General features: G+C 36.3%; 222 protein-coding genes, 1 tRNA gene, 1 other RNA gene, 1 pseudogene, 2 riboswitches and 1 other annotated feature (2 of these 228 cut by a window edge). Of the genes and pseudogenes, 52 read left to right on the forward strand and 173 right to left on the reverse strand.

All coding sequences use genetic code 11. From position 1 onward, the window contains the following. Positions 1 to 64: the 3' end of a DUF1641 domain-containing protein gene (locus ACX9TM_RS25695; RefSeq protein WP_001115309.1), read on the forward strand. The gene continues 377 nt to the left of window position 1, outside the view; 64 of the gene's 441 nt are visible here — the last part of the coding sequence; its start codon lies off the left edge, out of view; its stop codon occupies positions 62 to 64. A gap of 44 nt (positions 65 to 108) precedes the next feature. Then, a complete protein-coding gene (locus ACX9TM_RS25700; protein WP_000043202.1) occupies positions 109 to 1287 on the forward strand; it encodes an NAD(P)/FAD-dependent oxidoreductase in 1179 nt (392 codons plus the stop codon). Positions 1288 to 1625: 338 nt separating this feature from the next. Here ACX9TM_RS25700 and tyrS read toward each other — a convergent pair whose 3' ends face one another. The 5 genes from tyrS to ACX9TM_RS25725 all read right to left on the reverse strand — a co-directional run bounded on the left by tyrS (position 1626) and on the right by ACX9TM_RS25725 (position 7709). Next, the gene (tyrS, locus tag ACX9TM_RS25705) at positions 1626 to 2888 is read right to left on the reverse strand and encodes a tyrosine--tRNA ligase (protein ID WP_001021108.1); all 1263 of its coding nucleotides are present in this window, start codon (positions 2886 to 2888) and stop codon (positions 1626 to 1628) included. Positions 2889 to 2939: 51 nt separating this feature from the next. Then, positions 2940 to 3155: a binding site (T-box leader), on the reverse strand. A 97-nt stretch (positions 3156 to 3252) separates the two neighbouring features. After that, positions 3253 to 4170: a UDP-N-acetylmuramate dehydrogenase gene (gene murB / locus ACX9TM_RS25710; protein WP_001057102.1), complete on the reverse strand. Its 918-nt coding sequence runs from the start codon at positions 4168 to 4170 to the stop codon at positions 3253 to 3255. A 383-nt stretch (positions 4171 to 4553) separates the two neighbouring features. After that, positions 4554 to 4949, reverse strand: a complete 396-nt coding sequence (locus ACX9TM_RS25715) for an SET domain-containing protein (RefSeq protein WP_000573649.1) — start codon at positions 4947 to 4949, stop codon at positions 4554 to 4556. Between the two features lie 166 nt (positions 4950 to 5115). After that, on the reverse strand, positions 5116 to 6618 hold the full coding sequence (locus ACX9TM_RS25720; RefSeq protein WP_063219968.1) for a DUF4077 domain-containing protein: 1503 nt from the start codon (positions 6616 to 6618) through the stop codon (positions 5116 to 5118). A gap of 32 nt (positions 6619 to 6650) precedes the next feature. After that, positions 6651 to 7709: an endonuclease/exonuclease/phosphatase family protein gene (locus ACX9TM_RS25725; protein WP_000714051.1), complete on the reverse strand. Its 1059-nt coding sequence runs from the start codon at positions 7707 to 7709 to the stop codon at positions 6651 to 6653. Between the two features lie 232 nt (positions 7710 to 7941). Continuing rightward, positions 7942 to 8001: riboswitch (Fluoride riboswitch) on the forward strand. A gap of 54 nt (positions 8002 to 8055) precedes the next feature. On the opposite strand from ACX9TM_RS25725, the gene crcB (ACX9TM_RS25730) reads away from it, so the two are divergent. Both crcB (ACX9TM_RS25730) and crcB (ACX9TM_RS25735) read left to right on the forward strand, forming a co-directional pair. Next, complete coding sequence (crcB, locus tag ACX9TM_RS25730) at positions 8056 to 8460, forward strand: fluoride efflux transporter CrcB (RefSeq protein WP_000639315.1); 405 nt, start codon at positions 8056 to 8058, stop codon at positions 8458 to 8460. Next, complete coding sequence (gene crcB, locus ACX9TM_RS25735) at positions 8457 to 8813, forward strand: fluoride efflux transporter CrcB (protein WP_000568587.1); 357 nt, start codon at positions 8457 to 8459, stop codon at positions 8811 to 8813. Before crcB (ACX9TM_RS25730) ends, crcB (ACX9TM_RS25735) begins: the two co-directional genes overlap by 4 nt. Positions 8814 to 8843: 30 nt before the next feature. Here the strand turns inward: crcB (ACX9TM_RS25735) and ACX9TM_RS25740 are convergent, their stop codons facing one another. The 5 genes from ACX9TM_RS25740 to speG form a co-directional block, all read right to left on the reverse strand. After that, the gene (locus tag ACX9TM_RS25740; RefSeq protein ID WP_000980930.1) at positions 8844 to 9083 is read right to left on the reverse strand and encodes a DUF3947 family protein; all 240 of its coding nucleotides are present in this window, start codon (positions 9081 to 9083) and stop codon (positions 8844 to 8846) included. Between the two features lie 79 nt (positions 9084 to 9162). Then, on the reverse strand, positions 9163 to 9375 hold the full coding sequence (locus tag ACX9TM_RS25745; protein ID WP_025118109.1) for a DUF3955 domain-containing protein: 213 nt from the start codon (positions 9373 to 9375) through the stop codon (positions 9163 to 9165). A 180-nt stretch (positions 9376 to 9555) separates the two neighbouring features. After that, positions 9556 to 10749 (reverse strand): MFS transporter, encoded by a 1194-nt coding sequence (locus ACX9TM_RS25750; RefSeq protein WP_063219969.1) that lies wholly within the window; start codon positions 10747 to 10749, stop codon positions 9556 to 9558. Positions 10750 to 10754: 5 nt separating this feature from the next. Then, complete coding sequence (locus ACX9TM_RS25755; protein ID WP_000054858.1) at positions 10755 to 12302, reverse strand: ABC-F family ATP-binding cassette domain-containing protein; 1548 nt, start codon at positions 12300 to 12302, stop codon at positions 10755 to 10757. A gap of 437 nt (positions 12303 to 12739) precedes the next feature. Beyond that, on the reverse strand, positions 12740 to 13255 hold the full coding sequence (gene speG / locus ACX9TM_RS25760; RefSeq protein WP_001071092.1) for a spermidine N1-acetyltransferase: 516 nt from the start codon (positions 13253 to 13255) through the stop codon (positions 12740 to 12742). A 268-nt stretch (positions 13256 to 13523) separates the two neighbouring features. Between speG and ACX9TM_RS25765 the strand changes: the two genes are divergently transcribed. Then, positions 13524 to 14000, forward strand: a complete 477-nt coding sequence (locus ACX9TM_RS25765; protein WP_059304219.1) for a DUF4362 domain-containing protein — start codon at positions 13524 to 13526, stop codon at positions 13998 to 14000. Positions 14001 to 14048: 48 nt separating this feature from the next. Here the strand turns inward: ACX9TM_RS25765 and psiE are convergent, their stop codons facing one another. Beyond that, entirely contained in the window at positions 14049 to 14453 is a 405-nt protein-coding gene (psiE, locus tag ACX9TM_RS25770; RefSeq protein ID WP_000834704.1) for a phosphate-starvation-inducible protein PsiE, read from the reverse strand. Positions 14454 to 14502: 49 nt separating this feature from the next. Then, positions 14503 to 15462, reverse strand: coding sequence for a nuclease-related domain-containing protein (locus ACX9TM_RS25775; protein ID WP_063219971.1), 960 nt, complete (start codon positions 15460 to 15462; stop codon positions 14503 to 14505). Positions 15463 to 15905: 443 nt separating this feature from the next. Between ACX9TM_RS25775 and ACX9TM_RS25780 the strand changes: the two genes are divergently transcribed. Further along, entirely contained in the window at positions 15906 to 16871 is a 966-nt protein-coding gene (locus ACX9TM_RS25780; RefSeq protein ID WP_065381879.1) for a DUF4822 domain-containing protein, read from the forward strand. Between the two features lie 107 nt (positions 16872 to 16978). On the opposite strand, the gene ACX9TM_RS25785 is transcribed toward ACX9TM_RS25780, so the two are convergent. From ACX9TM_RS25785 to ACX9TM_RS25855, 15 genes are all read right to left on the reverse strand, one after another. Beyond that, a complete protein-coding gene (locus ACX9TM_RS25785) occupies positions 16979 to 17167 on the reverse strand; it encodes a hypothetical protein (protein WP_000222858.1) in 189 nt (62 codons plus the stop codon). A gap of 272 nt (positions 17168 to 17439) precedes the next feature. Then, positions 17440 to 17805: a YxeA family protein gene (locus tag ACX9TM_RS25790; protein WP_002184038.1), complete on the reverse strand. Its 366-nt coding sequence runs from the start codon at positions 17803 to 17805 to the stop codon at positions 17440 to 17442. A 409-nt stretch (positions 17806 to 18214) separates the two neighbouring features. Then, the gene (gene alo / locus ACX9TM_RS25795; RefSeq protein WP_000576727.1) at positions 18215 to 19753 is read right to left on the reverse strand and encodes an anthrolysin O/cereolysin O family cholesterol-dependent cytolysin Alo; all 1539 of its coding nucleotides are present in this window, start codon (positions 19751 to 19753) and stop codon (positions 18215 to 18217) included. Between the two features lie 439 nt (positions 19754 to 20192). After that, a complete protein-coding gene (locus tag ACX9TM_RS25800; RefSeq protein ID WP_000590071.1) occupies positions 20193 to 20945 on the reverse strand; it encodes an iron ABC transporter ATP-binding protein in 753 nt (250 codons plus the stop codon). Continuing rightward, entirely contained in the window at positions 20942 to 22006 is a 1065-nt protein-coding gene (locus ACX9TM_RS25805; RefSeq protein WP_000631245.1) for an iron chelate uptake ABC transporter family permease subunit, read from the reverse strand. Before ACX9TM_RS25805 ends, ACX9TM_RS25800 begins: the two co-directional genes overlap by 4 nt. After that, on the reverse strand, positions 22003 to 23019 hold the full coding sequence (locus tag ACX9TM_RS25810) for an ABC transporter permease (protein ID WP_000042077.1): 1017 nt from the start codon (positions 23017 to 23019) through the stop codon (positions 22003 to 22005). The genes ACX9TM_RS25805 and ACX9TM_RS25810 overlap by 4 nt, the downstream gene beginning before the upstream one ends. Before the next feature lie 19 nt (positions 23020 to 23038). After that, positions 23039 to 24055 carry a siderophore ABC transporter substrate-binding protein gene (locus ACX9TM_RS25815; protein WP_000749449.1) on the reverse strand — a complete coding sequence of 339 codons (1017 nt, stop codon included), beginning with the start codon at positions 24053 to 24055 and terminating at the stop codon, positions 23039 to 23041. A 476-nt stretch (positions 24056 to 24531) separates the two neighbouring features. Further along, positions 24532 to 25209, reverse strand: coding sequence for a response regulator transcription factor (locus tag ACX9TM_RS25820; protein ID WP_000815816.1), 678 nt, complete (start codon positions 25207 to 25209; stop codon positions 24532 to 24534). Positions 25210 to 25610: 401 nt separating this feature from the next. Next, positions 25611 to 25965, reverse strand: a transfer-messenger RNA (tmRNA) gene (gene ssrA / locus ACX9TM_RS25825). Positions 25966 to 26091: 126 nt separating this feature from the next. Continuing rightward, positions 26092 to 26559 (reverse strand): SsrA-binding protein, encoded by a 468-nt coding sequence (smpB, locus tag ACX9TM_RS25830; RefSeq protein ID WP_001123919.1) that lies wholly within the window; start codon positions 26557 to 26559, stop codon positions 26092 to 26094. Between the two features lie 249 nt (positions 26560 to 26808). Then, complete coding sequence (gene rnr, locus ACX9TM_RS25835) at positions 26809 to 29235, reverse strand: ribonuclease R (RefSeq protein ID WP_000391085.1); 2427 nt, start codon at positions 29233 to 29235, stop codon at positions 26809 to 26811. Positions 29236 to 29377: 142 nt separating this feature from the next. Continuing rightward, a complete protein-coding gene (estA, locus tag ACX9TM_RS25840) occupies positions 29378 to 30118 on the reverse strand; it encodes a carboxylesterase (protein ID WP_000761986.1) in 741 nt (246 codons plus the stop codon). A 162-nt stretch (positions 30119 to 30280) separates the two neighbouring features. Further along, positions 30281 to 30514, reverse strand: coding sequence for a preprotein translocase subunit SecG (secG, locus tag ACX9TM_RS25845; RefSeq protein ID WP_000557262.1), 234 nt, complete (start codon positions 30512 to 30514; stop codon positions 30281 to 30283). A gap of 94 nt (positions 30515 to 30608) precedes the next feature. Further along, entirely contained in the window at positions 30609 to 31301 is a 693-nt protein-coding gene (locus ACX9TM_RS25850) for an LrgB family protein (RefSeq protein WP_000078309.1), read from the reverse strand. Then, on the reverse strand, positions 31298 to 31666 hold the full coding sequence (locus tag ACX9TM_RS25855) for a CidA/LrgA family holin-like protein (RefSeq protein WP_000673222.1): 369 nt from the start codon (positions 31664 to 31666) through the stop codon (positions 31298 to 31300). The genes ACX9TM_RS25850 and ACX9TM_RS25855 overlap by 4 nt, the downstream gene beginning before the upstream one ends. Before the next feature lie 352 nt (positions 31667 to 32018). Here ACX9TM_RS25855 and ACX9TM_RS25860 point away from each other — a divergent pair, with 352 nt between their 5' ends. Then, the gene (locus ACX9TM_RS25860; protein ID WP_065381878.1) at positions 32019 to 32969 is read left to right on the forward strand and encodes a nucleoside hydrolase; all 951 of its coding nucleotides are present in this window, start codon (positions 32019 to 32021) and stop codon (positions 32967 to 32969) included. Positions 32970 to 33020: 51 nt separating this feature from the next. Here the strand turns inward: ACX9TM_RS25860 and eno are convergent, their stop codons facing one another. The 11 genes from eno to ACX9TM_RS25915 form a co-directional block, all read right to left on the reverse strand. Beyond that, complete coding sequence (gene eno, locus ACX9TM_RS25865; RefSeq protein ID WP_017657033.1) at positions 33021 to 34316, reverse strand: phosphopyruvate hydratase; 1296 nt, start codon at positions 34314 to 34316, stop codon at positions 33021 to 33023. 30 nt (positions 34317 to 34346) lie between these two features. Next, the gene (gene gpmI, locus ACX9TM_RS25870) at positions 34347 to 35876 is read right to left on the reverse strand and encodes a 2,3-bisphosphoglycerate-independent phosphoglycerate mutase (RefSeq protein WP_063219974.1); all 1530 of its coding nucleotides are present in this window, start codon (positions 35874 to 35876) and stop codon (positions 34347 to 34349) included. Beyond that, positions 35873 to 36628 carry a triose-phosphate isomerase gene (gene tpiA / locus ACX9TM_RS25875; RefSeq protein ID WP_001231038.1) on the reverse strand — a complete coding sequence of 252 codons (756 nt, stop codon included), beginning with the start codon at positions 36626 to 36628 and terminating at the stop codon, positions 35873 to 35875. Before tpiA ends, gpmI begins: the two co-directional genes overlap by 4 nt. Before the next feature lie 32 nt (positions 36629 to 36660). Beyond that, the gene (locus tag ACX9TM_RS25880; RefSeq protein WP_001036350.1) at positions 36661 to 37845 is read right to left on the reverse strand and encodes a phosphoglycerate kinase; all 1185 of its coding nucleotides are present in this window, start codon (positions 37843 to 37845) and stop codon (positions 36661 to 36663) included. 139 nt (positions 37846 to 37984) lie between these two features. After that, positions 37985 to 38989: a type I glyceraldehyde-3-phosphate dehydrogenase gene (gap, locus tag ACX9TM_RS25885; protein WP_000161236.1), complete on the reverse strand. Its 1005-nt coding sequence runs from the start codon at positions 38987 to 38989 to the stop codon at positions 37985 to 37987. Between the two features lie 26 nt (positions 38990 to 39015). Then, a complete protein-coding gene (gene cggR, locus ACX9TM_RS25890) occupies positions 39016 to 40044 on the reverse strand; it encodes a gapA transcriptional regulator CggR (protein WP_001258185.1) in 1029 nt (342 codons plus the stop codon). Positions 40045 to 40180: 136 nt separating this feature from the next. Further along, complete coding sequence (locus tag ACX9TM_RS25895) at positions 40181 to 40426, reverse strand: glutaredoxin family protein (RefSeq protein ID WP_000869730.1); 246 nt, start codon at positions 40424 to 40426, stop codon at positions 40181 to 40183. A 9-nt stretch (positions 40427 to 40435) separates the two neighbouring features. Beyond that, positions 40436 to 41743, reverse strand: coding sequence for an RNA polymerase factor sigma-54 (gene rpoN / locus ACX9TM_RS25900; RefSeq protein ID WP_000647959.1), 1308 nt, complete (start codon positions 41741 to 41743; stop codon positions 40436 to 40438). A gap of 301 nt (positions 41744 to 42044) precedes the next feature. Then, positions 42045 to 42242 carry a hypothetical protein gene (locus ACX9TM_RS25905; protein WP_000505575.1) on the reverse strand — a complete coding sequence of 66 codons (198 nt, stop codon included), beginning with the start codon at positions 42240 to 42242 and terminating at the stop codon, positions 42045 to 42047. 19 nt (positions 42243 to 42261) lie between these two features. Further along, positions 42262 to 43482, reverse strand: a complete 1221-nt coding sequence (locus ACX9TM_RS25910) for an ABC transporter permease (protein ID WP_001243601.1) — start codon at positions 43480 to 43482, stop codon at positions 42262 to 42264. Between the two features lie 3 nt (positions 43483 to 43485). Then, positions 43486 to 44370: an ABC transporter ATP-binding protein gene (locus ACX9TM_RS25915; RefSeq protein ID WP_000863489.1), complete on the reverse strand. Its 885-nt coding sequence runs from the start codon at positions 44368 to 44370 to the stop codon at positions 43486 to 43488. Between the two features lie 316 nt (positions 44371 to 44686). Between ACX9TM_RS25915 and ACX9TM_RS25920 the strand changes: the two genes are divergently transcribed. Both ACX9TM_RS25920 and ACX9TM_RS25925 read left to right on the forward strand, forming a co-directional pair. Then, positions 44687 to 47005: a sensor histidine kinase gene (locus ACX9TM_RS25920; protein WP_065381877.1), complete on the forward strand. Its 2319-nt coding sequence runs from the start codon at positions 44687 to 44689 to the stop codon at positions 47003 to 47005. Between the two features lie 3 nt (positions 47006 to 47008). Further along, entirely contained in the window at positions 47009 to 47650 is a 642-nt protein-coding gene (locus tag ACX9TM_RS25925) for a response regulator (protein ID WP_000621765.1), read from the forward strand. A gap of 94 nt (positions 47651 to 47744) precedes the next feature. Here ACX9TM_RS25925 and ACX9TM_RS25930 read toward each other — a convergent pair. Continuing rightward, positions 47745 to 47820: transfer RNA gene (locus tag ACX9TM_RS25930), tRNA-Arg, on the reverse strand. A gap of 204 nt (positions 47821 to 48024) precedes the next feature. Between ACX9TM_RS25930 and ACX9TM_RS25935 the strand changes: the two genes are divergently transcribed. From ACX9TM_RS25935 to clpP, 8 genes are all read left to right on the forward strand, one after another. Beyond that, positions 48025 to 48231, forward strand: a complete 207-nt coding sequence (locus ACX9TM_RS25935; protein WP_000216166.1) for a DUF1657 domain-containing protein — start codon at positions 48025 to 48027, stop codon at positions 48229 to 48231. A gap of 93 nt (positions 48232 to 48324) precedes the next feature. Then, on the forward strand, positions 48325 to 48810 hold the full coding sequence (locus ACX9TM_RS25940; protein ID WP_001228545.1) for a YhcN/YlaJ family sporulation lipoprotein: 486 nt from the start codon (positions 48325 to 48327) through the stop codon (positions 48808 to 48810). Positions 48811 to 48839: 29 nt separating this feature from the next. Further along, complete coding sequence (gene spoVAC / locus ACX9TM_RS25945) at positions 48840 to 49316, forward strand: stage V sporulation protein AC (RefSeq protein ID WP_000095399.1); 477 nt, start codon at positions 48840 to 48842, stop codon at positions 49314 to 49316. Continuing rightward, positions 49317 to 50333, forward strand: a complete 1017-nt coding sequence (spoVAD, locus tag ACX9TM_RS25950) for a stage V sporulation protein AD (protein ID WP_000938972.1) — start codon at positions 49317 to 49319, stop codon at positions 50331 to 50333. Next, a complete protein-coding gene (spoVAE, locus tag ACX9TM_RS25955) occupies positions 50330 to 50680 on the forward strand; it encodes a stage V sporulation protein AE (RefSeq protein WP_000575919.1) in 351 nt (116 codons plus the stop codon). Before spoVAD ends, spoVAE begins: the two co-directional genes overlap by 4 nt. A gap of 11 nt (positions 50681 to 50691) precedes the next feature. Next, a complete protein-coding gene (locus tag ACX9TM_RS25960; RefSeq protein WP_050279609.1) occupies positions 50692 to 50898 on the forward strand; it encodes a DUF1657 domain-containing protein in 207 nt (68 codons plus the stop codon). Positions 50899 to 50918: 20 nt separating this feature from the next. Continuing rightward, complete coding sequence (locus tag ACX9TM_RS25965; protein WP_065212327.1) at positions 50919 to 51788, forward strand: DUF421 domain-containing protein; 870 nt, start codon at positions 50919 to 50921, stop codon at positions 51786 to 51788. A gap of 240 nt (positions 51789 to 52028) precedes the next feature. Further along, positions 52029 to 52610: an ATP-dependent Clp endopeptidase proteolytic subunit ClpP gene (clpP, locus tag ACX9TM_RS25970; RefSeq protein WP_001049162.1), complete on the forward strand. Its 582-nt coding sequence runs from the start codon at positions 52029 to 52031 to the stop codon at positions 52608 to 52610. 396 nt (positions 52611 to 53006) lie between these two features. Here the strand turns inward: clpP and ACX9TM_RS25975 are convergent, their stop codons facing one another. From ACX9TM_RS25975 to ACX9TM_RS26075, 21 genes are all read right to left on the reverse strand, one after another. Beyond that, a complete protein-coding gene (locus tag ACX9TM_RS25975; protein WP_000250307.1) occupies positions 53007 to 53255 on the reverse strand; it encodes an HPr family phosphocarrier protein in 249 nt (82 codons plus the stop codon). Positions 53256 to 53278: 23 nt separating this feature from the next. Beyond that, the gene (gene whiA / locus ACX9TM_RS25980) at positions 53279 to 54229 is read right to left on the reverse strand and encodes a DNA-binding protein WhiA (RefSeq protein ID WP_000006558.1); all 951 of its coding nucleotides are present in this window, start codon (positions 54227 to 54229) and stop codon (positions 53279 to 53281) included. Positions 54230 to 54317: 88 nt separating this feature from the next. Further along, positions 54318 to 55271 carry a gluconeogenesis factor YvcK family protein gene (locus ACX9TM_RS25985; protein ID WP_000712188.1) on the reverse strand — a complete coding sequence of 318 codons (954 nt, stop codon included), beginning with the start codon at positions 55269 to 55271 and terminating at the stop codon, positions 54318 to 54320. Between the two features lie 3 nt (positions 55272 to 55274). Then, positions 55275 to 56156, reverse strand: a complete 882-nt coding sequence (gene rapZ / locus ACX9TM_RS25990; protein ID WP_000138459.1) for an RNase adapter RapZ — start codon at positions 56154 to 56156, stop codon at positions 55275 to 55277. Between the two features lie 20 nt (positions 56157 to 56176). Continuing rightward, a complete protein-coding gene (locus ACX9TM_RS25995; RefSeq protein WP_001190080.1) occupies positions 56177 to 56635 on the reverse strand; it encodes an NUDIX hydrolase in 459 nt (152 codons plus the stop codon). Positions 56636 to 56864: 229 nt separating this feature from the next. Then, positions 56865 to 57671 carry a DUF368 domain-containing protein gene (locus ACX9TM_RS26000; RefSeq protein ID WP_000455196.1) on the reverse strand — a complete coding sequence of 269 codons (807 nt, stop codon included), beginning with the start codon at positions 57669 to 57671 and terminating at the stop codon, positions 56865 to 56867. A gap of 165 nt (positions 57672 to 57836) precedes the next feature. Beyond that, positions 57837 to 58793, reverse strand: a complete 957-nt coding sequence (gene trxB / locus ACX9TM_RS26005; RefSeq protein ID WP_001288078.1) for a thioredoxin-disulfide reductase — start codon at positions 58791 to 58793, stop codon at positions 57837 to 57839. 85 nt (positions 58794 to 58878) lie between these two features. Next, on the reverse strand, positions 58879 to 60390 hold the full coding sequence (locus ACX9TM_RS26010) for a tetratricopeptide repeat protein (protein WP_000517739.1): 1512 nt from the start codon (positions 60388 to 60390) through the stop codon (positions 58879 to 58881). A 139-nt stretch (positions 60391 to 60529) separates the two neighbouring features. Further along, positions 60530 to 61042, reverse strand: coding sequence for an acyltransferase (locus ACX9TM_RS26015; RefSeq protein ID WP_001255070.1), 513 nt, complete (start codon positions 61040 to 61042; stop codon positions 60530 to 60532). A 33-nt stretch (positions 61043 to 61075) separates the two neighbouring features. Continuing rightward, positions 61076 to 61726 (reverse strand): pyrophosphatase PpaX, encoded by a 651-nt coding sequence (ppaX, locus tag ACX9TM_RS26020; protein WP_001222403.1) that lies wholly within the window; start codon positions 61724 to 61726, stop codon positions 61076 to 61078. Positions 61727 to 61793: 67 nt separating this feature from the next. Continuing rightward, complete coding sequence (gene lgt, locus ACX9TM_RS26025) at positions 61794 to 62606, reverse strand: prolipoprotein diacylglyceryl transferase (RefSeq protein ID WP_000922849.1); 813 nt, start codon at positions 62604 to 62606, stop codon at positions 61794 to 61796. A 26-nt stretch (positions 62607 to 62632) separates the two neighbouring features. Continuing rightward, complete coding sequence (hprK, locus tag ACX9TM_RS26030; protein WP_001127250.1) at positions 62633 to 63562, reverse strand: HPr(Ser) kinase/phosphatase; 930 nt, start codon at positions 63560 to 63562, stop codon at positions 62633 to 62635. A 156-nt stretch (positions 63563 to 63718) separates the two neighbouring features. Beyond that, positions 63719 to 64099: a phage holin family protein gene (locus ACX9TM_RS26035; RefSeq protein WP_001267308.1), complete on the reverse strand. Its 381-nt coding sequence runs from the start codon at positions 64097 to 64099 to the stop codon at positions 63719 to 63721. 188 nt (positions 64100 to 64287) lie between these two features. Next, positions 64288 to 67164, reverse strand: a complete 2877-nt coding sequence (uvrA, locus tag ACX9TM_RS26040) for an excinuclease ABC subunit UvrA (protein WP_000045572.1) — start codon at positions 67162 to 67164, stop codon at positions 64288 to 64290. 5 nt (positions 67165 to 67169) lie between these two features. Next, on the reverse strand, positions 67170 to 69146 hold the full coding sequence (gene uvrB / locus ACX9TM_RS26045) for an excinuclease ABC subunit B (protein WP_000441059.1): 1977 nt from the start codon (positions 69144 to 69146) through the stop codon (positions 67170 to 67172). Between the two features lie 150 nt (positions 69147 to 69296). Beyond that, a complete protein-coding gene (locus ACX9TM_RS26050) occupies positions 69297 to 69728 on the reverse strand; it encodes a DUF4362 domain-containing protein (protein ID WP_050229123.1) in 432 nt (143 codons plus the stop codon). Between the two features lie 45 nt (positions 69729 to 69773). After that, positions 69774 to 70394 carry a hypothetical protein gene (locus ACX9TM_RS26055; protein ID WP_065382083.1) on the reverse strand — a complete coding sequence of 207 codons (621 nt, stop codon included), beginning with the start codon at positions 70392 to 70394 and terminating at the stop codon, positions 69774 to 69776. Next, positions 70391 to 71152: a MerR family transcriptional regulator gene (locus tag ACX9TM_RS26060; RefSeq protein WP_000260346.1), complete on the reverse strand. Its 762-nt coding sequence runs from the start codon at positions 71150 to 71152 to the stop codon at positions 70391 to 70393. The genes ACX9TM_RS26055 and ACX9TM_RS26060 overlap by 4 nt, the downstream gene beginning before the upstream one ends. 100 nt (positions 71153 to 71252) lie before the next feature. Beyond that, on the reverse strand, positions 71253 to 71480 hold the full coding sequence (locus tag ACX9TM_RS26065; RefSeq protein ID WP_000524139.1) for a hypothetical protein: 228 nt from the start codon (positions 71478 to 71480) through the stop codon (positions 71253 to 71255). Between the two features lie 147 nt (positions 71481 to 71627). Next, entirely contained in the window at positions 71628 to 71825 is a 198-nt protein-coding gene (locus tag ACX9TM_RS26070) for a helix-turn-helix transcriptional regulator (protein ID WP_000538364.1), read from the reverse strand. Between the two features lie 257 nt (positions 71826 to 72082). Then, positions 72083 to 73105 (reverse strand): YeiH family protein, encoded by a 1023-nt coding sequence (locus tag ACX9TM_RS26075; protein ID WP_050279521.1) that lies wholly within the window; start codon positions 73103 to 73105, stop codon positions 72083 to 72085. Positions 73106 to 73255: 150 nt separating this feature from the next. On the opposite strand from ACX9TM_RS26075, the gene ACX9TM_RS26080 reads away from it, so the two are divergent. From ACX9TM_RS26080 to abc-f, 4 genes are all read left to right on the forward strand, one after another. Beyond that, positions 73256 to 74149: a LysR family transcriptional regulator gene (locus tag ACX9TM_RS26080; protein ID WP_050279520.1), complete on the forward strand. Its 894-nt coding sequence runs from the start codon at positions 73256 to 73258 to the stop codon at positions 74147 to 74149. A gap of 51 nt (positions 74150 to 74200) precedes the next feature. Next, positions 74201 to 74569 carry a MerR family transcriptional regulator gene (locus ACX9TM_RS26085; protein WP_001219225.1) on the forward strand — a complete coding sequence of 123 codons (369 nt, stop codon included), beginning with the start codon at positions 74201 to 74203 and terminating at the stop codon, positions 74567 to 74569. A 4-nt stretch (positions 74570 to 74573) separates the two neighbouring features. Then, positions 74574 to 75119 carry a flavodoxin family protein gene (locus tag ACX9TM_RS26090; protein WP_000497611.1) on the forward strand — a complete coding sequence of 182 codons (546 nt, stop codon included), beginning with the start codon at positions 74574 to 74576 and terminating at the stop codon, positions 75117 to 75119. Between the two features lie 265 nt (positions 75120 to 75384). Continuing rightward, positions 75385 to 77019: a ribosomal protection-like ABC-F family protein gene (abc-f, locus tag ACX9TM_RS26095; protein ID WP_065382084.1), complete on the forward strand. Its 1635-nt coding sequence runs from the start codon at positions 75385 to 75387 to the stop codon at positions 77017 to 77019. Between the two features lie 100 nt (positions 77020 to 77119). On the opposite strand, the gene ACX9TM_RS26100 is transcribed toward abc-f, so the two are convergent. The 9 genes from ACX9TM_RS26100 to secA form a co-directional block, all read right to left on the reverse strand. Further along, positions 77120 to 77431, reverse strand: coding sequence for a YbjQ family protein (locus tag ACX9TM_RS26100; RefSeq protein WP_000637521.1), 312 nt, complete (start codon positions 77429 to 77431; stop codon positions 77120 to 77122). 65 nt (positions 77432 to 77496) lie between these two features. Continuing rightward, positions 77497 to 79212 (reverse strand): ABC transporter ATP-binding protein, encoded by a 1716-nt coding sequence (locus ACX9TM_RS26105; RefSeq protein WP_065382085.1) that lies wholly within the window; start codon positions 79210 to 79212, stop codon positions 77497 to 77499. A 251-nt stretch (positions 79213 to 79463) separates the two neighbouring features. Next, positions 79464 to 80648 carry a PDZ domain-containing protein gene (locus ACX9TM_RS26110; RefSeq protein ID WP_000388606.1) on the reverse strand — a complete coding sequence of 395 codons (1185 nt, stop codon included), beginning with the start codon at positions 80646 to 80648 and terminating at the stop codon, positions 79464 to 79466. A gap of 109 nt (positions 80649 to 80757) precedes the next feature. Continuing rightward, positions 80758 to 82194, reverse strand: a complete 1437-nt coding sequence (locus ACX9TM_RS26115; RefSeq protein WP_072770163.1) for a S41 family peptidase — start codon at positions 82192 to 82194, stop codon at positions 80758 to 80760. Positions 82195 to 82312: 118 nt separating this feature from the next. Further along, complete coding sequence (gene ftsX / locus ACX9TM_RS26120) at positions 82313 to 83206, reverse strand: permease-like cell division protein FtsX (protein WP_000645027.1); 894 nt, start codon at positions 83204 to 83206, stop codon at positions 82313 to 82315. Then, the gene (ftsE, locus tag ACX9TM_RS26125; RefSeq protein ID WP_000594321.1) at positions 83196 to 83882 is read right to left on the reverse strand and encodes a cell division ATP-binding protein FtsE; all 687 of its coding nucleotides are present in this window, start codon (positions 83880 to 83882) and stop codon (positions 83196 to 83198) included. The genes ftsX and ftsE overlap by 11 nt, the downstream gene beginning before the upstream one ends. A 285-nt stretch (positions 83883 to 84167) precedes the next feature. Next, a complete protein-coding gene (gene cccB, locus ACX9TM_RS26130; protein WP_000727971.1) occupies positions 84168 to 84491 on the reverse strand; it encodes a cytochrome c551 in 324 nt (107 codons plus the stop codon). Between the two features lie 439 nt (positions 84492 to 84930). After that, a protein-coding gene (gene prfB, locus ACX9TM_RS26135; protein ID WP_096001716.1) for a peptide chain release factor 2 occupies positions 84931 to 86029 on the reverse strand; the annotation gives its coding sequence in 2 pieces (ribosomal slippage) (positions 84931 to 85956 and positions 85958 to 86029; 1098 coding nt in all). Positions 86030 to 86173: 144 nt separating this feature from the next. Further along, positions 86174 to 88681 (reverse strand): preprotein translocase subunit SecA, encoded by a 2508-nt coding sequence (secA, locus tag ACX9TM_RS26140; RefSeq protein WP_000579385.1) that lies wholly within the window; start codon positions 88679 to 88681, stop codon positions 86174 to 86176. A 357-nt stretch (positions 88682 to 89038) separates the two neighbouring features. On the opposite strand from secA, the pseudogene ACX9TM_RS26145 reads away from it, so the two are divergent. Beyond that, positions 89039 to 89188 (forward strand): annotated as a pseudogene (locus ACX9TM_RS26145) (tyrosine-type recombinase/integrase); the annotation flags it as partial. Here the strand turns inward: ACX9TM_RS26145 and ACX9TM_RS26150 are convergent. The 14 genes from ACX9TM_RS26150 to ACX9TM_RS26215 form a co-directional block, all read right to left on the reverse strand. After that, positions 89185 to 89712: a hypothetical protein gene (locus tag ACX9TM_RS26150; RefSeq protein ID WP_033671094.1), complete on the reverse strand. Its 528-nt coding sequence runs from the start codon at positions 89710 to 89712 to the stop codon at positions 89185 to 89187. The pseudogene ACX9TM_RS26145 and the gene ACX9TM_RS26150 sit on opposite strands and share 4 nt — an antisense overlap. A 41-nt stretch (positions 89713 to 89753) precedes the next feature. Beyond that, entirely contained in the window at positions 89754 to 90392 is a 639-nt protein-coding gene (locus ACX9TM_RS26155) for an ATP-binding cassette domain-containing protein (RefSeq protein ID WP_000371033.1), read from the reverse strand. A gap of 3 nt (positions 90393 to 90395) precedes the next feature. Next, entirely contained in the window at positions 90396 to 91151 is a 756-nt protein-coding gene (locus ACX9TM_RS26160; RefSeq protein WP_002094202.1) for a hypothetical protein, read from the reverse strand. A gap of 71 nt (positions 91152 to 91222) precedes the next feature. Then, positions 91223 to 91918: a hypothetical protein gene (locus ACX9TM_RS26165; RefSeq protein ID WP_000466505.1), complete on the reverse strand. Its 696-nt coding sequence runs from the start codon at positions 91916 to 91918 to the stop codon at positions 91223 to 91225. Beyond that, positions 91905 to 92693 (reverse strand): hypothetical protein, encoded by a 789-nt coding sequence (locus ACX9TM_RS26170; protein WP_065382318.1) that lies wholly within the window; start codon positions 92691 to 92693, stop codon positions 91905 to 91907. Before ACX9TM_RS26170 ends, ACX9TM_RS26165 begins: the two co-directional genes overlap by 14 nt. A 27-nt stretch (positions 92694 to 92720) precedes the next feature. Then, the gene (locus tag ACX9TM_RS26175) at positions 92721 to 93290 is read right to left on the reverse strand and encodes a hypothetical protein (protein ID WP_001211060.1); all 570 of its coding nucleotides are present in this window, start codon (positions 93288 to 93290) and stop codon (positions 92721 to 92723) included. Between the two features lie 117 nt (positions 93291 to 93407). Continuing rightward, entirely contained in the window at positions 93408 to 93890 is a 483-nt protein-coding gene (locus ACX9TM_RS26180) for a DUF2712 domain-containing protein (RefSeq protein WP_000023374.1), read from the reverse strand. A gap of 271 nt (positions 93891 to 94161) precedes the next feature. Beyond that, entirely contained in the window at positions 94162 to 94704 is a 543-nt protein-coding gene (gene hpf, locus ACX9TM_RS26185) for a ribosome hibernation-promoting factor, HPF/YfiA family (protein WP_000671185.1), read from the reverse strand. A gap of 322 nt (positions 94705 to 95026) precedes the next feature. Further along, positions 95027 to 95224 (reverse strand): cold shock protein CspC, encoded by a 198-nt coding sequence (gene cspC / locus ACX9TM_RS26190; protein WP_001990088.1) that lies wholly within the window; start codon positions 95222 to 95224, stop codon positions 95027 to 95029. A 126-nt stretch (positions 95225 to 95350) separates the two neighbouring features. Next, a complete protein-coding gene (locus tag ACX9TM_RS26195; protein ID WP_033693505.1) occupies positions 95351 to 96055 on the reverse strand; it encodes a ComFC family protein in 705 nt (234 codons plus the stop codon). Further along, positions 96055 to 97404 (reverse strand): ATP-dependent helicase ComFA, encoded by a 1350-nt coding sequence (gene comFA, locus ACX9TM_RS26200; RefSeq protein WP_000225359.1) that lies wholly within the window; start codon positions 97402 to 97404, stop codon positions 96055 to 96057. The genes ACX9TM_RS26195 and comFA overlap by 1 nt, the downstream gene beginning before the upstream one ends. 126 nt (positions 97405 to 97530) lie before the next feature. After that, the gene (locus ACX9TM_RS26205) at positions 97531 to 98976 is read right to left on the reverse strand and encodes a C40 family peptidase (protein WP_000499476.1); all 1446 of its coding nucleotides are present in this window, start codon (positions 98974 to 98976) and stop codon (positions 97531 to 97533) included. 148 nt (positions 98977 to 99124) lie between these two features. Further along, a complete protein-coding gene (locus tag ACX9TM_RS26210; protein WP_000400857.1) occupies positions 99125 to 99439 on the reverse strand; it encodes a winged helix-turn-helix transcriptional regulator in 315 nt (104 codons plus the stop codon). A gap of 172 nt (positions 99440 to 99611) precedes the next feature. Then, entirely contained in the window at positions 99612 to 100454 is an 843-nt protein-coding gene (locus ACX9TM_RS26215; RefSeq protein ID WP_000684725.1) for a DegV family protein, read from the reverse strand. Positions 100455 to 100690: 236 nt separating this feature from the next. On the opposite strand from ACX9TM_RS26215, the gene ACX9TM_RS26220 reads away from it, so the two are divergent. Together ACX9TM_RS26220 and ACX9TM_RS26225 are read left to right on the forward strand one after the other, a co-directional pair. After that, positions 100691 to 101326: a YigZ family protein gene (locus ACX9TM_RS26220; RefSeq protein ID WP_000926669.1), complete on the forward strand. Its 636-nt coding sequence runs from the start codon at positions 100691 to 100693 to the stop codon at positions 101324 to 101326. Between the two features lie 83 nt (positions 101327 to 101409). Further along, entirely contained in the window at positions 101410 to 102534 is a 1125-nt protein-coding gene (locus ACX9TM_RS26225; RefSeq protein ID WP_065382497.1) for an LCP family protein, read from the forward strand. Positions 102535 to 102571: 37 nt separating this feature from the next. Here ACX9TM_RS26225 and wecB read toward each other — a convergent pair whose 3' ends face one another. After that, positions 102572 to 103687 (reverse strand): non-hydrolyzing UDP-N-acetylglucosamine 2-epimerase, encoded by a 1116-nt coding sequence (wecB, locus tag ACX9TM_RS26230; RefSeq protein WP_000140145.1) that lies wholly within the window; start codon positions 103685 to 103687, stop codon positions 102572 to 102574. A gap of 74 nt (positions 103688 to 103761) precedes the next feature. Then, complete coding sequence (locus tag ACX9TM_RS26235; RefSeq protein ID WP_000704930.1) at positions 103762 to 105087, reverse strand: UDP-glucose dehydrogenase family protein; 1326 nt, start codon at positions 105085 to 105087, stop codon at positions 103762 to 103764. A gap of 532 nt (positions 105088 to 105619) precedes the next feature. Between ACX9TM_RS26235 and tagO the strand changes: the two genes are divergently transcribed. The 3 genes from tagO to ACX9TM_RS26250 all read left to right on the forward strand — a co-directional run bounded on the left by tagO (position 105620) and on the right by ACX9TM_RS26250 (position 110410). Further along, positions 105620 to 106693, forward strand: a complete 1074-nt coding sequence (tagO, locus tag ACX9TM_RS26240) for a UDP-N-acetylglucosamine--undecaprenyl-phosphate N-acetylglucosaminephosphotransferase TagO (RefSeq protein ID WP_000378319.1) — start codon at positions 105620 to 105622, stop codon at positions 106691 to 106693. 199 nt (positions 106694 to 106892) lie between these two features. Continuing rightward, a complete protein-coding gene (locus ACX9TM_RS26245) occupies positions 106893 to 107630 on the forward strand; it encodes a polysaccharide deacetylase family protein (RefSeq protein WP_000597149.1) in 738 nt (245 codons plus the stop codon). 104 nt (positions 107631 to 107734) lie between these two features. Next, positions 107735 to 110410, forward strand: coding sequence for a sigma-54-dependent transcriptional regulator (locus ACX9TM_RS26250; protein ID WP_000820967.1), 2676 nt, complete (start codon positions 107735 to 107737; stop codon positions 110408 to 110410). Positions 110411 to 110554: 144 nt separating this feature from the next. Here the strand turns inward: ACX9TM_RS26250 and exsM are convergent, their stop codons facing one another. Beyond that, positions 110555 to 110968 carry an exosporium regulatory protein ExsM gene (exsM, locus tag ACX9TM_RS26255; protein WP_000207046.1) on the reverse strand — a complete coding sequence of 138 codons (414 nt, stop codon included), beginning with the start codon at positions 110966 to 110968 and terminating at the stop codon, positions 110555 to 110557. 187 nt (positions 110969 to 111155) lie between these two features. Here exsM and ACX9TM_RS26260 point away from each other — a divergent pair, with 187 nt between their 5' ends. Continuing rightward, on the forward strand, positions 111156 to 112337 hold the full coding sequence (locus ACX9TM_RS26260; RefSeq protein WP_065212333.1) for a chromate transporter: 1182 nt from the start codon (positions 111156 to 111158) through the stop codon (positions 112335 to 112337). 39 nt (positions 112338 to 112376) lie between these two features. Here the strand turns inward: ACX9TM_RS26260 and chbG are convergent, their stop codons facing one another. From chbG to ACX9TM_RS26285, 5 genes are all read right to left on the reverse strand, one after another. Further along, complete coding sequence (gene chbG, locus ACX9TM_RS26265) at positions 112377 to 113081, reverse strand: chitin disaccharide deacetylase (RefSeq protein WP_016123775.1); 705 nt, start codon at positions 113079 to 113081, stop codon at positions 112377 to 112379. 49 nt (positions 113082 to 113130) lie between these two features. After that, on the reverse strand, positions 113131 to 114456 hold the full coding sequence (celF, locus tag ACX9TM_RS26270) for a 6-phospho-beta-glucosidase (protein WP_000145750.1): 1326 nt from the start codon (positions 114454 to 114456) through the stop codon (positions 113131 to 113133). Positions 114457 to 114459: 3 nt separating this feature from the next. Then, positions 114460 to 114783, reverse strand: a complete 324-nt coding sequence (locus ACX9TM_RS26275) for a PTS lactose/cellobiose transporter subunit IIA (protein ID WP_000989059.1) — start codon at positions 114781 to 114783, stop codon at positions 114460 to 114462. Positions 114784 to 114965: 182 nt separating this feature from the next. Beyond that, a complete protein-coding gene (gene celB, locus ACX9TM_RS26280; RefSeq protein ID WP_001168855.1) occupies positions 114966 to 116270 on the reverse strand; it encodes a PTS cellobiose transporter subunit IIC in 1305 nt (434 codons plus the stop codon). A gap of 16 nt (positions 116271 to 116286) precedes the next feature. After that, complete coding sequence (locus ACX9TM_RS26285) at positions 116287 to 116589, reverse strand: PTS sugar transporter subunit IIB (protein WP_001023567.1); 303 nt, start codon at positions 116587 to 116589, stop codon at positions 116287 to 116289. 410 nt (positions 116590 to 116999) lie between these two features. Between ACX9TM_RS26285 and ACX9TM_RS26290 the strand changes: the two genes are divergently transcribed. Beyond that, the gene (locus ACX9TM_RS26290; RefSeq protein WP_063220543.1) at positions 117000 to 118109 is read left to right on the forward strand and encodes a polyamine aminopropyltransferase; all 1110 of its coding nucleotides are present in this window, start codon (positions 117000 to 117002) and stop codon (positions 118107 to 118109) included. Positions 118110 to 118137: 28 nt separating this feature from the next. Next, positions 118138 to 118509: an adenosylmethionine decarboxylase gene (speD, locus tag ACX9TM_RS26295; protein ID WP_000456814.1), complete on the forward strand. Its 372-nt coding sequence runs from the start codon at positions 118138 to 118140 to the stop codon at positions 118507 to 118509. A 160-nt stretch (positions 118510 to 118669) separates the two neighbouring features. Here the strand turns inward: speD and ACX9TM_RS26300 are convergent, their stop codons facing one another. The 3 genes from ACX9TM_RS26300 to ACX9TM_RS26310 are packed head-to-tail and all read right to left on the reverse strand — an operon-like array spanning position 118670 to position 120615. Further along, complete coding sequence (locus tag ACX9TM_RS26300) at positions 118670 to 118987, reverse strand: PTS sugar transporter subunit IIA (protein WP_000379645.1); 318 nt, start codon at positions 118985 to 118987, stop codon at positions 118670 to 118672. Positions 118988 to 118996: 9 nt separating this feature from the next. After that, on the reverse strand, positions 118997 to 120298 hold the full coding sequence (celB, locus tag ACX9TM_RS26305; RefSeq protein ID WP_000617789.1) for a PTS cellobiose transporter subunit IIC: 1302 nt from the start codon (positions 120296 to 120298) through the stop codon (positions 118997 to 118999). Between the two features lie 14 nt (positions 120299 to 120312). After that, positions 120313 to 120615 (reverse strand): PTS sugar transporter subunit IIB, encoded by a 303-nt coding sequence (locus ACX9TM_RS26310; protein WP_001023543.1) that lies wholly within the window; start codon positions 120613 to 120615, stop codon positions 120313 to 120315. A 224-nt stretch (positions 120616 to 120839) separates the two neighbouring features. On the opposite strand from ACX9TM_RS26310, the gene ACX9TM_RS26315 reads away from it, so the two are divergent. The 3 genes from ACX9TM_RS26315 to ACX9TM_RS26325 all read left to right on the forward strand — a co-directional run bounded on the left by ACX9TM_RS26315 (position 120840) and on the right by ACX9TM_RS26325 (position 123802). Next, positions 120840 to 122057: a dicarboxylate/amino acid:cation symporter gene (locus tag ACX9TM_RS26315; RefSeq protein ID WP_065382037.1), complete on the forward strand. Its 1218-nt coding sequence runs from the start codon at positions 120840 to 120842 to the stop codon at positions 122055 to 122057. 167 nt (positions 122058 to 122224) lie between these two features. Next, complete coding sequence (locus ACX9TM_RS26320; RefSeq protein WP_000194332.1) at positions 122225 to 123382, forward strand: acyltransferase; 1158 nt, start codon at positions 122225 to 122227, stop codon at positions 123380 to 123382. A gap of 39 nt (positions 123383 to 123421) precedes the next feature. Continuing rightward, the gene (locus tag ACX9TM_RS26325) at positions 123422 to 123802 is read left to right on the forward strand and encodes a VOC family protein (protein WP_000610162.1); all 381 of its coding nucleotides are present in this window, start codon (positions 123422 to 123424) and stop codon (positions 123800 to 123802) included. Positions 123803 to 123942: 140 nt separating this feature from the next. Here the strand turns inward: ACX9TM_RS26325 and ACX9TM_RS26330 are convergent, their stop codons facing one another. From ACX9TM_RS26330 to ACX9TM_RS26345, 4 genes are all read right to left on the reverse strand, one after another. Further along, entirely contained in the window at positions 123943 to 124761 is an 819-nt protein-coding gene (locus tag ACX9TM_RS26330; protein ID WP_000827774.1) for a class C sortase, read from the reverse strand. A gap of 87 nt (positions 124762 to 124848) precedes the next feature. Continuing rightward, a complete protein-coding gene (locus ACX9TM_RS26335) occupies positions 124849 to 126555 on the reverse strand; it encodes a SpaH/EbpB family LPXTG-anchored major pilin (protein WP_065382038.1) in 1707 nt (568 codons plus the stop codon). Between the two features lie 23 nt (positions 126556 to 126578). Further along, positions 126579 to 129536 carry an isopeptide-forming domain-containing fimbrial protein gene (locus tag ACX9TM_RS26340; protein ID WP_065382039.1) on the reverse strand — a complete coding sequence of 986 codons (2958 nt, stop codon included), beginning with the start codon at positions 129534 to 129536 and terminating at the stop codon, positions 126579 to 126581. Between the two features lie 439 nt (positions 129537 to 129975). Continuing rightward, positions 129976 to 131976, reverse strand: coding sequence for a YhgE/Pip domain-containing protein (locus ACX9TM_RS26345; protein WP_065382040.1), 2001 nt, complete (start codon positions 131974 to 131976; stop codon positions 129976 to 129978). A 135-nt stretch (positions 131977 to 132111) separates the two neighbouring features. On the opposite strand from ACX9TM_RS26345, the gene ACX9TM_RS26350 reads away from it, so the two are divergent. After that, on the forward strand, positions 132112 to 132996 hold the full coding sequence (locus tag ACX9TM_RS26350; protein ID WP_065382041.1) for a LysR family transcriptional regulator: 885 nt from the start codon (positions 132112 to 132114) through the stop codon (positions 132994 to 132996). A 47-nt stretch (positions 132997 to 133043) separates the two neighbouring features. Here ACX9TM_RS26350 and ACX9TM_RS26355 read toward each other — a convergent pair whose 3' ends face one another. Then, positions 133044 to 134129, reverse strand: coding sequence for a transcriptional regulator (locus tag ACX9TM_RS26355; RefSeq protein WP_065382042.1), 1086 nt, complete (start codon positions 134127 to 134129; stop codon positions 133044 to 133046). A gap of 91 nt (positions 134130 to 134220) precedes the next feature. After that, positions 134221 to 134370, reverse strand: coding sequence for a hypothetical protein (locus ACX9TM_RS26360; protein WP_000283180.1), 150 nt, complete (start codon positions 134368 to 134370; stop codon positions 134221 to 134223). A 255-nt stretch (positions 134371 to 134625) separates the two neighbouring features. On the opposite strand from ACX9TM_RS26360, the gene cydA reads away from it, so the two are divergent. The 3 genes from cydA to ACX9TM_RS26375 all read left to right on the forward strand — a co-directional run bounded on the left by cydA (position 134626) and on the right by ACX9TM_RS26375 (position 138729). Next, positions 134626 to 135981, forward strand: a complete 1356-nt coding sequence (gene cydA, locus ACX9TM_RS26365) for a cytochrome ubiquinol oxidase subunit I (RefSeq protein WP_000381978.1) — start codon at positions 134626 to 134628, stop codon at positions 135979 to 135981. Then, complete coding sequence (locus ACX9TM_RS26370; RefSeq protein WP_000544187.1) at positions 135974 to 136999, forward strand: cytochrome d ubiquinol oxidase subunit II; 1026 nt, start codon at positions 135974 to 135976, stop codon at positions 136997 to 136999. Before cydA ends, ACX9TM_RS26370 begins: the two co-directional genes overlap by 8 nt. Positions 137000 to 137370: 371 nt before the next feature. Continuing rightward, positions 137371 to 138729 (forward strand): arsenic transporter, encoded by a 1359-nt coding sequence (locus ACX9TM_RS26375; RefSeq protein WP_000021127.1) that lies wholly within the window; start codon positions 137371 to 137373, stop codon positions 138727 to 138729. A gap of 101 nt (positions 138730 to 138830) precedes the next feature. Here the strand turns inward: ACX9TM_RS26375 and thiC are convergent, their stop codons facing one another. Both thiC and lldP read right to left on the reverse strand, forming a co-directional pair. Further along, positions 138831 to 140591, reverse strand: a complete 1761-nt coding sequence (gene thiC, locus ACX9TM_RS26380; RefSeq protein WP_000814484.1) for a phosphomethylpyrimidine synthase ThiC — start codon at positions 140589 to 140591, stop codon at positions 138831 to 138833. A 112-nt stretch (positions 140592 to 140703) separates the two neighbouring features. After that, a riboswitch (TPP riboswitch) is annotated at positions 140704 to 140819 on the reverse strand. Between the two features lie 71 nt (positions 140820 to 140890). After that, on the reverse strand, positions 140891 to 142552 hold the full coding sequence (lldP, locus tag ACX9TM_RS26385) for an L-lactate permease (RefSeq protein ID WP_065382117.1): 1662 nt from the start codon (positions 142550 to 142552) through the stop codon (positions 140891 to 140893). 296 nt (positions 142553 to 142848) lie between these two features. On the opposite strand from lldP, the gene ACX9TM_RS26390 reads away from it, so the two are divergent. Next, positions 142849 to 143166: a magnetosome magnetite crystal formation protein family gene (locus ACX9TM_RS26390; protein ID WP_001014096.1), complete on the forward strand. Its 318-nt coding sequence runs from the start codon at positions 142849 to 142851 to the stop codon at positions 143164 to 143166. A 70-nt stretch (positions 143167 to 143236) separates the two neighbouring features. On the opposite strand, the gene ACX9TM_RS26395 is transcribed toward ACX9TM_RS26390, so the two are convergent. Both ACX9TM_RS26395 and ACX9TM_RS26400 read right to left on the reverse strand, forming a co-directional pair. After that, positions 143237 to 143728 carry a metal-binding protein gene (locus ACX9TM_RS26395; RefSeq protein WP_001139056.1) on the reverse strand — a complete coding sequence of 164 codons (492 nt, stop codon included), beginning with the start codon at positions 143726 to 143728 and terminating at the stop codon, positions 143237 to 143239. Positions 143729 to 143778: 50 nt separating this feature from the next. Next, positions 143779 to 144144 carry a YkvA family protein gene (locus ACX9TM_RS26400; RefSeq protein ID WP_000810369.1) on the reverse strand — a complete coding sequence of 122 codons (366 nt, stop codon included), beginning with the start codon at positions 144142 to 144144 and terminating at the stop codon, positions 143779 to 143781. 546 nt (positions 144145 to 144690) lie between these two features. Between ACX9TM_RS26400 and ACX9TM_RS26405 the strand changes: the two genes are divergently transcribed. The 6 genes from ACX9TM_RS26405 to ACX9TM_RS26430 all read left to right on the forward strand — a co-directional run bounded on the left by ACX9TM_RS26405 (position 144691) and on the right by ACX9TM_RS26430 (position 153970). After that, a complete protein-coding gene (locus ACX9TM_RS26405) occupies positions 144691 to 146619 on the forward strand; it encodes an LTA synthase family protein (protein ID WP_000665358.1) in 1929 nt (642 codons plus the stop codon). Positions 146620 to 147249: 630 nt separating this feature from the next. After that, complete coding sequence (locus tag ACX9TM_RS26410; protein WP_002026582.1) at positions 147250 to 148134, forward strand: D-amino-acid transaminase; 885 nt, start codon at positions 147250 to 147252, stop codon at positions 148132 to 148134. A gap of 209 nt (positions 148135 to 148343) precedes the next feature. Continuing rightward, a complete protein-coding gene (locus ACX9TM_RS26415; RefSeq protein ID WP_059304240.1) occupies positions 148344 to 150077 on the forward strand; it encodes a C40 family peptidase in 1734 nt (577 codons plus the stop codon). A 366-nt stretch (positions 150078 to 150443) separates the two neighbouring features. Continuing rightward, positions 150444 to 151655, forward strand: coding sequence for a NupC/NupG family nucleoside CNT transporter (locus ACX9TM_RS26420; RefSeq protein ID WP_050292948.1), 1212 nt, complete (start codon positions 150444 to 150446; stop codon positions 151653 to 151655). Between the two features lie 261 nt (positions 151656 to 151916). Further along, the gene (locus tag ACX9TM_RS26425) at positions 151917 to 152672 is read left to right on the forward strand and encodes a diguanylate cyclase domain-containing protein (protein WP_000653222.1); all 756 of its coding nucleotides are present in this window, start codon (positions 151917 to 151919) and stop codon (positions 152670 to 152672) included. Beyond that, positions 152669 to 153970 carry a glycosyltransferase family 2 protein gene (locus ACX9TM_RS26430; RefSeq protein WP_000988752.1) on the forward strand — a complete coding sequence of 434 codons (1302 nt, stop codon included), beginning with the start codon at positions 152669 to 152671 and terminating at the stop codon, positions 153968 to 153970. The genes ACX9TM_RS26425 and ACX9TM_RS26430 overlap by 4 nt, the downstream gene beginning before the upstream one ends. A 622-nt stretch (positions 153971 to 154592) precedes the next feature. On the opposite strand, the gene opuD is transcribed toward ACX9TM_RS26430, so the two are convergent. Continuing rightward, complete coding sequence (gene opuD / locus ACX9TM_RS26435) at positions 154593 to 156107, reverse strand: glycine betaine transporter OpuD (RefSeq protein WP_001229103.1); 1515 nt, start codon at positions 156105 to 156107, stop codon at positions 154593 to 154595. Positions 156108 to 156772: 665 nt separating this feature from the next. Between opuD and ACX9TM_RS26440 the strand changes: the two genes are divergently transcribed. After that, a complete protein-coding gene (locus ACX9TM_RS26440) occupies positions 156773 to 157651 on the forward strand; it encodes a cell wall-binding protein EntA (protein WP_000733326.1) in 879 nt (292 codons plus the stop codon). An 85-nt stretch (positions 157652 to 157736) separates the two neighbouring features. Beyond that, complete coding sequence (locus tag ACX9TM_RS26445) at positions 157737 to 158039, forward strand: DUF3910 family protein (protein WP_001102539.1); 303 nt, start codon at positions 157737 to 157739, stop codon at positions 158037 to 158039. Positions 158040 to 158210: 171 nt separating this feature from the next. On the opposite strand, the gene ACX9TM_RS26450 is transcribed toward ACX9TM_RS26445, so the two are convergent. The 3 genes from ACX9TM_RS26450 to ACX9TM_RS26460 are packed head-to-tail and all read right to left on the reverse strand — an operon-like array spanning position 158211 to position 161650. Then, positions 158211 to 159590, reverse strand: coding sequence for a zinc ribbon domain-containing protein (locus tag ACX9TM_RS26450; protein WP_000666884.1), 1380 nt, complete (start codon positions 159588 to 159590; stop codon positions 158211 to 158213). A 12-nt stretch (positions 159591 to 159602) separates the two neighbouring features. Next, the gene (locus ACX9TM_RS26455; RefSeq protein ID WP_065382118.1) at positions 159603 to 161153 is read right to left on the reverse strand and encodes a zinc ribbon domain-containing protein; all 1551 of its coding nucleotides are present in this window, start codon (positions 161151 to 161153) and stop codon (positions 159603 to 159605) included. 5 nt (positions 161154 to 161158) lie between these two features. Next, positions 161159 to 161650 carry a zinc ribbon domain-containing protein gene (locus tag ACX9TM_RS26460; protein WP_001281754.1) on the reverse strand — a complete coding sequence of 164 codons (492 nt, stop codon included), beginning with the start codon at positions 161648 to 161650 and terminating at the stop codon, positions 161159 to 161161. Between the two features lie 158 nt (positions 161651 to 161808). Between ACX9TM_RS26460 and ACX9TM_RS26465 the strand changes: the two genes are divergently transcribed. Both ACX9TM_RS26465 and ACX9TM_RS26470 read left to right on the forward strand, forming a co-directional pair. Beyond that, a complete protein-coding gene (locus ACX9TM_RS26465; protein ID WP_000939143.1) occupies positions 161809 to 163428 on the forward strand; it encodes an SWIM zinc finger family protein in 1620 nt (539 codons plus the stop codon). Continuing rightward, positions 163412 to 166168 carry a DEAD/DEAH box helicase gene (locus tag ACX9TM_RS26470; RefSeq protein ID WP_000610114.1) on the forward strand — a complete coding sequence of 919 codons (2757 nt, stop codon included), beginning with the start codon at positions 163412 to 163414 and terminating at the stop codon, positions 166166 to 166168. The genes ACX9TM_RS26465 and ACX9TM_RS26470 overlap by 17 nt, the downstream gene beginning before the upstream one ends. Positions 166169 to 166231: 63 nt before the next feature. Here the strand turns inward: ACX9TM_RS26470 and ACX9TM_RS26475 are convergent, their stop codons facing one another. Further along, positions 166232 to 166717: a VanZ family protein gene (locus ACX9TM_RS26475; protein ID WP_001080707.1), complete on the reverse strand. Its 486-nt coding sequence runs from the start codon at positions 166715 to 166717 to the stop codon at positions 166232 to 166234. 111 nt (positions 166718 to 166828) lie between these two features. On the opposite strand from ACX9TM_RS26475, the gene ACX9TM_RS26480 reads away from it, so the two are divergent. Continuing rightward, positions 166829 to 167053, forward strand: a complete 225-nt coding sequence (locus tag ACX9TM_RS26480; RefSeq protein WP_000963861.1) for a DUF1659 domain-containing protein — start codon at positions 166829 to 166831, stop codon at positions 167051 to 167053. A 116-nt stretch (positions 167054 to 167169) separates the two neighbouring features. Then, positions 167170 to 167385 (forward strand): DUF2922 domain-containing protein, encoded by a 216-nt coding sequence (locus tag ACX9TM_RS26485; RefSeq protein WP_001197593.1) that lies wholly within the window; start codon positions 167170 to 167172, stop codon positions 167383 to 167385. A gap of 21 nt (positions 167386 to 167406) precedes the next feature. Here the strand turns inward: ACX9TM_RS26485 and ACX9TM_RS26490 are convergent, their stop codons facing one another. Beyond that, entirely contained in the window at positions 167407 to 167805 is a 399-nt protein-coding gene (locus tag ACX9TM_RS26490) for a DUF4359 domain-containing protein (RefSeq protein WP_000731405.1), read from the reverse strand. A 192-nt stretch (positions 167806 to 167997) separates the two neighbouring features. Here ACX9TM_RS26490 and ACX9TM_RS26495 point away from each other — a divergent pair, with 192 nt between their 5' ends. Then, positions 167998 to 168504 (forward strand): competence protein ComK, encoded by a 507-nt coding sequence (locus tag ACX9TM_RS26495; protein WP_000997459.1) that lies wholly within the window; start codon positions 167998 to 168000, stop codon positions 168502 to 168504. A gap of 55 nt (positions 168505 to 168559) precedes the next feature. On the opposite strand, the gene ACX9TM_RS26500 is transcribed toward ACX9TM_RS26495, so the two are convergent. The 53 genes from ACX9TM_RS26500 to nuoA form a co-directional block, all read right to left on the reverse strand. Next, a complete protein-coding gene (locus ACX9TM_RS26500) occupies positions 168560 to 169030 on the reverse strand; it encodes a sigma-70 family RNA polymerase sigma factor (protein WP_002026588.1) in 471 nt (156 codons plus the stop codon). 219 nt (positions 169031 to 169249) lie between these two features. Then, entirely contained in the window at positions 169250 to 169930 is a 681-nt protein-coding gene (gene yknW / locus ACX9TM_RS26505; RefSeq protein WP_000387922.1) for a YknW family membrane protein, read from the reverse strand. Between the two features lie 114 nt (positions 169931 to 170044). Next, positions 170045 to 171247, reverse strand: a complete 1203-nt coding sequence (locus ACX9TM_RS26510; RefSeq protein ID WP_000054365.1) for an ABC transporter permease — start codon at positions 171245 to 171247, stop codon at positions 170045 to 170047. Next, on the reverse strand, positions 171244 to 171924 hold the full coding sequence (locus tag ACX9TM_RS26515) for an ABC transporter ATP-binding protein (protein WP_000631624.1): 681 nt from the start codon (positions 171922 to 171924) through the stop codon (positions 171244 to 171246). The genes ACX9TM_RS26510 and ACX9TM_RS26515 overlap by 4 nt, the downstream gene beginning before the upstream one ends. Then, complete coding sequence (locus ACX9TM_RS26520) at positions 171921 to 173114, reverse strand: efflux RND transporter periplasmic adaptor subunit (RefSeq protein ID WP_000937319.1); 1194 nt, start codon at positions 173112 to 173114, stop codon at positions 171921 to 171923. The genes ACX9TM_RS26515 and ACX9TM_RS26520 overlap by 4 nt, the downstream gene beginning before the upstream one ends. A 243-nt stretch (positions 173115 to 173357) precedes the next feature. Beyond that, a complete protein-coding gene (locus ACX9TM_RS26525) occupies positions 173358 to 174692 on the reverse strand; it encodes an MFS transporter (RefSeq protein WP_000477602.1) in 1335 nt (444 codons plus the stop codon). Positions 174693 to 174711: 19 nt separating this feature from the next. Next, positions 174712 to 175746: an ABC transporter substrate-binding protein gene (locus ACX9TM_RS26530; protein ID WP_001225641.1), complete on the reverse strand. Its 1035-nt coding sequence runs from the start codon at positions 175744 to 175746 to the stop codon at positions 174712 to 174714. After that, entirely contained in the window at positions 175743 to 176525 is a 783-nt protein-coding gene (locus ACX9TM_RS26535; RefSeq protein ID WP_006925814.1) for a DUF3919 family protein, read from the reverse strand. Before ACX9TM_RS26535 ends, ACX9TM_RS26530 begins: the two co-directional genes overlap by 4 nt. A gap of 66 nt (positions 176526 to 176591) precedes the next feature. Continuing rightward, positions 176592 to 178022, reverse strand: coding sequence for a HAMP domain-containing sensor histidine kinase (locus tag ACX9TM_RS26540; RefSeq protein ID WP_033696092.1), 1431 nt, complete (start codon positions 178020 to 178022; stop codon positions 176592 to 176594). 11 nt (positions 178023 to 178033) lie between these two features. Beyond that, positions 178034 to 178705, reverse strand: a complete 672-nt coding sequence (locus ACX9TM_RS26545) for a response regulator transcription factor (protein ID WP_000699556.1) — start codon at positions 178703 to 178705, stop codon at positions 178034 to 178036. Between the two features lie 120 nt (positions 178706 to 178825). Next, on the reverse strand, positions 178826 to 179818 hold the full coding sequence (gene galE / locus ACX9TM_RS26550; RefSeq protein ID WP_050279543.1) for a UDP-glucose 4-epimerase GalE: 993 nt from the start codon (positions 179816 to 179818) through the stop codon (positions 178826 to 178828). Between the two features lie 83 nt (positions 179819 to 179901). Further along, positions 179902 to 180732 carry an SGNH/GDSL hydrolase family protein gene (locus ACX9TM_RS26555; RefSeq protein WP_065381939.1) on the reverse strand — a complete coding sequence of 277 codons (831 nt, stop codon included), beginning with the start codon at positions 180730 to 180732 and terminating at the stop codon, positions 179902 to 179904. A gap of 98 nt (positions 180733 to 180830) precedes the next feature. Next, positions 180831 to 181745 (reverse strand): polyisoprenyl-teichoic acid--peptidoglycan teichoic acid transferase TagU, encoded by a 915-nt coding sequence (tagU, locus tag ACX9TM_RS26560; protein ID WP_065381938.1) that lies wholly within the window; start codon positions 181743 to 181745, stop codon positions 180831 to 180833. Positions 181746 to 181856: 111 nt separating this feature from the next. Next, a complete protein-coding gene (rfbD, locus tag ACX9TM_RS26565; RefSeq protein ID WP_065381937.1) occupies positions 181857 to 182696 on the reverse strand; it encodes a dTDP-4-dehydrorhamnose reductase in 840 nt (279 codons plus the stop codon). 3 nt (positions 182697 to 182699) lie between these two features. Then, positions 182700 to 183719, reverse strand: a complete 1020-nt coding sequence (gene rfbB, locus ACX9TM_RS26570) for a dTDP-glucose 4,6-dehydratase (RefSeq protein WP_065381936.1) — start codon at positions 183717 to 183719, stop codon at positions 182700 to 182702. 11 nt (positions 183720 to 183730) lie between these two features. Then, on the reverse strand, positions 183731 to 184288 hold the full coding sequence (gene rfbC, locus ACX9TM_RS26575) for a dTDP-4-dehydrorhamnose 3,5-epimerase (protein ID WP_044306717.1): 558 nt from the start codon (positions 184286 to 184288) through the stop codon (positions 183731 to 183733). A gap of 13 nt (positions 184289 to 184301) precedes the next feature. Further along, positions 184302 to 185195 (reverse strand): glucose-1-phosphate thymidylyltransferase RfbA, encoded by an 894-nt coding sequence (gene rfbA, locus ACX9TM_RS26580; protein WP_065381935.1) that lies wholly within the window; start codon positions 185193 to 185195, stop codon positions 184302 to 184304. A gap of 73 nt (positions 185196 to 185268) precedes the next feature. Next, on the reverse strand, positions 185269 to 186324 hold the full coding sequence (locus ACX9TM_RS26585) for a glycosyltransferase family 4 protein (RefSeq protein ID WP_065381934.1): 1056 nt from the start codon (positions 186322 to 186324) through the stop codon (positions 185269 to 185271). A gap of 19 nt (positions 186325 to 186343) precedes the next feature. After that, positions 186344 to 187792 (reverse strand): lipopolysaccharide biosynthesis protein, encoded by a 1449-nt coding sequence (locus ACX9TM_RS26590; RefSeq protein WP_072770166.1) that lies wholly within the window; start codon positions 187790 to 187792, stop codon positions 186344 to 186346. Positions 187793 to 187854: 62 nt separating this feature from the next. Next, positions 187855 to 188901 (reverse strand): acyltransferase family protein, encoded by a 1047-nt coding sequence (locus ACX9TM_RS26595; protein ID WP_065381932.1) that lies wholly within the window; start codon positions 188899 to 188901, stop codon positions 187855 to 187857. A gap of 14 nt (positions 188902 to 188915) precedes the next feature. Further along, positions 188916 to 189647: a WecB/TagA/CpsF family glycosyltransferase gene (locus ACX9TM_RS26600; RefSeq protein ID WP_065381943.1), complete on the reverse strand. Its 732-nt coding sequence runs from the start codon at positions 189645 to 189647 to the stop codon at positions 188916 to 188918. 2 nt (positions 189648 to 189649) lie between these two features. Next, positions 189650 to 190687 (reverse strand): CgeB family protein, encoded by a 1038-nt coding sequence (locus tag ACX9TM_RS26605; protein WP_065381931.1) that lies wholly within the window; start codon positions 190685 to 190687, stop codon positions 189650 to 189652. 47 nt (positions 190688 to 190734) lie between these two features. Then, positions 190735 to 192054 carry an O-antigen ligase family protein gene (locus ACX9TM_RS26610; RefSeq protein ID WP_077393185.1) on the reverse strand — a complete coding sequence of 440 codons (1320 nt, stop codon included), beginning with the start codon at positions 192052 to 192054 and terminating at the stop codon, positions 190735 to 190737. 27 nt (positions 192055 to 192081) lie between these two features. Next, on the reverse strand, positions 192082 to 192981 hold the full coding sequence (locus ACX9TM_RS26615; RefSeq protein WP_065381930.1) for a glycosyltransferase: 900 nt from the start codon (positions 192979 to 192981) through the stop codon (positions 192082 to 192084). 47 nt (positions 192982 to 193028) lie between these two features. Beyond that, positions 193029 to 193715, reverse strand: coding sequence for a sugar transferase (locus ACX9TM_RS26620; protein WP_065381929.1), 687 nt, complete (start codon positions 193713 to 193715; stop codon positions 193029 to 193031). A 17-nt stretch (positions 193716 to 193732) separates the two neighbouring features. Continuing rightward, complete coding sequence (gene bpsC / locus ACX9TM_RS26625; RefSeq protein WP_065381928.1) at positions 193733 to 194614, reverse strand: UTP--glucose-1-phosphate uridylyltransferase BpsC; 882 nt, start codon at positions 194612 to 194614, stop codon at positions 193733 to 193735. Positions 194615 to 194854: 240 nt separating this feature from the next. Next, positions 194855 to 195622 (reverse strand): tyrosine-protein phosphatase, encoded by a 768-nt coding sequence (locus tag ACX9TM_RS26630; protein WP_065381927.1) that lies wholly within the window; start codon positions 195620 to 195622, stop codon positions 194855 to 194857. A gap of 112 nt (positions 195623 to 195734) precedes the next feature. After that, a complete protein-coding gene (locus tag ACX9TM_RS26635; RefSeq protein ID WP_065381926.1) occupies positions 195735 to 196436 on the reverse strand; it encodes a CpsD/CapB family tyrosine-protein kinase in 702 nt (233 codons plus the stop codon). Continuing rightward, on the reverse strand, positions 196426 to 197169 hold the full coding sequence (locus ACX9TM_RS26640) for a YveK family protein (protein ID WP_065381925.1): 744 nt from the start codon (positions 197167 to 197169) through the stop codon (positions 196426 to 196428). Before ACX9TM_RS26640 ends, ACX9TM_RS26635 begins: the two co-directional genes overlap by 11 nt. A 258-nt stretch (positions 197170 to 197427) precedes the next feature. Continuing rightward, complete coding sequence (locus ACX9TM_RS26645; protein ID WP_000467956.1) at positions 197428 to 198105, reverse strand: CpsD/CapB family tyrosine-protein kinase; 678 nt, start codon at positions 198103 to 198105, stop codon at positions 197428 to 197430. Between the two features lie 344 nt (positions 198106 to 198449). After that, complete coding sequence (gene fabZ, locus ACX9TM_RS26650) at positions 198450 to 198884, reverse strand: 3-hydroxyacyl-ACP dehydratase FabZ (RefSeq protein ID WP_000931959.1); 435 nt, start codon at positions 198882 to 198884, stop codon at positions 198450 to 198452. Between the two features lie 430 nt (positions 198885 to 199314). Beyond that, positions 199315 to 200316 (reverse strand): rod shape-determining protein, encoded by a 1002-nt coding sequence (locus ACX9TM_RS26655; protein ID WP_000457978.1) that lies wholly within the window; start codon positions 200314 to 200316, stop codon positions 199315 to 199317. Between the two features lie 160 nt (positions 200317 to 200476). Beyond that, positions 200477 to 200749 (reverse strand): sporulation transcriptional regulator SpoIIID, encoded by a 273-nt coding sequence (gene spoIIID / locus ACX9TM_RS26660; RefSeq protein WP_000544012.1) that lies wholly within the window; start codon positions 200747 to 200749, stop codon positions 200477 to 200479. A gap of 308 nt (positions 200750 to 201057) precedes the next feature. After that, on the reverse strand, positions 201058 to 201192 hold the full coding sequence (locus tag ACX9TM_RS26665; protein ID WP_000008901.1) for a hypothetical protein: 135 nt from the start codon (positions 201190 to 201192) through the stop codon (positions 201058 to 201060). Between the two features lie 141 nt (positions 201193 to 201333). Next, positions 201334 to 202239, reverse strand: a complete 906-nt coding sequence (gene spoIIQ, locus ACX9TM_RS26670) for a stage II sporulation protein SpoIIQ (protein WP_001214926.1) — start codon at positions 202237 to 202239, stop codon at positions 201334 to 201336. Between the two features lie 162 nt (positions 202240 to 202401). Then, positions 202402 to 203106 carry an ABC transporter permease gene (locus tag ACX9TM_RS26675; protein ID WP_047792181.1) on the reverse strand — a complete coding sequence of 235 codons (705 nt, stop codon included), beginning with the start codon at positions 203104 to 203106 and terminating at the stop codon, positions 202402 to 202404. Further along, positions 203106 to 203948 carry an ABC transporter ATP-binding protein gene (locus tag ACX9TM_RS26680; protein WP_000170866.1) on the reverse strand — a complete coding sequence of 281 codons (843 nt, stop codon included), beginning with the start codon at positions 203946 to 203948 and terminating at the stop codon, positions 203106 to 203108. Before ACX9TM_RS26680 ends, ACX9TM_RS26675 begins: the two co-directional genes overlap by 1 nt. A 180-nt stretch (positions 203949 to 204128) precedes the next feature. Next, positions 204129 to 205136 (reverse strand): LytTR family transcriptional regulator DNA-binding domain-containing protein, encoded by a 1008-nt coding sequence (locus ACX9TM_RS26685; protein ID WP_063220195.1) that lies wholly within the window; start codon positions 205134 to 205136, stop codon positions 204129 to 204131. 100 nt (positions 205137 to 205236) lie between these two features. Beyond that, positions 205237 to 206256: a stage II sporulation protein D gene (gene spoIID, locus ACX9TM_RS26690; protein ID WP_000672662.1), complete on the reverse strand. Its 1020-nt coding sequence runs from the start codon at positions 206254 to 206256 to the stop codon at positions 205237 to 205239. A gap of 206 nt (positions 206257 to 206462) precedes the next feature. Next, a complete protein-coding gene (murA, locus tag ACX9TM_RS26695; protein ID WP_000411274.1) occupies positions 206463 to 207767 on the reverse strand; it encodes a UDP-N-acetylglucosamine 1-carboxyvinyltransferase in 1305 nt (434 codons plus the stop codon). A 39-nt stretch (positions 207768 to 207806) separates the two neighbouring features. Continuing rightward, complete coding sequence (locus ACX9TM_RS26700) at positions 207807 to 208511, reverse strand: YwmB family TATA-box binding protein (protein ID WP_000767900.1); 705 nt, start codon at positions 208509 to 208511, stop codon at positions 207807 to 207809. Between the two features lie 51 nt (positions 208512 to 208562). Beyond that, positions 208563 to 208799, reverse strand: coding sequence for a DUF1146 family protein (locus ACX9TM_RS26705; protein WP_000057889.1), 237 nt, complete (start codon positions 208797 to 208799; stop codon positions 208563 to 208565). Between the two features lie 202 nt (positions 208800 to 209001). Continuing rightward, on the reverse strand, positions 209002 to 210516 hold the full coding sequence (gene nuoN, locus ACX9TM_RS26710) for an NADH-quinone oxidoreductase subunit NuoN (protein WP_065381941.1): 1515 nt from the start codon (positions 210514 to 210516) through the stop codon (positions 209002 to 209004). Positions 210517 to 210523: 7 nt separating this feature from the next. Then, positions 210524 to 212026 (reverse strand): NADH-quinone oxidoreductase subunit M, encoded by a 1503-nt coding sequence (locus tag ACX9TM_RS26715; protein WP_089603453.1) that lies wholly within the window; start codon positions 212024 to 212026, stop codon positions 210524 to 210526. Beyond that, complete coding sequence (gene nuoL, locus ACX9TM_RS26720) at positions 212023 to 213885, reverse strand: NADH-quinone oxidoreductase subunit L (protein ID WP_000568229.1); 1863 nt, start codon at positions 213883 to 213885, stop codon at positions 212023 to 212025. The genes ACX9TM_RS26715 and nuoL overlap by 4 nt, the downstream gene beginning before the upstream one ends. 30 nt (positions 213886 to 213915) lie before the next feature. Beyond that, positions 213916 to 214230 (reverse strand): NADH-quinone oxidoreductase subunit NuoK, encoded by a 315-nt coding sequence (gene nuoK / locus ACX9TM_RS26725; RefSeq protein WP_000100079.1) that lies wholly within the window; start codon positions 214228 to 214230, stop codon positions 213916 to 213918. After that, positions 214223 to 214747 carry an NADH-quinone oxidoreductase subunit J gene (locus ACX9TM_RS26730; protein WP_050279518.1) on the reverse strand — a complete coding sequence of 175 codons (525 nt, stop codon included), beginning with the start codon at positions 214745 to 214747 and terminating at the stop codon, positions 214223 to 214225. Before ACX9TM_RS26730 ends, nuoK begins: the two co-directional genes overlap by 8 nt. After that, positions 214744 to 215163 (reverse strand): NADH-quinone oxidoreductase subunit NuoI, encoded by a 420-nt coding sequence (nuoI, locus tag ACX9TM_RS26735; protein ID WP_000677191.1) that lies wholly within the window; start codon positions 215161 to 215163, stop codon positions 214744 to 214746. Before nuoI ends, ACX9TM_RS26730 begins: the two co-directional genes overlap by 4 nt. A 25-nt stretch (positions 215164 to 215188) precedes the next feature. Further along, a complete protein-coding gene (gene nuoH / locus ACX9TM_RS26740; RefSeq protein WP_000568570.1) occupies positions 215189 to 216190 on the reverse strand; it encodes an NADH-quinone oxidoreductase subunit NuoH in 1002 nt (333 codons plus the stop codon). Further along, on the reverse strand, positions 216190 to 217290 hold the full coding sequence (gene nuoD / locus ACX9TM_RS26745) for an NADH-quinone oxidoreductase subunit NuoD (RefSeq protein WP_000621434.1): 1101 nt from the start codon (positions 217288 to 217290) through the stop codon (positions 216190 to 216192). Before nuoD ends, nuoH begins: the two co-directional genes overlap by 1 nt. Before the next feature lie 2 nt (positions 217291 to 217292). After that, positions 217293 to 218636 (reverse strand): NADH-quinone oxidoreductase subunit C, encoded by a 1344-nt coding sequence (locus tag ACX9TM_RS26750; protein ID WP_077393186.1) that lies wholly within the window; start codon positions 218634 to 218636, stop codon positions 217293 to 217295. After that, positions 218633 to 219151, reverse strand: coding sequence for an NADH-quinone oxidoreductase subunit NuoB (gene nuoB / locus ACX9TM_RS26755; protein ID WP_000236331.1), 519 nt, complete (start codon positions 219149 to 219151; stop codon positions 218633 to 218635). The genes ACX9TM_RS26750 and nuoB overlap by 4 nt, the downstream gene beginning before the upstream one ends. Further along, positions 219142 to 219510: an NADH-quinone oxidoreductase subunit NuoA gene (gene nuoA / locus ACX9TM_RS26760; RefSeq protein ID WP_050279514.1), complete on the reverse strand. Its 369-nt coding sequence runs from the start codon at positions 219508 to 219510 to the stop codon at positions 219142 to 219144. Before nuoA ends, nuoB begins: the two co-directional genes overlap by 10 nt. A gap of 254 nt (positions 219511 to 219764) precedes the next feature. Between nuoA and ACX9TM_RS26765 the strand changes: the two genes are divergently transcribed. Continuing rightward, positions 219765 to 222494, forward strand: coding sequence for an EAL domain-containing protein (locus ACX9TM_RS26765; protein WP_063220191.1), 2730 nt, complete (start codon positions 219765 to 219767; stop codon positions 222492 to 222494). 23 nt (positions 222495 to 222517) lie between these two features. Here ACX9TM_RS26765 and ACX9TM_RS26770 read toward each other — a convergent pair whose 3' ends face one another. The 10 genes from ACX9TM_RS26770 to atpB form a co-directional block, all read right to left on the reverse strand. Further along, positions 222518 to 223162 carry a DUF975 family protein gene (locus ACX9TM_RS26770; RefSeq protein WP_000622462.1) on the reverse strand — a complete coding sequence of 215 codons (645 nt, stop codon included), beginning with the start codon at positions 223160 to 223162 and terminating at the stop codon, positions 222518 to 222520. Positions 223163 to 223211: 49 nt separating this feature from the next. After that, positions 223212 to 223997 carry a DUF975 family protein gene (locus ACX9TM_RS26775; RefSeq protein ID WP_065382049.1) on the reverse strand — a complete coding sequence of 262 codons (786 nt, stop codon included), beginning with the start codon at positions 223995 to 223997 and terminating at the stop codon, positions 223212 to 223214. A gap of 139 nt (positions 223998 to 224136) precedes the next feature. Then, entirely contained in the window at positions 224137 to 224538 is a 402-nt protein-coding gene (gene atpC / locus ACX9TM_RS26780) for a F0F1 ATP synthase subunit epsilon (protein ID WP_000847211.1), read from the reverse strand. A gap of 20 nt (positions 224539 to 224558) precedes the next feature. Continuing rightward, complete coding sequence (atpD, locus tag ACX9TM_RS26785; protein ID WP_001032595.1) at positions 224559 to 225965, reverse strand: F0F1 ATP synthase subunit beta; 1407 nt, start codon at positions 225963 to 225965, stop codon at positions 224559 to 224561. 240 nt (positions 225966 to 226205) lie between these two features. Continuing rightward, positions 226206 to 227066, reverse strand: a complete 861-nt coding sequence (gene atpG, locus ACX9TM_RS26790; protein WP_000157696.1) for a F0F1 ATP synthase subunit gamma — start codon at positions 227064 to 227066, stop codon at positions 226206 to 226208. Positions 227067 to 227279: 213 nt separating this feature from the next. Next, positions 227280 to 228788 carry a F0F1 ATP synthase subunit alpha gene (atpA, locus tag ACX9TM_RS26795; protein ID WP_000027518.1) on the reverse strand — a complete coding sequence of 503 codons (1509 nt, stop codon included), beginning with the start codon at positions 228786 to 228788 and terminating at the stop codon, positions 227280 to 227282. Between the two features lie 11 nt (positions 228789 to 228799). Continuing rightward, positions 228800 to 229342, reverse strand: coding sequence for a F0F1 ATP synthase subunit delta (gene atpH, locus ACX9TM_RS26800; RefSeq protein ID WP_000064683.1), 543 nt, complete (start codon positions 229340 to 229342; stop codon positions 228800 to 228802). Then, on the reverse strand, positions 229339 to 229845 hold the full coding sequence (gene atpF, locus ACX9TM_RS26805; protein ID WP_001142624.1) for a F0F1 ATP synthase subunit B: 507 nt from the start codon (positions 229843 to 229845) through the stop codon (positions 229339 to 229341). Before atpF ends, atpH begins: the two co-directional genes overlap by 4 nt. Before the next feature lie 129 nt (positions 229846 to 229974). Further along, positions 229975 to 230193 (reverse strand): F0F1 ATP synthase subunit C, encoded by a 219-nt coding sequence (gene atpE / locus ACX9TM_RS26810; RefSeq protein ID WP_000052064.1) that lies wholly within the window; start codon positions 230191 to 230193, stop codon positions 229975 to 229977. Between the two features lie 56 nt (positions 230194 to 230249). Next, positions 230250 to 230686 carry the 3' portion of a F0F1 ATP synthase subunit A gene (gene atpB, locus ACX9TM_RS26815; RefSeq protein ID WP_000399871.1) on the reverse strand. It continues 283 nt past the right edge of the window, so 437 of the gene's 720 nt are visible here — the last part of the coding sequence; its start codon lies off the right edge, out of view; it ends in the stop codon at positions 230250 to 230252.

The raw sequence follows: 230686 nt of genomic DNA on the forward strand, positions 1-230686 counted from the left end.
ACAAAAAATGTTCCGCTTTGTGAACGCATATCTTCAAATTAGTGCAGAACGTAACAATAAATAAGTTAACTTATAACAACAATTAGTAAAGACGGGGGATATCATACTATGTCAAAACAAATTGTCATCTTAGGCGCTGGTTATGGCGGTCTTCTTGCCGCTTTAAACGTACGTAAATATTACAGTAAATCAGAAGCACAAGTTACAGTGATTAACCAATACCCAACGCACCAAATCATCACTGAACTACACCGCCTTGCAGCTGGTAACGTGTCTGAGCAAGCAGTTGCAATGCCACTTACAAAGCTTTTCAAAGGTAAAGATATCGATCTTAAAATCGCAACAGTTGAGTCATTCTCAGTTGATAGCAAAGAAATCAAACTAGCTGGCGGCACTACTTTATCTTACGATGCACTTGTAGTTGCTTTAGGAAGTAAAACTGCTTACTTCGGTATTCCAGGACTAGAAGAAAACAGCATGGTATTAAAATCTGCTGCTGATGCAAACAAAATCTACAAACACGTTGAAGACCGTATTCGTGAATACGCGAAAACGAAAAACGAAGCTGATGCTACAATCGTAATCGGTGGTGGCGGATTAACTGGCGTTGAGCTAGTTGGTGAGCTTGCTGACATTATGCCTAAACTTGCAAAAAGCCACGGCGTAAATCCAAAAGAAGTGAAACTTCTTCTTGTTGAAGCAGGTCCAAAAATCCTTCCAGTATTACCAGACCACTTAATCGAACGTGCAACTACTAGCCTAGAAGCGCGCGGCGTTACATTCTTAACTGGTCTTCCTGTAACAAACGTTGCTGGCAACGAAATCGACTTAAAAGACGGTCAAAAACTTGTTGCTAACACATTCGTTTGGACGGGCGGCGTACAAGGTAACCCATTAATCGGTGAATCAGGTCTTGAAGTTAACCGTGGACGTGCAACAGTTGATGCATACCTACAATCTACTTCTCACAAAGACGTATTCGTTGCTGGAGACAGCGCTGTTGTCTTCGCTCCAGACGGACGTCCATACCCACCAACTGCACAAATTGCTTGGCAAATGGGTGAGTTAATTGGATACAACTTATACGCAGCACTAGAAGGCAAAGCATTCGAAGAGTTCGCACCTGTAAACTCTGGAACACTTGCTAGTCTAGGACGTAAAGATGCGGTTGCTACAATTGGAGCAAGCAATACTCCACTTAAAGGCTTACCAGCATCATTAATGAAAGAAGCAAGTAACGTTCGTTACTTATCACACATTAAAGGTCTATTCAGCTTAGCTTACTAATCTGAATATAAGCCCGAATCATGCCCTGCATGGTTCGGGCTATTTTTATCCCGCATTAACGGGCAGTAAAACCTCCACCTTAAAATACAGTGAATGCAGGGATGAAGTTGGAAGATTAACTGCCCGTAAAAGCCCGATTGGTTCAACTAATAATCAGTGGGGAGGAACACCCCCCACTGATTAAAGTTTCACTTTATCCGTAATTTTCTCTAACTTATTTATTCGGCAGAAGAATCGTATAACCCTTTTAATTATCTAAATTTACTGATTATTTTATGTCCAAATTGTGTATACGAAAAGATGGAAGTATTCTTCCTACTCCCATCCTTTCACACAAACTATTCGCCTAACTTCACAAGGCTGTAATTCTTCTTCCCTTTACGGATAATAATAAATCGTCCATCAAATGAATTTTCTACAGTAACATCCGTACCCACATCTGTTACTTTCTCACCATTCATAGAAATCGCTCCGTTATTAATATCTTCACGCGCTTGTCGTCTAGATGGTTCAATTCCTAAATCAACTAGCCACTCTACGATGTTTTTCGTCTCTTTTGAAGACTGGAATGTTGGCATCTCTTTAAAACCTTGTTCAATTTCATCAGCTGTTAACGATTTAATATCTCCGCTAAATAACGCTGCTGTAATTTTCACAGCTTGCAGGAATGCTTCTTCTCCATGAACGAATTTCGTCATTTCTTCTGCTAGTACTTTTTGTGCTTCACGTTTATGAGGCTCTGTTTCCACCTTAACCGCTAATTCATCAATACGCTCTTTCGTTAAGAACGTAAAGTATTTCAAGTATTTAACGACGTCACGGTCATCTGTATTTACCCAGAACTGGTAAAATTCAAACGGTGTCGTTTTTTCAGGATCAAGCCAAACCGCACCACCCGCTGATTTACCAAACTTCGTACCGTCCGATTTTAATAATAACGGAATCGTTAATCCGAATACTTTCGCCTCATGACCTTCTAACTTACGAATTAAATCTAAACCACTCGTAATATTTCCCCATTGGTCACTACCACCAATTTGCAGTTGAACATCCTCTTTCGTGTATAAATGATGGAAGTCCATCGCTTGCAAAATTTGGTACGTGAATTCCGTGAAAGAAATACCTGTATCCAAACGGCTTGCTACAATATCCTTCGCTAACATGCTATTGATGCTAAAGTTTTTCCCGTAATCACGTAAAAACTCAATAATATTTATTTCATGTGTCCAATCATAGTTATTTACCATCTTCACTTCGCTATTTCCACCAAAATCAAATAGCTTTTTCATTTGTGCTGTTAACGCATCTACATTATGCTGAACCACTTCTAACGTTTGAAGTTGACGCTCTGATTGTCGTCCACTCGGATCACCAATTGTTCCTGTTGCCCCGCCAATTAAAATAACAGGATGATGGCCGGCTAATTGGAATCTCTTCATCATCATAAACGGAATCAAATGTCCGATATGCATACTATCACCGGTTGGATCAACTCCGCAGTATAGTGAAATCTTTTTCTCTTCTACTAGCTTACGTAAGCCTTCTTCGTCAGTCTGTTGATTAACGGCGCCGCGCCATTCTAACTCATCAATGATATTCATCTTTTGTCATCCCCTTTATTTTTTTAAAACAAAAAATCCCTATGTCTATGACATAGGGACGATTATTCACCGTGTTACCACCCAGTTTGTATAAATAGCATAGCTACTCATACCACTCTTAGCAATAATATCGATTGCCAGTCCGCTTAGCATTACCTAAGATACTCCAGAGTGTAATTCACAAGTTTGTTTGTGCTAGGTTCCAGCAACCCCTAGCTCTCTCGTTAACAGTGACAAACTGCTACTGGGCTCTTTCAACGTATGTTATTTGTTAAATTATTAGCCATTATATTGAATTGAAAACAAATTGTCAACAATACCCAAATATTATTTTAAAATAATTCATATCTTCATACGTATTTCTTTATTCCTTATCTTCTCCAATAATCCTTACTTCTCGCTCCAACTTCACGCCAAATTTCTCTTCAACTGTCTTTTGTACGAAGTGAATTAAATCGATGTAATCTTGTGCTGTTCCGTTATCAACATTCACCATAAACCCAGCGTGTTTTAAAGAAACTTCTACTCCACCAATTCGCTTACCTTGTAGTCCTGAGTCTTGAATTAACTTACCAGCAAAGTTATTTGGTGGGCGCTTAAATACGCTACCACATGAAGGATATTCTAGAGGCTGTTTTGACTCACGTTTAAACGTTAAATCATCCATTTTTGCTTTAATTTCTTCATGTACACCTTCTTCAAGTTCAAATCTCGCTTCAAGAATAATGTAATGGTTGTTCGCAAATACACTCTTACGATATCCAAATTCAAATGCTTCTTTCGTCAAAGTACGTAGCTCTCCATCACCTGTCATTACGACAGCTTCTGTTAATACAAACGAAATTTCACCGCCGTATGCACCAGCATTCATATATAATGCTCCGCCAACTGAACCTGGAATACCACAAGCAAACTCAAGACCCGTTAAGTTATGGTCTAAGGCAATACGTGATACGTCAATAATTGCTGCACCACACTGTGCTACAATCGTCGTTCCTGTTACAGTAACACCTGTAATATGAATTAAACTTACTGTAATCCCGCGAATTCCACCATCTTTAATAATGACATTCGATCCATTTCCTAAAAACGTAACTGGAATATTATATTCGTTCGCATATTTAATAACTTCTTGAATTTCATCATAATTTGTAGGCGCAACAAAAACATCTGCTTTTCCGCCAACTTTAATATGCGTATGATTCTTTAACATTTCATCTTGTTTAACATGTCCTTCAGGCAATACCGTACTTAAATATTTATAAACCTCTTGCATATTCATTTTACGATTCCTCTATTTCTATATTCATTTTATCCCGTTATACGGGCCCATAATATCCCCACGTACATGAAAGAACCTAAAGTGGTGGATACAGTGTACCCAAAATCAATTCGAGACACCTATAAACCTCTTAATTTATAAGAGGTGCCACTCATATTAAAATATATATTGCATAATAAAGCAACCCAAATGGACTACTAAACTTGACATGTCATCAGAAAGACAACAATTTGTAAAATATGTGACTTTTTCAAAACACTATCCCTCAGTATCTTACTATACCACACAAAAAGAAAGTGGTATTTTTTTGTACTTTTTACTTTATTTACATCAATAAAAAAAGAGCACATCCGACAGAATGTGCTCTTTCTATACTCTTTATATTACTTTTCGTTCTCTTCTTTTTCTTTATCAAACCATAACAGCTCATCGTTATCAACTTCACCATTATAATTGATTAAAATTTCTTCTCCTGCTTTTATATCCTTATAAGCATAGAAGTTAAACGTATGGTTCTCGAAGACAATATCATACGTTGCATTCGGTGTATATGAATGATTAAATAACATACCGTATCCTAAAAGGATTGCCGTATGATTGATTCCATACTCAAATGCGTAGTCAGCAAGTAATGTTTTCTCAATATGTTCATGCTGTTCATTCGGATAAGAGATAACTGGTGCTGCGTGTATCAACTCACCTTTTTTAATATCACGAGTTGCAAATACACCTCTATTAAATTCTCCATCACTAAGTTCAGAAGTCTTAACTTCGATCATATGCGTCACCTATTTAATTCTTTCTTTGAAGTATTTTAATTCCGCTATTAGCTGAATTTTATCTCCTTAAGCTTGGCAGAAAACGCGCAGAAAAGCAATTAAATTCCTATCAAGTATTCGTTTCAATGAAAAAAGAGCACATCATTCGTGCTCTTTCCAAGCAATATTACTTTTCTAAAATATCTTCTAACAACTTCACTTGCTCGCTAACAGTTTGTAACGTCTTCATTGACGTATCATTTCGATGTTTTTCTTCTTCCACACTCGCTAGCACTTCTTCTGTAGCTGTAGAAGTTTGCTGAATTACGTTAGAAGCATGCGTAACATCCTTTACGATATTCGTCGTTTTAACTTGGAAACTTTCTTGATGAACAACAACCTCTCGCATTACTTCATTAATCGCATCAATAAACTTCCCTAAATCAGTTACATTTGTTAAAACGCTTGCTAACATCTCGTTACATTCTTCTTGTACTCTTTCTGACTTTTCTACTTGCACTTCTACCTTACTTGCTTGATTACTAAACTCCTTCAAAATCCCTTGAATTCTTCCCGCAGAACGATTTGATTCTTCAGCAAGCTTTAACACTTCACTCGCTACAATAGCAAAACCTTTTCCATGCTCGCCTGCCCTCGCAGCTTCAATATTTGCATTTAAAGCTAGCAAACTCGTCTGACTTGAAATATTCGTTATTACATCTACAATTTCATTAATTTGTTTCGATTGCATCATTAAATCTCTAAATATAATTCCAGACTGTGAAACAACATCATTTAAACTTCTCATGTTAGTTTCAAAATTTCTTAGAGTATGTACACTACCTTTTGAAATTTCTAAGCTTTCATCCACACGAGCCGATGCAGTTCTTACTTGAGAGATGATTTGTTCAATATTTCCCTCCATATCATTCAATACTTCTACCGAACGATACATCATCTCTGATTGTGATTGCGTACCAACTGCCACCTCTTCAAAGGCAAAATTAATTTCACTCATCGATTCCATCGACGTGTTCATATTTTGTCTTAAATGATTGAAATTACTATCTAGTTTCACAACTGTTTCTTCAATAAGTCTTTGCGTCTCTTCTAACTCCTGAGCTTTTCTCATTACTTCTTGCTTCTCATCACTTAAACGAAGGAGCAGATTAGAACCGATTTTCGTGACGCCCCACATAGCGATTGTTACAATCGCTAACAAACTTGCGAAATTAGCAGCTTCAGACGAGGCTGTATAAGCAAAAAATTGCTCCGGCCAATAGCTACAAAGGATAAATGTGATCACAACAGCTACCCCGCCAAGAATTAAAATGAGGCGCTCACTTAAGTAAATAAGTGAAACAGCTAATGTAAAATAGACCATTTGAAATACAGCCGGGCTTTCATTAAAGGCTTGTACCATAATGTAAGACATTGTAAGCAACATAAATGTCATGATATATTTATACGCTGATTCCATACTTTTTATAAAAGTAAAAAGCGTTCCAAATGCAACGACAGAAATACCACAAATCCAAAACGCTATTGCTCTCTCTGTAAAAATATATCCATAATACCCAATTGCGATTATCCCAAGAAAGAAACTACAAATCGTTATAAACAGTAATAAATGATTTTTCTGTGATTCTTTCTCAAGGTTAGAAAAACAAGTCCTCTTTAACCACTCCATATGAAGCCCCACCTTCTACTTATACATATCAATTACTTCAGTTTAAATACCGCACTTACTGGGTTATGATCGCTATTTTCAAACTTTAAATCTTTCCCTTGTACATTTACAATCTCTACATTCGGTGAAACGATAAAGCCATCAATAATAGTGACGAAATTTTCACCTTCTACATATTTCTTTACATCATCTCTCACAGTCATAACAGACGGATCTACAGCCCACTTAAAGCCACCGTCTGTAAAGTCCTTCGGTAACTCTACTAACCACTCAGGGCGCTCTTTCACGAACTTCGGATCACTTAATTGAGCGTTTGAAACTAATTGATTCCAATCTCCGCCCATTATTACGTAATCACCATTTTCATAATGCTTGTTCATATATTCTTTTAAGTACTCTACTTGCTGTTTTCTAATTTTCCCGCCTTCATCATAAGCAGACAAATGTAAATTTACGAGTCTAACATGTTTCCCATTATTAACAGGAATTTTATATTCCACAATTGCTCGATCTAAATCAAACAAACGCTTTGGCCAAGGCTCCATTCCAGGAAGCTGGAACCTCTTCGCTTCTTGAACAGTGTATTTAGAAAACGTACTTAATCCAGCCTCCGCATATCCCATTGGATTTGTTATTGGCACTGGAACCCATTTCGTATCGTAGTTCTTGCCAAATGATGAAACATAATCAGGTAATCCTTTTTTCAAAAATTCATGTTCATTTACATCAAATGAACGAAGTGACTTTATATCAACTTCTTGTAATAGTGCAAAATCACTATTCTCATTTTGTAAAAACGAAAGCATATTCTTTAAATTAGTTTCCGTTTGCTCTTTACTACTTGAACCAGATCCCTTTCCACCATCCATAAAGAAATCTTGATCCTTATCTAACCCAGCATATCCAATATTAAATGTTGTAACTTTAAACTCATTTCCAGTCGCTAATACGCGCTCCTTATTATTCTCCACCTTCAAGCTTATAACATCAGCAGGCTGTTCTTTAGTAAGTGTCATATACGCTAGAAATCCTCCTACAATGCCCGCTACTACTAAAACACATGTAAATACGATTTTTAAAAATTTCTTCAAATAAATGACTCCTTTTCACGCGAATTTATTTTTCTTTATTTTCAGTCAAATAAAACAAAACGACACACATAAGAAACATTTTATCATAATTAAAACCGTATATCACTATATTTAGTTGATAAGTAATCGATCCCATTTTAATTACTTGAAAAACCTTCAGACATCAAAAAAAGAAACGTTACACCCACCTCCTCACTGGAATTTAAACGGTATATTTAGTACACTATATGTAATAATCCTAGGCGATGGAGTTCGCCATAAACGCTGCTTAGCTAATGACTCCTACCAGTATACATACTGGTAGGAGTCTATTTTTTTGAGCAATCTATTTAAAGAGGTGAGAAAATTGATTTATATTATCGTCGGCATTGCCGGTATATTAGGAGCTCTTTCTCGTTATTATTTAGGTCTTAATATCACCACATTTTGGCATCATTCATTTCCATTAGCAACATTACTCATTAACTTAATCGGTTGCTTCTTCTTAGCGTGGCTAACTACTTATATCGCCCGGCTAAACATCTTACCTTCAGAGGTCATCACAGGCATCGGAACTGGATTCATCGGTTCCTTTACGACTTTTTCAACATTTAGTGTAGAAACTGTGCAATTGATCAATCATTCTGAGTGGAGCATAGCCTTCTTATATGTATCATGTAGCATACTTGGTGGCCTCATTATGTCTGGCCTTGGCTATACACTTGGAGATTTCTTAATTAAGAAATCTCTTACGGAAGGTGATTACTCATGATAGAAGCCTTATTAGTCGCAACAGGAGGATTTTTCGGTGCGATTACACGATTTGCAATTAGCAATTGGTTTAAGAAAAGAAATAAAACACAATTTCCACTTGCTACATTCCTTATTAATATAACAGGGGCGTTTTTACTTGGATATATAATCGGCAACGGAGTTACTACAGGCTGGCAACTATTATTAGGTACTGGATTTATGGGTGCATTCACTACATTTTCTACGTTTAAACTAGAAGCCGTTCAACTTCTCAATCGAAAAAATATTAGCACTTTCCTTTTATACTTAAGCGCTACGTACATAATTGGTATCCTCTTCGCATTCCTTGGAATGAAGCTAGGCGGAATATGAAAAAAAGCGACTCTATTGAGTCGCTTTCTTTCATAAGAAATATGTCCCGCCATATGGAATAGAAAATAAACCAGCTGGATGTACATCGTAATGTACAATTTGCATCGGAAGCTGTGAATACGGCATATACTGACTTTGCATCATTTGTGCAAAATATGCTTGTTGTTGCATTTGAATAGCTTGATTCATAGCATGAATTGTTCCCTGTGCCCCAGCCAGCGTAATAGCTGCTCCTACTTGTCTTCCATTATAAAAATGATGGTTCATCATGATTCATCTCACTTATTCTTTTTCTTCCATATGGTATGTTTCTATTTCATAGTGAGTATTTTGTCCCTATTGGTAACCCCTATTTATTGCCCTTTTTCAGCTTTGAAGTAATAAATCCAAATAATAATACGCCAATACCACTAAGGAACAATACATAACTTATCGGTACTAGGAAAAAGAAAGGTTCTTCAAGGAATCCATCCGCTCCTACTTTACTGTTTGAAGCATGTATAGTTAAAGAAATAATCGCTAAAATCATGAAAGAAATAGCTACTACGTATTTATTTTTCATTTCACATTCTCCTCTACTCATGTAATTCTCCTTAGATTCTTAACATCATATTATCCAAAAAACCATTAACAGTCAATAATTATTTATCGTTTAACAATAAATAATTATTGACTAGAATAATAACAAAAAGGTTTACGAAGCATATTAAATCACTTCGCAAACCCTCTGTATTATAAATATTTACACTTCAAACCTCTTGCTTAATACAATATACATTGCGCAAAATAGCACGAATATCCCAGCATAAATTAACAAAATCTCTACACTAAACATATCCGACAATGGCCCAAATATTATCATTCCTAGAGGAAGCGCGCATGAATTCGCAATTTGTACAAGACTGAACATCCGTCCGTGCATTGATGGTTCTACTTTTTCCTGCAATAACACAGTAACTGGTGTATTGAAGCACGGCATCGTTATACCAATTAAAAAATTAAATACTAAATACATAATAAATATCGGTGCTATTCCGAGTCCAATCATAAGCAGTCCATATAATGCACAAGCTAGCGCTGTTGTATGCATACGATTACGAAAACCACCCCACGCGGCAATCAATACGCCACCAGCTGCCGCACCAGCACTAAAGGTCATCTCACTAGCAGTAAGTCTCCACATTTCGGCCCCGAAAGAACGAGTTACCATTAAAGGTGTTAAAAAAGCAGCTGGACTTATTAAAATCATGACGATAATTAATAAAACGATTAGCCTTTTAATAAATACATTTTCTTTTAAATAAGAGAATCCTTCTTTAATTCCTTGTAGATTAGATTTTTGCTTATTCTCTGCATTCACATGTCCCTCTACTTGAATGATAAGCATAATACTAATTCCAATCATAGCCGTAATAACATCAATAAAAAATGTTGTTTCAATGCTGGCAATAGAAAGAATCGCCGCACTTGCTGCTGGAGAAAGAAACATAATTAAAGATGTAATACTGCTATTTATTCCATTTACTTTCATAAGATACTCTTTCGGAACGATTTGCGGAATTAATGCATTCACAGCTGGCGTTTGTACTCCTGTTCCAGCTGAACGAATGAGTAACACAATAAAAAGTAACCAAATACTTTTATATCCTGTTAAAAATAAAATTGCTAAAACTAACGTCGCAATCGCTATAATTCCATCCGATAACATAATCATCTTTTTACGGTCATAACGATCAATCCAAACACCTGCAAACAAAGATATCGCAATTTGTGGTAGAAAACCGCAAACAGTTGAAATAGTCAACATCACTCCTGATGATGTTGTAAGGGTGATATACCATATAATCGCGTATTGTACGAGAGAGGAACCGAACAACGAAATAGTTTGAGCGGTCAAAAATAATATAATTTTCGTTTTCCAATTGTTTTCACTCATATGTTTCACACCCCCTTAACTATTCCTGTCTCTATATGAAAGATGCTATCTGCCCAATCAAGATAAAAACTCGCTTCGTGAGATACGAGTATAATGCTGCCCTTAAACTTAATTAGCGCCTTTTGCAAAGCTTCCTTCGCTTCTGCATCTAAATGATTTGTCGGCTCATCTAAAATTAATAAGTTACAAGGTGATAATAATAATCCGCACAGTTTCACCTTCGATTGTTCACCACCACTTAACGTACGAATTTCTTGCGAAACGTGCGTATCCTTCACTCCACACGCAGCTAAATGATGGCGTATTTCCTTCATATTCAGTTTAGGAAACTGTTCTGAAATAATTTGAAGCGGCGTTAAAGAATCATTGCTCCAATTTAAATCTTGCTCATAATATCCAATCTTTATTTGCTCTGAAAAGTGAAACTCTCCAGAAATACTATCAATATTTCCAACGATTGTTTTTAATAAAGTAGATTTTCCTACTCCATTGAAACCTGTAATAACAAGTTTTTGCCTACCCATTACTGAAAAATTCAACTTTGGTAAGAGAGCGAAGTCGTAACCAACTTCAAGGTTATTTACTTCAAGAACTGTCTGAACTGAAATGGGAAGTTCCTGAAAATGAATAGACGGTTTATGAGTAAAACTTGGTGGTGCAATTCTTTCCATACGCTGTAATTGTTTTCTACGACCTTGCGCTATTTTTGAATTCACCCCAGCAATATTTCTACGAATATACTCTTCCGTTTTTTCAATTTTCTTTTGCTGTGCATAATATTGGCGAATATAATCTTTTCGCAAATGCTCCTTTTGTCTTACAAAATCTGAGTATTTGCCGTAATACTTCTTAACTGTTCCGAACTCTACATCACATATGCAAGAAGTTACCTTTTCCAGAAAATCAAAATCATGTGATACGACAATAAACGCTCCTTCAAAATTCATTAAATAATTAGCAAGCCACTCCACATGCTCCTTATCGAGAAAATTCGTCGGTTCATCTAGCAATAAAATATTAGGCTCTTCTAATAAGAGCTTCGCTAAAATTACCTTTGCACGCTGCCCTCCGCTTAATTCACCAATCACACGATTCATCCCAATCACATCAATACCTAAACCGGCTGCCACCTTATTCGTAATACTATCTACTGAATAAAAATCATGAGCCTCGAGCAGTCCTTGAATTTCTGCCGCTTTCAATAGTTGATTTTCATCTCCAGTCATCGCACTTTCTTCATATAACTTGTTCATTCTCTTTTCCATTTCATACAAATCATAAAAGGCTCTCTTTAAATATTGTGAAATGGTGTAACCCTCATCAATTTCTGCGTATTGATCAAGATGTCCAATTTGAATATTAGGTTGCCACTTTATGTCTCCCTTATCAGGAATAATTTCCCCCACCAATATTTTCATTAATGTGCTTTTTCCTGCACCATTCTGTCCAACAATTCCCATATGCTCCCCTTTATGCAAATCAAAAGAAGCATTTTCGTATAATACTTTATCTATAAAACTATGTGATAAACTTTCCACTTTAAGTAAACTCATTTTTATTCCTCTTTTCCTGAAATTAAAAAAAGCAGAGAGATAGCGTCATTCGACACTAGCCCTCTGCTTCGTGGTTTTTCCTATACTACTCCAATTTATAGTAAAGACTCATCGGAATAATATACACAAAGGGCCATAGACAAAGCATTGTCTATGGCCCCTTAATCTATTTTATACACCAGCTGAAAAACCATAACGAAATAAGCATAGATAAACTATACTTTTTTAGAAAAGTTATTCAGCCGATGAATATAGGGGATTTATGCCCCTTGATTAAGCTCCGTACAACGCTTCACCGTATACATTTGTGCGGAGCAAAGTTTTCTAATGAGTTTTACAAATTTTATATAAAGCATATTATGCACCTTCCTTAATACTTAAAAAGGATTTTAGCATACGGTTTTACGAAGCGTCAACATTACTTCCGAATCTTTCAACTACTTGTTTTCAAAATATTGCTTCTGAAACATACACATTCTTATCGCATTATGATAGTTACCATCAACGAAAAACTCATCGATAAGCTCACCTTCTACCATAAACCCAACTTTTTTATAAACATGTACTGCCTTTTCATTTTCCTTATCCACAACTAAATAAATCTTATGCATATTTAGTACGGAAAAAGCGTAATCCATCGCTAAACGCGTCGCATCCACTGCATAACCATATCCTTGATAATTCGGATCAATAATAATTTGGAATTCTGTTCTACGGTGAATATAATCGATTTCTACTAACTCAACTAATCCAACCATTTCATTGTCTTTCTCAACGATAAATCGGCGTTCGCTTTGATCATGTATATGTTTATCATATAAGTCTTGCAGCTCCACAAATGCCTCATACGGCTCTTCAAACCAATACGACATAATATGCGCATTATTATTCAGTTCGTGTACAAACTTTAAATCTTCTCGTTCTAATGGACGTAACTTCAATTCCTGATTCATTTCTATAACCTCCAAGTAAAAGAAACCTCTTCACTTAATTTCTCAATTTTTTTCGATTTCAAACGCCCTAATTTCATTGTAAACTTTCAAGCAACTTGAAGGTCAAGATGTAACAATATTATGCCGAAATTTATAACCAATTAATAAAGAATGTAGACATTTACAATAACTTAACGAAAAAAGAACAGTCTTTTGGCTTTCCAAAAATCTCAGTAAGATAAAATTATAAATATATCATCGTTAAAAATTAAGAAAGGGAGATGAACCTATGAGAATACAATATAGAAAGTATGCATTACCTTTAATCTCGTTAGTCTTATTTACTCTTATTGGTTGTACTAATAATGAGCAAAAAAACGATAAAAACGAGACATATACTTTTGAGGTTTCCAAAAAACGTGGTGATATTATTGAGAAAAACAATGAAGTTTATAACATAGAAAAATTAGATACTTTCGTAAAAAACTATAATTCAAATAAAGACGATTCCGTTAGAATTACTAAATTTAATACCAAGGACGAGCCAGTTATTATTGATTTAACTGTAAAAAAAGAAAAGGAGTCTACCTCCGTCTATTATGATGTTGACTATACAAAAACAAATGAGAAACATAGTGAAAATCAAGAGATTCAATATTCGAACAATATATGCCAAAAAATCACAAAAGATATTGAAGACAACAAAGTAACTTATAAATTAGAATGTCCTGACACTATTCATTTGATTACAGCCCCCCAATTATAGGATGGATAATTGCAAATAAAAAAGTAGTGCAAACTTATGTCTGCACTACTACTCTTTTCTCAAATCTCTCATATTCGATATGTATAAAGCAATAACTAAAACAAGAATTGCTCCTGCGTATAATAACGTCTCCATCGGTTCCTCATGAGACACAATAATTAATCGAATTAAGGCCGTAATTCCGATATAAATAAAATAACGTAACGGGAAATGATAGTTCGATTTAAAATACTTAATAATTAATGCAATGAACTCGAAGTATAAGAAATAAACGATGATACTTTCAACCAATTTATATGACGTATACTTCTTCGCTGAAAATATGTATTGAATAAAAGTAATCGTCTCATTAATTAAAAAGATAGATAAGACAATGGATAATATAATTAGCGCTATATTTAATATCCACTGTAAAACACTCGCGATAAAATGATCAATATTGAATGATTTCATTTTCTCATTAAACTCCCCTTCGTATAAGTACATATTTATTATAGCAAAATTATAATTGAAGGTGCGTTAAATCATATTTTCGTCCTTTATTAGTGCCGGTGTGTGGGATGTTCATTGTTTTAAGGAGTCTATGAACTGTTGCACTCGATTGAACGTGGAGAAATTCCTTTAACTGCATATTTGTACAAGTCCTACTAATAAGAAGTACATAATCATGTATCGCATCCTCATGTGCTACCTTAGAGATAGCTTTACAATTTGAACAATACCACCCTTTTTTGATTTTCAACATCGGCATTATAGAACAGACCTCACATCGTACGCCGTTTAACAATTCCCCTTTTTTGATTTTAAATTGTTCGAGGATATTTTGCTGTAATGGAGTATGATTCCTTACTATTTGACAAATAAGATCGTCTACATTTTTTATAGTTTTTTTCTTATATTTGCTCTCAAACCATTTTATTTTATGAGGTAAATTTGCACTGTGTATAATTTTATTGGGGAGATTATCGTCTGAAGATTTAATAATAGTTCGTGGATTACTAATAACAACGAGTGATTCAATCGGAAAACGAGAAAACCCATTTAACCTTAACCATTTTCTAAACTGTTCCTCTTGTCTTTTCACTTGTAAAATTGGATTTGGAAACCCTTCTGGATTCCCCTCTGATATTCTAATAAGCTGGTTAAACTTTGAATCAAATAGTAACGTACCTGCTATATTTTTTATTTCGAGGAAAAGAAGAAAATATGCTGAAATGATAATCGTATCAATTTGAAAATGGTGATTTTGATCAGACAACCTTATATCGTGCAAAATACTATATGTTTCTTCTGGCAAAAAACTTAATGGATAATTGATAGCTTGTTCACCTTTGTAACCCGCTTTATGCTTCGCTAAACTTTCTGCAACCATATCCCGTTTCGGATGGTGAGCAGGTAATCTTCTAGATAACGCTTCTAATTGTCGTAAATACATCGGCATTTGTCGTTCTTTCACAATCATTTTTAGCCCTCCTCAAAATATATCAACGATTTTTCAAATATATCTATCATAACTCACAATATATCAACGATTTTTTCAATATATCAACGATTCGACATAGAATATCGACTTACCGACAAAAACCGACACAACATACACCCATAAAATCCTATACACAGTATAGCATCACATCTAAAATCGCACTGTAAGCATAATATGAATCCGCCCATTTAATTACGTCGTTTTCAAAATGAGAAATTTACATTCACCCCATGTAAAAGACCTTTTTATAAATATGAACAAATTTTAGGAATTAGTTTATCTTTTTTTAATGTTTTATTTAGAGGCAGTTTATAGTCGGGGATTAACATAAGAAACGTAGCAACTAAGTTCATATATGACGCACTGCTACTATAATCGCTAACCGTACTACTTGAAATCATAAAATAAGGAGACGATAAAACATGAACAAAAAAGCAAAAGCACTATCATCCGTACTGCTCGGATTCACATTAGCATTAACAGGGTGTGCTGGTACTAAAGCTGAAGAAAATCATGGGAAACAAAAACAAGAACAAGTTGCTAAAGAAACAAAAAAGGAAAATAAATTAACTAAAGGGCAAAAAATGGCTAATATTCTTAGCGAGACAAATTGGCAAGGTACACGAGTGTATGACAAAGATAAGAATGACTTAACAAAAGAGAATGCAAACTTCATTGGTCTTGCAAAATATGATGCGAAGTCAGGCAGATATGAATTTTTTGATGCTAAAACAGGTGCAAGTCGTGGCGATAAAGGCACTTTCTTTGTCACAAATGATGGGAAGAAGAGAATATTAATTTCAGAATCAATGAAGTATCAAGCTGTCGTTGACATGACAAAACTAAATAAAAATGTATTTACTTATAAACGAATGGGTAAAGACGCTAACGGTAAAGATGTAGAAGTTTTCGTTGAACATGTCCCATATAACGAAAAAGAACTTTCTTTCACTGATCCGGACAAGCAGCTGAACACGACTACAGGAGATATTGTTAAAAACGTTGATGGAGATAAAATTTTAGGCGGTACCCTTTGGCACGGAACAAAAGTAGTAGATGAAGCTGGTAATGATGTAACACAGTTTAATTCGAATTTTATAAGTCTAGCAAAATTCGATGACAAGTCTAATAAATATGAGTTCTTCAATAGCGAAACAGGTCAAAGCCGTGGTGACTATGGCTACTTCGATGTTGTACACGAAAATAAAATAAGAGCCCATGTTTCAATTGGAAATAACAAATACGGTGCAGCTCTTGAACTTACTGAACTAAATAAGAATAAATTTACGTATAAAAGAACTGGTAAAGACCAAGCTGGTAAGGATATAACTATATTCGTTGAACATGAACCTTATAAAGGTGATATGAAACCACAATTTAGTTTTTAAATACGTTTGATTAAAGATCCTGTACTGAGTTGCAGGATCTTTCTTATTAAGCAAGAGAACGAAAAGACGAAAAACATGTAGCTTTTCGTCTTCACAATATTCCCACCTTATAGTTGATGATTTACAAAACCTAAAAACATACCGATACAAAATAAAATAAATCCAATTAGAATTAAGGGAAGAGTGAAGCCACCCCAAGCTGGTTTATTAGCAAACGCCCTTATTTTAAAATTAATCCTCGCTAAAGACATGATAACGATACCCGCTATTGATAAAATTGTAGTTACATAAGTCATCTAGAATAATACTCCTCTTCTATATTGATTTTATATCTCTGCAAACCATCTACATAAGTGTTACAGTCCACTATTCATACATGTCATCCCAATTGTAGCAATCCAGCTTTGTGCCACATCATTTGTAAAATTCATTCTTCATTCCTAAAAAAAGACAGAACCAGACGGTTCGGTCTTTTTTGTTTTATAATAATCTCTTTTATTTTTGCTATAATACCTTTTTCTTATAAATCTTACGCTAACACAGCTTTTGATTAACTTATCCTGAAATATTATGAATTTGCGTTCAACTTATCTAAAATATCTTTATCTATTTTTGCTTGATTCACTTTAGCTATTTTAGAAACAATCCCACGGCGATCTTCCCAATCAATCAAATAATATTGATTTTTTTCCAATTCATTTTGCAAGGAAATTTTCAGTTCTCTTTCTTCCCCTTTTTTATCGTACACCTTCTCATCGTAAACATGATACGTAAGAACTTCTCCATTACTCAATTTTTCGTTTTCTACTTTAGAATCAGTCGTTACTTTTACATAATATTGTTTAGTCAAATAGTATCCATTCCCTGACTTCATATAGTAGAAAGCACCTCCTACTATAGCTAATAACACAAAAATTCTCATGATCCATTTCATATGATAATACCTAACCTTTCTATTCTACTTGTAAGATTTATACCCGTTAAAATATAAATCTTCCTTACCTTAAGTATGCTTTAACCATACAGATGGTACAATCCAGTTTCCTTACACCCACATTACATTTTTGTAATCCTATCATTTTACAAAAGTTTCTTAAGTTGGCCCAAAACAAAGGAACATAAAGTTTTATTCCTCCAATTGCCACACTTTTAGCAACACTTGTCCAAGTAATAGGAATTTCATTTCAATCCATTTTACGTGAAGAAGTAAATCAACGCCGATTAACTATATTAGGAATTACATTATTAATCAGCCCTCATCAATCGGGCTGCCCGGCAAATAGAGGAATAAAATTTATGACTAAGTAAAAAAGCGCCCTACTTATAGGGCGCTTTTTTTATACTTAATGACTAATACTAGCTGTTGGATATAATGTTGTTCCTCCAATTGAAACTTTTATTTCATTTGTTAATGGAACGTTTTGTTCATTAATAATTGTTCTCCACCATTCCCATGCAAGACCTGTACATTCTCTTGCTACAATTTTTATATTTTTTGAGTTCGGTGGAAGAGGGATAACTGTAGAGTAATGAGCCGTTTTGTCTTTTCCGCTACCATCCCATGTTTTATGTGTTAGTACTTCGTTACCCTTTTGGTCAAATGTGAATTCATCCCAAGATACATCAAATTGAGCAACGTAAGCACCGTAATGATCAAGTGTCATTTTAGCACTTGAATATTCTGTAGTTGTCGTCTCAATATAATCTGTATTGTTATGAACAGCAGCGGTTGCATTATCTTTTAAGAAAGTACTTGTATATGAAATTGGGTATGCTGGATTTTTAAGACTTAATTCAGCATTATCTTTAATAATATTTCGGATTTCATTGAAATCTTTAGTAACAACCTTGTTATGCTCTTTCGCATCTCCGCCTAATACTACAGCAGTAAAGGTACTTTCTTCAAAAATATCTTTATACTGTCCACTTGTTTCAACACTGTTATCCTTAAGTAAGGCTTTAAAAGCAGCTTGTACATCTTTGCTCTTAGATGTTGTTTCTAATTTTACATAAATCGTTCTACCATAAGCTACATTTGAAACCATAACAGGTGGAGCCGAATTACTTACGCCTTTTCGAGTTAACTCATCAAAAGTAACGCTATTATCAAAAAGGTCGGATGGATTGTTAGGTAGTTCAGCACTTACCGTATAAAATATTTGTTTATACGCCGCTACCATCACTTTTTTCTCTCCATTTGCAACCGCATTAAAATCAATGTTTAGACTGTTATCAAGATATTTAGCGTTAACATTAAGAGCGCTTGCGATTTGCGATTTACTATAAACCATAGATTCCGTATACTGCATTCTTGCAGGCAACGTATGTGTTGTAGAATACTTTTCATTCCAAGTAGATACTAAATCGTCTACTGCTCCAGCTACATTACCATATGTCGGATTTTGGACAGTGATTGTATTTTCTTTTCTCATGCCCGGTAAGTCTATACTAATATTCAAAGGCTTTCTCTTAGCCACTAATAAACTCGGTTGATTGTCTGCAAAAGCTTTATTTGCAAGTTGTACAGCTCCTGGATACGTGCGATTCACTACAGAATCAATAATTGAAATATCGACTGGTGACGTTGTAAGTGATTTTTTTTCGCGTTCTACTACTACAAATTTACCATTTGAATTGATACTTTCTTTCGGAACAAAACTCTCTACTTTATCACCATTTACAGCTAAAACCTCTTGATTATTATATTTAAGATTTGCTATACCAGTATCAATGCCACTAGCATTTTTGGTTACATCAGTTGCATTACTTGCTTGTGTTTCTGCGAAGGAAATAGATGAATAATTAATAGTGCATAGACTAACTAATAAACATGCAAGGAACTTTCTTCTTTTAGTGTTTTTCTTAATATTCAGAAAAATCACCCCGTTCTTTTTTTAGTAAAATATAATAATGATTGCTAACTAATAAATTTACATAAATGCTTTTAAAAGTTCTTGAATTAACGGGATTACGCCACCTACAAATTTTAAAACTGCCATTGCGATTTCCATATTATTTCCTCCTTTTTATTGCTACGAAATTTTGATTTATCTTTATGCCCTCATTATAGTGACCCCTTACACTTTTATCAATACACTCTGATATGCAATATTACATATAAAAAAACAAGCTGAATTCTTTTAAAAAGTTATACAGAGATATTTTTTTCGTTTGGTACATACTTGAAAAGGTGAAGCATTCTTTTGCATTTTATAAGTAATCACATAAAAAAAGCTGCTGCCTATAAAATACAGACAGCAACTTTAACTAGAGTGGCTTGCATAATCTGCGCAAGCTACAGTATTTTTTCACATTTTATAACTAATAAACTGCTATTGGCCCATAAGGACCATTAATAATTTCTATTTTTGTTTCAAAAATATCTGTCAAAAGTGTTGAGTCCATAACCTCTTCTACTGTTCCAAAAGCAGCAATTTGTCCATCTTTCATAGCACAAATTTTATCCGAGTATTTAGCTGCAAAATTTATGTCATGCATAACCGTCAAAATTGTTCTTCCAAATTCATTAGCTGCACGTCTTAAATGCTCCATCATTTGAACAGAACGAGCAACATCAAGGTTGTTCAAAGGTTCGTCCAAAAGTACATATTCCGTCTCTTGGCACAGTACCATCGCTACATATGCCCTTTGTCTTTGACCACCAGAAAGCTCATCTAAATATCTATTCTCTAAACTAGTTAAATCTAAGAAATCGATATATTTAGAAATGATAACCTCATCTTCTTTAGTCAACCTTCCCTTTGAATAAGGAAAGCGCCCAAATCCAACTAATTGTCTAACTGTAAGCCTAGTTACAAAATGATTTTCTTGTCGCAATATAGTCAAAACTTTTGCTAAGTCTTTCGATTTAGATTCAGAAACATCCATATTTGCTACCTGAATTTGGCCTTCATCCATATCTAAAAGTCTGCCAATCATCAAAAGTGTCGTTGACTTTCCAGCACCATTTGGTCCAATTAAAGAAGTAAAGCCTGCTTTTGGTATTTCAATATCCAAAGGTCCTATTTTTACCTTATCAGTATAGAACTTTTTAACATTATCAATTTTTATCATAAAGCCCTCTTCCTTAAAACTATAGTTAAGAATATGATTCCACCAAATAATTCAATAATAACTGAAACTACACCTTGAGCATGGAATACATGATACATTAAAAAGTATGCGCTCGTCATTATTAAAAATCCTATAGCAAAAGCCATCGGAAAAATATATCTATGATCATAAGTTGACGCTGCCTGATAACTCAAAGTTGCCACTAAAAAGCCGTAGAAAGTAAGTGGCCCAATTAAAGCTGTTGAAATGGACATTAAAATCGCTACTAATACAAGCGTATAAATGACACTAGGTTGATATTTAACCCCAAAAGAAGTAGCAACATCCTTTCCTAGTGACAAAACATTCAAATTCTTAGAATGAGCAAAAATCAATACTGCTACAATTATGATCATAGGAATTACAATAGGAAAATAAGCAGGATCTGCATGATTAACAGAACCAAATAATCTAGCTTGTAAAATATCAAATTCTGAAGGCGCAAGTAGTTTTCTCATGAAAGTTGACACAGAATTTAGCCCGGTACCAATAATAATTCCAACTAAAAGCATAAGTTGTAAATTCCCGTATTTACCGGAAAGTAACCATCCATAAAGTATCAAACTCATGAAGACCATAACAACAACTTGGAATAAAAATGATCCAATTCCATTAAAATTTATTAACGCACTAGCACCAAAGAAGAATACTGTACTCGTTTGAATTGCTGAATAAAGTGATTCGAAACCTAAAAGCGATGGAGTAATAATTTTATTATTCGTAATAGATTGGAAAGCAACTGTCGACAAGCTATGGCAAACCGCAGCAATAATCATTGCAACAATAGCTACTATCCTTCTCTTAACGACTGGGATAAAAGAAGGTGAATCTATCGGAACTGGATTGTTATAAACTAAAAGTCCATATGAAGAAAGAAGACCTAAAGCAATCAATGTTATCAGTAAAATCCAATAACGTCTTGCTTCCTTCTTAGACCGAAAAGCGCTAGCTGATCTACTTTCATTATGAAGGCTAGAATCGATTTCGACATTTTCTTTTTTTCTATATTCTAATGTGATCATCGTAGCCTCCTTGGTTTTCTTTGTCTCAATAAAATAGTAATAAACACGACTGCTCCCACTGTTGCAAGTATTAAAGAAACAGGTAATTCAAAAGGCTGTATAATTGTTCGAGAAATGATGTCACAGGCAGTTATTGATCCCATTCCGATCACACAAACCCAAGGTAAATTACTCCTAAGATCATCACCTCTAAACATTGAAACGATATTTGGCACAATTAATCCTAAGAAAGGTAAGTGTCCAATAACAGCTGCAACAATTCCAACTGCAACAGAGATAAGAGCAGTCCCAAAAAGAACAATTCTATTGTAATTAACTCCAAGACTTGTTGCGACATCTTCTCCTAGTCCAGCTAAAGTCAATCTATTAGCATACATAAAAATAAGAAAAGTAATGATAACAATCAGCCATAAATATTCATATCTTCCCACCTGAATGTTAGCAAATGAACCGACAAACCAAGTTTCAATACTTTGCGTCTTTTGAAAAAGGAGTCCTAAAAAAGTAGACACTGCAGAAATTACTGCTCCAAGCATCAATCCAATAATCGGAACAATTAAAGACGAACGAAGCTTAACTCTTCTTAAAAATAGAAAGAAAATCATAGTTCCTATAAAAGAAAAAATGATTGCACCAGTCATTCTTTGAACTAAAGTCGGGGCAGGAAATAATAAATACACAAAAAGCAGGCCTAAGCCTGACCATTCAATAGTCCCCGTTGTAGTAGGTTCAACAAAGCGATTCTGTGTAATGAGTTGCATGACGAGCCCTGCCATCGCCATCGCAGCTCCAGTAAGCATTAATGCAGCTGTTCTCGGAACACGAGTTATGAAAAACATCTCTGTCCCGTCCTCTTGTCCACGTATATCATAAACTCCAGTAAACAGTGATATAATCCCTAAAATTATAACAACTATAACTGCTATTATAAAAGGTTTTGTCCATATTTTATTTTGATTATAAAACTGGGGTTGAGAAATATTCTCAACCCTAGAAATCATATTTTTTGACACTGTTTCGTACCCCTTTACACTACTTAGCTAAAGTTTTTGCCATATTTCCAAATAACTCTATATAAGTTTGAATTGATTCATTCGTGTAAGTATCTTCTGGTGCATAAATAACTTGTTTTTTAGAAACAGCAGTTGTGTTTTGAAGAGCAGGTGATTTAGAAATAACATCCTTAGCAGGTGTTGACTTAGCTGCATCAGATGTTGCAGCATCACGATCTAATACGAAAATCCAATCAGGATTTGTTTGTGCAATAGCTTCAACAGAAACGTCATCACCTTTATGACCTGCAGTAGAATTTGAAACTTCTAACGCTGGAGTCCAACCGAAAATTTCATACATTGGTCCCCAAACACGACCAGAATGTGGCGCAGCAAAACCAATATTACCACCAGTAACGATAACACTCATAACTTTATCTTTTCCGTTATAAGCAGATTTTGCTTTTTCAATAGATTTATCAAAATCAGCTACTAATTGTTTAGCTTCTTTATCTTTATTAAAGATTTTTCCTAAAGTAACTGTAGAATCTTTAAGTCCTTTTACTAAGTTTTCGCCAGGCTTAGTAGCTTTCTCAGAAACATCAAAATTAAGATCAATAACTGCTGCATTTGGTACTAATTTTTTGATTTCTTCGTAATGGTCAGCAAATCTTTGACCAACAATTACAAGTTCAGGATTTGCCGCTGCAATAATTTCTAGATTTGGTTCACGGTGATTCCCAATATTTTGAACTTTTTCATCCTTTTTATATGCTGAATCAGCAGGCATGATATCCTTTGGAGCAGCCGCTAATTTAATTCCCCAATCAGATAAAGTTTCAAACGTTCTGTTATCCAAAGCAACTACATTCTTTGGGTTTACAGGGACTTTAACAGTTCCATGAGCATCAGTGATTTCAACCGTTTTCGGCTTATCACTACCATTATCTTTATTATTAGCCTTCGAAGTTTCTTTACTTGAATCTGAGCAAGCTACTAACATTAAAGTGAAAACTGCTAGAATACTCACTAATTTTAAAAGCATAGATTTTTTCATATGTATACTCCTTATAGTGTGATTTATTTCGAAAATGATGACATCCATAGATTGAATTAGAAGGTAACTTTTATTCAATTGAATCGCTATTGATAATCATTTTCATTTGAACATCCTGTTAATTAGTATAGTCATTAATTCTGTGAAAATCTTGTGAATGGTGTGAATTCATAAAATCAGGCATAGAAAGTAATATGTGAAGTCGGGTGTATTGATTAACCTTTATTCTTCAGAGCGTGTCGATTTTTTTCGAGTAGAAACTTTCAGTAGATCTGGTCTCAACTCGTCCCCTCCACACTACCCAAAAGATGCTCATTAATAGCTAATGTTTTCATAATCCATTGCCTGATAGAAATATTCTTTTTACAGTTTTCATCTATTAATATTTCTCAGAAACTATTTGATTATCACATTTAACAAAAAAACGAGTAAAACTGAATGAAATAGTTTTACTCTTTTTCTATTACCTTATTTTATCATTCAATCATTGAATAGCCTCTGCCGTGTATCGTTTGAATATATCTCTCTTTCTTCTCGCACTTTAACTTTTTTCTTACATACCCAATATATAAGTCTACTACATTTGGATTTACTACTATATTATATCCCCATACTTGATTCAAAAGCATTTCACGGCTCAATATTGTGTTTTTATTCTTGATTAAAAATACAAGTAAATCGTACTCCCGCTTAGTAAGCGAGAGGTTTTTGCCACCTTTTTTCACAATATTGCTAGATGCATCAACAAAGAGATCTTTAAACTGAAAAAAGTTTATCTCCTTTTGCTGGTTACAATCACTTCTCCTTAAAATTGCTTGAACTCTTGCTACTAATTCTTCTTTCGCAAATGGTTTTCTTATATAATCATCTGCTCCTGCTTGTAACCCTGCTACGCAATCCTTACTAGAAATATTGTCAGTCACAATAATGATCGGTGTCGTTTTAACAAGTCGTATTTGTCTGCAAATTTCTGGTCCAGATATACTTAATGAATCCCAATCCAATATGATAATATCCCAATCTTGTTCATATATTATATTTAAACCTTCGTTTTCATTGTGAAGTTTTAAAATGAAGTAACCTTCTTGCGTTAAACCGCTTACGATTTTCTTTGCTGAAGACCGTTCATTTTTAATCACCAACACCTGCTTCACCGATGGTTCACCTCTACTTCAATATAAATTATTTAGATAAAAAAATTATCCCGAAAAAATAATTTAAGATTTATAAATTTAAAACCCCTAAATAATCCATTAAAACAGTTTATTAGGAGAACTCTATATAATCTTACAATAGGTATGGATAAAAACACAAAACATATGAAGATTCGAATAAAGTGAAAAAATAATAAGAACTCAACAATTGGGCGTTTACTAGTAGCTATATTATCTACCTGCTTATCGTCAATAACCATTTCTTCATTTTCTATTTCAGGGATATCGTCCCATCAACTTCAGCATTATATAAAACCACAAACAAAAAGAACCATAACCTCGCCAACCTGGCAAAGTTATGGTTCATATCATACAAAATAAAAAAACCACCAAATATGTATTGGTGGAGACGGTGGGAGTCGAACCCACGTCCAAAAATATCGGCACTTAAGCTTCTACGAGTGTAGTCGATATATTAGCATTTCGCGAACTCTTCGGCCTATCGACAGGCTTCCAAGTTGCTAGTCTGGTTGTTCTCTTCCTTTGTCCTCAGACGGCGAACTCCGGCGTAGTCCACTTAGTTTGAGTCCCTTACCCTACCACATGGACGATGGAGGGAGGAACCTTTAGTGCAATTAAGCAGCTAAAGAAAGATTGTTTTGTTTGCCAATTATAGGCTTTGACGTTTTAACGAGGCCGATCCCCTCGACTCGCAACCTAAGCTCGAACTATCCCTGTCGAATCCGTAACGTCCCCATGATAAAAATGGAGCATACGAAGAAAATATCGTGATAGCTACTAAGAGCTGTTTTTCAATGTGCAACAACCTTACATAAGTTATTATAACATACGCGCTCCATTTTACAAATGTAAATATCTGTATTACATCTTTTGGCGATCACGGAACGCGCGTGCAATTTCACGTTTAGCTTCTTTCTCTTTTAAATCGTGACGTTTATCATATTGCTTCTTACCTTTTGCTAAACCAAGTGCCATCTTTGCAAACCCATTTTTCAAATAAATTCTAAGTGGAACTAATGCGTAACCTGTTTCTTTCGCAGCGCCCGCTAGTTTATCAATTTCTTTTTTATGCAGAAGTAATTTTCTCGTACGAAGTGGATCATGGTTGAAACGATTCCCTTGTTCGTACGTATTAATGTGCATATTATGAACCCATACTTCACCATTATGTACACGTGCAAACGCATCTTTCAAGTTTACGCGTCCAGCGCGAATCGACTTAATTTCCGTTCCTTGAAGGACAAGCCCTGCTTCGTATGTTTCTTCGATGAAATAATCATGAAATGCTTTTTTGTTCTGTGCAATAACCTTACCTGTACCCTTTGGCATATAACGTCCCTCCTCTATTTTTACTATTGTAACAAATGTTAATAAAAAGCGAAAGTGGCTCGCTCAGAATGTGAGATGGATGGAGCTTCTGACCTTGAGGCGCTCTTTGCCTCTCGGGAAGAAGCGAAGCCGCCGAACATTCTAGCCACTGTAGCTAGATTCCATCAAAAAGCGAAAGTGGCTCGCTCTCAAGCCACGAAGAAAAAAGAAAACGGCCCCGCTTTTCATCAAAGCGAAGCCACTCTTTTCTTACTTACGCTTTTTCTTTTTCTTCTTGAATCCTGGTACGTTTTCGAAGAATGCTTTTTTCTTCTTACCGTTACCATCTTTTTTTCCCGGCTGGCTAGCAGAAGCGGATGCAGATGCAGATCCTCTTCCTTTTCCTTTACCACCACGGTCAAATTTTCTACCTGTGCCACGTTCACCGCCGCGCTCATTACTGCGCTCGCTACGTCCACCGCGTTTCTTTCTGCCTGTTCTTGGCTGATCGATAACGACTGGACGATCTTTAAACTTACGGCGAGGTGTGCCTTTCATGCCAACGATTTCAAAGTCGATTGCACGCTCGTCTTTGTTTACGTTAATAACGCGAATTGTAATTTCGTCACCGATGCGGAATACGTTTCCTGTACGTTCTCCGATCATAGCGAAATGTTGCTCGTCATAACGGTAGTAATCATCCGTTAAATAACTAACGTGTACAAGACCTTCAATTGTATTTGGAAGCTCTACGAATAAACCGAAGTTTGTTACAGAGCTAATCATACCGTCATACTCTTCACCGATCTTATCAACCATATACTCTGCTTTTTTCATCTCATCTGTTTCACGCTCTGCTTCAACAGCACGACGTTCCATATTAGAAGAATGCTCTGCAATCTCAGGTAATTTTTCACGCCATTTTGCTTGCGTTTCGTTGTCGACTTTACCGTTAATAATGTATTCACGAATTAATCTATGAACGATTGTATCTGGGTAACGACGAATTGGTGATGTGAAGTGTGTGTAGAACTCAGTTGATAAACCGAAATGTCCTAAACTATCCGCATCGTAACGAGCTTGCTTCATAGAACGAAGCATAACTGTTGAAATAACTACTTCTTCTGGCTGTCCTTGAACCATTTCAAGAATTTGTTGTAGCGCGCGAGGATGCACTTCATTCGCACGTCCTTTTACTGCATATCCGAAGTTCGTTACAAACTCGAAGAAACGCTCAAGCTTATCTTCTTTCGGATCTTCATGGACACGGTACATGAATGGTACGTTCATCCAGTGGAAGTGCTCTGCTACTGTTTCATTCGCAACAAGCATAAATTCTTCAATTAACTTCTCTGATACAGAACGATCGCGCATGACAACGTCTGTCGGTTTTCCTTCTTCATCCACTAATACTTTCGCTTCTTTAAAGTCAAAGTCAATTGCACCACGGCGCATACGTTTTTCACGTAAAATTTGTGCCAATTGACCCATCTCTTTAAACATCGGTACGAGCGGCTCATAACGCTTAATTAACTCTTCGTCCTCATCTTCTAAAATGCTTCTTACGTCAGCATAAGTCATACGCTCTGTTGTTTTAATCACACTTTGGAAAATCTCGTGTTTAACAACATCACCTAAGTTGTTGATTTCCATTTCACAAGATAATGTCAGACGGTCTACTTTCGGATTTAATGAACAAATACCGTTAGATAGACGGTGTGGAATCATCGGAATTACACGGTCAACAAGATACACACTCGTCGCTCTTTCCGCTGCTTCAACATCAATTGGAGAACCTTCTTGAACGTAATGACTTACGTCCGCAATGTGAACGCCAAGCTTGTAGTTACCGTTCTCAAGCTTCGTTACTGTAACAGCATCATCTAAATCTTTTGCGTCTGCACCGTCAATCGTTACGATCATTTGGTCACGTAGATCACGGCGATCTTTTAAATCTTCTTCTGAAATCGTTTCTGGTACACTGTTTGCATGTTCCATCACTTCTTCAGGGAACGCTAAAGGCAAGTGATGTTTATGAATGACAGATAAAATATCTACTCCTGGATCATTTTTATGACCTAGAATTTGAATAACTTCACCTTCTGCACTTAAACGATTCTCTGGATAGCTCGTAATTTTCACAACTACTTTATGACCTTCTACAGCGCCCATAGATGCACTTTTCAATACGAAAATGTCACTTGTCCAGCGCTTATTGTCAGGTATAACGAACCCAAAGTTTTTCGATTCTGTATATGTACCAACTAACTCTTTCGTTCCGCGTTCTAAAATGCGTACAATTGAACCTTCTTGACGCGAACCACTCGATTGGGAACTAAGGCGTGCTAATACTGTATCGCCATGAAGCGCACCGTTTAATTCTGTAGGCGGTATGAAAAGGTCATCGTCTCCCGTTTTCTTCTCATCTGGTACAACGAATGCAAAACCACGTGCATGTCCAATTAACTTACCGCGTATTAAATTCATCTTTTCAGGAAGACCGTAACGGTTGCTACGAGTACGAATAACAAGTCCCTTCTCTTCCATCGTTACAAGTGCCTTTACGAAATCTTTAAAGCCCTCAGAACCTTCAATTCCAAATGCCTCTTCTAACTCTTGTATCGTTAGCGGTTTATACGCTTCTTCTCTCATAAATAATAACAACTTATCAATATGTTCTTGTATGATTTCTTCCAAGCAAAAATACCTCCTTTAAAACCTTATATTATTTAGTGTATCCGAAAGATAGGGGATGTATAAAGTGAAACTTCAATACTCCCCTTATGATTTTTACAGTTTTCACAAAAAATTCCTTATGAAAAAAAGAGGCAACTAGATCTTACCAATCTAGTTGCTCCAAGAAGTTATATACATCCTCATGTAGCTCGTCACGTTGTTTATCAAGTGTAATGACATGCGTAGAGTCTTCGTACCATTTAATGTCTTTTAACGTAGATTCTACACCGTTATAAATAATGTTAGCACTATCTGTATTAATCATTTCGTCATGACGTGCTTGTACAACAAATGTTGGCGCATAAATCATATCCACATTGTTACGTACGTCAGCAATTAATTGTTGTAATGCTTTTAATGTATTCATCGGTGTCTTTTGGAATTCCAACATTTCTTGTTCAATTTGTTCTGGTGATTTTTGCTCACGTTTTTTATATTCGCGGGCATATGCCAATATACCTTGGTACATCGTTTCTTCGCTCTTAATATACATCGGTGCACACATTGGTACTACACCTAAAACCGGTACTGTATAACCCAATTTTAAAGAAAATACGCCGCCAAGTGACAATCCAACAACAGCAATTTTCTCAAAACCTTTATCTTTTAAAAGCTGATATGCCTCCGTTACATCTTGCCACCAATCTGTAGGACCTGTATGAACAAGCTCTTCTGGTGGTACACCGTGCCCTTTATAAATTGGCGCATGACAAGTGTAGCCTTTCTTTTCTAAGAAACGCCCTAACATACGTACATCAGCTGAGTTCCCTGTGAATCCATGTAGTAATAAAACAGCGCGGTCTCCACCCTCAAATGTAAATGGTTTCGGAGATGCTAATTTCATCATGTACTTCTCCTCTTTCTCTTCTGTAATCTAGTCGTATTCTTTCTATATCTTAGTGTACCATATTTATATTTCTATAATCTAATTAGAAACATCTTTCAAATGGCAAAACAAAAAAAGAAGAACCATTAGTACATTTTACTAACGCTTCTTCTTTCAATTCTATAAGTTCAAGTACGTAACACCAATTGTTAATGCGAAGAACAATACAGCTAAAACAATTGTAATGCGGTTTAATACCGCTTCAATCCCACGTGCTTTTTGCTTACCAAATAATTGCTCTGCACCGCCTGAAATTGCACCTGAAAGGCCTGAGCTATTACTAGACTGCATAAGTACCATAACAATCATTAAAATCGATACAATAATAAGTAAAACTGATAATAACGTATGCACTTGGCGTACCTCCTACAAAGATTCAGTTATTGTAACTGTAGCATAAATTCTATAGAAAAGCGAGAGCTATAGAGGCGCTCTCGCTTTTCTTCTATTACATAAACATCATCGCAAATAACGGTCCAAGTAAACATGTCAAAATTGCTGTTAATGTCATTGTTACCGATCCAATAACACCTTCATGTTCGTTATTTTTCATCGCTCTCATAACACCCATAATATGAGAAGCACATCCAAATCCGATACCTTTACCAACTGAGTTTGTAACACGACTCCATTTTAATAAAAGGGGTCCTGTAATCGTTCCAGTAATACCTGCAATAACAACGAAAGCTGCTGTTAAGGAAGGTACACCACCGACTTGCTCTGAAACACTCATCGCAACTGGCATTGTCACCGATTTTGGTAAAGACGATAAGATTAAGCTTTTATCCGTTCCCATAAGTGAAGCAATCGCAAAATCACTAGCGATTGCAACTGTTGTACCTACCAATACGCCACCAGCAATCGGTACAACATATTTTTGCAGAACATGACGTTGTTTATAAAGAGGAATTGCAAATGCTACAACACCGGGTCCAAGTAGCTTTGCAATCCAGCCACCACCACTTTCCATATAATGTTGATATGGTATATCAAGCACGATAAATAGGAAAGCCATTAATCCAGTTGCTACAAGCATTGGAATGGTGAATGGTGTTGGAAATAATTTATAGATTTTTTTAGATAATTGATATAATAGCACCGTAAAAAGAACCCAACCGACTCCGATTAATATTTGGCTCATCGCGACTCTCTTTCCTTCCTATTCGCAAGATATTGTCCTGTATGTCCTGCGACAATAATAATTAAAAATGTACTCGCTACAACTGTAATGAAAAGAGAAATTCCTTTACTCATAAAAAAAGCACCGTAATTCATTAGGCCAAGCGTTGGCGGAATTAATAAAAACGGCATAATAGCAACGAGTGTTTCTGCTCCTAAATCGAACCATTTCACTGGAAGAACTTTTAGGCTAAGTAAAACAAGTAAGAGGAACATTCCAATCAAACTTCCTGGAATCGGAATATTTAACATTTCTTGCACCCAAGTTCCAACCATATAAAACACGTAAAGAGCAGCAATTTGGACAAGAATCTTTGTAAATTTCATGTTCATCATCCCTCATGTTTATACGATCTTCTGTTAATATCTTTATCATAGTATAAATTGTAAAAAGCTGCAATTTATCAACTTGACAGCAAAAACAGCCTATGTTATACGCTTACAACCTTGATATGACTGCATTTCCAAATGGAAATTACGTCAAAAACCTTGACCTAATATAAAAAGTTTTTATTTTCTGAATTTAAAAGACTATTATTTCAATAAAATAATCTTTTTATCCTTAAACTTACATATATATAAAGTGAAACTTTAATCAATGAGATTTCCCTCATCCTTATTGATTATTAGCCCTCACCAAGCTGGTTTGTACGGGATAAACAAGATAGGTGGTGAACATATGCCCAAAAAAGTTCTCATTTTTTGTGATCCTGGGATTGATGATACGATGGCTCTCCTCTTAGCATTCTTTATCGATGAAATAGAAATCGTGGGTATCGTTGCTGATTACGGCAATGTTTCAAAAAAAATGGCAGTAGAAAATGCTCATTTTTTTAATAACGAAACAAAGAATAGAAATATCAAGATATTCGGTGGTTCAGAACGTCCCCTTACTGGTGCCCCACCTGCGTTTTTTACGGATGTACATGGGAAACAGGGGCTCGGTCCAATTATTCCAAAGGTGAATGTGACTAACGGAGAAATGGAGAATTTTTTTGAAGTCATTCCTCTTATTGAACAGTATAAAGATGAATTAATCATTGTGAGTTTAGGAAGACTTACCTCCCTAGCAATTTTGTTTATCATGTGCAAACAGTTAATGAAACAAATTAAATCTTACTACGTAATGGGCGGTGCCTTTTTACATCCTGGTAATGTTACCCCTATTTCCGAAGCAAACTTTTATGGCGATCCTACTGCCGCTAATATAGTCCTTCAATCCGCAGTTAACATGTACATATACCCATTAAACGTCACTCAATACTCCATCATTACACCAGAAATGGCAGAATACATTGAGGCAAAAGGAAAAGCTCCACTTGTCAAACCGTTATTTGATCATTATTACTACGGATATTATAAAGACGCCCTACCACATTTAAAGGGGAGCCCCTTCCATGACACAATGCCAATACTCGCTTTATTTGATAACTCTATGTTCACGTATCATAAATCACCTATTGTTGTCATGACAGAATCCTCTGCACAAGGAGCAAGCATAGGGGAATTTCGCTCTCTAGTGAACCAGAAGCCATTTATTGATTGGCCGGTTCATCAAATCGCAATTGATTTTGACTATAACCGCTTCTTCAAACATTTCATGTCACTTATGACGGGTGAACAATTTTAGCATAAAAAAACAGACCGTGATTTCTCACGGTCTGTCGTTTATTTTCTACAATTATCGTTTGATGTTATAGAAAGATTTGATACCATCGTAAACAGCTACTTCGCCTAGCTCGTCTTCGATGCGTAATAATTGGTTGTACTTAGCAATACGGTCAGTACGGCTCATAGAACCAGTTTTGATTTGGCCAGCGTTAGTTGCAACTGCGATGTCAGCGATTGTAGCATCTTCAGTTTCACCAGAACGGTGAGATACAACTGCTGTGTAACCAGCACGTTTAGCCATTTCGATAGCTTCGAAAGTCTCAGTTAAAGTACCGATTTGGTTAACTTTAATTAAGATTGAGTTAGAGATACCTTTTTCGATACCTTCAGCAAGTTTTTGAGTGTTAGTTACGAATAAATCGTCACCAACTAATTGTACTTTATCACCGATACGCTCAGTTAATAATTTGTGACCATCCCAGTCGTTTTCGTCTAAACCATCTTCGATAGAGATGATTGGGAAGTCTTTGCAAAGCTCTTCATAGAAATCAACCATTTCTGCAGAAGTTAAGCCAGTACGGCCTTCGCCTGCAAGGTCATATTTACCAGTTTCTTTGTTGTAGAACTCAGAAGAAGCAACGTCCATTCCTAAGAATACGTTCTCGCCAGCTTTGTAACCAGCTTTTTCGATAGCTTCGATGATTACTTCTAGAGCTTCACGGTTAGAACCAAGGTTTGGAGCGAATCCACCTTCGTCACCTACTGCAGTGTTAAGACCTTTGTCATGTAATACAGCTTTAAGTGCATGGAATACTTCAGCACCCATACGGATTGATTCTTTGAATGTTGGAGCACCAACTGGTAAGATCATGAACTCTTGGAAGTCAACGTTGTTATCAGCGTGAGAACCACCGTTGATGATGTTCATCATTGGAGTTGGTAATTGTTTTGCATTGAATCCACCAAGGTAACGGTATAATGGAAGACCTACGAAGTCAGCTGCTGCGTGAGCTACTGCCATAGATACACCAAGGATAGCGTTAGCGCCTAGTTTACCTTTGTTTGGAGTGCCATCTAATTCGATCATAGCACGGTCGATACCAGCTTGGTCAGTTACATCGAAACCTTCGATTTCTGGAGCGATAATTTCGTTAACGTTGTTTACTGCGTTAATAACACCTTTACCAAGGTAACGAGATTTGTCACCGTCACGTAATTCTACTGCTTCGTGTTCACCAGTAGATGCACCACTTGGTACGATAGCGCGTCCGAAAGCGCCGCTTTCTGTATAAACTTCTACTTCTACAGTTGGGTTACCACGAGAGTCAAGGACTTCGCGAGCATAAACATCAATAATTGTTGGCATAATAAATTCTCTCCTTTTTATATAAGCAAATTATTTAATAATTGTTTTACCTGTCATTTCTTTCGGTTGTTCCACATTTAAAAGTGTAAGCATTGTTGGAGCGATATCACCTAAGATACCATCTTCACGTAATTCTACGTCGTTCTTAGTAACAATGAAAGGAACCGGGTTAGTTGTATGAGCTGTCATTGGCTCTCCTTCAGAAGTTAATTCTTCATCCGCATTACCATGGTCAGCAGTAATAAGTGCTACACCATCTTTTGCAAGAATCGCTTCTACAACTTTTCCTAAACATTCGTCAGTTGCTTCTACTGCTTTAATTGTTGGTTCCATCATCCCAGAATGGCCAACCATATCACAGTTCGCAAAGTTAAGAATGATAACATCATGTTTATCATTTTCGATTTCATTTACTAAAGCGTCCGTTACTTCGTAAATGCTCATTTCAGGTTTCAAGTCATACGTTGCAACCTTTGGTGAGTTAATTAAGATACGCTCTTCTCCTGGGAATTCAGCCTCACGACCACCGCTAAAGAAGAATGTAACGTGCGGATACTTTTCAGTTTCCGCGATGCGAAGTTGCTTTAATCCCGCTTGCGCAACAACTTCACCTAAAGTGTTATCAAGGTTCATTGGCTTGAATGCCACGTAACCATCTACAGTTTCACTGAAGTGTGTCATACATACGAATTCTGGAATGTGAGGTACTTTTTCACCACGATCGAACTCACGGAAGTCTTCGTTTGTAAATACACGAGCAATTTGAATTGCACGGTCTGGACGGAAGTTATAGAAGATAACTGCATCATCATCATTGATTGTTGCAACTGGCGTGTTATCTTCGTTAACAATTACAGACGGCAATACGAATTCATCATAGATACCGTTCGCATAAGAGTCTTCTACACACTCTTCTGCTGATTTATAAGTAGGGCCTTCACCATTTACCATAGCACGGTAACATTTTTCTACGCGATCCCAACGCTTGTCACGGTCCATGGAGTAATAACGACCAGAGATAGTCGCGAATTGTCCTACTCCTGTTTCTTTAATTACTTCATTTGTTGCATCGATATAGCTTTGTGCTGTTTTTGGTCCAACATCGCGGCCATCTAAGAATGCATGAATGTATACTTTCTCAACGCCTTCTTTAGCTGCTAAGCGAAGAAGAGCAAACATGTGATTCATGTGACTGTGCACACCACCGTCAGAAAGTAAACCGAATAAATGAAGTGCAGTACCTTTTTCTTTTACGCTTTTAATTGCACTTTGGAACGTTTCGTTCTTATCGAACTCACCTTCACGAATTGCAACGTTAACGCGTGTTAAGCTTTGATATACAATGCGGCCAGCACCGATATTTAAGTGACCAACCTCAGAGTTACCCATTTGACCTTCTGGAAGACCTACTGCCTCGCCACAAGCTGTAAGCGTTGTGTGAGGGAATTTATTCCAGTAACCATCAAAATTAGGTTTCTTAGCTTGTGCTACAGCATTCCCGTAAGTTTCTTCACGAAGTCCGAAACCGTCAAGAATGATTAAAGCTGTTGGCTTTCTCATTTTACCGCCCCCAGAAGACCTAAGAACGAAGCTGGCTCTAAGCTAGCACCGCCAACTAAAGCGCCGTCGATGTCAGATTGTGCCATATACTCTTTAATGTTTTCTGGTTTTACGCTACCGCCGTATTGGATACGAACAGCTTCTGCAGCTTCTGGAGAAACAGCTTCTGCAACAACTTTACGGATGTGCGCACATACTTCGTTTGCATCTGCAGAAGAAGAAGATTTACCTGTACCGATAGCCCAGATTGGCTCATAAGCGATAACAGTTGCTTTAACTTGCTCTTCTGTTAAACCTGCAAGTGCTTTTGTCACTTGACCTGCTACTAGATCAAATGTTTTTCCGCTTTCGCGCTCTTCTAAAGTCTCACCACAACATACGATTGGTGTTAAACCATGTTCAAATGCTGCGATAGTCTTTTTGTTTACTGACTCATCTGTTTCAGCAAACATTTCACGACGCTCAGAGTGGCCAAGTACTACATAGCCAACTTTTAAGTCGCTAAGTGCTACTGGGCTAATTTCGCCAGTGAATGCACCATTTTTTTCGAAGTGCATGTTTTGTGCACCTACTTGTAAGTCAGTTCCTTCAGTTGCTGCTACAAGGCGCTCTAAGAATAGAGCTGGAGAGCAAACTACTGCATCAACAGCTGAAGCTGCTGGGATTTGACCTTTAACTTCCTCTACGAAGCTAACTGCTTCTGATAGAGTTTTATTCATTTTCCAGTTACCTGCGATAATTGGTTTACGCATGCTTTGCACCGTCCTTTTTCTTTGGCTGCTACTTATTTGTCGTTAAGACAAACTACACCTGGAAGCTCTTTACCTTCCATGAATTCTAATGACGCACCGCCGCCAGTAGAAATGTGGCTCATTTTATCAGCCATACCGAATTTTTCAACAGCTGCTGCAGAGTCACCACCGCCGATAACAGAGTATGTATCTTCTGCATCTGCTAATGCTTGTCCTACTGCTTTTGTACCTTCTGCGAATGGAGTCATTTCGAATACACCCATTGGTCCATTCCATACAACAAGCTTAGAATTTTTAATTACATCTGCATAAATTTCACGTGTTTTAGGACCGATGTCCACGCCTTCCCAGTTAGAAGGGATAGAGTCGATACCAACGATTTTAGTTGTTGCAGTTTCAGAGAATTCCTCAGTGATTACAACATCAACTGGCATGTAGAAGTTTACGCCTTTTTCTTTTGCAAGTTGCATAAATTCTTTAGCTAGTTCGATCTTGTCGTCTTCACATAGAGATAGACCAATTTCATGACCTAAAGCTTTAACGAATGTGTAAGCAAGTCCACCACCGATGATTAAGTTATCTACTTTGTCTAATAGATGACGAATTACACCGATTTTATCTTTTACTTTCGCACCACCGATAATAGCTGTAAATGGACGTTCTGGGTTAGAAAGTGCTTTACCAAGTACATCTAACTCTTTTTCCATTAATAGACCAGATACTGCTGGTAGGTAGTCTGCGATACCTGCTGTAGAAGCGTGAGCACGGTGAGCTGCACCGAATGCATCGTTTACGAAGATGTCAGCAAGTGCTGCAAATTCTTTCGCAAGTTCTGCATCGTTCTTTTCTTCGCCCGCATAGAAACGTACGTTTTCAAGAACTAATACGTCGCCTTCGTTCATTGCTGCAACCATTTCTTGTGCAACTGGTCCGAATGCTTCGTCCGCTTTTTTAACGTCTTTACCAAGAAGCTCGCCTAAACGTGCTGCTACTGGAGTTAAACGCATTTCTTCTACTACTTGACCTTTTGGACGGCCTAAGTGACTTGCTAAAATAACTTTCGCACCTTGCTCTACTAAATATTGAATTGTAGGAAGAGCTGCACGGATACGAGTTTCATCTGTAATTTTGCCTTCTTTCATAGGTACGTTGAAATCAACGCGGCAAAATACACGCTTACCTTTTAAATCTACGTCACGAATTGATTTTTTGTTCATTGGATTTCCCTCCGACTACTAGTTAGGATTGACAAAACCCACTCAAAAGCTTAACACATTTGCTTTTAAAACGAAAGAAGAGAGAGAGGGAACAAACCCTCTCCCTCGTTTTGTCATTGATAACTTATATAATTAAGAATTAAAGACCTTTTGAAGTCATGTAAGCTGCTAGGTCTACTACGCGGTTAGAGTAACCAGTTTCGTTATCGTACCAAGAAAGTACTTTAACCATGTTACCTTCCATTACCATTGTAGATAATGCATCGATTGTAGAAGAAGCTGTACATCCGTTATAGTCGATAGATACTAATGGCTCTTCGCTGTATCCAAGGATACCTTTTAATTCGCCTTCAGCTGCTGCTTTGAATGCTGCATTTACTTCTTCAACTGTTACTTCTTTGTCAAGTTCAACAACTAGGTCAACTAGAGAAACGTTAGCAGTTGGAACACGTACAGCGCCACCGTTTAATTTACCTTTAAGTTCTGGTAATACTAATGCTACAGCTTTAGCTGCACCAGTAGATGTTGGGATCATGTTTTCAGCTGCTGCACGAGCACGACGTAAATCTTTGTGTGGTAAGTCTAAGATTTGTTGGTCGTTAGTGTAAGAGTGAATTGTTGTCATCATTCCGCGTTTTACGCCGAATTTTTCGTTTAATACTTTAGCGAATGGAGCTAGACAGTTTGTAGTACAAGAAGCGTTAGATACTACGTTGTGGTTAGCTGCATCGTATTGTTCGTGGTTAACACCCATAACTACAGTGATATCTTCGTCAGAAGCTGGAGCTGAGATGATAACTTTCTTAACTGATCCACCTAAGTGTTTCTCAGCGTCTGATTTTTTAGTGAAACGGCCAGTAGATTCTACTACTACTTCTACTCCGTAGTCGCTCCATGGTAATTGAGCTGGGTCACGCTCAGCGATAACTTTAATTTCTTTACCGTTAACAACGATGCTGTTTTCGTTAGCAGATACTTCTGCATTTAAAGTTCCGTGAACTGTGTCATATTTTAAAAGGTGAGCTAATGTTTTAGCATCTGTTAAGTCGTTGATTGCTACTACTTCTACCTCAGAGTTGTTAAGAGCTGCGCGGAATACGTTACGTCCGATACGTCCAAATCCATTAATACCAATTTTAGTCATTTGAATTTCCTCCTTGGGGGATTATATTAAAGGGTAAAACCCTTTGTTAACTGTTTTGCTGCACCTTCATCTGTAATTAGAATTGAAGTGTGCCCTTGTTTAATTACAGCCTGTATTGCTTTTGCCTTTGAAGAACCTCCAGCGACTGCAACAACGTGAGATACATTTTGTAAATCCTCTAGTTGCATACCAACTGTTCTTACTTTATGAACAACATTTCCTTCTTCATTAAAGTAGTAACCGAAAGCTTCGCCAACTGCTTCGCTTGCCTGAATCTTTAACCAATCTGCTTCTGAAGTACTTCTGCGACGTGCCATTGTTAACGCATCACCTATTCCATGAATGACGATATTGGAAGATCGAATCAACTCAAGAACTTCTTTCACGGAAGGCTCTGTCACAATAGACGCATATGCTTCGCTACTAACATGGTCTGGAACATACAATAAGCGATAATTACTCATCGTATTTTGCGCCATCTTGGCACAAATGGTATTGGCTTCTAATTCGACGCCTTCTCCAATTCCACCACGTGCTGGGACAAATAGCATATGTAAATCTTTGCAATCAAGTTGCATCATGTCCGCAGCAGCAGCTAGCGTAGTTCCTCCAGCCACAGCAACGATATTATTCGCTGTCAGACGGTCTTTTATACAAGTCACACAAGCACGGCCCATCTCCAGTTTGACCCAAGGTGATTCATCACTATCACCAGGGACAACGAAAACTTCATCCAAGTCTAATGTTTCCTTAAGTTGCTTTTCTAAAACCTTTAACCCGGAAATTTCTTTCATAAAGTCTTCCAAAGCAAGAACTAAAGCTGTTCCTTCTTCTGTCAAAGTCATTCCAGAAGAAGCGACGTGAACTAAGTTTTGTTCTTTCAAAACTTGAACTTCACTTCGCAATACTCGTTCTGTCATACCGAGACTTGCTGATAAGTTTCTTCTTCCAATCGGCTGCATGAGCCTAATGTATTGAAGAATTTGCATTCTCGTTTGCATAACAGGTAGCAGATCAGGTAATAATTTTTTTGTGTTCTGAATCCATGAGCGCATATCTTTTCTCCTCACTACATCGGTTCATTTTTCCTTCGTGGTCACTTTACGTCCCGTAGTGACATTTTGTGTCCCACATAGGTTAAAAAAATAATCCCTGCTACGTGTATTATTGTAACAGGAGATAGAAACTTATTCAACTCTTAACTGCATTCTTTATATAGTTTATTATGACACCTTTGTGAATGTTACCATATTCTACTTGTTTTCCGTCCATTTCTACAACCGGAATCATTAAGTGATATTTTTCTAAAAGGTCATTATCTTCATATATATCTATTTCCTCGATTTGAAAAGAATATTCACATTGTACTTCCTGTAAAACTTGTTTCGCCTTCACGCAAAGGCCACAATCTTTTTTAGTATACAGTACAACTTTCATCTTCTTCACCTATCCGATCGTTTTTCGTAATGACGAAGCTGGGATATGCATTTGTTCTCTATACTTCGCCACTGTTCTTCGAGAAATAACAATTTCATGCTCTTCTTCTAATAATTTTGAAATCTTTTGATCTGAAAGTGGCTTTTTCTTATCCTCTGCCCCAATTAGCGTTTGAATAAATTGTTTTACACGTTTTGTAGAAACTGCTTCATCTTCAGTCGTCGAAACGGCATTGCTAAAGAACGATTTCATCTCAAATAAACCGTGTGGTGTTTGCACATATTTATTTCGCGTCGCACGACTAATTGTCGATTCATGCACACTTAACTCTTCCGCTACCTCTTTTAAAGCGAGAGGTCTTAAATACTCTGGACCTTTCCAGAAGAAATCACGTTGTTTTTCCATAATAATAGTCATTACTTGCAGCAGCGTCTGTTTTCTCTGCTTCAAACTGCGCATAATCCACTGCACATGCTGATACTTTTCTGATACGTAAGATGCTACTTCACTTTCACTATTATTAAGAAGCGCACTATATTCAGAATGAATTTCAATTCTCGGCATATTTCTCTCATTCATTTGTAAAACGAGGCGATCGCCATCTTTTTTCACCGCCATATCAGGCACAATATAAAGTGGTTTATCTGAAGAAAACGCAAGACCTGGTTTTGGTTGTAATGACGTTATACAATTTACCGCACTCTGTAATTCCTCATTACTACATTTCAACACTTGAACGAGCTTTCGCCAATCTTTCTTCACAAAATAAGCGAAATGATCTTCTACAACCTCTTCTGCTAATCCATTCCGCCTTTGTAAGCGCTTCAATTGCAAAGTTAAACATTCCTGAATATTACGCGCCCCTACCCCTGCTGGTTCCAGTGATTGGACAAGCTCTACAGAGCGGTCGACTACATGAATGGGCGCAGAAAGGAGCTCTGCTAACTCTTCATTCGTTTCTTGTAAATATCCATTTCCATCCATGTTCATAATAATGAAAGAAGCTACTTTTCGCTCTTCTTCATCTATTTTATAATACTGTATTTGATTTAATAAATGTTGCTGAATCGTTGTAGAATCCACACTGTAGATCTCCATCTGATTCTCGACTTGTTTGCTGGTACTTTTACTGTTGTTAGAGCTCTTTTTCTTCTCCCTCTCAAAACCACCTAACTCAATAAGGGGATTCTCTAACGATTGCTCATACAAAAACTCCGATAATTCTTGTACATTATACTGGAGCATTGTAATCGCTTGCCTTAACTCTTGTGTCATTGCCAAACGTAAGCTTTGTTCTTGTAAAAGACTTGCCTTCAAACTAATCTCCCCCTTGTTTCTATTGTACAATAAGTTTGGTAAAAGGAGAATCCTCACGCAGACACCCATTCCAAAATATTATTAATTTATATGTATTAATGAGATTTACAACTTACAACCTAAATTTGAATAATATTGAAAGAAAATAATAAACTCAATTATTTGTTACCACATACTAATAGTAACCCTTAATTTTATATATAACAACATTAAATTTATCTCTGTTCAATTCCAAAATAAAAAGAGCAGTTTAGGTATAGTGACACTTCACTATGCCTAACTACTCTTTTACGATACTTAATTAAGAAAGAAACCTCTTATTTAAAGCTAAGGAACTTTGATTCCTAATTACATAGGAATCATAGAGATAATCGTTCGATTCACTAGACGCTCCTTGAATTCCTCTCATCTCTTCCACAGACAACTCAACTATTTTTTTCACGCTTCTCTCGTTATTACTATCCATCATTTTTTGTTTTCTTTTCGAAAAAAATCCCATAATTTATTCCCCCCTGCAATTAATTATTTTTTAACAATTGAATGAATTTAAGGCTCTTACCACTTCTTAATACACCTTTCGGATAGACCTTCGCTGCAAACATAGCAATTAAGCTAATGCTAGCCAGTAATACAACCATAGATGTAATAATTTCTAAACTCCCAACGGATCCATTAATAATCCTAACTACCATACTAATTGGGGCTGTAAACGGAACATATGATGTCACCCTTGATACTAGCCCTTCAGGGTTATCAAGTACTACTAATAACTCCACCACTAAGCTTCCCATCAATATAAGAGTAATCGGCATCGTTGTTCCGGATAATTCTTCTGGCCTGCTTACCATAGAACCAAACACTGCGAAAAGTGCCGCATAAACGAAGTAACCGAGAACAAAATATAACAAGAAATATGCAGCATGCTCACCTGTAATCATATTTACATCAATATTCACTCCAAAAAACGAATCCGATACCTTAAAAATTCCAGATTTAATATATAGCGCCATACTAAGGAAGAAAATAAATAACTGTGTCAAACTAGCAAGACCGACTCCTAATATCTTCCCAAAGACCATGTGAACAGGCGACACCTTCGTTACCATCACTTCCATAACACGCGACGCCTTCTCTGACGCTACCGCTGTAGCAATCGCATTTCCATACGAAGTAATTGCTAAGTACATAATCGCCACTAATAAATACACCAGTAAGAATGAGCTTGTTTCTTCGTTATTTAAGTTTTGCTTTTTCGCTTGCACGTTCATCGTCAGTGATTTCACAGCCTCTTCTGATAACTGTTGTTTAACTACCGCACTTTGAAAATACTGATTTTGTACAAATACCTGCGCACTTTGAATCAACTTAGGATTATCCACCTTCATAAAGTAATCTAATACTGGTTCAGCACCCGCACCCTCTTTTAATATAAAGAGCGCTTCGACTTTCTTATCTAACAAATCTTGCTTATATTGATTTAATTTTGTTTTATCACCTAAAGACCAATCCCATTCTGGAAGAGCTTTACTAAGATTAGATTGATCCAAAGTAACATTAGGTGCTTCGGAAATAAATACAACTTTTGCTTTTTCTTTCTCTCCAGAAAACTTTTGTACTAAAGTTGGAAAGGAGAATAAGAATATCCCTCCCCCTATTAATAACAATGTCATCCCAATAAATATTTTCGTCCTCACACGATCCCAATACGTTTGCCCTAAAACAATCCAGAAATTCCTCATTACTTATGCACCCGCCTTTTCAACAAAGATTTGATGTAAAGAAGGTTCTTTAATAGAAACATCTCGGATATATTGTTTAGTTTTAATGTCTTCAAGCAGCGAAAATGCATCCTCTCCATCATTAACTTTAATCATGAACGTACGATTAACTTTTTCAAAATTGAAATTTTTCTTCTTAAGAATCGGTTCAATATCCCCTTCCGTTTGCAACGTCATATATTTGTATTGATAACTTTTCTTAATATCTGACAAGGCACCCGATAATACAATTTGACCGTTTTTCATAATACAAATTTCCTCACAGAACGTTTCTACACTGTCCATTTGATGACTACAAAAGATAATCGTTTTTCTTTGCGCGATTAACTCAAGTACAACATTTTTTAACATCTCTGCATTTACAGGATCCAATCCACTAAATGGCTCATCTAGTATGATGAATTCCGGATTATGCAATATCGCTGAAATCAATTGAATTTTTTGTTGATTTCCCTTTGACAATTCCTCTGTTTTCTTCTTTAAATGTGGTGTCATTTCTAATTTTTCTAGCCACTGTAACGCATGCCTTTTTGCAAGATTAGCTGGCATTCCTTCTAACTTGCCGAAATACACCAATTGCTCCACTACATTCATTTTCGGGTATAATCCACGCTCTTCTGGTAAATAGCCAATAGATAGGTCTTTCTTTGAAAAAGGGCGATTATTCCATAGAATTTGGCCGCTATCCGGTTTGATTAAATCTAAGATCATACGAATCGTTGTCGTCTTACCAGCACCATTTCGGCCCAGCATCCCTAAAATTCCACCTTCTTCTACACGTATATTTAAATCATTAACGGCTTTATATTCACCAAATGTTTTATTTAATCCTTGAATTTCAAATGCCATCCATAACAGCTCCTTTTAGCTTTTTACGAAATAAATAACCGCCATTCCTAATACCATCCCGCCTACCATCAACAAAAACTTTTTCATAACTATTTCCTCCTTCATTGACTTGTTAAGTTGTATCTTTATCATAGACTTCTTTCTGATGCTATTGTCCGCAATCCGTACTGTATTTACCGTAAAAAAAGCGAACCACTCTTATGTGGTTCACCGCAATTTCAACAGATGAAGTTGATTGTATGAAAACTTCTTAAATGTTATTATAAAAATATTCAGAAATTAAACGATATACCTACAAAGAGAGGTGTCCAAACCGTTGCAGATACAACGTAACTTCGTTTTCATTTTATGTGTAACTATCCTGTATTTTTGTTTACAAGGCTATATCTTATATAAAATAAACCAACCATATAGTGGAGTTCTTATTTCTAAAACAGACTCAGCTACATACACAATAGCAAAAATTAAATCCTCCGGTTGGGCTTTTCATACGGACTTAAAAGAAGGAGATATAATCTATTCGATAAATAAAGAAAAGCCTCATTTAGGAATACTTCCTGGATATCAAAACCAATCACTAAATGCATCTGAAATACAAGTTAAAAAAGGCGATATCATCCAAACTTATAAAGGAACACAACATTTTATTGATTCTCGTGACAAAATTATTTCTATATACTTTCCCTTCCTACTCGCTTTTATTTGTTTAGGGTTATCTATTTTTCTTTATACAAAGAAGCCTTTGAGCCGGGAAACATTCTTTTTGATTACGTTTCTATTCATGACTTCCTCAAGTCTTCTAATCGCAGTTGAATCTGGTAAAGGTGATTTTATCGCCCTCATTATTTTAAGTATTGTATTTCAAGGTACACCTATGTCTCTCATTTTATTATTGAATGAGTTATTCAAGAAAAAGCAACTATACGTCATTTCTATGAGATTTCTAAAAATCGATATTGCAATTGGCATTATTTTACTATCACTCTCTATTTTAACGATGTTCATTCCGTTTCCCGTAGTTAATACCGATGGATTAGAACTAATTTACCTTTCAATAAATATTATCTTTTGCATATATTTTTTAATCCGTGCCTATATCAAATATCACAATACAGTACATAAACCATTTTTAAAATTAATGCTCACGATTCATTCCATTGCCTTCTTTCCGTTCGTTACACTCTATGCCCTTCCAGATGCAATATTCAGTACACCGATTCTCTCAGCAGATATTGGAGCTATGTTCCTAATCGCTCTTCCAATCGGTTATTTTTATTTAGTAGCGACGAAGCAGATTTTTGATGTAGATTTTGTATTTGATCGTTTACGGTATTACGCATTTCTGTCATTAATCCCAACTCTATTAATTGCAATCATTACGAGCTGGAGCATTTATTACAAAGACAATTTTCTCTCTCGACTGCTGCAAAGTTTTATTATTATTTTTCCGTTAAATATTCTATTTCTCATATTAAAAGAAAGATTAGATTTTACATTTCGTAATCACCTCTTTCGGACTAAAACAAACTTATACGTAAATATTGAACAGTTTACCGCACAGCTATCATCTATTATGAAAACAGAAGAGTTAGAGAAAAAATTCACTAATGAAATCGTTTCGATGTTGAAACCTTCTTTTATTCAATTTGTTCAATATGATATGAAAGAAAACACATATACACGATGCAACGGATATGGACAAACGAAAGATTTCACACTTTCTAAAAAGAAAAAATGGAGTATGGCAGCATTACTAATTAATGATTTATTAGAGGATGATGGATGCATCGGTATTTACTTATACTCTACTAAACATATAAAACACTACATCTGGATTGGAACAAAAGTGAATAATATTAAATATAATACGCATGAAAAATCATGGTTCATCACTGTCACGACATACGTCCGTCTTATTTACGAAAACTTGTATACCATTAATGAAATTATTCATTCTCTAGAGCAGGAGAGTTTAGAATCCAAAACAAATTCTGCAAGCTTATCACGCCTACTCTTTCAAATTTCTGAACAAGAAAGGCGCCGACTTGCTTCAGATTTACACGACTCTGCATTACAAGATCAAATTGTATGGTACCGCAAACTAGACTCTTTACTAAAAAACAAATCCGTTCCACTAGAATTAAAAAATGAACTAAAAAAAATCCACTTCGGTATGCACGATGTAATACAACAAATTCGCGACACATGTAATGAATTGCGTCCATCACTTTTATCAGATGCTGGTTTAATTGGTGCATTAAGAGAATTGCTAGCCCAAACACAATTACGAGTGCAGTTTCAAATTCAATTTGATCATGAATCAATTCAAGAACATCATTACGATTTTGACAAAATTTTATCTTTATATCGCATCATTCAAGAACTACTAACAAACGCAGATAAACATTCCGAGGCAACCATCGTATCGATTTTTTTATGGGAAGAGAATAACTGTATTTTCCTAGACTACCGAGACAACGGCAAAGGTTTTAATATAGACACTCCCCACTCTCCTAAGCAGCATATGGGGCTTTCCGGTATAAAAGGAAGGCTTCAATCAATTGGTGGAGAAATACATATAGTATCCGAAGCAAAAAAAGGACTTCAAATAAACATTACAGTTCCGAGGTGGTAAATAATGATTCGAGTATTAATTGTAGATGATCATCAAATTGTAGGCGAAGGAACAAAGAGCATGATTGAATTAGAAGAAGATATGCAAGCAGAATATATTTTAAATGAACAGGAAGCACTTATAAAAAGTGATGCTACACCTTTTGACGTATACCTCTTGGATATGAATATGCCCAATTGCAGTGGTATTGAACTCGCCCAGAAAATATTACATATTCAAACAGATGCAAAAATCATTTTATATACAGGTTTTGAATACGTATCCCAATTCAATTTATTAATAAACTCTGGTATCAGCGGCATTATTAGTAAATCAGCTTCTCAGCAAGAGCTATTAATGGCAATTCGTGCAGCTGTAAACGGATATACTTTACTTCCTATTTCGTTATTACGTCAACTACGTACAGACGATATAACGACTCAACAACTTGAAAATAAAACCGCTCTTCTTACACAAAAAGAATTAGAAATCTTAGAATCCGTCTCTAAAGGAAGTAGCAATAAACAAATTGCTGATGAACTGTACATGAGTTCAAGAGCTGTAGAATACAACCTAACAAAAATCTTCAAAAAATTAAAAGTAGGATCACGCTCCGAAGCTTTAACAGAAGCAATGAGACAAGGCATTTTGAAAGTACACATATAAAATGAGACTTCCATCAGTTTGTTTTGTTTAACCCTCAAATAATGAGATAAACAAAAAAGTCCTAACCTACAAAACGTAAGTTAGGACTTTTTGACGCGCCCAGAGGGATTCGAACCCCCGGCAGACGTGGTACCGGAAACCACCGCTCTATCCGACTGAGCTATGGGCGCATGATTATAGAAAACACTTCATTTTCTTCTCATAATAATAGCAATAAAATCCATCTAAATCAATAAAAATATCCCCGTAATACCTTATGCATCTTAGCTAAAGGCATATAAAATCTATTTCACCCCTAAATTTTCCAATCATAAATTCACCCCAACTCACAAATTATAATCTTTGAATTGATATTCCAAAGGGGGCTTCATTCAATGACTGTAATTACGAAACTAAAGCAAACTGTTTCTGGATTAAAAAGTGCACAAGCTAGCTTAGAGGGATTCGCTCTTGATACGGATAACCAACAAGCGAAGCAACTTTTCCAAACAGCTGCGCAGCAAACACAAACGATTATCGATTCTTTAAACCCACGCGTTGAAGAAGTCCAACAAGAAGAACCACAATACTCACAGCAATAACGAATCAGTCTTGCTGTGAAATAGAAAAAGGATGATATGCAGTCATCCTTTTTCTATCACATTACATATTGCAATAGAAATGGAATGATAATTATGCGAAAACTCGGCCTCATAACCGCATTATTTGCACTTCTATTTAGCTCTTTTACCGGATGTGATAATAGTCCTTTAGATAAAAAAGTGAAAGAAGAAGCAAAACGAACGGAGAAAGAAAAAGGTCCAAAGTTAACAAAGACGAGTACGGAATCCTTTAATCAATCTATATCACAAGGAGCGAAGAAAAGAGCTCTCGCTATGGATGAAATTATAAAAAGCACAGCAGTGAATTCAAATTTAGATCTCTACATAGCAGTTACACCTGAGCATCACGAAAGGTTTGGATTAAAACCTCTTCGTAAGAAGCTTCAAAAGCAGCTAAGTGATGAGCATCCTACTTTCGATGTTCGTGTCAGTACAGATAAAAAAATCTTTATGTTACTCGAAAAACTCGAAAGAAAAATTAAGGAAAAAGAAGTATCTAAAGATGAAATTAATAAACAATTAAAATTCATTGGTAAAAAAATGGAGTCTAACACTTAACGCTTTTTAAAAGAAAAGGAAGGATTGCAATGTCTAGTAAAGATAAAAACTTAACCCCTGTACAACAGGAGTATAAAAAATTCGAACAAGAACGCGAACCGAAAAGACCTGTCTTAAAAAATTGTATAAAAGCCTTTTTCGTCGGTGGTTTTATTTGCTTCATCGGACAACTCATTTCTACTTTTTATATCACATATTTTGATTTCACTGAACGCTCAGCAGGCAATCCGACAGTCGCAACTCTTATTTTCATCTCCATGTTACTAACTGGATTTGGTATATACGATCGTTTTGGGCAGTTTGCTGGTGCTGGCACAGCTGTACCTGTTACTGGATTTGGTAACTCTGTTATTGCCGCATGTATTGAGCATCGAACGGAAGGATTTGTCCTTGGCGTTGGCGGCAATATGTTTAAACTAGCTGGTTCTGTTATTTTATTTGGTGTATTTTCCGCTTTCGTCATCGCACTTATTAAAACGATTCTCGTTCAATGGGGAGGGCTATAAATGTTACAAGGACACCGAACGTGGGTATTTGAAAACAAACCAGTCATTATCTCAACAGGGGTTGTCGGTGGACCATTTGAAGCAAAGGGGAACATCCCAGAAGACTTCGATATCCTTCATGAAGATTTATGGCTTGGACAAGATTCCTATGAAAAAGCACATAAAATTTTATTCGAAGAAGCTTGTAGCCGCGCTACTGAAAAAGCAGAACTTCGTAAAGACGATATTCAATTCGTACTCGCAGGAGATTTAATTAATCAAATCACTCCAACAAGCTTTGCTTGCCGCACACTGGGCACTCCTTATCTCGGATTATTCGGGGCTTGCTCTACTTCTATGGAAGGTTTAGCACTTGGAGCAAGTATCGTAAATGCAAAAGGTGCAAAATATTTATTAACTGGAGCTTCAAGCCATAATACTGCTGTAGAAAAACAATTCCGCTACCCTACTGAATACGGTGGACAAAAGCCGCCTACTGCACAGTGGACAGTAACCGGAGCAGGAGCCGCTATTTTAAGCGATACTGGCCATGGTCCAAGAGTAACATCTGCAACGATTGGGCGAGTTGTTGATATGGGATTAACGGATCCGTTTAATATGGGAGGTGCAATGGCTCCAGCTGCAGTTGATACAATTGAAGCCCATTTACGTGAACGCCAAATTGATGCCTCTTACTACGATTTAATCGTAACAGGCGATCTCGGACATGTAGGACGCGAAATTGCTTATGACTTACTACATAAACACGGAACGAAAGTAACGAGCGAACAATTTCAAGATTGCGGAATTATCATTTATAGAGAAGGACAACCTGTCATAGCTGGTGCTAGTGGGCCTGGATGTTCCGCAACAGTCGTGTACGGTCATTTATTAAACCGAATGAAAAGAGGAGAGTTCAAAAAAATACTTGTCGTTGCGACAGGCGCTTTACTATCTCCACTTACATTCCAACAAGAAGAAACGATTCCGTGTATCGCTCATGCCGTTTCGATTGAATTTGGAGGTGCAACGCAATGATTTTTTTCTGGGCTTTCGTCATTGGCGGACTCATATGTGTAATCGGCCAACTTATGTTTGATGTCGGCAAACTAACACCCGCTCATACAATGGCAACACTCGTTGTTGCTGGAGCTATATTAGATGGATTTAATTTGTATGAGCCATTAATTGATTTCGCTGGAGCCGGGGCAACTGTACCTATTACAAGCTTTGGTAATGCCCTCGTTCATGGCGCAATGGAAGAAGCTGCAAAACATGGCATCGTTGGCGTTATTACCGGCATGTTTAAAGTAACGAGCGCCGGTGTATCAGCAGCTATTATTTTCGGCTTCATTGGAGCATTATTATTCAAACCGAAAGGATAAGAGGTGTTTATATGACTGTTATCTCTAGCGTAAAAACTTGCCTTGCTAGTGTAAGAGGAGCTCAAGCAAGCTTAAGTTCCCTTTCGCTAAACTCTACAGACGATGAAGCAAAACGCGTATTTCATGAATGTATGTTAGAAATGGACAGTGTCATCGCTGATTTACAGGATAGAGTTTCAGTATTAGAACGTGAAGAACCTCAATATAAAGGGTTTTAAGTAGACTGGAGGAAATGACTATGTCTCACCTACCGGAATGGACACTTGTCATCCTTCGCTCTGTATTCATATTAATTATTTTATTCACTATTACAAAGTGCTTAGGAAAAAGGCAAATCTCTCAACTTTCCTTTTTTGAATACATAGCGGGAATGACAATCGGTGACATCGCTGCCCAAGTATCTACAGGGCTTGATTCAAAATTTTTCCACGGCGTCTTTGCAATACTTATTTTCGCCTCGGTACCTTTTTTTGTTGGCATTCTTTCCTTAAAAAACAAAGCCGCTAGAGATTTCTTTGAAGGAAAATCGACAGTGCTAATAAAAGACGGAAAAGTACTTGAGGATAACTTAAAGAAAGAGAAATATACAAGTGATGAGTTACTTGAACTTCTTAGAGGAAATGGTGCATTCAGTATAGCGGAAGTCGAATTTGCGGTCTTAGAACCGAGTGGAGAATTAAATGTACTATTAAAGAAAGATTCTCAGCCACTTACAGCAAAAGATCTCGGTTTAAAAGTGCCAAATGAAAAAGAACCACAAACTGTTATTATGGATGGAAATGTACTAGATGAACCTCTTTCAGCAAGCGGACATAACCGCGCTTGGCTACATTCAGAATTAGAAAAAATCGGTGTTGTTATTGAAAATGTCTTCCTTGGTCAAGTGGATTCATACGGACAACTTACTATCGACATTTACAATGACAAACTCCAAATGCCTTCTCCTCAAAACAAACCTTTATTATTAGCATCTTTAAAAAAATGTCATGCTGATCTTGAACTATTTTCCCTAGAAACAAAGTCGAAGTCAGCAAGCGAAATGTATAGTAAAAACGCGAAACAAATCGAAAAGATTTTAAATAAAGTAACCTATCTTTTAAAAGACTAATTATCGAAAGAACGCTTCAGTTAAAAGGCGTTCTTTTCTTTTTTCTCCAGTTTTCGTAACGTTTAAATTTATGTAATTCGGTTATGATGTTGAAGATACATAAGCAGGGAATTTCGAAAACATAGCGAATATTTCATGGTACAACTACATATTTTTTTGATTTAAAGTGGTTTCGTTTGACCTTTATTGACCATAATTGTATTATAAGACTAAGAAAGCTTTATAAGGAGGAAATAACAGATGAATTTAATTCCTACAGTAATTGAACAAACAAATCGTGGAGAACGCGCTTACGATATTTACTCTCGACTATTAAAAGACCGCATCATTATGCTTGGTAGTGCAATTGATGACAACGTAGCTAACTCAATCGTTTCCCAGCTTTTATTCTTGGAATCTCAAGATCCAGAAAAAGATATTCACATCTACATCAACAGCCCTGGTGGTTCTATCACAGCGGGTATGGCAATCTATGATACAATGCAGTTTATTAAACCACAAGTATCAACAATCTGTATCGGTATGGCTGCATCTATGGGTGCATTCTTACTTGCAGCAGGTGAAAAAGGAAAACGTTACGCACTTCCAAACAGTGAAGTAATGATTCACCAACCACTTGGTGGAGCACAAGGTCAAGCGACTGAAATCGAAATCGCTGCAAAACGTATCCTATTCTTACGTGAAAAACTAAACCAAATTCTTGCTGACCGCACTGGTCAACCACTTGAAGTACTACAACGCGACACAGACCGCGACAACTTCATGACAGCAGAAAAAGCTTTAGAATACGGTTTAATCGATAAGATCTTTACAAATCGTTAATACTTAAAAGCGGAAGCGGCTCGTTCAGAATCACAGGGCGATGGAGCACCTGATTCCGAGGCGCTTTTTGCCTCGAATGAAGGGGCGAAGCGACCGGAGATTCTAGCCGCTGGAGCTGGATACATAAAAAAGCGCCCTATTACAGGGTGCTTTTTTATTATCATGCACCTCCTTCTGGATACCCACCCTGGTATTCACCTAAATATATCAACGATTTTTCAATTATATCGAACAAAACTTAAATTATATCAACGATTTTTTTAATATATCAACGGTTCGACACAACATATCGATTTACCGACAATCTCCGACAAGGACAAACCAGCTAAATACCCCTCCCCGCTAATCCGCACAAACAACAAAACAAAAAAGCTATCGCATATACGCGATAGCTTCTTATTGTACATATGCAGCTAATGCTTCTAAAGCCTCTTCTGCATCTGAACCTTCTGTTGTAATTGTTATCATGCTTCCAGTTCCAATTGCTAAGCTCATAATCCCCATTATGCTCTTTGCATTTACTGTCTTTCCATCTTTCTCGATGAAGATATCTGCATGAAAGCGATTTGCCTCTTGTACAAACAACGCAGCCGGACGTGCTTGTAAACCGTTTTTTAATGAAACCTGAACTCGTTTTTGAACCACAGCTCCATTTCCCCTTTAACCTCTTATTTTTTTACTAACGTTTCCCCCGCGCGTAATTTCTCTGCGATTTCATCGATTTTACGCAAACGATGATTAATACCCGACTTACTAATCTTCCCCCCGGATACCATCTCACCTAACTCTTTCAATGTTACATCTTGATAATCTCTTCGTAATTGTGCAATCTCCTGTAATTTATCCGGCAAAATATCAAGACCAACTGTCTCATCAATATAACGAATATTTTCAATCTGTCTTAGTGCTGCACCAATTGTTTTATTTAAATTAGCTGTTTCGCAGTTCACTAAACGATTTACAGAATTACGCATATCACGTACGATTCGAATATCTTCAAATCTTAAAAGTGCATTATGAGCACCTATAATATTTAAAAACTCTGTAATTTTTTCTGCTTCTTTCAAATACGTAATGTACCCTTTTCTTCTTTCCAACGTCTTACTATTTAAATCAAATCCGTTCATCAGTTCACATATAGCATCATTATGTTCCTTATATAACGAAAAGATTTCTAAATGATAAGATGATGTTTCTGGGTTATTTACTGAACCACCTGCTAAAAATGCGCCACGTAAGTACGATCGTTTACAACATTTCTTCTCAATCAATTCTTGTGATATATTTCGAATAAATGAAAAGTCATCTCGAACGATATGAAGATCAGCTAATATTTCGCGAGACTTCTCAACAAGCCGCACAATATATACATTATTTTTCTTCAAGCGCATTTTTTTACGGACAAGCAATTCTACCGTCACGTCATATCCTTTTTTCAAAAGCGTATAAATCCTTCTTGCAATTGCCGCATTTTCCGTTTGAATATCGATAGATAGACGACGGTTTGAAAAAGAAAGCGACCCGTTCATTCGAAGTAACGCTGATAATTCTGCTTTCTCACAGCATTCCTTCATCTCAAGATTCGTCAACTCTTTCTTTGTTTCTGATGCAAATGACACAGTCAACACCTCCTTATACGATTATTATGGAACAAAATTCTTGTCCTATATGAATGAGGAGCGCTACCTCAAACGAGGCAACGCATATTTATAACAATGAATATAAAATGGACGCTAACTTTAACGTATCATGCCTTACAACATGATCATCATACTTCGCTAATCCCTCTTGAATAACATCAATATTATTTTCAACAAAACGTTCTTCATCCACTACAACTGGTGTAGACATTTCTTCCTCATATGACTTGCGTAATTCACAAGGAATCTCACGGTTATTTACAATTGCAGTATTGATAAATGGTTGCCCTAAATGATCGTGTAACGCCTGCACATGATCAAAAGCAGTATATCCCATCGTTTCACCCGCTTGTGTCATAACGTTACATACATATACCTTCTTCGCCTTTGCAGCAAGAACAGCGTCTCCAATTTTGTTAACAACTAAATTGGGCAATATACTCGTATACAAACTTCCAGGACCGAAAACAAGTAAATCAGCTCGTTTAATCTCAGCCAACGTTTCATGCAATGGCTCTACATCTTCTGGAGTTAAAAAGACACGATTAATCTTCTTTCCGTAATAAGGAATCTTTGATTCACCTGTTACAATTTCCCCATCTTCAAGTTCCGCATGAAGTACCGCACTTTGATTCGCTGCTGGTAATACACGTCCTCTGACATTTAATACTTTACTTGTTTCTGTAATTGCATGGAAAAAGTCTCCTGTAATCGAGGTCATACCTGCCAACAATAGATTTCCTAACGCATGACCTTTCAGTCCGTCTCCTGTTGTGAAACGGTGCTGAAATAAAGCTTCCACCAGTGGCTCTACATCCGATAACGCAACAAGTACGTTACGGATGTCACCTGGAGGTGGAATTTCTAGCTCATCACGTAATCTACCCGAACTGCCACCATCATCAGCAATTGTAACAACTGCTGTAATATCAACAGGATATTGCTTTAATCCCCTTAATAAAACAGAGAGTCCAGTTCCGCCTCCCATGATGACAATTTTAGGCTTTCTCTCTTTTTTCATCCCTTAATGGCCCTTTCTCTTCTCCACATCACGATGAGATACATGAACACTATACTCTGGTTTCAAATGTTTCCCAAGGTATTCTGTAAGCGTAACAGAACGATGCTGTCCACCTGTACATCCAATTGCAATTACAAGTTGACTTTTGCCTTCTCTTTTATAATGAGGCAGCATGAAAGTAATCAGATCCGTCAACTTCTCTAAAAACTTATGTGTCTCATTAAATTTCAGTACATACGAAGAAACTTCTTCATCTAGTCCTGTTAATGGCTTCATATGTGGAATGTAATATGGATTTGGTAAAAAACGAACATCAAATACTAAATCTGCATCAATTGGAATACCGTACTTAAATCCAAATGACATAACATTTACACGAAATGCTTGCTCAGTTTCTGTTGAGAACAAGTGAACAATTTTTTCACGTAATTCTTTCGGTTTTAAATCCGATGTATCAAGCACAATATTCGCTCGTGCCTTCATATCTGTTAATAAATTACGCTCTGCTTCGATTCCCTTTAACGGCAAACCAGTTGGTGCAAGTGGATGCGAACGTCTCGTTTCTTTATAACGAGTTACAAGCGTACTATCTTTCGCATCTAAAAATAAAATATGAGGAATAATCCATGTACGTTCTGATAAATCATCAAGTGCTCCCCATAAATGTTCGAAAAACTCGCGGCCACGTAAATCAATACCAAGTGCCACTTTATTCATTTTCCCTTTTGAATCCGCCATAAGCTCAATAAACTTTGGCAATAACATCGGTGGTAAATTATCCACACAAAAATATCCTAAATCTTCAAAACTTTGTAAAGCTACTGTTTTTCCGGCTCCAGACATCCCTGTAATAATTACCATTTTTATATCATTATTCTCTGTCATTGTATCCTCTCCTTGACGGTTTAACTCGGATCTAATCGATATGAAAGCAACTCAAAATCTGGGGTATATACAAATGTACCGTAGATTATGCCATTTCCTTTAATTAAATAATCAATAATGTGATAATCTCCTGGCGCCATTGCTAAATCATCAATTTTATCAAATGTATGCCAACCAATGATGCCTTCTTCGCTCTCTAGTTTGTTTTCTCCTGCAAAATCTGTCGCTAAAAAGGAGAACATCATCCATTCAGAAACAACTTTATCACCTTCTTGGATGACAAAGGTGAAGACCCCCTTTAACGCTGGGTTTTTCAAATAAATACCTGTTTCTTCACGATACTCGCGAACAACGGAATCTCTTACAGTCTCACCACGCTCCATTTTCCCGCCTGGTGCAACCCACCAATTTCGGCGAGGTTTTTGGAGTAAGAGTACTTCATTATCTCTAATTAACACACAGTTTGTCACTCTTTGCATGTTTCTTCACCTCAGCTACTTGCAGTAAAATTTCTCACTGCATACTTCTTTCATTATACTATCAAAAACAGTTTGCTACAACGAAGGAGCCAGTCCTCTTTCGCTAAGCATATGCTACTCAGCAATTTTAAAAAAGCTTTCTATAACAAGCAATGTAAATGCTTATACTTTGAATGAATAGCATGAAAAATCCCCTTAACGATTTTTATCGCCAAGGGGATTAAAGCCCTTATTTCTTACCGAAATAAGTAACAATCGCAAATCCTAAAATAAAGGTAATGATTGAACTTATAATTGAAAATCCACCAGTCGGAATCCCAGGGAATACAATTACAATCGAACCGATTACAAGTCCAATAATTGCCGCAAATGTCATACTTTTATAACGATCTAATAAAAAACTAATGCCTTTACTACTTACAACAAATCCAACCATAACACCAGCACCGATAACCACGATTAAAGGTAAGTTAAGTGTAGTTAAAGCGTTAATTGCTGTTGGATACACACCAATAATTAATAAAATAAAAGATCCACTAATTCCAGGAAGCAGCATGGCCATACTAGCCATCCATCCTGCGAAAAATAAACCAATTGCATTTAAAATTGTTAACGTCGTAATTGGATCTGCTGCCTTATCTGGTTTAAAGAAAGCTGTAATCGCAACAAGAATTGCTGCAACTATTAATAAAACGATGTGCTTACCTTTAAACGACGACTTTGCATCAGCTTCCCTCATTAACATCGGTAATATACTAATAATTAAACCGAGGAAGAAAAATTGAGTCGGTTCATAATGATTTGCAAGTAAATATTTAATAACGTGACTTAACGTTAAAAATGCCGCTGCCACACCAGCTGCAAGTGGAATTAAAAATCCTAAATGTTTTTTCCATTCACGACTAAAGAATCCACTAATTGCCGCAAGCAATTGTTCATAAATCCCTAACACAACAGCGATTGTACCGCCGCTCACACCAGGAATTAAATCACTAACGCCCATACAAAATCCACGATATATATTACGCCATTCCATACTGAATAAATTCCTCATTTCTTATAGTGATTTTTTCCGTAAAGTCCAGTATATCAATAAGAAAGCTTATAATCCTTATATTTTTTGACAAAACTTTGACATTTTCACACAAAAAAAGAAGAAAGCTCCTGTCGGTAGCTTTCTTCTCACAAGGTATATTATCCCTTATTTTTCTGATACAGTTTTTAATTCCTCTAATAATTCTTCTACGTAATGTTGTGCACTTTGCGCTGCAATACTACCGTCACCTGTTGCAGTTACAATTTGACGAAGCATTTTTTCACGAACATCACCAGCTGCGAAAATACCAGGAATTTTCGTTTCCATACGCTCGTTCGTTTCAAGGTAACCATTTTCATTTGTAATACCTAGTTCAACAAATGGTTTTGATAAAGGTAACATACCGATGTATACGAATACGCCGTCAGTTTTGACTTCTTTCTCTTCTCCACTATTTACGTCCACAAGTGTTACACTTCCTACTTTACCACTTGCTTCGTTGATTTCTTTTATCGTGTGGTTCCAAATGAAATCTACTTTTTCGTTTTGGAAAGCACGGTCTTGTAAAATTTTCTGTGCACGAAGCGTGTCACGACGGTGAACGATCGTTACTTTTGATGCGAAGCGCGTTAAGAACACACCCTCTTCAACAGCAGAATCTCCGCCGCCAATTACGATAAGTTCTTTTCCTTTAAAGAATGCTCCGTCACATACTGCACAATATGATACACCGCGGCCGCCAAGTTCTGTTTCACCCGGTACACCAATTTTTTTATACTCTGCACCGCTTGCAACGATAATTGCACGTGCTTTATATTCTTTTTTACCAGCAATAATTGTTTTGTATTCCTTACCATCGATGACTTCTTTCACATCACCGTATGCATATTCAGCACCAAATTTCTTCGCATGCTCGAACATTTTATTTGATAAATCTGGTCCTAAAATAGACTCATAACCTGGGTAGTTTTCTACATCTTCCGTGTTTGCCATTTGGCCACCTGGAATACCACGCTCAAGCATTAATGTGCTTAAATTTGCACGAGATGTATATACTGCAGCTGTCATACCAGCTGGTCCTGCACCAATAATAACGACATCATAAATTTTTTCTTCTGACACACTATTCACTCCTATCCATTCCTACACAATTAAGTTACCCTCATTATACTGTTAGCATCATTTTTTTCCCAATGATTTGCTTATCTTATGTGTGCGTACGCTTAACAGCTTGCACATACTTTCGGACAGTCGCTACAGATACATTATATACATCTCCAAGCTCCGACTGTGTCATTTTATTTCCTTGTTCGCCGCGTACAATGTATTCAATCGCAGCTGACCAGCCGTACACATTTGTAAATATGTCTCCAGATGTATATAAACGTATGAACGTACAAAACCAAAAGTGTAAACACTCTTCAATTAATTCATCATCTTTTTTCGTATAATTGTATAATGCATCCGCGATTCTCGCGCACTGCTCAAATTGCTGTAAATCAGCTGGAATACTCTTATGACTATTAAGTAAAAAGAAGTACTTTGCAAGTTGTGATACGATGGGAACACCGTTCTTCGCTTGCGTTATATCAAAGAAGAATCCCACCTTCTCCGGCGTTGACAATTCATTCATTAAATATAAAGCTAGCATTTGTTCTTCTAGCGTCGCACTTTGCTGAAATGATTTTCGTAATTCTTCAAATAACATGTTTTGTCCTTCATCTGCTAAATTCAGCGCATTCCACGGTTCTTTTCCCTTTTTATCAGGATGCAATTCCACGACATATTGCCACATTTTTTCAGCTAGTTGCTGATCTTTCACCATATAAGCAGAATATGCAAACCAATAATAAAAACTAACGTCTCCCTCATATCCTTGACGCTTTAATAGTTTGAACCATTTATATGCATGCTCGAAATAACCAATTGTTGCAAGTGTAGTTCCCAGTTTCAAACGATGTTCAAATGAAATTGGATATACTGAAACTAGCTGTCCCGCTAATGCTTCTACTTGTTTATGCTCTCCAATTGAATATAGAAAAATAAGTGTATTACAAAGCGCATGTATATTACCAGGATTTTTCTCTAAAATCATTTCTGTTAACTTCAGCGCTTTGTCTACATTACCCGATTGAAAATGTGCAATGGCTAAATTATTATGACCTGACCAAAATTCCGGATAATCTTTCGTAACAATTTCTAATGTAGCAATTGCTTCTTCTAACTGTCCATTACGAATATAACGATTCGCTTCTTCCTGCATAACAATTAAATCATCTTCATCTTCAATCTCTTCCGCACCCATTGCTTCTTCTTCCATAATCTCTAGAAGTTCTAATGTATCTTCTACGAATTCCTTCTCTTTTGCAACTTCTAAATAGCGATCCGCATATTTCTTCGCCTGTTGAAATAACCCCATATATGCATAATTATTTGCAATAAAATAATAGCACTGTTCAAGTTCAGGATTAGATCTAACTAACTTTAAGAAGGTTTGATTCGACTCTTGATATTCACCAGCCTCAGATAATACTGTTGCTAATTGACATAAAATAAACGGCTCCTTCTCACTTTGTGCCGCTCTTCGAAAATATTTAATTGCATCTTGCAATTTTTGTCCTTTGTAAGCTCTCATCCCTTTTTTATAAAAGAAGTCCGCTAATTGATTAAAAGAGATAACTTGTCCGTTCTCCTTATATATCCTTTGATTTTTCCCCATATATCCTCCAGTTTTTTGTTTTCTTCGTTCACACATTCTTCTATCTATAAGTATAAACGATTCCGTAAAAAACAAAACAGTATATTATACTCAATTATTTCCTTTTTATTCATAAAAAAAGAGGAGAAATGTTACATTTTCACCATGAACCTTCTCTGGCGGTCATTTGCTCTTTCGTATAAATAATACGCATTGGATTTCCACCTACGAAAGCACCGCTCGGTACATCTCTATGAACAAGTGTGCCAGCTGAGACAGTCGCACCGTCTCCAATTTTCACACCTGGTAATATTGTTACATTCGCTCCAATCATCACTTCATTTCCAATAACGATTTCCCCAAGTCGATATTCACGAATTAAATATTCATGTGCTAAAAGCGTTGTGTTATAGCCAATAATCGAATTCTCTCCCACAGTTATCTTTTCTGGGAACATAATATCCGGCATTACCATAAGCGCAAATGATGTTTTCTTTCCTACTTTCATCCGTAAAAAAGTGCGGTACAACCAATTCTTCACAGATAAAAATGGCGTGTAACGTGCAATTTGGATAATAATAAAGTTTTTCATTACCTTCCAAAAAGACACTGTTTTATACACATTCCATAATGAATTTTCTCCTGAAACAGGATAGCGCGTTGTCCGTCGCACTTAGCTCGCTCCTCTACTAACTTACTTGGACCTTTATGAACGGTTCATATTAGACAAAATCGGTAGCAAATCACTCATTTTATCTAGCATAAAGTCCGGCTTGTAAGCCTCTAAATACGCTCTACCTTTCAACGTCCATGAAACCGCAGCTGTTTTCGTCCCTGCATTTTGACCACCGACAATATCATGATGATTATCCCCAACCATCAATGCTTCTTCTGGTTTTGCATCTAATAATTCAAGCGCTTTTTGAAGTGGCTCTGGATGTGGTTTCACATGCTCTACATCATCAATTGTCACGACAACATCAAAAAATTCATCAAGCTTTGACAACTGTAATCCCATCTCAACGGTTTGTCTCGCTTTCGTTGTAACAATACCAACTTTATAACCTTGCTTCTTCAACTCTCGAACTGTTTCATATACAGTTTCATATTCTTCTACTAATTCATCATGATGATCATGGTTAAATTCGCGATAACTTGTAATCATCTCTTCAACCTTACTTTCATCAATTTTACTGAAAGTATCATGCAAAGATGGACCGATAAATGGCAACACATCTTCACGCTTATATTGATTTGGATAATATGTATTTAAAGTATGTAAAAAAGAAGAAATAATAAGTTCGTTTGTATTAATTAAAGTTCCATCTAAATCAAATAAAACTGTATTTATTCTCATCGCCTTAGTCCTTTCGCCTTCCTGAATATGAAAGAAGCAGCATCTTATAATAAGATGCTACTTGTCTCTAATTTTCTAAATATCTTTTATCAGCTTGCCCCATTTTTCGTCTCACAATAATGAAAATAATAGAAATAACAACAAGTCCAATTGACATTACTTGTGCAATACGAAGTGGTCCTAGCATTAAACTATCTGTACGTAAGCCTTCTACGAAGAAGCGTCCTACTGAATACCAAATTAAATATGTGAAGAATAATTCCCCGCGACGTAAATTCACTTTTCTTAATGCAAGTAGTAAAATTACGCCTGCAAAATTCCATAATGATTCATATAAAAACGTCGGATGATAGTACACACCCTCAATATACATTTGATTAATAATAAAATCCGGTAAATGAAGACCTTCTAAAAACTGTCTCGTTACTTCATCACCATGCGCCTCTTGGTTCATAAAGTTTCCCCATCGGCCAATTGCTTGTCCTAGTAAAATACTTGGTGCAGCAATATCAGCCAACTTCCAGAAAGAAAGTCCGCGTCGTTTCGCAAAAAGAACACCTGTAATAACAGCCCCGATTAAACCACCATGAATCGCCAAACCACCTTGACGAATATTAATAATTTGACTCGGATTTTGTGCGTAATATTCCCATTCAAAAATAACATAGTACATTCTCGCAAAAAGAATAGCGATCGGTACTGCAATTAATACAAGGTCAACAAATGTATCTTTTGGAATACCTAGCCTTTCTCCCTCGCGAGTTGCCAGCCAAAGACCTAATAGCACACCTGTACCGATAATAATCCCGTACCAATACACAGGAAACGGCCCAAGTTGGATAGCTACACGGTCAAGCTGTGGTACAGAAGCTAACAGCATATGTATATGACCTCCCTCTCCAAAGTTTACTCCTGATTTCCTAACTCAATTGCACTCATTAATCGTTCAGAGAACTGCTGTGCTGCATTGACTCCCATACGTTTTAAACGGAAGTTCATCGCTGCTACTTCAATAATAACAGCCAAGTTTCGACCAGGACGAACTGGAAGTGTAATCTTCGTAAGCTCTGTATCAATAATTTTCATCTTCTCTTCATCAAGACCTAAGCGATCGTAATTTTTCTTTTGATCCCAAATTTCAAGATTAATAACAAGTGTAATACGCTTATAATTTCGTACTGCCCCTGCACCGAATAACGTCATAACGTTAATAATACCTAGACCACGAATTTCTAATAAATGCTCGATTAAATCTGGTGAGCTTCCGACTAACATGTCTTCATCTTCTTGACGAATTTCTACACTATCATCCGCAACAAGACGGTGACCACGCTTTACAAGCTCAAGAGCTGTCTCACTTTTACCAACACCACTTTGACCTGTAATTAAAACACCAACACCGTAAATATCTACTAACACACCATGAACAGCAGTTGTTGGTGCTAACTTACCTTCTAAATAGTTTGTTAAACGACTTGATAATCTAGTTGTCGTTTGAGAAGAACGTAATAAAGGCATACCTGATTCACGTGATGCTTGTAATAACTCATCTGGTACATCTTGATTACGAGTTACAATAATACATGGCGTCTCCTCAGTACAAAGCGCTTTCATTCTCTCTTGTTTTTGCTCTGACGTTAACGTGTCAAAGAACGTAAGCTCCGTCTTTCCAAGAAGCTGCACACGATCTGCTGGATAATATGTAAAAAATCCTGCCATTTCAATTCCAGGTCGTGATAAATCACTTGTATCAATCGGACGATGAATGCCTTCTTCACCACTGATTAACTCCAATTGAAATTGTTCAATTAAATCTTTTGTCCTTACTTTCGGCATATGTATAAACCTCCACTCCGCTGCGGGTTCAGTCTCGTTTGATGTAAAATTCCATTCTATCGGATATTGTACCATTTTTTTCTGGAAACAAGAAATACGGTTTCTAATAAATAGAAAAAAACATTTCATACGAATAATGAAATGTTTTTCTTTTTGTCACTTTCTCTTTTTTTCATATAGAGGTTCAACAATTGCCTTTTCAATTATCATATTAAAAATTGAAATACAAATTGCCGCAACAATCGCTACACCAAATCCTGATATATTAAAAGCATCTCCTAATAATGAATCTGCTATTTTTAACGTAATCGCATTAATAACAATTAAGAAGAAGCCGAAAGTTACAACAGTAATTGGTAGCGTAATTAAAATTAAAAATGGCTTTACGAACACATTTAAAACCGCCAATATAATACTCGCAATAATTGCAGTTTGTATATTTGCTACGTAAAATGCATCTGGTGCAATCCCTTTTAAAAGTCCCGATACAGCGATTAACACAACGCTATTTACAAGAAGTGATACAATCCATCTCATTTCGTTACACATCCTTTTAAACATATATATTTCATCATACGCTAATAGATAATAAACGCAAGTATGATACAAACACTTATATCAACTTATTCTATCTTTCATGCTTGTATACCTACTAACATGCTTACCAGTTTTTCCTCGTAAAATAAAAACCGAGCGTCATTTCCACTCGGTTTTCATCAATAAACTTATTGCGATAACTCTACTTCTTTTATTTTCTCTTTCATTCTTGCTTTATCACGATTTAAAATCTCTTTTAAATACTTACCTGTGTATGAGCGTTCTTCTTTCACTACTTGCTCTGGCGTTCCTGAAGCAACGATTTGTCCACCTTTATCTCCGCCCTCTGGTCCAAGGTCAACGATATAATCAGCTGTTTTAATTACATCTAAATTATGTTCAATTACAAGTACCGTCTCACCGCTCTCAACAAGACGTTGCAGCACTTCTAGAAGACGTGCAATATCATGCGCATGCAAACCAGTCGTTGGCTCATCTAAAATGTATAACGTACGACCTGTAGAACGACGGTGTAATTCAGAAGCTAATTTCACACGCTGTGCTTCCCCACCAGATAACGTTGTTGCTGGTTGACCTAATTTCATATAACCAAGCCCAACATCTACAAGCGTTTGAAGTTTACGCTTAATTTTAGGAATATTGGCGAAGAATTCTACTCCATCTTCAATTGTCATCCCTAACACTTCAGAAATATTCTTATCTTTATATTTCACTTCTAACGTTTCACGATTATATCGTTTACCGTGACAAACTTCACACGGAACATACACATCTGGTAGGAAATGCATTTCAATTTTAATAATTCCATCACCACGGCACGCTTCACAACGGCCACCTTTTACGTTAAAGCTGAAACGTCCTTTTTGATATCCGCGCACTTTCGCTTCATTCGTTTGGGCAAACACATCACGAATATCATCGAATACACCTGTATACGTTGCTGGATTTGAACGTGGTGTACGTCCGATTGGCGATTGATCAATATCGATTACTTTATCTAAATGCTCAAGACCTTTAATCTCTTTATGAGTACCTGGCTTTGCTTTCGCTTTATATAACTTTTGTGCTAACGATTTATATAATACTTCATTAATCATCGTACTTTTACCAGAACCAGATACACCCGTTACCGCTACAAACGTACCAAGCGGGAATGACATTTTCGCGTTCTTTAAATTATTCTCTTTTGCACCGACAATCTCTACTTTACGTCCATCACCTTTACGTCTTTCAAGTGGAACTGGAATAAACTCTTTACCACTTAAATACTTCCCTGTTAATGAATTCTCATCTTGCATAACTTCAGCCGGTGTCCCCGCTGAAACGACCTGTCCACCGTGAATACCTGCACCAGGCCCTATATCAAGTAAATAGTCAGCAGCCATCATCGTATCTTCATCATGCTCAACAACGATTAATGTATTACCTAAATCGCGCATTTCTTGCAATGTACGAATAAGACGATCGTTATCGCGCTGGTGTAAACCAATTGAAGGCTCATCAAGAATATAAAGTACGCCAGTTAGACGAGAACCAATTTGCGTCGCTAAGCGAATACGCTGCGCCTCACCACCTGATAACGTACCAGCCGCACGACTTAACGTTAAATAATCTAAACCAACGTTCACTAAGAACCCAACGCGCTCCTGAATTTCTCTTAAAATTAAATGAGCTATTTTTTGTTGCTTCTCCGTTAGCTCTACATTCGAGAAGAATTCTTGTACTTCTTGAACTGAATACTTCGTTACGTCAGCAATCGTTTTATTGCCAACAAATACAGCTAAACTCTCAGGCTTTAAGCGTCCACCTTTACACTTTGGACAAGCTTGTTCTGCCATATACTTTTCCATTTGCTCACGAATGTAATCGGAACTCGTTTCACGATAACGACGTTCAATGTTTGGAATAACACCTTCAAATAAAATCTCATTTTCCTTTACTTGACCAAATTCATTTACATAGCGGAAATAAACTTTCTCTTCCCCGCTTCCGTACAACACTTTATCAAATAAATCTTTCGGTATATTTTTTACAGGCACATCCATATCAACGCCGTAATGATTACATACAGATTGTAAAAGTTGTGGGTAATATTGTGAACTTGTTGGTTCCCAAGGCGCAATCGCATGTTCATTTAATGATAAATCCCAGTTAGGAATAACAAGCTCTAAATCTACCTCTAGCTTTGAACCAAGTCCATCACAAGAAGGACATGCTCCGAACGGACTATTGAATGAGAACATACGCGGCTCTAATTCTCCAATTGAAAAACCACAATGCGGACAAGCGTGATGTTCGCTAAACAGAAGTTCCTCTTCTCCCATAACATCGATTAACACTCGTCCCCCGCCAAGCTTTAATGCACTTTCAAGTGAATCAGCAAGACGGCTTGCGATTCCTTCTTTTACAACAATACGGTCAATTACAACTTCAATGGAATGCTTCTTGTTTTTATCTAACGCAATATCTTCAGATACATCAAGCATTTCACCGTCAACGCGAACACGAACATATCCTTGCTTCTTAATATCTTCAAGTACTTTTACATGCGCACCTTTACGCCCAGAAACGATAGGCGCTAACACTTGTAATTTCGTACGTTCAGGATATTCAAGAACACGGTCTACCATCTGCTCTACCGTTTGTGACGTAATTTCAATGCCATGATTCGGACAAATTGGCGTACCAATTCGTGCAAATAATAAACGTAAGTAATCATAAATCTCCGTTACCGTTCCGACAGTTGAACGTGGGTTACGACTCGTCGTTTTTTGATCGATTGAAATTGCTGGTGACAATCCTTCAATCGTGTCCACATCCGGCTTATCCATTTGTCCTAAAAACTGGCGCGCATACGCAGATAACGATTCTACGTATCTGCGCTGCCCTTCTGCATAAATCGTATCAAATGCTAATGATGATTTCCCCGAACCAGACAATCCCGTTACAACGACAAGCTGATTTCTCGGAATGGTTACATCAATATTTTTTAAGTTATGTGCTCTAGCACCTTTTACAACGATAAAATCCTTGCTCTTACTCACTTTTTTCACCCTTCCGCTTTTAATTCTAATAGTAAATCTCTTAGTTCAGCTGCACGCTCGAAGTCTAACGCTTTTGCTGCTTCTTTCATCTCTGCTTCCATCTTCGCAATTGTCTTTTCGCGCTCTTTTTTCGTCATTTTCTTAGCAGGAGTTGCTTCGTATGTTTCTGTCTCTTCAGCAGCTGTCGTTGCACGGATAACATCACGAACGCCTTTTTGAATCGTTTTCGGCGTAATACCATGCTCTTCATTGTAAGCTTCTTGTATACTACGACGACGCTTCGTTTCTTCAATCGCAATTCCCATAGATTTCGTTATACGATCTGCGTACATAATAACGCGGCCGTTTTCATTACGCGCGGCACGACCGATTGTTTGAATTAATGAACGTTCTGAACGTAAGAACCCTTCCTTATCAGCATCTAAAATCGCTACAAGTGATACTTCTGGAATATCTAATCCTTCTCGTAATAAGTTAATACCGACCAGTACATCAAATTTACCGAGGCGAAGATCGCGGATAATTTCAATACGTTCTAACGTTTTAATTTCAGAGTGAAGATAGTTAACTTTAATTCCTACATCTTTTAAGTAGTCCGTTAAATCCTCTGACATTTTCTTCGTTAAAGTCGTAATTAATACACGTTCATTTTTTGCAATACGATCTTGAATCTCTCCTAATAAATCGTCAATTTGCCCTTCAATTGGTCGTATATCAATTGGTGGATCTAAAAGCCCTGTTGGACGAATAATTTGTTCTATTACTTCTGGCGACTGCTCTAACTCATACGGTCCTGGCGTTGCTGAAACATAAATAACTTGATTCGTTTTCTCTTCAAACTCATCGAATGTGAGCGGTCTATTATCTAAAGCTGACGGCAGACGGAATCCATGATCCACAAGCACTTGCTTACGCGCTTGGTCCCCGTTATACATCGCTCTTACTTGCGGTACTGATACGTGCGATTCATCCATAACGATTAAGAAATCTTTCGGGAAATAGTCTAATAGCGTATACGGCGTTGCCCCCGCTGGACGAAGTGTTAAATGACGGGAGTAGTTTTCAATACCTGAACAAAATCCCATCTCGCGCATCATTTCTAAATCATAACGTGTACGCTGTTCTATACGCTGCGCTTCTAACAACTTGCCGTTATCATTTAATTCCTTTAAACGCTCTTCTAATTCTTTTTCGATATTTTCAATAGCGACCTTCATCTTTTCTTCACGTGTAACGAAGTGAGATGCTGGGAAGATTGCTACATGATCACGTTCTGCTAATACTTCACCTGTTAACGCATTTACTTCACGAATACGATCGATTTCATCACCGAAAAATTCGATTCGAATACAATGCTCATCAAGTGATGCCGGGAAGATTTCAACTACATCTCCTCGCACACGGAATGTACCACGCTTGAAATCAATATCATTACGTCCATACTGTACATCAACAAGTTCACGAAGCAATTGATTACGGTCTTTTTCCATACCAACTCGAAGCGAAACAACTAGCTCGCGGTATTCTTCTGGAGAACCTAAGCCATATATACACGAAACACTCGCAACAATAATTACATCGTCCCGTTCAAATAATGCAGACGTTGCCGAGTGACGCAATTTATCAATTTCATCATTAATTTGCGCATCTTTTTCAATAAACGTATCTGTTTGTGGTACATACGCTTCTGGCTGATAATAATCGTAGTAACTAACAAAATATTCAACTGCATTATTCGGGAAAAAGTCTTTCAACTCACTATATAACTGACCTGCTAACGTTTTATTATGAGCCATAACAAGTGTTGGCTTTTGCACTTCTTTAATGACATTTGAAATCGTAAATGTCTTACCCGTTCCTGTTGCTCCAAGCAACACTTGCTTTTTCTTTCCACTATTAATTCCCTCTACAAGCTTCTCTATAGCTACCGGCTGATCACCTTGCGGGGAATACGCTGAGACAATTTCAAATTGACGTTCCAAGAAAATCCGACCTCCTCATAAAAATCTGTATTATTATTTTACCACGAATACCTATAAAAAACCTAAAAAAACGAACAGATATTCGGTAAAGTTTTCGACAATATACACATAGAAAAAGGAAGGAGTAAATACTTCCTTCCTCTACTAACTCTATTTTTTTGATACATATAATAAGTCATATCCATTGCGTCCATCTTCATTCATACAATCCGTTAACCGATAAGTACTTTCTGATTCGCGCTGCTCTTTAACAATACTTTTACAACTATCTTTATGTAATCCTTTATGGTCACCAGCAAACTTGTCTTGTCTACTATCTAACACATAAAGGATATCTTTCCCACTATGCTCTAACGTTTGAAAAACCGGGTCACCTTCATCGGTATACTGTACAATTCTTATTTTATCAACTTCCCCTTGATCAACGTTCATAACGAACTGTTCGAATTTATCTAGATTGGAAGTTCCTACTCCCTTTACAATGACATCATTCTTCTTATCAATTGTAGTGCTAGATGGTGAACATGCTACTAAACTAAAGAGAAATAGACATATACAGCTGATTCTTTTTTCTATTGTCATCCTCTCCTATAAAAATTATTTGTATACCAGAAAAGCTACTTTCAACTATGAAAGTAGCTTTTCTTTTCCTTTCTCCTTCTTCGGAAAAATCACATATGAAAATGAAATTGCTGTATCAACTAAAAATACAATCGCCCACACTTGGCTCACGCGACTTGCAGCTTTATTTAAAACGATTCCCGATTCTAACCAATTACCCCATTGTTCAAATGGAATAAATCCATACGCGAAGAAAAAGAATATGTGCACACCAACGAATAAAACAAGATGTAATACCCAATTTTTTATTTCCTGCTTTGCATAGGCCATGCCTGTTAATTCTACCTGTTCTTCAATAATAGGCGCCGGTTCATTACGCCATTTCGCAACTGATTTTTGTGCAAATATATCAAGCTTCTTCAAATCCTTTTTCCCGTAGAAAACTGCATACAATAAAATAATTACAGTAATAATTTGAAAGTTAGAGAACTTTCCTGTTTGATAATAGTCCACTACTCCTAAAGTTAAAATAAACACTTCATTTACGAGGAGTACAATTCCCATAATAAAACTCGCCTTTTTCAAACGGAATCCGTAGCGAAGTGAAAAGAAACCGATAGCTGATAACCAAAATACAATTTCTGCCCCAATTAAAAAATACCAACGATATTCTGCGAGTATGCTCATTTATCCTTCTCCCTTTCATCATAAATACGAAAAGCCTCATCCATATACACTAAAAGTTCTTCTTCAATTGGATACATGCTCATTTTCTGTGAATCTTCCTTCGATTTTCTAACTTCCCATAACTTATCTAAAAACGCTTCATCACCATTGGCCATTTCTAAACACTTCTGCATTAATCTCTTCATTGCCCCTTGTACCTCATCACTAGCAACTTCTTTACCGTCTTTCATAAAAGTGCGTAATTGCTTTAATAAATCTACCCATTCTAAAACATTCGGATCTTCCTTACTCATGTTTGGTAAATTATGAAGCAATTTTTGTTCTTCCTTTGAAAATACTTCATTTTGAAATATTTCACGTATACGAGGAGACTGCTTCGAAAGCTGAATCAGTTCAAACATAACTTTCCAATCGAGTTCTCCCTCCACATCTACCGAATAAACAACTGCTTGTAAAACACTCTCCATTCGATTAAATTTCTTTTGTTCTTCCTGTACAAACCGAAGTTGTTTTTCAAGCGAATTTTTTAAATCCAGCTCACCTTTTACTAACATATTCGCAGTTTCTTTTAATGAAAATCCCATTTCTTTTAAAAATAAAATTTGTTGCAAACGAATAACGTCACTTTCACTATATAACCGATGTCCACCCTCTGTTTTTCCGCTCGGCTTTAATAAATCTATTTGATCATAATAACGTAGTGTACGTACTGTAACCCCTGTTTCTCTCGTCAATTCTTGTATTGAAATCACTACCATCACCTCTTCCCTTTCATTATAAAAGATGACGTTACGTAACTTTCAAGCTTTTTGTAAAAAAAATACAAAAAGCTGTTTATACAAAATGTATAAACAGCTTTTATGGAAATAACCCCTTTTGTATGGCGCGCCCACAAAATAAAATAAGTGCTCCAACAACAACACTCGTTGCCGTTTTATGATAATGGGCTAATAATAATAAATAATACGATAAACCTACAGTACCAATCATAATACAAATACTCGGCACTGGATTACGAGAAAAGTTTTGCATTCCCCAAAGAAGCGAAAATATAGCTGTAGCGACACATAACACCGGTAATCCCATCCCAGTTCCCCTTTTTCTATCTATTATTCCTTGTTGCTAACACACTCGTTGATGCGATACTAATTAATAAATCAAAACCAATCCTTATATATTTAAACGTTTACTCTAATTGAAATCTCTCAAGCTTATCATTTATTTTCTTTCTCCTTACTCCAGCGTAAAGATTTCCTCCACCTTCACCCCAAAATATTTGGCAATTTTTAAAGATAACTCTAGACTCGGATTGTAATGATGATTTTCAATCGCCACTATCGTCTGCCGCGTCACCTGCATCGCCTTTGCCATTTCAACTTGTGTTATATGATTTTGCTTTCTTAACTCTTTTATTTTATTTTTCACACCCATAGGATCCACCTTCAAAAGTAAAGATATCTTTACTTAAATTATAAATATTTTCCAGTTATAAGTAAAGATATCTTTACAAATTTTAGAAAAATGTTTCATTGAACATCTACTCTAACAAAGTACAAGAGTAATTCAATTTATATCAGCGCAACTCCATTTATATCGGCGATTTTCCAAATATATCGACATCCGTAGCGCTACTATAAACATAAGAAAAAGCTGTCCCCAAGCACCTTCGGGAACAGCTTTCTCCTCTACTACATAAATCCTAACGCATATACAAGAACGTATCCAAGAACCGATAAGCAAACCGAGCCAATCAACCCCGCCACAAATGCTTTACTTCCTAATTTACGGAACGTTTTAAACTCTACATTTAAACCGAGCCCTGCCATCGCCATTGCGATAAGCATGTAAGCAAGAACAACAATGTATCCCGCAACAACTTCTGGAATAATCCCGAGCGAATGCACTGCACTCATCGCTAAGAACCCGAAGATGAACCATGGAATTGGAAGGTCGCGCCATGATCTTTTTTCCTCGCTACCTTCACTCTTACCAAACCATAATCCGATTAAAATCGCTACTGGTACAAGCATTGCAACGCGCGTTAGTTTCACGATAACTGCGATATCTACAGCCGTGCTTCCTCCTGGCGCCGCAGCCGCAATTACGTGAGCAATTTCATGCAGTGTCGCCCCTGAGAACACTCCATATCCGTATGGAGATAAACCAAGCACTGGATATAATAACGTATAAATAAGCGTAAATATTGTACCTAAAATCGCGATGATCGCTGCTCCAACTGCTGTTTCGTCATCTTTTGCTTTCACTTGCGGTGCAATTGCCACGACCGCGGCCGCGCCGCAAATTGCCGTACCGCATGCTGTTAAAATCCCAAGTTTCTTTTCTACTTTAAATACTTTCGTTAGTCCGTATACAACAAAAATAGTAAATGTAATAACAACCGCCGCGATGACCAATACTTTCGGCCCCGCCTTCGCAATATCAACAAGATTTAATCGCATTCCAAGTAAGATGATCCCAAAGCGCAGTAACTTCTTACTCGCAAAGTTCGTTCCTGCAATCGCATCATGAGGAACTCCAATTGCAGCGCGCCAAACCATCCCAATTAGAATAGCAATTACTAATTGTCCCATAATATTTAAAAATGGAAGCTCCGCTAAATATTTCGCGGCAATTGCGATTAATAATGTAATCCCAATTCCTTGCGAAAATCCAAAGCCCTTCTTCTTTTGTATAACAAGTGTTTGTTCCACCTTGTACCACCCCAATAATCGTATTGGAACATGCATGTTCTTTCTACTTACATTATAAGAGAGTTTCTATAATAAGTTTAATACCAATACCGAATCTCTATCATCAGAAATACTTATGATAAGATGATAGAAAAGAAAGGAGCCCATTATATGAACGTAGACATTTTAAAAATTTTTGTTACTGTCGTTGAACAGAAACACTTCTCCCGTGCAGCAGAATTATTAAACCTTTCACAGCCCGGAGTAAGTATGCATATACGCAACTTAGAAAACGAATTTGGCACTACACTTATTCAACGCTCCCCGAAGCATGTCCAAGTTACGGAAGCTGGAAACATATTATATATACATGCAAAGCAAATGCTCTCTCTTTACGAAGATGCTAAGCAAGAAATTAATGAACTACATAACGTTGTAACAGGAACACTTCGCATCGGTGCTAGTTTTACAATTGGTGAATACTTACTTCCAAAAATACTCGCTAACTATGCGAATGAAAATCCACGCGTCGAAGTGCATACCTTTATCTCAAATACAGAAGAAGTTTTGCAAAGTCTTCGCTCTAATCAAATTGATATCGGCTTAGTGGAAGGGCAAGTCGTATACGCTGATGTTAACGTTGAAACATTTATGCAAGATGAAATGAAGCTCGTCGTTCCGCCAAATCATCCACTACTCCGCACAAAGGAAATAAATGAAAGCACACTCCAAGATCAAGTATGGGTACTAAGAGAAAGTGGTTCTGGTACACGCGCTTATAGTGACCGCTTTATTCATCAACACCATTTAAAAATGAAACGATTCTTTACATTCAGTAGTATCCAAAGCGTAAAGGAAGCTGTTAGTGCCGGGCTTGGCATCGCTATCCTTTCTGATTGGACTGTACGGAAAGAGCTATTAGCAAAAGAACTATTCCACGTCGAAGTTCCAAATGAACAACTAATCCGTCCGTTTTCCATCGTACGCGGTAAATATTTCATTCTATCTAAAGCCATTCAAGTGTTCTTAAATCATGTAGATTCTTTTGCGAAAAAACAGAGTTGACCCTCACATTAGTGTGAAGGTTTACAATACATGTAGAAGGAGTGAAACGCATTGCGAATTGGAGAATTATCAAAAGAAACTGGCGTTAGTGAAAGATCACTAAGACATTACGAAGAAAAGGGCTTACTCCCTACTAAGCGCCTTGCAAATGGTTACCGTGATTTTGATGAAAGTGCCATCGAAAAAGTGGAGCTTATTCAAATGTACTTACAAATTGGCTTAAATTTAGAAGAGACGGCAAGGATGCTGCGCTGCCTTGAAATTGAACCGCACCTGTACGATAATCCGTGTAGCAGTATCCTTACGCTTTACGAAGATAAACTCAATGAAGTAACAAAGCAAATCACATTACTTTCCAACATCCAAGCGAATTTGCAAAAACACGTTTCACTCCTAAAACAAGCAAAAGAAAAGGAATGATTACATGTTTGTTATACATGGCAGTTCAAGACAAAACGGAAATACAGAAGCTTTAACACATATGATGATAGAGGACATTGAAACAGAACAAATTTATTTGCGTGATCATACCGTCTATCCTATTACAGACCAACGTCATGATGCAGAAGGATTCCAATCCGTAAATGATGACTATGAGCAGTTAACCAAACGCATGCTAGAGCACGACACGATTATCTTTGCTACACCATTATATTGGTACGGAATGAGTGGACATATGAAAAACTTTGTTGATCGCTGGTCACAAAGCTTGCGCGATACATCTCTTCATTTCAAAGAAAAAATGAAAGGCAAAAAAATGTATGTTGTCATCGTTGGCGGGGATAATCCAAAGCTAAAAGCATTACCGCTTATTGCTCAATTCCAATATATCTTTGATTTTGTTGGTTCTTCATTTGAAGGTTATGTTATTGGAGATGCGAATGGACTGGATGAAATTAAAAACGATGCTGAGGCGCTGGCAAAAGCACAATTGTATAATAATAAATTCAAAAATAGCGAACAGAAATAAGTTTGACAAACCCTTTTGTATACGCATACAATAAAAGTAATATTATGAAAGGAAGGTACTTTGACCAATGAAGTTCTAATTCTCTTATTTATTTCATCCATCACAAATAGTGAACAAAAATGATGAAAACTAGCAGGGGATTAGTCTGTCCATTTGTCGATACTTTCTTTCGAAACGATCATGTAAAAAATCGTTTATTTATGTACGATTTTTTACATACAAGGGCGACGTTTATCCTCTCTAGTGAAACTAGGGAGGTTTTTTTATGACTATTTTATTCGCACGTAATATTGAAAAGAGCTTTGGTGATCGCACACTATTTACATTACCATCACTGGAAATTCAAGCACAGGATCGCATAGGAATTGTCGGAGTCAACGGAGCTGGTAAATCTACGTTATTACAAATATTAAGTAAAGAAATAGAAGCTGACAGAGGCATAGTAACTCATCATAGTTCTATCGCCATCATTCCTCAGCTCAGTGAAGAACTACCGGAAACCGCTTCTTCTCTCGCAAAAGGAAAATGGAGTATTTCAAACGTTACCGACGCAATGAGCGGCGGTGAACGAATGCGACTAAAGATTGCGCATGCTCTCGAACAAAATGCAGGCATTTTATTCGCTGATGAACCAACAAGCCACTTAGATATGGTCGGTACAGAGCAATTAGAAAAGGCACTTTCATCTTATAAAGGGGCACTTGTTTTAATATCGCATGACCGTGAATTTCTAGATAATATATGTACCAAAATTATTGAAATTGAAGACGGTATTATTCAAGAGTACAAAGGTAATTATTCAAACTATCGAAAACAAAAAGAACGTGAACGAATACAAAAACAAGCAGAATATGAGCAATATATACAAGAAAAAAATCGTTTAGAACAGTCCATTCTACAAAGAAAGCAACGTGCTTCTAACATGAAAAAAATCCCAACACGGTTCAGTTCATCTGAATCTAGACTTTATAGGTTAAGTGGGGCTCATGGCCAAGAACAGGTTAGTAAAGCAGCGAAAGCATTAGAGACACGTCTCGAAAAACTAGAAAAGAAGGAAAAGCCAAAGGATCTTTCTCAAGCTCAATTTGACGTGCAATACCATACACCCATTCATAGTAAGGTGGCAGTACAATTCAATAAAGCAACAAAGAAAATAGGCGACTGTATACTATTTAAAAATATGAATGGAACTATTGCCCCTGGTGCAAAGCTTGCCGTTTTAGGGGCAAATGGAAGCGGCAAAACCACTTTGTTCAACATGCTTCTCACAAACGAGCGTGGCATGCAGCTATCGAAAAGTTGTAAAATTGGATACTTCGAACAAACATTATCTATTTTAAAAACAGATAAAACCATTTTAGAAAATGTTCTAGAAGAAACAAACTATACAGAAGCATTCGTTCGCACAATACTTGCACGACTTCTATTCCGCCGTGAGGATGTTCATAAACCCGTGCACATTCTAAGCGGGGGTGAACGAATGAAGGTTGCACTCGCAAAAGTATTTTTAGGAAACTATAATATGCTTCTGCTAGATGAACCGACAAACTATTTAGACTTAGCAACGCAAGAAGAATTAGAAACCATGTTACAAGAATATCCTGGCACAATACTTTTCATTAGCCATGACCGTGCCTTTATTCGCTCTGTTGCAGACCATATTCTACAAGTAGATGAGAGTGAACCTAGAGTATTCCACGGTAATTACGAGCAATACACAAAAAGAACCACCGGAGATTCTGTAAACGTTACTGAGCAAGAGTTGTTACGATTACAAACAAAATTAACAGAAGTCATCGGCCGAATTTCCATACCAAATCATCACAATGATATCTCATCTCTCGAACAAGAATACGAAACATTATTAGTTAAAATCCGGAAATGTAAAGAAGCACTCTAATGTCTTCCCTATATATCGACGGGACCTTCCGCATTTCCCAAGAAATATTGAATCTTCGACATAGCATACAAAAAGCCGTGCATCAGCACGGCTTCTCACTTTAGATACGGACAGCAGTCCCGCTCACAGCAACCATTAGCATCCCTTCGCGAACTACTTCGTAATCCACGTCGATACCAACGATGGCATTCGCATTTTTTTGTCTTGCAAGAGTTTTCATCTCTTCCATTGCGATGTCACGTGCTTCTTTCAATTTGCTTTCGTAAGCGCCTGAGCGACCACCGACAACATCACGGACAGAAGCGAAAAGATCACGAACGATATTTGCACCCATAATCGCTTCTCCATTCACGATATCGACATAATCAATAATCTCTTTCCCTTGAATTGTAGAAGTTGTTGTTACAATCATACTTTATAGCCTCCCATATGAGATTTTTACCTACTTATGGTGCACTAATTCAGTACAAATTATATTTACGAACTAAACTGAGCTTCGTATAACCTACTGTATCCTCCGCCTTGCTCAATTAATTCATTATGTGAACCTTGTTCTGCAATACCATCTTTATTTACAACGACGATGCGATCTGCATTTTTAATCGTTGCAAGTCTGTGAGCGATAACTAATGTTGTACGGCCAACAGATAGCTCCGCAAGCGATTTTTGAATCGCAAGTTCTGTCTCTGTATCTAATGCAGAAGTTGCTTCATCCAATATTAAAATTGGAGGGTTTTTCAAGAACATACGAGCAATAGCTAGACGCTGCTTTTGTCCACCTGAAAGTTTCACGCCGCGCTCACCGATAACAGTATCTAAACCGTCCGGCTGTGAGTAAATTAAATCTTCTAATTGCGCACGTTTTACTGCCTGCCAAATTTCAGCTTCTGATGCTTTTAAATTTCCGTAAGCGATATTTTCACGAATTGTTCCTGAGAATAAGAACACATCTTGCTGCACAATTCCAATTTGCTTACGAAGTGAAGATAATGTCATATCTTTCGTATCAATTCCATCAATTTGAATTGATCCAGATGATTGCTCATAAAAACGTGGTAATAGGCTACATAACGTCGTTTTCCCAGCTCCTGATGGTCCAACGAACGCAACTGTTTCACCTGCATGTATTTTCAAACTAATGTCATTTAAAATCGGTTCTTTGTTTTCATATCCAAACGTAATGTTGTTATATTGAATATCACCGTGTACATGGTTCACTTCCATTGCATCTTTAGAGTCTACAATGTCAGGCTCTGTTTCAAGAAGCTCTACATACCTTTTAAAACCAGCGATTCCTTTCGGATAGCTTTCGATTACCGCGTTAATTTTTTCAATTGGGCGGAAGAAAATATTCGTTAATAGAACGAATCCGATAAATCCACCGTACGTTAATTCTCCTTGCAGAACAAACCATGTACCGCATATTAAGACGAAGAGCGTTACGAGACGCATGAGCATATAACTAATCGACGAATTTAACGCCATAATTTTATACGCCATTAATTTCGTTGTACGGAAACGAGCGTTGTTCACAGCAAATTGCTCTTTCTCAAACTTTTCATTTCCGAATGCTTGTACAACGCGAATACCACCAACGTTGTTCTCAATACATGCATTGAAATCAGCAACATCTGAGAATAAACGTCTAAATGTACCTGTCATTTTTTTATTGAAGTACAGCGCTAACCATAATAGGAATGGAATGACGAAGAACGTTAATAACGCTAACTTCCAGTTGATCATCATCATAAATGAGAATGCCCCAACTAAAGTCATTACGGCGATAAATAAATCTTCTGGTCCATGGTGAGCAATTTCCCCAATTTCCATTAAATCGTTTGTAAGGCGTGAAATTAAATGACCTGTTTTATTATTATCAAAAAATCTGAATGATAGCTTTTGAATATGATCAAATAATTTCTGCCTCATATCTGTTTCAATGTTAACACCAAGCATATGTCCCCAATATGTAACGACATATTGTAAGCCTGCATTTAACATATAAACTGCGAGTAAACCGAAACAAGCCCATAAAATAAGTGTCCAGTTTTGCCCTGGCAATAACTTATCAATAAATTGATTTACGATAAGCGGGAAGCCGAGTTCTAATAATCCTGCGACAACCGCACAAGAAAAGTCGAGTATAAATAAACCTTTATACGGTTTATAGTACGAGAAAAATTTACGCAGCATATCTTACCTCCATTTTCCAAAATTAAAAAGACTCCCTAAATGATAACCATTATCAAATAATTATTCAAGTTATCCGTCTATGAAACTGAAAATAAGCTTTGCGATAGTTGTCGTTTTTTGCTGGAAAGTCGATATATTCGAATAATCGCCGATATATTTCGAGTTGCGCTGATATAAACTTCATTTACTAACTACTCTCCCATCCCCAAAAACAAAAAAGGTACCACCACAAGGTGATACCATTCCTTCTATTACATCGCTTCCGAATCCCACTCATGCTCCTGTTCAACGAATACAATACCTAATTCGTGATGTCCACCAGCATATAATGCAGTTTGTGCAAGACGAAGCTCACCATTTGTATCTAATACTTCTAATTTACAAAATGCTCCTGTCGTCTTCGTTTGAAGCGCATCATAAAATTCCTCGGCGCTTTTTGGAATGACTCCATTTACTTTCGTAATAATTTCTCCAGGCAGTAATTTCAGCTCTGCTCCAATTGTATTTGGAATTGTATCTAGTACAACGAGCCCATCATTGCGTGCAGCAAAATACGCTGGTCTTGTTTCATCGGCAATTTTTTCTTGCATCGAAATTGTGAAACGCCCAAGCATAGCGACTCCCATCGCGATAATTGCAAGTACGTGCCACCAGTAACTTGCGATTCCTAAAACGAGCACAAGTCCTGCTAATCCATAAACACGTCTTCCTGTAAATAATAAAGCTTCCGTCGGCTCATAACTTTTAATATTTCTCATAAATCCAATTAAAAATGGAACGAGGAATAGAGAATATGTATTTGAACCTATTGAAACGACAGGCCACCATGAAATAAACTGCGTTACCGCATCACCCGGTACAAGAATAAAAATAGGAACGATCCATAAACGCTTTGATTCGTGTAAACCAATCTTTAATCCACGCTTCCCCTGCCTAATCCTCGGCGTCGAATATCCTACTGCGTTTTTAGAAATCAATAAGCCTTCTACAATAAGCATAACGCCTAGTAAAATAACAAGGGATACAATGGTACTCTCTTCACCTTCTCGAAGCTGTAAAAAGGAAACTGGTAGCTTAGAAGATAATAGAACACATACAATCGCAATGCTAAATGTATAAGCCGCCGATAAATATCGATACATAGCCGTTAATCCAAATAGTAACGTCCAAATTAAAATGGCCCATAAGCTTGCTTTAGAAACAACAAGTCCAAGCCCAATCGTAATAATAGATACTACTAATCCGTATCCAATCCCTGCAAATAGAGAGGTTCGCAGTTCAAACCAAATATCATAAACTTTAAAAGAAAAATCTTTTCGTTCTCTTAACATACGTAAGTATCCAACGAAGATACTACTTATTACAAATATATAGACAGCAGGGTGTAAGAAAAAACGTCCAACTGCCCGCATTATTTCAAAAATCCATGCCTCCATGAACCCATTCACCACCATTTATATCATTCTTTCTTTTTATATTATCATAACTAAACAAACGTTTGTTTAACACAAAAAAATACAGGCAGCAAACTGCCTGTATTTCTTCTTATTTTGTCATTAATTTTAATGCTGACTGTAATTGTAGATCATTTTCTCCAGAACGGATTTTTTCGATAATTTTAGTTTGAATCGCTTCAGCTGTCTTTTTATCAAGCTGTCCTGTCGCTTCCATTTCATTTGCATTTTGGAATGCTTTCAGAGCCGATTCTGTCTCTTTACTAAAGTATCCATCTTCACGACCTGGTACATAACCTAAGCTCTTAAGCATTTCCTGAGCATGTTTTACTTGTACATCATTTGAATTGTATGAAAGTGTTTTTTCAATTTGAATTGGTGTCGCATGATAATAATTTGGTTGCTTCACTTCTACTGTTGGCGCGATTCCTTTTTTATGAATCCAGTTCCCATCCGGTGTTAACCATTTAAACATCGTTAATTTAATGTTGCTGCCGTCTTTAAATGGAACAGCTTGCTGGACAGTACCTTTACCAAATGTCTTTTCACCAATTAAATCGTATCCTTCTCCTTCTTTTAACGCACCTGCTAAAATCTCTGAAGCAGAAGCACTTCCATTATCAATTAATACTGAAATTGGATATGGTTTTCTCTCTTTCAGTTCCGTAGAGAATTTCTTCTTCTCACCATTTCGCTGCTCTACTTGTAGCATCGGCTTTTTATTCGTCATAATTTCCCCTAGTATATCTTCTACACTATTTAAGTAGCCACCAGGATTACCACGCACGTCAATAACTAAACCTTTTATATTTTTCTTCTCTAACTCTTTTAACTGATCCTTAAATTCTTTCGCTGTATTTTCAGCAAAAGAAGTGATTTGCATATAACCGATATCTTTTCCGCTCTCTTGCTTCACAGAACTAAACACTGTAAAGATCGGAATCTTTTCACGCTTAATTTTAAATACAATCGGATCAGTTACTCCCGCACGTTTAATTTCAATTGCGACAGTCGTTCCCTTTTTACCACGAATTTTTAATACTGCTTCTTCACGTGATAAGTCTTTCACACTGTTTCCATCTACAGATAAAATTTGGTCATTCGGTTTAATTCCTATCTTTTCTGCTGGTGAACCTTTAATTGGCGATACGATAATAAGCTTACCGTCCGTCTTGTTCACCTCAGCCCCAATCCCCTCTAATTCGGGATCAAGCGATTCACTAAACTGTTTGGCTGTTTCTTTATCCATATACGTGGAATAAGGGTCCTTCAGCGTAGACAACATACCTTGTATTGCACCTTCAACTAACTTTTCATCTTTCACGTCTTCCACATAACGTGAATCAATTAGTGCATACGCCTCATTAATTTTTGCCAAATTCCCTTGCGCAGTGCTAGCATTCCCACTCGAAATTGTTTGCGTTACTTCTGATGGGTTAACCCCAAATACAGACATGCCTGCAAACATTCCGCCAGCACCAATTAAAAATGCAACAACCATTCCAATAATTGCAACTCTACGTTTCAATGCGGAATTCCCCTTTCCAAAACACACAGGTGGTGTAGCAAAAGGCATCACACAGTGTGTGATGCCTTTACCTATTTCTACTATATGATAAGCTTGTACGAATTATGTTTGCAACTTTTTATACTTTTAAGAAGCGACGAATTGACATTACACTTCCCCACATACCGATTAAAGCACCGATTAACACTAGTAAACCAGCTAATTGGAATACGAATGGACTGTATGGTAGAAGCTCGAAAATTGTTCCGCCAAGTTTTTCATTAAACACACCTTGCAACGAATTATACGTAATTAGAATTAGGCCAATTGGAATAATTGATCCTAATACTCCTAAGAATAATCCCTCTAGCAAGAATGGCCAACGAATAAACCAGTTTGTTGCACCAACAAGTTTCATAATTTCAATTTCTGTACTACGAGCATAAATTGTAATTTTAATTGTATTAGAGATTAAGAACATCGCTGTGAATAAAAGACCAGCAATTAACGCAATCCCAATGTTACGACCAGTTTTTACAGTATCAAATAATCGTTCAACTTGCCCTTTTCCGTACTGAACATTACTAACAAACTGCATTTTTTCAACCTTCTTCGCGATTGTCGCTGTATCGGTTGGTTCTTTCGCTTTTACAACGAATACGTTTTTAAGTGGGTTATCTTGTTCAAATAACTCAAACGTTTTTCCACTATCACCTAAGCTTTTAATTAAACGTTTTAACTCTTCTTCTTTAGAAGAATATTTAATAGAATCTACTTTTGCAATCTTACTCATATCTTCTTCTAATTTCTTTTGATCCGCTTCTTTTGCAGCTGGATCAATGTGTACACGAATCTCTACATCTTGCTCTACTTTCGTCGCAAAATGGTTCATATTCATAATCGCTGTTAAAAAGACACCTACAAGTAATAATGTAACTGTTACTGCACTAACAGAAGCAAATGTCATCCATCCGTTACGTGATAGATTCTTTACACCTTCTCGCAAATGTCGACTAAGGGTCTTAGCCTTCATATCCGTATCCTCCCTCAATCTCATCTCGAACAATTTTTCCGCCTTCAATCGCGATTACACGATGACGGATTGTATTTACGATATCTGCATTATGCGTCGCCATAACAATCGTTGTGCCGCGCTCATTAATGCGAGTAAAAATATTCATAATATCAAGAGCTGTTTCAATATCTAAGTTACCTGTTGGCTCATCGGCAATTACAACCTTTGGTCTATTTACAATTGCTCTTGCAATAGCCACACGTTGTTGCTCCCCGCCCGAAAGCTCACTTGGAAGTGCATCTGCACGATCTTCAAGGCCTACAAGACCTAGAACTTCTGTTACACGCTCACGAATTGCATCCGGTTCTTCTTCAATTACTTCTAAAGCAAACGAAACATTCTCATATACCGTTAATTTAGGTAGCAATTTGAAATCTTGGAAAATCACGCCTAATTGACGACGGAAATACGGAACATCTCTTTCTGCCAATGTTTCGATAGTAAGTCCATTTACATTAATAGATCCTGTAGATGGTTTCTCTTCACGATACATCATTTTAATAAATGTAGATTTTCCGGCTCCACTCGGTCCAACTACGTATACGAATTCACCTTGTTTAATGTTAACTGTAAGACCAGCAATGGCTTTCATACCATTCGGGTACTCCTTATAAACATTCGTCATTTTTATCATTATTTATCACCCAATACTTAATGATTTTTTTCGAAATACTTTTCTGTACATCTGAAAACAAAAGACATCCTTCATTTTCATTTAGTCATCCTTGTTGAAGATAGTTTACTTATGCTTTCTCATAAGCAATACCACTCTATGTAATATATTTCAGCAAAATTCTACAAACCCCATTGTAACATCAAACGGTTTCCAATTTGGATACATTTTTGTTACAGTTATGTTACATACCAGAAAAAAGGAAAACGAGTTGACTATATTATCAACTCGTCCATTTCACCTTTTTTATTTATGTTCAGCTAACCATTCAGACACTTTTTTCGCATCTTCACCTTGAATAAGTCCTGGTGACATTGAACCGCGGCCTTTTTTAATAATCTCTTCGATATCTGCAGCGTCGTACTTACCGCCTACTTTTCTTAAATCAGGTCCAGTTGCCCCTGATAAATCTGTTGCGTGACATCCCGCACAACTTCTTTGGAAAATTTGTTCTGCGCTGTCTGTGCTTGCAGACTGTTTCGAAGACTTACTCTCTTCTTTATTTCCGCATGCTCCTAAAGCAAAAACAACCGATGTCCCTAGCGCAATAGCCAACAATTTCTTTTTCACTTCTATCGCTCCCCATTGTTGATATTCTTTTTATTCATAACACACTCATTTTCATTATAAGCATTATCTTTATATAGAAAAACTAAGGTGTATTTCATATTCCTCAAAAATACAGTGAGAACCTTGATAAAATAATGCTTTCATAAGTTGTTTCAATTCTGTGAACAACTTAAAAAACTCCTATAAAGCATCCTTTTTAAAAGGAAAATTAGAAAGTTCTATATAAATCTTTACCATATTACCGATCTATTTTACTATTCTCTACTTTTTACAAAACAATATACAGCATTGTAATCTACATATAATCCCATCAAAAAGAGAAGTTGTCGTTTCCAACTTCTCTTCCTCTTTACTTCATCTATAAAAATAAAATCAAATTCTTTATATCCTCTATTGTCCTCAGCATGCGCCAACAATTTCGTTGGCTTTTTTTCGCTTATTAGATGCGAGAACGTAAGTAAGCATCAATAAATGGATCAATCTCTCCATCCATAACAGCTTGTACGTTACCAACCTCCGTATTTGTACGATGGTCTTTTACAAGAGAATACGGGTGGAATACGTAAGAACGGATTTGGCTACCCCATCCGATTTCTTTTTGCTCTCCGCGAATTTCATCTAATTCTGCTTGTTGCTCTTCTAGTTTCTTTTGATATAATTTCGCTTTTAACATTTTCATCGCATGCTCACGGTTTTTAATTTGAGAACGCTCCGACTGACATGTTACAACCGTATTTGTCGGTGTATGTGTAATACGAACTGCTGAATCTGTCGTATTTACGTGCTGTCCACCAGCTCCACTTGCTCGGTACGTATCAATTTTTAAATCTTCTGTACGTACTTCGATTTCAACTTCATCATTGAACTCTGGTACAACTTCACAAGATACGAATGATGTATGACGACGCCCTGAAGAATCGAATGGTGAAATACGTACAAGACGATGTACACCTTTCTCTGCTTTTAAGTAACCGTAAGCGTTATGACCTTTAATTAATAAAGTTACACTCTTAATACCAGCTTCATCACCTGGTAAATAGTCAACCGTTTCTACTTTGAATCCGCGTTTTTCAGCCCAGCGTGTGTACATACGTAATAGCATAGAACCCCAGTCTTGTGACTCAGTTCCACCTGCACCTGGATGTAATTCTAAAATCGCATTATTTTTATCATAAGGATCACTTAATAGTAACTGAAGCTCATACTCATTCATTTCTTGAATTAAGCCTTTTACTTCTGATTCTAATTCCTCATGTAAATCTTCATCATACTCTTCTTTTAAAAGCTCATGCGTGATTTCTAAATTTTCGAACGTCTCATCTAACTGACGGAACTTTCCAACCATATCTTTTAACGCATTCGCTTCATTAATTACAGCTTGTGCTCCTTGTTGGTCATCCCAAAATCCTGCGCCCATCATTTTCTCTTCTAATTCTGCAATTTGTTTCTCCTTAGTAGGGAGGTCAAAGAGACCCCCTAAAAGCCGCTAATCGCTTAGCCATTTTCTCTAATTCCTGTCTAATTTCTACTAATTCCATTTCCTTCACCTCTATGTAATTGCTGTTACTTTCGTATGAAAACAAGGGAAACTCTCTCCACTTATTACGGAGAGAGTTTAATCCTTCTTAATTATACATTTTTGATATAAAAGTTTGCAAAACAGCCAAAGCTACAGTCCTATATTACTGAACGATACCACAGCAGTTTTTATATTTTTTACCACTACCACATTTACATAAATCGTTGCGGCCCACTTGGTCACCTTTTACAACTGGCTTTTTCTTTGCTTCTTCGCCATCGCTAGAAGGATGAACAGCTTCACCTTGAACAACTTCTTGACGTTCTAAGTTTTGTTCAATTTCAGCTTTCATAATGTAACGAGAAATTTCCTCTTCAATAGAAGCAACCATTGACTCGAACATCGCGAACCCTTCCATTTGGTACTCACGAAGTGGATCGATTTGACCGTAAGCACGTAAATGAATACCTTCACGAAGGTGATCCATCGCATCAATATGCTCTGTCCATTTCGTATCTACAACGCGGAATACAACAACCTTCTCAAACTCACGCATTTGCTCTTCTGGCATAAGCTTTTCTTTTTCATTGTATCGCTCAATTAATTTCGCAATAATTGGCTCGCTCATTTCCTCAGGAGCAAGGCGACGTAATTCTTCTTCTTTTACATCTCCGTCTTGAAGAAGGTTTGTATTTAAGTAGTCAACAAGACCTTTAATGTTCCAATCTTCTTCAATTTCCTCTTGTGTATGAAGAGCAACAGCACGTTCTACTGTAGATTTCATCATACCTTCAATGATGCCGCGTAAGTTGTCAGACTCCATTACCTCTTGACGCTGTTTGTAAATAACTTCACGTTGCTGACGAAGTACATCATCATATTGCAGTAACTGCTTACGTGCATCATAGTTATTTCCTTCAACACGTTTTTGTGCAGATTCTACCGCACGAGAAACCATTTTACTTTCAATCGGCTGAGAATCATCCATACCAAGGCGGTCCATCATTGCTTTCATATTATCTGAACCAAATCGGCGCATTAATTCATCTTCCATCGATAAGTAGAACTGCGTAACACCAGGGTCCCCTTGACGACCAGCACGACCACGTAACTGATTATCAATACGACGACTTTCGTGACGCTCTGTACCGATAACTGCTAAACCAACGTTTTTCACATCGTCTCCAAGCTTAATATCTGTACCACGACCTGCCATGTTCGTCGCGATTGTTACAGCACCTTTAATACCAGCCTCTGCAATGATATCTGCTTCACGAGCATGATTTTTCGCATTTAAGATGTTATGACGTACACCTTTACGCGTTAACATTTTTGAAATAAGCTCTGAAGTTTCAATTGCAACTGTACCTACAAGAACAGGTTGTCCTTTTTTATGACGATTTACAATATCCTCAACAACAGCATTGAACTTACCTTCCATTGATTTAAAGATTAAATCGGCACGATCATCACGAATAATCGGTTTGTTTGTCGGAATTACAATAACGTTCATATTGTAAATGTTACGGAATTCCTCTTCCTCTGTTTTCGCTGTACCAGTCATACCAGATAATTTTTCATACATACGGAAGTAGTTCTGGAATGTAATTGTTGCAAGCGTCATGCTTTCATTTTGAATTTCTACACCTTCTTTTGCTTCAATCGCTTGGTGTAATCCTTCGCTATAACGACGACCTTTCATAAGACGACCAGTGAATTGGTCTACAATTACGATTTCGCCTTCTTGTACAACATAATCTGTATCACGATGCATAACAACGTGTGCACGAAGCCCCTGATTAATATGGTGAAGAAGTGCTACATGTTTTAAATCGAATAAGTTTTCAATATGGAAAGCTTTCTCTGCTTTCGTAATACCATCTTCTGTTAGCATTACATTTTTCGTTTTCACATCAAATGAATAATCTTTTTCATTTTCTAACGTACGAACAAATGCATTTGCAAACATGTATAGCTCTGTTGATTTTTGAGCTTGTCCTGAAATAATAAGCGGCGTACGTGCTTCATCGACTAAAATAGAATCGACTTCATCGATAATAGCAAAGTGAAGTGGACGTTGAACGCATTGCTCTTTATATAAAACCATGTTATCACGTAAGTAATCGAATCCAAGCTCATTATTTGTGCTATACGTAATATCAGCAGCATAAGCCTCTTGTTTCTCTTCGCGTGACATACTATTTAAGTTAATTCCTACCGTTAAGCCAAGGAACTCATGAAGTTGTCCCATTTCGCTCGCATCACGTTGTGCTAAATATTCATTGACTGTAACAACGTGAACACCTTTTCCTGTTAAAGCATTTAAATATACAGGTAATGTAGATGTTAACGTTTTACCTTCACCCGTTTTCATCTCAGAAATATTCCCTTCATGTAAGGCAATACCACCCATTAACTGTACGCCATATGGACGCATTCCAAGAACACGAGTTGCCGCTTCGCGAACAACTGCAAAAGCTTCAGGTAGTAAATCATCTACTGTTTCACCTTTTGTTAGACGTTCTTTAAATTCAAGCGTCTTTCCTTTTAATTGTTCATCAGTTAGTGGCTTAATAGATGACTCTAATGCATCAATTTGCTCAACTGTCTTTTGCATACGTTTAATTTGGCGTTGATTTACATCAAACACCTTTTTTAAAATACCGATCATAGGAAATACGCTCCTCTTTTTATTAAAATAAAACTTCCGATTGTTTTTCTTTTTCTCTATTACAATCAGTCGTTATAAAAATCAAATGTATGTTATGCCAATTTTTCTCCTAATTAAAAAAACTAAAATGTATATACCTAATGATAATTGTAACACTTGTCTTATAACTATGACAACAATCGGCAAGATGTCGGGCCTCATATTCAGAAAAAGTTTTTATTTCATTTGTTACGTTCCTTTTCTCTGTCTCGCTATTTCAATTTCACGTTACAAATTTCGTATTAAATCTAAGTCATATTCTTTCAAGTTTCCTTTTAAAGAATATGACTACCAAAAATTCCTTAATAAAATCTAAATCAACAATTACAAAAAGCCGGAAACTTCGCAGGTGTAGCATCCATAGATACTTACACCTACAAAAAAACCCCGACTTTAAAAGATATTGTTATGTTGCAAGATCTACAAACAACATTAAAATATAGCTGTATCAATCATAAATTTTATTAATTTATCGGTATTTCTAATTCATGATATTTCCCTTCCTTATCTTTTATACACGAAATGAATTTCACTTTAGTTGATTCATTTGAAAAGTTTTTATAATTTTTATAAGGGTCATCTCCTATAAAATAATTTGTCCCTATATACCCTCGTACTGTTTTACCAGCAGGTATTACAGGATCAAACTGATATTTTTTAGGTAATTCCATTGAATAAGGGATTAAATTATAAAACTCACCTATTTTAGAATAAAACATTGTATCGGAAATAGACTTATTACTAAGCAAGTTAATATCTCGATTTGTTGTATTTGTAATATCTAAAGGTAAAACATACGTCACTACTTCACGGTCTTCATAGGGGTCATAAACTTTTGTAGGATCAAGAGGATTAAGTGCATGAAACGTAACTCCTTGCCCATCTTCAAAAGTTCTATTAGATAAAAACTCATCTTTTACCACTTTATAAGATTCATTATTAAGATTTAATGTTTTAAATCTTAATAAACTAGCAAATATACATAGCAACAGACACAATCCAATACTTATTAAGATATGTTTTCTCGTCACTCTTAATCTACCAACTTTCCATTATTAACATGTACAATACGATCTACCATTTCATTATCTAGAACATGCAAATCATGACTGGCTACAACAATAGTCGTTCCCTTGGCTTTTTCTACTTTCAAAATATCTAAAACATCTTTTATCCCATCACTATCTAAAGCATTAGTTGGCTCGTCTAATAACAGTAATTTTGGTTGTTCCATTAAAGCTTGCGCTATCCCTAAACGTTGTTTCATACCTAAAGAGTATCTTTTATACTTTCTCTTATCTGTTTTATCAAGCCCAACCCTTTGAATAATATTATAAATCTCCTCATCGGAGATTTTATTGTTAATCGATGATAAAAATTTCAAGTTCTGAAAACCAGTATACCCTGGAATAAAACTTGGATATTCAATCAATATTCCCATAGAATCAGGAAATTGCTTTTGTTTTCCAATTATTTCATTATCTATATAAACAACTCCAGAATTCAAACGCATTAACCCTGAGATAGCGCGTAAAATCATCGTTTTACCAGAGCCATTATGCCCCTTCAAAACTAAAAATTCGCCTTTTTTTACTGACAAATTAATATTATCTAACACAACATTTCCTTTTAATCTTTTCGTCATACATTCACATTTAATATAATTGTCCATAAATTATTCACCTATCACATCTAGTTTTTTAAAACAAAAACTACCTAATAAAATCATTACAACAACAATTACTACCCCTATTAGGAGTAAATCATTCCATTGAATAGATTGATTATTACCTAAAGTCAATTGAATTGAACTGTGATCAACAAAATACCAACGATTTGGCATAACAAAAGAGCCTAAAAAATAAATACTATGAAAGAAAATAGACAAAAATAGGTACAACAACATTAGTACAAAAACAATAGTTATCGGTATATAAAAAGTTAAAAACTCAAAAATCAAAGCTAATAAAAAACTTATAATTATTTGAATTAGCATAGTACCTAATATTTTATAAGAAAATTGACTATATAAAGAACTCTCGCCAAAAGTAAGCAAATAGTACACCGTAAACCAAATAAAATACATAACAACCCAAATACAAACTATGTAAAAAAACAAAGATAGCATTTTCGTTAACCACAGAAAATGCTTCTTCTTAACACGAGGAAATAAATAAACACCATTCTGTTGAATATCTGAAAAAGCAAAATTGCCTACAAGCAACAAAGGAGTGATTTGAAAGAATATCCAATAAAAAGGGATAGAAAATCGCCCCTCCTTATAAAAATAAGATAAATCCACAAAGTCTACTCCATGAAAAAATCGATAAAAGGTAACATCTACTAATACAGATTCTTTACCATTACTAAGAGGCTGATTGTATAAAAAAGCAATTGCAATAATAGCATAAATTAAGAATAAAAAAGCCATTATCTTGATGGAATCTCGAAACCTTACATGTAAATCTCTTTTTAACAAATAATATAAGATCATAATGTAAACTAGATCACCTCTGTCTCATCATTCATAGAAATATAACTTTTTTTAGATAAAATCCATACACTTATAAAAAAGATAAAAAGACAGACAAATAAGCGTATACATATACCAGTAGCATCTTCAAAGACATTTATATAAAAAGCATTTGTAAATAAAAATCCATGTAATATAAATCTATCTAATAAAACAGCAGTAATCATACATATTATTACAAGTAAACTAGGTAAAAATAATTGCAATAAAGCACTTATCATACATATAAAAACACTCGCAAATAATTGAATGCAAAATAATAATGGATAATTTACATCAACACTAGTTACAGCCATCATATTTGACATCAAAAACAACTGTAAAATCATACTCCCAGCAAAAAAGTAAACAAAAACAAATAGCTTCAAATAATATATGGAAACTAATTTCAATGCATTATTCACTCTGTAAACAACATAAATACTAAAAAAATTCGACATAGAATATACAGAAAAAACGATAGTTAAAGGAATAAATATAGTCGATAAATTATAAAACGACATAACCTTATACAAAACTTCCAATTCGTTCATTTTCTCTTTTATAATTCCGGTTTCAAAATAATTGAACAAACAACCAATGATACTGACATTAAGTAAAAAGAGAATACTTAACCAAACATATTTCATCCTTATAGTTTCTTTCATAACATTATAAAAGAACATGCTTCCTACTCCCCCGTAAATAAAGAACTACAGAACAAAACCAAATACATAACAGTACACTAAGAAAAATTTGTAATTCAAAAAAGCCAAAATCTTTAATTAAATAATCTTTAGGATTGAGAATCCCTTTTCCAATACCAAGCCAAAAAATATGTAAAATAAATGGAACTAAATAAACAAAATAAACTCGTTTTATAAAAAACGAAACTGATAAAGCTAAACTCGAAAAAACTGCACCGTATAAACTATTTAAAAATACATACATTAGAAAATATAAAGTAGGATACTCATAATAAACCGTATTAAATTGAGCTGTTGGTGAAACAGTAGCCGCCATATAATTTAATATCGGATGCGGAGCAACTGTCGGATAAGTCATCGCATATAAATAAAAATGAAATAGTAAAGGGACACTTATAATAAAAAAAGATACTATAAAATTAATAAAATAAAGTAATCTAAAATAATGACGCGTTCCCATCTTAGAAATGACAGGATAAATAAATCCATAATTTTTATCAATTCTATAAATCCCAGCTACAGCCATTGCAGAAATCATAGGAAATATAAGTAGATAAAATTCACTATAAAATGGTAATCTATTAAAATGTAAAATGTTAGATAAATATGGAGATACCTTTATAATCCCAGCATCATTAAATCCTTTAGTTGTCACAAACATAGCAATATATTGAGCAATAACAATTACTAACATAATAAATACAGACAACCAAAACATCCTACCTTTTAAAATCCTTCCTAAAAAGTAACTCATCTATAGCTCCTCCATAAACCATTAAATTTAAATCTTTTTTAATATGAACAATTGATCCGCAACACCATAACATTTATTTTCTTTATTTAACCAAATGTAACGAAAAGAAACATTTGCTCTCTCTCCTTCAAATTTAGGAAACTCAACTTCATACTGATAAACATCATTTGTACCTTTTCTTTTTACACTCTTAACTTCTTGTTTCCACTGAATTATTTTTCCATCAATTTGTTCAATCCGTCCCAAAAGATACGTTGGTTTTTTCTTATTCGTCACACCCGTTAAAAAAACATAATAATTTTCTGGTATCACTCCTGACTTTAATTTTTTATTTGAAAGCTTATCCTCTATTAAGCTATCATTTCTTTCTATTTGACCTTGAAAGAAATCATGACCATTTTCACTTTTTAAAAACACTTGTTCAACAATAGTATTTTTCTTAATTTCTTGTAACTGAATACTTTTCAAATTATCTTTTTCCGTTAAAGTATCTTCAATATTTACAATCGGTTCATCTACTTTCTTTTGACAAGAAACTAAGAAACTAATACTCAATATAAAAAAACAAACTAAAATATATCTTGAGATAAACCTCATTACAACTCCTCCTATTTTAAAAATGAAATAGCAGGAAAAGCCGTATAATCAAGACTCTGAACTATACGACTTTTTCTAGTACTACACAATAAATAATTTCAATTTATAATTTCTAAATCAATATTCAGTGTAAGGTCCACTTGGTCTTACACTATCAGGACTCCAAGCAGTAGGATAAGCATTATTTTCTCTAGAATAACCACCAAATCTCACAGGTACATTTTTTCCATAGTTTTCATATGCGTAATTTTGGAAAAGATACGTTTTACCTGGTTTCACCGTTCCTTCATGCTTACCCGACTCACCTGAAACATTTACCCAATCTCTATTACCTTTACCTTTATTTTTATCAGCTTCTGTCCAAACGTTAAAAGAACCACCGCCCTTCTCACTACTCTTTACACGCATATACATAGAAGTAGGTGTCTCTTTAGGACGTGCATTAGTAAAATCATATGCATTCCAAAGTCTAAAGGTAAATTCTACATGATCATCCTTTGTATCAGCCTTAGCAGGTTCGGTTAAAGCAAAAGTACTAGCTAAAATACCTAACGATAAAACAGATCCAAACATAAAACGACTTTTTTTCTTAATGCTCACTAAAAGCACCTCCGATAATTTGTAGCATTATATTGATTTTATTTTTTTACTAAAGAAACAAACTAAATCTATATAATGCAATTTTAAGATAACAAAAGCAAAATACACTATCAATTGATTCCAGAAAACTTAATATTTTATTTACAATTATAAAATATTGCTAAATTAAACAAAATTAGTATACTCCTAACAAGTACATACTTATGGAGATAATCACATTCAAAATCTCAATACAAAAAAGCGCAGCCATTTCGGCTACGCTTTCGAATTATTATTTAGTTTCGATTAAACCGTATTTCCCATCTTTACGGCCATATACAACATTAGTTTCGTTTGTATCAGCATTTGTGAAGACGAAGAAATTATGTCCTAGCATATCCATTTGTAGGATTGCCTCTTCAACGTCCATCGGTTTTAAATCGAATCGTTTTGTACGTACAAGTTCTAATTCATCTTCTTCTACCTCATCCAAAACAGCTACTGCTTCCGGAAGGATAAAGTTCGTTTTTATAGAACCTTTCTCACGTAACTTACGATTTACTTTTGTTTTATGTTTACGAATTTGTCGCTCAATTTTATCAACTACTAAATCGATAGCAGCGTACATATCGCTATTAGTTTCTTCTGCACGAAGTAATAAATCAGTAAATGGAATTGTTACCTCGACACGTTGCTTGTCAGAGTATACTTTTAAATTAACTTTAATCTCTGGGAATGTATCAAAATAACGCTCTAACTTACTTAGTTTTTTCTCTACATATTCCTTTAATGCTGGAGTTACTTCAATATTTTCACCACGAATGTTGAATTTCATAGATGAATTCCTCCTTTCAAGCCTATGTACTATAATTTCGACATTGGCTTAAAAACTCCTTCTAACTTTTTTAAAAAAATTAGTGGAATTGCGATTTTTTTATCGTTTTTTGTTGAAATGAAAAGATGCATCGTTTCTATCTTTATTTTATCCTATTAACATCGTGAATAACGAATATTTCTGTGGACAATTCGTTACAGAAAAGAAACAACTTTTTGACAACTTACCCTATAACAAAAACCCCTTGCGAAAAACAAGAGGTTCTACTACATATATATAACGTTGCCACAAACGCAGCTTTCTCTTCCCAAAACAATATACCCTACAGTTTCACAACATTAGCTGCTTGTGGTCCACGTGCTCCATCTACAATGTCAAACTCTACTTGTTGCCCTTCTTCCAATGACTTATACCCATCTTGTTGAATAGCAGAAAAATGGACAAATACATCGTCACCATCTTCACGCTCAATAAACCCAAATCCCTTTTCTGCATTGAACCATTTCACTCTTCCTTGCATGTTCATTCCATTCCCTTCACTCTAAAAATCAGGGCATTCGCCCCATATTTTGACTATAACGAATGACAACATATGAAGTCAAAGAAGACTTATCGCCTTTTTATTATCGCTTTCGACACTGTCATATTAACTTCTACAAAGTGTCAAACTAGATACTTCCCTTGCCCCTCTTTCATATAACAAACTTCCGATTTGCCTAACTGTAATCCCTGTCGTATACACGTCATCAACGAGTAAAATATGTTGCCCAGAAAACATCTCTTCTCCCTGAAAATAAAAAGGATTGCTTCCTGACACCCTTTCTTTACGTGTCTTCTTACTTTGCTTTTCTGTTTCCCTTCTTCTTAATGATGGATAAGAAATTTTGACAGGCAAACAAGTTGCTAATAACTCAGCTTGATTAAAACCACGTTCAATTTCCCTTTCCTTACTAAGCGGAACAGCGATAACAGTTGAAACATTGGCAAAACACTTTTGAAATAAACTTCGAAAAGGACGATAAAAAATGTGCACTAACTCTGCATCCCCCCGAAACTTAAACTGCGCTACTATTTCTTTCATCTCATCATCATACATATATAACGAACGGTTTTTAAAAGAACGATACTTCTCCTCTTTCATCCACCTTATACAATCTATACAAATACCGTCTTCTTGAAATGAGACAGGAACAAATTCTAAAGGTCGCCCGCACTCCATGCAAATTTCTCCTATAATATAGGAAAGTTTCTGCTCACATCTATCACATATATATTTTCTATGACACTTTACAAAAAAAGTGTACCAACTAACCTTTTCTACAAAACACTCATCACAAAGTAAACAATGCATTAATCGATCAATCCTTGTTCTTTCGCATTTTTATTCATACCTTGAATATGTTTTTTCGCGCGCACCATCGCCTCTGTCTTGCCATAGTGAAAATAAATGACCTCTCCATATGGTGCTTCAAAGCTCCGCCCTGCTCGGCCCGCAATTTGTACGAGCGCACTTTCTGAAAATATTTCTTCTTCCGCCCCTAAAACTGCAACTTGCAAATTTTTCACCGTTACGCCTCGCTCTAAAATTGTCGTTGTAACTAATAATGGGATTTCTCCCTTTCTGAACGCTGCGACTTTCTCTTTTCTCATCGGATCTTCTGCATGTACCCCTTCAACTTTATTATGCAATGATTTCAATAACGAGCTTATTTCTTCTATATATCGTACATGGGGAACGAATAAAAAAACAGGATACTTTTTGTTTAAGTACATCTTTAACCATTGTAGTAAAACTCGAGGAATTCTTTCACGGTTGAGGCTTTTCTTCCAATTTCCGCACCAGCAAAATAGAGGAACTGGCAACGGATGACGGTGATATCGTCCAGAAACAATAACACCTTTTTGTTCACCTTTTCTAAATTTTCGCTTCCACGTTTCATCTGGAGTCGCAGTTAAATAAATACGCGCCGCTTTTTCTTTCATCGCTTGTTTTACCGCGTACTGTAACATTTGATCTGCACAATATGGAAAAGCATCTATCTCATCTACAACTATGACATGAAACGCCCTATAATAACGTAATAATTGATGCGTGGTCGCAACGACTAGTACTGCATCTTTTTCTTTATCTACACTCCCTCCATATAAAGCCGCTACCTTTATATATGGAAATACTTCTTGTAATCTCGGTGCTAATTCCAAAACAACATCCGTTCTTGGCGTTGCGATACAAACTCTTTCTCCTTTTTGAAGCGCTTCGTTAATACCGTAAAACAACATCTCTGTTTTCCCAGCCCCGCATACAGCCCAAATAAAAAATGATTCTTTTTGCTTAATAGCCTCTATAACTCCTTGCGCCGCCAAATTCTGGCCAGTAGACAACGTCCCGTTCCACTGTAACAAATTTGAATTCTTTTCTCTCTTTCTTTCAGCAATCCCGCGAACAAGTACAGCACATTCACTTACTCTCCCCATCGTTATACACTTCCGGCAATATGTGCACACTTTACTGCACCTTTTACATAAAAACGACGCAAATAGCCGCCGATCTACATTTCCACAGCGTTGGCACATATATTTAGAATTCTTCTTTTTTACACCTTGTACACATACGATCTCTCCCTTCTTTTTCAAATCGTTTAATTTCCTCTGTAAATCTGAAGAAAGTTCTTCTAATAGCAACTGTTTCCCCGCTACCATCAACAATCACCTCCAGCACTACTATAAACCTTTCTCATCATCTCGTAAAAACTCAAAAAAGCCGATAACCTACTTATAAAATAGTAAGCTATCGACTTTATACACTTTTTTTATTGAATTATAATTCTATAATCTTCCGTAACCTAAGAAATGTTTTTGGTTGTAAGAGCTATTTACGCTACCATAAGCAACGCCTGTTGACTCATCAGCAGCATGAATCATTTGACCGCCACCAATGTAAATTCCAACGTGAGATACGCCCGCTCTATATGTGCCTTGTAAGAAGATAAGGTCTCCTGGTTTTGCTTCAGATGGGCTGATTTTTTGTACAGAACTCCATAGACTTCTAGTATCTTGACGACCTAAACCGTAAACGTAAGAGATTAAACCACTGCAGTCAAAACCACCGTTTGAAATTGACGCACTACCCCATACGTATTTTAGACCTACTAAGCCTTTAGCTTTTTCAACAACATCTTGTCTTCCGCCACCATCATTTGTTACTACTGGTGCTGGTTTTTTCGCTTCTTCTTTTTTAGGTTCTTCTTTTTTAGACTCTTCTTTTGGAGCTTGTACAGCATTATTTGCTGGAGCTGCTGGTTGAGCTTGCGTTTGTGCTGGTTGAGCCGCCGCTGGTTGCTGTGCTGGCTGAGCTTGCGCGTCTTTAGCAGCTTGCTCTGCTTGCTTTTGAGCAGCAGCTTCTTGTGCAGCTTTTTCTTGCGCTTCTTTTTCAGCAATTTGTTGTAATTTTAATGCCTGTTGCTCAAGCTCTTTTAATTGGCTTTCCGTACTTGTCATTGTAGTTACAACTGTTTCCATTTTACCGCTTAAATCATTTACAGCAGTTTCTTTTTTCGCTTTTTCAGCGTCAAGATCTTTCTTAGCAGTTTCAATTTGAGCTTGTGCTTCTTTTAATTCTTTTTGTTTCTCTTTTACCGTTGCAACATCTTTTTTCACACTAGCTTGATCTTCTTGTTGTGTTTTCATGATATCTTCATCAGACTCAAGAATTTTAGAAACAGAAGTTAAACGATCAACTAAATCTGCAATGTTTTTAGAGTTTACAAGAACTTCTGTTACAACGTTCGTATTTGGTTGTTCTTGAAGTGCAACTAAACGCTTTCTTAATAGTTCTTCACGTTTTGCAATCTTTGTTTGTAATTCTGCAATATCTTTATTTTTCTTTTCAATTAATTGCTCAGTATCAGCAACTTTTTTCGTTGTTTCATCAAGCTTTGCAGCATTCTCTTGAACAGATTTATCTAAACCTTGAATTGTTTTGTTTAAGTCATTCATTTGCTTTTGTAATTCATCACGTTCTTGTTGTTGTTTATGTAAAGTGTCATTTTGTGTATTAATTTGTGATTTCACGTCAGAAATTTTATCTTCTGCAAATACATTTGGTGTTAGCCCAGAAAACATTAACCCTGCAACTAATGCGCAAGATGCCATTTTTAGCTTTTTCATTTTATTTTTTACACCGCTTTCTTTTTTCTTTTTCCGTATATAACCTATAAAATTTATACCATAATTCGGGATTTTTTTTGCTAATGTTACGTTTTTGTAAAACAAATGTAATATTATATGTAGCTCTAGCGCAAAATTCGTATATTTTTGTATGTGTGTGTAGAAATTTACATACTTTTCTTACTTCTATAAACAAAGAAAAAACGTAAGGAATCCCTTACGTTTTATTAAATATACGAATACAAATGAAATGCTACTTCATCCATTTCTCAGCCCAATTTTGGACCTCATCCATAACACTTTCTAACGCTTTCCCCTTGTCAGTTAAGCCATACTCGATTCGAACTGGTACTTCTGGATAGACATTACGAACTACAATGCCCTCGCTTTCCAATTCCTTCAAACGCTCTGACAACATACGATCGCTCATATTTGGGATAATATCTGCGATTTCTCTAAAACGTTTCGACTCTTCAAGCAAAGATTTAATAATTAAGCCAGTCCACTTCTTACTAAGCAGAGTAAAAGCTGACTCAAACTTTGGACATAAACAAGAATTATGCTCCATATGTTTCACCTCTCTTCTATTATAATATAGTTTCTTGTAAAAAGTAAGTTATAAAACTTTCCTCATTATTTTATTTTACGTACATTTTACCATTTCCAAATATTAACTTGTCAACTAAACGTAACATACCCGTAAAAAAACCCTCTTAAAAAGAGAGCTTTTTATATCTTTATTACTTCGTATACCATCCAAGACCTAATGCACCTTCACCTAAGTGCGTACCAATTACAGCTCCAAAATAACCTGTACGAATTGTGACGTGAGGATATTTTGCTTCTAATTCTTTCTTCCATTCATTCGCTTCTTCTTCACGTTGTGCATGAATGATAACTGCTTCCATAGGTACACCTTTACTTGCTTGCTCATCAAAAATTTCAATGATACGTTTTAATGCTTTTTTACGTGTACGAATCTTTTCAAACGGAATAATGATTTTATCTCTAAAATATAAAACTGGCTTCACTTGTAACAGACTGCCGATGAAAGCTTGCGCGCTATTCAATCGACCACCACGTTGTAAATGATGTAAATCATCAACTACAAAATAGGCGTCCATCGTTTTCTTCATTTCATCAAAACGAGCGATAATCTCTTTTGGGTTCTTTCCTTCACTTGCTAACTTTGCACCTTCACGCACATAAAATCCTTGTACTTCACAACTAATTTCAGAGTCATACGTGTATACATCAATACCCTCTACCATCTGTCCAGCTGTCGTTGATGTTTGATATGTACCACTAATTCCACTTGATAGGTGAATACTAATAACTGCATCATAATCTTTAGCTAGTTCTTCATATAGCTCAACAAACTTTCCGATTGCTGGTTGAGAAGTTTTTGGAAGTTCCTCTTGTTCACGTACTTTCACATAAAAATCATCTGCTGAAATTTCAGCTTCTTCTTGATAAGATTCTGTTCCAAACACAACGTTTAATGGAATCATATATATATTGAGTTCATCACGAATTTGCTTCGGTATATATGCCGTACTATCAGTAACAATAGCTATTTTCATTTTCGTACCTGCCTTATAAAAAGTTTTATTTCCTAATTTTACACGAAAACTACAAATGGTGCATCCATACATGAAAATGCCGGTTGAAATTATACCTACCATCTCGACAAATTACAACAAAAAGATAAAATACTCACCAAAAACTTCAGCATATTTAGAAAAAATGTTTGAATATAAAAAGGCTCGCTTTTAAAATGGAAAGTACTAGTCATTTTGATAGATAGGGGCGTACACAAGTGCTATTACAATATTTAACAATCAAAGACTACGGCGAACACGAAATCGTCATTCAAAAATCAAGATTTATTTGTTATATTAGCCGAGCAACGACTGAGGAAGAGGCTCAAGAATTTATACAAAAAATAAAAAAACAACATTGGAATGCAACACATAATTGTTCCGCTTATTTAATTGGCGAACAAGATCATATTCAAAAAGCAAATGATGACGGCGAGCCTAGCGGTACAGCTGGCGTACCAATGCTGGAAGTACTAAAAAAACGTGGACTAAAAGATACCGTTGTTGTCGTAACACGCTATTTTGGTGGCATTAAACTTGGTGCAGGTGGATTAATTCGTGCATATGGAAAGTGTACAAGCGAAGGCATTAATCATGTCGGTGTTGTCCAGCGAAAACTAATGCGTGTGATGCAAACCGAGATTGATTACACATTACTTGGCAAAGTGGAAAATGAATTACGCAATTCAAAATATGCCATTAAAGATATTCATTATCTAGAAAATGTCACATTTGATACGTATGTAGAAGAAGACGGCAAACAAGCATTTACAGATTGGATGATTGAATTAACAAACGGGAAATGTACAATTACAGAAGGAGATATGTTGTACTTAGAACAAGATGTTATCTAAGCATAACCCCATTTATCACCTTCAAAGATTAATGTAGTGAATTACTTCCCTACAAATGAACTAACGAACTAAGGAGATTATATATGGAAGAACGTTATTATCATCTCCAAAATAGCAGAATAAAAAAGAAGCGAAGAAGGAAACTTTTCTTCTTCCTTATTTTCGCATTTTTATTTGGCAGTATAGGAGTTTATGTGTTAAATTCTTACTCTTCTCTTATGGGGATATATAGTGGTTTTACTCGTGAAAAATCAGATTTAAGAGACAAAGATGTAGAAATTACAAAAGAGCCTTTTACAATTCTCATTATGGGTATAGAAGATTATGCGACAGATGGTCAAAATGGTCGTACAGACTCATTAATGTTTGCAACAGTCAATCCAAAAACGCAAAAGATTTCACTTATGAGTATTCCTCGTGATTCTCGAGTTAAAATTGTTGGCAAAAATAAGGAAGACAAAATTAACGCTGCCCATGCTTACGGCGGAGAAGAAATGGCAATCAAAACTGTCGAAGGCTTTCTAAAAGTTCCTGTAGACCATTATCTGAAAATTGATTTCCAAGGCTTTAAAGGTATCGTTGATGCTGTTGGCGGCGTTACCGTTGACGTACCCTTCGATTTCTGGGAGCGCTCTGACGTGGATTACTACAAAAAAATTCAATTTAAGCAAGGACAGCAAAACTTAAACGGTGAAGAAGCACTTGCTTACGTCCGTATGCGAAAGCAAGATCCAAATGGCGATTATGGTCGAGCTGCTAGACAAAGACAATTACTGGCCGCTGTTGCTCATAAACTAAACTCCACCTCTACTGTATTTAAAATTAAAGATTTAACAGCTGTCGTTGGAAAATATATAAAAACCGACATTCCTATTTCAGACGGACTTGCTCTTTACAATAAACTTTCTGGATTTGATCCTTCTACAATGCAAACGTTAAAGCTTGAAGGCGAAGACAAAAAGATAGGCGGTATTTATTACTTCCTTCCAGATCCAATCAGTGTAGAAACGGTGCGTAACGAAATTGAAAAAGAATTAGGAGGAAAAGCAAAAAATCCAAATATAAAAAACAACTCAAATCCTGATTCAAATTCAAGTTCTACCTCTAACGAACAAACAAAAAAAGAGACAAACCAAAATAACACACCAACTGATCCGCCACCTTCTACAAATGCTCATGCAGAGTGGATTATGCGCAATCAGCCGTAAAAAAAGGCCCAATCTATCCGATTGGGCCTTTTTTTATTTACTTATTAAAGTGTTGTAAAATCGCTTCTACAATACGCTCTGATGCACGACCATCACCGTAAGGGTTAGATGCTTTCGCCATCTTATCATGAGCTTCTTTATCTGATAACAACTCATCAGCAAGACCAAAGATTGTCTCTTCGTCTGTTCCTGCTAATTTCAGCGTACCTGCTTCAATACCTTCAGGGCGCTCTGTTGTATCACGAAGAACAAGAACTGGTACCCCAAGTGATGGAGCTTCTTCTTGTACACCACCAGAATCCGTTAACATTAAGTATGAACGAGCTGCAACATTGTGGAAATCAATTACATCTAGCGGCTCAATTAAATGAATACGGTTATGTTCACCTAAAATTTCATTTGCTATTTCACGAACAACAGGGTTCATATGAACAGGGTACACAACTTGTACATCTTCATGCTTATCAACAAGACGCTTAATTGCACGGAACATATTACGCATCGGTTCACCTAAGTTTTCACGGCGGTGAGCTGTCATAAGTACAAGACGATCATTTCCAAGTTTCTCTAGTACAGGATGACTATATGTTTCTTTTACAGTCGTTTGTAGCGCGTCAATCGCTGTATTTCCTGTAATGAAAATACGTGACTCATCTTTATTTTCCTTCTGTAAGTTCGTTGCTGATTTTGCTGTTGGTGAGAAATGAAGATCCGCCATTACACCTGTTAATTGACGATTCATCTCTTCTGGGTATGGAGAATACTTATCCCACGTACGAAGGCCCGCCTCAACATGACCTACTGGAATTTGATTATAAAAAGCAGCTAAGCTTGCAATAAATGTTGTTGTTGTATCACCATGTACAAGTACAATATCCGGCTTCGCTTCTTTCATTACTTTATCCAAACCTTCTAAACCACGCGTTGTAACATCAATTAAAGTTTGGCGGTCTTTCATGATATTTAAATCGAAATCTGGCGTAATTCCAAAGATACTTAATACTTGATCTAACATTTGGCGATGCTGTGCTGTTACAGTCACAATCGATTCAATTTTTTCTGGGTGTTTTTGCAACTCTAATACAAGAGGTGCCATTTTAATTGCTTCTGGACGTGTCCCGAAAATTGTCATTACTTTTAAACGTTCAGTCATGTGATTGCCTCTTTTCTTTCACTAATTACAGCTTCTATTATGACATATAAAAATATGCATGAGTACATCCCTTTTTAACGCATAATAGAAACATGTCTATTACAAATACTTTTTCTTCCCACCGAGTAATAATCTATCTTTTGTTTCTTAACATCTTCATCAGTATAACAATTTCTCCCATCAAATAAAATAGGCTCCCTCATAAGTTGTACGTACTTTTCTAACGGATAAGTTTGAATATCTTCCCATTCTGTTACGATAAAAACCGCACTCGCATCTCTAATCGATTCATCTATACATCTACTATATTGTATAGCATCTCCAAATATATTTTTTACATATTGAATTGCCTTTGGGTCGTAAAGAACAATTTCTGCACCTATATTAAGTAATGCTTCTATTATAATAAGAGATGATGCCTCTCTAATATCATCCGTATTCGGTTTAAAGGATGCGCCAAGAACTGCAATCCGCTTTTTACTCATGTTCATAACTTTTTTCGCTTTTTCAATCAATAGCAGCTGTTGCTTATTATTTACTTCAATAACCGCTTTTAACAAACGAAAATCATGAGCAACATTTCCCGCAATTTGCACCAGCGCTTTCGTATCTTTCGGAAAACACGACCCTCCGTAGCCAATGCCCGCATTTAAAAAAGATGCACCAATTCTCTTATCCATTCCCATCCCTTTGGCAACATCCAATACATTCGCGCCTACCTTCTCACATATATTTGAAATTTCATTAATGAAACTAATCTTTGTAGCTAAAAAGGCATTCGACGCGTATTTAATCATCTCTGCACTTTTAATATCTGTAACATACGTTTCTAAACATAATTCACTATACAAACTCTCTACTCTTCTTGCTACTTCCTCGCTATCCGCTCCAATTACAATACGATCTCCATGAAAGAAATCATAAATACCTGAACCTTCACGCAAAAACTCTGGATTCGATACGATATGTACTGTATGCCTCCCTTTTAACTTCTCCTCAATCCATCCCTTCATTACATCATTTGTACCTACTGGAACTGTACTTTTCGTAACAACAATAATATCGTTCGTCGCATATAATCCAATATCGTTACAAGCACTCTGAATATACGTTAAATCTGCCGTCCCATCTAATAAAGGTGGTGTTCCAACTGCAATAAATATAAACTCTACATCATCAAATGCCTCTTCTTTATTTGATGTAAAAATTAAAGCATTATTCTCATATGCATAATTTATTAATTCATGTAATCTAACCTCATAAATAGGTAAATCCCCTTGTTTTATCCGTTCAATTTTTTCATCATCTATATCAAAACATGTAACTGAATGCCCTAATTTTGCCAATCCTACTCCTGTAATCAATCCAACATATCCAGTACCTACTATCGTAATTTTCATTTCCTTTTCGCACAGGAATTTACAATAGAAAAGATATGAAATATAGAACTCTCCCTGCGCTTCCCCCTCTCATATTAAAAATGAGAAAACCCTTTTCCTTCTTCATTATATGAATTACTTCCCTTACTTTTTTTAAAGTTTTTGTAAAATTAAATGCACTATAAAGTAAAACTTAATCAGTGAGAATGAGGCTGCCAGGTCACGTGTAATAAATTCCCACATTTTAACACGAAACTTACTGATTTCTACGTGCAACACTTATAATACTGAAATAAAAGTATTCACTATCGAAGAAAAAGAGGAAATGTCACATTCCGAAGTCCAGTACGATTAACCTTCTCATATGATTCAACATTCTATATACAATTGTCATATATTCTATTCGCTTCCATTAACCGTAAAAAGAAAAAAAGATTGAATTCTAATCTTTTTGTGATACCATATGTTATGAGCCTGTAAATAAACATCATAATTTTCAGATAAATATATTTTCAAAAAAAAATTACGTTAGACTATAAAGGGTGGGGTATTAATGGACTCACAAGTGATTTATGCCATTTTGGCATCTTTCATCACTGTACTTGTCGTTACTCCTTTAGTTATTAAATTAGCTTTTAAAATAGGAGCGACAGATAAGCCAAACGCACGTAAAGTGCACCAAAAGATTATGCCACGTCTTGGCGGGTTAGCAATATTTATTGGTGTAGCTGTAGGATTTGTTGTCGGCGGCTTATATGAGCAAAGAATGTTATCGATAACGCTAGGTGCGATTATCATTGTAATCATCGGAATTTTAGATGATATGTACGAGTTATCTGCGAGAGTAAAATTCGGTGGACAACTGTTAGTTGCCATTATGATTGTAAAAAGTGGATTATTAGTGCAAGTATTATATATCCCATTCCTTGGGGATACTGAACTTGGATGGCTTGCTTATCCAATTACAGTATTTTGGCTTGTAGGTATTACAAATGCAATCAACTTAATTGACGGCTTAGATGGATTATCTGCTGGGATTTCATCTATCGTACTTGCAACACTAGCATATATGGCCTTCACTAGCCCATGGGGTACTGGAACAGCTATTATCTTGCCACTCGCATTAATTATATTAGCAAGTACAATTGGATTTTTATTCTACAACTTCCATCCAGCAAAAATTTTCATGGGAGATACAGGAGCACTATTTTTAGGATACTGTATTTCTGTTATATCGTTACTTGGATTATACAAAAGTGTAACGTTATTCAGTTTTATCGTTCCAATTATCATTTTAGGTGTACCTATATTTGATACGATCTTTGCAATCATCCGTCGTATCGTAAATAAAAAACCTATTTCAGCACCAGATAAATCGCATTTACATCACCGCTTACTTGCAATGGGGTTCTCTCATCGCAAAACGGTACTAATTATATACGCATTCGGTATTTTCTTTAGTGTAAATGCCATTATTTTCACTAGTGCAACGTTATGGCTATCCATTATTCTTCTTTTCGCTTTGATTTTCTTCACAGAAATCATCGCTGAAATAATCGGGCTTGTACATGAACGCTACAAACCAATCATTTCCTTTTATAAAAAAGTGAAAAAACGAGAAGACTAATTGTAGTATAGCCTTTTCAATTATGAAATATTCAAATAGCATCCTCTTTCTTATAAGAGGATGCTATTTTTTATTCTCATTTTATATTTCCAAAATATAGATTGTTTGAGAGTTCCTCTATTGGAGAAAGATATACATAATAAGAAAAGTATCAAGTTTTCTTTTTTACATCTTGATTGTCAAACTGAGGGTGAATGTTATGATCAAGCGAGTATTTCAATGTATTATTTTATTTTTAACGATTACTATGTACGTATCATCTAATACTGAAGCAACAACTGTTATTCCTGCTGAATATCATCCAAATACTGAAACAACTTCTCCTACACAAAAAATTGCGTACTTAACATTTGATGACGGACCAAACAAATATACTACACAAATTTTAAACATCTTAAAAGAAAAGAACGGAAAAGCAACTTTCTTTGTTATTGGTGGAAAAGTACCACATTATAAAAAGACAATGCAACGATTAATTAAAGACGGACATTATATCGGACTTCACAGTATGTCACATGATGTAAAACGCCTTTACACTGGTGACCCTTCCACTTTAATTGCAGAAATGGAGCAAACACAAAGCATTGTCCAGCAAGTTACGAAATTAAATACACATCTCGTTCGCGTTCCATATGGTAGTATGCCTTACTTAAAAAAGAATTACCGTGACGCACTTGTATCGGCCCAGTATAAAATGTGGGATTGGACGATCGATACATACGACTGGAAAAGCTATGACAATCCTTCTGCCATACTCGAAAGAGTACGTAATCAAAGTGATGAACAAGTCGAAGTCATTTTAATGCATGATTCGAGTGTAACCGTACAAATACTGCCAAAAGTAATTGATTATTTACAGTCACAAGGATACAAACTTCTTCCCTATAATCCTTCTTCTCATCTCAAGGTAAATTTTTGGAAAGACACAAGATTGTAACAGCTTTAGTGCCTATGTGCTAAAGCTGTTTTATTTTTCTCTTCCCACCCTTCCCATTTTTGTGTAAAATTTTAAATAGTGATGAAGTTTCGAGGTGAATAGAAATGAAACGAATAGATCTCATTTTTAACGCAATACAAAAAGGCAATTATACAGAAGGTGTAACCGCATCAGAACTCGCTACATTTCTGCAACTAGATCGCGCCAATGTAAGTAGCGATTTAAACAAACTTGTAAAAGATAAACGTTTATTAAAAACAAATACGCGACCTGTTCGTTTTTACATAGAAACGAACACTTCGTTGGAAACGCATTCAAAAGACATAACTTCATTAGATACATTTGCAATTGAAAATACGAGCCTTAAAATTGCAATTGAAAAAGCGAAAGCTTCTATTCTCTATCCTCCAAACGGTATGCATACTTTACTACTGGGAGAAACAGGGGTCGGAAAGTCTATGTTTGCTTCTTTAATGCACGAATATGCAATTGAAGTTGAACAGCTTCCCAAAGATGCACCATTTATCGTCTTTAACTGTGCTGATTATGCAAATAATCCACAGTTACTACTCGGGCAATTATTTGGGATTAAAAAAGGAGCTTATACAGGAGCAAGTGATCAAAAAGGGTTAATTGAAAAAGCACATGAAGGAATTCTTTTCTTAGATGAAGTACATCGCCTGCCTCCAGAGGGACAAGAAATGCTTTTCACCTTTATTGACCGCGGAGTATACCGCCGCCTTGGAGAAACAGAGAACGAACGTAAAGCACAAGTATTAATCATTACTGCAACAACAGAAGAACCAAATTCATTTTTATTAAAAACATTTACAAGACGTATACCGATGACTGTTACGCTGCCACCACTTCGTGAGCGTACACATAAAGAGCGCTTTGCTTTACTACAGCTATTTTTCACAAATGAAGCAATTCGTCTGCGAAAAGACATTCACGTTAGCCCAAATGCAATGCGTGCTTTCGTCTTTTACAATTGTCCCAATAACATCGGTCAATTAAAAACAGATGTTCAAATTGCCTGTGCGAAAGCCTATTCTGATTTGGTCACAAAGAAACGTGATTCTGTCTATGTTTCAAGTACAGATCTACCTTGGTATATGAAAGAAGGGTTGTTCATTGAAAGGAAGAGCCGTCACTTATACCAAATACCAAATGAAACATTTGTATTTACAGGTGAGGAAGGTTGGAGTAATCATAAAACAGAAGATGAAAAACGCTCTTCTATTTACGATTATATTGACTATAAATACGAAGAACTTCAAGCACGTGGTATTGAAGAGGAAGAATTAGAATTACTAATAGAAAATGATGTTCAAAGCTTTTTCGTACAATATTTTAACCAAATATCCAAAAAAACAAGCCATGAAAATGTTTTTAAAATTGTGGATCGTAATATCGTTTCCGTATGTGAAAAAATAGCGGAACTTGCTGAAAAGCATTTATCTAAGACGTTTGATGAAAAAGTATTTCTTGCTTTAAGTTTACATGTACAGACAACTCTACAACGTTTACAAAGCGGAAAACAAATACATCACCCACAATTAAATCAAATTCGTACGAAATATAAAGAAGCTTTTTCCGTAGCTATGCAATGCATTCAACTACTGGAGGAAGAATTACAAATAACAATGCCTATTGATGAAGCTGGCTTTTTAACAATGTTCTTCGTTGTTGATCCAATTCCTGCCTCACAAACAGAAGTAAAAGTATTAATATTAGCACACGGTAATGGCATCGCAACTGAAATGGCAAACGTTGCAAACGAACTTCTCGGTATTGAGGAAGTAACCGGTATTGATATGCCGTTACACGAATCACCGAAAGATTTCTTGGAACGTGTGAAAGTGTATATGAAAACACTACAAAATGTAAATGGGCTTCTCTTACTTGTCGATATGGGGTCACTTGCTTATATCGGTGACATATTAGAAACGGAGTTCAAAATCCCTGTACGTGTTCTCTCGATGACGAGCACACCACATGCACTAGAAGCAGCTCGAAAAGCTCAGCTCGGTTATTCATTAGATGCGCTGTATGAAACAGTAAAAAATTTAACACCGTTTTACTTAAACGTACAAGAAGAAAAGAAAAAACCTCTCTCTCCAATGAAATCTGTTATTTTAACAGCTTGTTTAACTGGTGAAGGAAGTGCTTTAGCTATTCAAAAAATGTTAGAGAACTATTTACGATTTGATAAAGACTTAATTGAAATTATTCCGATTAGTATCGTCCATGAAAAAGATTTAACGAAAATGATCGAGAACATAAAAAAAGAGCGTAATATCATTTGTATCGTCACGAATTTCGATGTGCAAGTGCCGTGCTTAACATATCATTTCCAAGACATCGTAAACTACACAGCGATTCAGCCCATTCAAGAATTAATTACGTATGAAGAAACATATGCAAAAATGGCGGATATTCTTGAACAACAAATGCAGCGTAACGATGGGGCATTACTTATTAAAACAATTCGTTACGCATTAAATACAATTCAAGAATTAATTTCCTTACAGCTAACTCCTGATAGCTTAATGGGGGTTATTCTGCATATGAGCTGTATGGTTGACCGTCTTCAAAAAGGAGAAAGCCTTCTTCCTCACCCTGATAAAGAGAAAAGAAGACAAGATGAATACTGGATGTATATGAAAGTAAAAAAAGCATTGCAACCGATTGAAAATACATTTGAAATACAAATACCTGATGACGAAGTATTTTACGTTATGGACTTCTTTATTAAAAATCAGCCTGTTAAAAATTAATTGAGGCCGTTTTTAAAAATATCGACCGTAACGTGAGTTATATCAGCGATTTTCAAAACATATCGATTTACCGACAATAATCGCTAAAACTAGCACCTTATATAATGAGAAAAGGCTGTTCCAACATATGGACAGCCTTTTCCTCTACTTCTTTACTTTTCTAACTCGCCCTCTTATTTCTCCTCTTTTTTGTGATTTCGTATGAACATTAACATATACATTTGCTTGAATAATTTCTTGAAGTAAATGTACAAATGATTTCCCTTGTAAAGGTCCCTCAAAATCCTCTACATTCACTACACCAGTAATACTTCCCTCGTTCAAACTAATCCCTTGCTCCAGTGGACCATACAAATATAAAACAACAGGACCAATTTGAGTAGACTTCCCTAAATGAATTTGACACGATGTAACCTTTTCTATATTTTTTAGTATTACTCTGTAATGCAATTTCGTTAAATCATCACTAAAAATAAACTCTGCTACCCCAAAAGCTTCTGTATTTACAGGAGGCACTTCCCTCTTACCTGTTAACCTGGCAAAGAAATGTGTTGTCATAAGGCATTCTCCTTATATAAATTTCCCAGCACTACTTCTACTACTTTATGGTTTAGACATAATCATTTATGACTTTTTCAATTTTAATTACAAAGAAAAGATTCACAAAATCTTTACATTAAAATCGTTCCTGTAGATTGAAAGTCTCTTGTATAATGCACATAGAAAAACATTATAGGAGGTTATTTTGAAAAAAAACAAACACATCTTTCACACATTATTAGAGATTTTTCTCGTCTCATTTAAATTAGGACTTACTTCATTCGGCGGTCCTGTCGCTCATCTCGGCTATTTTCACCACGAATATGTGCAAAAAAGAAAATGGATGGATGAACGAAGCTATGGAGATTTAGTAGCGCTATGTCAATTCCTTCCTGGTCCTGCCAGCAGTCAAGTCGGTATGGGGGTTGGATTATTAAGAGGCGGACTATTAGGAGCTATTATTTCATGGATTGGATTCACTTTACCGTCTGTACTTGTTTTGGTTTTCTTCGCCTCATTCCTTAATCAGTTCGATCTTGGAAGTGCTGGCTGGATTCATGGACTAAAACTTGTAGCAGTAGCTATTGTCGCTCATGCCATATGGGGAATGGCGCAAAAGTTAACTCCAGATCGCAACCGTGCGACGATTGCGATTGTAACTGCCGCAATTGCCTTATTATGGCCAAGTAGTTGGACACAAGTCATCCTTATTATAATATGTGGCTTTATCGGCTGGTTTTTATATCGCAACCAACCAATTAGCCAATCTCAAAATATAAAAGTACCTATTTCAAAAAAAATAGCAGTTTCTTGTCTCGTCTTATTCTTTGGACTATTACTACTGCTACCAATATTAAGACCGTTCTCTTATTACATCGCTTTATTTGATAGTTTCTATCGCTCTGGCGCACTTGTATTTGGAGGAGGACACGTCGTGCTGCCCCTTCTTGAAGGTGAGTTCGTACAAAACGGGATGATGACGAAAGAACAGTTTCTAGCTGGATACGGATTAACACAAGCAGTACCAGGACCACTATTTACATTCGCCTCTTATATAGGAGCAGTGTTAAACGGGACGCTTGGGGCAACACTCGCAACAATTGCGATTTTCCTTCCTGCTTTCTTACTCGTTATTGGTGTTTTACCATTTTGGAACAGTGTGAGAAAAATATCTTTCATACAAGGCGCACTACTTGGAGTCAATGCCGCTGTTGTCGGTATTTTAATTGCCGCTTTTTATGATCCTATTTGGACGAGTACAATTATAAATGCTTCAGATTTCGTTTTCGCTTCGCTTCTTTTTTGTTTACTAGCTTTTTGGAAAACGCCACCTTGGGTTATCGTTATACTGGGAGCCTTTGGCGGATATATTCTGTCCATTTTATAAATAAAAAACGACGGCATGATGTAGCCGTCGTTTTTTCTATTAAAACTTCACAAGCTCTATGCCTTCTGGCAACTCACTCTCTGTTAAAATACGCAATTCCTTCACACGATCCATTACGTAAGAAGAACGCTTCACAAGCTCTGGATCAATATAAGCTGGATGAACCATAATTTCTACCGTTTGTTCACCTTGTACTCTTTCTTTTAACTTCACAAAGTAATCTTCCGTCACACCATCCGCATAAAAGTCACTGTAAAACACATCAGAAAATGGATGCACCGCTCTATCTTCCTCACAACGACGAATCGGAACATTATATTTAGCCGCTAATCTCTTAAGAACATCATGTAAAATCGGTAAACCATGCACATGATGATGACTATCTAAATGAGTTGGTGTTAATCCGTAAGATAAAAACTTCTCAATTTGAGCAGTCCATTCTCTCTCAACTTCTTCTGGATTTATATTCCCTTCCCTTACAACACTTTGTTTATGAAACGATCCGTTTTCCCCTACGAGTGACGGTACATCCTTTAACAGTGGTTCTCCTGCCGTTAATACGAGATGTACGCCTACTCCGAGTAGGTTGTACTCTTTCGCTAAGCGTACCGCATGCTCTGTTCCTGGCATATTCATCATCATCGTCGTTGAATTTACAAGTCCATTTATATGCCCATCAATAATGCCGTAATTTGTACCTTCTGTAAGACCGAAATCATCTGCATTTACAATTAACTTAATCATCATAATACCTCCTAATAGAATAAAAAAAGCGGGCTAAATAGCGCCGCTTTTACTTCTCTACCTTTTTGAAGAACTGCGGAAGATACTCTTTATGTGCTTCCAACATTTCATCTAAAATTTGTTTTGCAACTTTATCTGATGGTACAAGTGGATTGATTGTCATAGCAAGCAGCGCCTTATGATAATCCCCTGTAACAGCAGCTTCAATTGTTGTGCGCTCGAATGATTTAATTTGTTGTACTAAACCGCGAACTGGTACTGGAAGGTCTCCAACTGCAATTGGTTTTGGGCCTTCTTTCGTAATAATACAGTTCACTTCAACAGCTGAATCATGTGGTAAGCTTGCAATTGTTCCGTTGTTTCGTGTATTAACAGGCTGGATATCACCTTTATTATTGTAAATAGACGTAATTAAGCTACATGCTGCATCACTATAATAAGCTCCGCCACGTTTTTCTAATTGTGGTGGTTTAATATCTAAGTTCGGGTCTTTATATAACTCAAATAAATCATTTTCTAATTGTTTTACTACTTCTGCACGTGTACCTTTTTCAACAGAAGCTTCTTTCTCTTCTTCTAACATTTCACGTGTTTTGTAGTAGTAACGGTGGTATGGACATGGAATTGCACGAAGTCCTCGAATAAAGTCTGGTTCCCAGTTAAGCGCTGCGATATTTTCCATCGTAATTTGCTTTTCTGGATCTGTCACAAGCTCTAACACACGATCCATTACACTCACGCCATCTAAATATACGTCTAATCCATATACCATATGATTTAAACCTGCGAAATCAACGTGAACACGACTCGCATCTACTTCAAGTAATTTTGCAAGACCCATACGAATTCCGATTGGAACGTTACATAGACCAACTACTCTTTGAATATTTGTATAACGAAGAACAGCTTCTGTTACCATACCAGCTGGATTTGCAAAGTTAATTAACCATGCATTCGGACAGAGCTCCTCCATATCTTTACAAATATCTAAAATAACAGGAATCGTTCTCAACGCTTTGAATAAACCACCAGGACCATTCGTTTCCTGACCGATTACATCATATTTTAATGGGATTGCTTCATCTTTTGCACGTGCTTCTAATAAACCAACGCGAAGTTGTGTTGTTACGAAGTCAGCATCTTTTAATGCCTCGCGACGATCAAGTGTTAAATGTACCTCGATTGGTAAACCTGATTTTTTCACCATACGTTTCGCTAAGTTACCAACGATTTCTAACTTTTCTTTTCCTGCCTCAATATCTACTAACCAAATTTCACGAACAGGCAGTTCATCATAACGCTTAATAAATCCTTCAATTAACTCTGGTGTATAACTAGATCCACCGCCGATTGTAGCAATTTTAATTCCAGTCATGTTTTATTCCCCTTTCGCTTCAAGCTTTTTATAAAGATCGATAAACTCTGCTGCTAATTCTTTCACTGTAATCGCATTCATTAAATGATCTTGTGCGTGAATTAAAAGAACACTAACCTCTGTTTTTTCTCCTCTTGCTTCTGATTGTATGAGCTCTGTTTGGAAATGATGCGCTTCATTAATCGCTTCTTTTGCCTTTACCATCGCTTCATCTGCTTCTACCATTTTCCCCTGTTTGGCAAATTGAAGTGCCTCCATCGCAAAGCTTCGTGCGTTACCACTATTTAAAATCAATTGGAATGGAATTTGTTCTGCTGTAGTCATCATAATTACCGCCCTCTCTATAAGGTTCAACCGATTTAAATACCCCTTCAGTTTGAACATTTCTATTACATTATTATTTTATGAATGATAGTTTGGTGTTCTTGTAGATGAGTTTCATCTTTTTGAACATGATATAAAGGTAATTGTTCTCACAGATCATGTTGTCTGTGAGAACAATTATTATGTTACATAGGTACAGAGTTGTTATTTCCTTGTGCTGCTTTTTCAGTACGAATAACTGAGCGATCGCATGCGACAACGAATGGGAAGTAAATCGCCATTGCAATAACAAAGTTGAATAATTGTAAAATCGCACCAGAAGGATGTAAACCTGTTACAAGATATCCACTAATAATTGGTGGAACGTTCCATGGAACCATCGCTACTGTTTTTGGTACCCATCCTAAGTAAATTGCTGTATAAGATGTAATAACTAACACAACAGGTGTTAATACGAATGGGATGAATAAAATTGGATTTAAAACAATTGGTGTACCAAAGATTACTGGTTCATTAATGTTGAATGCACCTGGCCCAATCGATAGGCGAGATACACCACGTAATTGTGCACTTTTCGCTACAATTAATACAACAACTAAGAATGCTAATGTTGCACCAGAACCACCAAGATATACGAAAGTATCAAAGAACGGTTTTGTAACAATATTTGGAACATCAAATGCAGATGTACCATCTTGGAATAACTTAATATTTTTCTCTAATGCCGGTAAGTAAAGTGGCTCAATAATACCCCCAACAATATTTGGACCATGTAAACCAAAGAACCAAAGTACATGTACTAATAATGCAATAACAATTGCACTTGGTAACGTACCCGCTAAACCTTGTAATGGGACTTGTAACGTATTAAAGATATACTCATGAACACTTGTACCTGCTAGTTTTACTGCTAATTGAATACTTGCAACACCTGTTAAAATCACAAATGCTGGAACTAACGCAGCGAAAGATTTCATTACTGCTGGTGGTACACCGTCAGGCATTTTAATTGTAATGTTTCTTTGTACGAAGAATCTAAATACCTCTGTAACTAAGATTGCAACAATTAATGATACGAATAAACCTTGTGCACCAGTCCAAGCTAAGTTTAAACCGCCCTCTTTTGGTGTTGTTGGTGTAAGAATAACTAAAGCACCAAATGAAATAATACCAGCTGACAATCCATCAACACCGTAAGATTTTGCTAAGTTATAACTTGTGGTAACCGCAACCATCAGAGCTAATACCCCAAAGGATCCTGTCCACATGCCACCACCAATTTGTGTCCAAGTTTCACCGAATAAATCTTTCATAAAATCTTGGAATGCTGGAATTGGTAAACCATTAACTAGTACTGCCATAGAACCCACTAAAATAAGTGGCATAACTGCAATAAATCCGTCACGGATCGCAGCTAAGTGACGTTGCGACCCGATTTTACCAGCAATCGGAACCATGTACTTCTCCATAAATGCAATAAATTTTTGCATTTCGCTTCCCCCCTAATTATTTTTTAAGTGTTAATGCATGATCTAAAACTGCTTCTCCATTCATCATGCCGTAGTGCATTGGATTGATAACGTCGATTCCAACGTTTTTCTCATCAGCAAGCGTTTTCATTGAAGAAAGCATGTAACGAACTTGTGGTCCTAATAATAATACATCTGCTTGATCGATATTTGTTTTTACTGCATCCCCAGATACAGCCCAGATTTTTCCTTCTAGACCGCGAGCTTTTGCAGCCGCTTCCATTTTTGTAACTAGTAAACTTGTAGACATCCCTGCTGAGCAACATAATAAAATATTCATTTGAAAATCCCCCTTGTGTAGTATAAAAAATTTATGTTTTATTTATTTTTCTTTACGCTATTTATTAGTGCAATTAGCGTGCCAACTTTTTAAAACCACTAAAATCAGTGCTTTTTCGACTGTTTTCTTTGTGTGTTAACGCTTTCAATTAGTGTGTCGTTCAAAAAACACACAGTGTGTTATAAAACAACACGCTTTTAACACATAACTGTATGAAAATAGATTAGTGTTTAGTTGTCTAGTTGTGTTTAATATGAAAAAACACTAAAAAACTTTTTTATCGTAGGAATCTAGTAAAAAACAACATTTTCTTGAGCTCAGTCTTCTATCTATTCTATTGTCCAAGCAAACTCTACTAGATTACATAAAATAAAATAGAATAAAATAACACAATTCGAAAGGGGATTCCTATGCCAAAACATAGAAAACAAAGCAAAATAAAGATTTATAGAATAACAAGCTATAAAAAAGACAAGCGTTCTGAATTAGACTCTGACAAATTTGAACTAGAACAGCAGGACAAGCATGATATACAAGAAAAACAAGATAAACAGGACAAACAGGATGAGCAGAATAAGCAAGATAAGCAAGTACAATCGGAAAATGTAATTATAGTACCTACAGATTCACACAGCTTAGATGTGTGGGATGAAATTTCTCTAAAGGAAATACAAGCTGGTGAACATACGAACCTATTTGAAGAAAAAAGTAATTACCAAAATATTAATTTAGTCCAAGTAAACGATGTTCGCTTATACTTGGACAAGCAACTACAATTCAGCTCCGTCGATGAGCAAATTTATCATGAAGCACTTGTACATCCAATTATGTCAAAAGTAATCGATCCAAAACGTGTTCTCATATTAGGTGGTGGCGATGGTCTTGCCTTACGAGAAGTTTTGAAATATGAAACTGTGCTACATGTAGACCTTGTTGATTTAGACGAGGCGATGATTAATATGGCACGTAATGTTCCAGAAATAGTATCTTTAAACAAAAATGCTTTTTTTGATAATCGAGTGAACGTGCACGTATGCGATGCAAAAGAATTTCTAAATTCACCTTCATCTTTATACGATGTAATCATTATTGATTTTCCAGACCCAGCGACAGAGTTGTTAAGTACTTTATATACAAGCGAACTATTTGCTCGTATAGCTACATTCTTAACAGAAGATGGTGCTTTCGTCTGTCAATCTAATTCACCTGCTGATGCACCTCTAGTATATTGGAGTATCGGTAATACAATTGAACACGCTGGATTAACTGTAAAAAGCTATCATACAATCGTTCCTTCTTTCGGAACTGACTGGGGATTTCATCTTGCTACTAATTCTGCACATGTACTCGATCAAATTGAACAATTATATGTAGTACCAACTCCTCGAACATTGCCTGCTATTCTTTTTCCTTTATTTCAATTTAAAGAAGAACATCTAGAACAACGTAACCTCGCTCTTTTAAATTCAGAATCAAATCTTATCTTACATCAATGCTACAAACAGGAAATGAAGTTTTGACGATATTAATAGTAAGGAGTGCTGCCCTATGGAATACTCTACCTTTGGCAAGCATATAATAGTGGATTTATGGGGAGTGGATTTTTCCCTATTAGATGATATTCACTTTTTAGAATACCATTTAGTTAACGCTGCAGATTGCTCTGGTGCCCATGTTTTAAACGTAAGTAAAAAAGAGTTCCAGCCATATGGTGTTACTGTATTAGTGTTATTATCAGAAAGCCATCTTTCCATTCACACTTACCCGGAACAAAATTTTGCGGCTATTGACTGTTATACTTGCGGTACAACCGTTGAACCACAAATAGCGATTGATTATATCGTAAATATATTAAAACCGGAACGGATGCATATAAAAAGATTAATTCGTGGTATAGGAGAAATTGTTACTGCCGATTAATTATAACTCTTACTCATCCGAAAAAAGGAGGATTGTAAAATACCATCAGTGGGATGAACATTCCACTGATGGTACAGGCACATACATAAAATGAAATTTTAATTAGTGGGAGTTTTACTGCCCGTTAATTCGAGATAAAAAAACCTTGCATAAGCAAGGTTCATTCATCCACCGACATCTTCCTATATAACTCTACAAACTCACTCGCTAATTCTTTCACCGTAATTGCATTCATTAAATGGTCTTGTGCGTGTACCATTAAAAGAGTAACTTCGGTCTTTTCACCACCAGCTTCTTTCTGGATAAGCTCCGTTTGTACACGGTGCGCCTCTTTTAATTCCTCTAGTGCTTCTTGTAATTTAGCTTCAGCTTCTGTAAACTCCCCACGCTTCGCACAATCAATTGCTTCCATTGAACAACTTCTCGCGTTTCCCCCATGCAAGATTAAATGAAAAGCTTTCGTCTCTATCGTATCCATTTTAGTTCTTTACTCCCCCTTTTCTTCCGCCAGTTTTTGTTTATCCCATATTTTTAAGAACGGTAAATAAATGAAGAATGCTAGCGCAAAGTTAACAAGTTGTAAAATAACACCTGAAATTTTCCCGCCCGATCCTAAATATCCACTAAAAAGAATAGGTGTCGTCCAAGGTACAGCGGCCCCACTCGGACGTGCGACCCATCCCCATTCCATTGCAAAGTACGAAACAATTGTTAACACAACTGGAACTAATATGAATGGAATTAGTAAAAGTGGGTTCATCACAATCGGCATACCAAAAGTTACCATCTCATTAATATTAAATATACCAGGTGCAATTGACAATCTCCCTAAACTTTTTAATTGTTGACTTCGTGCAAATAGTAACATTCCAACAACTAGAGCAAGCGTTGCACCAGAACCGCCCATATAAATCCATAAGTCAAAAAACTGTGCCGTAATCGTATTTGGTACATCTTGCCCAGCTTGAAAAGCAACTCGGTTTTGATCCATTAACGACAACCAAACGGGGCTCATTACACCACCAACAATAGTAGCACCATGAATTCCACACGACCAAAGAACATGAACGAGAATAACTGCTATTATTGCGCCCCAAAGACTAGCACCAAGTACACTAAGTGGTTCCTGTAAAATTTGTCCCACAATATTATGGATACTGCCAAAAGAAGTATTTTCTATAATTAAGCGTAAAATCCAAATAACTGTTACAACAATAAATCCTGGAACAAGTGCTGCAAATGAACGCGTGACAGCTGGTGGAACTGTCTCTGGCATCTTTATAATTATCTTTTTTTGTACAATAAATCGATACAGTTCAGTAGATATAAGTGCAATAATCATTGCTACAAATAACCCTTGGCTTCCCATTAATGCAGCTGGGATAGCGCCTTCTACAAGTACACTTTCTTTTGTACTTGGTATAATATATGCAACTTGAAATGGCGTCGCAAGTAAAAACGTCACAAGCGACAATGCCCCGGATGCTAAAGCATCCACTTTATAATACTCTCCAAGCCTGTAAGCGATTCCAAAAACAGCTATTAAAGCCATTATATTAAAAGTTGCACTAACTGGATACCCTAAAGCTCTCTGCCAATTCTCACCAAACAAACCTGCCATAAACTCGTTATATCCGGGTATTGGCAGTGCACTAATAATGAGGAAAAACGATCCAATAATTAAGAAAGGCATCGTTAAAATAATTCCATCTCGAATTGCTTGTAAATGCCTCTGCTCTGCAACCTTCCCTGCTACTGGCATCACGTACTTCTCTAAAAACCGTATCATCTATCCCACTCTCCTCATGGTTTCATTGACAAAGCTGCTTGCAAGATAGCTTCTCCATTACAAAGTCCGTAATGAACGGATTGAATGACATCAACAGGTATCCCTTTATCCTTACATAATTCTTTCATTTTCGGTAATAAATAACGTACTTGCGGTCCAAGTAAAAGGACATCAGCTTTATCAATATGACTATTCACTTCAGAACCTGATACTGCCCAGATTTTCACTTCTATCCCTCTTGCCTCTGCTGCTTTCTCCATCTTTGTAACAATCAAACTGGAAGACATTCCCGCTGCACAGCAAAGTAAAATATTCATCCCGCTTCCCTCCCCTTTTTTCTCTACCTAAATTATGGTGCACTCCTTGCCACCACTAGGTTACAAATATATATGTCTAGATTTCCTGCTGTATGCCGAGCTTAAAAACAAAAATTTCTTGGTTTTCGCGCTATTCCATCTATCCGTATTCTCCTAGTAAAGAGAACTCTAACTCGCTATAATGATTCAGTATGACTTTTTTTAATTGATAGGAGGATATATTTATGAAGGCATATCGCTTTCCACTTATTTTATTATCTTCTATCCTAATTGGTGGTTTCATTGGTTATTTCATGGGTGCCGATGCAGTTGCTTTAAAGCCGCTTGGTGACATTTTCTTAAACTTAATGTTTACGATTGTTGTACCTCTAGTGTTCTTTAGCATCGCATCGTCTATTGCTAATATGGATGGATTAAAACGTTTCGGTAAAATTATGTCTAGTATGGCTGGGACTTTCTTATTTACAAGTATTTTAGCTGCTATTTTTATGATTATTGTTGTGAAAATATTCCCGCCAGCACAAGGTGTTGTACTAGAACTAACACAACCTGACAAAGCCGGCAAAGCTGTTAGTGTTGCAGATCAAATCGTCGGTATTTTAACAGTATCTGACTTCTCGAAGTTACTATCTCGTGAAAATATGTTAGCTCTTATTTTCTTCTCTATCTTAATGGGGATTGCAACTTCAGCAGTTGGCGAAAAAGGAAAGCCATTCGCTACATTCCTACAGGCTGGTGCAGAGATTTCAATGAAGGTTGTATCTTTCATTATGTACTACGCCCCAATCGGACTTGCTGCTTACTTCGCAGCATTAGTTGGTGAATTCGGACCACAACTTCTTGGAACTTACTTCCGAGCGGCAATGGTATACTATCCAGCTTCTCTAATTTATTTCTTTGTATTCTTCACATTCTATGCATACCTTGCAGGTCGCAAGCAAGGTGTACAAATATTTTGGAAGAACATGGTCTCTCCTACAGTTACATCACTTGCAACTTGTAGTAGTGCCGCAAGTATTCCAGCGAACTTAGAAGCAACGAAGAAAATGGGTATTTCTTCAGACGTTCGTGAAACAGTTGTCCTTCTTGGTTCTACACTTCATAAAGACGGCTCTGTTTTAGGTGGCGTATTAAAAATTGCTTTCTTATTCGGTATTTTCAACATGGAATTCGAAGGGCCGAAAACATTAGCAATCGCACTTGTTGTTTCTTTATTAGTAGGAACAGTAATGGGTGCTATTCCAGGCGGTGGTATGATTGGTGAAATGTTAATCGTATCTCTATACGGTTTCCCGCCAGAAGCACTGCCAATTATCGCAGCAATTAGTACAATCATTGATCCACCTGCAACGATGTTAAACGTAACAGCAGATAACGCTTGTGCGGTAATGACAGCTCGCCTTGTAGAAGGTAAGAATTGGATCAAAAACAAATTTGCTTAATAGAAAGAGGATGCTCGTTTAGAGCATCCTCTTTTTGTCTTTATTTATTGATTAGTCGATACCACTCATTCTCTCTCGCCACAAATTTGTTAAAATCTTCACAAATATTCCACATCCATTATCCATTCTCCGTACTATAATCATGTATGGAAAAGGAGATGGAAACGATGACACAAAGCGCACCTGAATTTAAAGTTTTGCAAAGCATTGCATTTCTCGCTGTCGTTTTGCAAAGTTCCTTATTATATACAATGAATCAAGGAAATGTCTTACTTGAGCAATCCCTCATTATGGGCATGCTATTTAATCTTGCAAAATTCTCAGCACCAGCATTCATATTTATCGTTGGATTTCACTTAATTCGTCACTATACGAAGCAATTAGTATATAAAGAATATATTTCTGAAAAAGCGACACACTTACTCATTCCTTATTTCTTTTGGTCTATTCTTTACTTATTAACAACAAATGATCTTATTACATTACAAGGCGGAATAAAAAGTTTATTACTCGGAACAGCCGCGCCCCATCTTTGGTACGTTATTATGATGTTCCAAATTCACTTATTGTTCCCTTTACTATGCACACTTTTTTATTGGTTTCAAAAACGAACAGAAAATAAAAAAGACATATATAAATATATGACCTTTTTCGCTTGCCTATATTTTCTATTAATGTGGTTCTCTTCTCACTATATTTTTAATGGAGAAAAATTAACAAGTTCAACAATTTTACATTATACAGATCGATCATTTCTATTCTACTCATTCTATTTCGTTATGGGTGGCATTGCCGCTGTAGCACTAAAAACTTGGCGTCTATTCGTCATGAAACATATCCCGCTTATAACAATATTATTTTTCATCTTATTTTTATTCATCAATTATGAGTTGTTTAGTTTTTACGGAGCAAACTCTATTCATTTAACTGTTTCTACCTATTTAAAACCATCTATGTTTTTATATATCGTATGCGAAATTATCATACTGTATGTGTTATCTATTATGATAGTACAGCGTCGTGGTTTCTTATATAAAACGTTACGTTTCATTGGAAATTACACGTATGGTGCTTATTTAGCTCACTTATTCTTCTTGCAACTATGCACAAAGTTTCTTTCTTTATTCACACTGCAAGAAAATACTATATTATATAGCCTATTACTATTTGTGTTAACGGCTATTATCTCTATTTCAACAATGGTCATTTGTAGCACAATACCATTTCATACTTGGATTACAGGTCCTTCTCCTACAACAAAGATGAAATGGACGAAGGTTGTATTCCGAAAAAATCATAAAAAACTATTCAAGCCATATATTTGATATAATGATACGCATATAAAAAGAAAGCGAGAGACACCTATGATTAATCAAGTTGGACAAATTATGCTATATGTAAATAACCAAGACGAAACAGTACAATTTTGGACAGAAAAAGTAGGGTTCCAAATCATTGCGGAAGAAAATAACGGAAATGGCTTCCGCTGGATTGAAATTGCACCGGCGAAAGAAGCAGGAACAAGCATCGTCCTTCACGATAAAGCGTTAATCGCGAAGATGCAACCTGAACTAAACCTAAATACACCTTCACTTATGTTCTTCTCAAATGACTTAGACCGTCTATATAAAGATCTTTCTGAGAAAAATGTCACAGTTGGACAGGTTGTAGATTTACCTACTGGTAGAGCATTCAACTTTGCTGATAATGAAAATAATTACTTTGCAGTAATGGAACGCAAATAGCGAACTAAAAAATGGTTAACCTTTCATACGTATTACTTGAAAGGTTAACCATTTTTTCCTGCATTAAAGGGCAGTAAAAGCCCAATTGGTTTAACTAGTAATCAGCGTGGGGATGCCCCCCCACTGATTACAGTTTCACTTTATATTTTCTCTATCGTTTTACGTTTTTTCCTTCTGTATAAAGCAAATAGAACTGCACCGACAATAATTGCACCAGCTCCAATCATCCGTTTATCTACTCCAACAACTTCCTTAATCTCCTCTTTTTCCTTTTGATCATACGGAACACGGTGACCACGAACTAGTAACCTATGAGTATTCACACCATATGGCGTACACGTAATTAACGTCACATAATCTTGATTTTCAACAACTGCTAAATCATCTGTCTCTTCCGGTAGCACTACTTTAATTTGATCCACCTTATACGCCAGTACTTTATCTAAAGAATGAATATAAAAAACATCTGATTTCTCTAATTTATCCAAGTCTGTAAATAGTACAGCAGAAGGCAAACCTCTATGCCCAGTCAAGATAGAATGCGTTCCTTCCCCACCAACTGGTAAGGATGAATTTTCTATATGACCTACTCCTCTATTTAAAACACTCTCTGAAGTTCCATGATATATAGGCAATTTTACATTAATTTTCGGTATTTCTACATACCCCATTACCTCGCCGATATTTAACATATCTACATAAGAACTTGAATTTCCACTGCCGTCTGAACTAAATGGATCTGTAACTGTCCTTTTCTCATTTTGTAATTTTTCATTGTACTCTTTCGCTTCTTTTTCTCTACGTTCAATCTCTTCTCTTTGCAACTCTTTCACTTTTTCGTCATATGTACTCACTTCAGAATAATGCGCTCGTGTCGCTAACCAATTACTCACCGTCGGGTATAAAAAGATACTAAGTCCCACTAAAAAAATACATCCAAAAATAATATTACGTTTCATAATATACCCCTTCTATTATGTAGAAATAGAAAATAGAGAAAAGAGGAAGATATTCTTTCTTCCTCTTTTCAACCTATATCAGTGCACTTATTGAGCTTTCCTTCTTAAGAACATAAACGCCGCCCCCATTAATACAAGGCCAACTACTGTAAATAGGATTGTCCCGATTCCACCTGTTGCAGGAAGGATCCAACCACTCTTATTATTTTCTACAGTTAAATTTACCGTTTGGTTATCTTTATTAATTGTTACTTTAATTGGCTCTCTTAATTTTTGATAAGATTTCACTTCACCCTTATCATTCTTATAAGTCGGTGCTTCAATTTCGACGATTTCGTATTCACCATAAGGAATCTCTGCCCAATTAATCATACCCTCTGCATTAGATTCGCCCACTTGTTCCACACCATTTACTTTTATAACGTTACCATCTTTATCTTGAAGTTTAAATTTTGCACCTTTTAATACTTCTTTACTTTCACCGTCAATTTTTTTCAATGAAATCTTACCGGCAGTTACTACAACTGTTACAGGAGGTGTTGTTGTTTTATCCCCTGGCTCTGGTGTTACTTTATCACCAGTTTCATAATCAATATTCGCGATATTCTCTATTTTTTCTCCGCCTTTAATATCTGCATTTACTTTCGCCTTAATTTGTAAGTGTAGTTCCTTTTTACCTTTTAAAGCCTCAAAGTTCTCTACAGTAACTGTCACCAATTGACCTTCAGCCGTTTTTGCACCTAATGTTACTTTTACTACATCCGAAGGTACTTCTTTACCATCAATTGTAACAACTGGTGTACCGATAATCGTTAATCTTGGATCAACTTTATCTGTTACAACGTATTTCTTGTACGTATGAATATCACCTGGTAGTGTCGTTTTAATGTCATATGTGAATTCTTCATTTACGTTAATTGGTAGTCCACTTAAATTACCATTGATTTTCTTATCAATTGTCGGTTTTTTATAGTTTGTAATTTCCTTTAATTTTACGATTTCACCATAACCTGCTTGACCATCTTTAGGAAATGCACCTGATTTTTCAACTTTGAATTCATATTTTTTAGGATCTAAAACATATCCTTCTAACGCTTTCGACTCTTTGAAGTAATATTCTCCATACAGTAAACCGTCAACACGGATTTTACCTTCTGCATCTGTCTTTAAACCTTTTAATTCTTTTCCATCTTGCGTCGTTACTACTTTATCAGTCTCTTTATGATATAACGTGAACTCTACATCTTTTAATGGCTTGCCTGCATCATCTTTTTTCGTTAATTCTACTGCTCCACGTTTAATTTCATTTTTAGGATAAATATGAACATCATAGTTTAACTTTTTACCTTCTTTATCAGTCATTGGGATATCAATTGTATATGGTTCAGTATTTAAATTAACGTTTGCTGGACCACTAATTTCTTTTACCAAATAACGACCGATTGGAAGATTGTCAAATTTCACAGTACCATCTTTACCTGTTTTAGCAATAAAAGGCTTTGCATTTTCAACTTTCTTTACAGCTTCTTTTACAACTTCTCCATCCTTTGTCATTACTTCAAAAGATTCAATTTGTAAAACTTCATATTCTACGCCTTCTATTGGTGTTGCCCCATCAGGAATTTTCTGGCCATCTTCACCAGTTCCTTCTTCACCTTTCTGTCCGTCTTTTTCATGCGCATATTTATGAATTGTTAAAGACCCCTTTGTTTTGGCCTCATTTGCTGCGAATGCACTCGGCAGCGTTGAAAACATTAATATAAATGCTAAAACCATACTAAATACCTTTTTCATACTTGTATTGCCCCCTTTGTATTTTATAAATTACTATCTCCTTTTCGGAAATAAAGAAATAACGTTAACGCTAGTAATATAGTGCTGAATAAATAAAGGAAGTTTGTCCCTACTCCTCCCGTATTCGGGATTACCCATTCACTCTTGTTATTCTCTATTTTCAACTTTTGCAAAGGTGATATAAGTTCTACCTGAATTGACTCCTTTAAAACCATATAGCCTGTTGGAGCTTGTACTTCTTTAATTTCATATTTACCGAATACTAGCGGTTCAGAAATTGCTTTCCCATTTTCATCGGTTAATAATTTCCCTACTACATTTCCATCTTTATCAATAATTTCGAACTCTGCATTTTTCAGTTTCAATGTATTATCTTTTGCATCTACTTTTTCAATTTCAATCTTTCCTGACGGAGGAGGTTCCACCACTATTTCTACTGATGGTTTTTGTGGAGAAATATTATCACCCGTTACCTTACCTACGTTCAGTATTTTATTATCTTCATAACCATCTTTTATCTTCACTTGAAATACGATGGTATGCCATTCTGTATCTTGAACATCTCCAAGTTTCCCTATTATTTTCCCGCTCTTATAATGACCTTTGTCTTCATCTTCAGCATCTGTTACTGTCTTCCCATCTACTCGAATTGTCCCTGGTACATATTCCACACCTTCTGGTAATTGGTCTTCTACTACACCATTTTTTAAGATGCTATCTTTCACTGTATTACGCACCTTAATCGTATATTCAATCGTATCCTTTACCTCGTACTTATTCTTACCTTGCTGCGTGTTCTTTACTTCTTTCACTGCTTCAATTTTCGGATCTTTATAATCTATCTTCACTAGTTTCTCTGGTTCTTGAGGTGTAACATTCTCTCCTGTTACTTTACCTTTGTTTACTATTTCTTTCCCTGCTTGCTCCGACTTCACTTTCACATGAAAGACAATCGTATGCCAGCTTGTATCTCGAATATCTCCGAACTTTCCTATTACTTTGCTAGACTTATAATGACCGCTATCCCCATCTTCAGCATCCGTTACCACTTTTCCATCCACCCGAATCGTTCCGGGTACGTATTCCACACCTTCTGGTAACGGATCCTCAATGCTAGCATTTTTTATGACACTATCTGTCATACTATTACGCATCTTTACCGTGTATTCAATCGTATCTCCTACTTCATATTTGCTTTTGCCTTGCTGTAAGTTTTTTGCTTCTTTCACTGTTTCCATTTTCAGATCTTTCGGTTCTATCACAATAGATGCCTCTGGTTCTTGCGGGGGAATATTTTCTCCCATTACTTTTCCGACATTTCGAATTGTCTTATCTAACTGATTCGATTTTACTTTCGCTTGGAAGGTGACCGTATGCCATCCTGTATCTGTGATATCGCCTAAATTCCCAATTATTTTCCCTGTCGTATAATGGCCGCTATCTTGATCTAAAGCGTCCGTCACCGCTTTTCCATCTACCTTAATGGTTCCTGGTACATAATCTACTCCGTTTGGTAATGAGTCTTCTATTATAATTTTTTTTGCAATGCTATTTGCAATTTTATTGCGCATTTTAACTGTGTATTCAATCGTATCTCCTACTTCATACCTACTTTTCCCTTGCAGATTTTTCACTTCTTTAACTGACTCTATTTCAGGATTTCTTGCTATGACTTCATTTACAACTTCATTAGAATTTGTATATTCTTTTACACCCTTCAACAAGTTTCCATAATCTATTTTTGCTTTATTTATCACTTGCTTTCCAATATAAGTCGGCAACGCTTTTACTTTAAATTGGACCGTAATTCCATCTGGATCCTCTTCAGTATTTTGTAAATCCCCTAATTTAACATTAACCATCTTATCCTTATAAGAACCTGCATCATTATCATTTTGATCTGTTAATGTTTTCTCAACTCCATCTATTTTCATCTTCATAGAACCAGGTACATATTCTGTTCCTTCTGGAATCATATCAGTGAATAACGCTTCACCGGCAATGTCGCCACCTTCATTTTTAACATTCACTGTGTATGTCAGCTCATCTCCCGCATACACTTTTCCTTCTGGGCTTACAGATTTTGTTGCTGTAACACAAGGTTCTGTTCCAAGAAAAATATCATCTAAGAAGTTACCTACTGATAGTACATTTCCAAATGATTTAACAGCCTCAAAACCAAATCGAGTTAACGTTTGGCCAGCTGGAACTGTATAAGTTCCGCTATAACGTCCCCACGCCTTATTATCATCTTCCATTGTTTGAATAGTAGGTAAAGAAGATATATTTGTACTTGCTGATCCGATACGAACTCGCATCGTATCTTTACCATCTCTTCCTCTATGAGCTAACCGCCAATAAATTGTTTGCCCTGGTGTTGTTTTCACATCCTGATATAACATACCAGGCTCTCTTGCATTCAATTCAGCAAATTGCTCACCTTCTGCTGGAAGTGGTGAAGCCAATGGTATTCTATCTCTCGTTCTCCAAATCTCTATTACTTTATAACGGTCTGTCGTTCTCCAGCCCTCTACTTTGTCTTGATCAATAAAAATGTCTCTAGTTATTTTTGGCTTTTCAAATCCGCCATTTTTAAGTACAACTCTATTTTGCTTAGCACATGTATTATCTACCAAACTTGCTGGTCTCATATCTTTTATCCAAGAAAATGTTCCAAGTCTCTCCTCTTGAACCTCTGCAGGAATATTTTTTGCTACATTTTTTCCATACGGCGGACCTGGGTCAAAATCTTTCACAGTTTCCGGATTCGATAGCTCTATCGCAGAATCTGTCTTCGTATCTTTCGGTTGTTCTGCTGTAGAATCTATTCCCTTATCTTTCGGTATAGATTCCGTCTCTGCGTGCATTGTTATGTTGCCAATTAAACTGATAGGTATATCCGCGAACACTAATAAAAGCATTAACAATACTAAAAAGGATTTTTGTCTTCTTAGCTTCTTTTTTCGCCTCCATATGTTCATATACGATATCCCACTCCTCCCCAGATTTCTCGACTTGTTACTACGTCATGTGCATTGTACTTTCCATTTCAAAAAGGAAAATTAATTTACATCATTAAGAGTGAGAATTGGTAGTTTGCAAAGGAACGGTTCATCATTATACGTATAAGAAAATTTACTGAATGAGCATCCAGTCAAAAGTTCAAACAATCTAACATATAAACTATGTACGCCTTTTCTTCCTACCCTAAAAACATTTGAATACCTTTCCTTCCATGTAAAACAATGCCAATATTTAATTTGTACGTTCATTATATTTATTTCAAAAAAACATTTCCACAATATTCTAACAATTGGCATACTTCAATTTTAGAATATTCAAACTTCTATAAATGTAAATATATAATAAATTGCAAAATAAAAATAAGCTATCCGAAAAAATCGGATAGCTTATTTCATCTTAAGAAACTTGTTCTACATTCGTTTCTCTATGCTGTATATGACTCGTGATCCAAGCAATTCCACCGGCAACAACGAGATAACATAACAATATTAAAATTTGCATTTGTAATTGCGACCAATCTCCTAAAGAAATAACATCTTGTAATCCTCTAAGAGAATGGGACATTGGGAGAAATTGTCCAATTTTACTAAGAACAGCTATATTTAATTCTCCTGGGAAAGTACCTCCGCTCGTCGCTAATTGCAGGACAAGAAGGGTTACCGCTAAGAACTTTCCAACAAGACCAAATACTGTTACTAACATAAGAATAAATGTCATGAACGTAAAGGAAATAACAATACTTGATAAAACAAAGAGTGGCACACTTGCGACTTCTAATTTCATAACACCTAGCACAACTACATCTACGAGTAGCGCTTGAATAAGTCCAATTAAATATACCAATCCTAGTTTATTAATAAAATGTACCGTTCCGCTTACCTTCATATTTTGTCTGCGGCCAAGAGGTAAAATATTCGATGCCATAATTCCGCCAACATAAAATGCAAGTGATAAGAAATATGGCGCAATGCCTGAACCGTAGTTAGGCACGTCAGAAACTGTTGACTTCACTAACTGAACTGGCTCTGAGAACATCGTATTACGTGCATCATCATTACGAACATTCGCTATCTTCTCTGCGCCCTCTCCCAATTTCGTAGAAAGTTCTTTCGCACCATCATCAAGTTTAACAAGTCCATTTGTTAATTTACCAGCACCGTTATTCAGCTCCGTTCCACCACTCGCAAGCTGATTTACACCTTCTTGCAATGATGTAAACCCATTTCCCCACTTCGTAAATCCATCAGCCAAATTCGATGCACCATCTGCTATCTTTTGCGTTCCAGCAGTAGCTTCATTTAACTTAACTCCGAATGTATTTATGCCTTCTTCAATCTTATGTTGACCGTCAGTAAGCTTCTTCGCACCTTGTGTCAATTGTTGTTGGCTATTATTTAAAGTACTTGTTGCTTTAGCTAGTCCATTAGACGTAGCAACAATTTTTTGAAAAGCGGGATCTTGCTGCACTTCTGGATGATTTTTCACGTACTCTTCTAATTGTTGTTTTACACTATTTGCCGCATTGTCCGCTTTCGCTTGCCCTTCAGCAAGCTTCTCACTTCCGCTCACCCATTCATTTGTACCAGCACTTAATTCACTAACCCCTGATTGTAACGTTTTTTCACCTTGTGCTAATAACTCCATACCGCTATGAAGTGAAGTTGCTCCTTGACTTAGCTCATTCGCTCCGTCAGTTAAGGCTGATTTGCTAGAAGCAAGTTTTTCACTTCCCTCTTTCACTTTTGATGTCCCGTCACTTAAACGATGAATACCATCTGCAAGCTGATTTGCCCCATTTCTTGCATCTGTCGTTCCTTCATGTAACTTCCCAGCACCATTACTTGCATCACTCAATCCTTGTGCCAAATCTTGAAACTTTGAAAAGACACCTTCTGTATAAGATTTCGTAATACTATTCGAGATTTTTGTTTTCATATTTTCAACAGCTGTCGTTCCAATTTGCGCTGCTACAAAGTTTTTACCCGGATTTACTTTGTACTGCAATTGTGCCGGCTCTGGTTTCTCATCCATAAGTGTACTTACCTTTTTAGAGAAATTCTCTGGAATCGTAACAACCATATAATATTTATCTTCTTTTAACCCTTCATCTGCATTTTTTTCTGATACGAAATGAAAAGCTAGTTCCTTATTCTCTTTTAAATTTTTAACAAAATCGTCTCCTGCATGAATTGTTTTTTCATCCATCGCAGCACCTTTATCTAAGTTCACAACTGCAACAGGTAATTTATCTAATCTTCCGTACGGATCCCAATATCCAGCTAAAAAGAATCCTGAATAAATTAACGGAACGATTAATAAAAAAATTAAAGCGATACGTCCATGTTTATGGTGCCACATCGCTTTCCAATCTTTAAATATAAGTTGAATTCCCTTCATGAAACATACTCCTTCTCCGAATTTAACACCATTAGAATGGTTTAACAGATTTACTATACACGTCACTTTCCATACTGTATAATACATCTTTAATTATCAATTCATTCCTTTTGGTCTATAGAAAGGAGATTCGAAATGGAACTGCTCCAGTTAAAATACTTTCAGACAGTTGCACGACTAGAACATATGACAAAGGCAGCTGAAGAATTGCATATCGCGCAACCTTCACTCAGCAAAACAATCGCTAGACTCGAAAAGGATTTAGGCGTCCCTTTATTTGATCGCCAAGGCCGACAGATTACTTTAAATTCTTTCGGAAAAGTATTTTTAAAACGAGTAGAGCGTATTTTTCATGAATTAAGTGAAGGGGAACGAGAAATTAAAGATTTAGCCGAATTACAACAAAGCTCTATTACACTGGCCGTTTCTATTCCGAGAATATTACCAGAACTACTTGGCTCTTTTTTAATAGAACATCCTAACGTTCGATTTCAACAATTTCTTGCATCTACTCCTTCTATGAAACGACAACTAGATAATATAGAAATTGACTTTTGTATCTCCTCTGTGCCAATTGAAGGTGAGGAGATTGTTTGGGAACCACTTATTACAGAAGAAATTTTCTTAGTCGTCCCTTCAGGCCATCGTTTATCAGGCCGAGAAAATATCCACCTCCATGAAGTAAAGGACGAACCGTTCATTAGTATGAACACTGGCTATGGATTTCGACACTTAACAGATGAATTTTGTAAAGAAGCTGGTTTCACTCCGCATATTGCTTTTGAAGTCGATGAACCGACCGTGATTAGCGACCTCATTAAGCAAGGTCTCGGCATCGCTTTTGTTCCAAGTTTAACTTTATTAAAAAACTCTACTTTAGCATTAAATAAGTTACGTATTATTGAACCAAATTGTGAGCGAACTATCGGCTTAAGTTGGTCGAAGAAACGCTACTTATCGAAAACTGCTCAGCAATTCCGTGAATTCGTGATTGACTACTTCTCTAATATTAGGACATAAAATTATATGAACAAATAAAAGGTGCCACCCTCATATGGTGGCACCTTTTATTGTTCACTCTTTTTTAATTCCATTTCCGCTAAAAGCGGCAATACGTTATCAAAAATATGCGTATTATTATTTTCACCTGTTACATATCCACCGTAATATCTACTAAATACGTTGTCATTTCGGAATGTGGCCATATGATCATACAATTCCTTCGCAAACTTTGTATCACCTGTTTGTAGTACGTACAAAATCGTTAGTCCGTACGCGGCCGGCGATTCATAATTCACAGTTTGTTTTCCCGTTTCTAAATTGTAACGACCGTATAGCTTTCCATCCTCCTGGAACTTCTTCTTTATAAATTCCAAATAAGCAGCTGATGAAAGACCACCTAAACTTCGATGATATGCAACGTATGATTGGTCAATAAGATTCACTTCTTTATCGTACGTAAATGTACCATCTTCTTTATACTCTTTTGGGAATGCCCAGCCATGCCTTGGATAATCTGCTAAAAATTGAACGACTTCCTGATATTGCTGAGCAGAAACTTTGCCGTACTTCTTCATATAGGAGAATGCACGCGGATTTATGTATGATGTTGTTACAAAATTATTTTGTTTTCCTGCATCTGCATCATAATAATCAACATAATAATTATCTTTTTTATTATAACGAAGTACAGCATCACTTAATTGATCGGCAAGGTTTTTATAACGCTCTTCCTTATACATTTCATAAGCACGATATAATTGTTCTATAATACGAAGATCATCTATAAGTGCATTTGTAGCTGACTGCCTCTCTCCCTTTTCAGAGAGTTTCCATAAAACGATATGATTCTTATATATAAAATTATCTTGAATAACCTTTACTTGCTCATCAAATAACGCCTGATCATCTTTATCAAGTGTATACTGTAACCATAATCCCGCCGATTCTGATAAAGCTTCATGTCCCTTAGCTTCACCCGTACCTGCCTTAGTATCTACTAAACGATACGTGGCAAGTGTTCCATTGTCATTCACCATATGTCTTAAAATAAAATTTTCTGTACGGTTTCCTTGTAAAGCTGACCAAAATACAATTCCACCTAAAGCGATTAAGAAGATAACTCCAATCCCTATATATAAACGTTTCCGCAATCTTTTCACCTCCCTAGTAAGGCTAACCTTAATTTTATCAGAACATACATAAATTTAAAAAAGACAATCTATTAGATTGTCTCCCGCATTTCTATCCCCCGCAAACCTCTTTAGAAGGTTTATATAGCGATTGTACAAGTCGATCATATTCACGACGTGTAATTTCTTTATTATATAGCTTCAATAATAAATCTCTATGCTCTTTTGAAAATGCCATCTTTTTAATGACTTCAGGATACATAAAACACCCTCTCCATTTCACATAAACTTCTTGATTCCGAAAAACAGAACTTATGTTCGCATAAAAGATTATAAAAGATTCCTGAGCAAAAAACAAACAAAACATGACCAACTATTTATTTCTTTCTATTCAAAATATTACAACATTATATTATCATATTCACTTTTTAAATACATATATATTTTTGGTAGTTTTTTTGAATAAATCTTCCAATTCAATCAGAAAATAATGGCAAAAAAGAAGAGGAGTTTACATATGGATACGGTAACATTAGCAAGAGCATTTTTTGGTTCTTCATTAGCATTCCACATTATCTTTGCAACACTTGGGGTCGGTCTTTCATTGATGATTTTTATAAGCGAAATACTCTATCACTGGAAGAAAGACTCCGACTATGCCATTATGGCGAAAAGATGGACAAAGGCGTTTGCTATTCTTCTCGGTGTAGCAATTCCAACTGGAACAATTGTTGGTGTGCAAATCTCACTTCTTTGGCCTGGTTTCGCCAAAATTGTTGGGCAAGTTATTTCTGTTCCCTTCCAAATTGAGATTTTTGCCTTCTTTTTGGAGGCTTTATTCATGTCGATTTACGTATATGCAGCTGATAAACTTCCTCCATTTATGAGATTAATCTCGCTATTTTTCGTCATGCTTGGTGCCACGGCATCCGCCGTGCTCATTACATCAGCAAATACATGGATGAATACACCAGCAGGCTTTTCAATGAATCCAGATGGATCTGTTTTTAACGTTGATCCTTGGAAAGCTTTCTTTAATCCGAGTTTTGGCACAAGTGCATTCCATGTCGTTATTACGGCTTATGCAACTGGTGCGGCTGTCATTGCTTCTATCGCTGGATTTAAATTATTGAAGAAAAATTTAAGTACACGTGAAATTGCTTATCATAAAAAGGGGCTACTATTAGGGCTTGTCGTGACATTTATTACAGGCGCTACGATGTGGCTTTCAGGGCACGAATCGGCAATCGCCCTACATAAACACTCACCTGAAAAACTTGCATCTGCTGAAGCTTTATTTGAAACGACATCACACGCACCGCTATCCATTGGCGGGGTTGTGGATCCTAATACACTTGAACTAAACTATGCACTTGAAATCCCAAACATGCTTAGCTTATTAGTGGGACTAGACCCTAGCACTGTCGTAAAAGGTCTAAAGGAATTTCCCCAAGAAACATGGCCACCATTTTATACACATACACTATTCAACTTAATGGTCGGCACCGCTGCGTTTACCTTTGCAGTTGCAGCAATTGCGCTCTTATATTGGTACTTCGTTTACCGAAAAAAGGGAACAGAACTACCGAAGTGGCTACTTTGGGGGGCTGCCGCATGCGGACCAATTATGATGCTCGGTATTGAATTCGGATGGATTTTCAGTTGTAGCGGTCGTCAACCATGGACAATTTATGGTATGCAACGTACCGTCGATGCATCTACACGCGCCGATTTCGTCGGTCCTTTATTTGTTTTGTTCATCATTTTATATATTGGACTCGCTATTTTAACAGTCATTGTTCTACGGACATTCTTTAGAAGACATCCATTAAAGAATGATTTACAACACCAAGGAGGCGATTCTCATGCATGAGGAAAGTATTGCAATCATCATCTTATGGGCCCTTATTTTCGTATACAGTATATTAGGGTCCATCGATTTTGGAGCTGGTTTTTGGGGCATGGTATACGCCAAACATCCAACTCTCGCTGCCAAACTTGCGAATCGGTACTTATCACCCACTTGGGAAGTAACAAATACGTTTCTTGTTTTCGTCGTTGTCGCATTTCTCGGCTTCTTTCCGAAAGCGGCCTTTACTCTTGCGACAGTAATGTTCGTACCAGTTATGTTAATTTTAGTGCTCGTTGCAGTACGTAGTACATTTATGGTATTTGCTTACTCCTTACCAAAATATCAGTACCTTCTTCGGGTTATTTCAGGTATTACTGGTCTCTTAATTCCAGCACTATTAATTACCGTTTTACCCGTTACAGAGGGAGCCTATATTACAATGTCTGAAGGAAAAGAAGTACTCCTGTATGGAAAACTTCTTTCTAGCCCGGTTATCTACTGTTATATGCTCTTCGGACTAACGTCTGAACTGTTTCTCTCCTCTCTCTTTCTCGCTGATTTTGCGAGAGAACAAAGTTCAGAAGATACGTATAGAATTTATAGAAGAAATGCCATCATCCTTGGTCCTGCAACACTCGTTACAGCGATCATCGCTCTCGTTGTAATGGATCCAGAAACACATTGGCTTATGCAAGGATTAATAAAGCAATTCCCGTGGTTTACAGTTTCTATTGTTTTATTCGTTATCGGATACTCGTCCCTTTGGTGGACAAACAAAAAATACAATACACTAGGATACCCTCGCATTGCCGTTTTAGCTGTCGTCGCTCAATATGCATTTGCAAGCTACGCTTACGGCGTCGCCCATTTACCGTATATTATTTATCCTGACGTAACTGTATTTACAAGCTTTACAACGACAGAAACGTTCTATGCACTGCTCATTCTATACGCAATTGGGATTGCAATTTTATTACCAGGATTTATTTTCTTCTGGAATTTATTCTTGAAGGATCGTACTTTTTTGAAGGAAAAATAATATAGTCTTGGAGTCTGTCCCAAAAGGCATTTTGGAATAGACTCCTTTTGTCATGTTTTGTCGATAAGTCGATATATTTTAAAAATCGCCAATATATTTCAATAATCGCTGATATATTTTAAGTTGCGCCAATATATCTCCATAATTGCCCATATAAATTTCATTTACTATTTTACTGCCCCAATAATTTATAGACTCCTCTCATAATAGTTATTTCACTATTCGTGACACTTGTCCTTTAGCATGAAAAACACATATTCGGTTCATCTCGTTATACGTCTAGTTCTTCTTATTTTTTGCTGAATATACTACCAATATAAACTTGAGACAAGCTACATCTGTTCAAGGGAAAATAGAAAGGTAGGCAAAATATGAGCATTGAAATATGGATTACTATTATTGTATTCTTCTTAACGATGATTGTTATCTTTTGGCGGCCTCGCGGTCTAAATGAGGCGTGGCCAGCAGCAATTGGTGCTGGCATTATCCTAATCACTGGACTTGTGTCAAAACCAGACGTCATAGATATTGTTAGTAAAATAGGAGGGGCCTCCATAACAATATTAGCAACTATTGTTATGGCAGTTATATTAGAAAGCTTCGGCTTCTTCCATTGGTCCGCAGCGAAACTGGCAAATCTAGCGAAAGGTTCTGGACGCCGTCTATACTGGTATATTCAATTATTATGTTTTCTTATGACTCTTTTATTTAATAACGACGGTAGTATTTTAATTACAACTCCCATTTTAATTCTTCTTCTAAAAAATCTTCAATTAAAACCACATCAACAAATTCCTTATTTATTAAGCGGAGCTTTAATCGCTACCGCATCTAGTGCACCAATTGGTGTAAGTAATATCGTAAACTTAATTGCATTAAATATCGTTAATATGACTCTTTATATGCATACTGCTATGATGTTTGTACCTGCAACATTAGGCTTATTATTTATGTCATGGCTCATGTATACAGTTTTGAAGAAAAAACTTCCGAAAAAATTACCTGTTTCTTCATATGATATTGAAGAAATTTTCTTCACGAAAAACTTCCATCCACTAAAAGGAAATAATTCTGTTGATACGAAACAAAAACGGACAAGATTCATGTTAAAAGTATTAGGTTTCGTCTTCCTGATGCGCTGTCTTCTATTCGTTGCATCCTTCTTATCCATCCCAATTGAAATCGTTGCAGTACTTGGTTCACTCGTTCTTCTCATTTGGAGATGGTACTACTTACGAACAAATCCTGTCGACATTTTGAAAAAGACACCGTGGCACATTTTAATTTTCGCCTTCTCTATGTACGTCATTATTTACGGACTCCACAACGCAGGATTAACAGCTGCACTTGTACAATGGCTCGAGCCAATTGTGAATCAGCATCTACTCTATGCTAGCTTTGCAATGGGCGGACTTGTATCCATCCTCTCTAACGTCTTCAATAACCATCCTGCCCTTATGATTGGTACAATCACATTAACAGAAATGGGACTAGATCCAGTCACATTAAAAACAATCTATCTTGCAAACATCATTGGTAGTGACATCGGTTCACTATTACTACCAATTGGTACACTAGCTTCACTCATTTGGATGTATATTCTGAAACAAAACAAAATTAAAGTAAAATGGAAAGACTATTTAAGTGTATCCCTTATCGTTATCCCGCTCACAACAGTCGTCACACTATTCCTCTTATTCTACTGGGTACATCTCTTCTTTGCCTTATAAACAACAGAAGCCCCATTTGCTACCGTCTTAGCAAATGGGGCTTCTTCTATAATAAAGTTAGGTACTACAGTGTGATCAATCAAGTAAAGAGGTGTAACATATTATTGATATAAATGACTACCAGCTTCTTTAAATTCTTCTGCTTTCTCTTTCATTCCTTTTTCAATTGCTTCTGTCGTTTCTAAATCATTTTCTTTTGCATACTCACGAATATCATGCGAAATTCTCATACTACAAAACTTCGGTCCACACATTGAACAGAAGTGAGCTGTCTTTGCCCCTTCTGCAGGCAACGTTTCATCATGATATTCCATCGCACGTTCAGGATCTAAAGATAAATTAAATTGATCGCGCCAACGGAATTCGAAGCGTGCTTTTGAAAGTGCATCATCACGCTGATGAGCCGTTTTATGTCCTTTCGCAAGATCAGCCGCATGCGCTGCAATTTTATACGTAATAACACCCGTGCGTACATCATCTTTGTTTGGCAAACCTAAATGTTCTTTCGGCGTTACATAACAAAGCATCGCTGTTCCAAACCAGCCAATCATCGCAGCTCCAATTGCAGATGTAATATGGTCATAACCTGGTGCAATATCTGTCGTTAGCGGCCCAAGTGTGTAAAACGGCGCGCCCTGACAAATATCAAGCTCTTTCTCCATATTCTCTTTAATTAAGTGCATCGGTACGTGTCCAGGTCCTTCAATCATAACTTGCACATCATGTTTCCAAGCAATTTTGGTTAATTCACCAAGTGTTTCAAGCTCAGAAAACTGTGCTTCGTCATTTGCATCTGCAATAGACCCTGGACGTAATCCATCTCCAAGAGAGAACGAAACATCGTACTGCTTCATAATTTCACAAATCTCTTCAAAGTGAGTATATAGGAAGTTTTCTTTATGATGGAATAGACACCACTGCGCCATAATCGAACCACCGCGCGAAACGATACCTGTCGTACGCTTTGCCGTGATTGGAATGTAACGAAGCAATACACCAGCGTGAATTGTAAAGTAATCAACGCCTTGCTCCGCCTGCTCAATTAACGTATCACGATATACTTCCCACGTTAAATCTTCTGCAATTCCGTTTACCTTTTCAAGCGCTTGATAGATCGGTACAGTTCCAACTGGTACAGGTGCGTTACGAATAATCCACTCACGCGTCGTATGAATATTTTTACCTGTAGATAAATCCATAATCGTATCTGCACCCCAGCGCGTTGCCCATGTCATCTTCTCTACTTCTTCTGCAATCGAAGAAGATACAGCTGAGTTTCCGATATTCGCATTTACCTTCACATGAAAATTACGCCCGATGATCATCGGTTCAGCTTCTGGATGATTAATATTCGCTGGTAAAATAGCGCGGCCTTCTGCGATTTCCTTACGAACAAACTCCGGCTCTACCCCTTCACGAATCGCAACATACTCCATCTCAGACGTAATAATGCCATTACGTGCATAGTGCATTTGCGTAACGTTTGCACCTTGCTTTGCTCTAAGTGGCTTGCGATCCATCTGCGGGAAAACAGGTGTATGTTTCGAAGCCACTTTCACACCGTCATCCTCTGGTTTCACTTCACGCCCTTCGTATGCTTCTACATCACCACGCCCCATAATCCAAGAATGGCGCGGCGTTGGAATCCCCTTTTCTAACTCCACTTTATACTCAGGATCCGTATAAGGGCCGCTCGTATCATACACACGAATTGGCGGATTTGGAACGCCATTTGTTTCGCTTTGTTCAATCTCACGCATCGGTACTTTCATGCCTTCTCGTGGCCCATCCACATATACTTTCTTACTCCCTGGTAAACTCGATTTCAATTCAATTTGCTCAGCTGAAACAGATTGTTTCATAATTTTTGTTGCCCCCCTGTTCGTGACAAGGACGAGATATGGCCAGCGCATGCCAAAATAAAAAGAGCCAGGTCCATAAAAAAATAAGGACCTGGCTCATAAAGACATCATTATGTAAAGCCGTTAACTTCCCTACGCTGGTACGAGCCAGATCAGGTCCAAAGGGTTAAGAAGTTCACGCGCTTCTCTCTCAGCCTACGCATACGTTAGGCACCCCTAGTTTATCACTGATTTAATTTTCAATACTTTCCCATCATACACCATAATCTGAAAAATTCAAAGCTTATTTCTTTTGCTCTTTACGGAATCATCCACGTTAAATAATACGCCTGCACATACGTCATAATACCAACAATAATTACGAAGAATAAGCTATGCTTCACTGTAAAACGGAACAAATCCGATTCTTTTCCAGCAAGACCAACCGCTGCACAAGCGATCGCAATCGACTGCGGGGAAATCATTTTACCTGTTACACCGCCTGTTGTATTTGCTGCAACGAGAAGCACTTCAGATACGCCGACTTGCTGCGCTGTAATGGCTTGTAAATTTGAGAACAGTGCATTCGCAGACGTATCAGACCCTGTTAGGAATACGCCAATCCAGCCTAAGAATGGTGAGAAGAACGGGAATAGGCCGCCAGTTCCGGCTAATGCTAACGCTAACGTAGAAGATAGACCAGAATAGTTTGCGATAAATGCAAACCCTAGTACGAATCCGATAGATAGAATTGGCATTTTTAATTCGCTTAACGTTTCTTTAAATGTCACTACTGCATCTTTTACATTCATTTTCAAAATAAACATGGAAATGATACAAGCAATTAAAATCGCCGTTCCGGTTGCTGATAATACATCAAACTTCAAAATTGCCTCGTAAGGCGTTGATTTATTTACAATCGGCTCTGCTTTCATTACTAGATTATGCAGACCTGGAATTTCAAACTTAAATACAAGACTTGCTAAAGCCCCTCCTGGAGCGAATAATGCCTTAAAGAAACTTTGGCTCCAAATGACTACCATAACCGTTAATACGATAAATGGAGACCATGCCTTCACTACTTTTCCAAACGTTAATTTCGGCATCGATGCTACTGTCGTTGTTGCTGCTACTTCACTATTTGCTTGCCCGGATTGATAAATTTCTTTCGGCTGCCAAACTTTTAAGAACAGCGCTAAACTAATTAAACTTACAAGTGCCGATGTAATATCCGGAAGTTCTGGTCCTAAAAATGTCGCTGTAATGAACTGCGTAATCGCAAATGAACTACCCGCTACAAATAACGCAGGCCACGTTTGTCGTACCCCCTTAAATCCATCCATTAAAAATACGATAAAGAATGGCACAAATAATGATAGGAACGGTAATTGATGCCCAGCCATTTGTCCAATTTTATGTGGATCAATACCTGTTACTTGTCCAGCAACTGTAATCGGAATTCCCATCGCTCCGAACGCCACTGGTGCAGTATTTGCAATCAAACAAAGACCTGCTGCGTATAAAGGATTTAACCCAAGCCCCGCAAGAAGTGCTGCTGTAATCGCTACTGGTGCCCCAAATCCTGCCGCTCCTTCTAAAAATGCTCCAAATGAAAATCCAATTAAAATAACAAGTAGACGATGATCGTTCGTAATCGATAATACCGATGCACGAATCACATCGAATTGACCTGTTTTCACAGAAATTTTATATAAAAATACCGACATAATGATAATCCAAGCAATTGGCCATAATCCGTATAAGAAACCATATCCGGTCGCTGCCATTGCCATCGTGAACGGCATTTTATAAGCGAATAACGCTACTAAAACTGTAAGTACAACTGTAATAAATCCTGCCACATACCCTTTCATGCGGAAAACTGCTAAAGCTAAGAAAAAAAAGATAATCGGAATAAGTGCTACCGCTGCCGAAATCCAAATGTTTCCGAATGGATCATAAACTTGTGTCCATGTGTTCATTGTTCTCTCCCCCTAAAGAATCCCCTTTTAAATAGAATAACCTCATCAATAGACTATCAGGTCATCATACCTTTAAGTCTAAAATAAAAAAACGTTTAAGAAAACGTTTTCAACAACTTTCATTTATACTGTACCATAACAATTTCCATTAAAAAAGATTTTTTTGAAAATTTTATCATTTGACGAAAAAATCTTACAAAATCGTCATGTTCCTGTAATGTTCATCGATAGAAAGCTTGCAAAATTTATTGCATAATAATAGTATAACAACGGACATTATTTATGAGGTGATATATATGAATGGAAACAAAATATTAGCTGCTTTATCGTACTTTAGTGTACTATTTGCCCCTATCTTATTCCCAATTATCGTTTGGATTGTGGGGGACGCTGAAACAAAGCCACATGCAAAACGTGCTCTATGGACACACATCATTCCAAGTATTGCTACATTTATCGGTGTAGCCATTTTAGGAATTATGGGCATGGGATCTGACCAAGCAGATGTAACACTTGGAATTGGATCAATGATTGTCTTAGCTATTTGCGGAATCATCAGCTTATACTACTTCATCTGGAACATTGTAAAAGGAATTAAAGTACTGAAAGCTTAATTTTAAACAAACGTTTGTTTAAAAAAGGACCCTTGCAAATTGCAAGGGTCCTTTTCCTAATTCGTTCACTTTATCTTCTGCGTTTCTTCTTTTTTCTCATCATTTTCTTTCGGCGCGTATTCACTTTATCCGCTATAATGTGAAGCGTACTTGCCACAACAATTCCCATTAAGAACGTTACAATTTCAACCTCATGTTTCTTCGCAATTTCTATTAAATTACCATCCAGTGCGATTACATTTAATAGAAATAAAAATGGAGAAAAGACGATTAACATGTACGCAATACGAATCACATCACCAAGTATAATCGTATGCGTAAAGAAAGATCGATGCGGCATTACTTTTTTATAAGGATACCAAAATATACGTAAGAAACCCCATTTGTTATAAGCATTACTGTACGTATCTAAATCTGGTGTTAAAAATGAAGTACCTACTAAAAAACCAATTGCAAAAGTTAATAAAAAATCAAAATTTGTTAATCCATACGAAAAGAGAAAAAACAAAACAACCGGAAGGGATATTAAGTTTATTTTCGTATGCGTTCTTCCTGATGGCATAATGCACTTCCTCGCTTACGTTCGTCCTGTCACCTTATGACAGGTTTCACCTATTGACCTAATTTCTGATCGATAAATGTTGTGTCTATATCCGAACCAAACCATTCTGCCAACTTCACTCGTGCCTTATCTTTCACATCTTCATTGACGTATAACGACACCTGTATTAGTGCGGCCGTTAACGCCCCTAAATCATCCGTATAGCCAATTCCAGCAATGAAATCTGGAATCGCATCAATCGGTGCAATAAAATAAGCAAGTGCTCCAATTACAATAATTTTCACTCGTTTTGGAACATCTGGTCTTTGCAAAACGTAAAACAGTAATAAACTTGCATAAATGACCGACTGCCCTGCTTGCTTTGCAACATGTTTTACTTTCTTCCAAAACGCTTCAACTGAAAATTTTTGTTTCATGTAAAAAGCCTCCCTATTTTTAAAAAGAAATAAGCTACAATATGTTATCAGTAAAAGTTCATGGAAATTACACAAAACCTATCAATGAACTTTTATTGTAACAAACAAACTAAAAAAGAACAAGTGTTCGTTAATTTTTACACGATTTCCTTCATATAATAGATTTCTAGATAACCCTTACCCATCTTCGTTTCTTATTTCTCAACAAAGAAAATTTTCACTTCTACTTAACATTCTGCTCTACCTTTGTTATATTTTCTAGTTGACGGACATATAAACGAATGTTAAAGTTTTCTCTGGTAGTGACAAATCTTATACAAAAAATGTAAAATGTTATAGTGTTTCTCAGAAATGAATTTTGTTGTATAATACAGAAATGACGTTATGCTTATGAGCAACAAAAGAAACCAAAAGGGTATGCATAGTTATAGTCGTATATGGGTGAATATAGAACCTTTAATTATGGCCAAGAAAACTATGTATTTTTTATTTTAGCATTTTTCGCTCCAAAATCGACCAAGCCTGATAGAGAAAGGGTGGAAATGAATGAAAGAAACCTTGAAATCACAATTTCAAAATGTGCGTTTCACTGTATTCGTAGCTTTAGCCTTATGGCTGAAAACTTACCTTATTACACGCACAAGCTTTGACTTAAAACTTGAATCTTTCATGCAAGAATTCATTTTATTCCTTAGCCCATTAGCAGCATCATTACTGCTTGTTGGTCTTGCATTATTTGCAAAAGGGAAAAAACGTAACTATATAGCACTTGGAATTAATTTTGTCTTAACAATCGTTCTTGTTGGTAACGTAATGTTCTACGGATTCTACAATGACTTCGTTACATTACCGGTGCTAGGACAAACATCTAACTTCGGAAGTTTAGGTTCTAGTGTGAAAGAATTATTTAACTACAAAATTATCCTTGCATTTGCAGACATTATCGTTTTCTTCGTTCTATTAAAGAAAATGAAGAACTTTGCACCTACAGAGCGTGTAGCACGCCCGATGCGTTCTCTATACTTCGTATCAACAGTTGCTATTTTCTTCGCAAACTTAGGACTTGCAGAAGCTGAACGCCCAGAACTATTAACACGTTCATTCGACCGCGTTATGCTTGTTAAAAACTTAGGATTATATGTACACCAAGTATACGATCTTGGCTTACAAGCAAAATCAAGTTCACAAAAAGCGTTCGCTGACGGTAGTAAATTACAAGAAACAGAAAACTACGTAAAAACAACACAAAGTAAACCAGATCCAAATATGTTCGGTACTGCAAAAGGGAAAAACGTAATTGTTGTCTCTCTTGAGTCATTACAAACATTCTTAATTGGTGCAACAGTTAACGGACAAGAAGTTACACCATTCTTAAACCAATTTACGAAAGAAAGTTATTACTTTGATAACTTCTTCCATCAAACTGGTCAAGGTAAAACATCTGATGCTGAATTCCTAGTAGATACTTCGTTATATCCACTAGACCGCGGTGCTGTATTCTTCACACACGGTAACAATGAATATACAGCAACTCCAGAAATTTTACGTCAGCAAGGGTATCACACGTCGGTATTCCACGCAAACAACGCAACATTCTGGAACCGTAACATTATGTATCCAGCACTTGGTTATGATCGTTACTACAACGAACTTGACTACAAGATTACGCCAGAAACAAAATTAAACTGGGGATTAAAAGATATCGAGTACTTCGATCAATCTATTGATATGTTAAAACAAGTGAAGCAACCATTCTATACTCGCTTCCTTACTTTAACGAATCACTACCCATTCACTTACGATGACAGTACAAAATTAATCGACGAATACAATTCTGGTGATGGAGTATTTGACCGTTACATGGTAACTGCTCGTTACTTAGACGAAGCAATGAAACACTTTATTGAGCGTCTAAAAGCAGAAGGTATTTACGACAACTCAGTAATCGTATTCTACGGTGACCACTACGGTATTTCTGAAAACCATAACCGTGCAATGGCACAGTTCTTAGGAAAAGAAGAAATCACTGCATTTGACCATATGAACTTACAAAAAACACCGATGTTTATTCACGTTCCAGGTCAAAAAGAAGGTAAAACAATTTCGAAACCAACTGGTGAAATTGACATTAAACCAACTATTCTAAACTTACTTGGTGTAGATTCTACAAATGACGTTCGATTCGGTCATGATGTATTCTCACCTGATAATAAAGGATTCGTTGTTCTTCGTGACGGTAGCTTCGTTACAGATAAATACATGTACACAAACAGTACATTCTATGACCGTGCTACTGGCGAAGTTGTACAATTACCGAAAGAAGAATCTCAACCACTAATTGATCGCGCCCAAAATGAATTGAACATGTCTGATAAAATCATTGAAGGTGACTTACTTCGCTTCTCTGAAAGTAATAAGATCAAAACTGGTGAAGTAAAAACAGTTATTAAAGAAGAAAAGAAGAGTGCTGAGTAATCTCAGCCTCTTTTTTTATTTTCTTCCATACAACTACTTATATTCATTAACTTTAAAATTACATAACCTTTACCAAATATTCACATAGTGTTAATGAAAAATCTCTATAATAAAATATGTAAACGAGGTTCTACATATTTCTTATCTCTCATCTTTCGTAAGATCCCTTAAAGAAGTGTGTAAATCTTTTGTTTCTACTTTCTTATAATTGTCTTTCAACATGTTTTGTTTCCATACACAAAACATTCAACGAGACAATGTCCCTATGAAAGATAGCTACCCTCCTTGTGCAGCATTCCATAAGAATGTTGCTTTTTTTTATTTAAAAGCAGGATTCTCATTCTTATTTTCGAATTTGTATATACAAAATGCTGTAAAGTGAAACTTTAATCAGCCCTCACCAATCGGGCAGCTACGGGCAGTTATTCGCCCAATTCACTTCTTTGCTCCACCCGAATTTTTAAGTAGGAGTTTTACTGCCCGTTAATGCGGGGTAAATCATCCTTACTTCTCTATGATTTACAAATACATATACGGTCATATGTAGAGAATTACTTACATAAAAATTACTATAGTGATTCTTATCTCGCATGAATGAAAGTTTCACGTTACTTACGTACTTACGAAAGGATGGGACGGAAATTGGCATACGAAAAATTTGTACTTTGGAATGATGAAGTTATTGATACAACAAAACAACAAACGTACATAGAACTTGAAGAAAGAGGTTTGCAGTTCGGAGATGGTGTCTACGAGGTTATTCGCCTATATAAAGGGAACTTTCACTTATTAGATCCTCACATAACGAGATTATATCGATCCATGGAAGAAATAGAATTATCGCTCCCTTTTTCAAAAGCTGAGCTCATCACTTTACTTTACAAATTAATTGAAAGAAACCATTTCCACGAAGATGGCACAATTTATTTGCAAGTATCTCGTGGTGTACAAGCTCGCACACATGTATTTTCATATGACACCCCTCCGACAATTTATGCCTATATTACAAAAAAAGAAAGACCAGCCTTATGGATTGAATATGGTATACGCGCTATATCAGAACCCGATACTCGATGGCTACGCTGTGACATTAAATCATTAAATTTATTACCAAACGTACTAGCTGCTACGAAAGCTGAACGAAAAGGCTGTAAAGAGGCACTTCTCGTAAGGAATGGTATTGTAACGGAAGGAAGCCATTCCAACTTCTTTTTAATTAAAAACGGAACTCTTTACACACATCCAGCCAATCACCTTATTTTAAATGGCATTATTCGTCAATATGTCCTTTCTTTAGCGAATACTCTTCACATACCTGTACAGGAAGAACTTTTCAGCGTTCGTGACGTTTATCAAGCAGATGAATGCTTTTTTACAGGCACAACGATTGAAATTTTACCAATGACCCACCTTGATGGAACCGCGATTCAAGATGGGCAAGTTGGGCCTATCACCAAAAAACTGCAAAAATCATTTAATCAAATCTTGTTACAATCCAATATGGCATCTTCTTAAACCCGAATAATTTCTGTCCTTTCACATTCAATATATGCATTTAAATGGAAATCAAGGTGTAAATTTATGCCTTGATTTTTTCTTGTAATCTTTTTGTCATATTCAGATTCCCACATAAGCCTTGACAGTAATCGACATGCTCTTTAGAATTTTTAACAGTTGGTAAATATTTCTTCACTACATTACAGACAGAAAGGAATCGACAAATTATGAAAAAGTATCTTGCCGGTCTTGCGGCAGTGTCTGTAGCAGGAGGAGCAGCACCTACACTTGATAGTGTTCAAGCTGCACCTGAACAAAATACACAAAAAGCTGCTACAACTGTCCAAGCTTCTGCGTCAAACAACTCATCTTATACGGTAAACGCGAGCGTCTTACATGTTCGTGCGGGATCAAGCACTTCTCACGACATCATCTCACGCGTTTATAACGGTCAATCACTAAACGTGATTGGCGAAGAAAATGGTTGGTTCAAAATTAACATTAACGGAAAAACAGGCTTTGTTAGTGGCGAATTTGTATCAAAAAGTGGAGCAGCAAACAACAATGTAAGCACAGGTGGAAACAATAAAGTTACCGCTGATGTATTACGTGTACGTACAGCTCCTAACACTTCTAGTTCTGTTTCTGGACGTGTATATGCAGGACAAACATTAAACGTAATTGGACAAGAAAATGGTTGGGTGAAAATTAACCATAATGGACAAGTAGGTTATGTAAGTGGCGAATTCGTATCTGGCGTTTCTTCTACTGGGGGTTCTTCAAACAACAATACGAATAATAACAACCAAGAAGTAAAACCAGCAAGCGGAAACTATACAGTAAATGTATCTTCCCTTCGTGTTCGTACAGGTCCTAGCACTTCTCACACAACTGTAGGTTCTGTCAAAAAAGGACAAGTAGTACAAGTTGTTGGCGAAGTTCAAGATTGGTTCAAAATCAATTACGCAGGACAAACTGCTTATATAAGCAAAGACTACGTAACAAAAGGCGGTTCTAACGAAAACGTTACAGAAGGCAACAAACAAGAGCAAAACAATAATGGAACTATTCAAACTGGCGGTTCTTATGTAGTTAACGCTACATCTTTACGTGTTCGTACAGGCCCTGCCGCTTACCATAGTGTAATTGGTGGCGTTTTAAACGGTACAACATTAAACGTAGTTGGATCTGAAAACGGTTGGTTTAAAGTAAATTACCAAGGAAAAACAGGCTTTGTTAGCAGCGAATTTGTAAAATTCGTTAAAGGTGGCACTACTACTCCTGAGCAACCAAAACAACCTGAAAAACCTAACCAAGGTGCAATTGGCGACTATTACATTAATGCTTCTGCACTAAATGTACGTAGCGGCGAAGGTACAAATTATAGAATCATAGGCGCACTTCCACAAGGTCAGAAGGTTCAAGTAATCTCTGAAAACTCTGGATGGAGCAAAATTAACTACAACGGTCAAACTGGTTATATCGGAACACGTTACCTATCTAAAACACCAGTTGGAGGCGCAGTAGATAATAAGCCTAACAATAACCAAAATAACAATCAAAACAATAACAACAATAATAATACAGGTAATAATAGCGGCGACAGTTCTTCCGTACTTGCATATGCAAAATCAATGCAAGGTGTACCATACGTTTGGGGCGGAAGTTCTGCTAACGGTGTTGACTGCAGTGGTTACATCTACCACGTATTTAAGAAATTTGGTCATAACATTAGCCGCCAAAGTGTTGCAGGATATTGGAGTAGCCTACCAAAAACTTCAAGTCCACAACCTGGTGACTTAATTTATTTCCAAAACACTTATAAATCTGGTCCTTCTCACATGGGTATCTACCTTGGGGGCGGATCATTTATCCAAGCTGGAGATAACGGTGTAGCAATCGATTCATTAAGTAAATCTTATTGGAAGAGCCACTTCTTAGGATACACGAAAGCACCTTAATTAATAGTTTCAAAGCCTTCTAGTTTACTAGAAGGCTTTTTGCTATGAGTTCAACATATTACTCCCTTTCTCCTACCTTCTCTCTACAAAAATAATGTATCCATTCTTCCATTTCATACACTTTATTCTGCAAAAACAATGCATAACGTTATCATAATGTATATATTCCCATAAAAAACATAACCTATTTCATGTCTATTTATTTCATATGTGTTTTTTTGAAGAATTTTCTTTTTATTTAAACTTTTCATTAGACGTTTGACCTCCGATGTCCATTATGATAAGTTACTTAAGATGTTATATTCGTAAACGTATAGACAACTGGTTTATACACTGTTTTTACTATGAGGAAGGAGCATACACTGCATGAATCTTTTATGGGGAATTGGCGGCGTGATTGGAGTATTAGCAATTGCATTCTTACTATCTTCCAACCGCAAAGCTATTAATTGGCGCACAATTTTAATCGCGCTAGCATTACAAATGTCATTTTCATTTATCGTATTACGATGGGATGCTGGTAAAGCAGGTTTAAAACACGCTGCTGACGGTGTTCAAGGATTAATTAATTTTTCTTACGAGGGAATTAAGTTCGTTGCTGGGGATTTAGTCAACGCAAAAGGACCTTGGGGATTTGTATTCTTTATTCAAGCACTACTTCCAATCGTATTTATTAGTTCATTAGTAGCAATCTTATATCATTTTGGTATTATGCAGAAATTTGTTAGCGTCGTTGGTGGCGCATTAAGTAAACTTCTTGGAACTTCTAAAGCAGAAAGCTTAAACTCAGTAACGACTGTATTTTTAGGACAAACTGAAGCTCCAATTTTAATTAAACCTTACTTAGCACGTTTAACAAATAGTGAATTCTTCGCTATTATGGTAAGCGGTATGACAGCTGTTGCTGGATCTGTTCTCGTCGGTTATGCAGCAATGGGTATTCCGTTAGAGCACTTATTAGCAGCTGCAATAATGGCAGCTCCATCAAGCTTATTAATTGCGAAACTGATTATGCCTGAGACAGAAAAAGTAGATAATAACGTTGAACTTTCTACAGAACGTGAAGACGCAAACGTTATCGACGCAGCTGCACGCGGTGCATCTGAAGGTATGCAACTTGTTATTAACGTAGCAGCAATGTTAATGGCTTTCATCGCATTAATCGCTTTATTAAATGGATTATTAGGATTGATTGGTTCTTGGTTCGATATTAAACTTAGCCTTGATTTAATCTTCGGTTACTTATTATCACCATTTGCAATCTTAATCGGGGTTTCTCCTGGTGAAGCTGTACAAGCAGCAAGCTTTATCGGTCAAAAACTTGCAATCAACGAATTCGTTGCATACGCAAACTTAGGACCACACATGGCAGAGTTCTCTGACAAAACAAATCTAATTTTAACATTCGCAATCTGTGGATTCGCAAACTTCTCTTCTATCGCAATTCAATTAGGTGTAACAGGAACGTTAGCTCCTACTCGCCGTAAACAAATTGCACAATTAGGGATTAAAGCAGTTATCGCTGGTACATTAGCGAACTTCTTAAATGCAGCAGTTGCAGGTATGATGTTCCTATAAACTTATATAGAGTCTTCTCTTTCTACAAGAGGAGACTTTTTTCATGCAATCCAAGCGTCTTTTGTGCATCTATTAATCAATTTATCCCAAATATAAGAACATTATGATACAATAATGTTCAAGTCTTTTTATTTTTCTAATGAAAATAGCGATACTACTTGTCGTTGCCCTTCAAAAGAATGTAACGACATGGTCAATTTCTTAATAATTGTGCATACTACAAGTATCTATTGATGAAATAGCTTTAAGGAGGAAAGTTTTGTGAAAGATAAGTTCTATAAAATCCTCTCTATGTGGATTTTACAAATTGTATTTTATTTTACTACTGTACATGTGACGAAATATGAGCATGCGCTCATTTTTACAATAATATACGTAATCGTAAATGTACTATTCTTATTTTTAGCTGACAAAACAGCATTTGTTTTCTTCATACTAGGAACCATTATTTCCGTATTTTATTTGTTCTATCAAGCATGGCTTCACTTATGGAGTACATCAGATCAATGGCAATATATGATTACCCACTTCCTGATGGCAGCTAACTTCTTCATTGTATATATAACAACTCACCTATTGAAAAAAGTGATTCATGAAAATAAAACTTTAACTGAGCGTGTGAGAACATTGGAACAATATATTGGAGAATCCAAATTACTAACAAGACAAGAATTCGAGAGACGCCAAGCGTTATTAACGACTGCAATGAATCGTCGTAATGAAACAGGCGTTATCATTTACTTTGATTTCACTTCCTTTAGTAAATATACGAAGGAAAGTGTTATGGACCGTGTAGCTTCCTTATTAGTTGAAACGGTAAGGAATGATTTTGACCTTGCTGCTGAATATGATAATAATACGCTAGTTATTTTATTACAAAACACAAATGAAGCTGGTGCTGACATTGTAATGAACCGCCTAAAGCCAAAAATGGAGCAATGGCTTGCTGCTGAAGCAATCCGAGATATAAAAATTTCACGCGAGCACATTGGAAACAAAGGACAGACACTGTTATGATGACTCTCGTTATACTTCTTTTATTCCTTCTGTTTTGCGTACTCGTTTTTTGGATTAGTATCACATTTTCAATTAAATATGTACTGATTTTTACGGCCTTTCTATTCTCTGGCTTACTCGTTTACTACTCTTTCTTAACAATTGCGGGCTTAATTCATCGAAATAGCAAACGAAAAGATCGTACGCTAGAACATTATCCGAGCGTCGATATTTTCATACCTGCCCATAATGAAGGCGTCGTTATTAAAGATACTTTAGAGGCGATGGCGAAGATTGAATATCCTGGAAAGCTAACTATTTATTTATTAAATGATAACTCTCAAGATGAAACACCTGAAATCGGCGATGATTTCGACAAAGCTTATGCTCATATTCGTCATATTCGTGTTCCCCCCGGTGAACCGAAGGGTAAATCACGTGTACTAAACTATGGGCTTAGTATTTCAGATGGTGAATACTTCTGTGTGTACGATGCAGATAACCAACCTGAACCACACGCACTGCGAATGCTTGTAGAGCACGCTGAAACAACTGAAGATGCTGTTGGAGCTGTTGGACATGTTCGTACAGTAAACGAAAAGCGAAACTGGCTGACGCGAATGATTTCACTGGAATTTCAAATCTTCCAGCTCCTTATGCAATCTGGACGCTGGTTACTATTCCAAACAGGCTCACTGACAGGAACAAATATGCTTCTTCGTCGCTCCGCACTAGAAGAGCTTGGTGGCTATGACCCTTATGCAATTGCAGAAGATGCTGAATTAACATTAAGAATTACACAAAAAGGTTATCTCTTACCAATCGTCCCAGAATCAGTTACTTGGGAACAAGAACCAGAGCATTTAAAAATTCTTATTAAACAACGTACACGTTGGCTCCAAGGGAATTTATACATTTTAGAAAAAATGTTTTCGTCATTAAGTTTCTTTAAAGGAAAACTTCTCGTCCATTCCTTACAACAAGTTCTAGTGTATGTTGTATTTTGGCTATTCCTAATCATTTCAAACGTTTGGTTTGTAATTGGGCTACTCGGGATATTCCAAATTCAATATAGCATTCCGCTACTATTTATGTGGTATGTCGCATATATTACATATGTTTCTCAATTATTTAGTGCCCAGAGTGTCGAACGAACCTTTACACCGACTAATATTTTTATTAGCGTTATTATGTACTTTACGTACGCACAGCTCTTTACGTACTTATTTATTCGTAGCTTAATCTTATACTTACGTGCAAAGAGCAAGAAACAAGTCATTGGCTGGGATAAGACAGTTCGATTCAAAAAAGAGAAATAATAACAATAAGCACAGAGCGCCGTATGCTCTGTGCTTATTTATTGCCGTATAAATTATATATCAGACAATACCCCTTAGCTGAAAGTAATTTCACGTCCATCCCCCAACGAACGATCGACCTTCATTTATATACGAAAAAGTGATTGCTATTTTTGTAGAACCAATTGCTTCTCTTGCTGTTCTTTGCGCGTTTCAGTCTTAGGTTCCGTGCTTTCTTGGACACTACGATGTGCCACACGTTTCAAACAAATATGCTTCCACTTTCTTTCGTAACGTTTCATTATTCTAGATGTCCCCCTTGAATGCGCTTTAAAACTATTTGAAATCGCTTACAGGAAATAATATAGCACATATATATAAACGTGACAACACATTTCCGACATATTTTTGACAAAAATACGAATAGAATTCGTAAGGTATCGAATATTGTCGAAACCTATCGTTTTTTCTTCGTATAAAAGGCATACTACTTATATGGTAAAGTATTTTATTTCCCCTACCCGCATTTCAAATTCCTTCTATATAAAGTGAAACTTTCATTAGCCATCACCAATTGTACTTTTACAGGCAAATAGAGAAATAAAAAAGAGCTGATATGAAATCAGCTCTTTTCCTTCTATTATTAATGACGCTTCATACGCCCTTCTTTTTGTAACTCTTTAAATAATGCTGCCATCATAAAGAAAATAACGAAGACGAACGGGAATGCTGCAATGATAGCTGCCGTTTGTAAGGCTTCTAATCCGCCAATATATAATAGCGTAGAAGCTATCGCGGCTAGAACGATACCCCAAATCATTTTAATACGATTTGGTGGGTTTAAACTACCATGTGTCGTTAACATTCCTAAAACAAATGTTGCAGAGTCTGCCGATGTAATAAAGAATGTTGCAATAAGTAAAATACCTAAAACTGATAAAGCTGATCCAAAGCTACCCATCTGATCGAACATAGCGAATAATCCTACTTCTGTTCCCATTTCTTTCACTTTGTCGAAGATATGTGCATCACCAAACAGCTCCATATGAATACCAGTACCGCCGAACACAGAGAACCAAAGTGCACCAATTACGGTCGGCACAAGTAACACACCGATAACAAACTCACGAATCGTACGACCTCGTGAAACACGAGCAATAAACGTACCTACGAACGGTGACCACGCAATCCACCATGCCCAATAGAAAATTGTCCATGACTGAATCCATTGATTCCCACCTTCGTCTAATGGACTTAAACGGAAACTCATACTTGGCAATTCCTGAATATAAGAACCGATTGTTGAAGTGAAGTAATTCATAATAAAGTTTGTTGGACCTGCAAATAATACAATGATCATAAGTGCAAATGCAAAAATAATATTCGTATTACTTAAATATTTAATTCCTTTATCAAGACCTGTTTGCGCAGATAACATAAATAATACTGTTACGATTGCAATAATAACTAACTGAGTCGTTAATGAGTTCGGGATAGACGTTAAATAACTAACACCACCTGCAATTTGTTTCGCACCAAGACCTAATGACGTTGCAACACCAAATACAGTTGCGAAAACAGCTAACACATCAAATGAATGAGCAATACGCCCGTGTTCCCCGCCCTTAAATAACGGACCTACTGTCGCACTAATCGTACTTGCTTTTCCTTTTCTAAAGGTAAAGTAAGCAATACATAACGCTACAAACGCATATAGTCCCCAAGGATGTAATCCCCAATGGAAAAATGAAAAACGCAGTGCAAGGCGCGCACTTTCCTCAGTTGCACTATCTCCAAACGGAGGTGCGTATAAATGGTTTAATGGTTCGGCAACGCCCCAGAAAACTAAGCCAATACCCATACCAGCACTAAATAACATAGCAAACCATGTCATATAACTATAATCAGGTTCATCATCATCTTTACCTAAACGAATAGAACCGTATTTCGAAACAATTAAAAAGATAGAAACACCTAAAATAATAGACACTGAAATAATATAAAACCACCCGAACTTACTAACTAATGCAGTTTGAATTGCGGTTGTTACATTTCCTAAGCTACCTTTTCCAATAATAGATTCGGGAATAATCCCCCAAATTGTAAATGCAATACATAATGTTAATGAAACGATGAATGTTTTTGTCAGTTTCCTCATCAAATCCCCCTTCGTAGGTTTCGTTTTTGTAAATAACATAAATTCCGATATGTAAAATCGGATAGAAAACTATAATTTTGCGGTGATTTTCTTACTTTCACCTTCACCAATTCGAATTCTTATGGACAGCCTTACCTTTCGTATAACCTTTTCACTCTGCAAGAGCTACAAGTTAGAAATACTGCTGTCAAATTGTGTGAGAAAAACGCGGATAGGAATGTATTTTCCTAAAAAAAGGATGTGTTACATATGTAAAAAAGGGCAAAGTTCTTCCTTGCAACCCTTTCATTTTGTAACAATTATGCGGTTTTTTTGCTAGTATATAGCACGTGTTTATAGCTTCACAAACAAAATGTTTATGTTTATATAACTATATTACCCATAAAACGGTAAAATACTCAAGGAATGTAATCGTTTAGTAAACATCATGTAACATTCCTGTAATATTTTTATTTACGTCGAAAAAAACATGTTGTATTAAATATTTTGAATATAACTAGAAACCTATGAGTCATATAGAATGAAAAACGCTTTCCTATATTTTTTGTTATATTACAGGATGTTAACGACTTATTACGAATGGTTTGTAATTGTGTGTTTTCCCCAAATCCGAAAAAATCTGTTGCTATAATGAGGACACGAAAACAAACGCAATGGAGGCTATCATGAAAAAATTAATTGGTATAGCAACAGCAGCAGTTTTTGGTCTTGGGATTTTCACATCATCTGCTAATGCAGAAACTGTTGTAACAACAGACGTACTAAACGTACGCGAAAACCCTACTACTGAATCAAAAGTTGTCGGTAAATTACTAAACGGTAATAAAATAGATGTTCAAAATACAGAGAACGGATGGTCAAAAATTACTTTAGACGGTAAAGACGCATTCGTAAGTGCAGAGTTCACAAAAAGCATCTACTACGTAACAGCTAACGTATTAAACGTACGTGCTGAAGCGAACACAAACTCAGAGGTTCTTGGAAAGTTGAAGAAAGACGATGTAATCGAAACAACGAACCAAGTACAAAATGAGTGGTTACAATTTGAATATAACGGGAAAACAGCTTATGTTCATGTTCCTTTCTTAACAGGTACAGCACCTGTAATTGAGAAACAAGAAACAACTGCTCCTGCTAAAGCTGCAGCACCAGCTAAGGCTCAAGCACCTGTAGCACAAGCAAAACCAGCTGCTAAGCCTGCTGTGAAAGCTGCTGAAACTAACACACCATCTGGTGGTCGTGAGTTAACAGTTGTAGCTACAGCATATACAGCTCACCCGAGCGAAAACGGTGGCACATATGGCGGCCGTGTATTAACTGCAATGGGTCATGATTTAACTGCGAATCCAAACATGAAAATGATCGCTGTTGACCCGAAAGTAATCCCATTAGGATCTAAAGTATGGGTAGAAGGTTACGGAGAAGCTATCGCTGGAGATACTGGTGGTGCAATTAAAGGTAACCGTATTGATATCTTACTTGGATCAGATAGCGCTGCTCAAAAATGGGGACGCAAAACTGTTAAAGTGAAAATTTTAAAATAACCAATGACTGCTAAATTACAAGCCGGTTCTCTTTATTGAGAGCTGGCTTTTATTTATTTATAATACATATAAGGAGGCTACGCCCATGAATGTACAAGCAAAAGTAGACTGGATTGGTACGCCAAAACCGTACATATATAAAGATGAAGTAACATATAACGCTACTTCTATTGATTTTTCACTCGCTGGCGATGATAACCGCTATAAGTTAATTGTGCTCAAGTCTGAAAACAATACACATTACAAAATTGTGCAATATGGAATAAAACCAGGCTCTCAAAAGCCATTTCCTATCGACATTCCATTTGAACAAAATATGTTGCCAATTATAGAGCAAATATTACATGATCCATATGTACAAGCGATACTAAAGGAAACACACTCATAATTGTAAAAAAATATATCAACGATTTTTCAATTATATCTATCATAAATCGCAATATATCAACGATTTTTCGATTATATCTATCATAACTTACGATATATCAACGGTTCGACACGAAATATCGATTTAGCTACAAAAAAGAAGCTGTTCAAATATTGAACAGCTTCTCTCATATTAACGAGTTGGACCAGATACATCTTCTGATTTCAACGTATTATTTGCACCAAGAGAATGATACAACATCTTTCCATTTCCATTCACAGTTACAATATGTTCGTTATTAAAACTTTTGAACTTCACAGATCCATCACCGTAACGAATATGATACTCTTCATATGTCGTTACTTTATATTTCGTAGCACTTTGACGCTCTACATTACGAACTTCCATCGTTAATAAGTCTTCTGTAATTCCTTTTTTGTGTAAATACTGTATATAATCACGGTCTTCCTTATACGATTTTCCGCTCTTATCATAATTATTTTCAATTAAACTAAAATCATTTAATGAAATTGCACGTACGTTATCATAAATATGATTTCTTACAAATTCGCCCACTGCTGAACTTGATGTTTCTTTCGGGAATTTTAAGTAATATGTGCTTTGGTCTCCAATTTTAACACTTTCAGATTTCATCACACCAAAATCAGTAGTTTTCTCTAAATGTACTTCTACTGTTTCATCTGTGGATACAGGGCCAAGCTTATAACTTCCATAATTTAATTTTCCACGTTTTTTCCCATTCACAAATACAGTTGCATCACTTTCATCAGAAGAAATGCTTACATACTTGCCTTCAAGCGATAAATCCACTTTCACCTTCTCGCTCTGTTCATCCGCTAAATCTACTTCTTTCTCTGTTTCTAATTCAGTAAGTTCTGTCTTCGCCGTTGCCTTTACAACATATGTACCTGGGAAGTATGGCCCCAACTCTTTCGAATTTTTATCACTAGAAAGCTCTGTTTCTTTTTTGTCATTCACATATATTTCTGCATTCTTTGCAGTTGTACTTACATTCATATAATAAGATTTCATGCTGAACTTATACTTTGGATATAAGAACCACTCTTTTCCCTCTTCTACTATTTCCCCGTCTTTAAATGCAGGTTTATCTTTTGTTAACTTTTGATCTACTGTCTCTTTCTGTAAATAAGACAGTAATTGTTTATTGTAAGAAGGATTCTCTTTTAAATAACGCATGTACGCTTTAATATCCTCTGTCTTAATCTTTAAGCTTGAATCATTTGCTTTTACAAACTCATCAATTGCATTAATATCTTTCTTTTGGAATGCTTCAATCATTACATTTACTTGCTTTTCTTTTGAAAACTTATATGCTCCAAATTTATATGCCCCAAATAATAATGCAGCAATAATGGCAAAACCAATGATTAAAAATAAATTTTTCTTACTTTTCACTGGTTTTGTCTCGCTTTGTAATTCTGTATATGAAGCAGCAGTGTTATCAACGATTACTTCTACTTTACTCCCACACTCAGGACAAAAGTTCAAATGGTCTGCAACGTTCTTTTTACATGTTCCACAAAACTTCAACGTGCTCTCCTCCTATTTTTTAGCTAATTTCATTCCAGCAAATGCTGCTACATATGTCACAATAAAACTAAACAAAATTAAATATGTAAATGAATTTTGCATAGATAGTACTGTTCCGCTTGTTCCAAATAAACTTGTTACCGTTCCTGAAACATTAATTTGGAACTTAGAAATCATATTCATTACAATCATCATAATTGTGTAAGAACCACTGCATACCGCTAATGTAATATATATATTGGCAGTCGGTAATTTAGCTAACTTTCTTCCCGCTCTAAACATAAAGAACAATGGAATAATAAGCAGTAATAAACCGTAATGGAATACGTTATTCACTTTATCAAATTCTGCAAGGCTTCCCTCATTTGCTCCTTTTGAAATCAATATCTCTCTAAGCTCTACGCCATTTACAGAGACGCCTGATATAAATGAAAACGATAGTGTGCTCTCATATGCATTTGATTTCTTACCAATTCTAGTAAATTCCTTACTAAGTGCTGGACTTGATACTTCTAATGGCGCAAAATGAGCCATACTCCATAATTGAGGTGTTAACTCTAATGCTAATAATGTACTTTCAGATTTTAAAGTTGTTATTTCTTTTAATGGTTCAATACCGTCTTCCTTACTTACTAACGCCATAATACAAACCGCTACTGCTGTTACTAAAAGTCCTTTTATCATAGCCGAAACACCGTAATAAACAGACGCTCCATATGGCATTAACTCTTGAAATGCTGCTGCCATATTGTTTTTGCTTGTATGAGCAATAAATCCTAATAAGGTAAATAATGTCCCACATACAAAACCACTCAATAAACTCTTCATCGCTGAATAGCCAACCGTAATCTTACCTGCTTCTGAGAATGGGATTGTAAAAGATTGTGATGCTATAAAACTTATAATGAATAAAAAGACTCCATAAATAATACCAACTGTTGCTGCCATAAAGATTTGATCTTTAATCGTTTTCGCAACATGCTGTTTCCCTAACCAAATTCCTGTACCAGCGAAAATAATAAATGGAATGATTAATAATAATGTAAATGGAGTATGCCAAGATAAAGAAAATATCAATCCACTATCATCGTTAGCTGTAAAACCAAGTAAATGGTAACTTAACATCGTAGAAGTTGCACTCGAATAAAAACTTGGCAACACTTCTAATTCTTTCGCAAATTTGCTAAACATCTCACTTAACATAGAGGCAAATAATAAACTACCAATCCAACCAGCAATTAACATGAGAATACTTGCAACAGCCCCACCAATAAAACCTTTTTGTAAAACGGCTTTATCTGCTTTAAATTCAACTTTAGGAGCACCATCCATTGTAGGCAATTTTACAGTTTGTTCTTTTTTCTTCACAACAGATAAAGAATACCCACACTTTTGACAATATAAATTTTTTTGAGCATTTTCACTGCCACAACCTCTGCAGTATTTTGCAGTATCTTTTTCTAATGTTACTGCATCTATAGCTCCTGCAATCTCCATACTACCTTCATTTGGGCAATAATTTACTTCTTCACCATGTTGTTTTCCACATGTGCGACAATACATTTAATTCACTCCCCACTTTGCTTAATTCCACAAACTGGACAGTAAGTAGAGTTTTTATCGATATGCTCATTACATGAAATACAATTTACCGTTTCACCTTCATTTTCTACTGTTAACATCGGGTTAGGCTTTCCACACGAACCACAAAACTTATCATTTATTGATAAAGGTCCACCACATTCACATGTAGCTTTTTCACCTTGTTGTTTTTGCAATTCAACAATGCGCTTTCTTGCTTGATAAATAGCTACATCAAATTCTTGAACTGGAGCAATCATTTCTTTTAAGCTCGCTTCATTTACTCCACTTCCTCTTAATTGAACATACACTTGCTGTCCAACCTCTAATAGAACCTCTGCTTTTTTCTGCATTTGCACTTGCATTCCCTTTTTCAATTGAGCAATTTCTTGTGCAACTTGCAACTTCATTTTCCCTTGTTCTATTCCTTCTTGTAACTTATTCATTCCACTACCTAACTTCGTCTGTAAATCTGACAAATCATTTCTCCTCCTATACATATATATTTATATATGAAATTAACATTTTATATATTACCATGATTTTCAAGTTATGTAATCCAAATTTCATTTTTTCTGTTTTGAGCATTTTTTGTTTATAATGGTAAAGGAAAGAAATATGTGTACGGAGGAATATTATGCTGCAACACTCAATTACGAAAGATGAAATTATGATGATTGCGAATGAGTTCGTTCAAGGACTAGATCCACAGCAAACAGCTGATCAGGAACATGTCGCTACAGCTCGGCACCTATATCGTAGTGGTGTTGTCTACAACGTTGACTTTGATGGTTATACACTATCAGGAACTGTAGATGCGGAAGGCAACGTATATAGCGTTCATATTCCGATTCGTAATGTCGCTGAAAGTTATTGTGATTGCTTCGCACCAACACAATGTGAGCATATGCTCGCTGTATTACTATCTGCAGCGTCTAGTTTCGGGCAAGTAGGAGATGTATTAACTTTATTTAAAAATAATACGAAACCTTCCCTTCCTCCTATTCGAACTGCAAGACAAGTATTGCAATCATCAGCTTTTGAAGAAACGGATTATAAAAGTTGGGAATCATATTTTGAAAAAGAATATGAATCATTTAAAAAAGAACAAGCTCGCCTTACTTATAAACAAATGTATTTTCTTATGAGTATCTTTACAGATTTCTATACGAAACTTGAGCGGAAAGCTCCGCGCGTCATCGCCATACATGAATTATTCAGGTTACATGCAGCACTTTACTGCTTTCAAAAATTATTAGAAGAAATTCAGGCATTCGAAGCAAACAAAACGTATTCTTATCACCAACCTGTTAATGTCGTTCGCCTATTTGTAGATAAAGTGGAATCCATCGTTCGGGACTTACAATCAGAAGCGATTCCTTCAGAATCTGAAATAATTTTGCAAGAAACAGCTCGTCTCGTTCATGAAGTATTCTTCTCTACCGACGCTTATACGCAAGAGCGATTTTTCATTTATCGCCACATATGGAGTGAACTTTTAAACAATAAAGAGAAAATGCAAGAGGAAGAAAAACGAATCGATACGAAAATTAATCCACTATCTAAAGCGTTAGCGTCTTCTCACCTTCTCTTTTTAAATGAAGAAGATCTACTAGCGATGGACTTACTAAAGAAACAACCTGCTTCTGTTGTGAGTCTATACTTCTATTGGTTAGAAGAACTATTAAGTGCCATGCAGTGGGATCGTGCGAAAAACTGGCTTTCCTTTACGTATAAACAAGTAAAGAAAACGATCCAAGATCACGAAAATACGATTTTTATAAAAGATATCGTTCGGCTATTTGTAATCATGTATGAAACATACGCAACACATACAAATGAACAAGCTGGTTTTGAAATGATCTTGCAGGAACTATTACCGTATAGTTTCACAAACTATGAACAGTACGTACTCGCGAAAAAACAGTATCGTACATGGGCAGAGCTCCATCTCTTATATGGGTTTGAAGCAATTGAACTGTTAAAAGAACCACTGAAAGATATTGAAAAAGAAGCGCCAGAAGCAGCACTTCCTCTTTATCATCTTGCTGCTGTAGAAGCAATTGAAGAACGAAATCGTAAATCATATAGACGCGCAGTTCGTTACTTAAAGAAATTACGTACATTATATAAACGATTAAAACGCACCGATGAATGGGATGCTTTCATTATTCACATCGCCAATCTCCATTCACGTCTGCGTGCACTACAAGAGGAATTACGGAAAGGAAAATTAATCGATGATCAATCAAACTGAAGTAACAATTAGGCTCCAGCATGTTAGTCAAGGTTGGTTCCTTTGGGGAGAAGATGACAGCGGTACTCCATTATCCGTAACAAGTTGGAAACGAAATGCATTCACATGGCACTCCACTTCTTTCTACGGTACGTTTCTAAAAGAAGCAACCTTCGAAGGAAAACAAGGTGTGCTACTAACAAATGCACAAGCCTTTGAATACATTGCAAACAAACCAATGAATTCCTTTGCACATATTCAACTGAACGGCCCTATTACAGCACTTACAAAAGATGCAAATGAATTATGGGATGCCTTTACGAGTGGTAGCTTCGTACCAGATATCGAGCACTGGCCCAAACAACCATCTTGGAAAGTTCAAAATACGCCAATTGAAGATGACACATTAGCATCTCTTTTCTCAGCAGCAGTTAATGAAAGCATATTACAAGATAATCGCTCAAATGACGGCTGGGAAGATGCTAAAAGACTATATGAACATTACGACTTTACGAAAAGACAATTGGAAACAGCACTACATGAAGAAGATTGGCTTCGAAAAATTGGTTATATTGAAGATGATCTTCCGTTTACAATCGGACTAAGACTGCAAGAACCACAAGAAGAATTTGAAATGTGGAAACTTGAAACAATCGTGACACCAAAGCGCGGGGCGCATCGCATATATGTATATGAAAACATCGATTCCTTACCGAAAAGATGGCACGATTACGAAGAACGGATTACAGAAACACAAGAAGGTTTTAGTAAGCTCATACCGTGGTTAAAAGAAGGAGATACATTCCGAAATGAGCTCTTTGAAACAGAAGCTTGGAACTTCTTAACAGAAGCAAGCGATGAATTACTTGCAGCCGGCATTACAATTTTACTACCATCATGGTGGCAAAATTTAAAAGCAACAAAACCGAAATTACGTGTCCAGCTGAAGCAAAATACAGTACAAACACAATCGTTCTTCGGTATGAATACGCTCGTTAATTTTGACTGGCGAATTTCGACGAACGGCATTGATTTATCAGAAAGCGAATTTTTTGAACTCGTTGAACAAAACAAACGTCTATTTAATATAAACGGTCAATGGATGCGACTAGATCCAGCCTTTATCGAAGAAGTAAGGAAACTCATGAACCGTGCCGATAAATACGGACTAGAGATGAAAGATGTCCTGCAGCAACATTTATCAAATACGGCTGAAACAGAAATTGTAGAAGATGATAGTCCGTTTACTGATATTGAAATCGAACTAGATGGATATTATGAGGAACTATTCCAAAAGCTACTTCATATTGGAGATATTCCAAAAGTAGATGTCCCTGCTTCACTAAACGCAACACTTCGTCCGTATCAACAACACGGCATTGAATGGTTGTTATATTTACGAAAGCTTGGATTTGGAGCATTGCTAGCTGACGATATGGGACTCGGGAAAAGTATTCAAACAATCTCTTACTTACTATATATAAAAGAAAACAATCTCAAAACAGGCCCTGCATTAATCGTAGCGCCGACATCTGTTCTTGGAAATTGGCAAAAAGAATTTGAGCGTTTCGCACCGAATTTACGTGTTCAATTACATTACGGAAGTAATAGAGATAAGGGCAATTCTTTTGAAGATTTCCTTCAATCAGCAGATGTTGTATTAACATCTTATGCATTGGCCCAACTCGATGAGGAAGAACTAACTTCATTATGCTGGGATGCTGTTATTTTGGATGAAGCACAAAATATTAAGAACCCACATACGAAACAGTCGAAAGCAGTACGAAACTTACAAGCAAATCACAAAATCGCTTTAACTGGTACGCCGATGGAAAATCGCCTCGCTGAACTTTGGTCCATTTTCGACTTTATTAATCATGGATATCTCGGAAGCTTAGGGCAATTCCAACGCCGCTTCGTCACACCGATTGAAAAGGATCGTGATGAAGGAAAAATCCAGCAAGTTCAACGGTTTATCTCACCATTTTTACTGCGCCGAACGAAGAAAGATCAAACGGTCGCATTAAATTTACCAGATAAACAAGAACAAAAAGCTTACTGTCCCCTTACTGGTGAACAAGCTTCCTTATATGAACAACTTGTTCAAGATACACTGCAAAATGTTGAGGGATTAAGTGGAATTGAAAGACGCGGCTTTATATTACTTATGCTGAACAAGCTAAAACAAATTTGTAATCATCCAGCTCTTTATTTAAAAGAAGAAGAGCCACAAAATGTCGTTGAACGCTCTATGAAAACAAAAACGTTAATGGAGCTCATCGAAAATATAAAAGATCAAAATGAAAGTTGCCTAATCTTCACTCAATACATCGGCATGGGGAACATGCTAAAACGTGTGCTAGAAGAAAAATTCGGCCAGCGTGTCCTCTTCTTAAACGGTAGTGTGCCGAAAAAAGATCGCGACAAGATGATTGAGGAGTTCCAAAACGGAACGTATGACATTTTCATCTTATCCTTAAAAGCTGGCGGAACAGGATTAAACTTAACCGCTGCCAACCATGTCATTCACTACGACCGTTGGTGGAATCCAGCTGTGGAAAATCAAGCAACAGACCGCGCATATCGCATTGGTCAAAAACGATTTGTTCATGTTCACAAACTCATTACAACAGGAACATTAGAAGAAAAAATTGATGAAATGCTAGAAAGAAAACAATCTCTAAACAATGCGGTCATCACAAGCGATAGCTGGATGACTGAACTATCAACAGACGAACTAAAAGAATTACTTGGTGTATAAAGTGAAACTTTAATCAGTGGAGGTTTTACTCCCCGCAAAAAAAGCGCTAATCTCGAAATGAGATTAGCGCTTTTTTCTATTCCAAAACCAATTACTTATTATAATTCCCGTTAATCCGCCGCACGTATCAAGCAATGAATCTTGCCACATTGGTGTGCGGTCTCCCGTATACCATTGGTGAATTTCATCAAATGTTGCATAACCCGCAACGAAAAGAAGGGCATATATAAAACATCTTTTCCTCGAATGACCTGATCGATGAAAAGCGTAATAAATCAATGAACCTAGCATAAAGAACACCATAAAATGAGCACCTTTACGAAGGAAAAACTCAATAAATCCGCCTACACCTTTATTCGCAATACTAACAGGGGTTCCTCCACCATAATCAATAGATACCCATGAAAAATGCTCTTTCACAAATTCAACATTTACATATTGTTCAATATCTGAACGCATATCCTGCTTTTTATATGGTTGTGCCGAAGAATAGAAAATCAGCCCCATCCATAGTAATACAGGAATCCAAAATAACCATTTACGATTCATTATCCAGAATTCTCCTCTCTTAATCTTTTAAGGGTACCAAAAAAAAGAAAAAATTTCACGCCAAAACATGACATTTGTACCCTATTTATAAAGTGAAAGGAGGTGATACACATGGCAATTGAAACAATCGTAATGGATTTAACTTTACGTCTTGTCTTAAACAACGGATTAGATAAGAACGGCAAAACAGTTTTCAAGAGCAAACAATTTAAACGTGTTAAAACAAATGCGAGCTTAGATCAAGTACACAACGTAGCTCATGCTCTAGCTTCCTTACAAGCATCACCACTTCACGCTGTACAACTTGTAAGCACATCAGATCTTTCTAAACTATAAAGTAAAACTCGGATCAGTGGGGATTTTAATCATCCCCGCTGATTATTAGACCGCAATTTAACCGGCAGACCCAAATCCCATAAATAGCTTGATAAATACAAAGGAGGGAATAACACATGCAAGTACTAGAGTTGATTTTCGCAAAAGAAGATGGAAAAACAGTCGTTTTTTCTATCGATACGCCCATCACACCAATCGATGCACAAGTCGTAAATCAAGTAATGGATACAATCCTCGCCTCATCTGTATTTTCATCCATTGATGAAAATACACGAAAAAAGGGAGCTCGCCTTGTAGAAAAAAATGTATCTGAAGTTCCAATTACTCTATAAAATGAAAAAGACGAATCTGCATCATTTTGCAGATTCGTCTTTTTTCTTCGGCATTTCAATCGGAATAAAAATCTTTGAGAAACCGACGCATACGTACTTATAATGTTCTTCACCTATATCAAACTCAGTCGTATATGTTGAGAAGAATATATAATCATTTCGCTTCGTATAATGATCAATTAATAACCCAACTTGTGGCTCAACATACTTTTTCGCTAACTTTTTACCGGCCGATGCCAAGTCGCCAAGGAGACCCTCTTCATTCTCTTTTTGAACTTCATCTAGCTTCTTACTCACATCATTACGCTTCATAAACTGCTTCGCTGCCCATTCTGTATATTCGCCCTTACTCGGATTACTGTTTGCTAAATATACTAGGAGAACGACAACTAAAGCCATAATAATATACTTTTTCTTCATACTATATCACCGCCTACTCTTTTCTATTTTCATATATATGTACAAGCGATGCAAATTAGAAAGACTATCACCTATTGATTGTAAACGAATAGCCAAAATTTACAATACAAAACAAAATATTAACACCGAGTTTACTTATTCCGTATATAATTATATTCGAAATATTAATTTCATAAGGGAGGACTTAAAATCATGAATGATGAAAATAACATTATTATTTCTAGTTCTACTATGATGCTTGTTCCATACAATCACCCTTATTATCGTACAAAACTTATCGACAGTAGCGGAAATGATCTTCGTTCCTGCCAAACCGCATTACAACTTATCAAAAAATCTTGCTTAACCCATATTCACTCTACTTATCAAGGTAGACGTAATGCAGTCCAAACAAATTTTAGATTCAAACAAAACGTTCCAATTCCAATTAATCATCGGGAATACATTTGTACTTTTCCAACAGAATCTCCTTCATCTCCAAACTGTATATGGCTATTTTATAACCACATACACGATATAGACTTTTGCCAAAAGATTAAAAAGGCTAAAATACATTTTTCAAATGGCACTACAACAACAATATCTATCAGTCCCCATAAATTGCAGCAACAATTATTAAAAGCTGGATACATACTATCTCGTATGAACATGCAAGATTCACTACAATTTAAAAACCCCTTGTTACATTTACTACATTAAACTAACAAATAGAATGGAAAGCAACATCTCTTGCCTTCCATTCTTATATTAATATTTATCCTCTTACACTATCTCTCATTTTCTCAAGTGCTTGCCGATACATCCATCTTACTTGATAATATGTCATTTCCGTCTCTAAAGCGATTTCTCCCATCGTCTTCCCTACAAAAAAACGTTCAAAAATAATATACTTCTCCTTCTCATCTAACACGCTCATAAAATCCTTCACTCTTATTTCAACATCCTCAAAATGAAAGATATCCTCATACTCACCTACACATACACATCTCTCCTGCACTGCGAACTCTTTCTTCAATCTCTCTAATATATAACCACGCACCGTTACAACTGCATATGCAGGGAAATACCCCTTCTTTGCATCAAATCTTTCATACGCATGCCAAAGACCAATTAAACCACATTGATAATACTCTTCATAATCTTTACGAATACCTAATTTCTTTATTTGATTTACAATCATCCCTTCATACAAAACAACTGCCTCTTTAAAAGTCGCTGGCTTCACACAGTACCCGTTTCTAAAAGGTATACCTTTCTAGTATTCCGCGGTACCTTCACAATATAAAAATAAAGAAAAGATTTCACTGTGAGTCATTTCAAATACTACCGACGGAATCTGAAATTACACTATGTAGAATTTGAAATTCTGTTGGTGGTATTTGAAGTAAGGGTAAAAATAAAAAGGGTGACTCTTGGAAGAGCCACCTTTTTCTAAAAGAATAAATTATGCACCAAATTTTGGAGCTAGACCACTTAAACTAGTAAATCCAACTGAAAGAATAAAGAAAATAACAATTAAAATCGTTGCTTGTTTTTTACTTAATCCAGCCGTAATATGTAATCCTAATCCCATTACAACTAATGTCCAAATATTGAAAACTTCGAATGATGAAGCAGCACCATGAGCAACTGTACCTGGCTCAAATAAAGTTGCTAAACTTGTATAAGAAGTTTCAATATCTCCACCAAGAATCATTCTAATAATAAAGTTCACAATTGCACCTAAAATTGAAATCGTATATGTGTAGACATAAATAGATAATAATTTCATGTATGAAGTATCATTACTCATAAACATCATAATCACTTTATAAATAGCTGCCGCAATGAAGAACCAAATCGCAGTACCAAATAGCCCTCCAACAATACCTGCTCCTATTCCGAAGTAACCAACAACTTTAGCCGTTTCAGCATCAGGCACCTCACTCATTACATCAGGATGATTCATTACTTGATACATGCTAATCCCTGCAATTACAGCTGTTAATATAATGAAAAGGAAAAATGCCCCCCATACTGGACTTTTCGTCTTCATTCTCTCAAATTGCTCACCTGGAGAAGTAATCATTCCTAATAATGATGGCTTCTTCGCACCTACATCTTGCGTATTAATATTTGCTTCCATTATAACGCCTCCTTCTATTTATATAACCCGTTCTAACGGGCGGTTCACTTCCTCACGCAAGAGGCTACGAACCGCCCACTAGAACGGTAATGTGTAGTTCTACTACACTATTAATTACTCATAACGCAATGCTTCAATTGGATCTAATTTCGCAGCTTTGTTCGCTGGAATTAATCCGAAAATAATACCAAGTGTCATCGAGAACAGTACGCCTCCAACGACAACTTCCCATGAAACGAGTGGTGGCCATTTTGCGAATGTAGAAACGATATATGCTCCGCCATACCCAAGGCCAATTCCGATTAAACCACCTAGAAGCGTCAACATAACTGCTTCAATTAAAAACTGTAATAAAATTTTACTACGCGTTGCTCCAAGCGCTTTACGTATCCCAATTTCGCGCGTACGCTCCGTTACAGATACAAGCATGATGTTCATAACACCGATACCACCAACGACTAATGAAATACCAGCGATACCACCGATGATCATTGTCATAATGTTAGTAACTTTAGAAACATTTTCTTGGAATTCTTTTAAATTAACCAGTTCATATTTACCCGGAATTTCACTTGGCTTACGGCTATTTAATACATCAACAGCTTGTTTCCCTGCTGCTTCTAAATCGTCTACATTTTTAGCTTGAATTGCGATACTTTGAATTTCATCTGTTCCGTATAAAACAGGCCATAACGTAAGAGGGATTAACGCTTCTTCCATTTCAAATCCCATAAATTCATTATCAGATGTATACACACCGACAATTTGCATCGGTTGTCCTTTCATCTCAATAATTTGTCCTACTGGATTTACACCCTTAAATAACGTCTCTTCTGTTTTTGTACTAATCATCACAACGTTATTTGCATGAGAAATATCTGATTCATTTAAAGTACGTCCCTTTACGACCTTTACTTTATTAACCGCAAAATATTCATTATCAAGACCAATAACATTCAAATTTGCTTTTTTATCATTTACATCAAGCACCTCTGTCGTCTGGTTTGTCGTAATAACATGTGAAACATCTTTCACTTGTTTTACTTCCAAAATATCCTCTTCCGTTAACTTCGGCATTTCAAATCCACCTATAGCAAACTCATCATTAATATCTGGTTTAAATTGAATTGGCATAAGGTTATTACCACCAGAACCTGCGAATTTCGACTTCAGCATCGCTTCTCCGCCTTGCCCAATTGCAACGACTGTAATAATCGAACCTACCCCGATAATAATACCGAGCATCGTAAGAGCTGAACGTAATTTATGAGCTAAAATAGAAGATAGGGCAATTTTTATACTATCTAGTAAACTCATACCGCACACCTTCTATCTTCTGTAACTTTCCCGTCTCGCAGTACAATGCGGCGGGAAGAATACGCTGCTACTTCCTCTTCATGCGTAACCATAACAATCGTCGTACCTTCTGCATTAAGCTTCGTGAAAATATCCATAACTTGCTCACCAGACTTCGTATCAAGTGCACCAGTCGGTTCATCAGCCATAATGAACGTTGGATTATTTGCAATCGCTCTTGCAATCGCTACACGCTGCTTCTGTCCACCTGATAACTCATTTGGTAAATGATGCACGCGATCTGCCAATCCAACTTTACCTAACGCCTCCAAAGCACGCTTGCGACGCTCCGCTTTCTTCACGCCACCATATACGAGCGGAAGCTCAACATTTTCCACTGCGGAAAGACGAGGTAGTAAATTAAAATGCTGGAATACAAAGCCAATATATTCATTACGAATTAAAGCAAGCTTTGACTCGTCTGCTGTTAAGATATTCACATCGTTCAGCATATATTCGCCTTCTGTTGGACGATCTAAGCAACCAATAATATTCATAAGTGTCGACTTACCAGAACCAGACGGTCCCATAATCGAAACGAACTCACCGCTCTGAATTGTTAAACTAATACCATGCAAAATCGGCACTGCCAATTTCCCTTGATAATACGTTTTAGCAATATTATTTAACGTAATCATTTCTCTTTCACTTCCATTCCGTCATACACATCGTCGGAAGGATTTTTAACCACCTTTTGCCCCACTGTTACGCCTTCAGTAATCTCTGTCCAGTCTCCATCAGTAGAACCTTTTTTCACATTTTGTTTACGAAGCTTTCCTTTTTCCTCAACATAAACAAATGCATCATCGCCTTTTTCTACAATGCTTTTACTTGGAACAGCAATCATCGTCTTATTCTCTAAGTTTACTTGCAGAGAAACGTGATAACCTGGAGATAAACCATCTTGACTATCAAGGCTAGCTTTATATGTATACTGAGACATATTTTGAGTTGCTTCACCCATGCCGCCAGCTTGCGCCATCTCTGCACTTGTTGGGAACTCACTTACCTCTGTAATCTTACCTGTCCACTTCTTCTTATTATTTGCTTTTGCAGTTACAGTGAATGTTTGATCCTTTTGGATTTGTGACTTTTGAAGCTCAGTTAACGTACCTTGAACTTGGAATGGATCTTTAGAAGCTACTTGTAAAAACGCTTTTCCTTGACCACCTAACGCTTGAGATGAACTTTGTGCCGCATCTTTATCTAACTTTTGAACAACACCAGCAAAATTGCTATAAATCGTAAGTTCTTTCTGCTTCTTACTTAACTCTTCTTTCTGCAACTTTCCTTTTTCTTTCTCAAGGTCAATTGTTTTTTGTCCTATCTCTAACTCGTTTACTTGCTCGTCCATCGGATCTGTTACTTCTTTCCCCGCTCCGCTATCTTTCGCCTTCTTAATTTCTTTCTTCAACGAATCAATCTTCTTTTTCCCTTGATCATAACGCATATCCGCCATCTTCTGATCAAGCTCAGCTTGCTTCATTTGAAGGTTAATCTCTTCATTATCATAAGAGAATAACTTCGTGCCTTTCTCTACCTCTTGCCCTTCTTTTACCTCAATATCTTTCACTTTCCCTTTGGCCGGATCTGCATAGAAGCTTTCAATATTACCAGGCTTCACCTGACCAGAAATTAACTTCGTATTATTCAGCTTACGCTCTGTCACTTTCTCAAAACTTACAGCATCAGCATTTGTTGATGCGCCCTTCTTCTTACCTTGCATAACAAAAATATTAATTGCCGCTACAATAACAATTAGTGCAATAACCCCAATAATAATCCATTTCTTCTTCTTGTTTGGAGTACGAACCGTATTTGGTAACATATTCTCTCTCCCTTTATAAATTAATAGTTTAATAAATAACATAATTGTATAAAACTTTCTGAAAATAAACTGTATATTATTACAATCTTTTTACAAAGTTTTACACATCCATTTATATTGTAACAAAAATTCCAATGATTAGAAATATGACATTATATCTTTTAAGATAGATTTAAGGAAAGATTATATTATATAGAAAAAGCCATCCAAAATGATAATTGGATAGCTTTTTCAAACAAAATATTATGCTACTTTAGGGTCTTTTCTCTCATGTCCACGTTGAACAATAAATAAGAAGATTGTTGATAAAACCGCTCCTGTTAATAGTAAGATGAAACAACCATCCCAGCCAGAACTATCAACAATAACACCAATTGCTGCGTTAGCTACAAGACTTCCGCCTACATAACCAAATAGACCACACATACCAACTGTCGTACCTACTGCAAATTTCGGTACTAATTCCATCGCACTTAAACCGATTAAGAACTGTGGTACATAAATTAAACAACCGATAATAGAAACTGCAATACTTACAACAAGTACGCTAGTTGCTTGCCAATATATAAACGTACCAATAACAACTCCAACCATACTAATAATACATAATGGCATACGTTTTCCTTTAAATAATTTATCACTTAAAAAACCAACGATTAATGAACTTGGAATTGCCATACCTTCAAAGATTGCGTATGCCGCATGCGCTTCTGCTTTTGAAAATCCTTTAACTGTCGTTAAATAAAGTGGAACCCAGTTAATAACACCGAAACGAATTAAATAAACAAAAGCATTCGCAATACATAAGAACCATACAAATTTATTTTTCACTACATACTTCATTAAAATTTCTTTTGGTGACATCTTGTTAGCATTATCTGCTTTTTCAAGATTTTCATAGTCATTACGATACTCATCAATTGGAGGAAGACCTTCAGATTCTGGTGTATCCTTCGCATTGATCCAAACAAGAACTGCAATTACCATTGCGATAATCGCTGGGAAAATAAATACGCCGCCTTGCCAATGATTTTCACCGAAAATACCTACACCAATTCCGACAAGTGGTGGCACAAGCATTCCACCAACGTTATGTGAAATATTCCAAAGACCTGTTTTCGTACCACGTTCTTTCTTCGAGAACCATTTCGTCATAACAATACTACAAGGTGGTGCTCCCATACCTTGCACAATACCGTTAACAACAAGTAATGTAACAATCATCCCAAATGATGAGGCAAAACCGAAACAAATATTTACAAGCCCTGATAAGAATAAACCGACTGCGATAAAGCGCTGGGCGAAAGCTTTATCTGATAAATTCCCCATAAAGAACTTACTAAATCCATAAACAATTGCCATTACTGAACCTAGTAGACCAATTTCAGCTGTACTAAAACCATATTCTTGTACTAAATACGTACTTGATAACGTAAAGTTACTACGAACTAAATAATAAGCAGCATATCCAACTGAAATGCCGATTAACACACGAATACGTAGTAATCGATATACACGGTCGATCATATCCGCTGGCAATCTTTCAATTGCAGGTGCTGGCTTGAGCCATTTAAACATATATTTTCGTCTCCTTTTCTCACTTCAGAGAGAGACGCTGTCTATTCCATATCTCGATTATTCCGCTATTTGATATATTTTGGTTTGTTCTTCTAACCGGCTGTCCTTCTATTTCTTTCTCATTCTTCGCAAACATCGTTGGTACGCCAAACGACACTTTTTCTAAAATATGCCCCGCTTCTTCTGATAAACAATAATCAATAAATAAATCCGCAATAATACCACTCGGTGCACGTTTTAGTTTCGAAATCGCATTAACAGATAACCCTGTTTGCTCAGGTTCGTTACTTAAAATCGGAAAGCCTTGTTTTTGAAGCATTCTCTGATCTCCCATAAAGTTGATGCCTATCATATATTCACCGCTCGCAACAAGTTCTGCTGGGATGTAACCATTCACTGTTACTTCTCCAACTTGTTCCGCCAGATTCTTCACATATTCCTTCGCTTCCTCTTCACCTAACGTATCAATCAGTGATTGAAAAAACGTATATGCTGTACCTGAAACATTTGGATCGGGCATGACAATCTTTCCTTTATATACTGGATTCAATAAATCTTTCCATCTTAACGGATACGAGAGACCGAGCGGCGCTATTTCCTCGTTCCACCGCTCTTTATTAATCGCAATTGCCAGCTTCTCCACTTCATAACCGTACCAATAACCATCTTTATCTTTAACAGTTTTTGAAATACGATTTGCATGTTGGCTTATCACAGGAATAGAAAGGTTTTTTTGCTTCATCATTTGATGCGCATCTACTGTACCGCCAATAATAATATCCGCCTTCGGATTTCCAGCTTCTTCTTCCACTCTACGAAGAAGTTCTTCTGTTGAAAGACGAATAAATTCATACGTACATCCGCGCGGCTTACAAAATGATGAAAGTAACGCTTCACCAACTTCCTCACGAGCCGCCACATACGCAACAATATGACGATCATCCAAAATAGGGAGACCATTTTTACTATATTTAATAGAGGTTGTATCTCGAGAGCAACTAGACATCGCTCCTCCAATTACTAGCAAAAAGAAGAAAAAGGCTATCTTTCTCATGACGCATTCTCCTTTACGAATAACTCTGCTAGAGAGCTTTTCATATACATGACATTTCCGTTATTATCACCGAGATATTGCACAACAAAGTACGATGGATACACAGAAATCGTAAGAATATCTTCACGATCATTCTTTACACGCTTACCTGTTTTATAAGCTGTAATATAAGCAATCGGTTCATTCTGCGATTGTAATAACTTCTGAATTTCTCCGTAATCTGTAATTTGCTTTGCGTATCGAATAGAATCAAGTATGTGCGTAAGATTGATAGTACGTACCACATCACCTTGACGTACTACGACATCCTTTGCTGAAGCAAAGAAATCACTAATACGCTCTGGCGTGTAATACAGGCTTAATAAATACGTTTGAAGTGCTGAAATCATCGGATCCATGCCATTCTTTCCGTATACATTTTCCCCATACTGGAACAAGTCACCTACTGCAAAAGTACGCTTATGTCCATTCAAGTACGTTACTTCTCCAGTAAATACTTGTTCTTGGCTCTTAACGCCCTCAGGCTCTATTCGAATTCGGTCAAAGAATGAAACAATCGTATGCAAACGAACTTCATCCGTTACAACGATTTCTCCCCACTTTTCATGTCTTACTTTCACTTCAATGGGAAGAGATTCATTCACCCTTTGTAAAACGGCTTGTTTATCATTTACAATGTTAATTCGATTATAGATTTGCTTCTCCATAACATAAAACAAAACAAGAGAAACAATCATACAAATGACAAACATAAGAATTTGAAATGATAGCCTTTTCATTTCTGCCTACCTCCAAGATAAAAAAACGTTGTTTCGAAAATACCGCATAATTGTTTCATAAATGTATCATTTAACCGCTTTCAAGTTTTTTATGTCTTCCATCCTTCTCGGAAGCAAAAATGTAATGAATATTGTAGTACCTATTTCTTCACTACTCTCAATCCGCATGCTTCCGCCCTGCTTATTCATAATCTCCTGACAAATATACAAACCATAACCATTCCCGTAACTAGAAGGAAGTGCCTTTCCTTTCGGAGATTCATTCCACTCTGCAAGCACCACTTCATCTATACCGATCCCATCATCATGAACAAAAACCTTCGCCTCATGCTCATTTACAATTACATTCATACGAATGTGAGAAGCATCACTATACTTAATTGCATTATCAAGCACATTTAAGAAAATTTGCTTCGTCTTATCAAAATCCGCAACAACATGTACATCTGTTAACTCATTTATCACTTCAATTTCAAACTGATTTAGGCGAGGTTTCACAATTGAAACTGCTTCCTCTGCCAATTCCTTTATGTTCACAACTGTAGGTGACACTTCAAACGTACTCGTTCCATATTTCGAGGACTTAAGCAGCTCCTCTACAAGTGATAATAAACGCTCACTTTCCACAGCCACATAACGGAGACTTTCCTGTACATCTTCTTTCGATTGTAACTTCGGAATTAAATCAACATAACCGATAATTGCCGTTAGCGGTGTTTTTAACTCATGCGTAATGCGGTCTAGGAAATCTTTCTGCTTCTCTTTCTCCTCCTGCAACTGCTTAATATGCAGCTCAATTCCATCAGCCATCGCGTTAAAAGATGCTGAAAGCTGAGCGATTTCCACGTACTCATTTAACTCAATCTTACTCTTATAATCACCATTCGCGAGCCGCTGTGCCATTTGTCTCAACTGATCAATTGGTTTATGAAGAGACTTCGCCAAACGAATTGCAAAGAAAATACCGGTAGCTACTAAACAAAGAGACGTCATTAAGAACGTCCAGCTCACATTTGTTAAAACTTCCTTCTCACCCGTTAACTCATTTATAAAACGAATACTTCCAATGACATCGTTTCCATAATAAACCGGGCTTGAAAACAAAAGAATAGGAGCTGGATCCGCCTCCTCAAAAACATAAGACTTCTTTCCCTTCAAAGAACTCTCAATGTCGATGTTACGGTGAAGCAATGCTCCTTTTTGTGTATCTGCAACAACATCGCCATTCTTCCCAATCATCTGCACACGGACATCCATACGCTTCGCTAAATACGACGCAATTAAAAGTGAATTCGGACCAAGCGTATCTACTTCTGCTTCCTTCTCTAAATAATTCATCGTATAAATTTGTGCTTCTACACTTAACTTTTCTAAAGAATCTGCTGCATTATGATACATATTCTTTTCTAACGTAATATAAACAACTGCATATAAAAGAACAAAAATCGGAATTAACAGCCCAACTATTCCGAACACCATATTTCGCTTTAAAGACATACCATCACCACTTAACAATCCAGTTTATAGCCAACGCCATAAATTGTCTTAATATATTCTCCACTCGTCCCAAGCTTCTTGCGAAGTCTCTGCACCATAATATCAACTGCTCTCGTATTTCCGATATACTCAAATCCCCATACTTTCTCAAGCAACTCATCCCTCATAAACACACGCTGCGGATTTGAAACAAATAACTGACATAAATTAAACTCTCGGTACGTTAACTGAATCTCTTGTCCACTCACATGTACCTTTCTTTCCTTAGGACAAATCACGATCTCTCCAGCCTCAATTACTTCATGACTTACAGCAGTCTCCGTCTTCTTTACACGCCGCGCCATATTCTTAACCCGAAGAATAAGCTCCGCATAATTAAACGGCTTCGTCACATAATCATCAGCACCAAGCTGCAATCCAAGCAACTTATCATTCATCTGACTCTTTGCCGTTAACATAAGTACCGGAATATCCCTATCCCTCTCACGGAACAAACGAAGCAACTCATACCCATCCGTATCCGGAAGCATAACATCCAAAATCAATACATCCGGCCCTTCATTCCATCGCTCTAAAGCTTCTCTCCCATCAGCCGCTGCCAACACTTCATAACCTTCCATCTCCAACTGCATCCGAATCAAATTACGAATACTCGATTCATCATCAACCACAAGTATTTTCATCATTCTCCTCCTTCCATCATGTATTATAGTACAGTTTAGTATAGCAAAAATCGTACAAAAAAAGAGAGGGTATTGTCGAACATATTTTGTCGACGATACTCTCTCTTTCACTTATTATATTTATTTAGCATATCCATTCGGTTGCTTTTGATGCCAATTCCAAGCATGTTCAATGATTGTCTTAACATTTACATACTTAGGATCCCATCCTAGCTTCTCTTTCGCTTTCTTAGAAGAAGCAACTAAACGTGCTGGATCGCCCGCACGGCGCGGTGCTACCTCAGCCGGAATTTCATGATTTGTAACTTCGCGAACTGCATCAACGATTTCTTTTACACTGAAACCATTACCATTTCCTAAGTTATAGAAATCACTCTCTCCGCCGTTCTGCAAGTCTTTAAGCCCTAAGAAATGAGCCGCTACTAAATCTTCAACATGAATATAATCACGGATACAAGTACCGTCTGGCGTATTATAATCATCACCAAACATCATAATCTTCTCACGTTGACCTAAAGCCACTTGCAGCACAAGAGGAATTAAATGTGTTTCTGGACGGTGATCTTCCCCAATAATACCATTTGGAGTTGCACCAGCCACGTTAAAGTATCTGAAAATCTTATAACGTAAATTAGAAGCTTGGCTATACCAATGAAGCATCTTCTCGATTGCTAACTTCGTCTCTCCATACGTATTCGTTGGATTCGTCATCGTTTCTTCAGTAATAAGATCAACATCTACCTCACCATACGTTGCCGCAGTAGAAGAGAAAATAAACTTATCTACCTTAAACTCATCCATTACCTCTAATAAACAAAGTGCACCATACACATTGTTATTATAATATTGAAGGGGCTGCTCCATACTAACTCCAACTAAAGAATCGGCTGCAAAGTGCATAACCGCCTCAATATTTTCTTGTTTAAAAACATCCCTTAAAAAGGATTTATCACGAAGGTCGCCATTATAAAACTTCGCGCCTTCCATAATTGCATCTTCATGACCAGTTTGTAAGTTATCTACTACTACTACAGATAAACCTTCGTCTACTAATTTTTTCACAGCGTGAGAACCGATGTAGCCAGCTCCGCCACAGATTAGGATTGAGTTCATTGTTTGCCTCCTACTATTTCAGATATCTTAATTATAAAAGGAAAAGGTATACGATAACTCGTACACCTTTTATCTCTCCTTCATTACTTAGCTACAAAATAATCAGTTACATACTTCGCCCAAACGTCATGTCCTTTTGCACTTGGGAAACCGAATTCTTCTTGTAGGTATGGTAAAATTGCTTTCGTTGAAGCATCCGGCCATGCTCCCCAATGATCAATATATGTATAATTATTTTGCGTCGCAAATTGTTTTAATGCTTCAATCGATTTCGGATAATTCTTCGCACCATAAACTGGATTTGATGGTTGAATCATAATTGTAGCACCCTTTGCACTATTAGAGAGTGCTTGAACGAACTTCTGTGTATTTGCGACAGAGTTTCCATTACCAGTTTTACCGTTATCAGTAATAAATGGTGGCTCAAATAAAATTACATCTGGATTCTCTTTCGCAATCTCTTTATCACGCTTATTCACGATTAACTCTTCTGTGCTTTCACCCTTATATTCCTTTACAGTCACATTCCATAAACCTTTACCGTAAGCAGTTTCTAAATTAGCTGTTAACTTAGCTGCCCAAGCACTTTTTTCAGATGAAGAGGCTTCATCACCAACAATAACAAGATTTACTGCCTTTTTATCCTCAGCAGCTTTCTTTAACTTCTCTTTCACTGCATCTGGCAAGTTCTTCGCGTATGCCTCATTAAAAGATGACTTCGCATCTTGTTTTTTCTCTTCTTTTTTCTCTTCTTTCTTTGCTCCGCTATCTTTCACTTCAGCCTTTGTTTTCGTTACTTCACTTGTCTGTCCTGTTGCATTTGCAATCTTCTTATTCCAGTACAATTTACCACTCACAATCGAAGCAACAAACAATACAAAAACAACAAGAACAAGTACTGCTTTCTTATTCATCAATTCACCTCATCTATTAATCTCACAACATATAATATTAATATAAATCCATGCAAAAATAAACCCAACTCCTTCCAAAGGAGTTGGGTTGTTACATATTACTTAGTCAATTCAAGATGCGCTCTTAACTTATTCGTTAAATCTTGTTTCGCTGCATCTGGAACATAGTAATACCAAATACCATCAGCGGCTTTGTGACCATCACCTGGGATTTGAATTTCTTCACTATTCTGCATGCAATCTTTATAGTTCTTTTGAATATCAAACATTTGATCTTGCGTTAAACTTGTTTTAACGTTTTTCTCAATCGCTTTTAATACATCACCATAGCTTGCTAGAGAAGATACACTTGCACCCTTCTTAATTACAGCTTGAATAACTTGACGTTGGCGCATTTGACGACCGAAGTCACCACGTGGATCTTCATAACGCATACGAGTATACTTTAATGCTGTTTCACCATTTAAATGGATGTTACCTTTAGCAAAATGTTGCTCCCTTGACGTAAACTCCAAATCATTATTTACATCAACACCACCAACAGCGTCTACAATATCTTTGAATCCAGCCATGTTTACCTCAATGTAATGATCGACTGGTACATTAAGAAAATTCTCTACTGTTTTTACAGCCATATCAATGCCACCAAAAGCATAGGCATGGTTGATTTTATCTTTTTTCCCTTTCCCTACAATCTCCGTATAAGAGTCTCGTGGGATACTTGTAATTTTCATAGATTTTGTTTTTTGGTTTAAGGTAAATAACATAAGTGAATCGGATCTACCTGTTCCATTACCTTCTTGATCTACACCCATCAGTAAAATAGATACAGGTTTATTATCCGCAATTTCTACTTTCTTATCTCGTTTATCAGACTTATCACGATCCAAAGGCTTATGCACTGTCTTTAACGTATTAGATACATTAGAATAAACAGTATATGCATATACACCACCAGCAATAACAAGAACACCAATGATACCTAGAATCCAAAATAGAATCTTTTTCTTCATCGTTTTTCCTTCTTTCAAATAACAAATTCAACAACCTTATTCTTACTATTATTCCACATAAAACTATACAGATTTACAAATCATTTGTAAACTACTGATTCTTCCACTATCTTATAGCTTCTTGAGAAAATCTTTTAAAGCTTCCTTCCAATTTTGAAGCGATTCAAATCCATTTTCTTCAATCATCCCTTTATCCAGTACTGAGTACTTAGGACGTGCGGCAGGCCTTGGAAAATCTTCGGTCTTTAGTGGATTGACCACTATTTCAATATTAGATTGCTTGAATATCTCTTTTGCAAACTCATACCAAGAGCACACCCCTGAATTAGAACCATGATATACTCCATATTTATCAGTTTGTACAAGACTAATAATAAATCTTGCTAAATCAGTGGTATAAGTTGGTGAACCCACTTGATCATGAACAATCCCTAATTCTTTATTCTCCTCTGCCAAACGTAGCATCGTCTTCACAAAATTATTACCATATAAGCCAAATACCCAAGACGTTCTAACAATATAACTTTTTGAACAATACTCTTGTGTATACTGTTCTCCAACTAATTTTGATTTACCGTATACAGTCTGAGGATTCGTTTGATCATCCGCTTTATATGGAGTATCTTTTGTTCCATCAAAAACGTAATCAGTACTTACATAACAAAACTTTGCCCCTACTGCTTCAGCAGCTTGAGCTAAGTATTTTGTTCCTTCAGCATTGACTTTAAAAGCAGCTTCTTCATCGCTTTCCGCTTGATCTACTTTTGTATATGCTGCCGTATGAATAATAATATCGGGCTGAATTAGTAATACTTTCTCGCTTACTTGTTTTTCATCTGTAATATTTAACTCTTCTCTGCCGAACCCAAAGACTTCCCATGTCTGTTCTTTTAATAAACTTACTACATCTTGTCCTAACTGACCTTTAGCTCCTGTTACTAATACCTTCATGTTTTATACCTCTAATCTATTAGCATATTGATTCTTGAAGTATTCTTGGTATTCTCCAGAAATAATATTTTTCCACCAATCTTGATTTTCTAAATACCACTTAATAGTTTGCCCAATACCTGTGTCAAAATTGTACTTTGGTGACCAACCTAATTCTTCACGAAGTTTTGTCGCATCAATTGCGTAACGGCGATCATGACCTGGACGATCTGTAACATACTTAATTAGAGATTCTGGTTTATCCAATGCTTTTAAGATTGTTTTTACGATTTCAATATTTGTACGTTCGTTATTTCCACCAACATTGTACACATCACCATTTTTACCTTTATGAAGTACTAAATCAATTGCCTGACAATGATCCTCAACATGTAACCAATCACGTACATTTAAACCATCACCATATACAGGTAATTGTTTATCATTTAGTGCATTAATAATCATTAAAGGAATTAACTTCTCTGGGAAATGGAATGGTCCGTAATTATTTGAACAACGTGTAATATTTACTGGTAAACCAAACGTTTCATGATAAGCACGAACTAATAAATCTGCACCCGCTTTACTTGAACTATACGGGCTATTTGATGCCAAAGGTGTTTCTTCCGTAAAGTAACCAGTTTCGCCTAAAGTTCCATATACCTCATCTGTTGAAACTTGCAAGTATTTTTTTACTTCCGCATTTTTAGCAGCATCTAGTAATACTTGTGTACCTTGAATATTCGTTTGAATAAAGATATCAGGATTTGTAATACTTCTATCAACATGTGATTCTGCTGCAAAATTTAACACATAATCAAATTTTTCTTCTTTAAATAATTGGTTAATAAACTGACGATCTGCTATATCGCCTTTGACAAATTTATAATTAGATAATTCCTCAATATCTTTTAGATTTTCTAAATTACCTGCATATGTTAACGAATCTAAGTTTACAATATTATATTCCGGATACTTCTTCACCATATATCGAACAAAGTTACTTCCAATAAACCCTGCGCCACCTGTTACTAATACTTTCATATTATTCCTCCTTATTTCTCGTACACAAAATTAATATTTGCTTCTTCTAATAATGGATGTTTAGTATCCTTTTCTGAAAGGATTGGTTCACTCACCGGCCAATCAATTCCTAAGGCTGGATCATTCCATAGAATACCAGCATCATGATTAGGAGAATAGTATTCATCTACTTTGTAAGCCACTGTTGAATTTGGCACTAATGTACAAAATCCATGTGCAAATCCTTTCGGTACGACTAATTGGCGTTTATTATGTTCACTTAAAATAACACCAACCCATTGTCCATATGTAGGTGAACCTTTTCGAATGTCAACAGCTACATCATAAATAGCACCTGTGATACAGCGTACTATCTTTGTCTGTGCTTTAGGATTTAACTGAAAATGTAATCCACGTAATGTTCCGGCTGGTACAGATAAAGATTGATTATCCTGAATAAATTCGTAATCTAAACCAAGCTTATCAAAGACTTCTTTATTATAACTTTCCATAAAATACCCGCGATGGTCGCCAAATACCCTAGGCTCTAAAATAACTACATCAGGAATTTTAGTTTCAACAATCTTCATTATAAGTACTCCTTTATTGATAAATTGGTTGTTTTTGTTTACTTTGTTCTGCCAATCGAATCAAGTATTGACCATATTGATTTTTTTTCATCGGCTCTGCTAATTCAAATAGTTGCTCACGGGTAATATATCCTTTTCTAAATGCTATTTCCTCTAAACAAGCTACTTTTAAACTTTGACGTTTTTCAATTGTTTCAATAAATTGAGATGCTTCTAATAATGACTCGTGCGTGCCAGAGTCTAACCAAGAAAAACCTCGACCAAGAATTTCAACGTGCAACTCTTTTAATTGTAAATAAACTTTATTTATATCAGTAATTTCCAATTCACCACGAGGTGATGGCTTAATATTCTTTGCGATTTCCACAACCTGATTATCATAAAAATATAAACCCGTTACAGCATAATGCGATTTTGGCTCTTGAGGTTTCTCTTCAATAGAAATAGCTCTTCCATCTTCATCAAATTCTACTACCCCAAAACGTTCTGGGTCATTTACATAATATCCAAAAACAGTTGCTCCTTCTTGACGTTCTACAGCATTTTGTAATAATTTTGTTAAACCATGTCCATAGAATAAATTATCACCAAGAACAAGAGCTACAGAGTCATCGCCAATAAACTCTTCTCCAATAATAAATGCCTGAGCTAATCCATCTGGGGAAGGTTGTACCGCATATTCAAGCTTTATTCCAAACTGTGAACCATCTCCCAGTAACTCCTCAAAACGAGGCGTGTCTTGTGGTGTAGAAATAATCAGAATTTCTCGAATACCAGCAAGCATTAGTACCGATAATGGATAATAAATCATTGGCTTATCATATACAGGTAATAATTGTTTCGATACTGCTTGTGTTAGTGGATATAAGCGTGTTCCACTACCGCCAGCTAAAATAATACCTTTCATTATTAATCTTACCTCCGTCAAAAAATTATAATTCCAAATATAAAACAGCTATATTTAAATTAAACAAGTTTTATTATTTCGAATAAATTGCTTTCTCAAATTTAGCTGTTGCGTTCTCCCATGTCATTCCTTTTACAGCCTGATAGCCCCCAATGGAAATTTTCTTTAATAATTTCTCATCATGTATCAATAATTCGATGTTTTTTGCCATCTCCTCTATTTGATAAGGTTCTGATAAAAGAGCTGTTTCTTGATGCTCACCTATATCTTTCATACATCCCACGTTAGTCCCAACAACTGCACACTGACAAGACATAGCTTCTACAGCCGTTAATCCCCATCCTTCATATCTACTTGGGAATATATATATATCATTATTAGAATATAAATCCGATAAGGTTTTCCTATTCGGTTTCTTATAAAATTTAGCATAATCAGGTATTTTAGCATTATCACTTGTTCCAAATAAAGTTAGCTCTACATGTGGATATTTCTTTTTCACTATTTCAAAAGCCTTTAAACCATCTATATAGCCCTTTAATTCTAACTCATGATACATCATTAGGATTTTTGTGCCCTTTTTAAAACCTTTTCTAATATTTTCTGTACCAAAATCATTACCATTATGAACAACATGCACTCTCGGGCTATCAAAATTATTCATTAATAAATTCCGAAGTTCATTTGAAATAGTTATATGCTGGAGATCAAGTCGGTAACTGGTGTCTACCAATTCCTTAGGACCACTCCAATCCTCATATGCTTGCACAAAATAAAATTTTTCACCCTTATCCTTATCTAATTCATATACAGAATACGCCGTAGGCCACGCTGTCGCAATTACAGCATCGGCCTTACGTACAAAAGTGTCTCCTATATAGGGAACCAATTTAATTTGAACATTTAAATCAAACCAATTTACTTTATTACGTCTTTTAATAGAGTTGCCAATACTGGATTTTATTCTTCTTAAATTTCCCTTGACTCCATAATTATCAAATTTATATGCTAACATCGGAGCATAGCAAACTACGTCGTGCCCCTTTTCCTGCAAACGGTTTGCATATTCAAACGCAACCCTAATTCCCCCTGTTGCATATGTAAAGGGAAGTATAAAGTTTATTTTCACCTATTCTTCACCTCTAAGCTTATATCTTATTAGTTTTATTTTTTTTTAGTTTATTTTTTATTACCGTACTTCCCATTTCGAAATACTCCTTCAAATCCTTCCTATTAAAAAACAAATCTACAACTATTAATAAAATTATACTACAAGCAGAAACAAGAAAATTATGCGTTATGAAAAAATATACAGCTATCACATTATTCGCTAAAATTTTGAATAAATCATAGCTAATATTGATATTCCTTGTCATCAATTTATTTGAAATTAGTGTATTACAAATTAATAAAATTAATATTCCTGTATTACTAAACAATATTACTCCTATTAATCCAAGTTTATTAACAAATAATAGATTCAACATTAAATTTATAGTAATTGAAACAACCAATGGGTATAGCGAATATGTGGTTTTCCTTGTAAGCTGTGGTCCAAATCCAGAAAAATAATTAAAACCATGTATATATATTGGTAAAATCATTAATGGAATAATGTAAAGTGCTTCTCTGTAAGATGTAGACAATGTGGCCACTAATAACGGTAACACTAAAAATAAACCTGAAATCACTAATTGCATAAAAATACCATAAAAATTCTTATACTTTCTTACGATATTTTCAAATTCTATATCTCCCTTATATTTATCATAGTAATTGTACAACTTGGGTTCCCAAAAGACTAAAAATGAATTAACAAATAAAATTGTAATTGAAGCAAATTTTAACCCTACAGAAAATACACCTAGTACCTCACTACTTAGGTAAGTTGAAATTATTAGCCTATCTATCGTAGACTGCAATAACCATAAAAATATAGAAGGCAGTAATGGTAAGCTATATTTTAAAGACTTTTTGATCACATTTTTACTTTTAATAGACTGTTTTTCTAGTTTTTTAACATTTTTATTAAATAATATAATGTTAATTATCATACTGAAAACAGCTGAAAGAACAGTTGAAATAATGAGGGCCATTATACTTTTAAACACCATTGTTAAAATAATTGTAATTACAAATGTACAAAATTGACTAAGAAATATCGCTAATGAATATATCTGACCCAAGCCATGAAAACGTATAGTTCTAGTATATATATCTTGAAGGGCAGTAAAAGCAGCCACTATCACCGCGCACGCGAAGAAGTATAAAGAATTTCCAAGACCTTCCTCACTATAAAGAATATAATAACTTACCCCTGCTAGACTGATGATAATAGAGATCACACTATATAATCCGAGTAATCTATTTCTAACTAATGCCCCTTCTTCTTGATTGTATGTTCTTAAATAATATTGTTCTGTTCCCAAAGTAATCATAGGTGTCAAGTACATCACTAAAATTGTAAATAAAGTAAACGTACCAAATTCTTCGAGTGTAATATAGTAAGAAATTATCGGTAATGAGACAAATGAAAATAATCTAGCTATAAATGGTCCAAACATAAAAAAGATCATTTGCTTAATATTATGGTACAAACTATTCTCTCCTCCATCTATAAAGCTCGCTTTGAATTTCTTTTTAGCATATATATTTAAAGCTATCGTTTGATTTGATAATCCCTACCTAATTTCCCAACTATAAATTTCCCCCACCAAAAACAATTCAAAATATGTGCTGAAATAGCAGAGGCCACAATACTACCTATAAATAGAACTACAATAATTAAAGGCGAGTTTTCGTTAGTAAAATAAGAATAAATCTTCTCAAATACTTTTATATAGAAAACGTGTAATAAATAAATACTAAATGAATACTTACTTATTAAATTCACTAAATTTGGTACACTATCCATACGACTAAATATAGAATATAACGCTAAAATTGACATGGTAGTAAAAATTAAAATATCTACTCTTTTGGAACTAACCAGAGTTAAAATACCACTGTTATTCAAAAGTACCACTAAAAAAGCAGATAAACATGTAATCAAGTATATAACTTTTTTATATCGAATTACCTTTTCTTTGAATTCCGTATAATATATCCCACAATAATATGCTAAACAAAAATAAAATAGCCATCCAACAAAAGGCACCCATGAAAAACGCAACCAAATATATTCTCCTATAGCATTATCAGGAACTGGAATGAAATTAAAGATAGCTAAATAGATTACATTTATAATAAATGCAATTAATAGTACTTTTTTTACATTTGCACGCCTAAAAAATTCAAATAATACCGCATGCAGAATATAAAATTGCATTATAATCAAAATAAAATAGCCATGAAAATCACCTAAAAATATATTTTTTGCCGACTGTAATACAAAAGCATGTAGAAAATCTTCCTCCTGATATGTATACTGTAAAGCATAAAATAATCCCATAACTGTATACGGGATTAAAATATACCTTATCCTTTTTGTTAAAAAGTGCTTTGGAACCCCATCTTTATATACCTTGGATATTACTAACTCTGAGATAAAAATAAACATCGGTGTTCCAAAACATAAAAGGATTCTTAAATTATTTAAGAATCCTTTTTGATTAAAATCTATTAAATCTAAATATGATGTAATACTATGTAACAAAACCACACTTAGACAAGCAACAACTCTCAAAAAAAATACTTCTTTAATCATATTTTAATGCCTTTCTATTTGATAAATTTCCCCTTTAAGATATAGATAAAAAATAAAGGTATTCCAATTACATATCTTTTAAATAGCCTTCTCGGTTCAATTAATAATCGAAATAACCACTCTAATTTACAGTTCCTCATCCACTTTGGTGCACGAGTAACTCGCTTTGAATAAAAATCTAAAAATGCCCCTACACCTACTACGACGTTTACGTCTAGCTGAGAAATTTTTTCAGAAATCCAATTTTCTTGCAAAGGTACACCTAATCCTACAATCAAAATATCGGGTTTTTTTTGATTAATATCTTGCAACACATCTGACTCATTACTAAAGAAATAACCATCCTTAACTCCAATGATCTGTAAATTCTTCAAATCGTTTGTTAGATTTTTTCCTGCCTCTTCTGCAACTCCCGGTTTACCGCCTAATAAATATACTGTATAACCTTTTTCTTCAGCGTATCTCAATAAATTTGGAGTGAAATCTGTACCATTCATATTTTGATGAAATTGAAAACCAAATAATTTTGCAGCTATATCTATTCCTATTCCATCATTTAGAACTACATCCGCACTATTTAAATTTTCTTTATACATAGAATCGGTTTGAGCAACATTGAAACAATGTGCATTTAAAAAAAACACCTTTGATTTTATCTTATTTTCTATTCTCTCCCCCAAATAATTAAATACATGTACTTCATCCGTCACTGTAACCTTAATATCACCTATAAAGTTCTCTTTCATTTTCATCCTCTGTTATTCATCTGTTTTAGAAATTCTTCCACCCTATTTTCCATGGATTGTTTATTTACAGTTTTTTCATATGCATTATTTGCAATACGGTTTCTTTCTTTCTCATTCTTTAAATAATATCGTACTTTTTCTACTAAATCGTTAACTTCTTCATATACAATGATATCCTCTTGTATATCATAAAAATCACTTAATCCTTTATTAAAATCTGTTAGCTGAAAAGAGTTGGTTGCTGCAATTTCAAAAGTTCTAGGATTTATCCCATGATGGCCTTCAAAATTTATATTAAGACAAATTTTACTTCTATTATAAAGTTTATTTAACTCTTCAGGCGTAACATTATAATTTTTTACAGCTTTATATAAATATCTATATTTAATCTTTTGATACATATATGTCAATGGCCTTCTTATATTTCCATATTCACCAATAATAATGATTTTTAAATTTTCATCGCATAGTTGCTTAATAAGCCCATTTAATATTTTTTTCCTTTTTGGATATCCATATCCTGCAAAACATATGTCTATATCCTTATCTTCTTGACTTTGCTGATAAGTATTTGAATTATATCCCATCGGTATGTATATCCTCTTATTAACATCCTCAAAGTACTTCTTATCATCTTCTTCAAAACATACCACCTTATAATACATTTCTAAAGATTCTAGTGCTTTAGGAAATCTTGATAATGAGTCCATCATCCATAAAACACATTTTATTTCTGGGATATTTCTCTTAATTTTTAGGAGCGAGTCTTTTAAAATATAATCTCCTCTTATAACAACTAATACCGTTGGTCTATATTTTAATACTTCTTCAACAAATTCATCATTAAAACGTTTTAAATTTTCTTGCTGATATTTATATAACCCTATTTTAGGAAATATCTTATTTTCTAATATTTCTTTCCCACTCTTGTTACGATCTTGATAGGCCATAACATGTGTTTTAAAATTATTATTAGAAAATGCTAATGCTAAAGAAGTATTATAATCATGAAAGTCTGGTCCTACCAGAAATAATTTCATTGTATTTTCCTCCAAAATGATATGCTATATAAAAATTATTAATTATTCTAGTTAGATATCGGACGCTTTATAGACGCTGAATACATTACACTTAAATACCAACAGAACGGTACAGTGTACTGTACTGTTGAAAACGTATTATCTGAAAAAGAATAAATTAATGTCCCTATAACAAAGGAGATGTAATACAGACGTATCTTTTTATCAAGCTCTCTATAAATAAGCCAAAAGGTAAAAATAAAGGTTCCTAATAATAATATTGAGCCCACATAACCTGTTTCATAATAAAAACGTATATATTCATTATGTGGAACAACAAATCCACCAAAAATCGAACCATCGTTCGCTAGTAAAATTGATCCTATTCCCTTACCAAATAATGAAGAATCATGTGCTTTATCAAGAAAGAATTGCCAAGCTTCATCCCTTCCTGATAAATTCAAAACAGTTCCTCCATCTGATTTGCTACGTGCTAGTAATTTATCTTTTTCTAGGATAAACATCGTTATTAACACACCCAGAAAGATCATCAGTGACATTAAATATTTAATTTTCCCTGATAAAAATGCTTTAATATTATCTAAGAAATACACTGAAATTGGTAATATAGTAGCTATTAACGGGCCTCTTGTCCCCGTTAGTAATAATATTAAAAAATTTGTTAAAGCCAATATATAATATCGTTTATGACTTCGTTTCCCTTCAATAAGCGCGACTACAAATGCTATGTATGCAAGCATTGCTAAATGCGCTGGAATATTTGAACCTTGAAACCTCATTACACCTGTATATTCATATGAATAAAATTGGTATACTCCAAGTAACGTTAGTACGCCTCCCACAGAGGCACTAATAATTGGCAAAAGACAAATTAAATTAATTATAGTTTTCCAAGTATATCGTGGCCATCTAATTAGTAGTAGCCCCCAAGGAGTAACTAATCCAATAAATGCTTTCATAATATCAATATATGATAAATTTATTGGCAACTTTGAAAAAATAATACTATTTAATAAAATTATAAAAAAGATAATTGGCAAATATACAAAAGATATATTATATCCCAAACGAAAAATAGCCATTACTATCATTAATAATAGTAATAATTTATATATAGATGCCATATCCAACGGGCCCAAAGAAACATGGATAATATATTGTAAAGATATTGAACTAATGATTAATACAAAATATCCATAATTATCCGGGAATTTTATAATCATCAAAGAAATCACCAAAAATAACATGATTACTATGGGCAATATATAATTTACAGGGGTTAGCACCCCTATAAACGCAATAACAAATAGAGACAATAGTATCCCTCTCATTTGTATGTTATTGTTCAATAAATTTATTTTTATCATTTTTAAATCCCCATATCCATTATGATATTAACTAGATTTCTTGAAAAAATAATTACAAAAGCCTCGTATACTGTTTTGACGACATTGATTTAATAATTTTTCTCCTTCGTCTTGCAAAAAAGGCCCTTTTACACACGTATAGATATATTTCAAGAACATCTCAATTACTGACTTTACATTTTCGGTTCTGTTAGTACACATCAGTTTCTTAGTTACTCCCTGGAAATAAAACCGCTTTAAAACCCAATCTTTTTCTAATCTTTCCACCGGTACAAAGTGTTTCACAACCATATTAGGTATATAACAATATTCCCAATTTTCCTCTTTTAATTTATTAAACAGCCATGTCTCTTCACCAGAAATAAGTGTCGTACCTTTTCTTCCTAGATGAGTAGGGAACTTATATTTTTCTAGTACTGATCTCCTAAATGCCATATTAGCCCCAAAAGGGTATAAATTTCCTGGATATTCTCTTCTTTCTTCCCCTAAATCTACAATTGTATATGAATATTCTAAACCTTCAACCAACCATGAAGGTCTCTCAGTTTCAAACTTAGGGATAATCTTCCCTCCTACAGCATAAACTTCATCATTCACTTCAAAAAACTGAATAATGCTTTCAATCCAATTAGAATCAGGTATTGCATCATCATCTAAAAAAGCAATATACTTACCTTCAGAATGTTCTATAGCTGTATTTCTTGCAAAAGAAAGGCCTTGTCTTTTTTCATTAATATATCGTATTTCATAATTTGCGTTTTGAATAAATTTGGCCACTTCACTTTCAGTATTATCACTTGAATTATTATCAACAATTAATACTTCAGCCTTTTTAATACTATTCAACATTGCTAGTGATTCCATTGTTTCTAAAAGTAACTTCACCCTATTGTATGTACAGATTGCAATAGTTAATTTTTTTTCCATTATGCTACTCTTCTCCTACTTCATAGTTCATTTTTTAGGTACGAAATTTAATACGCATCTTTATCACCCATTATTACATTAAAGGTTTTAAAAATAATAATTAAATCAAATAGAAAACTCATTTTATTGATATAAGTTATATCCAGTTCCACCATATCTTTAAAACTTAAACTACTCCTACCACTCACTTGCCATAATCCAGTGCAACCTGGTACTATCATTAATCGTTGCATATCATATGAATCGTACTCTCTTACTTCTCTAACCAATGGTGGTCTTGGTCCAACTAAGCTCATTTCACCCTTTAAAACATTAATTAGTTGTGGCAATTCATCTAGACTAGTTTTTCGAATAAATTTACCTATCTTTGTCACCCTAGGGTCTTCTTTCATTTTAAACATAGCCCCAGAGACCTCATTATATTTTAGTATATCATTGAGTCTCTCTTCAGCATCTGTAACCATAGAACGAAATTTGTACATATTGAATTCTTTACCGTTTCTTCCGACCCGGATTTGTTTAAAAAGCACAGGACCTTTTGGGTCTTCATATTTAATCATTAGTGATACAATTAAAAAGACGGGAAAGAGTAATAATATTCCACATAGAGCCCCTATACAATCTATACAACGTTTAACTATCCAGTACCCTTTACGTTTATTTAATTTCTCGAGGTCAACTACTAAACTATTCTCTTTCTTTATACCTTCACTTGGCATTTTTACCAGCGTCAAAATAATCCCACCTCACTTTATATATATACGTTTTTTTGGACCAGGATCTCATTCATATATTCAATTAACTCATCTTTTAATTCTTCATGCTGAAGCGCCATTTCAATCGTTGTCTTAATAAATCCAAACTTCTCTCCAACATCATAACGAATCCCCTCAAAATCATACGCAAACACACGTTGAATTTCATTTAAGCGTTGGATCGCATCTGTTAGTTGAATTTCTCCGCCTGCACCTTTCTGTTGGTTATCAAGGAACATAAAGATTTCTGGTGTTAATACGTAGCGCCCCATAATCGCTAAGTTAGATGGTGCTGTTCCTTGAGCTGGCTTTTCAACAAACTGACGCACTTGATAACGACGATCATTTTTTTCAACCGGATCAATAATACCGTAGCGATGTGTTTCATTTTCAGGTACTGTTTGTACACCAATTACGGATGATTGTGTCCCTTCGTATTGATCCATCAATTGACGTAAACAAGGTGTTTCAGCTTGTACTATATCATCACCCAATAATACAGCAAACGGCTCATTTCCAATAAACTTACGTGCACACCATACTGCGTGTCCCAGCCCTTTTGGTTCCTTTTGTCTTATGTAATGAATGTTAATTTTTGAAGACGCTTGTACTTTTTCAAGCATTTCATACTTTCCTTTTTCTAAAAGGCTTTGCTCAAGCTCGAAAGAATGATCAAAGTGGTCCTCAATGGCACGCTTTCCTTTTCCAGTAACAATAATAATATCTTCAATTCCCGACTCAATCGCTTCTTCTACTATGTATTGAATAGTTGGTTTATCAACGATTGGTAACATTTCTTTCGGCATCGCTTTCGTTGCTGGTAAAAACCTCGTCCCAAGACCAGCAGCTGGAATAATTGCTTTTCTTACTTTTTTCAATTTCAGTCCCCCAAATTTATTTATTTATATGTAACAATAACAAAAACCCTACCTATAAATTCATCATAGTTATAACTCCATAGGTAGAGTTTCTGTCATAAATAAATTATGGGCATCTAACCCACCCTCACGTCATACTCCCGACGACAAGCGTCTAAGGTAGGCGCAAAAAAATTTCTACCCACAGCACGATCGAGTGCCCCCGTTGATAACGGTTAGGAGACATCACCAGTTCTTTATTTAAAAAATACCGAACAATTTTTTACGACGAATTTGTTCCGGATCTTCTTTATAAATCGCTTTCCCGCTAATTAATAAGTACGGATTTTCTTTTAGGTCGCTCATAACATTCATTCCAAATTCCTTTTCAATTAATTCATAGCTTTCTGCTAGATAGAATCCTCTTGACGTTGTGTTATGTGCATCTGAAGCGACCATATGCGTTAAATTATGCTCCACAAGTTGTAGTGAAAACTTTTTAATTTTCTTCCCGAACTTTCCTAATAAGCTTCCTGCTGTTACTTGTGTCAGTGCCCCTTTATTAACAAGGTTATATAACTTATCTGGCCGCTCGATTAACTCGGCATTACGTTCCGGGTGAACAATAATTGGAACCATTCCTTTTACACGTAATTCGTATAATAATTGTTCAGCATAACGCGGTACGTGATTCGATGGAAATTCAATGAATATATATTTATTTGTCTCATTTAAAGTAACAACTTTACCAGCTTCATAGTCTTCTAATAAATCACCATATAATCTGACCTCTTGCCCAGGTAAAATAGTAAGTGGGATATTATGTTGTTGTAGTGCATCATTTAGTTGTTTTACTTCATGAATAATTGAAGTACGTTCATTTATATACTTTCCGTTTTGATGGTGTGGTGTAGCAACAATGGTATGTATTCCTTCTGACACGGCTTGTTGTGCCATCACTAAACTATCGGTTACTGTCTGTGCACCGTCATCGATACCAGGTAAAATGTGACAATGTAAATCTATCATTTATTTCATCCTCCCTCTCTCCTATAAAGATCTTTTTTCCCTTGAATATGAGAGATTTCTCATATTCAAGGGAAAAAAGGAGATATGTTTCAACCATATCTCACTCTTTTAATTAGTTTGCACCGTAATAATAATATAAGCCTTCTTCACGTTCACGATCGTTGAGAACAACGCCCAATAATTTACCTTTAGCCGATTCTAACAATCCTTTTGCTTTTACTGCTGTTTCTTTTTCCGTTGCTTCACTACGTACAACAAGAATAGAAGCATCACATACATTTGCCATAATTTGTGCATCGGTAACGGCTAAAATAGGTGGCAAATCGAAAATAACTAAATCGTACATACTGTATGCTTGTCCAAGAAGTTCTTTCATTGATTTCGAACCTAATAATTCTGCTGGATTTGGTGGGATTGGACCACATGCTAAAAAGCCTAGATTGTCTACAGAAGTCGCTTGTATACATTTCTCTAAACGTTCACTATTTGTTAATACGTTGGTTAGTCCAAAAATATTATCTAGTTGGAACATTTGATGCATCGCTGGTTTACGCATATCCGCATCGATTAATAGTACTTTCTTTCCTTGTTGAGCAAATACAACTGCCATATTAGCTGTCGTTGTCGTTTTCCCTTCACTTGGGTTTGCCGATGTTACCATTAACGAATGCAAATTTGTATCAACAGCTGCAAATTCAATATTCGTTCGAATATTACGATATTGCTCTGAAATCGGTGATTTCGGTTGTTGATGAGCAATTAATTGACGACGTTGACGATGATTTTTTTTCTTTTTAAATAAATTAAGAGCCAATTGTTTGTCCCCTCACTTTTCTTGATGATGGAGCGTGTGATTTTACATTCATTGTTTCTTCATCCATACGAGCTACAATACCTAACACTGGTAAACCAAGCACTTTCTCTACATCTTCTTCTTTTTTCACTGTGTTATCTAGGTATTCTAGTAAGAATGCCATTCCAACTGAAGCAATTAGCCCAACTACGAAAGCAATTATTATGTTTAACATCGGATTTGGTTTAATTGGTGCCTGCTTCTCTACAATTTCTGCTTTTGATAATACGGTTACATTATCAATACTCATAATTTTTGCAACTTCATTTTTAAACACTTCTGCAGTGGTATTTGCAATATCACGAGCCATTTTCGGATTTTTATCTTTCGTAGTCACTAATACAACCTGTGAATCTTTTTCATTCGTCACTTCAATTTGCTTGTTTAGTTCTTGCGTTGTTATATTTAGACCTAATTTTTCTTTCACTTGGTCTAAAATAACAGGACTTTTAATGATAACCTTATATGTATTGGTCAATTGAATATTTGTTTGCACTTCATTAAATTGAATAGCTGTCCCCTCTTGTTTCTTCTGATTAACAAGAATCTGTGTCGAAGATTGATAGATTGGTGTCATAATAAAAAAGCTAAAGATAGCACTTACAATAGCTGCACCAAAGGCGATTACGAGGATCATTGCTAAACGTTTTTTTAAGATATGAAATAACTCTTTTAAATTAATTGTTTCTTCCATAAGTTCCTCCAACTTTCTAAAATTTACACATAGGAAAAATTATAACATATAAATCTTACATTTTTTATTTTTAATAATTCAGTTCTATATTTGTTCACAAGAAACAAGTTTAATCTTACAAAATAATCTTAAATATGACAACACATTCCAATGATTTCCCAAAAATTTTATCATATCATGCTTTTTACAATGTATATCTTGATAAATAATTTTCAGAAAACAAAAAAGCCAACAAAAATTTGTTGGCTTTTTCATATTTTAATAATAACCATACTGCTCTTTTTCTTCTCTTTTATCGTTTAAAACGACTCCAAGTAGTTTACCTGATGCTTTATCTAATATTTGTTTCGCTTTTACGATTTTATCTTTTTCTGTCTTTTCACTTCGTACAACGAGTACGATTCCATCACATTTATTTGCAAGTATTTGTGCATCTGTAACCGCAAGGACAGGTGGTGTGTCGATTAATATAATATCAAACATGTTATATGCTTCTAGCAACGCCTCGTCCATTGCCCGGCTCCCTAATAGTTCTGCTGGGTTTGGCGGGATTGGACCTGCTGCCATTAAGTATACGTTCTCTATATCTGTTTTTTGAATGCATTGCATAAGTTTTGCTTGTCCTGATAATAAGTTTGTTAACCCATTTGAACTATGAATGGCAAATAAGTTTTGTATCGTCGGCTTACGCAAGTCAGCTCCAATTAATAAAACTTTCTTTCCTTGTTGTCCGAAAACAACTGCTAAGTTTGAGATTGTTGTTGTTTTCCCATCACCTGGATCTGCTGAAGTAACAATAATAGAACGAACATGGTTATCTACAGATGTAAACTCAATGTTTGTACGAATGTTACGGTATTGTTCTGTAATACGCGATTTAGGCTCTTTATGTGTAATTAATTGTCGTAATGGTTTTCTTTTCTTTCTCCCGAACATATTCATAATCTCCTTTTGTGAAATGCGACATTTCCCTTTTCTCTCTCTTATGCTCGATTTCATACGTCTAATTAATATTCTTGCTGAGTTCCCCACATTTCATCATAATCAATAACATCCTACTTTGTCTTATTTAAGTACCTTAACAATATGACAATGGCCTTATTTCTTTATTACCTTTATCACTTATCCTGTTTTCTAGATAAATAATAAAGTAAGTATATGGTAATTACCATCTATTTACAAGATATTTTCTGATTAGTTTGTATATTATCGTTTCATCGTTATATAACAGAAATTAAAAAATCCCCTTGTCTTTTCACAAGGAGATTTTTTAGTACTATCTATTCTTTTTTATCACCAATCGCAAATGTAATTTCTGCCTCACATGCAACTTCACCATCTACTGTTGCGATTGCTTTTCCTTTTCCAATTGGGCCGCGTACGCGTGTCATTTCTACTTCTAGACGAAGCTGATCACCTGGTCGTACTTGTTTTTTGAAACGGCAATTGTCGATACCTGCAAAGAAAGCAAGTCTTCCGCGGTTTTCTTCTTTCTTTAATACTGCAACTGCTCCGACTTGTGCTAATGCTTCTACAATAAGTACACCAGGCATAACTGCATAGTCAGGGAAGTGTCCGTTAAAGAATTCTTCGTTTGCGGATACATTTTTAATCCCAACCGCTCTTTTACCTTCATCTACTTCTAATATTTTATCAACAAGTAAAAATGGATAGCGGTGAGGAATGATTTCTTTAATTTGTTCTATATTTAGCATGTAACAATCGCCCCTTTTGTAATATTGGTCTTACCACTTGGACATATTGCTATTATCCCATTTTGTTTATTGTTTGTCATTACAAAGTAACATTTTATATTTAGTACAACTTCCTAAAAAAAAATGCACACACTCTATTCCATTAAAATAGTTGCACATTTTTGCAACTGACACGGAGGTGGAAAGGAGTGTATGCCCAAATTAGGGAAAGGCAATATGTATTGAAACATTATTTGCCTTAATGTCGTATTCGACTCATTATATTATAAACGTTTTCAATTAAGGAAATATTAAATTTAACCATATATATGAATATTTTACCTGTTTCCTTCACATTTCTCTATTTTCCTTCCATTTTCGCAAAAAATCAAAATAAAAAAATATAAAAACGAAAAAAAAGAACTAAGGCGTCAGCCTTAGTTCTTTCAAATTATCTCAAAGCACGCTTTGGTAATCTATCGATATTCTCTAACATAATACCTGTACCAACCGCAACGCAGTGCATTGGGTTTTCAGCAATTAATACTGGTACTTTTAGTTCTTCTGCTAAAAGCATGTCGATACCGTGTAGTAAAGCTCCACCGCCTGTTAGAATAACACCGCGGTCGATGATATCTGCAGATAATTCTGGTGGTGTGCGCTCTAATACGCCTTTTGCAGCTTGTACAATAACAGCTGCATTTTCTTTTAATGCTTCTGTAATTTCTTCAGAGCATACTGTAATTGTACGTGGTAAGCCTGTTACCATGTCACGTCCGCGAATTTCAAGCTCTTCGCTACGTGCACCTGGGAATACTGTACCAACTTTAATTTTAATATCTTCTGAAGTACGTTCTCCGATTAATAGCTTATACTTACGTTTAATATAGTTTAAGATCTCCATATCAAACTTATCGCCAGCCATTTTGATAGAGGAAGAGGTAACAATATCACCCATAGATAGTACAGCGATATCTGTTGTACCTCCACCAATATCAACAACCATGTTACCGCTTGGTTGGAAGATTTCCATACCAGCACCAACTGCGGCTACTTTTGGTTCTTCTTCTAAAAATACTGTTTTACCACCTGAACGTTCAGCAGCTTCACGAATTGCTTTTTGTTCTACTGATGTAATATTTGTTGGACAACAAATTAAAATACGAGGTTTTGAAAAGAAGCTCTTTACGTCCAATTTGTTAATGAAATACTTTAACATTGCTTCTGTAATTTCGAAGTCTGCGATTACACCATCTTTAAGTGGACGAATTGCTACAATATTACCCGGTGTACGTCCCACCATGCTTCTCGCTTCTTCACCTACTGCTAATACTTTACCACTATTACGATCAATTGCCACAACAGATGGCTCATTTAATACAATACCCTTACCTTTAACATGAATTAATACGTTAGCCGTACCTAGGTCAATTCCGATATCTCGCGCAAACATTCCCGTTTTTTCCTCCTCGATATTCAAAATCAGGTTACACCCGAATTCTTTTCACCTAATTTCTGATTTTATCATAAATTTAACAGAAACGTAATATTCGCAAAAAGAATTCTTCTGAAAAATATTACCGAATGTGAACGGAATGTTTGCTACTGTAACATTATTGACGTACAGGCTTCTCTACATCTTCTTTTCTATACTTTTGCTTTGTTGCTTCTCCACCTCTTAAATGACGAATAGACTTATGGTAATCAAGAATTTCTTTCACTTCATTTGCGAGCTCTGGATTAATTTCTGGTAGACGTTCTGTTAAATCTTTATGGACTGTACTCTTTGATACCCCAAATTCCTTTGCAATGACACGCACTGTCTTTCTTGTCTCCACGATATACTTACCAATCTTGATAGTTCTCTCTTTGATGTAATCGTGCACACCACTCGCCTCCCTAATTTGGATGTGAGAAGGGTGAAATGAGCCTCGCTGCATACGACTAAGAAGTAAGTGTGAGTGCTGTTTGTAAGCGTTAAACATTCTTGGATTTATAATGAAATGATTCACGATTTCTCACCTCAAACACTCTCTTTGCTTTGGTTTATACCATTGTATTGCCCGCACTACTGATATATGCTACATGTTCACTATTTTTGCGGACTAAGTTAAGAAAAATTACGTTTTTTTGTGAGAAATACGTTAAAACTAACTATTATAGCGAAAAAAAATGACACCTTATATATAAGGCGTCATTCTTCTCTTTCAAACTCTTCTTCTAATAATTGATGGTGGGGAACCTCTTTCTTACCGGCAATATAATAATATAAAGTAAATAAAACAAACAATAAAATAATAGCAGTCGACAGAACAAATAAAAATGACACAGTATCCCCTCCCTTTTGTAATATATATTCGAGAATCTCGTCATTTTTCCTTGTTTTTGCAACTTTTTTCTCGAAATTGAGTATTTTTATATAAAAATAAAAAAATCAGCTCCCCTAGTGGGAACTGATTTTTTCACTTTCTTATTCTTGTGAAGAAGAATCGTTAGATGATTCTGTAGAACCATTTGTTGATTTTTCTTCTTTCTTCGGTTCTTCTTTTTTGTCACTAGTTGAACCGCTTGTTGATTTCTCTTCTTTTTGAGACTTGTCTTCTGTTTTACTTTCTGGTTTCGTGCTCGTTGACTTCTCTTCTTTTTGAGATTTGTCATCAGCTTTTTTACCAGAAGCATTCGTAGCCTTTGCAGCACCTGCATCAGCTTTAATTTCTGTTACTGATTTATTTAAGTAACGTTCAGGGTTCACAGCCACATTGTCTTTACGTACTTCAAAGTGAACGTGAGAGCCTGCCTCTTTATTCATTGCACTTAGACCGGATGTTCCTAATACTTCACCTTGTGCAACTCTTGCACCTTTTTCTACTTTCACACTGCCTAAGCTTTGATAAGATACCGCTACACCATTTCCACTATCAACTGTTACAACATAACCAAGAAGTGAATCTTTTTCAGCTTTCGTTACTGTACCACTTAAAGCAGCAGCAACATTGAATTCTTTTCCATTCTTCGCAGCAATGTCAATTCCTTTGTTCGGGGAATATGTGTTGTTATAAAAGACAAGTGCTTTTTCTTGTTCCGCCTCAGTTGCTGCATCTTCATAGAATTTCTTTTGTACGACTACTTCCGCATTCGCGGCAGCTGGCATTTTCACTACTTCTGAAGATTTCGTTACTGGTACTGCTGGATCTTCCGATTGTGTATACGGTGTTGCTTGATCGTGGTTTGGAGTCTTCTTCGGATTAGCTCCTTGGAACCATAGCGCAACCATTAAGATTACCGCTGCACAAGCAATGTATAGTGCCGGAAACACCCATCTTTTTTGAAATAAATGTACTACCTTTTGCGACTTTTTATTATTTCTTCCTCGCATTCCATCATCACCTCAGCAATCATTTTGAACAATATTCACGTATCCTATACAACGTATAACTAATTACTTTTCGACAAAATCTGTAAAAATATGTATAAGAACTGTAAAATTTCCGAGGAAATGATAGAAAAAAGAAAAAACTGAGCACTTTTAGCTCAGTTTTTAGTCTAATTGTTTCTTTTTATATACGATTAAACATACAACGAGCGATATAATAAGCCAAACTGCAACATTTAATACATGCCCACTAATACTACTAAATCCCGACCCACCTACTAAGCTTTTAAGTGCTTTCACAATATGAGATGTTGGAAGATATCCAATCATCGTCTTAATTACTTTATTTTCAACCATTGGCTCAAACTGTACAGCCAAATACATCGTCATTAATATCGGCATTCCAATTATTGATGTTTGTGGTACAGAAGATGCAAGTAATCCGATCATTGTTCCAAGTACGATAAACAAAATAGTTCCGCATAAGAATATCAATCCTACCAATGGAAGGTTAATATTTAACTGATCTAAAATGAATAAATTTGCAATACAAATGACCATCGTCAGACCCGAGGTTAATAAACTCTTTCCAAGTAGAACTTCAACCGAAGATGCCGGTGATAGCATTAATACACGCAATGTATGTTTTTCTTTTTCTTCTGCAATTACCATAGATTGAACAAAGCCTGCGACAAATAGGAAGGCCGTTATAGTAGTAATACCTAACATTTCCTTTCCCACTCCAAATCTGCTAAACAAAAATGAAAGTATAATTGGTAAAAATGCCATTAACAACACTTGTGAATTTGTCTTAAAATCTTGTACTTCTTTTCTAAAAATAGCTGATACACGTCTCATTGAAAATGTCATTATAATCCCCTCCCAGTAACTTCAATAAAAATATCGCCTAGCGTTGGTTCGTGTGAATGAATAGATAACAGTTCGCCCTTTTTCATCCATTCTGAAATACGATTTGCGCCTAATTCATCTTTTTGCACTACTTCTTTTCGTTTACCTTTTAATACGACCTCTATTTGATCCTTAGCGTATTGTAAGCGCAGGTTCTCTGGCGTATCGAGTGCTACAATTTCTCCGCCACAAAGGAAGGCAATGCGGTTACAAAGCGTTTCTGCTTCATCCATGTTGTGAGTCGTTAAGAAAATCGTCGTTCCTTCTTCATTTAAGTCTTTTAAGATTTTATGAATGTTTTGTACGTTTACTGGATCAAGTGCAGATGTTGGTTCATCTAAGAAGAGGATATCTGGTTTATGAAGGATTGCTCTCGCTAGTGTGACGCGTTGCTTCATTCCCTTTGATAATTTCTTTACTGGTGTTTTTTTATCATCTAATAAATTTACTTGTGTTAGTACTTCATCGATTCGTTCTTTTTTGCAATCGTATAAGTCACAAAATAATAGTAAGTTATCATAAATGCTAAGTCTTTCATATAAGCCGCTGTTATCTGTTAAAATACCAATTCGTTTGTAATCGATGCTACTTGGTCCTGTAATATCTTTCCCTAATACTCTTACCGTTCCAACACTATGAAGCAATTGAGAAGTTAAAATTTTTACTGTTGTCGTCTTACCAGATCCACTCGGTCCGAGGAATCCGAATATCTCTCCTTGCTTCACCTCAATATTTACATTTCGAAGTGCCGTTTTTCCACTGAAACTTTTCATTACATCTTTCATTTCAATTGCCAATGTCATTTCTTCATCCCCTTTGTTTTTCTTCTTTATAGATGAAAGTCGCTTTAGCGCTTTTCGTTCGTTTGTTTCGCTTTTCTTGACTCAATCATATGAAAAACAAAGGGGAGGCGCATTAAAATACCGGTAAAAGGAGTATTTTTACCGGTGAATGAATCGCATGTTGAGCTTATTGGAGCACTTTTATAGTCCAATAACACCTTTTAATTCATCCATTCGTCCTTTTGAAAGCGGGATTGAACTTTTTCTTTCGTCGTCTAAAATTAAGCTAAAACTGTTACGAGTCCAAGTAATCACTTCTCGCACTCTTTGTAAATTCACAAGGTACGAGCGATGACATCTAAAGAAACCAAAACCTGTTAACCTTGCTTCTAGTTCACCTAATGTTAAAGCGCATACGAAATCTCCTTCACGAACGTGAATATGTGTTACTCCGTTTTGTGTTTCAATGAAATGGATTTCCATCGGATCAAGTAAAATGATTTTATCGTTCACTTTCGCAGGTATTCTTTCTAACTTCATTTGCGGAATTATTTGAACGACCTTCTCTTCATCGACTTCTTCCACTTCCTCTTGTTCAATTTCTACTTTTTTCACACCATCGTTGTTTAATATGTATACATCCTCTGTTAACGAAAGGGCATCCGATAGGAAAGATGACGTAATAAAAATTGCCTTTCCTTGTTCTTTCATTTTCATAATTGCTTTTCGAATAATAACCGTACTCTCTATATCTACATTTTGCTCCGGTTCTTCCAAAATGATTAAATCCGGATTATGAATCATCACTCGCCCAATATGAAGACGACGCTTCTCTGAAAATGATAGTTTTTCTACTTTAACGTTTAGCTTATCTAGGAGACCAACAGACTGCACAACTTCTTCTATACTTATCTTTGATTCATAAAGCCCTATTAAAAACTTAAAGTATTCCTTCACCTTCAAACGATCATATGCTTCATCCTTCAAAAAACAAAAGCCTATGCGGGAATAATTTTTCTTTCCAATTGCTTCCCCTTCAAACAGTACGTTGCCAGTTGAAGCTTCTTCTTGACCAATAATAATGCGGTGTAACACTTTAGCTGTATGATTATTGCATTGCAAAACAATACATTGCCCTTTTTCAACCTTTAGCTCCATTTCCGGTAACTGGTTCGCCTTCCCTAATTGTTTCAACTCTAGTAACGCCATTTCATTTCCCCCAAATGCCTTTTTATCCTATTATATCAAACAGTTAATGGAAAATTATGATATTTTAAACAGAAAAAAATAGGTGCCAGAGTTCTGACACCTATTTCTTCACCATCAATTTTCCTTCATAATCATTCATCGTCTTTATTGCAACGCCTTTATAGTAATGAGCGACAATATCTGTATATTTCTTTCCTTCCGCTGCCATGCCGTTCGCCCCGTATTGACTCATACCAACGCCGTGACCGAAACCTTTCGTCGTAACGATGATTTTATCTCCTTGTTGTTTCCACGTAAAATCAGAAGAACGTAAATCTAACTTTTCACGAACTTCTTTTCCAGTTAATGTTTTTCCTTGAAAAGCTACATCCTTTACGCGCTTTCCTTCCGTAAGGTCTTTAATATTTCCAACCTTCCCGTCTGCTAGCACTTTCACACCGAGACGTTTTTGAAAATCAGCTACTGTAAATGTTTGCTCGCTCGTAAACTTTGGAGAGGCTTGATCCCACGGACTATCTACACTTTTCAAGTACGGATAATCATTTCCCCAATAGTCAGCTGCATTTTCTGTTCGACCATTACTCGTTGAAAAGAAGGATGCTGAAATTGGTTTTCCATCATACGTTAAAACTTGTCCTGCTGTTTTCGAAACGGCTTCTTCGATTTTCTTCAAATTATTTTCGTAGTTATTACCCCATTGCTTCTTCAATTCATCTTTGCTTTTGTACACTTGATCTTTCACCGTATCTGTCACGTCCGCATTATTTTTCTTTCCTCCGCTTAGCATACGTTGTACTACAAATGTTCTCGCTGCTAATGCCTGCGCCTTTAGTGCCTCTATTTCAAAACTGGCATTCATCTCAGAAGCTACTACACCTGTCACATACTCCTCCACTGGTAATGTTTCTACCTTCTTCTGTTTTTCGCGATATACAGCAACTTGAACAGCTGTATCTACTTTTCCTGGAGCTGGTATGCTTTCTATCGCTGGAGGAGTTTTAGAGGCCGTTTCTTCCCCTACTTTTGCTTTCGCAAATGGAATAACAAGGGCTGCAGGTACAATGATAACGAGCGCTATTAAGAGCGCTACTGTAATAAAAAGTGGCTTTGAAAATTTCATCCTATTTTCCTCCAATATAAAAGCTTTACTCCATTCATTCTTATGGAACAACTCTTTCTTTTAGAACATACTTAAGGGGAAGAGTATAAAACAGAAATTTTCTAAATATTTTTACTGGTACGTGCATAAGTATAGAATTTATTGACTATAACAGTAATAACCAAAAAAAATAGCCCCTATGTCAAAAGACATAGAGACTATTTTAATTAAGCGTGAAGATCAGAAACTTCTTGTTCTTTCACTTCTTCTACTTTTTCGTTTACACGTTCAATAGTTGCACCTAATGCAGCTAATTTCTTATGGAAGTTTACATAGCCACGGTCAAGATGTTTTAACTCAGTTACACGAGTATAACCTTCTGATACTAAACCAGCTAAGATTAATGCAGCTGCAGCACGTAAGTCAGTTGCTGCTACTTCAGCACCTTGTAAGCTGTTTGGACCGTTCATAATAACAGAACGACCTTCAATTTTAATATCAGCATTCATACGACGGAATTCTTCAACGTGCATAAAGCGGTTTTCGAATACCGTTTCTGTAATCATGCTTGTTCCATCAGCTTGTAGTAATAATGCCATCATTTGTGATTGCATGTCTGTTGGGAAACCTGGGTGAGGCATAGTTTTAATATCAACCGCTTTTAACTTATCTGGGCCGATAACACGTACACCTTCGTTTTCCTCAATAATTTTAACACCCATTTCTTCCATTTTCGCTGTAATTGAGCGTAAATGTTCAGGTACAGCATTTTCAATTAAGATGTCTCCACCAGTAATTGCTGCTGCAACCATGAATGTTCCCGCTTCAATACGGTCAGGAATAATAGAGTGGTTTGCACCATATAATTTATCAACGCCTTCAATACGAATCGTTCCAGTTCCAGCTCCGCGTACTTTCGCTCCCATCGCATTTAAGAAGTTAGCTAAGTCAACGATTTCTGGTTCTTTCGCTGCGTTTTCAAGAATTGTTGTCCCTTTTGCTAATGTAGCTGCAGACATAATGTTTTCTGTCGCGCCTACGCTTGGGAAGTCTAAGTAGATTTTAGCTCCTTTTAGTTCTCCCTCAACATATGCCTCAACAAAACCGTTACCAACCTGTACTTTTGCTCCCATTGCTTCGAAGCCTTTTAAATGTTGGTCAATTGGACGTGAACCAATTGCACATCCACCAGGAAGTGCAATACGAGCACGACCGTTACGTGCTAATAATGGTCCCATTACTTGAACAGATGCACGCATTTTACGTACATATTCAAATGGTGCTTCAATGTTTAGTTCTTTAGAAGAATCGATTGTTACTTGATTATTTTCAAATACGACTTCAGCATTTAAATGACGTAATACCTCATTAATTGTGTATACATCAGACAAAACTGGTACTTCAGATAGTACATTCTTTCCATCACTCGCTAATAGGGCTGCAGCGATTATAGGTAATACAGCATTTTTTGCGCCCTCAACACGCACTGTGCCGTTTAACCGCTTTCCGCCACGGACGATGATCTTTTCCAAATTATTCCCCTCCGTGTCCTTTTTTCAGTATCTATTCACTCAATACTCAGAAGTTATGATCGGTGTGCCAACCACAATTGTATCTTTGTTGTCTGTAGAACGTATTGCTATTTGCACATTTATTTTCTCTCTATTTGTTGAAAGAGCGTCATCCCACTTTTTATTGTATGCGGAGACTGACACAAATGCTCTTTCTTCTACTTGTTCGATCGCTCTTGCTGAAAGATCTTTCAAAACCTGATTGGTTTTATTTTGCAAAACACCTTCAATCTTATCATTCAGTACACCTTGAACACAAGTGTAAATTATAGGTTTTTCACTAAAAATTTTATTCATGTTTTGAACATACTTCGGGTCCCATTTCGCCCCACTTACTTCAAAGATAATGAAAGTGTTTTCTTTAGTATTTTCTTTACTCCAAGTTACTACTACTCGTTCTTCATAAGAAGAAAGCTTTTTATAGGATGTAGCTTTATATCCATCTGGAGATTGCTCTACTTCCCACTTTTGAATATTTGCCTTTTCCTTCACATCGTTTAACAACTTTTGAAACGTATGTATGTTAGAAATTGTTTTTGTTTCTCTCGCTAACCATGACCATTTTTCTACTTTAGCATCATTTTTCTCTAAAGCCTTGATCATGCTCTCCATTTTATGTTCATCGCTTATCGGTTTCATCTCTCTATATCCAACCAAAAATAAAACAACACTAAGTGCAACAATAAGAATGGCTTTAAGCTTCAATTTCATCCCCTCCTATCCCCATTGTTAACGGAGATTTGAGGTTCTATACACTTACTTTACTAAATACGTTAAACTCTTCGAATAGCCTAAATAATCAAGGAAAAAGTTACTTACAGATGTCCCAATTGCAATTGTAATTAAGATGAGTAATACTCGCGTCTGCAGCACTTTTCCGGACTTCATTAAACGCTCAATGTGAATGCCTTGTAAGGCCCACCACGTAATGGTAATAAACAATAAATGCGAAACAATGGCAATCAGTGCTTGTTGCCCTAAAAGTTGTGCCAAAAAATCGACCCCTTTTTACTCAGCTACTACTTATGAAAGAATATAAAAACGATACCATAATAAGTAGGAGCTACACTTTTTCAAATGCACATAGACATCTTACATTTTACATCGTGATTTTCTTTCCAAAAACGTATATCTACATTACAAGTTAACACAAAATAAAAAGCGCAGAGTACTGACTCCACACCTTTTATTTTCACTATTGTACCACGTTCCCTAAGAAGAAGAAATCTTTCATTAATGGAAAATATTCATAAAAGAAATTGTACCCAATCATCGGCATAATCCCTAGTATTACAATCGAAATTGCACAAAGACTCATAACAACCTTTATATTTAACGGTAACCGTATTCTCTCTTCTGTCTCTCCGGTGCGGAAAAACATTTGTTGTAAAATACGGAAATAATATACGAATGAAACAACTGTCGTACCCATCATAATCGAAGCTAGTACGTAATGTGCTGGCTCTACATGAAGTGCGCCTAAAAAGATATTAATCTTTCCAATGAATCCAGCCGTTCCTGGTATCCCAGCCAACGATAAAATAAAAATTGTCATCATTATCGCTGTAAATGGCGACCTTTTATATAAACCTGTGAAAATTGTTATATTTTCCTCATCATTTTGTAAGATTAAGCCGTGGATAATGGCAAATGCGCCTATATTCATAAGCATGTATGCCAGCATATAAAACCACATGCTATCCATCGTAAATGGTGATAATGCCACAAGTGGAACGAGTAAATACCCCGCATGTGCAATGCCTGAATAAGCAAATAAACGCTTTATATTGTATTGTTTTAACGCGACTACATTCCCAACAATCATCGTAATACTTGCTAGCACTGCAATATATATACTCATATGCCCATATAAAGATTGCATATCTCCTTGTATTAATACACTTGCAAAGATCATAAGGAACAAACGAATAATGAGTAGGAACCCAGCAATTTTAGAAATCGTTCCAAGAAAAGCAGTAACAGGTGTAGTCGCTCCTTCATACACATCAGGTGCCCACATATGAAACGGCACTGTGGCAATTTTAAATGAGAGACCAACTAGCAATAAAAGAAATGCGAGAGCTAACAATAACTGAATACCACTAGCGAGCTCCCCAGTGAGTACCTTTTGCATATCTACAATGTTAGTTGAACCTGTAATACCGTATAAATAACTCATTCCGAAGAGCGTAATCGCCGTTCCAATTCCTCCGCTAATGACATATTTCATTGCCGCTTCATTTGATGCACGGCTCTTTTTTCGTATTCCTACTAAAATATAAGAAGAAAGTGAAAGTAACTCCAAACCAACGAAAAGGGTAATAAAATCAACACTAGAAGCCATGAACATCGCACCAAGAAGCGCCATTAAAAATAAATAATAATATTCGCCCTTATCTTCGATTGGATTCTTCTTATCATCGCTCATCGCGGTGCATAAAATGAGAGCTGAGGCACCTAATAGCAACGTTTTAAACCCTTTTGAAAATCCATCTAACACAAACGATCCATTTAAAATATCTCCTGCCGGTTCGCTATATAGAGTAATTAATGACACGATTGCTAATACGATGGCAGCAATCGCACCAAGAGCTACATATCTATGGTTCAGCTTAAAAAACAAATCACATATGGAAAGGAGGATGGCGGCGCCGAGAATAATAAATTCTGGCACCATTAGATGCCACGATAAGCTAAATAACGTATTCATATCCATCCTACTTCACCCCCAATGTTTTCAATGTATTTTGAAGCGGATCCCCTAGTATCTCTGGCATAACTCCAATTGCAATAATACAAAAGATAAGTAGTAAAACAGGGACATACTCCCATCCGTGTATATCAGATTTTGCTTCCCACTCTTTCTTTCCAAATGTCACTTGAAGTGTCGCCCTTAATACATACACAGCGGTTAAAATGATGCCAATCACACCGACTGCAGCAATGACGGGCTCTCCTTGAAATAAACCGAGAAAGGCAAGAAATTCACTAACAAACCCAGACATCCCTGGTAATCCGAGCGATGCCATTCCTCCTGCTAAGAAGAAGCCGCTAAGTACTGGGACACTTTTTGCGAGTCCACCAAGCGCTGTAATGTCTGATGTTCCGAAACGTTGTTCTATAACACCGAGTAAGAAAAACAGCAAGGCTGCAATTAAACCGTGCGATACAACCTGGAATAACGCTCCTTGTGTACCAGGTGCATTAAGTGACGCAAGTCCCATTAACACAATTCCCATATGCGAAATACTAGAGTAAGCCAGTACTTTCCTAAAGTCTGTTTGGATGAGCGCTAAAAAGGCACCGTATAATAAATTAATTACGCCTAATATCGCAATTAGTGTTGCAACATCGTGAAAATATTCCGGGAATAGCCCTTTCCCGAAGCGAATAATACCGTACGCTCCAATCTTCAGCAAAACACCCGCATGAAGCATAACTACAGCTGGATGCGCTTCTATGTGTACATTGACCATCCAGCGGTGCAACGGAAAAACAGGTAGTTTAATTGCAAAAGCAATCATTATGGCAATAAATACACTAAGCTGCAAACTACCTGGGATGACGAGTGCTCCCTCTACGTTTACGCTTCTTAATATCTCTTTCAGCTCCACAATATTTGTTGTACCTGTTTTCGCGAACAAAATTGAGAAAATAATGAGCAAAATAGCTGAGCCAATACCGTTATATATTAAATAACTATACGCAGCCTTTTCACTCGACAATTTTCCCCACTTTCCAATTAATAAGAACATTGGTGGCAACGTAATTTCAAAGAAGATAAAAAACAACATTAAGTTTTGAGCAGCAAAGACACCGAGCATTCCTATTTCTAGCATGAGTAACAGCATATAAAATGCTTTTAAATTTCTTTTAATAGAAAAGGCTGCAATTGCTGCAAGCGTTGCTAGAAGAGCCGTCAGTACCATCATGACAAGCGACAAACCATCAATACCGAGCTCGTAATAAATAGAAAACCACCTTTTATCTACCGCTGTAAAATCGCCGAACTTAATCCACTTCATCTTTTCATCGAATAGTGACAAATTCTTTCCAGAAGCATATGTACAAGCGAGGACGATAGCGATTCCAAATGGAAGTGCCGTCCCAAATAAGCCAAGCGCTCGCACTGTACGCAATTCCTTTTTCGGTGTTAATACAAGCAATAAAATTCCTAAAAGCGGGGAAAAAATGAAGAACGTTAACAACAAATCATTCATCGTAAATCCCCTCCCGTATAGAGCAAAATAATGACGAGTACAGCGAGCGAAACCGCCGTTACAGTACCGTACACTTGTACATTCCCGTTTTGAAGTTTCGATCCAAGGTTACTTGTGCCCTTCACTACACTTGCAATTAAAACTGCAATTCCTTCGACTACATACACTTCAAATAAGCGAAGCACATGAGCGATTCCTTTCGTAATAGGGATCACCGTCATGTTGTATAGTTCATCCACATAATATTTTTCTTTCAAAAGATTATAAAGCGATGTTTCCGTACCCCCAGCCCAATTCCTAGAAATTGATTTCTTCCTATATATGAAATATGCAAGAGCGATTCCCGCAAATGAAACGAGTGTCGCAACAATCATAATCCAAACTGGTCCATGCGTTTCTTCAACCTTAAACCCTACATCTTTCGTCAACCAATCTCCGAGAAACGTCCCAAACCATGGTGTATTTATATATCCTGCCACTACTGCGAGAACGCCGAGAACAATCATTGGATACGTCATAACGCGAGGCGATTCATGCACTTCTTCCTTCGTCTTCGTTTCTCCAGTAAAGACAAGAAAGTAAAGGCGGAACATATAAAACGCTGTTAAAAACGCCGCAATTACTGCTAAAGTAAATAAAACGTAATTGCCATTCATCCACGTCGCCGCTAAAATTTCATCTTTGCTGAAAAAACCGGAAAGCAGCGGAACACCGCTAATGGCAAGGGTACCTATTAAAAATAGCGTACCAGTTACTTTCATCTTCTTCTGTAAACCGCCCATTTTATTAATGTTTTGCGTATGCACAGCATGAATTACACTTCCTGCCGCCAAAAATAGTAGTGCTTTAAAAAAAGCATGTGTCGTTAAATGAAATATACCAGCTACATAACCGGCAGAACCTAGCGCGAGCATCATATACCCGAGCTGGCTAACTGTAGAATAAGCAAGCACCCTCTTTATATCTGTTTGCACAAGACCGATAGAGGCCGCAAAGATTGCAGTGAAAGCTCCAACGATTGCCACTGTCTGCATCGCCACTGTACTTGCTGAAAATAGAGGGAACATCGTCGCTACTAAATATACGCCAGCTGCGACCATCGTCGCCGCGTGAATAAGTGCCGAAACGGGTGTTGGCCCCTCCATTGCATCTGGCAACCACGTATGAAGCGGGAACTGACCTGATTTCCCCATCGCCCCGATAAAAATTAATATCGCTGTTATTGTAATCATGTAAGGAGGTAGATCCCCTGTATAAATCGCCCTAAATATTGCGTCATATTCAAAACTACCTGCGTACCAAAAAATTAAAATCATCCCGATAAATAAACCAACATCCCCAATACGGGTCATAATAAAAGCCTTTTTTGCAGCAGCCTTCGCTTCTTCTTTAAAGAAATAAAAACCGATAAGTAAAAATGAGCCAAGGCCAACTAATTCCCAAAATATATAAAGTTGTAATAAATTCGTTGATATAACAAGCCCTAACATCGCAAATGTAAAGAGTCCTAAATATGCGTAAAAGGTCGGTAATCGTTCATCACCTTTCATATAACCTTTCGAATACACATGTACAAGTAGACTCACAAGCGTCACGATAAATAACATTAAAGCTCCTAATGCAGTCACTTCAAAGCCGAATGATATATCCACATCTCCAGCTCTAAGCCACACCCACTTATGCTTCACGCTTGCTTCTGAAAACCTTTCTATTAACACAAGTACCGCAAGTATAAAGGAGAGAAAGACGAAAAAAATACTAAGTACGCTGCTTCCTTCTCTAATTTTCTTCCCGAATATAATAAGTAACAAAAACGAAACGAGTGGGAAAAGCGGTATGAGCCATGCATAATCGATCATTGTTTCCTTCCCCCTTTTTCGGTCACAATGCTATCCTTTGAGCGTATCCATTTCATCCACCTGAACTGTCGTACGATTACGATATAAAGCAATTAAAATAGCGAGTCCTACCGCCGCTTCCGCTGCCGCTACAGCCATCGTAAACAGTGAGAAAATTTGACCTGTTAAATTCGGAAATAAGCCTAATTTACTAAACGCCACTAAGTTTAAATTGGCAGCATTCAGCATTAATTCGATACAAACTAATACGATTACTGTATTCCGCTTTGTTAAAGCTCCAAATAGACCGATGCAAAACAAAATAATCGCAAGTGTTAAATATGCAGAAGCTGGAACGCTACTCATTGGAATCCTCCTCTTTCTCGTCCTTTTTCGCAAGTATAATTGCGCCAACGAGTGCTACAAGTAAAATAACTGAAGTTAGTTCAAATGGAATAATATATTTTGAATAGAGAAGCGTACCGATTTGAAGTGTGTTGTTTTCATGGAGAGGTAAACTTCCTTGTGTGCTTTCATTTGCAAAATCAACATTATTAACAGCGAAATACATAACCGCTCCAAATGCTACAACTGCAAAGAAGATAATCCATTTTCGAAGAGTAAAACGCGATTCATTTTCCGCGTTATGTTTCGTTAACATAATGCCGAAAATCATAATAATTGTGATTGCACCGGAGTAAAGTAAAATTTGTGCAACGCCTATAAATTCGGCTGACAAAAGAAAATACAAACCTGCAATGCTGAGAAATGTCAGAACGAGAGCTAGCATCATGTGCATAACTTTCGTTAAGTTCAACATAAGAACACCGCCGATAATTGCAGACAAGGATAGTATAAAGAATGCTACAAACTCGCCATTCATGCCTTATTCTCCTTCCTGACGTTTTCGTCGTTTTCGTCAAGCCACTGCAAATTTTTAAATAAGTCATCACGTGAATATTCCGCGAGTTCAAAGTTATTTGTCATGACAATTGCCTCTGTCGGACAAACTTCTGTACATAAATCACAAAGAATACAAATTTCAAAATTAATATCATACGTGTCGATAATTTTTCCTTTTTTCGTAGGATCCGGATGTTTCTTTCCTGTTAACTGAATACAGTCTGTCGGACAAATGTTAGAGCACTGATTACAAACAATACATTTCTCCGGATAAAATTTTTGAATCCCCCGAAAACGGTCTGGCAACGGCAACGGTTGATTTGGATAATCATACGTTACCTTCTTCTTGCTCAAATTACTTAATGTATATTTTAACCCTTTAAATAGTCCTTTCATCTCTTACTGGCACCCCCCTCATAGATTAGAAGAATAACTCCTTAATCAATGCCGTTAAGAAAATATTTGCAAGTGCAATCGGCAATAATACTTTCCATCCAAACTCCATTAACTGGTCACCTCTTATACGCGGGAACGTAACGCGGAACCAAATTAATAGAAAGACTACACTGCTAAATTTCAAAGCAAACCATACGGCACCTGGGATAAATCCAAGAAACATGACTGGATTCCATCCGCCTAAAAAGAGCACTGTAATTAACGATGCCATCCCGAAGAAATATACGTACTCTGAAAGCATGAAAAACGCCCAGCGAAAACCTGAGTATTCCGTATGATATCCAGAAACAAGTTCTGACTCCGCTTCCGGCAAATCGAATGGCGTCCTATTTAACTCTGCAACTGCTGCGATTAAGAAAACGACGAATCCAATTGGCTGTACGAAAATGTACCAGACTTTCTCCTGCGCCGCTACAATCTCATTTAAATTCAGGCTACCAGCTAGCAAAACGATACCAATTACACTCATTACGAGCGGAATCTCATAAGAAATCATTTGCGCCGCCGCACGCATCCCTCCTAAAAGGGAATATTTATTATTCGATGCCCATCCCCCAGTTACAACACCTATCGTCGTAATACCGGAAACAGCAATATAATAAAGTAGCCCGACTCCAATATCTGCAAATTGAAATTTATCAGTGAACGGGATAACCGCAAGCACCATAAATGCTGGTGCAAATGCAATGACAGGCGCTAATATAAACAGCGGTTTATCTGCTGCTTTCGGAATACTATCTTCTTTCAATAATAGTTTTAAAACATCAGCTACCGTTTGCAGTAAACCGAATCGGCCTCCAACCTGGTTTGGTCCAATCCGCCCTTGCATAAACCCCATCACTTTCCGTTCTGCCAAAATTCCATATGTAACGAAGCCAAGGACTGCAAATAGTAGAAGCACCGCTAATCCGAAAAAAATGAAGAAATTCGTCCAGCTTGAAGGTGATTGTAAGAGCGCCTCAATCATTAGCCATCAACCTCCCCAAGTACAATATCAACTCCACCTAAAATCGTAATTAAATTAGCGATGTTTTCACCTTTCAATAACTTCGGTAAAATTTGCAAGTTATAAAAAGATGGCCTACGAAACTTCAAACGGTACGGCTCTTTCTTTCCGTCACTTGCGATATAACAACCAATCTCTCCGCGCGGCGATTCGATACGTACAAATGCTTCTCCCTTAGGTGCCTTAATAATTTTCGGTACTTTTGCCAGCACAGCTCCATCTTTCGGGAACTGCTGAACCGCTTGCTCAACAATCTTTAAAGACTCCTCGATTTCTTGCATTCGGCAAACGTAGCGATCCCAAGCATCTCCCACGCTTCCAACAGGAATATCAAAATCAAAACGATCATAAATCGAATACGGCTCATCTTTGCGAAGATCCCAGTTTACTCCAGTGCACCGCAAATTTGCTCCGCTTAAAGAATACGAGATTGCTTCTTCCGCGCTATATATACCAACGCCTTTCACACGATTTAAGAAAATCTCATTACCGCTAACAAGATCATGATAACCTGCTAATTGCTCCCTCATATACGGAACAAACTCTTCCACCTTTTCAATCCAACCATCTGGCGCATCCCACTTCACACCACCAACTCTCATATAGTTAAAAGTAAGCCGTGCCCCGCATAATTCATTTAATAAATTTATAATCATCTCTCGTTCACGAAACGCGTACAAAAACGGGCTGACCGCTCCTATATCAAGAAGATTCGTCCCCCACCAAACGAGATGACTCGCAATTCTTCCTAACTCCATCGCAAGTACTCGCAAGTATTCGGCACGCTCCGGAATTTCAAGCCCCATCATCGTCTCCACAGCATGGCAAATGACGTAATTATTCGTCATGGCTGATAAATAGTCCATTCGATCTGTATAAGGGATAATTTGCGTATACTGTAAGCTCTCAGCGATCTTTTCGGTCCCGCGATGCAAATATCCAATAACAGGTGTAGCTTCTTTAATAATTTCCCCGTCAATCTTAATTACGAGCCTGAACACACCATGTGTACTCGGATGCTGAGGTCCTACATTCAAAAGCATCTCTTCCGTGCGGATCATAGCTACACCTCCACATCATACGGTTCATAGTCTTTTCTAAGCGGATATCCTACCCAATCATCTGGCATTAAAATACGCGTTAAATTCGGATGCCCTTTAAATACAATGCCGAGCAAATCGTATGCTTCTCTCTCCGGCCAGTCAGCCCCTTTCCAAAGCGCTGTCACAGACTCGACTTGCGGCGCTTCCCGGTCTAGCTTTACCTTCACCGCTACCGATTGTTTCTTGCCATATGAAAACAAATGAACATACACTTCCATATGTGTCACAAAATCCGTCGCATGTAGCTCTGACATATAATCAAAAGCAAGTCCCTCATGGAATCGCAGTGACTCCATCACTTCATAATATTTTGCGGGATCCACCACAAGAGTTGGCACATCCTTTGACAATTTATTAATATAGGAATCTACTAATGCACCCTCTCCTAACTTCTCCCTAATAGCCTCAACATACTGATTTAAATACGGCTGATTTACGGACGGTTCTTCCTGCTTCGGCTCATCCTCTTTCTTACCTTCAGCTCCCTTTGTCTTCGCTCTTGCAGCCGCTGCTGCTTTCGCTTTTGCAGCTGCAATTGCCTTGGCCTTTTCATCTCCCGAATCCCCATTACCTTGCGAGGCTTTCTGCTTCGCTAATGCTGCCGCTTTTGCCTTGGCCGCCGCCACCACCTTCGCCTTGGCTTTCGCTTTTTCTTCTTCCGTTACTTCTTCTGTTCCTTCTCTTTTCTGCTTCGCTAACGCTGCCGCTTTTGCTTTTGCAGCTGCTGCCGCCTTCGCCTTGGCTTTCGCTTTTTCTTCTTCCGTTACTTCTTCTGTCCCTTCTCTTTTCTGTTTCGCTAACGCTGCCGCTTTTGCTTTTGCAGCTGCAGCTGCTGCCGCCTTCGCCTTGGCTTTCGCTTTTTCTTCTTCCGTTACTTCTTCTGTCCCTTCTCTTTTCTGTTTCGCTAACGCCGCCGCTTTTGCCTTGGCCGCCGCCACCGCCTTCGCCTTCGCTTTTTCTTCTTCCGTTACTTCTTCTGTTCCTTCTCTTTTCTGCTTCGCTAACGCTGCCGCTTTTGCCTTCGCTTTCGCTTTTTCTTCTTCCGTTACTTCTTCTGTCCCTTCTCTTTTCTGTTTTGCTAATGCTGCCGCTTTTGCTTTTGCGGCTGCTGCTGCACGTCGTTTTGCTTCTTCTATAGTAATATCATCATTTTTTGGTAGCGCTTTCTCTTTTTCTTGATCTTCCTCCTCAAGTTCACTTATTTCCGCCTCGTGTTTCGCTACAAGGCGTTTTCTCGCTTCTTCTTTCGCACGCCTAGCTGCTTCTTTTTTTAGATCCTCTAAATCTTTATTTGGATTACTCATTTATTCGTCACCTGCTTTCCGGTCTTTGCCTCGTAACGAATTTTCTCTTTTAATTTATTAATTCCATAGATTAAAGCAGCTGGATTTGGGGGACAACCAGGAATATACACATCAACTGGTACGATTTGGTCTACACCTTTCACAACAGCATATGAATTTACATACGGACCACCTGCTGTCGCACAAGATCCCATCGCAATAACCCATTTCGGTTCGGGCATTTGATCATATAAACGCCGAACAATAGGAGCCATCTTCTTCGTTACTGTTCCCGATACAATCATGACGTCCGATTGCCTTGGTGAAGTTCGAAAAAATGACCCAAATCGATCTAAATCGTAATGTGATGAGCCTACCCCCATCATTTCAATTGCACAGCATGCCAGTCCGAATGTCATCGGCCATAAAGAGTTGCTCCTCGCCCATCCTTTCAACTGTTCCAATGTAGAAAAAAAGATATTTCGTTCTAATTCTGCTCGCTCATTTGGATGTAATTCCTCAAAATTTATAACCATTGTAACACCTTCTTTTTCCAAGCATACGCTAATCCAACTAGCAACATTACAACAAAGATGAGCATTTCAATTAATGCAAATAAACCTAGCTTGTCATACGCAACAGCCCAAGGATATAAAAATAAAGTTTCTACATCAAAGATCACAAACAATAAAGCGAAAATATAATAACGAGCATGAAACCGAATATTTGCATCATGAAAAGGCTCAATTCCACTCTCATACGTCGTCGCCTTTGCTGCACTTGGTTTATTTGGGCGCAGCATCCTTCCTAATGTAAGAGCCACTACCGGCAGCAATATACCTAATAGCAAGAAAATCAAAACGATCATATAACTATTTTCATATACACTTACCATTGTGAAACCCTCCCCCCTAAATTAAGAACAAGTTCACATAGTAAACAATATGTCCTAGTTGCAGTAATTATTATTTTTAAATTTTTCTAAATAATGCAACTATTCTAATCATTATAGCAAACTTCAAATTCCTATGTCGATATGTTGGGAGACAGAAACAAGAATTATTAAAATCTATCTTTACAACTTGCTATAATTGTGCAAAATAAATATAAAACTTATATATGCTTTTCAAGAAACCGTAGGTGATATAAATGAAAAAACAAACACATGTAAGTATTCTTATAAGCATTGTATTGCTGTCTATAACGCTTCACTATGTAGCAATGCCTTTTGTATATGAATACTCATTTCCTTTTCAGCTATTAATCGGAACGAGCACCCTATTAATTGATATTATCGCTTGTAGTTATATACTTTATTTTTCAAACATGAAAGAAGGGCTATCTCGTTTATTTTGGATCATATTATCTGTTGGAGCTCTCTCTTATTTTATCGGTGATATAGTCGTTGCCTATCAGCGTTTAATTGTAAAGGACTTCTATACGTTCGTTGATCCATCTGACTTTTTTTACTTACTTTTTTTAGTTAGCTTTACGTTTGCCTTTCTATACGAAATCATTTATAACCGAGATTTATTAGAAAAACTTTTTATGCTATGTGATATTTGTATTATCGTTACAGCCCAATTTACTTTAAGTTACTACTTACTTATTGAACGAACTATTCATATCTTTACAACATCCTATATCGACATATTTGTTCAACTTACCTATCCAATGGCTGATTTACTCTTTCTCTTAATAGGAATCAACCTTTTATTCAAACCACTATCCTTATTACCTAAAAAGGTCGGTGCACTTCTTGGCAGTGCTTTAATTTTATATGCTACTACAGATGCGATTTATGCTTATATAAAATACTTCATACCAGAGTATTCTATGTTTACAGTTACTCCTTTCTATCAAGTAACCTTAGTACTAGTAGCAATCGCCTGTATTCTCCATACAAAAAAGCCTGAAAAACAAGAACAAGTACTACTAACACCTAAGATTGGCGAATCAATCCGATTATCATTACCGTATATTTCTGTAGTAATGCTTATTGTTTTTATATTAGTTGAATACGTTTTTGCGCCTATTATAGTAATCGGACTTATAATAACTTTTTCTTTCGTTCTCATACGTCATAGTTTAGTTCGAAAACAAAATAAAATATTATTGATCGCTCAAATGCAATTCAACTCAGAACTCGAGAAACAAATTAAACTACGTACAGAAGATTTAGTAGAACAGAAAAATGAACTCTATCATAATCAACAAATGTTTAAATCTTTATACGAGCATCATCCAGATCCAATTTTCACATTAGATTTGTACGGTAATTTTCTCAAAGTAAATAACGCTGGTACTACTTTACTCGGTTATCAAACGAATGAATTATTAAACCAGCCTTACTATTCACTCATATACGAAGAAGATTTAGAAGAAATGATTAACGCCTTTCATCGCGTGAAAAAGGGATATTCGATTTCTTTAGAAATACGGGCTTACCATAAAAACAGAGATATTTACTACTTGCACGTTACCGCCGTACCGATCTTTTTAAAGGAGAAAATTTCTGGGGTTTATTTAATGATTAAAGATATTACGGAAAGCAAACAACAACAAGAACAAATCAACTTCCTAGCATACCATGATACTTTAACAGAGCTTGCAAATCGTCGTGCATTTCATCAACATTTAGAACAGGCAATTGCGCGAGCAAAAATATCGAAAAAGCCTTTTGCTGTTATGTTTCTCGACCTAGACCGTTTTAAAGTTATTAATGATACCCTCGGTCATCGAGTAGGAGACCTATTGCTCATCGCAGTAGCAAAAAGGCTCGAAAGAATAGCAACATCAAATATGAAACTCGCGCGGCTAGCTGGGGATGAGTTCACAATCCTTATCGAGAATTACAAAAAAAAGCCAGATGTCCAAAAAATAGCTGATAGGATTGTAGCGGCCATGAATGAGCCATTTGAAATCGAAAATCAACATTTACAAATCTCACCGAGCATCGGAATTGCAATATATCCTGAAGCAGGTGAAGATGCGCTATCCATTTTGCAGCATGCTGATATGGCCATGTACGAAGCAAAGAATAAAGGAAAAAACGGTAGCTCTCTTTACACGAAAGAACTATATAAAAAAATGGAACGAAAAGCTCGAATTGAAAAAGATTTGCCAATCGCTTTAGTAAACAAAGAATTTTATCTCGTTTATCAACCACAAATTGATACGACAACAAATAAAATTATCGGTGCTGAAGCTTTAATACGATGGAAACACCCGCTATTAGGTGACATTTCACCATGTGAGTTTATTCCAATTGTAGAAGAGACGCCACAAGTAGTCCCACTTGGACATTGGGTATTACAAGAAGCTTGTCTCCAATTAAAAATATGGCATACCTTTGGCTACCAAAATTTAAAAATAAGTGTTAATTTATCCGCAAAAGAATTCCGGCAAGATCAATTAATCGAAAACATTTCACAAATATTAAACGACGTGCAAGTCGACCCAAAATATGTAACCCTTGAGTTAACAGAAAGAATTGCAATGATTGACGAGAAAGAAACGTTATTGAGACTGAAGCAATTAAAAGAGTACGGTATCCAAACTTCCATTGATGACTTCGGTACTGGGTATTCTTCTCTTGCTTATTTATCAATTTTTCCAATCGACACATTAAAAGTACCGAGAGAATTTACACAATTAGCTGATCATCGTCCTGAAGAACGAGCCATCGTTTCTACAATACTTTCCCTCGCAAATACTTTAAATCTTTCAGTCGTTGCCGAAGGAATTGAAACCGAAAAACAGCTTAAGTTTCTGCAAAAACATAACTGTAAATATATGCAAGGTTACTATTTCAGTAAACCACTTACTAGTAATCAATTTATAAAATTTCTACAAAAAAACCCCAGTATGAACAAATAATTCATACTGGGGGTTTTATAGTGCTAAATTTTTTTCTCATAATATTCTTCTGCAATCTCTTCGTAAAAAGCTGCAGATGTCGTATAGAAATATGGAATTAACCATAAGAATCCAATCCCTAACGTAATACAACTTAATATAAACCAGCCAATAAAACTTAAACATAAAATGAAATACTCCATCTTATGTCCATCCATCATACGACGACTTTCTGTAATAGCTTGGTTCAGTGAATACTCAGGATGATCGTTTATAATAAAGTATGTCATCGCATAAGAAAATGATTTAATAATACCTGGAATAATGAACAATAACGTCCATAAGAAAAGATAAAGATTTACTAATAAATATAATAAAAATGATTTTAGAAATCTCTTTCCCTCTGAAAACCAAATGAATACATTACCAATACTAGCTTGCTTTTCACGAAGGATATTTAAACCAAGGTAATATCCACCTAAAGTTAACGGTCCAGTTACAAAAAATGAAAGAATATTCGTTGAAAGTGAACCATTTGTTTTTTGCCAACCGAAAATTAAAGAAAATCCCCAATCAACACTAAAACTAAAAGCCGTGATAAGAATTGAAATGAGTAGTGTAGCTCCAACAGCTAATCCCCATTTCCCTTCTAATGAATCTAGTGCTTCTCCTTTTAAATCACTAATCATGCGTAGCCTCGCCTCCTATACACAATAATTCTATTAGTATAGCATGTTCCTATTGAAATTCACCTTTTGAAATGTAGCGATAAAAGTGTGCTGTCGTCGTACTCATATACGGACTAAGCCAAAGAAATCCTATTCCAAAAGTAAGCAGCGCTAAAATAGCCCATCCTATGAAGCTCAGCCATAAAAGAAACAAATCTAACTTATGACCCTTCATAAGATTCTTACTTTCCTTCATCGCCTGCGAAACACTATATTCTGGATTTTCAATCATCACATAGTACGTCAGTGCATAAGAAAAATACATCACAATCATACCAACAATTGAAATTGCTAATAGTACGAAGAAAGCTATTGCAAATGACGTATTCCCTTCTTCACCTAACAATGCAAATAAGCCTATTAACAGCATCGGAATCCATGTACCTGTATATAACAAAATCGCAAGCGTTGCCCACATTGTTTTCATCATTCTTTTAAAGCCACGAAATCCTTCGAATAAGTAATCTACTTTAGCATCTTCTCGTTTACTAATCTGTAAAAATACATTTGTATAACCATATGACGTAATCCCATACGATGCGTTACTCAAAATTATCATAATGCAATAAAAAATTCCAAAGGTAATACCTGCTCCAATTGACATCGTTTCCTCTTCAAATGATCCAGTTAAGCTTACAACTGAGAGAAATATAATAATTCCTGGAATTAATAGTATAAGCATTGCAGCCAGCGAAACAACATAACTTAAAATAAAATATAAAATTGTTGATCCAACACCTAGTCCCCATTTTCCCTTTAAAGAGTACAATGCTTCTCGCTTCATTTCACCAATCATTGATCCATCCCCTTTATGAAATATAAATTGTTGTACACTTCTACTTATACAAGCATCAATATAATTATACCAGTTTTGTAAAATTATCCATAAAATACACAAAAAAAAATCCGTAAAGGCAAAGCCCTTACGGATTTTTTTACTTCATATCGGAAACGTTCAAACGGTTCACAGCACGTTGTAATGCCATTTCTGCACGTTTAAAGTCAACATGTGCTTGTTTATCTTGCAGACGTTGCTCAGCGCGACGCTTCGCTTCATTTGCACGATGGATATCGATATGGTTTGCTTCTTCAGCAGATGATGATAATACAGTCACTTTATCTGGACGAACTTCGATAAAGCCACCGCTTACTGCTACATAATCAGTGTGTCCACCATTTTTCAGACGAACTGCACTAATTTTTAATGGTGCAACAGTTGGAATGTGACCTGGTAAGATCCCCATTTCCCCACTCTCTGCTTTTACACTTACCATTTCTACTTCTTTTTCGTAAACCGGTCCATCAGGAGTTACAATACTGACTGGAAATGTCTTCATACTTCGTCCCTCCTAAGGCCTTACGCCATCATTTTCTTCGCGTTTTCAATAACTTCTTCAATGCCACCTACTAAGCGGAATGCATCTTCTGGAAGGTCATCATATTTTCCTTCTAGAATTTCTTTGAAACCACTAACTGTATTTTTTACAGGTACGTAAGAACCTTTTTGACCTGTAAACTGCTCAGCTACGTGGAAGTTTTGAGATAAGAAGAATTGAATACGACGAGCACGATGTACAACTAACTTATCTTCTTCAGATAACTCATCCATACCTAAGATAGCGATGATATCTTGAAGCTCTTTATAACGTTGTAAAGTTTGCTGTACTTGACGAGCTACTTCATAATGCTCTTCTCCTACGATTTCTGGAGAAAGTGCACGAGATGTAGATGCTAATGGATCTACGGCTGGGTAAATACCCATTTGCGTTAAACGACGCTCTAAGTTTGTTGTTGCATCTAAGTGAGCGAACGTTGTAGCTGGTGCTGGGTCAGTATAGTCATCGGCTGGTACATATACCGCTTGGATAGACGTGATAGACCCTTTATTTGTAGATGTAATACGCTCTTGTAATTGACCCATTTCTGTTGCAAGTGTTGGTTGGTAACCTACCGCAGATGGCATACGACCAAGAAGGGCAGATACTTCAGAACCCGCTTGCGTGAAACGGAAGATGTTATCGATGAACAGAAGTACGTCTTGTCCTTGCTCATCACGGAAATGCTCAGCCATTGTTAAACCTGTTAATGCAACACGTTGACGTGCTCCAGGTGGCTCGTTCATTTGTCCGAATACCATCGCAGTTTTCTTGATTACGCCAGAATCGCTCATTTCGTGGTATAAGTCATTACCCTCACGAGTACGCTCACCTACACCAGCGAATACAGAGATACCACCGTGCTCTTGTGCGATGTTATTGATTAACTCCTGAATTAATACTGTTTTACCTACGCCGGCACCACCGAATAGGCCGATCTTACCACCCTTAATGTAAGGAGCAAGTAAGTCTACTACTTTAATACCAGTTTCAAGAATTTCTACTTTAGTAGATAATTCTTCGAATGCAGGTGCTTGACGGTGAATTGGATCACGGTGTACATCCGCAGGAAGTTCACCATCTAAGTCAATTGCATCACCTAATACGTTGAATACACGTCCAAGTGTTGCATCACCAACTGGTACAGAGATTGCTTTACCAGTATCTTCTACTTCTGTGCCACGAACAAGTCCATCTGTGGAAGACATCGCAACTGTACGAACTGTATCATCACCTAAATGAAGTGCAACTTCAAATGTTAAGTTCATGCTTCCGTTTTCGTTGCTTTGTTTTACCGTAAGGGCATTGTAGATTTCTGGTAGCTTTCCGCCATCAAACTTAACGTCTACAACCGGACCCATGATTTGCGTAACGCGCCCTTTATTCATCGGGTTCCCTCCTAGCTTTCTTTTAATTAGCTACCTCTATCAGAGAGGTTAGCTTTTAATTTTTTATTAGTTTAGCTTACGCGACTCTCCTGAAAGAGCCGCTTCCGCTTTTTATTGAATCCAGCTCCAGCGGTTAGAATGTTCGGTGGCTTCGCTTTTTCCTACGAGGCACAAATCGCCTCTACGTCAAAAGGCTCCATCCCCCTCTCATTCTGAACGAACCGCTTCCGCTTTTTAATACTATTCTAACGCTGCTGCTCCACCAACGATTTCCGTAATTTCTTGCGTAATCGCTGCCTGACGCGCACGGTTGAATGAAAGTGTAAGTGAATCGATAACTTCCATTGCGTTGTCTGTAGCACTCTTCATTGCTGTCATACGCGCTGCGTGCTCACTTGCTTTACCGTCTAGTAATGCACCGTACACTAAGCTTTCTGCGTATTGTGGCAATAGTACTTTTAAAATTTCTTCTTCAGAAGGTTCGAATTCATAAGCTGTCGTCGGTTTGTCAGACGCCACATCAGTAAGCGGTAAAATTTTATTTTCCGTTACCTCTTGTGAAATTTTACTTACGTAATGGTTGTAGTAAATGTACAGCTCATCATAAGCACCATCTGCGAACATCGCAATTGCTCGAGAAGCAAGGTCTTTAATATCAGTAAATGATGGGTGGTCAGATAATCCAACTACTTCATCAATAATGTTAAAGCCGCGACGTTTTAAATAATCACGTCCTAGTCGTCCAAGCACAATAATAGAATATTGGTTTGAATCCATATTATGACGTTCACGAATTACGTTACTTACTGTACGTAATACGTTACTGTTATAACCACCTGCTAGTCCGCGATCAGACGTAATAACGATGTATCCTGTACGCTTTACAGGACGCGCATTTAGCATTGGATGATTAATCCCTTTGCTTCCTTGCGCAATGCTCGCTACTACTTCTTGAATCTTTTCCATATACGGAACGAAAGATTTAGCATTTTGCTCTGCACGGTTTAACTTAGATGCAGATACCATCTCCATCGCTTTCGTAATTTGACTCGTTTTCTTTGTCGAGTTAATCTTCGCTTTTATATCGCGTAAAGATGCCACAGGTTTTCACCACCTTTTTTCCGGAAGTTGGCACGATTAGTAAGAATCCTCTTCCTAATCTACGTTGCAAGATATTCTTGCTCATGATTGAAGGAAAAGAATAGGTGCACCTACTCTTTTCCTTTACATGACCTTTAGCAATCTCAGAGCCCGAGATGCCTTTTATATATACTATCTAGCTCCAGCGGTTTGAATGAGCCGCTTCCGCTTTTATTATTCAGAAGCTACGAATACTTTTTTAAATCCATTGATTGCTGCTGCAAATTTGTCGTCATCCGCAAGTTTCTTAGTTGTGCGGATTTCTTCTAATAAGTCAGTCGCATTAGAATCTAACCAAGCATGGAATTCTTCTTCAAAACGAGTGATATCTACTACTGGGATATCATCTAGGAATCCACGTGTTAAAGCGTAAAGAATGATAACTTGTTTCTCTACACGTAACGGTTTGTGTAATCCTTGTTTTAATACCTCAACAGTACGAGCACCACGGTTTAATTTCGCTTGAGTTGCTTTATCAAGGTCAGAACCGAACTGAGCGAACGCTTCTAACTCACGGTAAGATGCAAGGTCAAGACGAAGTGTACCTGATACTTTACTCATTGCTTTAATCTGAGCAGATCCACCTACACGAGATACAGAAGTACCCGCATCGATCGCTGGACGTACGCCAGAGAAGAATAGGTCAGATTGTAAGAAGATTTGTCCATCCGTAATAGAAATTACGTTTGTTGGGATGTATGCTGATACGTCCCCTGCTTGTGTTTCGATGAAAGGTAGTGCAGTTAAAGAACCGCCGCCTTTTGCATCACTTAATTTTGCTGCACGCTCTAATAAGCGAGAGTGTAAGTAGAATACATCCCCTGGGTAAGCTTCACGACCTGGAGGACGACGTAATAGTAATGACAGCTCACGGTAAGCCGCTGCTTGTTTTGATAAGTCATCATATACTACTAATACGTGTTTACCATTGTACATGAACTCTTCACCCATTGTTACACCAGCGTAAGGAGCTAGGTATAATAATGGAGCTGGTTGAGAAGCAGATGCAGTTACAACGATTGTGTACTCTAATGCACCGTGCTTACGTAGTGTTTCTACTACGTTACGTACAGTTGATTCTTTTTGTCCAATTGCTACGTAGATACAAATCATGTCTTCATCTTTTTGGTTAATGATTGTATCAAGTGCAACTGCTGTTTTACCAGTTTGACGGTCACCAATGATTAACTCACGTTGACCACGGCCAATTGGTACAAGAGCATCGATCGCTTTAATACCTGTTTGAAGTGGCTCATGAACAGATTTACGATCCATTACACCTGGTGCTGGACTTTCGATTGGACGAGTGTTTGTTGTATTGATTGGGCCTAAACCATCAACTGGTTGACCTAATGGGTTTACAACACGACCAATTAGTTCTTTTCCTACTGGTACTTGCATGATGCGACCAGTACGACGAACTTCGTCACCTTCACGGATTTCTGTGTAAGGTCCTAAAATGATAATACCTACGTTGTTTTCCTCTAAGTTTTGTGCTAGTCCCATAACGCCGTTAGAGAACTCTACAAGTTCACCAGCCATAACGTTATCAAGACCATGAGCACGCGCGATACCGTCACCAACTTGGATAACTGTACCAACATCACTAACTTCGATTTCAGACTGATAGTTCTCGATTTGTTGCTTTATCAGTGCGCTAATTTCTTCAGCTCTGATGCTCATGTGCTTCACCCCTATCTATTCTTCATTAATTCACGCTGAATACGTGCTAATTTTCCTTGTAAACTTCCGTCATAAATGCGATTTCCAATACGTACTTTAATTCCGCCTAGTAAATCTTCATCTACAACATTTTTCACGCGAATTGCATCTTTTCCCGTTCTCTTTGCAAATGCTTCAGCAATGTTAAGCTTCTCTTCTTCTGATAGAAGACGAGTAGAATATACAGTTGCATCCGCTACGTTACGTTCTTCATTAGCAAGAACAACATATTCATCTGCAATTTCAGGTAAGATATCAATGCGTTTGTTATCAATTAAAATATATAACGTATTTAAAATAGATTCAGAAACAGATCCGAATACGTTTGCAAGAAACGTTTTCTTTTGTTCCTTTGAAATGTTCGGTTGCGTTAAAAAGCTATGTAGTTCTCCGTTCTTTACATAAACGTTTTGTACAAGGCGTAATTCCTCTTCAAACATTTCTAATACGTGTTTTTCTTTTGCAATTTTAAAAAGAGCGACAGCATAACGTTTTGCTACAATCCCATTGCTCATCGCGCTTCTCCTACTTCTTTAATATAATCGCGAATTAACTTCACTTGATCTTCTTCTTTTAATTCTTTTTCAATTACTTTAGAAGCAATTTGAACAGATAAAGAAGCGACTTGTTCTTGTAAAGCAGCAATTGCTTGCTCTTTTTCGCGTTGAATTTCTTGTACAGCAGATGCTTTAATTGATTCTGCTTCTTCTTTCGCAGCAGCAACAATAACATCCTTTTGATCTACAGCTTGCTTTTTCGCTCTTTCGATTAACTCTTGTGCTTCAACACGCGATTGTTTTAACATCTCACGTTGTTCTTCTACTAATTTCTTCGCTTCAGCATTATTTCTTTCTGCAGCGTCGATTTCATTAGCAACGTGCTCTTCACGTTCTTTCATAATTCCCATTAAAGGACCCCACGCAAATTTGCGTAGCATTACTAATAGAAGTAAGAAAATGAACAATGTATAAGCAATCGTTCCAAATGGAATGGAAGCTCCTAATAATAAAGTTGGCACAAGGATTCACTCCCTTCAAAATATCTAAATTGATCATATGAAAAAAAAAGACATACGTTTCGTTCATAAAGCAATGGCGAAGAAAGTTCGGAAAAACACTCTTCGCCATCTATGTAAGGGGAGTCTCCCTTATTTGTTCATTACGATGAATGCAATAACTACACCGATGATTGGAAGTGCCTCAACTAAAGCAACCCCGATGAACATAATTGTTTGAAGTGCGCCTTTTAATTCTGGTTGACGAGCAACACCTTCGATTGTACGTGATACGATAAGACCGTTACCAATACCTGCACCTAATGCTGATAAACCAATTGCAATTGCAGCTGCGATTACACCTAAACTCATTTAATTTGTCCTCCTTTGTATTATAAAAAAATAAATTTTTTCTTACTTAAATTATATTAATGGTCATGGCTTACTTTATGAGCCATATAAACCATCGTTAACATAACGAAAATAAATGCTTGGATTGATCCAACGAATACACTGAATCCCATCCATGCTAACATTGGTACAAGCGCACCTAATGCCCCAAGGACTGATGCTCCGCCCAACTTAGCAAGTAATCCTAATAAGATCTCACCTGCATAAATGTTACCAAATAAACGAAGACCTAACGTTAATGTGTTAGCAAACTCCTCAATAACCTTTAATGGGAATAAGAATTTCATAGGTTGGAAATAACCTTTTACGTACTCTTTCGTACCCTTCATCTTAATTCCATAATAATGGGTGAGGGTAACTACCATCACGGCTAATGTTAATGTAACTGCTGGATCAGACGTTGGTGATCTCCACCATGCAATATGTTCGCCAGCTTCAGTTGCTGAATACATGA

This window comes from Bacillus sp. LH1 (assembly GCF_057924895.1).

Coding starts and splice junctions, on each gene's coding strand:
- ACX9TM_RS25700 (WP_000043202.1), top strand. CDS start 109: ATGTCAAAACAAATTGTCATCTTAGGCGCTGGTTATGGCGGTCTTCTT.
- tyrS (WP_001021108.1), bottom strand. CDS start 2,888: ATGAATATCATTGATGAGTTAGAATGGCGCGGCGCCGTTAATCAACAG.
- murB (WP_001057102.1), bottom strand. CDS start 4,170: ATGAATATGCAAGAGGTTTATAAATATTTAAGTACGGTATTGCCTGAA.
- ACX9TM_RS25715 (WP_000573649.1), bottom strand. CDS start 4,949: ATGATCGAAGTTAAGACTTCTGAACTTAGTGATGGAGAATTTAATAGA.
- ACX9TM_RS25720 (WP_063219968.1), bottom strand. CDS start 6,618: ATGGAGTGGTTAAAGAGGACTTGTTTTTCTAACCTTGAGAAAGAATCA.
- crcB (WP_000568587.1), top strand. CDS start 8,457: ATGATAGAAGCCTTATTAGTCGCAACAGGAGGATTTTTCGGTGCGATT.
- ACX9TM_RS25740 (WP_000980930.1), bottom strand. CDS start 9,083: ATGATGAACCATCATTTTTATAATGGAAGACAAGTAGGAGCAGCTATT.
- ACX9TM_RS25745 (WP_025118109.1), bottom strand. CDS start 9,375: ATGAAAAATAAATACGTAGTAGCTATTTCTTTCATGATTTTAGCGATT.
- ACX9TM_RS25750 (WP_063219969.1), bottom strand. CDS start 10,749: ATGAGTGAAAACAATTGGAAAACGAAAATTATATTATTTTTGACCGCT.
- ACX9TM_RS25755 (WP_000054858.1), bottom strand. CDS start 12,302: ATGAGTTTACTTAAAGTGGAAAGTTTATCACATAGTTTTATAGATAAA.
- speG (WP_001071092.1), bottom strand. CDS start 13,255: ATGAATCAGGAATTGAAGTTACGTCCATTAGAACGAGAAGATTTAAAG.
- ACX9TM_RS25765 (WP_059304219.1), top strand. CDS start 13,524: ATGAGAATACAATATAGAAAGTATGCATTACCTTTAATCTCGTTAGTC.
- psiE (WP_000834704.1), bottom strand. CDS start 14,453: ATGAAATCATTCAATATTGATCATTTTATCGCGAGTGTTTTACAGTGG.
- ACX9TM_RS25775 (WP_063219971.1), bottom strand. CDS start 15,462: ATGATTGTGAAAGAACGACAAATGCCGATGTATTTACGACAATTAGAA.
- ACX9TM_RS25780 (WP_065381879.1), top strand. CDS start 15,906: ATGAACAAAAAAGCAAAAGCACTATCATCCGTACTGCTCGGATTCACA.
- ACX9TM_RS25785 (WP_000222858.1), bottom strand. CDS start 17,167: ATGACTTATGTAACTACAATTTTATCAATAGCGGGTATCGTTATCATG.
- ACX9TM_RS25790 (WP_002184038.1), bottom strand. CDS start 17,805: ATGAAATGGATCATGAGAATTTTTGTGTTATTAGCTATAGTAGGAGGT.
- ACX9TM_RS25800 (WP_000590071.1), bottom strand. CDS start 20,945: ATGATAAAAATTGATAATGTTAAAAAGTTCTATACTGATAAGGTAAAA.
- ACX9TM_RS25805 (WP_000631245.1), bottom strand. CDS start 22,006: ATGATCACATTAGAATATAGAAAAAAAGAAAATGTCGAAATCGATTCT.
- ACX9TM_RS25815 (WP_000749449.1), bottom strand. CDS start 24,055: ATGAAAAAATCTATGCTTTTAAAATTAGTGAGTATTCTAGCAGTTTTC.
- smpB (WP_001123919.1), bottom strand. CDS start 26,559: ATGCCAAAGGGTACAGGTAAGGTTATTGCACAGAACAAAAAAGCATTT.
- estA (WP_000761986.1), bottom strand. CDS start 30,118: ATGAAATTAGCATCTCCGAAACCATTTACATTTGAGGGTGGAGACCGC.
- ACX9TM_RS25850 (WP_000078309.1), bottom strand. CDS start 31,301: ATGAGCCAAATATTAATCGGAGTCGGTTGGGTTCTTTTTACGGTGCTA.
- ACX9TM_RS25855 (WP_000673222.1), bottom strand. CDS start 31,666: ATGAAATTTACAAAGATTCTTGTCCAAATTGCTGCTCTTTACGTGTTT.
- ACX9TM_RS25860 (WP_065381878.1), top strand. CDS start 32,019: ATGCCCAAAAAAGTTCTCATTTTTTGTGATCCTGGGATTGATGATACG.
- eno (WP_017657033.1), bottom strand. CDS start 34,316: ATGCCAACAATTATTGATGTTTATGCTCGCGAAGTCCTTGACTCTCGT.
- gpmI (WP_063219974.1), bottom strand. CDS start 35,876: ATGAGAAAGCCAACAGCTTTAATCATTCTTGACGGTTTCGGACTTCGT.
- tpiA (WP_001231038.1), bottom strand. CDS start 36,628: ATGCGTAAACCAATTATCGCAGGTAACTGGAAAATGAATAAAACTCTA.
- ACX9TM_RS25880 (WP_001036350.1), bottom strand. CDS start 37,845: ATGAACAAAAAATCAATTCGTGACGTAGATTTAAAAGGTAAGCGTGTA.
- gap (WP_000161236.1), bottom strand. CDS start 38,989: ATGACTAAAATTGGTATTAATGGATTTGGACGTATCGGACGTAACGTA.
- cggR (WP_001258185.1), bottom strand. CDS start 40,044: ATGCGCTCATGGATTCAGAACACAAAAAAATTATTACCTGATCTGCTA.
- ACX9TM_RS25895 (WP_000869730.1), bottom strand. CDS start 40,426: ATGAAAGTTGTACTGTATACTAAAAAAGATTGTGGCCTTTGCGTGAAG.
- ACX9TM_RS25905 (WP_000505575.1), bottom strand. CDS start 42,242: ATGGGATTTTTTTCGAAAAGAAAACAAAAAATGATGGATAGTAATAAC.
- ACX9TM_RS25910 (WP_001243601.1), bottom strand. CDS start 43,482: ATGAGGAATTTCTGGATTGTTTTAGGGCAAACGTATTGGGATCGTGTG.
- ACX9TM_RS25915 (WP_000863489.1), bottom strand. CDS start 44,370: ATGGCATTTGAAATTCAAGGATTAAATAAAACATTTGGTGAATATAAA.
- ACX9TM_RS25925 (WP_000621765.1), top strand. CDS start 47,009: ATGATTCGAGTATTAATTGTAGATGATCATCAAATTGTAGGCGAAGGA.
- ACX9TM_RS25935 (WP_000216166.1), top strand. CDS start 48,025: ATGACTGTAATTACGAAACTAAAGCAAACTGTTTCTGGATTAAAAAGT.
- ACX9TM_RS25940 (WP_001228545.1), top strand. CDS start 48,325: ATGCGAAAACTCGGCCTCATAACCGCATTATTTGCACTTCTATTTAGC.
- spoVAC (WP_000095399.1), top strand. CDS start 48,840: ATGTCTAGTAAAGATAAAAACTTAACCCCTGTACAACAGGAGTATAAA.
- spoVAD (WP_000938972.1), top strand. CDS start 49,317: ATGTTACAAGGACACCGAACGTGGGTATTTGAAAACAAACCAGTCATT.
- spoVAE (WP_000575919.1), top strand. CDS start 50,330: ATGATTTTTTTCTGGGCTTTCGTCATTGGCGGACTCATATGTGTAATC.
- ACX9TM_RS25960 (WP_050279609.1), top strand. CDS start 50,692: ATGACTGTTATCTCTAGCGTAAAAACTTGCCTTGCTAGTGTAAGAGGA.
- ACX9TM_RS25965 (WP_065212327.1), top strand. CDS start 50,919: ATGTCTCACCTACCGGAATGGACACTTGTCATCCTTCGCTCTGTATTC.
- clpP (WP_001049162.1), top strand. CDS start 52,029: ATGAATTTAATTCCTACAGTAATTGAACAAACAAATCGTGGAGAACGC.
- ACX9TM_RS25985 (WP_000712188.1), bottom strand. CDS start 55,271: ATGAAAAAAGAGAGAAAGCCTAAAATTGTCATCATGGGAGGCGGAACT.
- rapZ (WP_000138459.1), bottom strand. CDS start 56,156: ATGACAGAGAATAATGATATAAAAATGGTAATTATTACAGGGATGTCT.
- ACX9TM_RS25995 (WP_001190080.1), bottom strand. CDS start 56,635: ATGCAAAGAGTGACAAACTGTGTGTTAATTAGAGATAATGAAGTACTC.
- ACX9TM_RS26000 (WP_000455196.1), bottom strand. CDS start 57,671: ATGGAATGGCGTAATATATATCGTGGATTTTGTATGGGCGTTAGTGAT.
- ACX9TM_RS26010 (WP_000517739.1), bottom strand. CDS start 60,390: ATGGGGAAAAATCAAAGGATATATAAGGAGAACGGACAAGTTATCTCT.
- ppaX (WP_001222403.1), bottom strand. CDS start 61,726: ATGAGAATAAATACAGTTTTATTTGATTTAGATGGAACTTTAATTAAT.
- lgt (WP_000922849.1), bottom strand. CDS start 62,606: ATGCTGTTAGCTTCTGTACCACAGCTTGACCGTGTAGCTATCCAACTT.
- hprK (WP_001127250.1), bottom strand. CDS start 63,562: ATGCCGAAAGTAAGGACAAAAGATTTAATTGAACAATTTCAATTGGAG.
- ACX9TM_RS26035 (WP_001267308.1), bottom strand. CDS start 64,099: ATGAGATGGATTGTATCACTTCTTGTAAATAGCGTTGTGTTAATCGCT.
- ACX9TM_RS26050 (WP_050229123.1), bottom strand. CDS start 69,728: ATGACAATAGAAAAAAGAATCAGCTGTATATGTCTATTTCTCTTTAGT.
- ACX9TM_RS26055 (WP_065382083.1), bottom strand. CDS start 70,394: ATGAGCATACTCGCAGAATATCGTTGGTATTTTTTAATTGGGGCAGAA.
- ACX9TM_RS26060 (WP_000260346.1), bottom strand. CDS start 71,152: ATGGTAGTGATTTCAATACAAGAATTGACGAGAGAAACAGGGGTTACA.
- ACX9TM_RS26065 (WP_000524139.1), bottom strand. CDS start 71,480: ATGGGATTACCGGTGTTATGTGTCGCTACAGCTATATTTTCGCTTCTT.
- ACX9TM_RS26070 (WP_000538364.1), bottom strand. CDS start 71,825: ATGGGTGTGAAAAATAAAATAAAAGAGTTAAGAAAGCAAAATCATATA.
- ACX9TM_RS26080 (WP_050279520.1), top strand. CDS start 73,256: ATGAACGTAGACATTTTAAAAATTTTTGTTACTGTCGTTGAACAGAAA.
- ACX9TM_RS26090 (WP_000497611.1), top strand. CDS start 74,574: ATGTTTGTTATACATGGCAGTTCAAGACAAAACGGAAATACAGAAGCT.
- abc-f (WP_065382084.1), top strand. CDS start 75,385: ATGACTATTTTATTCGCACGTAATATTGAAAAGAGCTTTGGTGATCGC.
- ACX9TM_RS26100 (WP_000637521.1), bottom strand. CDS start 77,431: ATGATTGTAACAACAACTTCTACAATTCAAGGGAAAGAGATTATTGAT.
- ACX9TM_RS26105 (WP_065382085.1), bottom strand. CDS start 79,212: ATGCTGCGTAAATTTTTCTCGTACTATAAACCGTATAAAGGTTTATTT.
- ACX9TM_RS26110 (WP_000388606.1), bottom strand. CDS start 80,648: ATGGAGGCATGGATTTTTGAAATAATGCGGGCAGTTGGACGTTTTTTC.
- ftsX (WP_000645027.1), bottom strand. CDS start 83,206: ATGAAGGCTAAGACCCTTAGTCGACATTTGCGAGAAGGTGTAAAGAAT.
- ftsE (WP_000594321.1), bottom strand. CDS start 83,882: ATGATAAAAATGACGAATGTTTATAAGGAGTACCCGAATGGTATGAAA.
- secA (WP_000579385.1), bottom strand. CDS start 88,681: ATGATCGGTATTTTAAAAAAGGTGTTTGATGTAAATCAACGCCAAATT.
- ACX9TM_RS26155 (WP_000371033.1), bottom strand. CDS start 90,392: ATGGACAATTATATTAAATGTGAATGTATGACGAAAAGATTAAAAGGA.
- ACX9TM_RS26160 (WP_002094202.1), bottom strand. CDS start 91,151: ATGGCTTTTTTATTCTTAATTTATGCTATTATTGCAATTGCTTTTTTA.
- ACX9TM_RS26165 (WP_000466505.1), bottom strand. CDS start 91,918: ATGTTCTTTTATAATGTTATGAAAGAAACTATAAGGATGAAATATGTT.
- ACX9TM_RS26170 (WP_065382318.1), bottom strand. CDS start 92,693: ATGAGTTACTTTTTAGGAAGGATTTTAAAAGGTAGGATGTTTTGGTTG.
- ACX9TM_RS26175 (WP_001211060.1), bottom strand. CDS start 93,290: ATGAGGTTTATCTCAAGATATATTTTAGTTTGTTTTTTTATATTGAGT.
- hpf (WP_000671185.1), bottom strand. CDS start 94,704: ATGAAATTCAACATTCGTGGTGAAAATATTGAAGTAACTCCAGCATTA.
- cspC (WP_001990088.1), bottom strand. CDS start 95,224: ATGCAAGGAAGAGTGAAATGGTTCAATGCAGAAAAGGGATTTGGGTTT.
- ACX9TM_RS26195 (WP_033693505.1), bottom strand. CDS start 96,055: ATGCATTGTTTACTTTGTGATGAGTGTTTTGTAGAAAAGGTTAGTTGG.
- comFA (WP_000225359.1), bottom strand. CDS start 97,404: ATGGTAGCGGGGAAACAGTTGCTATTAGAAGAACTTTCTTCAGATTTA.
- ACX9TM_RS26210 (WP_000400857.1), bottom strand. CDS start 99,439: ATGGAGCATAATTCTTGTTTATGTCCAAAGTTTGAGTCAGCTTTTACT.
- ACX9TM_RS26215 (WP_000684725.1), bottom strand. CDS start 100,454: ATGAAAATAGCTATTGTTACTGATAGTACGGCATATATACCGAAGCAA.
- ACX9TM_RS26225 (WP_065382497.1), top strand. CDS start 101,410: ATGGAAGAACGTTATTATCATCTCCAAAATAGCAGAATAAAAAAGAAG.
- wecB (WP_000140145.1), bottom strand. CDS start 103,687: ATGACTGAACGTTTAAAAGTAATGACAATTTTCGGGACACGTCCAGAA.
- ACX9TM_RS26235 (WP_000704930.1), bottom strand. CDS start 105,087: ATGAAAATTACGATAGTAGGTACTGGATATGTTGGATTGATTACAGGA.
- tagO (WP_000378319.1), top strand. CDS start 105,620: ATGGACTCACAAGTGATTTATGCCATTTTGGCATCTTTCATCACTGTA.
- ACX9TM_RS26245 (WP_000597149.1), top strand. CDS start 106,893: ATGATCAAGCGAGTATTTCAATGTATTATTTTATTTTTAACGATTACT.
- ACX9TM_RS26250 (WP_000820967.1), top strand. CDS start 107,735: ATGAAACGAATAGATCTCATTTTTAACGCAATACAAAAAGGCAATTAT.
- exsM (WP_000207046.1), bottom strand. CDS start 110,968: ATGACAACACATTTCTTTGCCAGGTTAACAGGTAAGAGGGAAGTGCCT.
- chbG (WP_016123775.1), bottom strand. CDS start 113,081: ATGATTAAGTTAATTGTAAATGCAGATGATTTCGGTCTTACAGAAGGT.
- celF (WP_000145750.1), bottom strand. CDS start 114,456: ATGACTGGAATTAAAATTGCTACAATCGGCGGTGGATCTAGTTATACA.
- ACX9TM_RS26275 (WP_000989059.1), bottom strand. CDS start 114,783: ATGATGACTACAGCAGAACAAATTCCATTCCAATTGATTTTAAATAGT.
- celB (WP_001168855.1), bottom strand. CDS start 116,270: ATGCAAAAATTTATTGCATTTATGGAGAAGTACATGGTTCCGATTGCT.
- ACX9TM_RS26285 (WP_001023567.1), bottom strand. CDS start 116,589: ATGAATATTTTATTATGTTGCTCAGCAGGGATGTCTACAAGTTTACTA.
- ACX9TM_RS26290 (WP_063220543.1), top strand. CDS start 117,000: ATGCCAAAACATAGAAAACAAAGCAAAATAAAGATTTATAGAATAACA.
- speD (WP_000456814.1), top strand. CDS start 118,138: ATGGAATACTCTACCTTTGGCAAGCATATAATAGTGGATTTATGGGGA.
- ACX9TM_RS26300 (WP_000379645.1), bottom strand. CDS start 118,987: ATGGATACGATAGAGACGAAAGCTTTTCATTTAATCTTGCATGGGGGA.
- celB (WP_000617789.1), bottom strand. CDS start 120,298: ATGATACGGTTTTTAGAGAAGTACGTGATGCCAGTAGCAGGGAAGGTT.
- ACX9TM_RS26310 (WP_001023543.1), bottom strand. CDS start 120,615: ATGAATATTTTACTTTGCTGTGCAGCGGGAATGTCTTCCAGTTTGATT.
- ACX9TM_RS26315 (WP_065382037.1), top strand. CDS start 120,840: ATGAAGGCATATCGCTTTCCACTTATTTTATTATCTTCTATCCTAATT.
- ACX9TM_RS26320 (WP_000194332.1), top strand. CDS start 122,225: ATGACACAAAGCGCACCTGAATTTAAAGTTTTGCAAAGCATTGCATTT.
- ACX9TM_RS26325 (WP_000610162.1), top strand. CDS start 123,422: ATGATTAATCAAGTTGGACAAATTATGCTATATGTAAATAACCAAGAC.
- ACX9TM_RS26330 (WP_000827774.1), bottom strand. CDS start 124,761: ATGAAACGTAATATTATTTTTGGATGTATTTTTTTAGTGGGACTTAGT.
- ACX9TM_RS26335 (WP_065382038.1), bottom strand. CDS start 126,555: ATGAAAAAGGTATTTAGTATGGTTTTAGCATTTATATTAATGTTTTCA.
- ACX9TM_RS26340 (WP_065382039.1), bottom strand. CDS start 129,536: ATGAACATATGGAGGCGAAAAAAGAAGCTAAGAAGACAAAAATCCTTT.
- ACX9TM_RS26345 (WP_065382040.1), bottom strand. CDS start 131,976: ATGAAGGGAATTCAACTTATATTTAAAGATTGGAAAGCGATGTGGCAC.
- ACX9TM_RS26350 (WP_065382041.1), top strand. CDS start 132,112: ATGGAACTGCTCCAGTTAAAATACTTTCAGACAGTTGCACGACTAGAA.
- ACX9TM_RS26360 (WP_000283180.1), bottom strand. CDS start 134,370: ATGTATCCTGAAGTCATTAAAAAGATGGCATTTTCAAAAGAGCATAGA.
- cydA (WP_000381978.1), top strand. CDS start 134,626: ATGGATACGGTAACATTAGCAAGAGCATTTTTTGGTTCTTCATTAGCA.
- ACX9TM_RS26370 (WP_000544187.1), top strand. CDS start 135,974: ATGCATGAGGAAAGTATTGCAATCATCATCTTATGGGCCCTTATTTTC.
- ACX9TM_RS26375 (WP_000021127.1), top strand. CDS start 137,371: ATGAGCATTGAAATATGGATTACTATTATTGTATTCTTCTTAACGATG.
- thiC (WP_000814484.1), bottom strand. CDS start 140,591: ATGAAACAATCTGTTTCAGCTGAGCAAATTGAATTGAAATCGAGTTTA.
- lldP (WP_065382117.1), bottom strand. CDS start 142,552: ATGAACACATGGACACAAGTTTATGATCCATTCGGAAACATTTGGATT.
- ACX9TM_RS26390 (WP_001014096.1), top strand. CDS start 142,849: ATGAATGGAAACAAAATATTAGCTGCTTTATCGTACTTTAGTGTACTA.
- ACX9TM_RS26395 (WP_001139056.1), bottom strand. CDS start 143,728: ATGCCATCAGGAAGAACGCATACGAAAATAAACTTAATATCCCTTCCG.
- ACX9TM_RS26400 (WP_000810369.1), bottom strand. CDS start 144,144: ATGAAACAAAAATTTTCAGTTGAAGCGTTTTGGAAGAAAGTAAAACAT.
- ACX9TM_RS26405 (WP_000665358.1), top strand. CDS start 144,691: ATGAAAGAAACCTTGAAATCACAATTTCAAAATGTGCGTTTCACTGTA.
- ACX9TM_RS26410 (WP_002026582.1), top strand. CDS start 147,250: ATGGGACGGAAATTGGCATACGAAAAATTTGTACTTTGGAATGATGAA.
- ACX9TM_RS26415 (WP_059304240.1), top strand. CDS start 148,344: ATGAAAAAGTATCTTGCCGGTCTTGCGGCAGTGTCTGTAGCAGGAGGA.
- ACX9TM_RS26420 (WP_050292948.1), top strand. CDS start 150,444: ATGAATCTTTTATGGGGAATTGGCGGCGTGATTGGAGTATTAGCAATT.
- ACX9TM_RS26430 (WP_000988752.1), top strand. CDS start 152,669: ATGATGACTCTCGTTATACTTCTTTTATTCCTTCTGTTTTGCGTACTC.
- opuD (WP_001229103.1), bottom strand. CDS start 156,107: ATGAGGAAACTGACAAAAACATTCATCGTTTCATTAACATTATGTATT.
- ACX9TM_RS26440 (WP_000733326.1), top strand. CDS start 156,773: ATGAAAAAATTAATTGGTATAGCAACAGCAGCAGTTTTTGGTCTTGGG.
- ACX9TM_RS26445 (WP_001102539.1), top strand. CDS start 157,737: ATGAATGTACAAGCAAAAGTAGACTGGATTGGTACGCCAAAACCGTAC.
- ACX9TM_RS26455 (WP_065382118.1), bottom strand. CDS start 161,153: ATGTATTGTCGCACATGTGGAAAACAACATGGTGAAGAAGTAAATTAT.
- ACX9TM_RS26465 (WP_000939143.1), top strand. CDS start 161,809: ATGCTGCAACACTCAATTACGAAAGATGAAATTATGATGATTGCGAAT.
- ACX9TM_RS26470 (WP_000610114.1), top strand. CDS start 163,412: ATGATCAATCAAACTGAAGTAACAATTAGGCTCCAGCATGTTAGTCAA.
- ACX9TM_RS26475 (WP_001080707.1), bottom strand. CDS start 166,717: ATGAATCGTAAATGGTTATTTTGGATTCCTGTATTACTATGGATGGGG.
- ACX9TM_RS26480 (WP_000963861.1), top strand. CDS start 166,829: ATGGCAATTGAAACAATCGTAATGGATTTAACTTTACGTCTTGTCTTA.
- ACX9TM_RS26485 (WP_001197593.1), top strand. CDS start 167,170: ATGCAAGTACTAGAGTTGATTTTCGCAAAAGAAGATGGAAAAACAGTC.
- ACX9TM_RS26490 (WP_000731405.1), bottom strand. CDS start 167,805: ATGAAGAAAAAGTATATTATTATGGCTTTAGTTGTCGTTCTCCTAGTA.
- ACX9TM_RS26495 (WP_000997459.1), top strand. CDS start 167,998: ATGAATGATGAAAATAACATTATTATTTCTAGTTCTACTATGATGCTT.
- yknW (WP_000387922.1), bottom strand. CDS start 169,930: ATGGAAGCAAATATTAATACGCAAGATGTAGGTGCGAAGAAGCCATCA.
- ACX9TM_RS26510 (WP_000054365.1), bottom strand. CDS start 171,247: ATGAGTTTACTAGATAGTATAAAAATTGCCCTATCTTCTATTTTAGCT.
- ACX9TM_RS26515 (WP_000631624.1), bottom strand. CDS start 171,924: ATGATTACGTTAAATAATATTGCTAAAACGTATTATCAAGGGAAATTG.
- ACX9TM_RS26520 (WP_000937319.1), bottom strand. CDS start 173,114: ATGTTACCAAATACGGTTCGTACTCCAAACAAGAAGAAGAAATGGATT.
- ACX9TM_RS26525 (WP_000477602.1), bottom strand. CDS start 174,692: ATGTTTAAATGGCTCAAGCCAGCACCTGCAATTGAAAGATTGCCAGCG.
- ACX9TM_RS26530 (WP_001225641.1), bottom strand. CDS start 175,746: ATGAGAAAGATAGCCTTTTTCTTCTTTTTGCTAGTAATTGGAGGAGCG.
- ACX9TM_RS26535 (WP_006925814.1), bottom strand. CDS start 176,525: ATGAAAAGGCTATCATTTCAAATTCTTATGTTTGTCATTTGTATGATT.
- ACX9TM_RS26540 (WP_033696092.1), bottom strand. CDS start 178,022: ATGTCTTTAAAGCGAAATATGGTGTTCGGAATAGTTGGGCTGTTAATT.
- ACX9TM_RS26545 (WP_000699556.1), bottom strand. CDS start 178,705: ATGAAAATACTTGTGGTTGATGATGAATCGAGTATTCGTAATTTGATT.
- galE (WP_050279543.1), bottom strand. CDS start 179,818: ATGAACTCAATCCTAATCTGTGGCGGAGCTGGCTACATCGGTTCTCAC.
- ACX9TM_RS26555 (WP_065381939.1), bottom strand. CDS start 180,732: ATGAATAAGAAAGCAGTACTTGTTCTTGTTGTTTTTGTATTGTTTGTT.
- tagU (WP_065381938.1), bottom strand. CDS start 181,745: ATGAAGAAAAAGATTCTATTTTGGATTCTAGGTATCATTGGTGTTCTT.
- rfbD (WP_065381937.1), bottom strand. CDS start 182,696: ATGAAGGTATTAGTAACAGGAGCTAAAGGTCAGTTAGGACAAGATGTA.
- rfbB (WP_065381936.1), bottom strand. CDS start 183,719: ATGAAAGTATTAGTAACAGGTGGCGCAGGGTTTATTGGAAGTAACTTT.
- rfbC (WP_044306717.1), bottom strand. CDS start 184,288: ATGAAGATTGTTGAAACTAAAATTCCTGATGTAGTTATTTTAGAGCCT.
- rfbA (WP_065381935.1), bottom strand. CDS start 185,195: ATGAAAGGTATTATTTTAGCTGGCGGTAGTGGAACACGCTTATATCCA.
- ACX9TM_RS26595 (WP_065381932.1), bottom strand. CDS start 188,901: ATGATTAAAGAAGTATTTTTTTTGAGAGTTGTTGCTTGTCTAAGTGTG.
- ACX9TM_RS26600 (WP_065381943.1), bottom strand. CDS start 189,647: ATGAAAGAGAACTTTATAGGTGATATTAAGGTTACAGTGACGGATGAA.
- ACX9TM_RS26605 (WP_065381931.1), bottom strand. CDS start 190,687: ATGAAATTATTTCTGGTAGGACCAGACTTTCATGATTATAATACTTCT.
- ACX9TM_RS26610 (WP_077393185.1), bottom strand. CDS start 192,054: ATGATAAAAATAAATTTATTGAACAATAACATACAAATGAGAGGGATA.
- ACX9TM_RS26615 (WP_065381930.1), bottom strand. CDS start 192,981: ATGGAAAAAAAATTAACTATTGCAATCTGTACATACAATAGGGTGAAG.
- ACX9TM_RS26630 (WP_065381927.1), bottom strand. CDS start 195,622: ATGATAGATTTACATTGTCACATTTTACCTGGTATCGATGACGGTGCA.
- ACX9TM_RS26640 (WP_065381925.1), bottom strand. CDS start 197,169: ATGGAAGAAACAATTAATTTAAAAGAGTTATTTCATATCTTAAAAAAA.
- ACX9TM_RS26645 (WP_000467956.1), bottom strand. CDS start 198,105: ATGTTCGGGAGAAAGAAAAGAAAACCATTACGACAATTAATTACACAT.
- fabZ (WP_000931959.1), bottom strand. CDS start 198,884: ATGCTAAATATAGAACAAATTAAAGAAATCATTCCTCACCGCTATCCA.
- ACX9TM_RS26655 (WP_000457978.1), bottom strand. CDS start 200,316: ATGTTTGCGCGAGATATCGGAATTGACCTAGGTACGGCTAACGTATTA.
- spoIIQ (WP_001214926.1), bottom strand. CDS start 202,239: ATGCGAGGAAGAAATAATAAAAAGTCGCAAAAGGTAGTACATTTATTT.
- ACX9TM_RS26675 (WP_047792181.1), bottom strand. CDS start 203,106: ATGACATTTTCAATGAGACGTGTATCAGCTATTTTTAGAAAAGAAGTA.
- ACX9TM_RS26680 (WP_000170866.1), bottom strand. CDS start 203,948: ATGACATTGGCAATTGAAATGAAAGATGTAATGAAAAGTTTCAGTGGA.
- ACX9TM_RS26685 (WP_063220195.1), bottom strand. CDS start 205,136: ATGGCGTTACTAGAGTTGAAACAATTAGGGAAGGCGAACCAGTTACCG.
- spoIID (WP_000672662.1), bottom strand. CDS start 206,256: ATGAAATTTTCAAAGCCACTTTTTATTACAGTAGCGCTCTTAATAGCG.
- nuoN (WP_065381941.1), bottom strand. CDS start 210,516: ATGAATACGTTATTTAGCTTATCGTGGCATCTAATGGTGCCAGAATTT.
- ACX9TM_RS26715 (WP_089603453.1), bottom strand. CDS start 212,026: ATGAATGATTTGTTGTTAACGTTCTTCATTTTTTCCCCGCTTTTAGGA.
- nuoL (WP_000568229.1), bottom strand. CDS start 213,885: ATGATCGATTATGCATGGCTCATACCGCTTTTCCCACTCGTTTCGTTT.
- nuoK (WP_000100079.1), bottom strand. CDS start 214,230: ATGAGTAGCGTTCCAGCTTCTGCATATTTAACACTTGCGATTATTTTG.
- ACX9TM_RS26730 (WP_050279518.1), bottom strand. CDS start 214,747: ATGAATGGCGAGTTTGTAGCATTCTTTATACTATCCTTGTCTGCAATT.
- nuoI (WP_000677191.1), bottom strand. CDS start 215,163: ATGAAAGGACTATTTAAAGGGTTAAAATATACATTAAGTAATTTGAGC.
- nuoH (WP_000568570.1), bottom strand. CDS start 216,190: ATGATTGAGGCGCTCTTACAATCACCTTCAAGCTGGACGAATTTCTTC.
- nuoD (WP_000621434.1), bottom strand. CDS start 217,290: ATGATCCGCACGGAAGAGATGCTTTTGAATGTAGGACCTCAGCATCCG.
- ACX9TM_RS26750 (WP_077393186.1), bottom strand. CDS start 218,636: ATGAGTAATCCAAATAAAGATTTAGAGGATCTAAAAAAAGAAGCAGCT.
- nuoB (WP_000236331.1), bottom strand. CDS start 219,151: ATGGTTATAAATTTTGAGGAATTACATCCAAATGAGCGAGCAGAATTA.
- nuoA (WP_050279514.1), bottom strand. CDS start 219,510: ATGGTAAGTGTATATGAAAATAGTTATATGATCGTTTTGATTTTCTTG.
- ACX9TM_RS26765 (WP_063220191.1), top strand. CDS start 219,765: ATGAAAAAACAAACACATGTAAGTATTCTTATAAGCATTGTATTGCTG.
- ACX9TM_RS26770 (WP_000622462.1), bottom strand. CDS start 223,162: ATGATTAGTGATTTAAAAGGAGAAGCACTAGATTCATTAGAAGGGAAA.
- ACX9TM_RS26775 (WP_065382049.1), bottom strand. CDS start 223,997: ATGATTGGTGAAATGAAGCGAGAAGCATTGTACTCTTTAAAGGGAAAA.
- atpC (WP_000847211.1), bottom strand. CDS start 224,538: ATGAAGACATTTCCAGTCAGTATTGTAACTCCTGATGGACCGGTTTAC.
- atpD (WP_001032595.1), bottom strand. CDS start 225,965: ATGAATAAAGGGCGCGTTACGCAAATCATGGGTCCGGTTGTAGACGTT.
- atpA (WP_000027518.1), bottom strand. CDS start 228,788: ATGAGCATCAGAGCTGAAGAAATTAGCGCACTGATAAAGCAACAAATC.
- atpH (WP_000064683.1), bottom strand. CDS start 229,342: ATGAGCAATGGGATTGTAGCAAAACGTTATGCTGTCGCTCTTTTTAAA.
- atpE (WP_000052064.1), bottom strand. CDS start 230,193: ATGAGTTTAGGTGTAATCGCAGCTGCAATTGCAATTGGTTTATCAGCA.